Below are 219,567 nucleotides of genomic sequence, written 5' to 3'. Positions count from 1 at the left end.
CATCGGCAAGGTCAGGGTCAGCCCCACCCCCACCGCTGCGCCGTTGAAGGCGGCGATCGACGGCTTGCGGCACTCGTAGATCGCCTCGACGAAGCCGCCGCCGCTCCCCTGTCGCGGCCCCTTGCTGACGTCGCCGAAAGAGGCCGATCCCGCCGCCGAGGTGGTGTCGAAGGCGTCGGCGCCCGCCGAGATGTCGGCCCCGGCGCAGAACGCCCGCCCGGCCCCGGTGACCAGCACCACGCGGACATCGTCGTCGACGTCGGCGGTTCGGAACGCGTCGGCGAGCTCCTCGCCCATGATCGCGGTGTAGGCGTTGAGCTTGTCGGGTCGATCGAGGACGACTTCGAGAACGCCGTCCTGCAGGCTGCTGGTGATGTGCTGATAGGCCATGGCTTCCTCCCACAACGGCAGGCTAGGCGGTTGACGCCACGGCGGGGAACGGCAATCGAGGCTTAACCAATCGGCCTAATCCTCTGGGCCTTAGTTCTGATTTCGAGGACCTACGCCATGTTTCAGGAGCCCTTCGTCGTCCCGGCTCCTGGCGCGCACCCGTTCGGCGACGTCGCCGACGTCGGCGCGTTCTTCGATGTCTCCCTCGATCTCCTGGTGATCCGCGACCTTGAGGGCCGCGTGGTCAAGGCCAGCGCCTCCTGGCGCACCCTGTTGGGCCACGATCCCGACGCGATGGTGGGCCAGCGACTGCTGGACTTGGTCCATCCCGACGACATGCCCGGCACGCTGGACAGCGTAAACGAGGTCGAGAACCGAAAGCCCGACGACCCGGTGCTCGGCTTCACCAACCGCTACCGGCACAAGGACGGCCGTTACCTGACCCTCGAATGGCGCGCCCAGCGCCGCGGCGACCACATCTACGGCGTGGCCCGCGACGTCACCGCCCGCGTCGCCGCCGAACGCGCCCTGGTCGAGGCCAAGGCCGCCGCCGAGGCCGCCAGCCGCGCCAAGTCCGACTTCCTGGCCAATATGAGCCACGAGATCCGCACTCCACTGAACGGCGTCATCGGCATTGTCGACGCGCTCGCGCGCACGCCCCTCGCCGTCGACCAGTCCGAGATGGTGAACCTGATCCGCAACTCCGGGACCATCCTGGAGCGGCTGGTCTCCGACATCCTCGACGTCTCCAAGATCGAGGCCGGCGAGTTGGAGCTGGACGTCCAGCCCTTCGACCTCGACGAGGCGCTTGCCCCCTGCATCGAGGTCATGCGCTACCGGGCGCACGACAAGGGTCTGACCTTCCGGGTCGAGGCCGACGCCGAGGCCCGCGGCCGGTTTGTCGGAGACGGCGCCCGGCTCGGCCAGATCGTCGCCAACCTGCTCTCAAACGCCGTGAAGTTCACCCACGAGGGCGCCGTCACCCTGCGCCTGGGCATGACCGACGCCAGCCTGGTCCTGGTCGTCGAGGACACCGGCGTCGGCTTCGGACCCGACCACGCCGCGCGCCTGTTCGCCCGCTTCAGCCAGGCTGACGCCACCATCAGCCGGCGCTTCGGCGGCACAGGCCTCGGCCTCTCGATCTGCCGATCATTGGCCGAAATGATGGGCGGCGAGATCTCGGCCTCCTCGCAGCCTGGCGTCGGCAGCCGCTTCGTCGTGTCCCTGCCGCTGCCGCGCGCCGAGCCGCTCGCCGCCTATGACGCCCGCGAGGACGCCGCCCCGGCTGCGGCCGCTCCGCGGGCCGGCCCCCTGCGCGTGCTGCTGGCCGAAGACCACCCGACCAACCAGCGCGTCGTCGAGCTCATCCTCGCCAGCCAGGGCGCTGAGCTGGTCATTGTCGAGGACGGGGCCCAGGCTCTGGAGGCCTTCGCCGCCGCCGACTTCGACGTGGTGCTGATGGACATGCAGATGCCGCGCATGGACGGCCTGGCCGCCACTCGCGCCATTCGCACCCTGGAGGCCGAACGCCGCGCCACGCCGGCGCCGATCGTCATGCTCAGCGCCAACGCCATGGCCGAGCATCAGCAGGAGGCGCGCGCCGCCGGCGCCGATCTGCACGTCGCCAAGCCGATCACCGCCGCCAGCCTGCTGGCCGGCATCGAAGCCGCCCTGGCCGGCGCCGCCGCAGCTTGACGGCGACTCGGCGCGAGTCGTTCGCGCTAGGGGCGCTGCGGCGCGCGCGATAGTCTCGCGCCATGGCTACCGCTGTCCGACCCCGTCTTTCGGCCGCCGAAACGGCCCTCCTCACCCGCCGCATCACCCTGGCCTCCACAGTCATGGCGCTGCTGCTGGTGACGACCAAGGCGCTGGCCTGGCGCGCCAGCGACTCCATTGCTCTCCTGGCCTCGGCCGCCGACTCCGGCCTCGATCTCCTGGCCTCGCTGGTGACCTTTTTCGCGGTGCGCTACGCGGCCAGCCCGCCCGACGCCGAGCACCGCTTCGGCCACGGCAAGGCCGAGGCCTTCGCCAGCCTGATGCAAGGCGGCCTGGTCTTCGCCTCCGCCGCCCTGGTCGGCCGCGAGGCGATCATGGGCCTTATCGACCCGCAGCCGGTCCGCCAGGAAGGTCTCGCCCTGGCGGTGATGGCGATCTCCACCGTCCTGACCTTCGGTCTGATCAGCGCCCAGTCCTGGGTGCTGAAGCGCACCTCGTCGGTCGCGGTGGCCGGCGACCGGGCCCACTACGCGACGGACCTCGCCTCGAACCTCGCCGCCCTGGTCGGCATCGCCGCGGCGGCCTGGCTGGGGCTCCACGGGCTCGACGCCCTGGCCGCCCTAGTGGTGACCGGCCTGTTGCTCTGGGGCGCGATCAGCGTGTTCCGCGAGGCGGCCAACCAGCTGATGGATCGCGAGCTGCCGATCGAGGAGCGCGAGCGAATCATCGCCCTGGTCACCCAGGACGTCCGCCTCACCGATGTGCACCAGCTGCGGACCCGCGCTTCGGGTCCGTACGTTCACATGCAGATGCACGTCGATCTCGATCCCGCCCTGTCGCTGCAGCAGGCCCATGCCGCCGTGGTGGCGGCCGAAAAACGCATCCTCGCCGAGTTCCCCAGCGCCGACATCATCATCCACCCCGACCCGCGCGGCGCGGCCGAGCCGCATGGCGGCGCCTTCGCCGAGAGCGCCCTCGGTAAACGCGGCCTTAACGAGGCTTAGCGATACTCGGTCGCCTGATGAGTCTCGACCTCACCCTCCTGCACTTCCCCTTGGACCCCGCCTCCCGCCAGGTGCGCCTGGCGCTGGGCGAAAAGCGGCTGCCTTTCACCGAGGAAGCCGTCCGCTACTGGGAACGGCCGGCCGCCCTGGTGAAGTTGAACCCATCCGGTCTGACGCCGGTGCTGGTCGTCGCGGGCGGGCGCGAACCGCTGGTGCTGTGCGAAAGCCGCGCCATCCTCGACCACCTGGAGGAGACCCATCCCGAGCCGCCGCTGCTCGGCCGCGACCCTGCCGAACGGGCCGAGGCCCGCCGTCTGCTGCAATGGTTCGACCGCAAGTTCGACTACGAGGTCGGCGGCTTCCTGCTGCACGAGAAGATGGAAAAGCGCCTGCTCGGCCTCGGCGCCCCCGATCTCGGCGCGATGCGGGCCGGCCGCGAGGCGCTGCGCGCCCACCTCGTCTACGTCGAAACCCTGCTGAGCGGCCGCGACTGGCTGGCGGGCCGCCGCCTGTCGATGGCCGACTTCGCCGCCGCCGCCCACCTGTCGGTGATCGACTATTTCGGCGATGTGCCGTGGCGCGACTTCCCCGCGGTCAAGACGTGGTACATGAAGCTGAAATCGAGGCCGTGCTTCCGGCCGCTGCTGGCCGACCGCTGGCCCGGCCTCGCGCCGGCGCAGCATTATGACGACCTCGACTTCTGATCCCCGCACCGCCGACCTGATCCGCCAGCGCGCCGTCGAGCTCGGCTTCGACGTCTGCCGCATCGCCGACGCCCGCGCCGAGTGGGCCGCCTCCGCCCGCCTGCGCGAGTTCGTCGAACACGGCCGCCACGGCCAGATGGGCTGGATCGAGGATACCGAAGATCGTCGCCGCCATCCCACCGCCATGTGGGACCACGCCCGCTCGGCGATCATGGTCGGCGTCAACTACGGCCCCGACCACGATCCGCTGGAGACCCTGGGCCGCAAGGACCGCGGCGCGATCTCGGTCTACGCCCAGGGCGACGACTATCACGAGCTGATCAAGGGCCGGCTCAAGCAGCTGGCGGGCTGGCTGGTCTCCCGCTTCGGCGGCGAGCTGAAGGTCTTCGTCGACACCGCGCCCCTGATGGAAAAGCCGCTGGCCGAGCGCGCCGGCCTCGGCTGGCAAGGCAAGCACACCAATCTGGTCAGCCGCGAGTTCGGCTCCTGGCTGTTCCTCGGCTCGATCCTCACCGAGCTCGAGCTGCCGGCCGACGGCCCCAGCGGCGGCTCCTGCGGCCAGTGCCGCGCCTGTCTCGACATCTGCCCGACGAACGCCTTTCCCGCGCCCTATCAGCTCGACGCCCGGCGCTGCATCTCCTACCTGACCATCGAGCTCAAGGGCCCGATCCCGGCCGAGTTCAGGCCGATGCTCGGCAACCGCATCTATGGCTGCGACGACTGCCTGGCGGTCTGCCCGTGGAACAAGTTCGCCGCCCAGTCCCGCGAGCAGCGGCTGCACGCCCGCGACGCCCTGCGCGAGCCTTCGCTCGCCGACCTCGCGGGCCTCGACGACGCCGCCTTCCGCGCCCTGTTCTCCAAAAGCCCGGTCAAGCGCATCGGCCGCGACCGCTTCCTGCGCAACGTGCTCTACGCCATCGGCAATTCGGGCGACGCCTGCCTGGCGCCCCGCGCCCAGGCCCTGCTCGCCGACCCGGCCCCGATCGTCCGCGGCGCCGCCGTCTGGGCGCTCTCGCGTCTGCTGCCTCCCGACGCTTTCGCGAGCCTGCGCGCCGCCGCCGCCGAAACCGACCCCGACGTCCTCGCCGAGTGGGCGGCCTGACCTTGCGCTGTCATCCCGGTTTGCGCAGCAAGACCGGATCCGCCTGATCGATCAGCTGATCGCGATCGGCGCCTTCCTGCGACCTAGCCCGCTAAACCTGCCACTCGGGCGTCCCCTCGGCGGCCTGCGCCGCCTTCGCCCGCCAAAACCCCTCCCGGTCCTGCAGCCGCGCCCAGTAGGCCGCCACCGCCGGGCTGAACCGCTCGCTCAGCCCCAGGGTCGAGGCCAGCAGCAGCGCGTAGCCCACCGAGATGTCCGCCGCCGTGAACCGACCCGCGACCAGATAGTCCCGCGTTTCCAACGCTCTATCGACCGCCCGCAGCCTTGCAGCGAACCACTTGGCGTAGTCCTCGGCGACCTGCGGATTGCGCCGCTCCTTCGGCTCCAGCCGCGTGTAGCGAAGCACCAGGGTCTGCGGGAAGGTCAGCGTCGCCTCGCCCAAATAGAGCCAGTTCAGCCACGCGCCGTAGTCGCTATCGTCATTCGGCACGTTCAGCGGCCCGCCATGCCGAGCGGCCAGGTACTGAAGAATGGCCGAGGACTCAGTCATCTTCGTCTGCCCGTCGACGAAGAACGGGATGGTCCCCAGCGGGTTGATCTCCAGGTATTCCGGAGACCGCACTCGTGGCGGAAACGGCAGCAATTTCAACTCGTAAGGCGCGCCCAGCTCCTCCAGCGCCCAGAGGGCGCGGAACGAGCGGGCGTCCTGGCAGTGGTACAGCGTCGGCATCAGTCGGCGTAGACTGCGGCGCGTTTCTGCATGTTCGACATGACCGCCTCGACCTGGTTCGGCGAGCCGATCAGCGCCGCCTGCTCGACACTCTCGGCCTTGAGGATCGCGTGCTGGTCCGCGTCGGCGACCATGTCCAGCAGCCGCTTGGCGGCGCGGATCGCGGTCGGGCTCTTGCCGGCGATCTCGGCCGCCAGGGCCAGGGCCTCGGCGCGCGGGTCGGCGCAGACGCGGGTCGCCAGGCCCAGGCGCGCCGCCTCCTCCCCGTCGAAGATGCGGCCCGTGTAGGTCAGCTCGCGGGCGACGTCGTCTCGCACCAGACCGCGCATCAGCACCATGCCGGCCATGTCCGGCACCAGGCCCCACTTGATCTCCATCACCGACATCCGCGTGTCGGCGGTGACGAAGCGCAGGTCCGCGCCCAGCGCCAGCTGGAAGCCGCCGCCGAACGCCACGCCGTGCACCGCGGCGATCACCGGCACCACCTGCTCGCTCCAGACCATCACCGCGTGCTGCGCGCGGTTCGAGCCGCCGGCCGTGCGGTTGTCGGTCAGCAGCGACTCGCCGGTCGAGGACTGGCCGCCCTTGCGCTCGCCAGAGGCCATCTTGCCGAAATTGCCCATGTCGAGCCCGGCGCAGAACGCCCGCCCCTCGCCCGACAGCACGATCGCGCGCACGCCCTTCTCGGTCTTCAGCCGCTCGCCGGTTTCGATCAGCGCCGAGAACATGGCGTCGTCCAGGGCGTTCATCTTGTCGGTGCGGACCAGGCGGACATCGGCCACGCCCTCGCTGATCTCGACGGTGATGCGCTCTTCCATGGGATGCTCCTTAGGCCTTGCCGACGACGTAGCCGGCGCGTGGGAAATGAACCTGGGTCCGGCCCAGGTCAGGGGTCTGGCGGGAAAGGACGATCCGGCTGCGCGTCAGAGCCGCCAGCGTCCCGGCGATGGGGTCGCGGCCATAGTCGTCGGCCGCCACGGTGATGAAGTCCCCCGGCCTCAGGCCCAGCGGGTCATGTGAATCGTGCTCGGGGACCAGGCCGGGCTCGGCCTCGCGGGCCGCGGCCAGCGCCTCGGCGCCGCTGATCTCTCGGCGGGTCCCATGGCCGATCGCCGCCACCCGTTTGCGCCAAGCCTGGGTGCGTTCGAGGCCGGCCAGCAGCTCGTCGGCCATGGCCGGCAGGTTCCGGGCGAGGAACCAGATGTTCATGTAGGCGGCGATGTCGGCCAGCCCCGGCGCGTCGCCGGCCAACCAGTCGGTCTCGCTTAGTCCCTCCTCGATCCAGGCCGCCTGCGCCCGCCACTGCGGGACCATCAGCGGCGCGGCCGCCTGCATCGCCGCGACGTTGAACGGCCGCCCGCTCAGCTTTTCGCGGTCGGCGATGAACTCCGGCGTCGTCGCCTCGCCGAGCGCCCCAAAAATGATCGGCACGGTGATCCCGAAGAACGGCCGGTCGGCCCAGAAATTGACGGCCCAGTCGGCCCCGGACGCCGCCCTCGGGCCCGGCGCGCGGGCCTCCAGCTCGGCCAGGATGACCTGGGTGTCGCAATAGACGTCCGCGCCGATCTGCAGCACGGGGATGCGTCGGTAGCCGCCGGTCAGCGGCGTCAGCTCCGGCTTGGGCATGATCACCGGCGCCTGCACCGAGTCCCACGCCAGGCCCTTCAGGCCCATCATCAGCCGCACCTTCTCGGAGAACGGCGAGGTGTCGTAGTGGTGGAGGATCAACCCGCTCATCGGCGCTCCCAGTCCCGGCCTCTTGCCGGGCCGCGGCGCTTACGCTGTCACGGATTTGGCCCGCCGCCCACCATGACCCCGCGTCACGGGCGGTCGTCCGTCACCGCGGGCGCCACGTCGGGCGCGAAGCTCTCGAGGATCGGAGCCTCGGCGAAGAGCGCGTCGCGCCGCTCCAGCTCCTCGCGGATCGCCGCGTGCTTGTCGGCGTTGAGCTTCCAGCCGATCACGCAGGCCCCGCCCAGCATCACGAACACGATCGGCCCGACGATGAAGGCCAGTTCCAGCCCACGGATCGCGCTCTCGGTGTTCACCGCCCCGTCGGCGGCGTTGAAGCCGATCTGCGCCAGCAGCGGGAAGGTCAGCACGATGGCGAAGGCCGAGGCGATCTTGTTGGCCAGGGCGTTCAGCGCATAGATCAGGCTCAGGCGCTCCTGGCCCTGCTCCAACCGCACCTCGTCGGCGACGTCGGCCAGCATGGCGCGGATCATCAGGTCGAAGCCGGCGGCCATGAAGCCCTGCCAGAACATCATCGGAATGCCGAAGGCCATGTCGCCCTTGGGCAGGAACATCACCGTGCACAGGCCCAGCGAATAGGCCGTCGTGGTGACCATCAACGTGCGGTGCTTGGAGAACCGCATGGCCAGCCGCGCGGTCAGCGGCGCGCCCAGGATGCCGGCCACCACATAGACCAGCAGCAGCGCCGAGGCCTGCTCGGTCGAGAACCCGCGCGAGTCGGTGAAGAAGAACATGTAGAGCGCGCTCATCCAGCCGGGGCCGAGCGTGAGCGCCATTTGCGCCAGGAACAGCCGCAGCAGGTCCGGCTTGGTGATCAGCGACAGGTAGTCCTTGAACGCGAAGTGCTCGGGCGCGCTCCTGGCGATGTGCTCGGGCGTGCGCAGGGCGACCAGCAGCACCACCACCGGGATCATCGCGAAGATGAACCAGCCCATGGCCTTGACGCCCTCTGCCTCGGACAGCCCGACGTGCGCCGCGCCGATCGGGATCACCAGTACGGTCATCGCTCCGATCACCCCGGCCGCCGCCAGGATGCCGAAGATCCGCGAGCGCTGGTGGTACTCGGTGGCCAGGGTCGCGGCCCAGGCCGAGTGCCCTAAGCCCAGGATCGAGTTGCCGAGATAGAACACCAGCAGCCAGAAGATCAGGTAGGCGATCCCGATCCCGCTCGGCGCCTCGAACAGCGCATAGACCGCCGCCATCAGGATCGGCCCCCCGATCAGCACCCAGACCCGGTAACGCCCCCATCGGGTGCGGGTGCGGTCCATGACCAGTCCCAGAACCGGATCGACGCCCATGTCCAGCATCCGCACCACGAAGAAGGCGACGCCGATCGAGGTGAGGTTGACCCCCAGGTGGCTGGCGAAGAACGGCGGGATGTAGACAGACACTGCGACCGCCAGCGCGCCGAGCGGAAACGCCAGGGTCGAAAAGGAGAGCGCGGTCGGGGTCGATAGCGGCCGAGGCCCGTTGGCCGGCGCGTGCTTGGTCACGTAGAGGCTCTCCCTTCGCGCCGGTCGCCGCCGGCGTCGGTGGCCCTCCACTGTCCGGCCCGCCCGGGACGCCGGGCAAGAGGGGAGCGCCGAGCCTGACAAAAGCGCGTCGGACGCCGTTCGACACGCGCTAATTTTCAAACACTCGTTTGCGCCTCGCCAATTTTCCGGCAAGGTCCGCCGCTCCAAGGGGACGGAAAGCGGAGACAGACGCCATGAACAGCGGCGCGGAATTCGACATCATCGTCTATGGCGCGACCGGCTTCACCGGGCGGCTGGTGGCCGAGCACCTGGCCAAGCAGTACGGCGTCGGCGGCGAGGTGAAGTGGGCCATGGCCGGGCGCAGCCTGGAAAAGCTGCAGCAGGTCCGCGACGAGATCGGCGCGCCCAAGGACACCCCGCTGGTCGTCGCCGACGCGTCCGACCCGGCCTCGGTCAAGGCGATGGTCGGCCGCGCCAAGGCCATCCTCACCACCGTCGGCCCCTATCAGCTCTACGGCTCGGACCTCGTCGCCGCCTGCGTGGCGGCCGGGACGGACTATCTCGACCTCTGCGGCGAACCGAACTGGATGGCCGCGATGATCAAGCAGCATCACGCGGCGGCCCAGAAGAGCGGCGCGCGAATCCTGTTTTCCTGCGGCTTTGACTCGATCCCGTTCGAGCTCGGCGTCTATTTCGCGCAGCAGACCGCCAGGCAGAAGCTCGGCGGCCCGGTCCCGCGCGTGAAGGGGCGTATGCGCAAGCTCAAGGGCGGGCTCTCGGGCGGCACCGCCGCCAGCGGCCGCGCCACCATGGCCGCGATCCAAAAGGACCCCAGCCTGTTCGCGCTCATGGTCGATCCGTTCGCCCTGACCCCCGGCTTCAAGGGCCCTGAGCAGCCAGCCGGCCAGGCCGTCGAGCGTGACGAGGATCTTAACGCCGACGTCGGCCCGTTCATGATGGCCGCCATCAACACCAAGAACGTCCACCGCTCGAACTTCCTGCAGGGCCACGCCTACGGCGCCGACTTCGTCTATGACGAAATGGCTGTCGTCGACCCGAACGCCCCGGCCAGCTTCGCCCTCGAGGAAGGGACCGGCCCGCAGCCGGGCGAAGGCCCCAGCAAGGAAGAGCGCGAGACCGGCTTCTACGACGCGGCCTTCATCGGGATCGCCGCCGACGGCCGCAAGGTCGTGGTCTCGGTCAAGGGCGACAAGGACCCGGGCTACGGCTCGACCTCGAAAATGATCGCCGAGACCGCCATCTGTCTGGTCAAGGAAGCCGCCGACGTTCCCGGCGGCCTCTGGGTCCCGGGCGCGGCTCTGGGAGACAAGCTGATCGCACGCCTGCAGAAGAATGCGGGCCTGACCTTCGAGGTTGAAGCATGACCGACCTGTTCGCCCCTCTCAGCCTGCAGCACGGCCCGGCGATGAAGAACCGCTTCATGCTGGCGCCGCTGACCAACACCCAGAGCCATCCGGACGGGACGCTGTCGGACGACGAGTTCGCCTGGCTGACCTATCGCGCCGAGGGCGGCTTCGGCCTGACCATGACCTGCGCGGCCCACGTCCAGGCGATCGGACAGGGCTTCCCAGGTCAGCTCGGCGTCTTCGGCGACCAGCACCTGCCGGGCCTCACCCGCCTGGCCGCGGCCATCAAGGCCAAGGGCAGCGTCGCCGCCCTCCAGTTGCACCACGCCGGCAACCGCTCGCCCAAGGAGCTCATCGGCGAGGCGCCGGTCTGCCCGTCCGACGATCCGGAAACCGGCGCCCGCGCCCTGACCCTGGCCGAGGTCGAGCAGCTGCGCGACGACTTCATCGCCGCCGCCGTGCGCTCCGAAAAGGCCGGCTTCGACGGGGTCGAGATCCACGGCGCCCACGGCTACGTGCTCTGCCAGTTCCTCTCGCCGACCCTCAACCGGCGCGAAGACCGCTACGGCGGCTCGCTGGAGAACCGCGCCCGGTTGATCTTCGAGATCATCCACGGGATCCGCGAGCGCTGCGGCCCGAACTTCCAGCTCGGCCTGCGCCTGTCGCCCGAGCGCTTCGGCCTGGAGCTGGCCGAGATCGTCGAAGTCGCTCGCCAGGTGCTCAGCCAGGGCAAGATCGACTATCTCGACATGTCGCTGTGGGACGTGGCCAAGGAACCGGTCGAGGAAGCGTTCCAGGGCCGCACCCTGATGTCCTACTTCACCGAGCTCGACCGTGGGCAGGTGCGCCTGGGCGTGGCCGGCAAGATCATGACCGGCGCGACCGCCCGCCAGTGCCTGGAAAACGGCGCCGACTACGTCCTGATCGGCCGCGCCGCCATTCTGCACCATGACTTCCCGCAGAAGGTCGCCGCCGATCCGGATTTCGCCTCGATCGCCCTACCGGTCACCCGTCAACACCTGCGCAACGAACGCCTCGGCCCGGCCTTCGTCGAGTACATGAACAACTGGAAGGGCTTCGTGGCGCAGCCGGAGACGGCGAAGACGCCGTGATCTCGCACGTCTTCATCGGCGCGAACGACCTGACGCGAGCCGCGGCTTTCTACGGCCCGATTATGGAGGTCTTCGGCTGCCCGCTGAAGTTCGTGGACGAGGAGCGCGGCTGGGCGGTCTGGACCTCGCCCAACGGCGCCCGGCCGTTCGTCATCGTCGGCAGGCCGTTCGACGGAGCGGCGACGCCCGGCAACGGCGCCATGACCGCGCTGCTGGCGCCAAGCCGCGCGGCGGTCGATGAGGCCTATGCCCTCGCCCTGCAGAATGGCGGCGCCGACCAGGGCCCGCCAGGCCTGCGGCCGCAATACCACCCCGACTATTACGGCGCTTATGTCCGCGATCCGGAGGGCGCGAAGCTCTGCTTCGTCACGCACGCGCCGGAATGAAACTCAGAGCTTCATCTCGGTGTCGGCGCAGCCGAAGACGGGGATGACGAACGCAGCGCGCGTCTACCGATACCGGATCAGCGCTTCCTGCGCGGCCGAGGCCACCAGCTTGCCGTCCTGGTTGAAGATCGAGCCGCGGTTGAAGCCGCGCCCGCCCGAGGCCGAGGGGCTGTCCTGCACATAGAGGTGCCACTGGGTGAAGTCGCTCGGGTGATGGAACCAAAGGGCATGATCGAGGCTGGCGACCTGCAGCCGCCCCTCGCTCCACGGGATGCCGTGCGGACGCAGCGAGGTGTCCAGCAGCGTCATGTCCGTCGCATAGGCCAGGGCGCACTGGTGGATCATCGGATCGGCGCCCAGCGGATCGCGGGCCCGGAACCAGATCGCATGCTCGGGGTCCATGACCGGCGCGGTGCCGTAGGGCGGCGGATCGATCGGCCGCACCTCGACCGGCCAGGTCCGACGCGTTTCGGTCTCGCCGCCGGCCTTGCGCAGTTCGTCCTCGTCGAGCAGGCCGTCCGGCCCCGGCGGCGAGGGCATCGGGATCTGGTGCTCAAGGCCCGTCTCCGGGACCTGGAACGAAGCCGACAGGTTGAAGATCTGCTGGCCGTGCTGCAGGGCCGTGACCCGCCGCATGGTGAAGGTGCCGCCGTCGCGCACTCGCTCGACCTTCAGCAGGATCGGGATCTTGGGATCCCCGCCGCGGATGAAATAGGCGTGCATCGAGTGGCACACCCGGCCGTCGACGGTGCGATAGGCCGCCGCCAGCGCCTGGGCCACCACCTGGCCGCCATAGATGCGGCGAGTCTCGCCAGGCGGCGTGTGCCCCCGGAACATGTCCAGGTCGATCGCCTCGATGTCGAGGATGCGGACCAGCTCACTCATATCCGTCACTCAGGTCAGAACGCCGCGGGCGGCATGTCCTTCAGGGTCGGCGCCACGCGATCCTTGTCGGACAGGATGACCTCCCCCTGCCACGGCCACGCGATGCCCACGTCGGGGTCGTTCCAAAGCAGCGAGCCCTCGGTCTGCGGCGCGTAGTCGCCGTCGACCTTGTAGGCCAGCTCACAGCCGTCGGTCAGGGTCTGGTAGCCGTGCGCGAAGCCGCGCGGCACCAGCAGTTGCTCGCCGCCCTCGGCGGTCAGCCTGGCGCCCACCCACTGGCCGAAGGTCGGCGAGCCGGGGCGGATGTCGACGGCCACGTCGAAGATTTCGCCGCGCAGCACCCGCACCAGCTTGGCCTGGGGATGCGGCGCATTCTGGAAGTGCAGGCCGCGCACCGTGCCGGCCTTGGCGTTGAAGGCCTGGTTGTCCTGCACGAAGTCGTGGTCGGCGCCGGCGGCCGCCAGCGAACGGCGGCTCCAGGTCTCGGCGAACCAGCCGCGCGCATCGCCATGGCGCTTGGGCGTGATAAGCAGGACCTCAGGAATGGATAGCGGCGTGATCGACGTCATGACTGCCTGCAAGTTTGGAACCGCCCCCGCATGAACGACCCAGCGCAGGAACACAAGTCGCCAGCGCCGCAAAGCCCCGTCGAGATTCCAGCCGAAGCTCCCGTCCAGATCACCGTCTGCGTCATCGCCTACAACTCCGGCCCAACCCTGCGCGCCTGCCTGCAGCACCTGGCCGACCAGACCTATCGCGACTTCGAGACCCTGGTGATCGACAACGCCTCGCCGGACCCCGGCGACGGCGCGATCGCCCGCGAGTTCCCGTTCGTGCGGCTGATCGAGAATACTGAGAACCTCGGCTTCGCGGGCGCCGGCAACCAGGCCGCGCGGCTGGGCCGCGGCCGCTGGTTCGTGCTGCTCAACCCCGACGCCTACGCCGAGCCCGACTGGCTGGAGAAGCTGGTCGAAGCCGCCGGGCGGCATCCGCACGTGCGCTCGTTCACCTCGCGCCAAGTCATGGCCGAGGACCCGACCCATCTCGACGGCCTGGGCGACGTGATGTCCGGCTACGGCATCCCCTATCGCGGCGGCTACCTGGCCCCGGACCCCGGAAACACCCCGGAGGGCGAAGTGTTCTCGCCGTGCGGCGCGGCGATGATGATCGACCGGGCGCTGTTCCTCGACCTCGGCGGCTTCGACGAGTTCTTCTTCTGCTATTCCGAGGACGTCGATCTCGGCTACCGGCTGCAGCTGGCCGGCGAGCCGACTGTGCTGGTCCCGACCGCCACCATCCATCACGTCGGCTCGGCGTCCAGCGGCGGGCGCAAATCCGAGTTCGCAGTGTTCCACGGCACCCGCAACCGCTTCTACGTCGTCTACAAAGACACGCCCTGGCCGCTGCTGCCGGTCGTGGTGCCGCTGCACCTGGCCGCTGTCGCCTACATCTCCAGCCGGCGCGACAACCACCCGCACGCCCATATCGTCTGGCGGGCGTTCAAGGAATCCATCAAGGGCCTGCCGACGATCCTGAAGAGCCGGCGTCAGGTTCAGAAGCGGCGGCGGGTCTCGTCGGTGGAGATCGCGCGGGCGATGACCTGGGACCCCTACGACCTGTTCGAGCGCCGGGCGGTCATTCGCCCGCTGCGGCCCAGTCGATCAACCGCGCCATGAACGCTCCGCCACGCTCCATCTGGACGCGGTCGACATACTCGTCGGCCTGGTGCGCCTGGTCGATGGAGCCGGGGCCGCAGATGACGGTCGAGAACCCCGCCTCCTGGAACTGCCCGGCCTCGGCTGCATAGGGCACCACCCGCGCCGGGCCGTTGTCGCCGGCCAACCGCCGGGCGAACAGCTCGGCGACGCCGTCCTCCTCGGGCGACAGCGGCGGCGTGCCCGAGCGCTGGACGATCTTCACCCCGGCCTGCGGGAACAGCGCCTTCAGCCGCGCGTCCAGCGCCGCCACCTCGGCCCGGAACGGCGCCAGCAGCGCCAGCGGGTCCTGCCCCGGCGGACAGCGCAGGTCGAACTGGAACGAACACTCCCGCGCCAGGATGTTGCCCGCCGTGCCGCCGTTCAGCAGCCCGACGGTGAGGGTCGCGTGCTTGGGCAGGAACGGCGAGGCTGGATCGGCGTCGGCCTCCAGCCGCGCCGCCAGGGCCTTCAGCGAGGCCAGCAGCGGGATCGCCTCCATGATCGCCGAGACGCCCAGCTGGGTCTGGCTGGAATGCGCCTCCTTGCCGGTCACCGTGACGGTGAAGGTCGAGATGCCCTTATGGCCGCGCACCGCCTCCATCATCGTCGGTTCGCCCACCACCACCAGCGCCGGGCGCGGCAACTCGCGGGCGATCACGGCGATCATGTCCGGCGCTCCCAGGCAGCCGATCTCCTCGTCGTAGGAGAACGCCAAGTGCACCGGCTTCTTCGGGTCCGCCGCGGCCACGCCGGGAACCGCCGCCAGCGCCAACGCCAGGAACCCCTTCATGTCGCAGGTCCCGCGCCCGTAGATCCGGCCGTCGTCCTTGGGCGTCAGCACGAACGGGTCGCTGGTCCAGGCCTGGCCGTCGACCGGCACCACGTCGGTATGCCCAGACAGCACAACCCCGCCCTCGACGGCCGGGCCGACGCTGGCGATGAGGTTCGACTTGCTGCCGTCGTGGTTCGGGACCCGCCGGTGCGGGACGCCGTGGCCGTCCAGATAGGCCTCGACCCATTCGATGAGCGCGAGGTTCGACAGGCGCGAGGTGGTGTCGAAGGCCACGAGCGTCTCGAGGATGTCGAGCGCGCGGGCGGTCAGGGCTTCGGAGGTCGGCATGCCTGCAGCGTAAGCGCCTCGCCCAGCCGCTCCAAGCCGCGATACCTCCAGCCTTGACGTATTGATCATGATCGCGGCCTAGACAGGCGCCATGATCCTGACCCTCTCCTGCCCCGACCAGCCGGGCATCGTCGCGCGCGTTTCGGCCTTCCTGTTCGAGCGCGGCGCCAACATTCTCGACGCCCAGCAGTACGACGACCAGGAGACCGGCAAGTTCTTCATGCGCGTCGTCTTCGACGCCAAGGGCGCCGACGTCGAGGCGATGCGCGGCGAGTTCGACGACCTCGCCAAGGGCTTCTCGATGCGCTGGTCGCTGCGCGACCCCAAGATCAAGCGCAAGGTCATGATCCTCGCCAGCCAGCAGGACCACTGTCTGGCCGACCTGCTCTATCGCTGGCGGCGCGGCGAGCTGCCGATGGAGATCGCCGCCGTGGTCTCCAACCACCCGATCGAGACCTACGCCAACCTCGACCTGTCGGACGTGCCGTTCCACCACCTGCCGGTGAAGCGCTCCACCAAGCTCGAGCAGGAAGCGGCGATCTGGAAGCTGATCCAGGAGACCGAGACCGAGCTCGTCGTCCTCGCCCGCTACATGCAGGTGCTGTCCGACGGCCTGGCCGCCAAGCTCGAAGAGCGCTGCATCAACATCCACCACTCGTTCCTGCCCGGCTTCAAGGGCGCGCGCCCCTACCATCAGGCCCACGAGCGCGGCGTGAAGGTGATCGGGGCCACCGCCCACTACGTCACCGCCGACCTCGACGAAGGCCCGATCATCGAGCAGGACGTCGAGCGCATCAGCCATCGCGACACGCCCGCCGCCCTGATCCGAAAGGGCCGCGACATCGAACGCCGCGTCCTGGCCCGCGCCGTCCGCTGGCGGCTGGAAGACCGCGTGCTGCTCAACGGCGCCAAGACCGTGGTGTTCACGGACTAAGCCCGCTCCCAAGCGTCATCCCGGTTTGCGCAGCAAGACCGGGACCCATTCGCGCCGGCTTCGGAAATCTTGGCCGGGCCTACGCCCCATCCTGTAGGATCCGGTCTTCATAGGTCCCGGTCTCTCGCCTGCGGCCGAAACCGGGATGACACCCGCGCCCCATGCCCCTCAGCGTCTTCGGCATCGTCATCTTCGCGGCCCTGCTTCACGCGAGCTGGAACGCCATAGTCAAGCTGGCGCCGGACAAGCTGCTGACGACCATCCTCGTCGCCACCTCGGCGGCGGTGATCTCGGCGCTCGCCCTGCCGTTCCTGGCGCAGCCGGCGCGCGAGAGCTGGCCGTTCCTCGCGGCCTCGACCGTGCTGCAGGTCGGCTACTACCTGCTGGTCGCCCGCGCCTATCGCGGCGCCGACATGAGCCAGGCCTATCCGCTGATGCGCGGGACCGCGCCGCTGATCGTCGCCCTGGTCAGCCGCTTCTGGCTGGGCGAGCAGCTGTCCCTGGCCGCGACCGGCGGCGTCGCTCTGATCTGCGGCGGCGTCCTCAGCCTGGCGCTCGGCGCCCGCGGAACCAGCGGCAAGGGCGTCCGCGCGGCCCTGCTCAACGCCGTGGTGATCGCCAGCTACACCCTCGTCGACGGGGCCGGGGTGCGCGCCTCCGGGGCGCCTGCCGCCTACACCCTCTGGCTCAACCTGCTCTCGGGCGCGCCGCTGCTGGTCTGGGTGCTGGCCGCGCGCTGGCGGAGCTTCATCCCCTACGCCCGCGCCCACCTGCCGCTCGGGGTTGTCGGCGGCCTCGGCACCCTGACCTCCTACGGCCTGGCGCTCTGGGCCATGACCTACGCGCCGGTGGCGGTGATCGCCGCCCTTCGCGAGACATCGATCCTGTTCGCCACCGCCATCGCCGTCTTCGTGCTGCGCGAGCGGCTGACCATCGGCCGCATCCTCGCGGCCCTGCTGATCGCCGCGGGCGCCGGGGTCCTGCGCCTCGCCTGACGAGGTTTTGACTGTCGCGGCGTCAAGCGCCGACCCTCTCCCCAAATCCCGGAGGAGGACCCCATGGCTGACGCCCCGATCCTGCTGACCGACGATCCGGCGCCGCACGTGCGCCGCATCACCCTCAACCGCCCCGCCAAGCGCAACGCCCTCTCCAACGCCCTGCGAGCCGAGATCTTCGCAGCGCTCGAGGCCGGCGACGCCGACCCCGACGTACGGGTGATGATCATCCGCGGGGCCGGGACCTGCTTCTCGTCGGGCTACGACCTGGCCGGGGTCGGCGAGCTGCCCTGGCACACGGCGGGAAATCAGGGCCAGTGGGCGCGCCACGTGGTCGACGGCTGCTTCCGGGTCTGGGACCTGGCCAAGCCGGTGATCGCCCAGGTGCACGGCTGGTGCCTGGCCGGCGGCTCCGAGCTCGCCGTCGCCTGCGACCTGGTCTACGTCGCCGACGACGCGCAGATCGGCTACCCCGCAGTGCGCACCATGAGCCCGCCCGACAACCACTATCACGTCTGGCTGATGGGCATGCGGGCGGCCATGGAGCAGATGCTGACCGGCGATTCCATCGACGGGAACGAGGCCGTCCGCCTCGGCTTCGCCAACCGCGCCTTTCCGCTCGACGAGCTCGAACCGGCGGTGCTGGCCATGGCGCAGCGCATCGCCAAGGTCGATCCGGAACTGGCCCAGCTCAACAAGCGCCTGGTCCATCGCCAGATGGAGGTGATGGGCATGCGCCAGGGCATCCGCGCCGGCACCGACCTGCACGCGCTAGGTTGGAGCACCACGGCCTCGCGCGAGTACATGGCCAAGCTGCGCGAGGGGGTCACCGCCGCCCTGACCGAGCGCGACGGCAAGTTCGACGATTACCGCACCGCTCCCAAGGCATAGCATTTACAATGTAAGCGAAAGGCTCCACAGTCACGGCGCAATCGAACGGAGCGCGCCGTGACCGACCTTCTCCTCGCCGTCGCCCACCACCTGCTGGTGTTCAGCCTCGCCGCCATCCTGGCGATCGAACTCGCCACCGTCCGTCCCGGCCTGAGCGGCGCCGGCCTGCGGCGGCTGGGGATCGTCGACATGCACTACGGACTGATCGCGACCCTGATCCTCATCATCGGGTTCGCGCGGGTCTACATGGGCGTCAAAGGCCCGGAGGCCTATCTGGGCAACTGGGCGTTCTGGGCCAAGATTGGAGCGTTCGTCGTCGTCGGTCTGCTCTCGGCCCCGCCCACCATCCGCATCCTGCAATGGCGCAAGCGCGCCCGGGCCGAGCCCGACTTCGCCCTAGGCCACGCCGAGGTGAAGGCCGTCCGCCCCTACCTGGTCGCCGAGTTCGCCGTCTTCGCGTTGATCCCTGTGTTCGCCGCGATGATGGCGCGTGGGATCGGGTTCTAAGAGGCCTCAGCCGTGCTTGACGACCAGCCCCTGGCCGGTCGGCATTTCCAGCACGTACTGCCCGCGCTGCCTGAACCAGGCCAGCTCGGCCGAGAACTGCTTGTGGTAGGCGAGCCACCCGTAGTCGTCGAGCACGACGATCCCGCCGGGAACCACCCGGTCCCAGAGCAATTCGAGCGTGCCGATCTCGGCGTCGACATTGTTCATGTCGATGTGCATCAGCGCGATCTTCTCGGGCGAGGCGATCGCCAGGCTGTCGGGCACGCGGCCCTGGGTGATGATCACGTTCGGCTCGGGAAACCGCGCACGCACCTCGTCGTACAGAGTCTTGGAGTGCGCCGGCATCGAGTGATGCGGCATGGTCTCGTCGTGGTCGAACAGGTCATAGAGGAAGTAGCGCCGGTTCGAGATGTCGACGAGGTCGGCGACGATCCGCGCGGTGTTGCCGCGATAGCAGGCGCATTCGACGAAATCGCCGTCCAGCGGCGCGACTTGTCGCGCGGCCCAGACAAGGGTGTTGTAGCGCCAGACTCCAGCGCGCTCCGCCCCCGGCCGGGTGTGATCATTGACCGCCTTCGCGAACGCCGGCTCGCGGATGAATCCCAGGGTCTTGTCCCAGGTCATCATGTTGTCGGCGGCGAAGATGCCGGTCTTGACCCTGATCTGGTCGATCAGGGCCTGCCGCGCCTCGAGCGCGCGGGCCGTGTCCTCCGCCCCATAAATGGTGTCGTTCACATAGGAGGGGCCGGGCAGCTTCATCGGATCACACGTTCTGAGTTGGGCTCACCATGGCTCCACTAGCACGCGAGCGCCGATCCCGTCGCGCCTAGCCCACCCGGCTCGACATTCCGCCATCGACGAACAGCACCGTTCCGGTGATGAAACGCGCCTCGTCGCTGGCCAGGAACAGCGCCGCGTAGGCGGTGTCCCAGGCGGTGCCCATCTGGCCGCGCAGGGGCACGCGCGCGTTGCGGGCCTCGCGTACGGCCTGCTGCTCTTGCCCGCTGGCCGAGGCGATTCCGGCCACCGCCATCGGCGTGTCCAACAGCCCCATGGCGATGGCGTTGCAACGCACGCCCTTGCCGGCGTTGGCCTGGGCCGTGCTGGTGGTCAGCCTGTTCACCGCCGCCTTGGAGATCTCGTAAGCGGCCTGGTTTCCGCCGGCGACCGAGGCCAGGGACGAGATGTTGACGATCGCCCCTGACTCCTGCTCGCGCAGGGTGGGCAGCACCGCCTTGGTCACCTGCCAGGCTCCCTTCAGGTTCACCGCCAGAATGCGGTCGAAGGCGTCTTCGGTCATTCTGTGGACCGGCCCGTCGCCGCCGCCGCCGATGCCGACGTTGTTGACCGCGATGTCGATGGCCCCGAACCGCGCCTTGGCCGCCTCCACCGCCGCAGCACACTCATCGGCCTTGATGATGTTTGCCGCGAAGGCCGCAGCACGGCCGCCCTCGGCCTCGATCAGCGCCGCCGTCTCCTCGGCGCGGTCGATCAATCTGTCGACGCACAGCACGTCGGCGCCTTCGCGCGCGAACAGCAGCGCGATCGCCCGGCCGTTGCCGATCGTCTCGCCCGGCGTCTGGCCGGCCCCGAAGACGATGGCGCTCTTACCCGCCAGCCGCATGCCCTAAAAACCCTTCAGGTCGGGATCGAGGGTCTGGCCGGCGTCCAGTTGAACGCCGAACGAGTTCAGGATCATCGAAACCTGGGTGTACTGCCCGGCGGTGAACACCACGTCCATGCACTGTTTGTCGGAGAAGTGCGCCTTCAGCGCGCTCCAGGTGGCGTCGGTGATGAACTGGTCGTGGTGCAGCTCGTCGCTGGCCCGCAGCAGCGCCTGGTCCGCCGCGCTCCAGCCGCCGGCGTCGGCGCCGCCCTTGATGCGCGCGACCTCGTCGTCGGTCAGCCCGGCCCGCTGGCCGATCGGCACGTGCTGGGTCCACTCGTAGCCGGACTTGCAGAGATAGCCGATGCGCAGGATCACGATCTCCCGCTCGCGCGCCGGCAGGTCGTTCTTCTTGGACAGTACATAGTTGCCCCAGGCCAGGAAGCCCTTGGCCGCCTTCGGCGCCCCGACCATGGTGCGGAAGATGTTCAGAACCCGGTCGCCCATCGGCGCCAGGATTTCCTTCTGCTCATCGTTGAGGTCGGCGTCCTGGACCGGCGCGATCCGGGGCTTGGTGAGGCGCATGAGCGTTTCCCTATCTCTGGTTCGCCGCCCAGCAAACAGGCGATGGGCGCCCGGCGCAAGTCTTCGAGCCCTCGGTATGCCGATCAGGTTTCCAGGTCGGTCTTCAGCCGCTCGAGCATCGTCACCGCGCGCTCGGCGTAGGGTCCGATCCAGCGGTCGTGGATCTGCTTGATCGGCATCGAGTTGAGGTGGTTCCAGCGCTCACGCCCCTCGCGCCGCGCGATCACCAGGTCCGCGCCCTCCAGCACCTTCAGATGCTGCATCACCGTGCAGCGGTCGAGCTCAGGAAAGCGCTGGCAGAGGTCGCCAGTGGTCAGCGGCTGGTCCCTGATTTCGTCCAGCATCCGCCGCCGGGTCGGCGAAGCCAAGGCCTTGAAAATCAGGTCGGTTTCGTCATCGCTTGACATGTTATAAATTTATAACACAAATGACCGCAGAACAAGGAGCAAGATCATGGATCTGACCTTTCGAGTGACCGCCCGCATCGCCAAGTCTGTGGCCGAGGTGTTCGAGGCCGTCGCCAATCCCGACCAGCTTTCGCAGTACTTCACCACGGGCGGCGCCAAGGGCCGGCTGGAGACCGGCGCCACCGTCTACTGGGACTTCGCCGACTTTCCCGGCGCGTTTCCGGTCTGGGTGATCGAGGTGGTCCCTAACCAGAAGATCGTCTTCGAATGGGAGGCCAATGACGGCCCGCCAGAGAACGCCGACAACCTCGTCACCCACGTCGGCTACAAGACCCAGGTGACCATGACCTTCGAAGGCCTGGACGACGGCCGCACCCTGGTCGCCATCGAGGAGCACGGCTGGAAGCAGACCGAAGTCGGCCTCAAGGCGTCCTACGGCAACTGCCAGGGCTGGACCCAGATGCAGTGCGCGCTGAAGGCCTGGCTCGAGCACGGCATCAACCTGCGAGAGGGCATGTTCAAGTAGTCGCAAAACCGCTGGCGTCGGCGCGTGCGCCGGAGGAGATTGCCCGTCCAAATCACATAAGGGCGGAACATGGCGATCTCTCTCTACGACGTCAGCGTGGCTTCATTTCTCCAGACGGTGGGCGGCGTCGCCGGCTTCCTGGAACGCGGTCTGGCCCACTGCCAGGACAACGGCATCGACCCGCAGGAGATCGTGACCTCGAAGATGTGCGAGGACATGTTCGACTTCCGCTTCCAGGTGATCTCGGTCGCCCACCACTCGCTCGGCGCCATCGAAGGCGTGAAGGCCGGCGTCTTCTCGCCGGGCGGCGACCAGGCCGCCCAGGACCTGCCGTCCCTGATCGCGCTGATCAAGGACACGCACGCCAAGCTCGCGGCGATCAAGCCAGACGAGATCAACGCCTACGAGGGCAAGGACGTTTACTTCGAGTTCCGCGGTACGAAGATCCCGTTCACCGCCGAGAACTTCCTGATGTCGTTCTCGCTGCCGAACCTGCACTTCCACGCCACCACCGCCTACGACCTGCTGCGCTCACGCGGCGTGCCGATCGGCAAGCGCGACTACATGGGCGCGCTTCGGATGAAGATGGGCTGAGGCAAGCCATCAGTTCCGCCCCCGCTCGGGGAGGTGGACGCAGCGTAGCTGCGAGACGGAGGGGGCCTGCTGGTTCAGCGCTCCCCCTCAGTCAGCCATCCGGCTGACAGTTCCCCCAGCCGGGGGAGCAACTAGCGTCAGCCCTGGCCGATCCGGCCCGGCGCCGGCAGCACGTCGATCAGCTCGATGCGGAAGATCAGCACGCTGTTGGGCGGGATCTCGCCGTTGCCCGCGCCCTCCTCGCCATAGCCCTGGGACGGCGGGACATAGAGCGTCCACTCGTCGCCCGGCCGCATCAGCTGCAGGGCTTCCTTCCAGGCCGGGATCAGCGCCGGAAGCGGCATCGCCGCCGGGGCGCCGCGCTCGTAGGACGAGTCGAAGATCTTCCCGGAGACGAGCTTGCCCTCGTAATGGACCTTCACCTCGTCGTTGGGCCCAGGCTTCATGCCCGTGGTCGGGCCCGAGCGGACGATCTTGTACTGCACGCCCGAGGGCAGGGTCTGGACGCCTTCGGCCTTGCCGTTGGTCTCCATGAACGCCTTGGCCTCCGCTGCGGACTTGGCCAGCTCGGCAGGGTCGGCGCCGCCGCGGGCGCAGGCGGCAAGCAGCAGAACGGCGAGAACGGGAAGAAGGCGCTTCATGTCGATGTTCCTAGACGGCGCGCGGCGGATAGCCGTGCTCGCGCAGGGCGTCCATGATTTCCTGAGTATGCTGGGCGTCGCGCGTCTCGATCATGATGTCGAACTCCGCGCCCTTGGCCGGCACGTCCAGGGCCAAGCGGTTGTGGGCGACCTCGATAATGTTCGCGCCCATCTGGCCGATCACCGCCGACACGGTGGCCAGCAGGCCGGGACGGTCGTCGCCGATAATCCGTAGGCTGACAAGCCGCTGGTCGCGCACCAGCTCACGGGTCAGCACCGAGGCCAGCAGTCGGGTGTCGATGTTGCCGCCGGTGACGATCAGCCCGACCTTCTTGCCCTTGAACTTGCCGGGATAGGCCAGCAGCGCCGCGAGCGACGCCGCGCCCGCGCCCTCGACTACGGTCTTCTCGACATTGCAGTAGAGCGCCACCGCACGCTCGAAGTGCGGCTCTTCGATCAGAAGCACCTCGTCGATCAGCGGCCGGGCGATGGCGTAGGACAGCTCGCCGACCTGCTTGACCGCGATGCCCTCGGCGATGGTCGCTCCGCCGCTGGTCCCGTTGACGCCGCGCATCTTGGCGGTGAACGACGGGTACATAGCCGGCTCGACGCCGATCACCTGCAAGTTCGGATTCAGCGACTTGGCCACGGTGGCGCAGCCGGCGATCAGCCCGCCGCCGCCGATCGGGATCGGCAGCACGTCGAGGTCCGGCACGTCCTCGAACATCTCGAGCGCCACCGTCCCCTGGCCGGCCATAACCTGCAGGTCGTTGAACGGGTGGATGAAGGCCAGGTCCCGCTCGTTGCACAGCTTCATCGCGACGGCCGAGGCCTCGTCGTAGTTGTCGCCTTCCAGCACCACGTTGGCGCCGTGGCCGCGGGTCTGCTGCACCTTCACGAACGGCGTCGAGCGCGGCATCACTATGGTCACCGGAATGCCCAGCCGCGCGGCGTGATAGGCCAGGCCCTGGCTGTGGTTGCCGGCGGAGGCGGCGATCACCCCGCGCCCCCGCTCGTTGTCCGACAGCTGCAGCAGGGTGTTGAGCGCCCCGCGCTCCTTGTAGGCGGCCGTGAACTGCAGGTTCTCGAACTTCACCCACACCTCGGCGCCGGTAATCTCCGACAGCGTCCGCGAATGGCGGCAGGGCGTGCGCTCGATGTGCCCCTTCAGCCGGTCTGCGGCGGCGCGGATGTCGTCGATGGAAAGCGTCATGTCAGAGCCGTTGTGGGAGATGGGCCACGTCTAGCGGCGCAGGCTCCCCACGGCAATGGAGCCGGGGCGAATGAGCGGTTCCGTGGGTCGATATGCCCGCGCCCGCCCATCCGAGACCGGCGCGCGGGTCTATTTCACCGCGATGGTCAGCTTGAAGGTTGCGGCCTCGTCGCGGCGGGCGGTGGCCCGCGGCTGGAACGGCTTGACCAGGTAGACCCCGGCCTTGGCGGCGTTGACCCTGGCCTTGGGCCCGTCGACCTCGCCGCGGTGCACGGCCGCGCCGCTGGTGTCAGCCGAGTCGACCACATTGACGTAGAGGTTGGTGTTCGACGGCTCGAAGGTGACGATCAAGGTCTGCGCGGCGGCGACCGGCACGGCGTAGACCGGCGCCTTGTAGCCTTTCACCTCGCCGCTGACGCTGGCCGCGCCGGCCGGGTCCAGGGTCACGACTTCCAGCGTCTCGTCTGGGCTCAGCAGCGCCTTCAGCGCCGCCTGGTCCACCACCGGCGCGACGGCGACCGGCGCGGGCGGGGGAGCGGGCGCAGCCGCGGGAGCTTCGGCCGGGGCCTCGGCTGGCTTGGTCGCCTGCTGCCCGCAGCCGACCAGGGCCAGCGCCGCTGCGGCGGCCAGGGTCAGGCTCAGTCGATTGGAGGTCATCGCATGCTCCTTATGATCGGCGGAGCATTGGTCACGGACCTGGCGGTGTAAAGCGGGGCTCAGCGCAACCCGCGCCACACGTCCATCCGGCGCATCGCCTTGCCCGGCAGCGCCGAGGCCCGGCCAAGCGGCAGCGCTTCGGCCGCGCGCCGCACGCCATAGGCCGCCCGCCGCGCCAACGCCGCCGGCGACGGCACGCCGACGAAGCCGTCGACCACCCACAGGCCGTCATTCGCCAGCTCGCGCTTGAACCGGTAGTCGCCGGCCCCGAGATCGAGCCGGTTGTAGGGCGTGTCGTCCATCCAGCGCAGGATGTCCTGGAACAGCAGGATGCCCGGCGAATAGCGCTCGAACTCCGGGTCGTGGGCGATCAGCCAACCGTGGATCGTATGGCGCCCGTGCAGGTGCAGATGAACCGCCGCCAGCCGGTCGCCGAAGTGCAGAGTGAACAGCGCCGCCCCGAAGTCCGGGTCACGGCTCTCGAACAGGTCGCGCAGCAGCGCCAGCGTCCATTCGGTCTGGAAGATGTCGGTCTGGCCGGTGGCGCGGTACTGCGCGCTCTTCCAGGCCAGCAGCCGGTCGAAGTCGGTGCGCGAGCGCGAGAAGGCCTGGAACGTGGCCTCGCCGACCTCGCGAACGACCTTGCGGCGCTTCTTGTCGCTGTCCTTCAGGACCGACTTGCCGGCGGCCTTGCGTTCGGCCTCATAGGCCCCGTAGCCGCCCCTGACGTCGACCACGTGCGACAGCGCCCGGCCGCGGCCGTGGCCGGCGAAGCTCGCCTGGTCTTCCAGCATGTGAGTGAAGTCGAGCCGTTGAACGCCCAGCGCCTGGACGAGGGCCTTGGGATCGACCTGCACGCCGGGCTCGGCGACCAGGCCTTGGTAGTCGCACATCGGCGCCCCGACCGGCATGGCGATGACCGAGCCTACCCGCGCAGGGAAATAGCCGACCTCGCGGCCGTCCTGCTTAAGCACCGCGACCTCAATAGACCGCCGTCCGCCGCGCTGGGCGTGATCGACGGCGCGGGTCCATTGCGGCGACAGGAAGGGCGAATCCAGCACGCCGTTCTGCAACGCGGCCCAGCGGTCGAGGCTGGCCGGCGACAGGTCCTGCGGGCTGACGACGTCGATGTCCACGGGCGCGATCCTGGCGGCGCGAGCGGCGCCGAAATCGCGGGCACCCTAGTCGACAAGTCTTTCTCGGAGGTTGCTGCAACCTCAGCTAGAGCAGGTCGGCGCGCCCCTTGGCCTTGAGCGCATCGACCCCGGCCCGCACGGCGGCCGGCGCGTCGCGGCGCGCGACCAGCACCACGCCGTTCTCGACCACCACCACCAGATCCTCGACCCCGGCCAGGACCACCACCGGCCCGTCGCTGCGGGCCAGGCAGTCGCGGGTCTCCACCGCGACGATCTCGCCCTCCAGTGCGTCGCCCGACGGCGATTTCGGCGACAGCTCCCAGAGCGCGCCCCAGTTGCCGACATCGGCCCAGCCAATGTCGGCCTCGACGACGCTCGCCCGGTCGGTCTTCTCCATCACCGCCACGTCGATGGCGATGCTCGGCGCCTCCAGGAAAGCGGGCGAGAGCGCCACCAAGTCGCCGGTCCGCGCCGCGCCCTCGACCGCCGCCTGCGCCGCCGCCGTCACCGCCGGCGCCAGCCGCCGCGCCTCGTCCAGGAACGCCCCGGCCTTGAACAGGAACATCCCGCCGTTCCAGGTGAAGTTCGGATCGGCCACGAACGTCTGCGCGGTCGCCAGGTCCGGCTTTTCGACGAACCGCGCCACCTTGCGGACCGCACCCGCGCCCTTGGCCTGGATGTAGCCGTAGAGCGTCGAGGGCCCGGTCGGCTTGAGGCCCAGCAGCACGATCTCGCCGCTCTCCGCCGCCGCCCGGCCGGCCGCGATCGCGCCGTGCAGCGCCGCCACGTCGGCCACCAGGTTGTCGGCGTGCATCAGCACCATCAGCGCCTCGGGGTCGATCCCCGCGCCGAACGCCGCCGCCGCCACCGAGGCCGGGGCGGTGTTGCGCGGGCCCGGCTCGGTGATCAGCGCCGCCGGCGTGATCCCGACCTCCGCCAGTTGCTCGCGCGCCAGGTCGGCGTGCGCCGCCGCGCAGACCACCACCGGGGCGGCGAATCCCTCGCCGGTCAGCCGCAGCGCGGTGTCCTGGATCAGGCTGTGCTCGCCGCCCAGCCGGTGGAACTGCTTGGGCCGCCCGGTCCGCGACAGCGGCCACAGGCGCGTGCCGGCGCCGCCCGACATCAGGACGGGAATGATCTTGGTCGTCATGCCGGGTCGTACTCGCTGACCAGGTGGCCGGGCGCCACTTCCTTCAGCTGCGGAACATAGACCGGCCCGTCAGCCGTCAGCCTCGAGGGCAGGAAGCGCAGCGCGCTCTTCGGGTCCATCGGCGAGGGCGGCTCGCCGATCAGCTTGATCCGCGCCCGGCTGCGCTCGGCGGCGGGATCGGGGATCGGTGCGGCCGACAGCAGCGCGCGGGTATAGGGATGCTGCGGGTCGGCGTAGAGCTGCTCGCGGCTCGCCTCCTCCATCACCCGGCCGAGGTACAGCACCATCACCCGGTGGCTGATCTCGCGCACCACCGCCAGGTCGTGGCTGATGAAGATCATCGCCATGCCCATCTGCTTCTGCAGGTCGATCAGCAGGTCGATGATCTGGGCGCGGATCGATACGTCGAGCGCCGACACCGCCTCGTCGCAGATCACCAGCCTCGGCTCCAGGATCATCGCCCGGGCGATGCCGACCCGCTGGTTCTGGCCGCCCGACAGCTCGTGCGGATAGCGGTTGATCAGCGCGGTCGAAAGTCCCGCCCGTTCCATCATCGCGCGCACCTGCGCCTCGCGCGCCGCGCCCTTCAGGTCGGGGCGGAACACGGTCAACGGCTCGGCTATGGAGTCGCCGATGGTCATCCGCGGGTCGAGGCTGGCCAGCGGGTCCTGGAACACGATCTGCAGGTCGCGGCGCGCGGCGCGCATCGTCTCGCGGTCGGCGTGGGTGATGTCGCGCCCCAGCACGCTGACCGCGCCCCCGGTGGCCGGGATCAGGTTCAGCACCGCCCGCGACAGGGTGGACTTGCCGCAGCCGCTCTCGCCGACCACGCCGAGGGTCTCGCCCCGGCGCACCTTGAACGAAACGCCGTCGACCGCGCGCAGCGACGCCTTGGTCCCGAACATGCCCTGGTGCACCGGGAAATGGACCTCGACGTCCTTGGCCTCGACCACCACCGGGGCGTCGGCCGCCACCGGATCCAGGGTCGGCCGGCCGCCGCGGCCTTCACGGTCCAGCCGGGGGATCGCCGCCAGCAGCGCCTGGGTGTAGGGATCCTTCGGCGCGGCGAACAAGGCCTTCGCCTCGCCCTCCTCGACATAGGCCCCGTCTTTCATCACGCAGACCCGGTCGGCTAGCCGGGCGATGACGCCCATGTCGTGGGTGATCAGCACCATCGCCGTGCCGGTCTCGCGCCCCAGCTCGGCCATAAGGTCGAGGATCTCGGCCTGCACGGTGACGTCCAGCGCCGTGGTCGGCTCGTCGGCGATCAGCAGCTCGGGCGCGCAGGCCATGGCCGCGGCGATCATCACCCGCTGGCGCATGCCGCCCGACAGCTCGTGCGGATATTGATTCATCCGCCGCGCGGCCTCGGGAATGCGCACGTACTTCAGCCACTCCAGCGCCTTGGCCTTGGCGTCCCTGTCGCTCATTCCCAGGTGCAGCCGGAGCGGCTCGGCGATCTGCTCGCCGATCCGCACGTGCGGCGTCAGCGCCGTCAGCGGATCCTGGAAGATCATCGTCATCTTCGAGCCGCGGACCCGGTTCAGCGCCCGCGGTTTCAGGCCCAGCAGCTCCTGGCCCTTGAACTTGATCGAGCCGCTGGCCCGGCCGTTGGCGGCCAGCAGGCCCATGGCGGCCATGAAGGTCTGGCTCTTGCCCGAGCCGCTTTCACCGACCACGCCCAGCACCTCTCCGCGCGCGACGCTCAAGCTGACGCCGCGCACCGCGCTGACGATCCCATCATGGGTTTGGAAGTCGATCTTCAGATCGTCGATGGAAAGGATAGGCTCGGCCAACTCGACCTCGGCAGGAAAACAAGCGCCGACCATAGACTGTTGCGGCGCCATGGCGAAACCACGCGCAGGGCCCCAAGTCTTTGGCTATACGATGGCGAACCGTGAGCGTCCCGATGAGTATCACCCGCCCTGCCCTGTTCCTCGACCGCGACGGAGTCCTGAACGAGGACCCTGGTTACGTGCACCGCTGGGAGGACTTCCACTGGATTCCCGGCGCCCGCGAGGCCGTCGCCGCCTTCAACGCCGCCGGCTGGTGGGTGTTCGTGGTCACGAACCAGTCGGGGGTCGGCCGCGGCTACTACGCCGAGGACGACGTCATCGCCCTGCACGCCAAGATGAGCGAGAGCCTGGGCGAGATCGGCGCGCGCATCGACGCTTATTACTACTGCCCGCAACATCCCGAAGCGCAGGTCGACGTCTACCGGCACCCCGACCCGCCGGACCGTAAGCCTAACCCCGGCATGCTGCTGCGCGCGATCGCCGAATGGCCGGTGGACCTGTCGCGCTCGCTGATGGTCGGCGACAAGGGGTCCGACCTGGAGGCCGCCGCCCGCGCCGGCGTCCGCGCCCTGCATTTCACCGGCGGAAACCTCGCCGAGTTCCTGAAAGCCGAGGTGGCCGTGGGTTAAAGACCCCGCCGCGAGACCCGGCCGAGCCAGAGCATCACCCCGACATTGGCGGCCATCCCGACCAGCACCACCAGCATGCCGGGCCACGGCCCGCCGACAGGCAGCCACTGGAGGGCGAAGCTCCAGGGCATGGCCAGCACGATCGCCAGCACGCCGGCCAGGGGGTCGGGTTCGACCCCGAACCAGCCGCGCGAGCTGATCGGGATCAGCGCCAACGCTCCAAGGCACAGCGCCGCATAGACGCCCGCCAGCACCCGGCTCCATCTCATGGCGCCAGCTTAGGCCCCGCCGCGGCGGGGGCGCTAGCCGAGGATTTCCCCGAGCGCCGTCAGCAGCCGCTGCGTCTGTGCATCCGTCCCGACCGTGATGCGCAGATAGTCGGTCGTGCGCGCCGCCCCGAAGTGGCGCACGATCACCGCCCGCTCGCGCAGCGCCGCGGCCAGCTCCGCCCCGCCCCGCGCCCCATGCCGGGCGAATACGAAGTTGGCGCTCGACGGCAGGACCGCAAAGCCCAGCGCCTCCAGCCCCGCCGTGAGCCGGCCCCGTTCGGCGATCACCGCCGCGCACGACGCCTGGAAGAACGCCTCGTCCTCGACCGAGGCGATGGCCCCGGCCTGGGCCGGCCGGCCCAGCGGATAGGAGTTGAAGCTGTCCTTGACCCGCGCCAGCCCCTCGATCAGGCCTGCGTCGCCGATCGCGTAGCCGACCCGCAGCCCGGCCAGAGCCCGCGACTTCGACATGGTCTGCACGACCAGCAGGTTCGGATGCTCGGCCACCAGCGGGATCGCGCTCTCGGCGCCGAAGTCGACATAGGCCTCGTCGATCACCACCGGCACGTCGGGATGCTCGTCCAGCAGCTGCTTGATCTGCGCGCGGCTCAAGGCCACCCCGGTCGGGGCGTTGGGATTGGGCAGGATGATCGCCCCGGCCGGGCGCCGATAGTCCTCGACCCGCACCGCCATCGCATCGTCCAGCGGCACGGTCTCGAAAGCGATGCCGAACAGCCCGCAATAGACCGGATAGAAGCTGTAGGTGATGTCCGGGAACAGCAGAGGCGCGTCGCGCTTCAGCAGCGCGGCGAAGGCGTGGGCCAGCACCTCGTCCGAACCGTTGCCGACGAACACCTGCTCAGGGCTGACGCCGTGATAGCGCGCCAGGGTTTCGCGCAGCGCCCGCGCCTCGGGGTCCGGGTAGAGCCGCAGACTGTCCGCCGCCTCGGCCGCGATCGCCGCCATGGCTTTCGGCGACGGCCCGGTCGGGCTCTCGTTGGTGTTCAGCTTGACCAGGTCCGCGATCTTCGGCTGCTCGCCTGGCACATAGGGCTTCAGCTGGTGGGTCAGGTCGCTCCAGAAGCGGCTCATGCTCGGGTCTCGCGTTTAGGCTGGCGTCTTAAGCAACCGCGCCGCCGCGAAGTCCAGGGGGATGCTAGACTTCCCGACCACCTGGCTCCGGTTCGGCGCGCCGCCCTAGGCTCGCGCCCGCCGCCTGCCCGGATTATCTTGCAGACACCGAGGGAAGGAGACGCCTGCCCATGTGCCGTAACATCAAGACGCTGTTCAACTTCGACCCGCCGGCCACGGACGAGGAGATCCGCGACGCCGCGCTGCAGTTCGTACGCAAGCTGTCGGGCTTCAACGCCCCCTCCAAGGCAAACCGCGCGGCCTTCGACGCGGCCGTCGACGAGGTCGCGGGCGTCGCCCGCCGGCTGTTCGAAAACCTCGAAACCACCGCGCGGCCCAAGGACCGCGAGGAAGAGGCCGCCAAGGCCAAGGCCCGTTCGGCCCAGCGTTTCGGCGCCCCGGCATGAGCGCCAGCGGCGGATGCCAGTGCGGCGCGGTGCGCTTCCGCGTCGAGGGCGAACTCGGCGAAGCCTCCATCTGCCATTGCCGCATGTGCCAGAAGGCGACCGGCGGCTTCTTCGGCCCCTATGTCGGCGCGCCCGTCGCGGCGTTGATCTGGACCCGCGGCCAGCCCAGACGCTTCCAGAGTTCGAACAAGGTGATGCGCGGGTTCTGCGGCGACTGCGGCACGCCGCTCACCTACGAGTACGGCGACAAGCTGGTCGCCCTGGCCATCGGCGCGCTCGACCGGCCTGGCGACGTGCGGCCGAGCGAACAGCTCGCATCCCCGGATCAGCTTCCCTACTTCGCCGACCTGGCCAAGCTGCCGGTTCACCCGGCGGACGAACCGCAGGCCGCCGCACACCTCGCCGGCATCGTCTCGTTTCAGCACCCCGACCACGACACCGCCGAATGGCCGCCGAAAACGTGACCTTTTCGTCGCACCGGGACGATTATGCCCCGGCTTCGCGAATCTTGCGCTAAAAGTCACCCACCGCCTATTGCGTAGTCGCAAACATGTCCTTATGTGCACCGCAACAATTGCTGCGTCGCACAAAAAGGAGATGGACATGGCTCAAGCTATTGAACGCGTCATCGACTGGCTCATGGGCCCGTTCGCCCGCGAGCTTGCACGTATGCCGGCATCGTCGTTCCGCTATCTGCTGAACGGCCTCTAGACGACCCGCGGCGCCCCTCCCTCCCCCTGCCGCCCGTCTAGACACGAGAACCCCGCCCCGTCCTCCCCGGGGCGGGGTTTTTCGTTTTCGGGCATGATCGAGGGAGTTTCCTCCCCGCGAAGGGGAGGGAGAACAACGCCCTACTTGCTGGTCGCCGCGCGCTGGGCTTCGCAAAGCTCGCCGATGCCCTTGCGGGCCAGGCTGAACAGCGCCTCGAATTCGTCCTGGGTGAAGCCGCGCTTCTCGCCGGTCGCCTGGATCTCGACGATGTCGCCCTTGCCGGTGAGCACGAAGTTGGCGTCGGCCTCGGCGTTGGAGTCCTCTTCGTACTCCAGGTCCAGCACCGGGGTGTTCGCATAGACGCCGCACGACACCGCCGCGACCTGGTCGACGATCGGGTCCTTGGAGATCACGCCCTCGTCCAGCAGGTATTGCGTCGCCATCCGCAGCGCCACCCAGGCGCCGGTGATCGCCGCGGTGCGGGTGCCGCCATCGGCCTGGATCACGTCGCAGTCGATCGAGATCTGCCGCTCGCCCAGCGCGACCGGATCGACCACCGCGCGCATCGAGCGGCCGATCAGCCGCTGGATCTCCTGGGTGCGGCCCGACTGCTTGCCTTCCGCGGCCTCGCGGCGGCCTCGGGTGTGGGTGGCGCGGGGCAGCATGCCGTACTCAGCCGTCACCCAGCCAACGCCGCGCCCACGCATGAAGCCCGGCACCCGTTCCTCCACGCTGGCGGTGACCAGCACCTTGGTGTGGCCGAAGCTGACCAGGCACGATCCCTCGGCGTAACGGTTCACCCCGGTCTCCAGGGTGACGGTGCGGAGCATGTCGGGCGTGCGGTCGGAGGGGCGCATAGGTGGTCCTGGAAGCTATGGGGTCTGGCGTCTTGCGTTTGGCGGCTTATCCTAGATGAGAGAGGTTCCGTCCATGGCCCTGACCGAGCACCGCCGCCCGTCGTGACCAGCCCGCTGCTTTCCCCCGGGCCGTCGCTCGGCGAACTCGACGAACGCGCCCGCGAGATTTTCCGCCGGGTCGTCGAGGGCTACCTGGAAACCGGCGAGCCGGTCGGCTCGCGCACGCTCTCCAAGGGCGGCGTCCACCTGTCGCCCGCTTCGATCCGCAACACCATGCAGGACCTGACACAGCTGGGTCTGCTGGGCGCGCCGCACGTCAGCGCCGGCCGCGTGCCGACCCACGCCGGCCTGCGGCTGTTCGTCGACGGCCTGCTGGAAGTCGGCGACGTCGCCGAGGAGGACCGCCGCAACATCGAGGCCCGGCTCTCGGCCAAGGGCCGCAACTTCGAAGAGGCGCTGAACGAGGCCTCCGCCATCCTCTCCGGCCTGGCCGGCGGGGCCGGCATCGTCGTCACCCCGGTCCGCGACGCCGGGGTCAAGCACGTCGAGTTCGTGGCGCTGTCGGCCGACCAGGCCCTGGCGGTCATGGTGTTCGAGGACGGCGTCGTCGAGAACCGCCTGATGCGGCTGGCCGCCGGCGTCACGCCCTCCTCGCTGCAGGAGGCGTCCAACTTCATGAACGCCCGGCTGCGCGGCCGCACCCTGGGCGAGGCGGGGCTGGAGATCCGCAACGAGCTGGAGGCCGCCCGCCGCCAACTCAATGAAGCCGCCGCTCGCCTGGTCGAGGACGGCATGGCCGCCTGGAGCGGCGGCGAGGGCGCCGACCGCGCCCTGATCGTCCGCGGCCGCGCCAACCTGCTCGGCGACCGCGAGACCCTCGACGACCTCGAACGCGTGCGGATGCTGTTCGACGACCTCGAACAAAAGGAGCAGTTGATCGGTTTGCTCGACGACGTGCGGGACGCCCAGGGCGTGCGGATCTATATCGGCGCCGAAACGCGACTCTTTTCCCTTTCGGGTTCCGCCGTCATCGCCGCGCCCTATATGACGGGCCGGCAGAAGGTGCTGGGCGCGATCGGAGTCATCGGTCCCGCCCGCCTAAACTATGCCCGGGTCATCCCGCTGGTGGACTATACCGCCCGCGTGCTGTCCCAGGTGACGAACGCTTAGAGGATTACAAGATGTCCGACGATCAAACGCCGGCCGAAGAATTCAACGAAGTCGCCGACGCGGCCGTCGACGAGATCATCGCCCTGAAGGCCGAGGTCCAGGCGCTGAAGGATCAGATGCTGCGCGTCGCCGCCGACGCCGAAAACGCCAAGCGCCGCGCCGAGCGCGAGGCCAACGACGCGCGGGCCTTCGCGATCCAGAAGTTCGGCCGCGACCTGCTGACCGTCGCCGACACCCTCGACCGCGCCCTGGCCGCGCCGGTCGACGACCCGGCGGTGAAGAACTTCGTCGTCGGCATGGAGATGACCCAGAAGTCGCTGATGAGCGCTTTCGAGAACAACGGCCTCATGAAGATCGACCCGCCGAAGGGCGAGAAGTTCGACCCGCACCAGCATCAGGCGATGATGGAGCAGGCCGCCCCCGACGTCGCCGCCGGCGGCGTCATCCAGGTGCTGCAGCCGGGCTACGAACTGCTCGGCCGCCTGATCCGTCCGGCCATGGTCGTGGTCGCCGCCAAGGGCTCCGGCGCCGACCTGCCGCCCGCCGCGGCCGAGGCGGCTCCGGCCGCCAATCCCTACGCCGCCAATGACGGCGAGGCCGGCGGTTCGGTCGACACCAAGGCTTAGGGCTTAGAGGAGGGGGCGACCTGAAGCATCTCAACGGCCAGGTCCGACTGCTGGCGGCCAGCCTCTCGGCCGTCGCCGGCTTCGTGGACGCCATCGGCTTCCTGCTGACCGGCGGCTTCTTCGTCTCCTTCATGAGCGGCAACTCGACCCGCCTGTCGGTCGGCCTGGCCGAGGGCGCCAGCTACGCCGGCCTGGCGTTCGCGCTGATCGCCGCCTTCGTCGCCGGAGTCACGACCGGGGCCCTGATCGGCCGCAAGGCCGGGTCCCGCCGCGGGCCGGCGGTGCTGGCCTTCGTCGCCCTGGCGCTGGCGCTCGCCGCCGTCCTGGCCATAGTCGCGCCGCTGCCCGCCGCGATCCTGGTCCTGGCCTTCGCCATGGGGGCCGAGAACACCGTCTTCGCCCAGGCCGGCGAGGTCCGCCTCGGCCTCACCTACATGACCGGCGCCCTGGTCAAGCTCGGCAAGGCGATCACCGCCGCCCTGCTCGGCGAGGACCGCTTCGGCTGGGCCCCGCACCTGCTGCTCTGGCTCGGCCTCGTCGCCGGCGCCGCGCTGGGCGCCGTGGCCTTCAATGCGCTCGGCCCAGCCGCCCTCTGGATCGCAGCCGCGGTCATGGCGGCGCTGGCCGCGCTCGCCGCGCGGCTCGACCTGGCGCCAGCGGCGGCGTGATCCCAGTCTAGGGAAGCCCGGAGACACCGGTTCTGGCCGGGTCCGGAATGCGCCAGATGCGCACGCGGGCAGCCGCTAAACCGGCCCCATGACCCAAGTTCAAAACCCCGAAGACGCCGTCCCGCACCTGGACGCCGCCCGGATCCTGTTCCTGGCATTGGCTGCCGCCGTCGCCACCTCGACGAGCTACCTCGTCCAACCGGAGCTCGGCCTGATCGCCGCGGACATCGACGCCTCGCTCGTCGCCACCAGCGCCGCCGCGGGCCTGCCGATCGTAGGCTACATGCTGGGACTGGCGCTGTTGGTGCCGCTGGTCGATCGCACTTCCGCGCACGCCCTCGTCCCCGCCCAGCTCGCCGCGCTCGCCGGAGCCTTGATCCTGACGTCGGCGGCGACCTCGGTGGAAGTCTTCGGAGCAGGCCTTCTGTTGTCGGGGGTCTTCGCAAGCACTGGCGCACAGATGAGCACCCTGGCGGCAAAGCACGCCGCGCCTGATCGCCAGGGTCGCGCCTTGGGAGCCGTCACTGCCGGCATATCGGCAGGGATCCTGCTCGGCCGGCTGGTCGGCGGCGGCCTTACCGACGCGGTCGGCTGGCGGGCGATGCTGCTCATCGTCGCCGGGGCCTGCCTGCTCTGCGCCGTGGTCGGCCGCGCGCTGCTGCCGCGGCAGGTCCCGCGCGCATTGGGGGCATGGCTCGGTGGACTGCTCTCTACGCCGCAGCTCTTGCGCGCCCACCCCGACCTGCTGATCGCGGCCATGGCGGGCGCGCTGTGGTTCTTCGCCTTCAGTCTCGTCTGGGCGGGCGTTTCGCTCACGCTCTCCCTGCCACCTTACAGCCTATCGCCGACGACGGTCGGGCTCTACTCCCTGGCGGGGCTCGCAGGCATGGCCGCGCCCCCGCTGGCCGGACGGCTTGCCGACCGTTTCGGAACCCGCCCGGTCGTGATCGGCGGTCTGGTCCTGGCGATCGCCTGCACCCTTGCGATCGCCCCCGGCCTCGGTTCCCCGCCGCTGACGCTGGTCGCCCTGGCGCTCTTTGACGCCGGGCTCTTCGCCGCGCAGGTCGCCAACCAGGCCCGAATCATTCGCCTGGACCCTCTGCGACCGGCCCAGCTGAACAGCACCTACATGGTCATCTACTTCGTCGGCGGCAGCCTTGGCGCCGCCGCCGGCGGCCCGATCGTCTCGACGCTGGGCTGGCCGATCGGCGCCAGCGCGGCCGCATTGGCGATCGCCGCGGCGTTGGTCCTCTACGCAGTACAAGCCCGCGCATCGGCCGCACGCCCCGTCGAAACCTGAGCCCCCTACCTCACCGCCAACCCATATGCGACCACGTCGCAGATCTCCTCGGCGATCTGCCGGGGGCTGAGTGGGTAGTCGGCCGGCAGCCATTTCGGCAGCCAGAGGAAGATCCCGGCCGAGACCTGGCCGACGAACACCGTGTCGCACGGCCGCACCGAACCGTCGGCGATCCCCTGGCGCAGGCTGCGGTTCGAGGTCATCCGCAGCCGCTGGCCGGCCCGCTCGAAGGCCGCCCGGTCGCCTTCCGCCAGCGCCAGCCGGCCCGGCTGCAGCATGAGCGGCGAGGCCGGCCCGGCCTGGGCCTGGACGTTCAGGTGCAGGGCGATCATCGCCTTGTCGAAGCCGTCGCGGCCTTGGGCGACGGCGGTGTCCATGATCAGGTCGTAGACCTCGAAGGCGCGCCGGTAGCAGCGGGTGACCAGGTCGGCCTTGTCGTCGAAGTAGTGGTAGACCGCGCCCTTGGTCGCCCCGACCTCGGCCCCGATATCGTCCAGCGAAGCGCCGTCGATGCCGCGCTGGTTGAACAGCTTCGAGGCCGCCGCGATCAGCTGGCCGATCTTCACCTCGTTGGTCTGCTGGCGGTCGAAGGCGTTGAACGAGCGGGCGGTCAGCGCCTCCATGTCCAGCGCGCACAGCGGGGTCTCGCGGGGCCGCGTGGCGAACCCGTTCAGCATCAGGTCGACGATCGCCTGGGCGATCCGCCGCCGCGCCGCGCGCCCGTCGCGATAGCCGAGCCAGCCGGCCGACAGCCGGCCCCAGGAGATCATCCCGACCAGGGCCTGGGCGGCGATCTCGCTGTTGCAGGGCCGCAGGATCCCGGCCGCCGCCCCCTCCTCCAGCCAGCCGCGCAGCCGCGCGACGTTGCGCGCCTGCAGCTCGCGGATCACCCGCCGCTGGGCGTCGGGCAGGAAGTCGACGTCGCTGAGCACCGCCTGCGGCGGCCGCTCATAGGCCAGCTGCGCTTCCACCAGGAGGCGCAGCCGCTCGCGCGGATCCTCGCTGGCCTCCGCGGCGGCGGCCAGGTCGTCGGCGCTCGCCTCGCAGGCCCGCTGGTAGGCGCCGAACACCAGGTCGGTGCGGTCGGCGACGTAGTAGTAGAGGGCGTTGCGCGACAGCCCGACGCGTTCGGCCACGTCGTTGATGACGATGCCGCCGGCGCCCATGGCGTTGATCTCGCGGGCCGCCTCCGCAAACAGCAGGTCGCGCTTGGCCGCGCGCTTGCGCGCCGGCTTGCCGCCCCCCGTCTCATTGCCAGTCGCCGCCATCGGCCGTTCGTCGCGCCTCCGCCGCCCTTCGTCAATCCGTACACCAGACATACGCAAGTGTCGAAGTTTGCTTGACGGCCAGTTCTAGACGTGTCGTTACTCCGCCAAACTTGAATGTCGAAAAACGGCGCGCCAACGAGCGACGCCGAAATCAAGGGGAGGGAGCGCGATGCGTATTTCCAGGACGATGCGGCTGCGGCTTTTGGGCGGGGCCGGGGCGCTGGCCCTGAGCGGCGGGCTGGCGCAGGCCGCCGAGCCGGTCGAGATCGAGGCGGTCACCGTCACCGCCCAGAAGCGCACCCAGGACACCCTCGACGTCGGCCTCAACGTCGCCGTGGTCGGCGCCCAGGAGCTGGCCGACCGCCGCGTGGCCCAGGTCAGCGACCTCGTCGCCTTCACCCCCAACGTCGACATCAAGGAGAACATGCCCGGCGTGCTGCCGGTGGTGACCATCCGCGGCGTCGGCCTCAACGACTTCTCGGCGACCAACAATCCCAGCGCCGGAGTCTATGTCGACGAGGTCTACCTAAGCTCGCTGGCGCTGATGAACTTCGACCTCTTCGACCTGGAGCGGATGGAGGCGCTGAAGGGGCCGCAGGGCACGCTCTACGGCCGCAACTCCACCGCCGGGGCCATCAACATCGTCACCGCCAAGCCCAGCTTCGGCGGCGTCGAAGGGCGACTGGCCGCCGGCTACGCCAATTATCAGACCGCCGAGATCGAGGGCATGGTCAACCTGCCGGTCTCCGACACCTTCGCCCTGCGCTTCGCGGGCAAGGCGGTGAAGCAGGACGAAGGCTTCTTCGACAACCGCCTGCTCGGCCGCGACATCGGCCGCCGCGAGGTGGGCCTCGCCCGCGCCCAGGCGCTGTGGGCCGCCACCGACGACGTCGAGGTGCTGATCAAGCTCGAGGTCCAGAAAGGCCGTTCCGAGGTCGGCGGGCCGGAGTTCTTCGGCGCCCTGACCCCGCCCGGCGCCCCCGCCGGCCTGGTCTGCCCCGGCTCGCCGGCCTGCATGGACTTCCAGGGCTACACCGACACCGATGGGAATCCGTTCGCCGGTGCCTGGTCGGTCGACCCGACCTATGACGTCGACCAGCGCGCGGCCACCGTGCGGCTGACCGCCGACCTCGGCTGGGCGGACCTGACCTCGATCACCGGCTATGTCGACTTCAAGCGCCAGTGGGGCGCCGACACCGACGGCGGCCCCTATCGCCAGACCGACTTCGTCGAGCGCGACCAGATCGAGCAGATCTCCCAGGAGCTGCGGCTCTCCGGCTCCACCGAGGCCACCGACTGGATCGTCGGGGTGTTCGCCTCCCGCGACCGGGTGAAGATGACCTATGACGGCTCGCTGCAGGACCTGTTCAACACCAAGCTCCTGACCTTCACCGACCAGACCGCCAAGTCGGCCGCCGCCTTCGGCAATCTCGAATGGCGCTTCGCCCAGGACCTCAGCCTGATCGCCGGCCTGCGCTACACCTGGGAAGAAAAGGCCAATGTCGGCGGCGACCTCGACCTGGTCCCGAACTGCCCGGCCAGCTTCCTCTCGATGGTTCCCTGCGGCGCCGGCCCGGTCACCCTGGCCTTCATCGATACGACCATCGACGACACCAACTGGTCCTGGAAGCTCGGCCTCAACTGGAAGCCGAACCCTCTGACCCTGGTCTACGGCTCGATCAGCCAGGGCGTGAAGAGCGGCGGCTTCTTCTCGGGCGTGGCCACCACCACCGCCCAGCTCCAGCCCTACGAACCCGAGACCCTCATCGACTACGAGGTCGGGGTGAAGCAGCGGCTGCCGGAACTTGGCCTCTCCTGGTCGGCCAGCGCCTTCTTCTACGACTATTCCGACGTGCAGACCTTCATCCGCGACACCTCCGGCGGACTGCCGATCCAGCGGCTGGGGAATGTCGACGAAGCCTCGATCTACGGCCTGGACCTCGACGCCATGTGGTCGCCGGCCGCCCTGCCCGGCCTCGACCTGATCGCGGGCCTTGGCCTGCTGCACACCGAGCTCGGGGCCTTCGCCTCGTCGAACGGCGCCGTGCCCAAGGGCAATAAGCTCCCCGACGCGCCGGAAGTCAGCCTCACGGTCTCGGCCGCCTACAGCTTCGACCTCGGCCAGGACGCCACCGGCCGCCTCCAGGTCGACGGCCGCTACGCCGACGACATGTTCAAGGACGCGCTCAACGATCCGCTCATCGCCACCGACGCCTATTGGGTGTGGAACGCCCGCGCCAGCGTCGCCCTGCCGAACGACTGGGAAGTGGCCGTCTGGGGCAAGAACCTCGCCGACGAGGAATACGTCACCCAGGGGGTGAACAACCTGCCCCTCGGCTTCGGCTTCCGCGTCTACGGCGCCCCGCGCACCTTCGGCGTCACCGTCTCCAAGGCTTTCAAATGAGCATCCAGATTCACGGCTCCGCCGACCCCGCCTTCGCCGCCCTGACGGCCGAGTTCGAACGCAACTTCGCCGAACGCGGCGACGTCGGCGCCGCCCTCTCCCTGGTGATCGACGGCGCCCCTGTCGTCGATCTCTGGGCCGGCAGTCTCGACGCCGCCCGCACCCGGCCCTGGGCCGCCGACTCGGTGGTCAACGTCTGGTCGACGACCAAGGCGATCGGCGCGCTCTGCTTCGCCATGCTGGTCGACCGGGGCGCCTGCGCCTACGACGACCTCGTCGCCCGCTGGTGGCCGGAGTTCGCCGCCCACGGAAAGGACGGCGTCACCATCGCCATGCTGCTCTCCCACCAGGCCGGACTGTGCAGCTTCCGCGACCCGGCCGTGGTCGAGGACTTCTACGATCAGCCGGCCGCCGCCGCGCGGCTCGCCGCCAGCGAGCCGCTGTGGCCGCCGGGCTCGCGCTCGGGCTATCACGCCATCTCGATCGGGGTGCTGGCCGGCGAGCTGTTTCGCCGCATCGAGGGCCGCAGCCTGGGCGCCTTCATCGCTGCCGAGCTGTCGGCCCCGCTCGGCCTAAACCTCACCCTCGGCCTGCCGGCTTCGGAAGAGGCCCGCCGCGCCGAGATGATCGCCCCGCCCGAGCTGGCGACCTCGAACATGACCACCGACCTCAACCCCTCGCAGGCGGCGGCCTATCTGAACCCGGTGATCGAGCCGCTGCTGCCCAACACGGCGGCCTGGCGCGCCTGCGAACTGGTCTCGGCCAACGGCTTCTCCAACGCCCGCTCGCTGGCCCGGCTGTTCGGCGAGGTCGCGGCCGGCCGACTTCTGTCGCCGCAGACCCTGGCCCAGGCGACCGCCCTGCGGATCAGCGGCGTCGACGAGGTGCTCGGGGTGCCAGCCCGCTGGGCCGCTGGCTTCCTCCTCAACACCGACGGGCTCTACGGTCCGTCGGAGGCGGCCTTCGGGCACTCCGGCTGGGGCGGCTCGTTCGCCATGGTCGATCCGGACCGCAAGGTCGCGCTGTCCTACACGATGAACCGCATGGGGACCGACTTGGTCGGCGACCCGCGCGACGTCGCCCTGATCGCGGCGGCCTACGAGGGCCTGGCCGCGACCGCCTGACGGCAAATTGCTGGAGGCTATCGGCAGGTTTCTGGTCTCCCTGCCGATAGCGTCTGGACCGCCCTATCGTCGCCTTTTCGGGTCGCACCCTCGATGCTCGGCGGACGCCGCGGGCGCCGGCCGCGCAGCTGCAACCCCAGATCGCCGCCAAACCCCTGGAAAATTGACGGTTTCTCGCATCGGGCGTAGGCTTCGCCGGAACATCAGGGAGCATAACGTGCTGGTCGGGTCACAGACTCGCCGCCTCGCGCTCGGCAGGCTCGCCGCCGCCGGCGGACTGCTGTTCACCGCGCCCTCCGCATTCGGGCAGGTTCCTGAGGCGCCGGCCGCAGAACCTGACGATGAACCCACCTCCATCGCCATCACCCGGCAGCTTTTCGAGCACATCACCGCCCCGGTGACGATCAACGGCCTGGGCCCCTACCGCTTCATGGTCGACACCGGAGCCAACGTCTCCTGCGTCTCGGCCGAGTTGGCCGAAAAGCTCGCCCTGCCAGCCGGCCGCGAGCTGCGGGTGCACACGATCGTCGGCGCCCGCGGCCGCCCCAGCGTGGTGCTCGACCGGCTCGAAATCGGCACGCGGGTCCGCAAGAAAGTCCAGGCGCCGGTGCTGCCGATGACGTCCTTCGACATCGACGGCGTGCTCGGAATCGACTGGCTGAAGGGCCAGCGGCTGGTCATGGGATTCGCCGGCAACACCTTGGAAATCACCAAGTCCAAACAGGAGGCCAGCGCCAAGGGCAAGGTCGTCGTGCCCGCCCGACGCAAGTCCGGCCAGCTGACCATCGTCGACGCCGACATCAGCGGCCGCTCGATCAGCGCGATGATCGATTCCGGCTCGCAGTTCTCGCTCGGCAACGCGGCGCTGCGGCGGCTGATCATGCGGCTGGACCCCACCGCCGCCCAGCGCGCCAGCCATGTCGGGCTGATCTCCATCGCCGGCGAGAGGTTCAGCGGCGAGCAGCTCTACCTGCCTTTCATCCGCCTCGGCGGCCTCAACCTGGGCAACGTCCCGGTGGTGTTTTCGGACATGCCGATCTTCAAGCTCTGGGACCTGCACGAGACCCCGACGATCATGATCGGCATCGACCTGCTGACCCAGTTCGAGACCGTCTCGGTCGACTTCGGCCGCTCAGCCGTGCGCTTCGACATCGCCTCCGCCTGAACGGTTTCCGCCGTTCAGAATGGTTTGCCCCCCTTTAACCCGGCCGCATTTCGGCTAATGTCGCAGGTCCCTCCAGCGCAGGGGGCGACGGCGCGGCCTGCGTCGACGCTTGGAGAGATTCGGACCGGAAAATGAAGCTTACGATTGAACGGGCGGCGCTCATGAAGGCGCTGGGGCATGTGCAGAGCGCGGTCGAGCGTCGCAACACCATCCCGATCCTGTCGAACGTCCTGCTGTCGGCGGAGCGCGACCGGCTGACCTTCTCGGCCACCGACCTCGACATGGAAATCATTGACGAGGCCCTGGCCCAGGTCGACCAGCCGGGCCAGATCACCGCCCCGGCCCACACCCTTTACGAGATCGTCCGCAAGTTGCCCGAGGGCGCGGACGTGTCGCTGTCGTTCACCGGCGAGGATCCGCGCCTGACCGTGGCCGCCGGCCGCTCGCGGTTCAACCTGCCGGTGCTGCCCGCTGGCGACTTCCCAGTGATGTCCTCGGACGGCCTCTCCGGGCGCGTAGGCGTAGACGTCGGCGACCTGATCCGGCTGATCGACAAGACCCGGTTCGCGATCTCGACCGAAGAGACCCGGTACTACCTCAACGGCCTCTACCTCCACACCGTGGTCGATGGCGGCGTCCAGAAGCTGCGCGCCGTGGCCACCGACGGCCACCGCCTGGCCCTGGCCGAAATGCCGGCCCCCGAGGGCTCGGCCGGAACCCCTGGCGTGATCGTCCCGCGCAAGACCATCGGCGAAGCCCGCCGCCTGCTCGAAGACGCCGGCGAGAACGTCGACCTGCAGGTCAGCGCGCAGAAGATCCGCCTGGACTTCAACGGCGCGGCCCTGACCTCCAAGGTCATCGACGGCTCGTTCCCCGACTACAGCCGCGTGATCCCGCAGGGCAACGACCGCATCATGCTGGTCGACAACAAGCTGTTCGCCAAGGCGGTCGACCGCGTCGCCACCATTTCGGCCGAAAAGAGCCGTTCTGTGCGTATGGCCATCGAGCCGGGCCGGGTGATCCTGACCGTGCGCAACATGGAAGCCGGCCAGGCCGTCGAGGAGATCGAGGTCGACTACGGCGGCGAGGCCTTCGAGCTGTCGTTCAACGCCCGCTACCTGCTCGACGTCACCGACCAGATCGCCGGCGAGATCGCCGAATTCCGCTTCGGCGGCCCGAACGATCCGGCCCTGGTCCTCGACCCGATCGACGCCGACGTCCAGTACGTGCTGATGCCGCTGCGGGTCTGACCCGCAGCGCTAGCGGCTGGCGCCTGGCGCCGGCTGCCTCTCGCACTCGCGCGAACTGCAAAACTGGGCGCGAGCCTGCTTTTGCGCAGCGACCGCTGCACCGGCGAACACCGGGGCGAGCTTTTCGTAGGTGTCCGCTCGGTTCCACTTCCGGCCTGCGGGGCTCTCCCGGAAGGCCAGGAGCTGGCGGAGCTCGGCTTCGGTGTAGCGGTCGGGTAGGTGGCGGCCTCGAGCTCAATGGCGTGCTGCCGCCATGTCTCTCGGCCGCGGCGCAAGGCGACGATGGCATCGCCCTTGACCCCCGGCCCCAGACCCGCGTCATCGACGGCCAGGAGATCTGTCGCATCGGCGTCGAAGGTTGGCCACGGCGACGCCGCAAGCGCCAAAGCGCCGATGCAGATCAAGTATTTCAAGCTCATCGCAACCCCCGGCTGTACTCTAACGAAATCCGGGGGCGCCTCAAGCCTTCGCCCCAGGCTGCGAAACCCGCTATGACGCAGCGGTGACCACCGCCTTCACCCACCTGACCCTGACGGACTTCCGCTCCTACGAACGGGCCGAGCTCGCGCTCGACGGGCGGCCGGTGTTCCTGGTCGGGCCGAACGGGGCCGGCAAGACCAACTTCCTGGAGGCGGTCAGCCTGTTCACCCCAGGCCGCGGCCTGCGCAACGCGGTCGGCGCGGAGCTCGGCCGCCGCAAGCCCGGCGAGGGACAGGGCCGCGCCTGGGCCGTGGCCGCGGTGATTAACGAGGACGGGGAGCCCGTGCGCCTCGGCACCGGGGTCGAGAGTCCCGGCGCGGCGCGTCGGACCGTGCGGCTGGAAGGCGAGCCCGTTCCGCCCGGCCGGCTCTCGGACCACCAGCGCCAGGTCTGGCTGACCCCGGCCCAGGACCGCCTGTTCCTGGAGGGCGCGGGCGAGCGCCGGCGGTTCTTCGACCGACTGGTGTTCGCCGCCGAGCCCGGTCACGCCGCCCACGCGGGCGCCTACGAGAAATCGCAACGCGAACGGATGCGGCTGCTGTCCGACGGCCCGGCCGACCCGGCCTGGCTCACCGCGCTGGAAGCCCGGATGGCGCAGTCGGGCGCCCTGATGGCGCAGGCGCGCGCACGTACCCTGGCCGCCCTTCAGGTCGAGATCGACAGCCGTGGCGACCGCCCGTTCCCTCAGGCGCGGCTTTCACTGACCGGCGACTGGGAGCGGATGGCCGGGGAAGGCGTCGAAGACGAGGAAATCGAGGCTCGGCTGGTCCGCGCGCTGGCCGCCGCCCGCGAGCGCGATGCAGCGGCCGGCCGCGCCCTGACCGGGCCGCACCGGGGCGATCTGGCGGTCATTCACGCTGAAAAGGACCGGCCGGCGGCGGAGTGCTCAACCGGTGAGCAGAAAGCCCTGATTCTGAACCTGGTTTTGGGCCAGGCGGCGCGTCTTTCGCGTGCAGAATCGGCTCCAAACCCTATATTGTTGTTGGATGAAGTCGCAGCGCATCTGGACCGTCGTAGGCGGGCCGCGCTCTTCGACGAAATCGAGGCGCTCAAGCTGCAAGCGTTCCTGACGGGAACGGACGAGCATCTCTTCGAGGATTTGAAGGGCCGGGCCCAGGGCGTCCATGTGGACGGCTCGAACCCGGCGATTCTGGATACGGTATGACCGACGAAACCCAAGGCGAAACCAACGGGCAGGCCGAGTACGGCGCGGAGTCCATCAAGGTCCTGAAGGGCCTGGACGCGGTGCGCAAGCGCCCCGGCATGTACATCGGCGACACCGACGACGGCTCGGGCCTGCACCACATGGTCTACGAGGTGGTCGACAACGCCATCGACGAGACCCTGGCCGGCTGGGCGACCCGGGTCGAGGTGATCCTGAACGCCGACGGCTCCTGCACGGTCACCGACGACGGCCGCGGCATCCCGACCGACATCCACGAGGGCGAAGGCGTCTCGGCGGCCGAGGTCATCATGACCCAGTTGCACGCCGGCGGTAAGTTCGACCAGAACTCCTACAAGGTCTCCGGCGGCCTTCACGGCGTCGGCGTCTCGGTCGTGAACGCCCTTTCGGACTGGCTGCGCCTGAAGATCTATCGCGGCGGCAAGGCCTACGAGATGGAGTTCCGCCGCGGCGACGCGGTCTCGCCGCTGGTGGTCACCGGCGACGCGCCCCCGCGCGAAAACGGCGAGCCGCTGTCCGGCACCGAGGTCACCTTCCTGCCCTCGACCGAGACCTTCTCGTTCATCGACTTCGATCGCAAGACGCTCGAGCACCGCCTGCGCGAACTGGCGTTCCTGAACTCCGGCGTGACCATCTGGCTGAAGGACTTCCGCGAGGCCGAGCCGTTCGAGGAAGTGATGTCCTACGAGGGCGGCATCGAGGCCTTCGTGCGCCACCTGGACAAGGCCAAGACCCCGCTGGTCAAAACCCCGATCGTGGTCCGCGGCAAGAAGGACAACGTCGAGGTCGATCTGGCCCTGTGGTGGAACGACGGCTACCACGAGAACGTCCTCTGTTTCACGAACAACATTCCGCAGAAGGACGGCGGCACCCACCTGGCGGCCTTCCGCTCGGCGATGACCCGCATCATCACCAGCTACGCCGAGAGCTCGGGCGCGACCAAGCGCGAGAAGGTCTCGCTGTCGGGCGAGGACGCCCGCGAAGGCCTGACCTGCGTGCTGTCGGTCAAGGTGCCGGACCCCAAGTTCTCATCGCAGACCAAGGACAAGCTGGTCTCCTCGGAAGTGCGCCCGGCGGTGGAAAGCCTGGTGTCGGAAGGCGTCAGCACCTGGTTCGAGGAGCACCCCAACGAGGGCAAGCTCATCGTCCAGAAGATCGCCGAAGCCGCCGCGGCCCGCGAAGCGGCGCGCAAGGCCCGCGAACTGACCCGCCGCAAGTCGGCGCTCGACATCACCTCGCTGCCCGGCAAGCTCGCCGACTGCTCGGAAAAGGACCCGGCCAAGTCGGAAGTGTTCCTGGTCGAGGGCGACTCCGCCGGCGGCTCGGCCAAACAGGCTCGCAACCGCGAGAACCAGGCGATCCTGCCGCTGCGCGGCAAGATCCTGAACGTTGAACGGGCCCGCTTCGACAAGATGCTGTCGTCCGACCAGATCGGCACGCTGATCACGGCGCTGGGCGCCGGCATCGGCCGCGACGACTTCAACATCGACAAGCTGCGCTACCACAAGATCGTCATCATGACCGACGCCGACGTCGACGGCGCGCACATCCGGACCCTGCTGCTGACCTTCTTCTACCGGCAGATGCCGGAGGTGATCGAGCGCGGCTATCTCTATATCGCCCAGCCGCCGCTCTATAAGGCGACCAAGAGCCGGCAGTCGCGCTACCTGAAGGACGACGCCGAGCTCGAAAACTACCTGATCGACGAAGGCGTCGAGGGCGCTGCGCTCGACCTTTCGACCGGCGAACGCCTGGTCGGGGCCGACCTGCTGGCCCTGGTGCAGAGCGCCCGCGGGGCAAAGGCCAACATCGAACGTCTGTCGGCCCGCGCGCCCGCCTTCGCCATCGAACAGGCGGCCATCGCCGGCCTGCTGGCCGAGAACGGCGGCGACCTGGCCAAGGCCGCCAAGCGGATGGACCTCTACGCCGAGGAAGGCGACGGGACCTGGCTCGGCGAAAAGGCCGCCACCGGCGGCTTCGCGTTCTCGCGCACCAAGCGCGGCGTGTCGGAGCGCATCGTGCTGGACGACCTGCTGCTGCACGCCGCCGACGCGCGTCGCCTGTCGGAACGCGCGGCCGCCATGGCCGAGACGTTCGACGGCGTCGCCACCTTCACCCGCAAGGACAAGACCGCGACCGTCCGCGGCCCGCTGGACCTGTTCAACGCGGTGATGGAGGCCGGCCGCCGGGGCCTGTCGATCCAGCGCTACAAGGGCCTGGGCGAAATGAATCCCGACCAGCTGTGGGAGACCACGCTCGACGCCGACGCCCGTACCCTGCTGCAGGTCAAGGTGACCCACGCCGACGACGCCGACGACATGTTCACCCGCCTGATGGGCGATCTGGTCGAACCGCGGCGTGAGTTCATCCAGGAAAACGCCCTGGACGCCGAAGTCGACGTCTGACGCCCTCGCCGGAAACGAAGGCGGGCGGCGGGGTTACTCCGCCGCCACCGGCTTGGGCCGGGGGAACACGAAGGCCAGCGTCATAAGCGCCGCCAGCGACATGCCGAGCGCCGCCGCCGGGATCGCCGGCACGCCGTAGGTGGCCAGCGCCAACCCGCCCATGGTCGAGCCCAGCGCTTGGCCCACCGAGATAACCGAGCCGTTCAGGGCCAGCGCCACCGGCGCGCCTTCGGTCATCGAGATCAGCCGCGCCTGGATCACCGGCGTGATCGAGAACAGCGCCGTGGCGGCCACGAAGATGCCCAGGGCGACCAACGCGGCGCTGGGCCAGCCGGCCGGAGCGACCTGGTGCGTGGCGGCGAAGTGGATGCTCATCGCCGTCGCCTGGATCGCAAAGCCGATAAGGATCCAGCTGCGGCCGAGGTCACGATTGGCGGCGCGAGCGCCCAGCCAAAGACCGACGATGGACCCGAAGCCGATCATCGACTGGAAGGCGCCCACGCCGGCCCCGGTGACACCCGCCCCCACCCGCACGATCGGCGCGATGTAGAGGTTCAGGGTCATGTTGGCCGCGAAGGCGAGGAACGTGGTCAGGTAAAGCGGCCAGATCGCCGGCAGATCGAGGCTGCCGCCCGCGCGCTTCGGCGGCGCCGGGACCCGCGGCAGGAACAGCAGCACGCCGGCCAGGGCGATGGCCGACAGCACGGCGGCGGTGATGAAGGTCGCGCGCCATCCGAACAGGTCCCCGACCACGCTGCCGATCGGAATGCCGACCACGAAGGCCAGGGTCATGCCGCCCGAAACCATGGCCAGGGCGGACCCGCGCCGCTCGGGCGGGGCCAGCGAGGCGGCCGCGACGCTGGCGGCCGGGCCCGACATCGCTCCGGCCAGGCCGGCGAGCGCCCGCAGCACCATCAGCGTCTCGAAGTTCGGGGTCAGGGCGCACGCGATGTGCAGCAGCAGGCCAAGGCTGAGGCCCACGATCACCATGACCTTCCGGTCGACCCGCGCGAACAGCCAGGCGGCGACGGGTCCTAGCACCGCCGAGGTCAGCACGAACACCGTCTGCAGCTGGCCGGCCACGGCAGTGGTGACGCCGAGGTCGGCGGCCAGGGTCTCCAGCAGACCAGCGAAGATGAAGGCGCCTGACCCGAACGCGAACGTCACCATGGTCAGAACGAAAATACGCGGATTCATGCGGCCGAGCTTAGCCGCGCCAGCATACCGCCCGCCAGACATTTGCGAGCGTCGTTCGTCGAACCCGTCGCATTACCGTCCGGCGGCCAGCCTGTCCTGATGTGCGCCGAGCGCGTCGAGCGCCGCCAGGACCTGGCCTGCACACCGGCCTGGTTGAAAAGGTTAGCCCCGATCGATGATCGAAAATGCTGTCACGCGATCTTGGTGGTGGGCGCGCCCTTGGGCCGCTTGCGCTTCTGGGTCTTCGGCCCGGCCCAGAAACTCCACACCGCCAGCGAGCCGAGCAGCGCCAGGGTGAGGCCCGAGGCCGTCATCACCAGCCGATAGGGCAGGCCGCCGACCTTGGCGGCGTGGATCGGATATTCGGCGTTGGCGATCCGCAGGCCCAGCGGCAGAGCCTGGGCGTCGCGGCTGGCCACCAGCCGCCCGTCGGCCGGATCGAACCAGAACATGGTGCGGCCGTTAGGCAGCCACTCGGCCTGCTGGCGCATGCGCAGCGAAATCAGCCCGCCCGGCGTGGCGGAGAGGCTGATGATCCGCAGCTCGCCGTCCGGGTGCTTGGCGCGCGCCGCGCTCAGCAGCGCGGCGACGTCGAGGTCGGCGCCGCGCGGCCCGCCCTTTTCAATGGGCGGCTTCGACGCCGCCGCCATCGCCGCCGGCGAGGTGAAAGGCGCCAGCAGCACGTCCTCGACCGCCGGCAGGGTCATCATCACCCCGGTCAGCAGCGAGACGAACAGCAGCGGCGCGGCCACCACGCCGAGGTCGCGGTGCTGGCGCACCACCGCATTCCGGCTCATGTTCGCGGGCCAGGCGCGCAGGGCGAACAGCCGCCGCGCAGGCCACCAGAGGATCACCCCGGTGACCACGAAGCCAAGCCCGACCAGCGCCATGATCCCGGCCGCCAGCTCGCCGGCGTCGCCGGTCAGGAGGTGGTGGTGCAGGTCGAACAGCCAGATCTCCGGCCGCTCCCACTTCGCGGTCCAGGTCGCGACGATCTCGCCGGTCTGGTCCGCATAGGCGCCGCGATCGCCGTCGCCATAGTTCAGCCGATGCAGGCCCAGCCGCTCGCTGGCCAGGATGATCGAGCGCGGCGCGTCGGGGGCAGCGAAGATCTTCTCCGCCGCCGCCGCGATGCTTTCCACGTCCTGTACCTGCGGGTCGGCCGCGTGCGGCAGTACGGCGCGCAGATAGGCGTCCTTGTGGACGAGCAGCGCCCCCGATAGGCCGAGCACCGCCAGGAAGAGGCCGATCAGGCCTCCGGCCCACCGGTGCAGCAGCCGCAGGGTCGGCATCAGAACCTGCGCTCCAGGCCCAGCGTAAAGACCCGCCCGCGGCCCGCGAAGTAACGCAGGTTGTCCGTCGGGTTGCTCGTGTCCGAGGCGTAGCTCAGATAGTACTCGTCCATCAGGTTCTGCACGCTGAGGACCACGTCGCCGAAGCCAGCCTCATAGCGGACCGAGGCGTCGACCAGCGTGTAGCCGCCGAAGCTGTTGCGCGGATCGGCGCCGTCGAAGTCGCGCTCGAGGTAGGATTGGCTCTGCAGGCGCGCCGACAGCGGGCCCTCCTGATAGATCAGGGCGAAGTTGAAGCGGTCGGGGGAGATGTTGGCTCCGTCCAGGTCGATGTCGACCTTGCCGTCCCCGTTGCTATCGGCGCGGCCCTTCAGCTTGGCGTAGCCGGCGGTGACGCTGACGCCGGGGACCGGGGTCCTGGCCGAGACGTTCAGTTCCAGACCCTCGATCTCCACACGCTGGCGCTGCACGTCGTAGACATTGGTCGCCGGGTTCAGCACCAGCAGCTGACCGAGCTTGGACTTCGACCAGAAATAGGCAGCGGTGGCCTCGATCGGTCCGCGCTTCCACTCCGCGCCGATCTCCTGGTTGTCGGAGACCACCGGGCTGATGTCGAGGAAGCTGTCCACGTCGATGCCGTCGCGGTTCACGCCGCGCAGGATACGGCCGACGTCCGGCACCGTGTAGCCCTCGGCGTAGCTGGCGTAGAGCCGCAGACCCTCGATCGGGTTCACGACGATCCCGCCGTTGACCAGGGTGGCGTCGAAGCTCGGCTCGCCGCCGCCGACCGCCCGCGAGCCGTAGCTCGCCAGGGTCGTGTAGTCGCCGACCTTCAAGGTCACCGATTCATAGCGGGCGCCGCCGGCCAGGTGCACCCTGTCGCCGAACAGGGCGAAGTTGGCCTGCACGAACGGCGCGACGCTACGGAACTCCGTCGGCGGCACCCAGACTCGGTTGGTGGCGATCAGGGTCTGGGCGGTTTCGTCACGCAGGGTGTCGAGACCGAGCGTGCCGGTCAGGCCCGGCACAAACGGGACTTCGCGCTCGTAGCTGGCGCGGGCGCCGAGCTTCTCGGACTCGTTGGACGACTGGTCGAACAGCGTGCCGATCGGAGCCAGGCGCACGTCCTGGAACGTGGCGCTGCGATCGCCGCCGAAGGTGTCGCGCGAGCGGTTGTAGAACAGCTGGGCGTTAAGGTCGCCGCCCCACAGGTCGTCGTCGGTCAGAGCCAGCGACACCGTCTCGACGCGGTTGGCGGCGGTGCGGCCCTCGGGCGAACCGCGCATCGAGCTGGCCGGGCGGTTCCTGGTGCGGTCGCCGGCCACGATCACATAGTCGCCATCGCCCTTCAGCTCGAAGCGGTTGGCGATCAGGTCCAGTCGGAGGCTCTCGTCGATCTGCCAGCCGAAGCGGCCGAAGATCGAGGTGCTGGTCGAGTCCTGGATCTCGCCTTGGGTGTTGTCGACGGCGACGCGGTTTCCCCGGCCGTCATAGAAGGCGCCGCGCGCCTCGTAGGACAGGCCCAGGGTCGCGTCGAAAGCGCCGCTGCGCCAGGCGCCGAGGGCAGCAGTCTTCCAGCCGAGACCGTCGCCGTGGGCGCGCGCGTCGGTGCTGGCCTGAACCAGGACGCGGCCCGACAGACCGTCTTCCTTCGGCGGGCCGACCGTCACCTGGTTGACCACCCCGCCGGTGGCGCCGATGCCCTGCAGGGCGTTCGAGCCGTAGATCAACTCGACATGGTCGATGAAGAAGGCGTCGATGGTGAACCCGTCGCGCGAGCCGTCGCGGATCGGGGTCGATTGCGGGATGCCGTTGATCGCATAGAGCGGCGAGCGGCCGCGCAGCGTCTCGCCGCTGCCCGAGAGCTTCTGGCGGGTCGGCGAGAACGAGGGCGACAGCGACGACACCGCATCGACGATCGAGCCGCTGATCGACACCTGTTGGGCCAAGTCCTCGGAATTGACCACGTCCACCGTCATCGGCAGGGCGCTGGCCGGCAAGGTGGTTCGCGCGGCGGTGATCACCAGCTCGGACACATCCGTGGGGCCGCTCTGCACGTCCTGCGCCTGGGCCGCGCCCGCGACGCTCAGGGCCAGCAGGCTCACGCCCGCCGCCAACAGATCTCCACGCGCGATCCGCGCCTCACCGAAAATCGCCATGCAGTCCCCGACACGCACACACCTATGACGCGCGCTCTATAGCAGCGACTGCGAATTAATCTCAACAGACTTATGCGCGAAAACGTCCTGGCGGCATGTCGCGAGGCTCAGCCGGAGAACCAGCCGCCGAGCACGCAACTGACCTGGCCGTCGCGGACGGTGACCGTGGCGCGCTGGCCGACGCCGGTCTTGTAGAGGTGCGTGCGGCCATCCGCCGTCACCGCGAGCGCCGCCGGCGCAGTGAACTGGCAGACCCGGTAGACCTCGCCCCCGACCATGCCGCGCTTGGCCGGCGCCACGCAGCTTACATGACCGTAGCGGCGTTCGAAGCGGATCCCGCCATAGTCGAACCCCTTCGGTCCCTTGGCGCCGAAAAAGGTTGCGGAGGGCTCGACCACCGGACACGCAGGACCCGCGATGTTCCAGGCCCGACGCATGGCGGCCTGTTCGGACCAGGTCTCGTAGATCGAGAGGGTCGGGACAGCGAGGATGACCAGCATCAGGCCGGACAGGTTGAGGAACTGCCCCGCCCGCGAGTCCAGCATGTCCTGTGACGACGCCATAGCGGCAGTTGACCTCGCAGATCGCCCTTCGGCAACCTGGAGCGCAAAAACCCCGCACCGCAACCCTTAGCGCAGCGGACCCACGCCCCGCGCCTGACGCAGCGCCCGCGGCGAGGCGCCCCACCAGTGCGTGACCGCGCGCGAAAAGGCGCTGGTCTGCGAATAGCCGAGCAGCCGGCCGATCTGGGCGATGCTGGCCTGGGAGTCGACCAGCAGGATCAGCGCCTCCTCCATCCGGTAGCCTTCGAGCAACGCCTTGAAGCTGGCTCCCGCCTCGGCCAATCGCCGCTGCAGCGTGCGCGGCGAACAGCCGACTTCGACGGCGACCGAGGCGACGTCCGCCGCGCCCGGCCCCAGCTTGCCGATCGCCGCACGCACGTTCTGACGCAGGCCATCCATCCGTCGTCGGCCGGCCAGCAGGGACTCTGCATAGGCCAGGTTGAGGTCGCGAAGGGCCGGATCGGTGCCCGGGATCGGCGCGGCCAGGGCGGCGGCGTCGAAGTCGATGGTCGCCTGGACCGCGCCCATCCGCACCGGACAGCCGAGCAGCGCCGCGAACGGGGCCGCATCGGCCTCGGCGCGTCCCACCAGTTGCACCAGGGTCGGATGCGGCCGGCGTCCACCCGCCGCGGCCACCACCGAGTCGATCTGCAAGGGGTCGATGCCGACCGCCGCCTTGCTGGGCTCGTAGGTCAGGCGCAGCCCGCCGTCCCGCGCGGTCGGGACGAACCGGCCGCTGTCGCTGAGCAGCACCTGGTAGCGCGCCATGTGGCGCAGCGACTCTTCTAAGGTCTGGCTGTGGGCCCGCACCACGCTGACCACGTTCGCGGCCTGGACCGGCAGCCGCGATCCGACTTTCAGCCCCAGCAGCGGATCGTCGCTGAGCGCCCGCGCGCGCCGCCATACGCGCCGCGCCAGGCTGACCTCGATCTGGCCGGCGTCTGGCACGCGGCCATCGACCACCCCGCGCAGTCCGCGGGTCAGGGCGGAGCGATCCAGTCCCTCGCGGACCAGACCGTCGAGCACCGCGTTGATCCAGACCGAAGCGATGGTCAGCGCCGACATGTAACCTTCATCCGCCGGGCCGGTGGCCCCTGGCTGACGCGCAACATCAACTTTCCGACGAGCGGTGTCACCTCGCAAACATCGGCTTCCCCTTGCCTTCCGCCGGGGGAACCCAAATCCGATAAAGTGGTACGTTTCGGGAGGCATCAATGGCGGATTCGGCGGAAATCGCGGACGCGGCGACCACGGGACTGGGCTTCGACCCGGTGAAGCTGCGCGAGAAGTACCGAGCCGAGCGCGACAAGCGCCTGCGCGCCGACGGCAACGAGCAGTACGTCGAGGTCAGCGGCGACTTCGCCCACTATCTCGACGACCCTTATGTCGAGCCGGGCTTCACCCGGGCGCCGTTGACCGACGAGGTCGAAGTGGTGGTGATCGGCGGCGGCTTCGGCGGCCTGCTGGCCGCGGCCCGGCTGCGCGAGGCCGGCGTCAAGGATCTGCGCGTCATCGAGAAAGGCGGAGACTTCGGCGGCACCTGGTACTGGAACCGCTATCCGGGCGCGGCCTGCGACGTCGAAAGCTACATCTACCTGCCGCTGCTGGAAGAGACCGGCTACATGCCGGTCGAGAAGTACACCCGCGCGCCGGAGATCCTGGCCCACAGCCGGTCCATAGCCGAGAAGTACGACCTCTATTCCAACGCCTGCCTGCAGACCGAAGTCTCCGGCATGACCTGGGACGAGGCTTCCGGGCGCTGGACCATCACCACTAATCGCGGCGACGCCATGAAGGCGCGCTTCGTGGTCATGGCCAACGGGCCGCTGCACCGGCCGAAGCTGCCCGGCATTCCGGGCGTCGACAGCTTCAAGGGGCACACCTTCCACACCAGCCGCTGGGACTACGACTACACCGGCGGCGACTCCAACGGCGGCCTCACGGGCCTGGCCGGCAAGCGGGTCGGGATCATCGGCACCGGGGCGACGGCCGTGCAGTGCGTGCCGCACCTGGGCTCGAGCGCCGGGGAGCTCTACGTCTTCCAGCGCACCCCTTCGTCGATCGACGTGCGCAACAACCGCCCGACCGATCCCGACTGGGCCGCCAGCCTGACGCCCGGCTGGCAGCAGGCGCGGATGGACAACTTCAACACCCTGGTCAGCGGCGGCTTCGCCGACGAGGACCTCGTCAACGACGGCTGGACCGACATCATCCGCAACCTCGGCATGATCGCGCGCAACAAGAACGCGGCGGCCGGGGTGCAGGACCCGGGCGAGCTGGTGCAGTTGGCGGACTTCCAGAAGATGGAGCAGATTCGCGCGCGGGTGGACTCGGTGATCTCGGACGCCGCCACCGCCGAGGCGCTGAAGCCTTACTACAATCAGTTCTGCAAGCGCCCCTGCTTCCACGATGAGTATCTGGCGACCTTCAACCGCCCGAACGTGAAGCTGGTCGACACTCAGGGCCGCGGCGTCCAGCAGATCACCGAGAAGGGCGTAGTCGTGGACGGCGTCGAGTACGAGCTCGACTGCCTGATCTTCGCCACCGGCTTCGAGGTCGGCACCTCGTATGCGCGGCGCGCCGGCTATGAGGTGATCGGCGCAGGCGGCGTCACCCTGACCGACAAGTGGGAAGGCGGCGTTTCGACCCTGCACGGCATGCACAGCCGCGGATTCCCCAACTGCTTCATCATGAGCAACAGCCAGTCGGGCTTCACGGTGAACTACCCGCACATGCTCAACGAGCAGGCCAAGCACGTCGGCTATATTCTGGCGACCTGCTCCGAGCGCGGCATCGGGCGGGTCGAGGCCGCTCAGGACGCTGAGGACGCCTGGGTGAAGACCATCATCGACTCCGCCCTGCAGCGCGCCAAATTCGCCGAGGAGTGCACTCCGGGCTACTACAACAACGAGGGCCAGCCCTCGGCGTTGGCGGCGCGCAACGGCTCTTACGGCAAGGGGCCGATCGCCTTCGTCAAGCTGCTCGAAGGCTGGCGCGCGGCCGGGGCTCTGGAGGGGTTGGAGACCCGGCCGCTTTAGCGGGGATCACGAACGCGCGCGGACTGGAACCAGCCTCGATGGCGGACGGTTGGCTGATCGTCCGCCATCGAAGGAGGCTGCCATGAGCGTCAACGGCCTGGACGTTTTCGACAGGACCCTGCACACGACCAACGCCTGGCTCAAGGAGCTGTCCGAGGAGCTGGACGTCGATCGGCACGGCGCCTGGAAAGTGCTCAGCGTCGTCCTGCACAAACTGCGCGATCGACTGCCCGTGGACCTGTCGGCGCACCTCGGCTCGCAGCTGCCGCTGTTGATCCGCGGTGTCTATTACGACCAGTACCAGCCGGCCAAGCAGCCGAACCGCTGCAGCAGTCTGGACGAGTTCGTCGCCGACGTCGGCGACTGGCTGACCGACGCCCACAGCGTCGATCCACGCCGGGCGATCGAGGCCGTCTGCCACGTGCTGTCGCGCCATCTGGCCCCCGGCCAGATCGACAAGGTGCGCGCCAACCTGCCCAAGGGGCTGCGCCCGCTATGGAGCGCGCCGGCCGACACCCCACCGCGCCGCCGTCCGGAAAAGATCGGGCAGGCCGCCGCGGCCATGGCGACCGGCATCTAGGCGCCGCAGGCTGATAGCGAGGCGTCGGCGCCACAGGGGCGGCGTGTCGTATCGATGACGCTTGTGTTGCACTTTCGCTACGCTCCTAAGCCCCCTAAAACGCAGCACAATCGCTGTTTGGGGGATCCAGCCAATGACCGTGCGTACGCGTTTCTTGAACAGGGCCGCGCATGCTGCGCTGGTCGCCGCCGCCGGCCTGGCGGTCTTCGCGCCGGCCCACGCCCTCGCCCAGGACACCGAGCTCGGCGAGGTCGTCGTCACCGCCCAGAAGCGGTCAGAGAACCTCAACGACGTCCCGGTGTCGGTGACCGCCATCTCGGCCGAGAAGCTGGACGTGATTCAGTCGTCCGGCGGCGACATCCGGGTGTTCTCGGCCCGCATCCCGAACGTGACGCTGGAATCCAGCTACGCGCGGATCTTCCCGCGGCCCTACATCCGCGGCCTCGGCAACACCGATTTCGACTTCAACGCCTCGCAGCCCGTCTCCTTCGTCTACGACGAGGTGGTGATGGAGAACCCGGTGCTGAAGAGCTTCCCGCTGTTCGACATCGACCAGGTCGAGGCCCTGCGCGGGCCGCAGGGCACGCTGTTCGGCCGCAACACCCCGGCCGGCGTGCTGAAGTTCGACAGCGCCAAGCCGACCCAGAGCGTCGGCGGTTTCGCCCAGGCTTCCTACGCCACCTTCGGCACGGTTAACCTGCAGGGCGCAGTGTCGGGCCCGATCATCGACGGCGTGCTGGCGGGCCGCCTGTCGGGCATCTGGATGCACCGCGACGACTGGATCGACAACGGCTTCACCGGCAAGGACGACGTCACCGGCGGCTATGACCAGAGCGCCATCCGCGGCCAGCTGCTCTACACGCCGACCGAGGCGTTCAGCGCCCTGCTGAACCTGCACTACACCAAGCTCGACGGTTCGCCGCAGATCTTCCGCGCCAACATCATCCAGCAGGGGACCAATGACTTCGTCTCCGGCTTCGATCGCGAGAAGATCTACCAGGACGCCCAGCCGCGCACCGGCCAGACCATGGAAGGCTCGGGCGCCAACGTGAAGCTGACCTACGACTTCGGCGACGAAGGGCCGACCCTGACCTCGATCACCGCCTACGAGCACGTGACCGCCTACTCGCGCGGCGACGTCGACGGCGGCTTTGGCGCGGTGTTCGCGCCGCCTTCGGGCCCGGGCCTGATCCCGTTCACGGCCGAGAGCGCCGACGGCGTGCCCTATCACGCCCAGTGGAGCCAGGAGTTCCGCCTGGCCGGCGACTACGGCGGGGTGAACTATACGGTCGGCGCCTTCTACTTCTTCGAAGACCTGAAGATCGACAGCATCAACTTCGACACCCTGGCCGGCGGAACCCGCAACGGCTACGCCTATCAGCACCAGAAGACCAAGGCCTGGGCGCTGTTCGCCAACGCCGACTACAAGCTGACCGACCAGCTGACGGTCGGGGGCGGCATCCGCTACTCCAACGACAAGAAGGAGTTCATCGCCCAGCAGACGATCTCGCCGATCGGCCTGCCGCCGACCCCGATCCTGTCCGCCGATCCGGAGAGCGACGACGTCAGCTTCAACCTCAACGCCACCTATGCGGTGAACGACGACGTCAACCTCTACGCCCGCATCGCCAAGGGCTATCGCGCCCCGTCGATCCAGGGCCGGCTGCTGTTCGGCTCGACCATCTCGGTCGCCGACACGGAGACGCTGATGTCCTACGAGGCCGGCTTCAAGGCCGATCTCTTCGACCGCCGCGCCCGCATCGACGCGGCTGTCTACTACTACAAGGTCGACGACATGCAGCTGACCGCGGTCGGCGGCGGCGCCAACTTCAACCGGCTGGTCAACGCCGAGCACGCCGAGGGCTACGGCTTCGAGTTCAATGGCGAGGCCAACCCCATCGAGCACCTGCTGCTGACCGCGGGCCTCTCGTACAGCCACACCGAGATCCAGGATCCGAACCTGGCCATCCAGCCGTGCGGCGCGCCCTGCACCGTGCTCGACCCGGCCGGCGCCCCCGGCACGGTGCTGGTCGACGGCAACAGCCTGCCCAACGCCCCGCGCTGGATCGCCAACATCACCGCCCGCTACGCGATCCCGTTCCGCGACGGCGAGTTCTACGCCTACACCGACTGGGCCTACCGCTCGAAGATCAACTTCTTCCTCTATCGCTCGGTCGAATTCACCGACGACAAGCTGCTCGAGGGCGGCCTGCGGCTCGGCTACGTCACCGCCGACGGCAAGTGGGACGCGGCGATCTTCGGCCGCAACATCACCGACGACGAAAGCCTGGAAGGCGGCATCGACTTCAACAACCTGACCGGCTTCGTGAACGACCCGCGGACCATCGGCGTCGAGCTGAAGACCCGGTTCTAAGGCGCGCAAAAGGCGAGGGGGCGACCCCTCGCCGCATCCCGATTGACGGAGCCTTAACTACGCTCAGGGGCAGATGGCGCGTCGAAGTAGGAGCGTTGCCTTGAGCCTCAAACTGGTCGAACGGCCCGAGGGCTATTACGAGATCGAACCGCGCCCGACGCCGGACGAACTCGCCGCCTACTACCGCGACAAGTATTTCGGCGCGACCGACGGGCGCACGCCCTACGCCCACGGCTACACGGCCGAGGAACTCGAGCACAAACTGCTGCAGCCGGCCGAGACCGAGCTGGTCTGGGGCCGCGCGCCCGGCCGCATGCTCGAGGTCGGGGTCGGCGAAGGCTTCACACTCGACTATTTCCTGAAGCGCGGCTGGCAGGCCAAGGGCCTGGACTTCACCGACGACGGCGTGCGCGAGTTCCATCCGCACCTGGCCGAGCACCTGATGCTGGGCGACGCCTTCGCCCTGCTCGACGAGGAGATCGCCAAGGGCGAGGTCTACGACCTGGTGATCTGCAACAATGTCCTCGAACACGTCATCGACCCGATGGGCCTGCTGCAGCGGCTGCGCGCCATCGTCGCGCCGGGCGGCCTGCTGCGCGTCGCCGTCCCGAACGACGGCTCCTGGCTGCAGGACCAGATCGTCGGCCGCGGTCTGGCCGACCCGCAGTTCTGGATCGCGGCGCCCGATCACCTCAACTACTTCAACACCGACACCCTGCCGCGCGCCTTGGCCGCCCACGGCTGGGAGGTGGTCGAACACCTGGGCGAGTTCCCGATCGACATCTTCCTGCTCAACCCGGACACCGGCTACATGCGCGATCGTTCGAAGGGGCGGAACTGCCACTTCACCCGCGTCGCCTTCGAGATGGGCCTCTGGCGCGAACGGTCGCTGGAAGCGGTCGTCGAGTTCCGTCGCGGCTGCGCGCGGGCCGGCGTCGGCCGCAATCAGACCGCCTACGCCCGGCCGGTCTAGGCGCGGGATCGGCGGGCGGCGATGAACGTCCTCATCCTCAGCGCCGCCGCCAAGGTCTTGCTGGTCCAGGCCTTCCAGGCCGCCGCCCATCCGCTGGGCGGGCGGGTGCTGGCCGCCGACATCGCGTCCGACAACGCCGCCCTGTTCGCCGCCGACCAGGCGCTGATCCTGCCGCGCAGCGATGCTCCGCAGTTCGCGGGCGCCCTCATCGAGGCCTGCGCCCGCCATGCCGTCGGCCTCATCGTCCCGACCCGCGACGGCGAACTGGCGACCCTGGCGCACCTGCGCCCGCGCCTCGCCGAGGCCGGAGTCGCGGTGCTTGTCCCCGCGCCTGAGGCGCTTGCGATCTGCCGCGACAAACGCCGCTTCACCCAGGCCTGCCACGACCTTGGCCTGGGCACGCCGCGCACCTATGCGCCGGGCCAGACCCCGGACGCCTTTCCGGTCTTTGTCCGTCCAGTCGACGGGGCCGGCGGCGCCGGCGCGCGCCGGATCGACGATCCGACCGATCTTCCGGCCGATGAGACCCTGCTCGTCCAGGCGTTCGACGACGGACCGGAGTACACGGTCGACGTGCTGATGAGCCTGGACGGCGCGCCGCTGCAGGCCGTGGCCCGCCGCCGGCTGCAGGTTCAGGACGGCGAGGCGACCAAGTCGCGTACGCAGGACGTCCCTGCCCTGACCGACCAGGCGCTGAAGCTCTGCGCCGCGCTCGGTCTCGTCGGCCACAACGTTGTCCAGGCTTTTCACGACGACGCCGGGACTCGCTTCATCGAGATCAACCCGCGCTTCGGCGGCGCCTCGAACCTCTCGATCCAGGCGGGCCTGGCCTCGCCAGAACGCATCCTGCAGATGGCCCGCGGCCAGGACGTCGAGGCCGCCCGCCCGCGGGCGATCGCCTACGGCCTGACTATGCTGCGCTATTCCCAGGACCGCATCGTCACCGACGCCGAACTGGCCGCCCTGTGATCAGCGCCCTGCTCATCGACCTCGACGACACGCTCTACGACGAGCGCACCTACGTGCTGTCGGGCTTCCGCGCCGTGGCCGAAGAGCTCGCCCAGCGTCATCCGCGCCTCGACGCCGCCGCGCTGGCCGCCGGCATGGAGGCCGAGCTCGACGCCCACGGTCGCGGCCGCATCTTCGACGTCGTCCTCGCCCAGGCCGGACTGCCGGCCAGTCCGGGGTTGGTCGGCGAACTGGTGGGGATCTACCGCGACCACCGCCCGACGATCAGCCTGTGGCCCGGCGTCGCCGACACCCTCGCCGCGCTCGCGAAGTCCTATCGGCTGGCCGTCGTCACCGACGGCCTGGCCCTGATGCAGTCGCGCAAGGTCGAGGCGCTCGGCGTCGCCGACCTGGTCGACGAGGTGCTGCTGTGCTGGGAGCACGAGGCGCCCAAGCCCGACCCGGCCTGCTATCTTGAGGCCCTGCGCCGGATGGACGCCTTCCCGGCCCAGGCCGTGGTGATCGGCGACAATCCCGGCCACGACATGGCCGCCGCCGCCTCCGTCGGCTGCCGCTCGGTGCGGGTGCGGACCGGCAAGTTTGCGGCCCTTGGCGACGGCGGCTTCCCGCCCGACGCCGAGGCGCCGAGTTTCGTGGAGATCGCGCCGGTGCTGGCGCGGCTCGAACCTGGAGACGGCGCGTGAGCCAACCCCTCGTCACCATCGCCGGCCGCAAGATCGGCCCCGGCCATCCGCCCTACATCGTCGCCGAGATGTCGGGGAACCATAACGGCGAGATCGAGCGCGCCCTGGCCCTGATCGACGCGGCCAAGGCGGCTGGCGCCGACGCGGTCAAGCTGCAGACTTACACCGCTGACACCATCACCATCGACCACGACGGCCCCGGCTTCACCGTGCACGGCGGCCTCTGGGACGGGCGGCGGCTCTACGACCTCTATGAGGAAGCCCACACCCCCTGGGACTGGCACGCACGGCTGTTCGCCCACGCCCGCGAGATCGGCATCACGGTCTTCTCCTCACCGTTCGACCCCACCGCCGTCGAGTTGCTCGAGAGCCTCGGCGCCCCGGCCTACAAGATCGCCTCGTTCGAGCTGGTCGACATTCCGCTGATCGAGCTCTGCGCCCGCACCGGCAAGCCGCTGATCATGTCGACGGGCCTGGCCTCGCCCGCCGAGATCGCCGAGGCGGTGGCCGCCGCCCGCGGCGCGGGGGCCAGCGAGATCATCGTGCTCCACTGCAACAGCGGCTATCCGACCCCGCCGTCGGACATGAACCTGCTGACCCTGCCGCACCTGGCCGCCCAGCACGGGGTCGTCACCGGCCTCTCGGACCACACCATGGGCGTCACCGCCTCGGTGGCGGCCGTGGCCCTCGGCGCCTGCTTCATCGAAAAGCACTTCACCCTCAGCCGCGCCGAGGGCGGGGTCGATTCCGACTTCTCGCTGGAGCCGGCCGAGCTGGAGCGGCTGGTCGTCGAATGCCGCGACGCCTGGCTGGCGCTCGGCTCGGTCCGCTATGACGAGGCCCCGTCCGAGGCCTCCAGCCGCGACCACCGCCGATCGCTCTACGTGGTCGCCGACGTCGCCGCCGGCGAGGCGCTCACGGCGACCAACGTCCGCTCGATCCGCCCGGGCTTCGGCCTGCCGCCCAAGCATTTGCCAGAGGTCCTCGGCCGCAAGGCGGCCCGGGCCCTGCCCCGCGGCGCCCCGCTCGACTGGTCGATGGTGGAGTAGGCGGCGCGCCAATCCACGCACCACCGTGTCATCCCGGTTTGCGAAGCAAGACCGGGACCCATGAACACCAGATGGGGCAGGATGCGGCGGGGGGGGGGCGCCAAATTTTGAGTGGACGGCGCGAATGGGTCCCGGTCTTCGGCTGCGCCGAAACCGGGATGACATCTTGCTGTAGGACCTAACCCTTCCGGAACAGCCACCAAGTCGCGTCGTCCAGGCCCGTCGCCCGCTTCCAGAAGAACCCGTAGTCGACCAGCTGCAGGTCCGGGAACCGGTCCATGTAGAGGCCGCCGAAGTCGTTCTTGAACAGCAGGCCCTCGTGGCCGCGATAGCTCAGCGTCTCGGGCCGCGGCGAGAAGTACTCGGCGCACAGCACGTACTTCGACGACACCCGGTGGATCTCGTCCATGGTCGCCGGCAGCCGAGACGGGTCGACATGGATCAGCACCCCGGTCGTGAACGCCATCTCCACCGCCCCGTCGGCCAGCGGGATCTTGTCGCCGAAACCCTCGTAAAGCCGTTCGGCCGGCAGGATGCCGTCGGCCAGCACCCGCGCCCGCGCCGTGGCGTTCGGCTCGATGGCCGAGAGTTCGGCGCCCAGCAGCCGCGGCATGACCCGCAGGTTGAGGCCGAGATTGCAGCCGACCTCCAGGATGGTCTTCGGCGGGTCGCCGGCGAAGGCTTCGGCGAAGCGGCCCCACATGAAGGTGCGCGCCCGTAGCGCCTCGTCCGAGGCGACATTGCGCTGCGTGTATTCGGCGCCGAAGTCTCCCGCCCAGGCGGATTTCGGGTCGGCCGGCGTGCCGGTCATGGGAGGCTCCTAGGTGGCGGGTTCGAAATGGGAAAAGGGCAGGGCCCGGATGTCGTCGGACGTGAAGTCCGGCTTGGTCGGATAGAGCGCGGCATAGACCTTCTCGACGAAGGCGTAGTCCTCCGGCGTGTCGACGGTCCAGCGCAGGGCGCTCTCGTCGCGGGCCTGGACCAGCTCGCCCTGGGTGAACGGCGCGCCAGAGCGATAGAGGAACGGCGTCACGTGCTCGCGGTCGTAGGGGTCGGTCGCCTCACGCCCGGCGGTCAGCAGGTCCTCGGCGTCGAACGACTCGACGTCCAGCCCGCGCGGATAGGTGCGGTTGCGGCCGTTGGAACAGTAGTCGACGCCCAGCTTGGTCTGCAGCCGCACGCAGTCGTCGATCACCCCCGGATCGGCCAGCGGGCAGTCGGCGGTCAGCCGCACGACCTGACCGGTCACGCCCAGCGCTTCGATCGCCCCGACATAGCGCCCCAGCACGTCGGCCAGCGGACCGCGATAGACTTCGACGCCGATGCTTAGGAGAAGGCTGGCCAGCACGTCGTCGCTGGCGTCCTTGCTGGTCGCCACGACCAGCCGGGTCAGGGTCTCGCAGCGGCGCAGGCGCTCGATCTGGCGCTCGACCATCGGCCGTCCCGCCAGCGGCTTCATCACCTTGCCCGGCAGCCGCGACGAACTCATCCGCGCCTGCAGGATCGCGACCGCCATGCCCGTTCCCCTCGACTGCCGCGACGTTAGGGCCAGAGCCTTTCGCCGGTCTTAACCGTGCGGCCCGCAGGCGGGTAGCCAATGGGCGGCGGACAAGGCTATGAGCCGTGCTTCCCTTTCGCTCAGGTAGTCTTTCATGTTGCCTCCCGACGACGCCAAGGCGGTCGCCGCCGCCGAAACTCTCGCCGCCTCCGGGGCCGGCGTGGACCAGGTGCTGGCCCAGCTGCGCGCAACGCTTTCGCTCGACGCCTTCGGGATGCTGATCATCGACTTGCCGCGCGAGGACCTACCGCACCTGTCGCGCCTGCTGCCGCGCATGGCCAGCGACGAGACCCAGCGCAACTTCACCGGCAACGCCGGCCTGACCCTGCTGCGCGAGACGGTCAGCTTCGTCCGCGCCCTGGCCTACAACTACGCCGCCGTCCGCAACCGCTCGCTCTCGCAGGCGCGCGTCCTCGACTACGGCTGCGGCTACGGACGCATCACCCGGATGATGTACTACTACACCGACCCCGCCAGCATCTGGGCCATGGACCCCTGGGACTTCGCGGTCGGCCTCTGCCGCGAGGCCGGCCTGATCGGCAACCTGGCGCAGTCGGACTATCTGCCCAAGTCGCTGCCGGCGCCGGAACGGGCGATCGACGTCGCCTTCGCCTTCTCGGTGTTCACCCACACCTCGCGCTCGGCCACCGACGCGGCGCTCGGCGCCCTGCGCCGCCACATCGCCGACGACGGCCTGCTGGCCATCACCATCCGCGCGCCCGAGTACTGGGACGTCAATCCGGACTACGCCGACAAGGCCGAGGCCTACAAGGCGCTGCACGCCCGCGACGGCTTCGCCTTCGTGCCGCACCAGCGCGACACCGTCGAGGGCGAGGCCACCTACGGCGACACCTCGTTGACCCTGGACTTCATCACAGCCAACTATCCGGACTGGAAGATCGCCGGCTCGGACTGGGCCCTGGCCGACCCCTACCAGCGCTACGTCTTCCTGCAGCCGGCCTAGAGCGTGATAGCTGGAAGTGGCAGCCGGTTACGGCGGTCATCACGCTCTGACTTTTCGAAGTAGAGCCTTTTTTCCCTTCAAACGACTCCGTTTGAAGGGAAAAGGCTCTAGGCGTCCATGCCGCGCAGCACGGCGAGCACCGCCTCGCCGTAACGCTGCAGCTTGCCCTCGCCGACCCCGGAGATCGCGCCCAGGCTCGTCAGGTCCGATGGCTTGCGCCCGGCGATTTCGGCCAGGGTGCGGTCGTGGAAGATGACATAGGGCGGCAGATGCTGGCGCGCCGCCTCGTCGCGGCGCCAGGCGCGCAGCGCCTCGAACACCGGCTGGTCGTGGGCGCTCACCGCCAGCGCCGCGCCGCTCTGCCCCTTGCGTCGACCGCTGGTCCGCGCCTTCGGTTCAGGTTCCTGCGGTTTGCGCAGTGAAACCTGCCGCTCGCCGCGATAGATCGCCTTCACCCCGTCGGCGTCGCCCAGCCCGATCAGCGGCCGCCCGTCGTTCGGGTCCTCGCGCAGCAGGCCGTCGAACAGCAACTGGTCGATCAGGTCGCGCCAGGCGATGGCGCTCAGCTCCTGGCCGATGCCGAAGGTGGTCAGCCCGGCCTCGAAGCTCGACGGGTCCTTGGTCTTGCCTAGCAGGTGGTCGACCAGCCGCCCACGCCCGAACCGGCCGCCCATGCGGTGCACGGCCGACAGCGCCATCTGGGCCGGGCGGGTCGCGTCCACCGTCTCGACTTCGCCCAAACAGAGGTCGCACTGGCCGCAGGCCTTGACCCCTTCCTCGCCGAAGTAGCGGCGCACGGCGGCGGCGCGGCAGGTCGTTCCGTCGAGCATGGCGTAGAGCTGGCGGACTTTGCGGCCCTGCACCTGCTTGACGCTCTCGTCGACATCGCGGCCGTCCAGCCGGCGGAACGCCCAAGCCATGTCGGCCGAACCGTAGAGGGTGATGCCCTCGGCCGGGTCGCCGTCGCGTCCGGCGCGGCCGATCTCTTGCCAATAAGCCTCGATCGAGGCCGGCGGATCGGCGTGGATCACATAGCGGACGTCGGGTTTGTCGACGCCCATGCCGAAGGCGATGGTGGCGACCATCACCGCCTCGTCGGCCTCGAGAAACTTCTCCAGCCGGTCGGCGCGGACGTTCTTGTCGAGGCCCGCGTGATAGGCCAGGGCCGGAACCCCAGCGCCGCGCAACGCTTCGGCCAGCTTGTCGACCCCGTCGCGCGAGCCGGCATAGACCACGCCCGACCGCCCCGGCCGCGCGGCGACCAGCTCCAGCACCCGCTTGTGGCCGGCCCCGCGCTTGCGCTCGGCCGAAAGCGCCAGTTCCGGCCGCGCGAAGCTGGCCACGAACTCGGCCGAGTCCTCCAGCCGCAGCTCGGCGCGGATGTCCTCGCGGGTCCGGTTGTCGGCGGTGGCGGTGACCGCCAGCCGCGGCACGTTCGGGAAGATGTCGGCCAGCCGGCCCAACATCCGGTACTCGGGCCGGAAGTCGTGGCCCCATTGGCTGACGCAGTGGGCTTCGTCGATGGCCAGCAGCGCCAGCGGCACGCGCGACAGCCGCTCCAGCATCGAGGGCTGCATCAGGCCTTCGGGCGAGATGTAGAGCAGGTCCAGCTCGCCGCGGTCGATCTTTTCCCAGGTCTCGGCCCGCTCCCAGGCCTCGCCGGTGGAATCGAGCTTGGCGGCCGCGACGCCCGACTGCTGCAGGCCCGCCACCTGGTCGGTCATCAGCGCGATCAGCGGCGAGACCACCAGGCCGAGGCCGGGCCGCATCATCGCAGGGATCTGGTAGCAGACGCTCTTGCCGCCGCCGGTCGGCAGCACGGCCATGGCGCTGCGCCCGGCCAGCACCTCGGCGATCACCTCGGCCTGGCGGCCGCGGAAGTCGGGATGCCCAAAGGTGCGGCGCAGAATTTCGCGCGCCCCGTCCAGGGTCGGCGTGTCGTCGAGATCCATACGCGGCGCGAGGGAGGCGGCCATCCGGGGCTTATGGCCTGCGTCGGCGCTCAGGCCAAAGCGCTATTCCGCCGCGATCGCCGCCGGCGCCGCCCGCGCCCCGCGCAGCAGCCTGCCCGGCAGGGCGCCGGTCGGCTGCCCGTCGCGATAGGTGACCTGGCCCGCCACGATGGTCGCCACATAGCCGTCGGCCCGCTGCACCAGCCGTCGCCCGCCGGCCGGCAGGTCGTAGGCGACGCTCGGCGCGCCCAGGGTCAGGCCCTCATAGTCGATGACATTGAGGTCGGCCCGGTACCCGGGCGCCACCACGCCCCGGTCGTGCAGGCCCAGCGCCGCGGCAGTGTCGTGGCTCTGCATCCGCACCATCGTCTCCAGGGGCAACTTTGGGCCACGGGTTCGGTCGCGGGTCCACAGCGTCAGGTTCGAGGTCGGGAACGAGCCGTCGCAGATCATCCCCACGTGCGCCCCGCCGTCCGACAGCCCCGGCACCGTGTCCGGGTGGTTCAGCATCTCGAACGAGGGGTCAAGCGAGCCGTTCGCGTAGTTGAGGAACGGCAGGTACAGCATCCCGCGCCCGCCATTGGTCAGCATGTGGTCCAGCGCCAGTTCCTCTGGGCGCACGCCCTTGGCGACCGCCAGGGCCAGCACCGTGCGGTCGGGCGTCTGCTCGTAGTCCGGCGTCTCGCCCATTAGGAACATGACCTTCCAGTTCTGGGTCATGTTGGCGGCGAAGGCGGCCGAGGCCTCGTTTCCTTCGCTCAGCAGCTGGGCGCGGAACGCCGGATCGGCCAGCTTGGCCGCGCGCTCGGCCAGCGGCAGCGCCGCGATCGCCTTGTAGCTCGGATAGTGTGTGAACGGATTGAGCGTCAGCTCCAGGCCGAACAGCACCCCCACCGGCCGCCCGCAGACCTGAGCCCGCATCGGCAGACCCGCCCCGCTCGCCTCTTCCAGGCGGTCGAGCAGCAACCGCCACTGGGCCGGCTGAATCGGGCTCTGCACCAGGGAGAACGACAGCGGCCGCCCGGAGGCCTCGACGATCCGCCGCAGCATCGCGAACTCGGCTTCCGGGTCACCGAAGTCGGAGACGAACTGCAGCGCGCCCTTGCCGGCCGCCGCCAGCCCCATGGCGATGCCGGTCAGCTCGGCCTCGGACGCGGTCAGGGTGGGGGTCGGCTGGCCGTCGCTGGTGCGATGGTTCAGCGTGCGCGAGGTCGAAAAGCCCAGCGCCCCGGCCTCGACCGCGCCCTTGGCGATGGCGGCCATCGCGGCGATGTCGTCCGGGGTGGCGTCCTCGCGATTGGCGCCACGTTCGCCCATCACGAACACCCGCAGCGCCGCGTGCGGCAGCTGGGCGCCGATGTCGACGTCGAAGCTCCGGCCCTCCAGGCTGTCGAGATAGTCGGGGAAGCTCTCCCAGTTCCAGGGCAGGCCCTCGGTCAGCACCGGGAAGGGAATGTCCTCCACCCCTTCCATCAGCCGCACCAGGCGGTCGTGATCAGCGGGCTTGCAGGGCGCGAAGCCGACCCCGCAATTGCCCATCACCACCGTGGTCACCCCGTGCCAAGACGAGGGCTGCATCCGCTGATCCCAGGTCGCCTGGCCATCGTAGTGGGTGTGAATGTCGACGAAGCCCGGCGTGACCAGCTTGCCGCGGGCGTCGATCTCCTCGATCCCGGCGCCGCTCACCTGGCCGACCGCGACGATCAGCCCGTCCTTGACCGCGACGTCGGCCACGAACGCCGGGCCGCCCGATCCGTCCGCCAGCGTGCCGCCCCGGATCACGAGGTCATAGGCCCTTTCCATGGCGTTCTCCCTTGTGCCGCCGTGTCTCCGACGCTCGGCGGGATTACCCGCCCGCGCAGGGGGTCAGGTCAAGGGCGCCGTGGCGGCAGCGGGCGGCCGGTTCAGTACAATTGTTGATAGCGCCCCGGTATGGAACGGAAGCGGGCGCAGACGCATTTTTCCGGCACAGCTTGTTCGCCCCGAATTGGGCCCCGACCCGTCCAGGAAACCCGATATGCGTCCTTCACAAGTCACCGCGGCCCTCGTCGCCGTCGCTCTCGCCATGCCCGCGACCGCGGGCGCGCAGCCGACCCTGCGCCAGGGCAGTCCCCTCTCCTCGATCTTCGGCTGCGACGCCGGTGGCAACAAACAGGCCGGCGGGGCGGTCATCGGCGGCCTGGTCGGCGGCGTGGTCGGAAGCAACCTCGCCAAGAACGAGCGCACGCTGGGCACCGTGCTCGGCGCCGCGGCCGGCGCGGCGGCCGGCTCCTACATCGGCTGCCGGATGCAGCGCAGCGACCAGCAGAAGGCCCAATACGCAGCCCAGAACGCCCTCGACCGCGGCGGCTCGCAATCCTGGTCCAACCCGGAGACCGGCGCCTCGGGCGACGTCCGCGTCGTCTCGACCTCGAACGGCGGCGGGGGCCAGCCGGTCTCGCTGAGCGGACTGCGCTTTGCGAAGGGCGTCGAGCCGGCCTCAGCCTACGAGTCCGCCTCCGGTCTCTACACCGCGCCCAAGACTGTCAACATCCGCGCCCGCCCGACCACCTCCGCGCCGGTGGTCGGCAAGCTGAACGGCGGCCAGAGCTTCGACGCCCTGGCGCGGGTCAGCGGAACGCCGTGGCTGCTGGCGGGCCGCAACGGCCAGGCGATCGGCTACGTTTCGGACACCGTGGTGCGCCCGGCCGGCGGCGCCCAGTACGCCGGCGGCAATTCGGTCTGCCGCACCTTCGAGCAGACCATCCGCACCTCGAACGGCGCTCCGGAAACCTCGCGCCACACCGCCTGCAAGGGCGCCGACGGCCAGTGGGTGGTGCAAGGCTGAGTCCGCGCACGGGTCGGCGTCACCACATGATATGTGGCGTCGACCCTTCAAATCCTTGACCTAAAGCATCCACAGGGGCATAAGCGCCCCCTTCTGGCGCATAGCATTCGCGCCCTCCACCGCCACGACCCCCACGACTGATGTGGGACGAGGGCGGCGAGGCCCCCCGTCGACGTGATCGTCCACGGGGGTCGATTGCGTTTGGGCCTCCCGAGACATTTGCGGTCCGCAGGATCGAAAATGTCTCAAACCCTTTCTTCCCATTTTCCCTCCTCGGGAAAATTGGGGTGGAGTCTCGCGTGTTTGACGCACTGACAGATCGGCTTTCCGGGGTCTTCGACCGCCTCTCCGGGCGGGGCGTGCTCTCGGAAAAGGACATCGACGAAGCCCTGCGCGAGGTGCGTGTCGCCCTGCTCGAGGCCGACGTCGCGCTGCCCGTCGTCCGCGAGTTCATCTCCAAGGCCAAGGAACGGGCCGCCGGCGAGGAGGTGATCCGCTCGATCCGCCCCGCCGACCAGGTGGTGAAGATCACCTATGACGGCCTGGTCGAGATGCTGGGCGGCGAGACTGCCGAGGGCCTGAACCTCGCGCTCAACCCGCCGACGGTCATCATGATGGCCGGCCTGCAGGGCTCGGGTAAGACCACCACCGCCGGCAAGCTGGCGCTGAAACTCGCCAAGGACCGCAAGAAGGTCTTGCTGGCCTCGCTCGACACCCGCCGCCCCGCCGCCATGGAGCAGCTGGCCCTGCTGGCCAAGCAGGCGGGCGTCGAGAGCCTGCCGATCGTAGCCGGCCAGGCCGCGCCGGACATCGCCCGCCGGGCCATGTCCGCGGCCAAGCTCCAGGGCTTCGACGTCGTCATCCTCGACACCGCCGGCCGCACCACCATCGACGAAGCGATGATGGCCGAAGCGGCCGAGATCGCGAAGATCGCCTCGCCCACCGAAACCCTGCTGGTCGCCGACAGCCTGACCGGCCAGGACGCGGTGCGCACCGCCACCGCCTTCCACGAACGCCTGCCGCTGACCGGCCTGGTGCTGACGCGGGCCGACGGCGACGGCCGCGGCGGCGCGGCGCTGTCGATGCGCGCGGTCACCGGCCTGCCGATCAAGTTCCTCGGCGTGTCGGAAAAGATCGAAGGCCTCGACGTCTTCGACGCCCGCCGCGTGGCCGGCCGCATCCTGGGTCAGGGCGACGTCGTCGCCCTGGTCGAGAAGGCCGCCCAGGACCTGGACGTGGCCAAGACCGAGGCGATGGCCAAGAAGCTGGCCAAAGGCCAGTTCGACCTCGACATGATGGCCGAGCAGTTCAACCAGATGAAGCGCATGGGCGGCATGGAAGGCCTGATGGGCCTGCTGCCGGGCGTCCAAAAGGTCAAGAAACAGCTCTCCGAAGCCAACGTCTCCGACAAGATGATCGACCGCCAGATGGCGATCATCTCCTCGATGACCAAGGCCGAGCGCAAGAAGCCCGACATCCTGCAGGCCTCGCGCAAGCGCCGCATCGCCGCCGGCGCCGGCGTCGACGTGGCCGAGATCAACCGGCTCCTGAAGCAGCATCGCCAGATGGCGGACGCCTTCAAGATGATGAGCCGCGACGGCGGCAAGGGCTTCGCCCGCATGGCCGGCATGATGGGCGGCGGCGGCATGGACCGTCTCAAGGCCCTGGGCGGCGGCAAGATGCCCGCGCCCGATCCCAAACAACTGGAAGAACTCGGCAAGCTGGCCAGCCAAGGGGGCGGTCTGCCCGGCCTCGGCGGCCCCGGGAAGCTTCCTGGCCTCGGCAATCTGCCGCCCGGCTTCAACCCCTTCAAGAAATCCTAGAGCTTACAAAGGACTAACCCATGCTCAAGATCCGTCTCGCCCGTGGCGGCGCCAAGAAGCGCCCCTACTACAACATCGTCATCGCCGACTCGCACTCGCCGCGCGACGGCCGCTTCATCGAGAAGGTCGGCGCCTACAACCCGATGCTCAAGAAGGACGACCCGGCGCGCGTCACCCTGAAGGTCGAGTCGATCCAGGCGTGGCTCAAGAAGGGCGCCCAGCCGACCGACCGCGTCGCGCGTTTCCTGGCCAACGAAGGCCTGGTGAAGTGGGAAGCCGGCAACAACCCGAGCAAGGCCGAGCCGGGCCGCAAGGCCAAGGAACGCGCTGAAGAGCGCGCTCAACGCGAAGCTGACCGCGCCGCCGCCGCGGCCGAAGCCGCCGCCCAGCCGGCTCCGGAGCCGGAACCCGAAGCCGCTCCGGCCGAGGAAGCCCCGGCCGCCGAGGCCGCCGCTGAAGCTCCGGCTGCTGAAGAAGCTCCGGCCGCCGAAGGCGACGCCGAAAAGACCGAAGGCTAAGTCCAGCGCCGCTCACCGCGGCCTTCGGGATGGGGTGAGCTGGCCTTGGTTCGACCGACATGGGCGACGAAACGCACAATCTGATTTTCGTCGCCCAGGTCGGCGCCGCCCACGGCGTGCGAGGCGAGGTGAAGGTCACCACCTTCACCGCCGACCCCATGGCGCTGGTGAGCTACAAGACCTTGATGCGTCAGGACGGCTCGCCCGCCCTGACCATCGCATCGGCCCGCCCGACCAAGGGCGGGATCGTCGCCCGCCTCAAGGGCGTGGACGACCGCAACGCGGCCGAGGCCCTGCGCGGCCTCAAGCTCTATATTTCCCGCGACAGCCTGCCCGAGCCGGAGGAGGACGAGTTCTATCTCGCCGACCTCATCGGCCTGACCGTCGAGACCGCCGCTGGCGAACTGCTGGGCACGGTCAAGACCGTCCAGGATTTCGGCGCCGGCGACCTGCTCGAAATCCAGCCCAAGGTCGGCGCCAGCTGGTGGCTGGCCTTCACCCGCGAGGCGGTGCCCGAGGTGCGCATCGCCCAGGGCAAACTCATCGCCGAGCCTCCCGCCGTCATCGAAGCCGACCCCAACGAGGGTCACGAGGAAGGCGAAGACTAGGCTCGCTGGGCGAGCACCGCCTCGCGCTGGCGGGCGAGATCGGCGCGCGCCTTCGCCATCAGCGCCTTGATCGCCGGATCGTCGCGCAGCACCAGCATGTTCGGCTGCTGGTCCAGCCACAGGCTCTCGTCCCACAGGAAAACGCCGCGCCAACCGTTCTGGTAGGCGGACTCCAGTGCGGCGACCGCCTCGTTCCGCATGCCTTTTTCAGCGAACACCTTTGCGCGGGCGACCAGCCAGTCGTTCGGCGGCCGCTGACCAGGCGTCGGCGCGGTCACCTTCAGCACCTCGTCGAGCAATCGCTTGGCCTGCGCCCGATCTCCCAGTCGGTTCAGCGCGTGGGCCGCCACCGTCGGCATGGCCAGATCCAGCCCGGTGACCGCCGGCTCCGGCGAGAAGATGTCGGGCCGCAGGGTCTTCAGCGCCGCCACGCCCTCGGCGTACTTGCCGGTCATCACCGAGGTCTGGAACACCACCATCGGCCAGAACGGCTCGTCGTCCTTGGCCATTAGCGAGCGGCCCATGGCCAGCGCGCCGCTCCAGTCGCCGTCGTAGCAAAGGATAGTGACCTCGCCGAGCTCCTTGGCCGGCGACTCGCTGATCGCCCGCAGCACCGCATCGGCGTCCTCGCGCAGGCCGAGGTTCATGTAGACCCAGGAGGTCTGCAGCGAGATGAACGGGTCCTGGCCGGTGGCGATGGCCTTTAGCCAGGGCTCGGCCTCGTCAAACCGGCCCTTCTCGGCCAGCACCATGGCCAGCTGGTACTTGGCCTGTTCGTATTCCGGATAGAGCTCGGTCGCCGAATGGAACTGACGCTCGGACTCGTCCAGCTGGCCGACGTTCATCAGCGCCTTGCCGTAGGTCATGATCGTCGAGCGGTTCAGCGGATCGAGGGCCAGCGCCTTGCGGCCGAAGGCCACCGCCTGCCCCGACTGGCCTAGGTCGTTCAGCCGCGAGGCCTTGGCGCTCAGCGCCTCGGGCTTGTTGGGCGCCAGCTTCAAGGTGCGTGCGATCGCCTCGTCGAAGGCGCGCTCATACTGCGGCCCGCCGATCCGGATGCTCTGCACCCGGGCGATCATCGCCTTGGCCATCCAGACGTCGGGCGAGTCCGGATCAAGCTGCACCGCCTTGTCGATCGCGCCCTGGGCGACGCGGCCCGCCTCGCCGATGTCCATCGCCAGCCCCTGCTGGGCCAGCACCATCGTCGCCTGGGCGTAGCCGGCGAAGGCCGCGGCGTTTCGCGGCTCCAGGTCCATCAGCTGTTCGAAGCCGGCCCGCGCGGCCTTCAGCGAGTCCGGATCCTGGCGGCGAAGCTGCGCCATCGAGGTGAGCTGCAGCGTGTAGGCGGCCGGATCGCGCGGCGTCTCGTCGGCAGGGCGCGCGCTGCGCAAGGCCAGCTTGACCTTCATCGCCTCGGCGACCGCCTCGCCGATCTCGGTCTGCAGGTCCAGCGCGTCGACCATCTGGCGGTCATAGGTCTCCGACCACAAGTGAAAGCCGTCCTTGCAGGCCACAAGCTGGCACGTGACCCGCAGGCGATCGCCCTCGCGCCGCACGCTGCCTTCGACCACGTGCGCCACGCCCAGCTTCTTGCCGACCTCGCGCAGGTCCTCGTTCTTGCCCTTGAAATAGAAGCTCGAGGTGCGGCCGGCGACCTTCAGCTCTGGCGACTGGGCGAGGCTGTTGATCACCTCCTCGGTCAGGCCGTCGGCGAAGTACTCGGCGTCCTGGGCCTGGCTGAAGGTCTCGAACGGCAGCACCGCCACCGACTTTTCCGGAGGTCCGCCGCCCAGCATCTGCATTGGGCCGCGCAGCACGCCGCTGACCTGCGCGGCGGTGACGCCGAGCACCAGGCCAAGACCGCCCAGCAGCAGCACGTCCAGCCGCGTGAGACCGGTCCTGGCCGGCGCCTCCGCGCCCTCCGGCGTCTTGGTCCTGTGGATGGAACCGTCCGGCGCGCGCTCGAACGCCCAGGCGATGACGATCGCGATCGGCAGACCCAGCGCCAGGACGATCAGCGCCGCCTGACTTGTCCACTTGGGAAATTCGAGCGTTTCGAAGATCGTCTTGGCGACCTGGAAAATCGCCCAGGCAGTCACCGTGTAGACAGCCGCCACACGAATGACGTTTCGACGCTTCAACTCACTGAGGAACTGTCCGAACACTCGCACGCCCCCTCCGAGGAAGCGTCGAGCCTAACAGTCAAAAAAGAAAGGCGGCAAGCCGGGGCCTGCCGCCGCCTGAAACTACTTCTTCAACCGCATCAGGCCTTCTTGGGCCACCGAGGCGACCAGGGTGCCGTCCTGGCCGTAAATCGCGCCGCGCACGAAGCCACGGCCGCCCGAGGCGCTGGGGCTGTCCTGGGTATACAGATGCCAGTCGTTGAAGTTCGAGGCCTTGTGGAACCACATGGCGTGGTCAAGGCTGGCCGACTGCAGCCCCGGCGTCTGCCAGGCGACGCCGTGCGGCCGCATCGCCGTCGAGAGCAGGTTCATGTCCGAGGCGTAGGCCAGGATCACCTGGTGCATGCGCGCGTCGTCGCCGATCGGAGCGACGGCCCGCATCCAGGTGTCGCTCTTGGGCTCGCTCGGCTTGGGCTTGCGCCCGAAGCCGTAGTTGTCGCGGCCGATCATCTCGATCGGACGCGGCCGGTTCATCATCCGGCGCATCTCTTCGCTCATGCCGTCTTGGACGGCCTTCTTGGCCGCCTCGGCCTCGGCGGCCATGTCGTCGGGGCTGCGCACCGCCGGCATCGGCGCCTGATGCTCGAAGCCGTCTTCGGCGACCTGGAACGAAGCGGCCAGGTTGAAGATCTGCTTGCCGTTCTGCACGGCGATCACCCGGCGGGTGGTGAAGGTGCCGCCGTCGCGCGAGCGGTCGACCTCGAACAGGATCGGGATCCGGGGGTCGCCCGGGCGGATGAAGTAGCAGTGCAGCGAGTGGCAGATCCGGTCCTCAACCGTCTCATACGCCGCCAGCAGCGACTGGGCGATCACCTGGCCGCCGAAGATCCGGCCCGGACCGTCCTCGGGCGAAACGCCGCGGAAGGTGTTCACCTCGATACGTTCGAGGGCCAGGGACTCGGTGAGGATTTCGGGCGTTTCCATGGGATCTCTAAAAATGCTGCACGTGCGAAAGGAGCCGGATTACGCCCATGGCGCACGCCCCGCAAGCGGCCAGGGAGCGACGTTCTCTTAAGGCGACCGTGGAAAACCTGCGGCGTTTGGTCCAAAAGCCGCCCCATGTCCTTCGACGCCACCGTCCTGACCATGTTTCCCGAGGCCTATCCCGGCCCGCTCGGCGTCTCGCTGATCGGCACGGCTTGGCGCGAGCATGGGCTTTGGACATTGGAAACAGTGGACATTCGCCAATTTTCCAAGGATAAGCGCGGCTTCCTCGACGACACCCCTGCGGGTGGCGGTCCTGGACAGGTTATGCGGGCGGACGTCATCGCAGCCGCGCTGGACAGCGTGGAGCGGCGGGGACGGCCGCTTTTGTACATGAGCGCACGGGGTCGGCCCCTGACCCAGGCGCGCGTGAGTGAATGGGCCAAGGGTCCGGGACTGATCGTCCTGGCCGGACGGTTCGAAGGGGTGGACCAGCGGGTGCTCGACGCCCGGGGGTTCGAGGAGATCAGCGTCGGAGACGCGGTCCTCGCCGGCGGCGAGGCGGCCTCCCTGGTGGCGATCGAAGCGTGCGTAAGGCTCGTGCCCGGCGTCCTCGGCCAGGCGGAGAGCTTGAGTGAAGAGAGTTTCGAGGACGGGCTCCTGGAGCACCCGCAGTACACCAGACCGCGGGAATTCGAGGGACTTGAGATACCGCCCGTGCTGCTCAGCGGTCACCACGCCGATATTGGCAAGTGGCGCAAAGCGCAGCGCGAAGCGGCCACGCGGGAACGACGTCCGGACCTCTGGGCGGCGCATCTCGCCAATCAACAGGCAAAGGGCGAGTAAAGCCCAGTAGGACAAGGACGACCGATATGAACATCATCCAGCAGCTCGAAAAAGAAGAGCTCGACCGCCTCGCCGCCACCCGTGCGATCCCGGACTTCCAGGCCGGCGACACCCTTCGCGTCAACGTGAAGATCAAGGAAGGCGACCGTGAACGCGTCCAGGCCTACGAAGGCGTCTGCATCGGCCGTCAAGGCGGCGGCGTGAACGAGAGCTTCACCGTCCGCAAGATTTCGTTCGGCGAAGGCGTGGAACGCGTGTTCCCGCTCTACTCCCCGAACATCGACTCCATCGAAGTGAAGCGTCGCGGCGTCGTCCGTCGCGCCAAGCTCTACTACCTGCGCGACCGTCGCGGTAAGTCGGCCCGGATCGCCGAGCGCCAGACCGCTCGCAACACCGAGACGACCGAAGCCTAAGCTTCCAGGTTTCACGAGACTTCAGACGGCGGCCGTGGCGACACGGCCGCCGTTTTCGTTTGCAGTCTGCCCCTCGACCGCTCCCTCGCCCCTTTGGGGGAGAGGAAAACCCAACACCCCCTTGCGCCCCGCCGCGCGCCCGCTAACTCTAATAATAAGAGTTACTGGGGAGCCCTCGCCATGCGCGCCAAGTCCTTCGCCGGCATGACCTGTTCCGTCGCCGGCGCCCTTGAGGCGATCGGCGACCGTTGGGCGGTGCTGCTGCTGCGCGACCTGTCGCTGGGCCTGTCGAGGTACGACGAACTGCAGGCCTCGACCGGCATGCCGACCACCACGCTCTCGACCCGCCTCAAGCACCTGGAAAGCTCAGGCCTGGTCGAGCGCCGCCCCTACCAGGACAACCCGCCGCGTCACGAATATCGCCTGACCGACAAGGGTCGCGACCTCTGGAAGGTCACGACGGCGCTGCGCGAGTGGGGCGACCGCTGGGACACCAACGGCCTCGGCGCCCCGACCATCGAACTCGTCGACGCAGCCAGCGGCCGACCGCTGGTCCTGGCTCTCGTCGACCAGGAAACCGGTCAGCCCGTCCCGCGCGGACGCGCCCGCCTGCGTCCTGGCCCCGCCGCCGACGCCAATGTCCGCAAGCTGCTTGGAGGAAGCCGCCCATGAGCCTGACCCGCACCACCTTCTACTTCGACTTTCGCAGCCCCTATTCCTACCTGGCCAGCACCCAGCTCCCGGGCCTGCCGGGCGAGTTCGCCTACAAGCCGATCGACGTGCTTGAGGTGATGAAGCGGGTCGGCAACGTGCCGACCACCATCATCTGCAAGCCCAAGCAGACCTATGCCCGCGCCGACCTCGGCCGCTGGGCGCAGCTCTACGGCGCCCCGCTCAGCCCAAATCCGGCCATGAGCAGCATTGAGGGCCCGCGCCTGCTGCATGCGGCGCTCGCGGCCATAAAGCTCGGCCACGGTCCTGCGGCCGCCGACCGGCTGTTCCGCGCAATGTGGGCGGGCGATGCGCCGCTCGGTTCCAGCACCGACGTCGCCGCCCTGCTCGCCGATCTCGGCGTCACCGCCGAGTTGATCGACGCCCCCGAGCGCGCCGCCGAGCTCGAAGCCAATGTCGCCCAGGCGGTCGAGGCCGGCGTCTTCGGCGCCCCCAGCTTCGTCACGGAGGGCGGCCTGCTGTTCTTCGGCAACGACCGCCTCGACTTCCTGCGCCGCGCGCTCGCGGCCTGACCCTCTCGCCACAAGGAACGCCAGATGAAACCGCTCGCCATCGTCACCGGGGTCGGCCCCGGGACTGGGTCCTCGATCGTCCGCAGGTTCGCCGCCCACGGCTACCGCGTGGCCATGCTGGCCCGGAACTTCGACCGGCTCGCCGCCCTGGCCCAGGAGATCCCCGACGCGGTCGCCGTGCCGGTCGACGTCTCCGACGCCGGGGCGCTGATCGCCGCCGTCGAGGACCTGATCGTCCGCTTCGGAACGCCCAAGGTGGTGGTGCACAACGCCGTCGGCGGCGCCTTCGGCAACTTCCTCGACATCGACCCGTCGGTGTTGGAGCAGAATTTCGCGACCAACGTCATGGCCCTGCACCACCTCGCCCGCCTGGCCGCGCCGAAGATGATCGAGGCCGGCGGCGGCGCGCTGATCGTCACCGGCAACACCTCGGCCCTGCGGGGCAAGGCCAATTTCGCCGGCTTCGCTCCGACCAAGGCCGCTCAGCGCATCCTGGCCGAAGCCATCGCGCGCGAGGTCGGCCCCAAGGGCGTGCACGTCGCCTATCTGGTGATCGACGCGGTGATCGACGTGCCGTGGACCCGCGAGCGCTACAAAGAGGCGCCCGACGACTTCTTCATCGCCCCTGCGCCGGCGAGGTCTTCCACCTGGCCCACCAGCCCAAGAGCGCTTGGTCGTTCCTCGCCGAAGTGCGGCCGTTCCGCGAGACCTGGTAGCGCCCAGCTTGTCGGGATCGGGGGCGCTCGGCTAAGCAGGGCGGCCATGCCGCTCGCGCTGATCATCTCCAGCCACGTCGCCGCCAGCCATGTCGGCGGAACGGCCCAGGCCAGCGCCCTCTCGATCCTGCGCATCGACACCATGGTCGCGCCGACCGTGCTCTACGGCCGCCATCCCGGCTGGGGCCCGCCCGGCGGCGCCAAGATCGAACCGGCCGTGCTCGAGGGCGTGCTGGCCGGCATCGAAGCCAACAAGCTGTTCGGCCAGACCGATCTGGTGCTGACCGGCTACTTCGCCTTCCCTGAACAGGTGCTCGCCGCCGCCCAGGCCATCGACGCGGTCCGCGGCGCCAAGCGCAGCGGCTACGGCGGAGAGGCTCCGCGCGCGCCGGTGGTCATCGTCGACCCGACCATCGGCGACGCCGGCAAAGGCCTCTACGTCCCGGCCGAGGTCGCCGCGGCGATCGCCGAGCACTTGGTCCCGCGCGCCGACGTCCTGGCCCCCAACGCCTGGGAGCTGGCCCACCTGAGCGGCCTGCCGACCCGCACGCCGCAGGACGTGCTGGTCGCCGCCCAGCGCCTGGGCAAGCCGGCCCTGGTCTCCTCGGTCGGACGCGGCAAGGAGATCGGGGTGATCTATGCGCAGCCGGGCGAAGCCTGGATGGCCGCCCATCCGCGGCTGCCCTCGGCCCCCAAGGGCACCGGCGACCTGCTCAGCGCCCTGTTCGGCGCGGCGATCCTCGACGGCCTGTCCGGCTCCTATGCGCTGGGCCGCGCGGTCGGCGGCGTGGCCGAGACCGTCGCCGCGGCCCATGCCGCAAGCGCGGCCGAACTTCCCATCGTCGCCATGGCCCAGCGGCTGAAGGCGACCTCCCCCAGCGTGCGTTTGGAGCGATTGGCATGACCCCCGAGATTCACGGCCTCTGTCCCGAGCGCTTCTCTGGCGTCCGCGCCGCCTTCGAGGACAACTTCGCTGCCGGCCAAGAGCTCGGCGCGCGTTTCTCGCTGGTCGAGCGCGGCGAGCTGGTCGTCGATCTCTGGGCCGGCTTCGCCGACCGCCAGCGCGCCAAGCCCTTCGACGAGCGCACCCTGACGCCGGTGTTCTCGACCACCAAGGCGATCGCCGCGCTGCTGATCGCGCGGCTGGTCGACGCCGGAAAGCTCGACTACGCCCAACGCGTAGCCGACGTCTGGCCGGAGTTCGCCCAGGCCGGAAAGGCGGCGATCACCATTGAACAGGTGATGAGCCACCAGGAGGGTCTCTCCGGCTTCCCTGACGAGATGGAGCCCTCGTTGTGGTTCGACTGGGACGCCGTCTGCGCCAAGCTCGCCGCCATGGCCCCGCTGTGGCCGCCCGGGACCGCCAGCGGCTACCACCCGATCACCTTCGGCTACCTGGCCGGCGAGATCTTCCGCCGGGTCGACGGACGGACCATGGGGACCGCCCTGCGCGAGGACCTGGCGCGGCCCTTCGGCCTCGACCTCTGGATCGGCCTGCCGGACGCCGAGCACGGGCGCGTCGCCGACCTGCAGCGACCGAACGGCCTGCCGAACTTCGGCGAAATCAATGCTGCGACCAAGGCTGCGTTCCTGACGCCGTGGTCCTCGCCCGCCGGCCGCGGCCAGGCCGAGTGGCGGCGCATCGAGATCCCCTCCGCCAACGGACACGCCACCGCCCCGGCCCTGGCGCGGCTGATCGGCGCGCTGGCCAACGACGGCTGGCTCGACGGCGAGACCATCCTCTCGCCGGCCCTGATCGCCGAGGCCTCGCGCGAGCGCATCCACGGCCAGGACCTGGTGCTGCCGTTCGTGATGAGCTGGGGCGCCGGCTTCATGCGCAACAGCGCCGTCAAGGTATGGGGTCCGGGCGAGCAGACCTTCGGCCATTCCGGCTGGGGCGGCTCCTGCGCCTTCGCCGATCCGGAGACCGGCCTGGCCGGGGCCTATGTCATGAACAAGCAGTCCACCGACCTGATCGGCGACGCCCGCGCCAAGCGGCTGATCGAGGCCGCCTACGCCGCGCTCTGAGCGGCCAAGATGCGGCTGCGCCGCCAGGCGCCGAACGCGAACACCGCCGCCCCGCCCCAGATGAAGGCGAATGAGACGCCCCGCAGCGGGGTGAACGGCTCGCCCTGCATCACCCCCATCACGAAGGTCATGCTGGGGGCGATGAACTGCAAAAAGCCCATGGCCGAGAACGGAATCCGCCGCGCCGCCCACGAGAACATCATCAGCGGCAGCGCCGTCATCGGCCCGCAGGCCAGCAGCCAGGCCGCCGCCGCCGGACTGGCCGTGAAGTGGCCCTGACCCTGGCTCTGCAGCCAGGCGATCAGCACCGCGCCGGGCAGGCCGAGGATCAGGCACTCGATCAAGAGGCCGGTCTGCGCCTCGGCCGCCACCCGCTTGCGGATGATTCCATAGGCGCAAAAGCTCGTCGCCAGGGTCAGCGAGATGATCGGCAGGTGGCCCAGGGCGCAGGTCTGGATCACCACCCCGACCCCAGCCAGGGCTATCGCGCCCTTGCCGATGGCGTCCATCCGCTCACGGAAGATCACGGCGCCGGCCGCCATCGCCATTAGCGGATTGATGAAGTAGCCGAGGCTGGTTTCCAGCACCCGGCCGTTGTTCACCGCCCAGATGAACACCAGCCAGTTGACCGCGATGATCCCCGCCGACAGCGCCAGCCAGGCCATGGTGCGGCCGTTGCGCAGCACGCCCGCCAATTGCTTGGTCTGGCCCGCCATCGCCACGAACAGGAAGGCGGTCGGCGCCGCCCAGAGCGTGCGGTGGGCGAGGAGCTCCCAGGCCCCGATGCCCATTCGGCCCATGATCTGGAAGGCCAGCGGCACCAGCCCCCAGATCAGGTAGCAGCCGGCCCCGACCGCAAGCGCGGAACCGTTGATGCGGGCGGAATCGTCCTGGGCCATGGGCTGCGCCGGTCGGAATGAGCTTGGAACCGGCAGAGACCGGTCGGGCCGCCTTACCTAGGCCCCCCGCGCCGCCGGGCAAGCGGATTTCGCCGGCGATGCGCGGAGATCGGACGCCCCGCGCTTAGAGCCCGAGCACGTCCGCCAGCGCTGCGGCCACCCGGTCGACGTCCTCGTCGGCCATGCCCGGATAGAGCGGCAGCGACAGGCAGCGCTCGTACCAGGCGTTGGCGCCCGGCAGCTCCCGCTCGCCGTAGCGCTCGCGGTAATAGGGCTGGGTGTGGACTGGGATATAGTGGACCTGGGTGCCGACGCCGCGCTCACGCAAGGCTTCGACTACCTCGCGGCGCGAGCGGCCCACCGCCTCGAAGTCGATCAGCGCCACCATCAGGTGCAGGACCGGATCGCTCCAGTCGGGCCGCGTCGCCTGGACGACCAGTGGCGCGAGCGGCTTGAGCGCCGCCTCGTACCGGGCCGCCAGGATCCGCCGGCGCGCAGCGAAGGCGTCCAGCTTGCCCAGTTGCGAGATCCCCAGCGCGCAGAGGATGTCGGGAAGCCGGTAGTTGAAGCCGATCTCCGGCATCTCGTACCACCACGGATCGCCGCCGGCCGGCCGGATCATGCCGTGGCTGCGCAGCCGGCGCAGGCGTTCGGCCAGCCGCGAGTCGTTGGTCGTCACCATGCCGCCTTCGCCGGTGGCGATGGTCTTGACCGGGTGGAACGAGAAGGTGGCCATCGCCGAGTGCGCGCAGTCGCCGACCTGCTCAGCGCTATTGCCGAATTTCAGGGTCGAGCCCAGGGCGTGCGGCGCATCCTCGACCAGCACCGCGCCGGCGGTCTTGGCCAGGGCCTCCAGCGCCGGCAGCTCGGCGGTGTCGCCGCGCAGATGCACCGGCAGAACCGCGCGCAGCCGCCGTCCCTCCAGCCGGGTCATAGCCTCGGCCAGGGTCGCGGGGGTCATCAGTCCCGTCTGCGGATCGACGTCGGCGAACACGACCTCGGCGCCGACGAAGCGCGCGCAGTTGGCGGTGGCCAGGAAGGTGATCGAGGGGGCGATCACCACCTCGCCCTCCTGAACCTCCAGCGCCAGCATCGCCAGGTGCAGCGCCGCCGTGCCGTTGGAACAGGCCACGGCGTGCTGGGCGCCGACCTTCTGGGCGAAGGCGGTCTCGAACGCCTCGACCGTCGGCCCGGTGGTCAGGAAGTCGCCGCGCAGCGCCTGGGCCACCGCGGCGATGTCGTCCTCCTCGATGGTCTGGCGGCCGTAGGGCAGCATGGCGTCAGTCCGTCGCCCGGCGGCGGCGATGCTCGGGCGCGCCGTCGGCCAGCAGCGCCAGCAGCCCCTCGCCGCTCAGCCACTCGTCGTTGGTGTCGCTGGCGTAGGAGAAGTTCTCAGCCACAATCGGATGGCTCGTGGCGTAGGACTCGCGGCCGAACTCCACGAACGCCGGCTCGATGGCGTAGCGGTCGCCCAGATCGACCGTGGTGCGCGCGTCGTCAGCCGAGATCATCATCTCGTGCAGCTTCTCGCCGGGACGGATGCCGATCACTCGGATGCCGACGCCCGGCGACATGGCTTCGGCCAGGTCGGTCATCTTCATCGAGGGTATCTTGGGGACGAATATCTCGCCGCCGCGCATGATCTCCAGCGAGGACAGCACGAAGTCGACGCCCTGGTTCAGCGTGATCCAGAACCGGGTCATCCGCGCGTCGGTGATCGGCAGTTCGGTGTCGCCGCGCGCCAGCAGCCGCTGGAACAGCGGGGCCACCGACCCGCGCGAGCCGACCACGTTGCCGTAGCGCACGACCGAGAACCGGGTGCCGATGTCGCCCGACAGATTGTTGGCCGCCACGAAGGTCTTGTCCGAGGCCAGCTTGGTCGCCCCGTACAGGTTCACCGGGTTGCAGGCCTTGTCGGTGGACAGCGCCACCACCTGCTTGATGCGGTTGGACAGGCACGCCCAGACCACGTTCTCGGCGCCCATGATGTTGGTATGGATGCACTCTGAGGGATTGTACTCGGCGGCCGGCACCTGCTTCAGCGCCGCGGCGTGGATCACGATGTCGACCCCGCGCATGGCCAGGGTCAGCCGCTGCCGGTCGCGCACGTCGCCCAGGAAGAAGCGCATGCAGGTCAGGGTCTCGGGATCGAATTTCTCGGCCAGGTCGATCTGCATTTCGTGCTGCTTGAGCTCGTCGCGCGAGAACACGATCAGCTTGCGCGGCTTGGCGCGCATCAGCACGGTTTCGATGAATCGGCGCCCGAAGGAGCCGGTCCCGCCGGTGACGAAGATCACCTTGCCGTCGAGGTCGAGGTTGGTGGCTGCGAACCGGCCCAAAAGCGGCGCTCCAATACGAAAACTGCGAATCGTCGCCGCACTGTCTGGCCTAGCTCGTAAAGAGAGCTCTAACCATGATGTGGCGTGGTGTCGCGATGGACCGCCGCCGCCTCCTCAGCCTCTTCGCCGTGCTCGCAGCGCCCGGGCTGACGGCCGCTGCGCCCAAGAAGGACGACAAGAAGAAGACCGTCGCCGGCACCTATGTAGAGATCAACACCCTGACCGCCAGCATCATGCGCTCCAGCGGCCGACGCGGCGTGCTGACCGTGCAGATGATCCTCGACGTCCCCGACGCCAAGCTTCGCGCGAAGGCCGAAAGCGTCGTGCCCCGCCTCCGCGCCGCCTTCGTCCAGACGCTCCAGACCTACGCCTCGGGCATGACCCCGGCCACCCCGCCCAACCCCGACATCCTCGGACCGGCGCTGCAGCGCGACGCCGACCGCATCCTCGGCCAAAAGGGCGCGAAGGTGCTGCTGGGCACGATGCTGATCCACTAGAGCGGAATGGAGCCGTCCCGTCAGGCTCCGTAAGACGCCTTGCGCGGCTCACGCTTGGCTAGGCTGAGCAGTGCTGCGCCGCAAAGGGCGGAAACAAGCGAACCGGCCAGAACCCCGACTTTCACTTCGTCCTGCAGGGCCGGGTCGGGGAACGCAAGGAGACCGATGAAGAGGCTCATGGTGAAGCCGATGCCGCAGAGCAGGGCCACGCCATAGAGCTGGGCCCAGGAGGCCGCGACAGGCAGGTTCGCCAACCGCAACTTGATCGCCAGGGCGGCGGCGCCGAACACGCCCACCTGTTTGCCGAGGAACAGCCCGAGCGCCACCCCCAGCGTCACCGGCTCCAGCAGAACAGCCGCGCTCATGCCGGCGAACGAGACGCCGGCGTTGGCGAAGCCGAAGACCGGCACGATCAGGAACGCCACCCACCCGCTCAAGCCATGTTCCAGGCGGTGCAGGGGCGAGGTCATATCGTCGGGTGCGGCCTTGGACCGGCGTAGGGGGATTGTCAGCGCCAAAACCACTCCGGCGATGGTGGCGTGGACGCCCGACAGCAGCACCAGCCACCAGAGGGCGGCGCCGAGCATGAGGTAAGGCGCGAGCCGCATGACCTTCAGTCGGTTGAGCCCGATCAGCAGCAAGGTGGCGACGGCCGCACCTGCAAGCGCCGCCAGGTTCAGCTCCGCGGTGTAGAACACCGCGATCACCAGCACGGCGACCAGGTCGTCGATAATCGCCAGGGTGGCGAGGAATACCTTCAGGCTTGTTGGGACCCGTGAGCCGAGGAGAGACAGCACGCCCAGGGCGAAGGCGATGTCGGTGGCCGTTGGGATGGCCCATCCGCGCAGCGTTTCGCCCTGGCCAAAATTGATAGCCGCATAGAGGAGACCCGGGACGACGACCCCGCCCGCCGCGGCGAATCCCGGCAGGCTTCTGTTGGCCCAGGTCGATAGCTGGCCGTCCAGAAACTCCCGTTTGATCTCCAGCCCCACGAACAAGAAGAACAGGGCCATGAGCCCGTCATTGATCCAGTGCAGGACATCGAGGCCGCCCAGAGGCTCATGCAGCAGCGCGAAGTACTTATCGGCCAGGGGCGAGTTGGCGACGAACAGCGCCAGCACGGCGGCGGCCATCAGGAGCAAACCGCCTGCAGCGCCGCTGTCTAGCAACTCTCGCAGGACGGAAGGGCGGCGGGTGGCTGGCGACATGGCGCGGGTCTCCGCGCTGGCGGCCCGACCAACGAAAAACCCTGACCGGCCAAAACAGCCGGGCACCCGGTGCCGCTATCGCATCAGACACGCGTCATAATCAAGCCAGGTGGGGCGCCCGGGTAGCGAGTCGGAACCGGACACGCGCGGGACGCTGCAGCCCGCCGCCGCCTCACATCGCCGAAATTCCGCCGTCGAGCTTGAGCTCCGCCCCGGTCATGAACTTGCTCTCATCGCTGGCCAGGTAGAGCACGGCGTTGGCGACGTCGTCCGGCTCGCCGATGTGGCCGAGCGGGATCTGCCGCGCCAGCTTACCCTCGGCGACATCCTTGCCGAGCTGCTGGCGGATCGGGTCGAGGATCGGGGTGTCGATGAAGGTCGGGTGGACCGAATTGGAGCGGATCTCCAGCCCCTGCTTGGCGCAGTGCAGGGCGATGCCCTTGCTGAGCAGCCAGACCCCGGCCTTGGAGGCGTTGTAGACCGGCGAGTTGTGGGCGGCGATCAGGCCGGCGATCGAGGAGATGTTGACGATTGAGCCCGGCTGGTTCTGGCGCATATACTTCAGCGCGTGCTTGGTCCCCAGGAAGACCGAGTCGACATTGACGCTCATCACCAGCTTCCAGTCCTCGAAGGAAAGCTGCTCGATGTTCCCGCCGCGGCTGATCCCGGCGTTGTTGACCAGCACCGAGATGCCGCCCATCGCCGCGTCGGCCTCCTCCAGGGCGTAGATCCACTGGTCTTCCCGGGTGACGTCCAGCGGGAAGGCGAAGGCCGCGCCCTCGCCGTGCTCGGCGACAATCTCGGCGGCCACGGCCTGGGCCCCGGCGTAGTTGATGTCGGCGATCGAGACCACGGCGCCCTCGGCCGCCAGCTTGCGGGCGATGGCCGCGCCCAGGCCCTGGGCGCCCCCAGTGATGAACGCCTTCTTGCCCGCGACCCGTCCCGCCATGGTCTCCTCCCTTCGGCGTCTAGTCCTTCGCGCCGGCCGCCTTCGCCGCCTCGTCCATGAAGCCCGCCATGGTCAGGTCGAGCTCGGTGACGCCGTCGGCGTCATGGGTAGTCAACAGCACTTCGACGCGGTTGTAGACATTGAACCATTCCGGATGATGGTCCAGCTGCTCGGCGCGGATCGCCACCCGCGTCATGAACGCGAACGCGATGTTGAAATCGGCGAACCGATAGGTGCGAGCGATCGCTTCGCGATCACCCGGCGCGCGGGTCCAACCCTGCAGCTTGGCCAGCGCCGCCTCGACGCCGATCTTGGTGGGGCGCGTCACGCCAACTCCTCTTCCTCGAAACTGAGGCCCGTGGCGGCGGCGAGCTCGGCCAGGGTCTGACCGACCTCCACCACCTTGATCGCCCGCATGCCCAGGGCCGCGGCCGGCTTGCAGTTGATGCCCAGGTCGTCGAGATAGACGCAAGCCTCCGGCTTCACCTCGAGCGCCTCGCACATCATCAGGTAGATCTTCGGGTCGGGTTTGCGCACGCCCGCCTTCGAGCTTTCGATGATGTGGTCGAACAGCGGCATGACCTGGCCCATGGCCCCCGCCGCGCGCTGCGGCGCGTCGGCGCCCGGACTGTGGTGGGTGACCATGTTGTTGGTGATGCAGCCGACCTTGAAGTGCGCCTTGCAGGCCTTCAGCGCCGCGACCATCTGCGGGCGCAAATGTCCCGACAATAACGGCAGCACGTCGGCGCCCGGCACCGGGTGGCCAAGGGCGGTCGATTCCGCCAGGAACAGCTCGTCGAACCCCTTGGCGTCGATCTCGTTGCGCTCGAACAGCGCCCAGGCGTTGGTGTCGGGGTTGGTCGAGTTGACCTTGCGGATCAGGTCCTTGGGCAGGCCCTTCTCGGCCTCGTACCGCCCAAACGCCTCGAATGGCGAGGACGTGAACACGCCGCCGAAATCCCAGATCACCGCTTCGATCGCCATCGATTTAAACCCGTGTTTGAATTCCCCCGGAAGCTAACGGGCCAAGCCGACTTTTGAAAGGCTCGCCGTCGTCGCGGGGCCCGGCTATCAGATGACCATGCGCGCCTTCTTCTCGTTCATCCCGCGGCCCCTGCGTCTGGCGGTCTTCGCCGCCGCGGTCGCGGTGATCCTCTATCTGACCCTGGCGCCGTCCAACGACGTCCCCGGCTCGACCCTGATCTGGGACAAGGCCGCCCACGCCATCGCATTCGGCCTGCTCGTCCTCATCGGCCTGCTGATGTCGACCCACCGGCGCAAGACGGTGATCGCCTGCGTCTGGGGATTGGCCGCCGGCATCGAGGTCGCCCAGGCGCTGATGCCGTTCGGCCGGCAGGGCGACTGGCTGGACCTGTTCGCCGACACCGTCGGCATCGTGATCGGCGTCGGCCTCTGGGCGCTGGCTCGCCGCTTCAAGCCGCAATGAGCATCCGCCACGCCCCCTACGAGGAGGCCGCGGACTTCACCATCGGGCTGAAGCCTATTACCGAGGCCGACTGGCTGGAAGGCGGCGAGGCCGACCCCGCCGCCCGCAAGGATCCGCTCGTCGCCGCCCACCGTGACGTCGTCTGGGGCGAGACCCCGGGCTCACGCCCTGGCCAGGCCGAGGTCGGCGACCTGGTCGCCGCCGCGCTCGGGACCCCGCTGGACGGCGAGGACCTGCCGCCGCTGCTGGCCGCCGCCCGCCGCGTGAGCGACGACCTGGTTCTGATGGAGAAGACCGGCGCCGAGTGGCGGGTCAGCGCCCTGTCGCTCTGCGCCCCGACCTTCTTCACCGCCCACGAGGTGCTCGGCCGCGCGCTCGGCGACATCCACGGGCCGGTGCACGGCTTCACCGACCGCTTCCTGACCCGCGTGGTGCGCATTTTCGACGGGCTGCGGCCGGGCCTGGTGCTCGAGCGCCGCAACTGGAGCGTCGTGAACTCCGACGCGACCTTCACCCCGGACTCAGCCCCGATCCGCGCCCGCATCGCCGAGATCGATCCGGCCCGCGCCGGCGCCGAACTGTTTGTACGCGTCGAGCGCCAGACCTTGCGGCGGCTGCCGGCCACCGGCGGTGCGCTGTTCACCATAAGGGTGTGGCTCGCCCCGCTGGACGACCTCGCCGGCGACCCGCCGCGGCTCGCAGCCTTCGCCCGCGCCTGGCGCGAAGCGACGTCGGATTTCCGTGCATACAAGCGGTTGGAGCTCTACGACGAGCTTGTCAGGGGATTTCTTCGCGCCCACGGTGAAAGCCACAGCGTTAACGGAAACTGATCCTCATGGTTGTGGCCGTCTTAGCTGAACGACGCCGGGAAACCGTCATGCGCCTGCGTACCGTCCTGTCGATCGCCGTCTTCGTGGCCCTGGCGGCTTGCGACGCCGGCGGCCCGCCGAAGATCGGCGCGCGCCAGCCGGCCCCGCCGCCGGGCTCGGTGACCATGCCGGTGACCCCTGCGGTCGCTCCGCCGACCGCCTGCCCCGATCCGGCCCAGATCATCGCCGCGGCCTGCCCGCCGCCCAAGGTCGCCAAGGCGCCGGCCAAGCCGGTCAAGGTCGTCCACCGCAAGCCCAAGCCCAAGCCTGCCAAGGTCGTCGACATGCGCCCTGCCAAGCCGGCCCCGGCTCCGGCTCCGGTCGAGCGCGAATACGCCCGCGTGGTGCAACCGCCGCCCGTGCTCCCGCCGCCGCAGCAGCAGCGCCCAGGCCGCATCGTGCAGGAAGAGATCACCGAGTCCTATCGCGGCTATCCGCCGGCCCAGGCCTACGCGCCGCCCCCGCAGCAGAACTACGCGCCTCCGCCGCCGGTCTATGCGCCGCCCCCGCCGCCGATGGCTTACTACGCGCCGCCGCCTCCGCCGCCGCGCTATGCCCAGCCGCCCCCGCCGCCGCCGCCGCCGCCGATGGCCTACTATCCGCCGGCGCCCAGCGGGCCGTGCTGCACCTATCCGGCGGCCGGACGCGACGCCAACGGCTTCCTGACCTGGCCAGGCAAGCGCTAGGCCGTCAGGCCTCGTCCTCCGGAGTCAGCCGATAGCCGATCCCCGGCTCGGTCAGCAGGATCTTCGGCGTCGAGGCCTCTTCCTCGATCTTCTGGCGCAGCTGGGCGACCAACACCCGCACGAATTGGGCGTCGACCTGGGCGTCCGGCCCCCAGACCGCGGCGATCAGCTGGCGATGGGTGACAACGCGGCCGCCGTAGCGCGCCAGGGTCTTCAGGAGGTCGTACTCGCGCGGGGTCAGCCGCATCTCCTCGCCCATCACCGCGACGCGGCGGGTCGCGAAGTTGACTTCCAGGTCGCCGCTGCGGAACACCGCGTGCGCCGAGAACCGCCGCTCGCGGCCCCGTAACGAGGCGCGGATGCGCGCCAGCAGCTCCCCGACCCCGAAAGGCTTGTTGATGAAGTCGTCCGCCCCCTGGTCCAGCGCGGCGATCTTCTCGTGTTCCAGGTCGCGGGCCGACAGCACCAGGATCGGCGCCTCCGACCATTCGCGGATGCGGGCGATGACCTCCTTGCCGTCCATGTCGGGCAGCCCAAGGTCGAGGATCACCACGTCGCAGGGCTCGCTGGCCAGATAGGCCAGCGCCTCGCCGCCGGTTTCGGCCGTCGCCACCTCATAGCCGGCCGCGCTCAGCGCCGGGCGCAGCGCCCGCAGGATCTGCTGTTCGTCGTCGACCAGCAGCAGATGCGCGAGACTCATGGCCGCCCTCCGGGAAAACTCAGCGCCACCACCAGGCCCGCGCGCCCATCGGACCGCGGCTGGGCCCGCACCGCCCCGCCCATCGCCTCGACCAGACCGCGGGTGATCGACAGGCCAAGGCCGGTGCCCTGCTGGCCCGCGGCCGTCGCCGGCGAGCGATAGAACTTGTCGAAGATCATTCCGAGGTCGGCGTCCGGCACCCCGGGACCTTCGTCCCAGACCTCGACCACCACCTGGCCGGCGTCGGTCCGCCGCGCGCAGACCTCGATCCGCGCCCCGTTCGGCGAGAACCGCACCGCGTTCTCTACCACATTGGCCAGCGCCTGCTCGGCCAGGATCGGGTCACCCAGCGCCGCGAGTTCGTCGCCGCCGGCATGGGCGACCAGCTCGCGCTCGCCGGCGCGCTTGCCCAGCCGCTGCACGACCCGGCCCACCACCTCGCCCATGCCGAAGTTCACCGGCTCGATGCTCAGCGCCCCGGACTCCAGCTTGGTCATGTTCAGCAGGTTGCCGACGAACAGGTTCAGCCGCTCGGCCTCCTCCTGGATGGTCAGGGTCAGGTCGTCGCGCACCGCCGCGTCGAAGCGGTCGCCGAACTCCCTCAGGCTGCTGGCCGAGGCCAGGATCGCCGCCAGCGGCGTGCGCAGGTCGTGCGAGATCGACGACAGCAAGGCGTGGCGCAACTGATCGGTGCGCTCGCGCGCCTGCATCTCCGCCCGGGCGCCCGACAAGCGCGAGCGGGCGATGGCGGCGGCGGCCATGTCGACCAGCACGCCGACCATGCGCTCGTCGTCGTCGGCGTGCAGCCGCGCCGTCGAACGCCAGGCCGCCAGCCCCAGCGGCTGGCCGTCGGCGCGCAGCGGCCGCAGCCGCCAGCGGTCGACCTCGCTCGGCGCGATCCGGACAGTCGGGTCGGCGGCGGCGCGGACCAGTTGCTCGGGCGGCTCGATCCCGCCCGGCGCGCTCCACCAGCGGCCGTCCTCGAACACCACCGCCTCGCGGCCGGTCTCGGCGATCCGTTGGGCGAGGGCCTGGCGCACGGCGTCCTCATGCCCGGAAGCGGAGAATTCCTCGCTGGCCCGGAACAGCGCCCCCGACGTCCGCGCCCGCGTCTCGGCCCGCCGCTGTGCCTCGCGCAGCCGGCCTGCCAGCCCTCCGGTCAGTACGGCGACGGCCAGGAACACGAACAGGACCAGGAAGTCCTCGGCCGAGGTCAGGGTGAACACGAAGCGAGGTTCGACCAGGTAGATGTCGTAGACGAGGAAGGCGATCGCCGCGGCGAAATAGGCCGGGCCGGGCCCCAGGGTGACGGCGGCGACCAGCACGCCGGCCAGGAACACCATCGACAGGCGGTCGGTGTGGAAGACCCGGTAGATCACCTCGGCCACGGCCGTCGAAACGGCGACCATGCCCAAGGCGGCCAGATAGCGCAGCGCGCCCCGCGCTCGTGGGCCGATTGTCCAATCCCGCGCCATGCGGATCCTTGCAAAGCCGGGCGTCGACGGCGTCCGCCTGTCCGTGGGAACCCCAGGCTCGATAGTTGGGAGACGAGCAGGGCCGCCGACAAGCCGGACCATGGCCGCAGAGACGCGGCGGTTCAATTATGCCGGGCTTATGCCTGCGCCCGCCTCGGGACTTATAAGCTTCTTATGCTTGTGGGCATAACCCGTCCACGCGACCAACCGGGCCATGATGATGCAGACCGGTCAAGCCGCGCCCTGGTTCACGGCTCCGACGCCCAGCGTCCCCAACTTCAACTTCTCCAGCCTCGGCGGGCGCTACGTCCTGCTGGCCTTCCTGCCGACCGAGCCGATCGCCCGCCAACTGGCGCTGGCCGCGATGCAGGCCCACCAGTCGCTCTACGACCAGACCAACCTCGTCGCTTTCGGGGTGCTGCGTGACCCGGTCGCCATGTCCCAGGCCCAGGACCGTCCCGGGTTGATGTGGTTCCTCGACCAGAGCGGCGCGGTCAGCCGCGCCTATGGCGCGGTGTCGCAGGCTGGCGTCGAAACTCCGTACTGGTGCCTGCTCGACCCCAGCCTGCGGGTGATGGTCGCCGGCGGCATGGACCAGACCGAGCAGGTGTTCGCCGCCATCCGCGCCCTGCCCGCGCCGGGCGACCACGCCGGCGTGCCCCTCCACGCCCCGGTGCTGGTCGTGCCGCGGATCTTCGAGCCGGAGATGTGCGCGCGGCTGATCGAGTTCTACGAACGCCGAGGCGGCGAGCGCTCTGGGACCATGCGCCAGGTCGGCGGCAAGACCGTCGCGGTGCTCGACGACTTCAAGAGCCGCCGCGACGCCACCATCGAGGACGAGGCCTTCCGCGACGAGCTGCGCGCCCGCATCCAGACCCGGCTGCTGCGCCCGATCAACCGCGCCTTCCAGTTCAACCCCACCCGCATCGAACGCTACATCGTCGCCTGCTACGACGCCGACGACGGCGGCGGCTACTTCAAGCCGCACCGCGACAACACCACCTCCGGCACCGCCCACCGCAAGTTCGCCTGCTCGATCAACCTCAACGCCGAGGAGTTCGAGGGCGGCGATCTGCGCTTCCCCGAGTTCGGCCCCAAGACCTACCGGCCGCCGACCGGCGGGGCTGTGGTGTTCTCCTGCTCGCTGCTGCACGAGGCGACCCCCGTCACCCGCGGCCGCCGCTACGCCTTCCTGCCGTTCTTCTTCGACGAGGCCGGCGAAGCCCTGCGCCAGAAGAACCTGCACACGCTTCAGTTCGGAGATGAGCCGTCGGCGCGGGCAGCCGGCGCCTAGCCACCCTGCATGCGGGCTCCATAACTGTTGGCCGCGTCGTGCCCGGGCGTAAGACCCACCCAGAGCACGAAACCGAGCGAGACGAGCAGCGCCACCGTGGAGACCCCAAGCGACAGGCTGGCGCTGGCCAACGCCACGCCGATCGTGCTGAGGTTGCTCGCCGCCAGGGCGGTGACCAGACTGAAAACCCCGGCGACCACCGCCGGAACCGCCGCGACCAGCACCAGCAGCCCCGAGCGACCGAAGTCGTGCAGCCGCTTGGACGTCAGGCAGGCCCACGGGTAGATCAGCGCCAGGGAGGCCAGAACGCCGACCACCGGGACCAGGCCGGCGACGAGACCGACGCAGATCAATCCCGCTGCGCCGATCCAGAACTCCGTGCGGCCGATGCGGCCGTCCCCCGACAGATACAATGTCCGCCAATCGATCTCCTCGAGATCCATGTCTTCTCCTTCGTGTTGTCGCGTGTGGTGGTTTATCGGCCGGGCGAGAAGATCTGCTCGGCGGTCCCGTCGCGGACGGTGATCGGCCCGGACACCTGGCCTTCGAAAACGTACCGCAGGCGGGTCTCGCCACCGGGGGCGACGTAGACCAGCAGGGGCAGCTCCTCGCCGCGCGGTCCGCGCACTGGATAGAGCGCGCTTCGCGTGGTCGCCTTCGCCCCGTCGGCGTCGGCGGCGCTGAACTTGATCCAGCCCTTCGAGGTGGTCAGCACCTTGCTCCCCGGGTTGCGCAGGGTGACGAACAGCTCGGTCCGGCCGTCGCGCGCCCTGGCGACGCCGTCGATCCGGACGTCGAACTGGCTCAGCTCCTTGAACGGGCCAGCGCCGGACGCCTGCAGCGGAGCCAGCGCCGCGCCTGGTTGGACGCCGGACAAAGCGAAATTCAAGGACTTGTCGTCGCTCTCGCGAATATTCACCACGCTGAAGGGCGTGGTCGAGGGCGGGGTCATGACGAAGCGGAAGCGCAGCTCTCCGCCGGGCGGAACGACCGGTGCGGAGGGAAACGACTCCGGGGTCTCCGCGCCGGTGCGCCAGATCTGGCTCTCGCTGGTCCCGACGCCGTCTGCGTCGTAGGCCACCGCTTTGAAGACCCCGGCGCCGATCGAGATGTCGCGGCGCGTCGTATTCTTGACGGTCAGGAACACGTGGACGGTTCCGTTGCGGGCCGTGACGGCGCGTTCGAAACGGACGTCGAAGTCTTCCAGCGGATGGAGGATCCCGGCCTGCGCGACGGGCGCGGTCGCGATCGGCGGTGCCGGAGGCTGGCTGGACGGCGGCGGCGGCGACTCGGTTTGGGCCGGCGGCGCGGACGGGGATTGATCGGTCGCGGCGAGGCGCTTTCCGCTCCAGGTCGAAGGGCTTGTGGAGCCGGCCTGCTGCGCGGTGCCGCTAAAGCTGTTCCGGGCGGCGTCGAAGGTCAGAACCACGTCGACGACGTGCGCGGCGTAGAGGGATTGCCCCCGAAGCACCCCCTCGCTGGCGCCGTCGCGCAATTCGAGACGGCCGCCGTCGACTTCACGGCCGTCGGCCGCGCGCGCCACCATCCGACCGCGCAGGACGCCGTCCTCGCCGAGCGCCAAAGTCACGCGCCCATAGGTCGTATCCCAATCCCCCGCGAAGGGCGTCAGATCCTGCGCAGGGACAGCCGGCCCGGGAGTTTCGGCAGGCTGTTGCGGCGCCTCCTCGGCGATCCAGGGCTTCTCGCCGACCTGATTGAGGAACAGGCGCCGATAGGCCGCGCCCCCGTTGCCGGCGAAGGCGGGCTGGGGCGTTCCGCCCAAGCCTTGCCACTGGTTACCGGCGTCCAATGAGCGAACCCAGCCCAGCATCAGGTTGCGGAATTCGCTGGGCACGCCGCCCATCGTCGCGCCTTTGGCGCTCAGGGCGGCGTTGAGCTCGTTCAGGCCCTGATCGCCCAGCAGCATCAGCTTGGTGAGCTGCAATGTGTTGAAAGCCGGCGGCAGGTCGTTGATCCGCCACTTCAGCGACGCGTTCGAGTAGCTGGCGTCGGAGATCTTCAGATAGTCGCGGTTGAACGTCGCCAGGTCGATCGGATGGTCGATCTCGCCTCCGTGGGCCCCGCCCCGCCGGTTCATGACCTCGTCGAAGTGGTTTTCGGGGTTCTTCATGTAGTCCGCCCATTCGTCGGCGGTGCGGCCGCTCACGCCCTTGATCAGCAGGTCCATGGGCGCCTGCATCAGGACTCGGAACGCCTCGCGCGCCGGTGGCGGCAAAATCGCGTCGATCACGCCCGAAATGAACGCGACCGTCGCCACGGCCGCGTCCGGCGTGCCGGCCATGGAGGCCAGGTGGTCGATCACGTACTGGTCCATGATCGCCTTGGCCCGGGCCATGTCCGAGCCGCCTTCATTGTAGACGATCGCCTTGGCGATCTCATGGCTGACGGCTGGGAAGGCGGCCAGGCCATCGTCGATGTCCTTGATCCAGGCGCGCTTGTATTCGGCCGCGGGGCCGTTCGCTGCGGCGTAGGCCAGCCGCGCGGGACCGCTCTTGGACATGCGGGTCCGGTCGTATTCCTCGACCTGCCGCTGCAGGCCGTTGCGCAAGGTCGAGAAGATGTAAGGGATCGAGCGGCTGACTCCGCTGCCCTTCAGCAGCTTCTGTTCGAGCACGCTGCCCGGGGCGGCGTAGGTCAGCTCGCGGTAGATGAAGCTCTCCACTCCGGAGATGCTCACCTGGTTCTGGGAGATCGCCCCATAATAGGTGGTGGTCTTTCGTTGGATGTCTTCCTCGTCCATGCCGAGGTCTTCGCGCTTGCGCGGGCTCAGCGGGCCGCCGGTCGTGACGCTGGAGGAGATGGCGCTGGTCGTCTGCGGCGTACGCTTGCCGATATAGCCCTCGAGCACCAGGTGCTTGGCCGCATTGGTCGGGTCCGGCGTGAGTTTGAACTCGCCGCCGGCGAAGTGGTTGACGAAGGTGTGGGCGAACACGTCGCCCGCAGCATGCGTCAGGTAGCCGACCGTAAAGGCGCGGATCTGCGGGCTGGAGTTGTCCAGAAATCCACGCCGCCACAGGTGGGCCAGCCACGCGTTCGAGCCTCCGGCCCCCTGGCCGACGGCGTGCGCCTCTTCGGGGTGGATCACCTGTTGGCCGGTGAGAATGTCCGGGTAGGCGTCCGGTCCCAGCACCCCTGCGCGAAACTGCTGGGGCGCCGACTTCAACGCGGCCAGGACTTCGGGATCGACCTTGAATTGACCGAGCTCGCCGACGATTTTTCCCGTGCGGTAGTCGGTCTCGTAGAGCGTGACCTTGTCGTCGTCGATCGCGTCGCGCAGCGCTTCCTCGGCGAGATAGATGTGCGTCTTCGGCTTCCAGGCGTGAGCCGGGGACGCCGCGGCCAGGGTCGTCAGGGCGGCGACGCCGCAGAGCAGGGCGCGCCTCATTTCCAGACGTCTCCGTCGCTCGGCGGCTGCGGGCCGCCCTGGGCTTCGCAGGCTGCGTTCGTCGAACCGGCCGAGCGGGCCAGATTCAGCGCCGCGCCGGTCAGCGCCCCCGCCACGCGGGCGGTGGCCGCGTGGCGGCTGTCATATGGCAGGGCGGCGGCGGCGCTGGACGGGTCGCCTGACAGCGCGGCTCCGACCACCGCCGCGGCGGTCGAGTTGCGGCCCGATCCGCCCATGCCTCCGGCGATGGCCTCGCCGAGGCCGGCTTCGCGCGCGGCCGCCAGCAGGCCGCCCAGGGCGCTGGGCTTGCGCGGTTGGGCCTGCGGGGGCGGCGCGCCGCAAGCGACCTGCGCCTGGGCGAGGGCTGGGCTGATGATCAGGAACGCGGCGAGGCTCGCCGCCGCAAGACGGGTCGGTGACATGGGCAATCTCCGTTGGAGAATCAGCGACGGGCCGGGCAGGCGGCGGCGACGCGCCGGCTGGTCGTGGCGATCTTCACGTCCATAGGCTTACCGGCGACCATGGTCCGCGAGCTCAGGTTGGCGCTGAAGGAGGTCGGCGTGTAGGTCCCGGTGTGGTGGAACGTCGTCTTGGAGCCGTCGAGCGTACACGCGCCGGCCAGCACGAACCTGCCGCCGCTGATCTGCCGCTGAGCGTAGTCGCACCGGCCTTCGGTCCATTCGGCCAGCACCTGTTCGAGCGTTTGGGTCTTGGCCTCGGTGGCGGTCAGGCACTCATGCTGGACGTCAGGCTCGGGGTCACCGGCGACGCGGGTGACGATCTCATAGTAGCCGGGAAGAAGGCTCGTCTGCGCGACGGCCCCAGCCGCTGGGAGGCCGAGCGCCAAGGCGGCGGCCGCGATCAAGGTCATGCACTGCATAGATAGGCTCCAATTGCGGCGCGCAGTTCGGCGCCCCGGCCTTGGACGGTCGGGTGAACTGCACGCGGATCTGGTCGGAAGGAGTCGGGGCTAGGCGAGACCGAGACGCAGACCATGCGTCACTGGTTTCCAATGGACGTCAGGTGTCTGGTCGTGGCCGTCGGCCGTCATCGCGAAATCGCCCCGTGCCGCGGAATGCGGCGTGGCGCTGCGTCTATGTCCGCACGCCAGCGGAGGCTTCCTAAAGGCTTCCTATGACGGCGTTCGGTCGCCTAAAAGAATCCTATCCGCCGGCCCCCGGCGGAAACGGGGGACACGTGAAACCGGTCATAGACGCTGATCTGGCGGCCTTCATGCTGCGTTCGGTGATGATCACGGCGGCGACGCCCGGCCCCGGCTCGCGCCCGGCTATCGGCCGCGGGGTCGGTCTCCGGCTGGGCGAGGATCGCTCGACCCTCGACCTGCTGGTCTCCCGCGCGCAGTGGCCGGCGATGACCGGCGATCTGCGCGTCGGCGCGGCGTTCGCGGTGACGCTCAGCGACCCGACCGATTACCAGACCTACCAGGTCAAGGCGCGATTGGCCGAATTCGGCGACGCGGACGCCGACGAAGTGAACTTGGCTCACAGCTATGTTGGTCGGATGACCCAGACCTTGCTGGACCTTGGTGTGACGGCGCAGCAGGCGGCCTGCTGGCTTCTTCCCCGGGATCTCGTCAGGCTGCGCCTGATCCCCATGGCGGTCTTTCGGCAGACGCCGGGCCCAGGGGCCGGAACAGCCCACGCCGGCGCGGGAACGCCCGCATGAGCATGTCCCTTCGCACGCTGCGCAACTGCTTCGAGGGAGTCATTCCTTCGATCATCGCCACCTCGGACGATGAGGGGATCCCAAACGTCTCGTACCTGTCCCAGGTCCACTACGTCGACGATGAGCATGTCGCGCTTTCCAACCAGTTCTTCTCCAAGACTGCGCGCAACGTGGAGCTGACGGGACAGGCGACCGTTCTCGTGGTCGACGGCCGCACCGGCCAGCAGTACGAGCTCGACCTGGTGTTCGAACGCGCCGTCGAGTCCGGCGACACGTTCTCGCGGATCGACGCGCAGATACGCGCGACCGTCGCCCAGGAAGGCCCCGGCGTGCCTTGGCTGCTGCGCAGCGCGGACATCTACCGGGTGCGAGGCTGCCAGCTCGTCCCGGCTCAGCCCGAACCGCCGGCCGCCGAGCTGCTGGGGCAGGATAGCGACGCGCTGCTCTCGGCGGCGGCGCGCTTGGCGATGCGCCTGGCCAAGACCAGTGATCCGGACGCGATGATCGACGACCTGCTCGACGGCCTTCAGCGCGAGTTGGGCTATTCGAACGCCATCGTCCTGCTGGCCGATGAGGAGCGCGGACGGCTGACGACCATCGGCAGTCGCGGATACAGCCTCGGCGGCGTCGGGTCGGAGGCGCGCATTGGGGAGGGGGCGATAGGCGTCGCCGCTGCGAGTGCCCGTGCCGTCCGCATCAACGACATGAGCCGGGGTCGACGATACGCCGCAGCGGTGGGCGGCGAGGCGGGCGAGCGCGTGATTCCGCTTCCCGGCCTGGCCGAGCCGCAGAGCCAACTCGCCGCTCCGATGATCAGCAACGGGCGCGTCCAGGGCGTATTGTTCGCTGAAGACGCCCGGCGCTTTCGTTTCACCCACGCGGACGAAGACGCTCTGGCCATGCTGGCGTTGCAACTGGCGGGGGGCCTGCGTCTCTCCGAGGCGGAAACGCCCGGCGCCCGGCGGGGCAGACAGGCGCCGGCGCCGGCCGGCCGACCCTTCCACGTCCGCTACCACAGTTTCGACGACAGCCTGTTCATCGACGACGTCTACCTGATCAAGGGCGTGCCCGGTCGGCTGCTGTTCCATCTCCTGAAGCTGCACGCCGAGTCCGGGCGAACCGAATTCAGCAACCGCGAACTTCGCCTGGACGGCGCCCTCCGCCTGCCGGAACTAAAGGACAATTTGGAGGCCCGGCTCATCCTGCTCCGCCGGCGCCTCGATGAGAAGGAGGCCCCCGTGCGGATCACCCGCCCGGAGCGGGGCCTGATCCATCTCGAACTGACGCGGCCCCCGCGCCTCGAGGTTGCGACCTAGCCGCGGGCTCCCAGGACCCTATCGCTTTCCGCTGGCCCCTCACCACGCGCCGGCGTCCTGCCGATCAAAAAAAATCGGGTGGTCGACAATGCGCGGGTCTCCGCCTAACCGCGGACCATCCACATGATTTACAAGAGAAACGCTGGCGCACCCGACACGATTCGAACGTGTGACCTTTGCCTTCGGAGGGCAGACGTCAAGCACTTTTCCGCCCATCTGCATGGAATGTTTTAGGCGATTTTTCAGGCGCTTAGCCTATAACGAGCGGTAGGCGCGAAGGTCAGGTTTATCCTCACGGAAGCACCACGGAAGCAGTTTGCTACGCTTCGGACGTCGCAGAGACAAGCCGCCGGAAATGCGGTGAACTGGCATCGGCCCACACTGGTTTGCGTTGACCGGCGACCGTCGATCCATGTAGGGACGGCGGACTGCACCCGTAGCTCAGCTGGATAGAGCGCCACCCTCCGAAGGTGGAGGCCACACGTTCGAATCGTGTCGGGTGCGCCAGCTACCGTCAAATGTCGACAAGGCAGCCCCGGACCTCGACTGTCTAGCGCGTGCCCGACGTGCAGTAGTCGTCCAGCCAGGTTGTTCTCGCGCCGACGGCGGACCACAGCATCGGGAAGAAGCTCTCGTTGAGGCCGGCGTCGCCGCTGATCTGATAGCGCCGGTAGATGTAACCTCCGCGCCGATCAGAAAATCGAGCTTGGCCGGAAACGAGATGAACCCCGATCGACCGGCGCATTTGGCCGGTGGAGCCGTTAGGTCCGGACCCATGCCAGGTTTCACCGGCGTGGATGACGACGGACCCCGCCGGAACCTCGGCATAGTATATGTCTGGCATCGGTGCGCTCGCGGCGTGGGCGGCAGCGCGAAGTTGGCCGCGATAATCCCCTGCCGCATGGAAGCTGGAAGGCATCGGCGTGCAAGGCCATTTGTGTGACCCGCGAGCGTATTCAAGGGTTCCGGTTTGGCGGGTCACATCGTCGAGGGCGAACCAGAAGGTGATCGTCTCTTGGGGATCAAGGAAGTCCATGAATGACGTGTCTTGGTGATACGCGATCGGCTTCCCACCGGGCGGCTTCCACCAGATCGTGTCCTGTCCGAGCTTTGCGCTTGGCCACCCGGTGAGACGGCAGGCGGCTTTGCCAAGGTCTTGAGACAGGCTGAGCGCGGCGATCGTGAGATCAGCCTTCCAGGCATTCGCCATGTGCCGCGTCACGTCAGGTTTGCTCAGTTCCTCTCGCCAGTACCACTCGTCCGGGTAAACGCCCGTATCAAAGTCTCCGGCGAAGAGCGGTTCAAAGCGGGAGCGGAGTTGTTCGACCGCCGTCATAGGCAAGACGTTCTCAACTGCGAGGAAACCCTCCTCGCGAAACTGCTCCACCTGCACGTCGGAGAGTGTTTCCAACCGGTTCATGGCAAGCGGCGACATCGCGATTTTCCTATGTAGATTTCCTTCTGTTGACGTATAGAGGCTGCTTCATCTTGCGTTCAAACGAACGAATTATGGCATTTGAGGCATATCATCGAACTTGACCGAATAGATTTCGCCATTCTGGGCATTCTGCAGGAAGACGCGCGCACGACGGTCAAAGCGATCGCTGCGGAAGTTGGCCTAGCCCCATCCTCCGCACATCAACGCATTCGCCGGTTGTGGGAGACTGGCGCGCTGAAGGGTCTGCACGCGGAAGCCGATCCAAAGGTTTTTGGCATCGGTCTCGAGGCGTTACTCATGATCGGGCTGACCAAGCACAAGCGTCAGACGGTCGACGATTTCCTTCGGGATGTCACCGAGATCCCGGAAGTGCGATCGGCTTACCTAGTCACGGGGCGCTACGACCTGGTCGTGCATGTCGCCGTCCGCGACACGCTCCATTTGAAAGACGTGGCGCTCGATCAATTTACGAGCCGGCCCGGCGTCACCCGTATCGAAACATCCATCGTCTTCGAGGCCCGTCGGCGCGACAGGTTGCCGAACTATCACAGCCCTCGAGACGCGACCTGACAGAGGGGGCGACCATGCTTTCGCACGTGACACTTGGCACCAATGATCTCGATCGCGCGCTGCAGTTCTACGAACCGGTCATGGCTGCGCTAGGAATGGAACGTCGGGATCGGCCAACCGCAGAGGGGCACGTCTGGGCTTATTGGGGGCGACCCTCGGCAGGTAGACCGCTGTTCATCATCACTCGGCCCGAGAACGGCCGCACCAGCACAGTGGGCAACGGTACGATGGTGGCGTTTCTGGCGTTGAGTCGAGCCGACGTCGATGAGGCGTATCGAGTGGCGCTTGAGCGGGGCGCGGTCGATGAGGGAGCGCCCGGTGTACGCGAGGCATATCATCCCTTGTTCTATGGGGCGTATGTTCGTGATCCCGATGGCAACAAGCTAAGCTTTTGCTGTCACGACGGGTGAGCCCGTTCTTTGAGACAGCGGGGTTTCGCGAAACGTTGGGGGTAATCGATCGGTGATCCGTGCTGAACACGGCAATGGGGTGCTTGCGGGCATGCGACGGGTTCAGACGAAGTCGAAGACAAGACTGGCGCGGTCCTCCGAGGCGGGCCCGGTCAGCACCTCATGGCGTAGCCAACTTTCCCACATGAGCAGGCCGCCGACTTTTGCGGGCTCAGTCACGTAACTATGCAGATCGGCGGGCGCACCGTCGGATCGCAACGGGGCCGCCATCATCATAGGCAACCGCGGGTCCTCGAAACACAACGACCCGGAGCCTTCGGGCGCATCGATGTAGAGCACCCCGCTGAGAATGCTGCGGAAATGCAGGTGGCTGCGCTGATAGCCTCCAGGCTTAATAAGGTTGATCCACATCCGTTCGAGGCGGGGTGGCCGGTCATTCACGAAAGCGCATTCTTTGCTGAAGGCTTCGGCTTGCTCCGTGAGCCACTCACCTAGGCGGCCAAAGACGTCATCCCGGCGATGCAGCTCATTGAGGCTCGCGCAACTGCAATAGCCACGGTAGTCGAACTGCCTGCTCCAGCGCTGTCCGGCTTCGTCACTATCTGCGATTGCTCGGACTGCGATGCGGAGTTCGGACAGCATCTCTGCATCGGTGAGCTCGCCGACATGAAGCTTGGTAACGAACAAGGATTTGGTCGGCATGCGGTCGTCCCGGACTGGTTCAAAGCCGTCATCGGCGCCTTGTGGGTAGATCGCTCTGCTGAGCGTGGGAAGGTCGATGTCGCTGGCCGACAGCGGTGATTCTGGCGAACCTGGACGCCCGGCTGGCGTCGCTTGCTAAGGGGACGCCGCCTGCTCAGGGTAGAGTCTGCGAAAGCGGGTGGGTGCAGCAGGATCGCGATCGGCAATTTGGACAGGCGCCGACGTCCATTGCCAAATGGGACTGCCTGGCGCTTGCGTGAACTGCACGGTCCCGCGCGTCCCCTCGGAGCGAGCACTCGCCCAAGAGCTTGCGATGTTGAAACGAGCGACGCCCACGGTGCGGAGAATGTCTGCCAACACGATGATGGAATCGTATCCCTCAAGCGCCACGAACGACGGCGCTTCGTTGAGGCGACGATGCAGCTCCACCTCGACACGCTGACCCAATTGGGTGAGCCGCTCGGGTCGGTATTGCAGGAAGGGGATGGCGGCGCCGTCACCCCTCAGCAGTGTTTCCCAGGAGGGGAATTCAGGCTGTCCGGCCGGTGCGCCGATCAAGACAGCCCGGAGCCTGACGTCGGCCCGTATGGCCTCTACGATCGAAATGGCGGGCTCGGGATAGCCCACCAACAGCAGCAGAGCTGTGGCGCGGCAGGCCGCGATCTGATTGCAGATCTCCGATGGATCGTCTGGACTGGAGATCAGTTCAATCACCTCGCCTCCCCTTGGTCGGACATTGTCTCGCAAGATGCGGATGCCGGCCTGCCAATACGGACTTTGCGCGCTCACGACCGCTATTCGTGCGTGACCCTCCTGAAGGAGGAATTCCGCGTAATCGCGCCACCCCTTCGACTGAGGCGGGGCAAGCCGCGCGACCCAATCCGTGACCTCTGCAGTCAGCTCGTCAATGACCGCCGACGAACACAGAAACGGAAGACCGAGTGCGATCGCGGTCGACGCTGCCCGGCGCGCAGCGACGCTATGGAATTCTCCCGCGAGCGCGACAATGCCGAGCTTGTCGACGTCGCGCACCGCGGCCTCGACGTTGTCGGCATCGCCGGCGGAGTCGCGTACCAGAAGCTCCATGGCGCGGCCGCTAACCCCTCCCGCCTTGTTGATGTCTTCGACGGCGAGTTCAAAGCCGGCGAGAAGATGTCGCCCTGCTTCGACCCATCCCGGGGGGGTCATCGGGATGAGGACGCCGATCGGAATGGATGGGAGGCTTGTCGACATAGACCACGCTATCAGCCCGCCTCTCGTACCCTGTAAAGACCTCAGTCCTCGGCCGAGAGCACTTGCTCAGCCCTTTCCGGAAGCGGCAACGAGGCCTGCGCGAAAGCGTAACGCCACCCTTGCTCGGTTCGAACGTAGGTATCGCTAAACCAAAGCGTACGGTCGAACGGCGCGCCCCGATATTCGCCTTTGATGCGCAGGCGAGCGGTGACCACCGCGGTATCGCCCCACACTCGCACTGTTTGCGTTCCCGGGTCCTCATCCTGAACCTCGTAGACGTAGTCGCCCGAAGCGGCCTCCCGCAACAGATCGTCTCTGGAGACGATCGTCCCGTTGCCAAGAACGAGGGCATATTGGGCATGCAGAATGGCGTCCATCGCCGCGACGTCGTTGGCTTTGACCGCCGCTTGGTAAGCGACATCGAGTGCGGCGACGGCCGCGATATCGTCTGCAACAGTTTCAGCTTGCCGCTGGATGTATGGCGGAGAGGATATCGTCGGAGGCGGCATTTCCATCTGTTCTACTCCCGGGATTGAAACGTCGGTCTTCGGTCAGTGAAATGCGCTGTGCCGAACTGCACCCGCGCCGCCGTGGTGTGAGCGTGACCGGCATCGATGTTGGAGAAAGGAAGGTCTCGTTGACCACCTCTCACGAACGTGGCGTCCTGCAATTCCGACTGACGGTCTCATTCACTCAGCGGCTCGCCCACGGTGCGAAGGCGTAACCTCTGCCGCGAATGCATCGGATAGCGTCAACGGACGGATCCAGGGTCCGAAGGGCGCTGCGAAGACGGTGCACCCTGACGCGCCAATCCACCTCTTCTGGCTGCCCTTTCGACAACTTCGGTTCGATCAAGGTGTTCAACTGATCTGGGCTCAACGCCTCGCCGGAATGCTCCATTAAGGCCATCAAGGAGTGGAGCATCTGGGAAGACAGGATGGTCGTTGCGCCATTGGGGGCCGTGACGGACTGCGTTCGCAGATCAAGCCGCCAACCGCGCACCCGGATCGCCGCAGTTCCTGGCCATCTCGAGCATGTGCCCCTGCGGGCGACCGCTCTCACCCGTGCCGCTAGCTCCGTTGGACTGCAGGTTCGGTCCGCGCAGTCCTCTGCTCCAGCATCCAGCGCGGCTACACGTTCGTTCTCGCCGCCGGCGTCGGCAAGGAAGAGCACAGGGCCGGCGTTCAGCGCGACCATTTGCCGGCAAGCCCGGATGGGGTGAGGCGTGGCAAGGCGGCTGTCGAGAACGACCGCATCGAAGGTGCATCCCTGCATGAGCTGTGTCGCTGTCTCAGTAGACTCAACTGTCGTCATCTCGATCGCACGGTCGCTCAAGGCAGACGCCAGGTCGGAAAAGTCCGAAATGTCGGCGCTGGCGAACAAGATGCGGCGGGGACTCGCTGATCGCACCGCAGTCGTTATCCAATCGGCTTCGGGGTCTTGCTCGCGCTCGCCCATCCGGCTCATCAATCAGTCCGTTTAACCAACGGCAGTGTTCTATGCGCGACCGTCACTCCGCTTGGGGAAAGTTGCGCCAATCTGTTGACCAGAACCGGCATCGGACCCGTCCTTACGCGGCGTGTGGCCTCTCGAAGCCGACTGCGCGTGACCTCCAGCAGCGGGGGGACATACCGAATGCATCGCGGAAACAGCTGTTGAAGTGCGAGATGTCGTTGAAGCCGACGCGGAAGGCGATTTCCGTGATGGCGTCGGCGCTGATGGCCAGGTCGGTGGCTGCCGCCCTTAAACGGGCCGCGATCACGTACTGAGCCGGCGTCAGACCAATCACCGCGCTGAACCCTCTTATGAATTGATATCGGCCGGTGTCAGCCAACTCGGCCAGGTCGCCCAGGGAGCACCGGTCGGCGTAGTTCTGGTCGACATGACGGACGACCGCAGCCAGCCGCTCGTGATCGATCCGCGGCGGCGACCTGTGAGGCTTGGTCCCCGTTCGCCTGACGTGTCGACGATAGCTTTCCAGGGTCCGATGCTCGAGACGTCGAAAGGATACCGCCAAAGCGGCAGGAAGCGTGCCGACCTCCCGTGCAATGTCGAGAAGTGAAAGATTTTCTGACGCCGCCTCATGTAGCAAAGCCTTCGCTTCTGCGAGGTGGCGGGCCCCAGCGCTGGGTCCGAAGCGAGAGTCCTCGCAGAGAATGCCCTCAAGCATCCATGCGACCGCTTCCTCGGCGAAAAGTGAGAATGACTTCGAAGTACCGCCCAGCCGATTGAGGAGGGCATGCGTCGTCAGGGTCGTGATGACGTTTGCCGGACGGCGTGATCGGGCGAAGGCTTCGCGTAAGGGTCGGCGCAATCCGTCGAATTCATCGAGAAGTGCTTGGGATGGGGTGATCAGGATGCTTGCGTGACCCACGCTCTCGTACAGGTGGCTCTCGGCGAAGCACTCCCCGGACCGGACCAGCAGGCTGTCGCCGCAGACCACGTCGATCTCTTCCCGGCTAACCCGCCAGGTGAACCCACCCCTGTATGCGATGGCGATCTGGCGCTCTGGTGAGTAACCCGAAGCCGGTGGCTGGCGGCGGGAGATGGAGTAGTCCTCAATCAGCGCGACGCCGCCTTGGTGCAAGGACCTGCGATAGGGTGCAAAACCTGCAACGCGGATCGTCGGAAATCCCGCTTCGCCGAGGGGGCTCGATCTGTTTGTTTCGTCCAGCATATTCGGTCCGACCCGTTCGTCAGAGAAGACGTGTCCTTGGCCACTTCGCCCAGCACGGCGCCGCCGAGGGAGGCTCGTGACAAAGTGCGAAGCGAGCCATTGCGGCCACTCCAAGTTCTTCACTCAGGCTGAAATCGCATCACCTCCGGATAGAAATAGGCGGTCCTGCCTAATATTGGCCCATGGCGAAGGTGGGGCGCAAATCTGAGTTCCGTCCATGACAGCGCGTGAGCGGGCGGCGGTTTTTGCCGCCGCCCGCTCGGGGCCTAGAAGCTGTACGAGACGCCGAGCCGGATTGAGCGCGGCGACTGATACGCCGAGGGAAGGCCGTACTCCGCGCGCGGCGTGCCGAGCGCTTCCTCGCCCTGTTCAACGAAGTCGGTTGCCCCTTCAAAATCGAAGATATTGAAGATGTCCGCGCGCAGCTGGGCACGGCCGGGAAGTCCGCCGACAGGAATATTCCAGGCGGCAGACATATCGACCCGCTTGATCCACTCGCCTTCGAACTGGCTTCCGCGAGGCGTCAGCACGCCGTCGCAATACCAAGCTGAACTCGTGCTCGGGCTCGCTCGACCATCGTCCAGGGGATAGAAGCCAATACAGCCGTACTTGCGGGGGGACGTAAGCGTCGCATTCACGCCGAGCGTAATATCCGGTGTGACGGCGTAAGCTCCAAAGAGCTTATAGCTCTGCCCGCGGTGGTTCGGCAGAAAGCCGTAAGCTCCGTCCGTCCAGCCCGGCTGGTCGAAGTCTTGGGTCAGGCCGGTATCGTCCTGTCCATTATCCGACTTCACGCCGCCCTCGATGTTGCCCTTCGATTCCGAAAAGACGGCCGATGCCTGAAGGCTCCACCGGCCATCCCAAGGACGTTCAAACGTCACCTCCAAGGCCTTGTACGTTCGCTTGGCTTCAGGAAGGTCCAGGATCTCCGCCGGGATCGTGATCGTTTGACCGGCGAGGAACGGGAAGGTCGTCGAGTCCGGCGTGATGATCAGATCGGAGCCGGGATTGAGCAGAACATAGCCGGCGCCGTTGAGCGATCCGCAGTTCGCGGGCGAGATCCCTACCGAGGCGCAATAGTTATCGATGATAAAGTCGGTATCGAAATCCTCCATGACCTTTTTCAGGTCGCGGTAGATGAGGTTCGCGCCGACAGTCCAGCCTTCGAACATCCCGAACGAGCCACCGCCGGCGACCTCATGCTCGATACCAACGATGAATTCGTCTTGGTATTGAGCTTCCAGGTTTTGGGAGACGAGCGATTGGCTTTCAGGCACTGTTCCCGGCGATAACTCCTCGGATAAGACCGGTGGGCCGGCGAGTGTCGGCAAGCAGTTGTTGCGAGGCGAGGCGGCCAGGCATGCGTTCAGGCCTGCGGCCGTTGGAGCAAATCCTCCGCCAATGCTCGACACGTTGTAGAAGTCCTGGGTGAAGAGCTCATTGCCCGCCATCCGGATGTTCGTGTTTGCGGCGATCGGAATATAGTAGCGGCCGTAGAACGCCTTGATGGCGGTGCTGCGATCCCCATACAGGTCGTAGGTCATCCCCAGCCTGGGTGAAAGATCATAGTCCGTTTCGACAAAGACCTCGTCCGCTGCGTTCTTGTTGGAGAACTTCTCAGCGCGAAGGCCGAGCTGGAACGACAGGCGGTCGTTAAAATCCCACGCGTCCTGAACATAGAAGGCCGTCTGTTCAGTGGAGTAAGTGCCGCCTGATTGAAGGTTCCGGTCTCGGGTGTAGAGCGCGCCGGGCGCGACGGCCCCCCCGTACGCCCCGTCCGGACCGGCGATGTAGTACCGGAAGTATCGGCCGCCCGAATAACTTTGTGTCGATTGCGAACTCAGGTCTTCCCGGTCGTACCCGACCCGGATGTGATGGTCGCCCATCAGGCCGTTAAGATACAGGTCAGCGTCGACGCGATACATTTTCCGCTCATCGATCCCCTGCTCAATGACGAGCGCGGGGTTGCCGCGAACTGTGTTGCCGCCTGTGTCGACGATAGAGATTTCCGTATCGAGATCCCCCGAGACCGTCTGGTCGAATGAACCCTCACCGTAGAGCGCAGAAAGCGTAAACCAGTTGGCGAACGCGCCGGTGTATTTGGCGATTTTCGTTTCACCACCGAGGAAGTTGAAGGTGTTGCTGACCGACACTCCATCGTCGGTCTGGACGACCTGCGTCTGACCATCGTTGATGTAGGTCAGTTCAAGACGATGGTCCTGATTGAGGTAGAGATCGATTTTGCCGCCGTAGAACGGGTCGTCGGCCGTAGCGGTCGTGATGGTTCCGGCCGCGTCGTTGCCGGTAGTGCTCGATTCAAAATCGCGCCAATTGTAGAATCCGAAGAAGTAGGCGTGATCGCGCAGAATGGGCCCTGAAAGCCAGACATTCGTCTCGGACCGATCGCTCGTATCCTTGGAATCGAGGCCCAGGGTGGAACCCGGGAACTGGGCGGTGTCGGGCGTGGAATCACGAAGGCTCTGTGGTTCGACATAGTAGTTGGCGCCGCCGTGGAAATCGTCGGACCCAGATCGCGTGACGGCAATAACCGCGCCCCCTGTGGAGCGTCCAAACTCAGCCTGGTAGCCGCCGGTCTTGACCTCGACCTGCTGATAGAACTCGAACGGGACGGTATTCCCGCCGACAAAATTGCGGAAGTTGGTGATGTTGAAGCCGTTCACATAGTAGACGTTCTCGGCGATCGAGGAGCCTGAGATCGAAATCTCATTTCCGAAGGCGGAGTCGCCTTGCGTGGTGGACGGCGCTAGCAGCTGAATCGCGGCAAGGTTACGCGCTGTCGGAATCCGATCGAACGTTTCCTGGACGTCTACCGTGAGGCCGGTCGATGATTGGTCGAAGTCGACGGCCGCGGTTCTCGTGCCCACCACGACCACGTCGTCGAGCGAGGTCGCCGAGCCATCGACCGTGCCGATAGCGAATGAGAAGGCCGCCGTCCGCCCGAGAGACACGGCGACGTTGCTGTCCGTGTAGGTTTCGTAACCCGGCGCGGTGATCGAGACGCTATAGGTTCCGATGGGAATTTGAGCCGCGCGAAACGCTCCGGCGGCGTCGGTCGTCAGAGTACGGCTCTGCGTTCGCCCGTTCTGCGTCACCGTGACGGTAGCGCCTTGGATCGGCGCTCCCGCGGTGTCAGTTACCGTTCCAGACAGGGTTCCGGAGGTCAGGTCCTGAGCCACGACCGGGGTCGGGGCGACAAGCAGACCCACCGGCCCCGATGTCATCGCCAGCAGCGCCACGCCGCTAAGCATTGTCGAATGTAGTAATGATCTGCGCGGCGATGGCTTGCTGGTCACCCAATCCTCCTGAGGTCGGGCGGGAATTCTTGGCAAAATTGCGGTTCCCGCTGGATCGACTGTGGGAAGCCGTCCGGAGCGGTTCTTGGGCTATATTGCGCCAGCTCCCGGAAATTGGAGGTTGTGGTCTAATTGGCACAGGCCGTACCGGCAGCCTGCATCCTCGCAGGCCTGCATCGTCAAGCCAGCTTTGTCTTATGGCAAAAGGGTCTATCGCATCTGTCGTTTTAGTACTGAGGCCGATGACGCTAGGGCTCGGGCCGACAATCAGCGCCTGTCAGGCGGTTGGATCCTGCACAGCGAGGGCGATGCTGGCGGAGCAACTGCACAGCTTGTTCCAATTAGCCGTCTATCTCTATAACGCCTATGCACCGAGCCGTCGGCCGGCTCGGTCGAACATCACGTGCCAGGCCGTGAAGAATGGCCTGCTGGGTTCCGGGAGGTTGCCGTGGGTCAGTTCATGGATGCGGGCGGTGCATGTCTGGCGGCGATCCGAACGGCGGCTTTTGGTCTGCTCGTCTACGCAGTCGCCGAAATCGGGGGTCTTGCGGCTGCGCCAGCGACTTCGGCAATGGAAGCGGCGATGCTCGTCGCAAATGGGCTCGTTGCTCTCGCCAGCTTTTCGATTCTGATGTGGTCTCGCAGATGCTGGGCGGCGATCGCGTTCGCCGCCACCTGTTTTGGCGTTGCGGCCTTGTCGACGGCAGGCGCGCTTCCGACGAGAACCGAGCCAACGGCCTGGGTGGTCGTTGCCCAGATGCTCGTCCTTTCCGCGGTCGGGGTCGTTCACCTGTCGAGGCTGAAACAGGTCAACGTTGAGCGGGCGCTCAGAGGGGCAACCGCGGTCGCGGCGGCGATGTGCGGGCTTTTCGGAGCGATCCACCTGCTGAATATCGAAGCCATCTCCAGTCTGATACCAGGCTGGATTCCATTCCGTGGCGAGCTTCCTCTCGTCACCGGCTCCATTCTCATCGTTGCAGCCATCGCCTTGATGGCCCGAGCGAGCCGCGCGATCGGGGCGCTCGTCGTCTCAGGCATGTTCGTAAGCTGGATTCTGCTTCTGCATATTCCGAGACTGGCGGCTCAACTTGCTGAGCCCAGCGAATGGAGTTTCGCGGCCATGGCGATAGCGCTGGCGGGCGCGTTGGCTTCCCTCGCTTTCGGTGACGCCATGGCCGTGCGTCGCCCGGAGCCGAATGCGGCTCGGACTGGCTGAAAAAGGAGGACGCGTTCGCCATGGAACAGAGCTGGCGTGATATCGCGCTCATTGCCGCCGGCGTCATCGGAGCGGTCACAGCCCTTCTGCATGGCGTCATCATGCAAGGACACATGATCGAACAGGTGAACAGCGCAGTAAGGGCCGACGGAAGACTGCGGCGGCCTATACGACGGCTCGTCGCGCCGCTTCTGCACGTGAGCACCCTGTCGTGGCTGCTGGTAGGTCTGCTGTTGATCTGGGCTGGAGTTCGCGCGACGGGGGAACCCCGATGGATCGCCGCGGGATTTGGCCTTGTGATCTACGGCTACGCCGCACTCGCAAACCTTATCGCTGTCCGAGGCTTTCACCCTGGTTGGATCTTGATGACGACGGCATCGTTGCTTGTCGCAACAGGATTGCTCTGAACCACGTCCGACGGCCGCCATCGCCGTGCCTGCCGTGATTACGATTGCGATATCGCCGGCGTGGCCTCGCTTCGAAGGATTGACATCAACAAGGTATCCCAACGCTCGGTCTCGAACGGCATAGAGGACCGCAGTCGCCCCTCGTGGATAAACCCAAGGCTTTGATAAGCGCGAATTGCGGGCGTGTTGAATGGAAAGACCAACAAGTCGATCCGCTCGATCTCCGCGATGCTGAAGCCCTCAGCCAAAATCTGTTTCAGAAAACGGCCGGCCAGCCCTCTTCCGCGTTGCGAAGGCGACACCGCAACCCTTTGCAGGGTTGCACTTCCAACTCTTCGGTCAACAGCGAGTTGGGCGTGCGCCACGACCTCGGATCCAAGTGTCGCGACGCGCGCAATACGGCATGGCGGCGACTGCGACGCCTCGTTCAACATCACCTGGAACTGACGATCGTCCACCGGGTAGGTCGATGACGGCCCTGCCCATATGGCGACATCGCGCGCGCTTCTGAACCATGAGGAAATCGTTCGGAAGTGAGATCGCGCCAGCGGGACTATGCTGAGGAGATCTGCGCGGTCGGTCTCCATCTCCCTCCGCCCATCACCCAAACAACTGGCTCGCCAGCTCTGCGACACGGCGGCCCTGGTGGCGAGCGCCTTCGAGATCGACATCGGTGGGCTGGCGCCTTCCGTCTATGCCCGCGATTGTGCCGGCTCCGTAAGGCGCGCCGCCGTGGACACCTTCGACGTTCTGCAGGCCCGAGAACCCGTAATCCAATCCAACAATCACCAAACCGAGGTGGAGGAGGTTGGTGATGATGCTGAACAGCGTCGTCTCCTGTCCGCCATGCTGGGTGGCTGATGACGTAAATGCTGCTCCGACTTTGCCGATCAACGCGCCCTCTTTCCAAAGGCCGCCGGCCTGATCGAGAAAGGCCGTCATCTGGCTCGGCATACGTCCAAACCGCGTCGGCGCGCCGATCACAATGGCGTCGTACTCGGCAAGCGTCATCGGGTCGTCCAGGACGGCGTGCGATGTATCGGGATTGAAGTGAGCAGCCTCCACCACATCGGCGGGCGCGGTTTCACGAACGCGCCGGATGTCGACCACGGCGCCGGCTTCTTGCGCGCCCTCCGCAACGGCGTCAGCCATCCGCGCGGTATGGCCGTAGGATGAGTAATAGAGGATCAGAACCTTCGCCACGGCGTCACCTGCTCAGTTCGAGGGGCGCTGGGCAGAGCGGAATATAGCCCCGGCGTCGAACACCGGCCGCCAGTCCGTTGCCTCGCCGGCGAAGACACCGGCGATCACCGCAGGATCGGTTCGGATGAAGGCTTCGGCCTCTTGGCGGCTTGCGGCCTTGATGAGGACCAGTCCGCCCGCCTCGTCAAAGGTGGGACCAGCCGCAATGATGACGCCAGCTTCAGTCTGCCGACGCATGTAGACTTCGTGATCACGCAAGTTCTGCCGCAACAGCGGCTTTTCAGCCTGGTAGGCTGGGCCGGGTCGATAGCGCACGACGTAGACGAGAGGGAATCGCGCCATCGCGGCTTCCTGGCTTGCCGCCGCCGCTTGGGGCGATCCCGTATCCGGCGCCGGAGCATTTTGAGCGGCTGTTGGGGCGCTACACATAGCCAACACAGCGGCGATCAAGGCTTGGCTGAAAAGCGACATTCTCACCACTCCGGCTAGCGTGAAGAGCGGTGTTGCAGTCTATGGATCGAGCCACCTGCCAGTCTCCGACGCCATCATATCAGGCGCTCTTCTCTAATACCGTGCGATACGGATGTCGATGGCCGATACATAGCCTCGCAAAGTAACCTGCTAGGTGACCAGCGGGCTGAGCAGCCAGTGCAGAACTGCGACCACTAGGAACAGACCGACCGAGACACCGAAAGGCGTCAGCCCGATCTCGCGCGGTCTGAGGGTCTGGCGAGCCGTCAGAATCGCGGCGAACGGAATGTTGGATGTCTTTTGTTCGAAAGCGATCCAAGCATCGCCCAGCCTTAGCCGTCGCTTACGATCAATGCTGACCGTCCCCGTAAGCGCCAGGATCGCCAGCGTGCCGAAGTAAATCAGCGTTGGATCATCAGGCCGAGTGAGGATGTGAGTGATCGCCATGATGCCGACACCCCAGAGAAACGGGTGGCGAGTCACGCGCAACATGCCCCGCGCGATGTCAGGCTCGCTTACCGAGTCCGTCATACCCGCCGTGCCGGGGTTACGGACGAGAGCGCCGCCCGTGATCAGGAACACGGATGCGAACTGTAGCGCCCACATCACCCAACCTTGCGGCCGGGATGTCCAGCGCAACGGCGGAGCGTCGCCACTCGCAAGCCAGTAACCGATGGTCAGCCATATCAAGCACAGCAATGATGCGAGGCCGAACAATCTGAGGAAAACGGGCTCGCCGCACCGCTTGACGAGCGGTGCACGTAGCGGGCCGGCGGACACCACCCGGTGCAGCACGAAGAAGGCAATCGCTCCGCTTACCAGCACGATCATTCCGTAGCCTCCTGCTGCGAAAGGTCGGGGCCTGCGTATAGGGCCGCTGCTCGGGGGGTGATGAGCAGCGGCCCGTCAGACCGCCCAGAGGTCAAGCGAGCGTTCCGTGGGCGGTGCGAACCGCGCCGCTAAGAACACTAGCGAAAATGAATTAGAGAATATAGTCCATTTCGCTGCAGGGCCTCGACGCGATACGAATCGTCGGCGTCGTGGCGCGAGAGAGATCGGTTGTCAGCGAAGGGAGTCGATTGTGCCCCACCTGGTGTTCGCCGAACGTGGCAGATTGGAATGGCGCGATAGCTTGCCTGTCGCCCTTCAAGGGGATGGTGAAGCGGTCGTCCGTCCTCTCGTCGTGGGCCGCTGCGACCTCGACGTCGCGTTCGTAAATGGACTGATGCGCCTGCCTCCTGGCTCGCCGATCGGCCATGAGATCATCGCTGAGGTGGTGGAGCTCGGCGCCGACACGAAGTTCAAGCTCGGTGACCGTGTCTTTGTGTCGGCTCAGATATCGTGCGGAGAATGCGGACCCTGCATGCGCGGGGCCACGGGACGATGCACTAGCGTTCCGTTCGGCGCGTCGTATGGAATGGGCCGCGAGGGTGATTTCGGCGGCGGTCTGTCGGACCGACTGCGAGTGCCCTACGCCAACGCGATGCTTACGCCGGTTCCGTTCGGCGCGCATCCGACAAACCTGATCGGTTTGGCCGATATGGCGACAGATGCGTGGCGAGGGATCGGTCCGCATGTCGCTCGCATTCCGGAAGCGCGCGTGCTCGTCATCGGCGGCATGCCGGCCGTGATCGGACTGTTCGCCGCCCTCATGGCGAAGGCATGCGGAGCCGCCGTCATACACTATGTCGATGACCAGATCGCGCGACGCGAGATCGCCTTACGGGAAGGGATCGGCTGCTTGCAGTTCGAGGACGTAGAGCCGGCGACCTACGATATTGTCTTCGTCGCGCATCCGTCGAAGCGGGCTTTGGAGAGTGCGTTCGCCGCGGTGGCGCCTGCCGGCCAGGTGACAAGTGCGGCGCCGTGTATCGACGGCTCGCCCATCCTCGACACGGCAGCCCTCTATCATCGGGGCGTCGCATGGGAGATCGGCCGACCGGACTGCCGCGGTCTTCATGACGGCACGATGCACGCGTGGAGTTGCTGCGGCTTCGATCCAGGGATTGTCCCTGCGACCTTGGTCAGTTGGGAGGATGCTCGGGATGCATGGGCGTCAGATGCGCTCTACGTCGTCGCCAGCAGGGACTAGTGCGAGGATCCTAGTCCGCTACAGAAGCTAGGACGCCACGTCCGGCCGCCTGATAGCATGCTGGCGAAATCACGCTTCGCTGTGTCGTTCGGCATCCATCACGGCAGAGTAGGCCCGCTCAATAAGTGCATCGACATGGGGCGGGGGCGCACCGCCTTCGCCGACGTAGCGGCGAACAGCCGAGAACGGGATATCGATCGTGGCGAAGGCCGTCGCGCGACGCGTGGCCGCCGTGTCCAGGTCGAATAAGCGTCGCGTCATCTGGCCAAGCCCCTGCTTTATCTGGCGGCCAAGGCGTTCGGCCTCAGCCTTCATCTCAGGTGGCCACCCATCGAGCATGAAGTCCTCGCGACGGTGAAGGAGCATGACGCGAGCACCGTCGAAGTCTGCCCGCACCTGCCGCGGCATCGATAAGGCCGCCTCGAGACCGGCCTTCACCGGATCAACTTCCTCCAATGCCGCCATCCAGCGGTCCTGAAAGGCCTGGGCCTTGCTCAGCCAAAGCCTGCCGAGGAGTTCATCCCGCGTCCGAAAGCGGTGATAGATCGAACCGCTCGGAGCCCCCAGCGCGTGTTTGATTGCGGTCATCGTCGCCGCGGCAGGTCCGCGCGAAGATACGAGCGCGGCGGCGGCGTCGAGGATCTGACCTTCGTCAAATTTTGCGGGTCTTGGCATTCGCGACGGTTACCTTCTGAAATAGGTCCGAGACAAGGACCGTGCGTCTTGTTGCTCGTTGGAGTTCTGAGCCGACCCTAGGCAAGTTCGTAGTGCACCGTCCAACGAGACGGAAAGACCTAAAGCCCGCGAAGCGGCCTGCGCTGCAGTGGCCGAAGACGGGTTCGGTTCTGAAGCGACGTGGACAACACTGAGCGATATCATATCCGCGCGCCCAAGAGGGCGGCGACGATCGCCGTTGCGACCGCTGCGCCGGCGACCGCCCCGGCGATCCAGATCATGTTGGCGGCCCTTTGACCCACGCCGTGGGCCATAAGCACAACCCGTAGGCCGGACGACAGATGGACTGCCACGAAGAGCACGCCGAAGGCGTAGTGGGGCAACAACCGAATGTTCCAGGCGTCGTAGAGCAGCCCCTCCGGCGCGCCGGACGCCCACGCCCAGTTTGTCGGCAGGTCGCGAACGAGACGGGCGGAAATGAGGGCAGAATTCAGGTGGGTGACGATGAAAGCCCCGAGGTAAACGCCGGACCCGATCTGAAGCGTCCTGTGCCAGTCGCCGCCTGACGTCGTCCAACGCCACGCCAGCCTCCCGCCTGTCACGATCTGGGTCAGTAGAAGAGCGATCAGAAGGGGCTCGACCGCCCCGGAACGATAGACGGTCCTCCCGACCGCCATGACGCGCGCATGGGCGTCGGGCCCCAACAGTCCCACGAGGTGATTGCTGAGATGAAAGGCCACAAATATGACGAGCAGCGCCGCTGTGGCGCCGTGAAAGATCCGAAGCTTCGGCGGCGCTACGCGCTGCACTTCCATGGTCCTGCGGCTGGCGACGACGCCGTAGAGGGTCGCGCCTGCCCAGCACACCGTCCAGGCCGTCACGTCGCGAACCGGCGAGCCAACGAGCCCTAGTCCGACCCCGAAGAGCACGAACAGGGGCGGCGCGGCCATACTGAAGAACGCCAGGCGACGCGCCCGAACCTGAAATGCAGAGGGATGGTCGATACGCCCCAGCCGCGCGGCGGTGTAGAGCGCGTAGAGCGGCACGCTCATGGCGGCGAGCAAGAGCGCGGTCACGATCGCTATGCCGGCAGGATCGGACGGCCGGTCCGCTATCTGCGCGGAAAAGGACTTCAGGATGTGAGGGTAGGCGAGGGCTGCGAGGGGCGGTCCCAGCATCCACAGTGAAGCCGCGACGCCCGATCGCGCTTCAACGGCTCGTTCGTCCGCCGTTTGAGACTGGACCACTGCGCCCCCCATCCTGCTCATGACAGCTTGGACTGTAATAGGTGTTTCTGTCTATTTGAAGTCGTCCGCGCATTGTCGTGTGCGGCCTTCGCCTTGGGCGTCGACCCACAGGGTGACAGGATATGTCGTGACATCGCAGACCGAGACGTTATAGAGGGGACTGTCTAGAACACGGGGGATGTGATGTCCACGAACGAAGAAGTGGCATTGGCGACGATAAGAGCGGTGGAGCAGCGCGATCTCGAAACGCTGCATGCGCTCTATGACCCGAAGGTGACGTTTCACTGGCAGCCCGGGTTGCCGTATTCAGGCGACTTCAGCGGGCCCGACATGGCCGGCATGACGGCGATGTTTTCTGCAGTTTGGGGACCGCTCCAGCCTGACGAAGAGACGCGGCGCATGGACCCGCGCGTGCTAGCCTCCAACGATGATCTGGTCGTCATCGAATATACGTGGCGGGCGCGCCGTCCTGATGGAGCGAGCTTCGAAACGCCGACGCTGGCGAAATATCGGATCGCCAATGGCCGGCTGATCGAGGCGCAGATGTACTACTACGACCTGCCTGGACTGATCGAGTTCGTCGGTGCCGCGCGCGGCTAGGACGCTGGCGGCACTCTTGGGCGGCTCGCTCCTCGCGGCAGCGATGTGGATGCTCGTTGCGCCGTCGCACTGGTTTCACACCTTCCCTGGAGTCGTCGCGAGCGGTCCGTTCAACGATCATCTGGTCAGAGACCTCGCCGTAGCCTTCTGGCTTGTCGGGATCGCGTTCTCGTGGGGGGCTTGGCGTCCCGAAGCGGCAGTCTCGGGGGTCTTGGCAGGGTCGGCGTTCTTGATCGGACACGCCGGCATCCACGCAGCCGAAGCGTTCACTGCGCATAGCGGTCATGGTTTCCGTGCGGTGGACGTGCTGACTGTCTACGTGCCTGCTGGGCTTTCGGCGACTTGCAGCCTTCTCTGGTGGCGACACTGCCCCGCGCTGCAACGTCGCCAGCTGCAAACCCCGGATGGAGTTGTTGATGAGGGATGAGACTTCTGCGCTCGTGGCTCCGAGCCGTGAGCTGTTCAACCGCTTGCGGCCGGTGGCGCGAGAGATCTTCACGGCGACATTCGGGCGCGACTTCGAAACTGCTCCGTTCGAAGCCTTCTGCGACGGCGTCTATGGCCCGCAAGGGAGCATGATGCGTGATTTCGACGACCCGAGTGTCGAATGGCAGGTCGCGACAAGCCGTGGTGAGCCGATTGGATACGCCAAGCTAACGCCTCTCCGCGCTCCGTTCAGCGATGCGTCGGCCGGCGCGCTTGAGCTTCAGCAGCTGTATGTCCTCCAGGATTGGCACGGCCTTGGCGTTGCCGATCGCCTGATGGAGTGGGCGCTTTCGGCAGCGCGCCAGCGCGGAGCCGACGAAGTCTACCTGACGGTGTTTGATCATAATGAGCGGGCAAAGCGCTTCTATGCCCGGTATGGCTTTGCCGAGGTCGGCCGCTGTACGTTCACTCTCGGGGACCTGGTGGATGACGACCGGATATGGCGCGCCCAGCTCCGCAGCGGCGATCCACTCCCGGCCTAAGTCCTCGCAGGGCACTGACGTGCCGTCAGGACAGTCGGATGACGATGGCGCCCGCCAGAATGACCAGGGTCCCAGCGATGCGAGCGGAGCCAATCTTCTCTTTCAGCCAAACTACGGCAATGAGCGCGCCGAACAGGGCTGACGTCTCCCGAAGCGCGGCGACCAGCGCGATCGGCGCCATCGTCATGGCCCAAAGTGCGAGGCCGTAGGAGGCGACGGATCCCGCACCCGCCAGGAACGTCGGCCCTGACTGCGTCCGAAGAACCGCCAGAAAGGGTCGGCGTCGCACGATCAACGCCCAGGCAGCGAGCGGCGCGCCGAGCAGCCAGAACACCCAAAGGGCGAAGCCGACTGGTGACCCGGAAAGCTGGACGCCTCTGGCGTCGACTATGGTGTAGCCCGCTGTCGCTGTCGCGCTCAGGAGGGCGAGTCCGACGACCGACCAATCCCGCGGCAGGCCTCTCTCGAGGGACAGCATCAGGATCCCGGTGGAGATGACGAGTATGCCGACCCAAGCCAATGGCGGCAGATGCTGACCGATGAAAAGAGTGGTCGCCACAGCGACGACCAGCGGCGCAGCACCCCGCATGATCGGATACGCCCGGCTCATGTCGCTCTTCTCGTAATTCAGAGCGATTAGGACTGTGTACGTCCAGTGGAGCGCGGCTGAGGCGCCGAGGAGCGGCCACAGGTGACGCTCAGGGAAGGCAAAGAACGGCAAGGCCGGGGTTACGATGAGGGAACTCCAGCCGGACAGCGCGATCACACACATCAACCGGTCGCCAGCTGACTTCACCACGGCGTTCCAGCTCGCGTGCAGCGCCGCCGCCGCGAGCACCAGAAGGGTGGTGGTCCAGGTCACGTCGCACAGACGGGACGTCGGGATTTGGGCGTACGCCGGGCAAGGAGCAGCAGAACTCCGCCGAGAAACCAGAAGGGCTCGTAAACAAACACGGCCAGAGACTCGCGCTCGCTCAGGCCCTGCAGCCCTGCGCCGGAGATCAATCGCCAGCCATATTCGATCAGCGTCGGGACCGAGTGAACGAGACAGATGAGTCCGGCGCCGATCAGGAGGCTCACCCGGGTCCGGTCGCGCCTCAGGGCGATGCAGACATAAGCAAATGCGAAGCAGAGAGGGATGGCGACGAGGTCAGCGATGAAGAGTTTTGGATGGTCGATTAGGCGAAGGTCGGTCGGAAGTCCGACAGCACCCCCAAGAGCCCAATAGACGTGCACCGCGCCGAACAGCGCGCACCAGGCCGCCGCTGCTATTGCGGCGGCGCTCCGGTGCGCCGGCTGCCTTGATGGCCGAGGGATGTTGCTGATGCCAGTTCGCACGATGGCGGACACCTCAAGGCCGGTCCGACGGAACTGCGGGCTCGCGCATGCGCGCAACCGTTCCCTGGGCCACGGCGCACAGGCGCTCTGCCCCCTCATCCACTATGTGAATGTCGCAGCGTGCCACCGCCGTGGTGCGTCCGCCGCTGACCGCGTGCGCGCGCGCAACCAGTTCGAGACCGACGGCAGGACGGACATAGTTGACCTTGATCTCGACTGTGACGACCGCGCCCCCCAGCGCGGCCCCGCCCGCAAAGGTGAGGGCGTTGTCGGCCAGGTAGGCGAGAACCCCGCCGTGCACGAATCCATCCTGCTGCAGTAGTTCCGGCCTTACGGATAATCGTATCTCCGCCCCTTCGGCCGCAAGACTGATCAGTCGCGCCCCCAGGAACGCGCTGAACGCCTGTCCGTCGAAAGCCTTGAGCCCACGGTCCCAGAGCGCGGTCGCCTCATCGATCATTCGCCGAGGGTTCTCTGCTGGTGGAACACGGCGGGAAACCCTTCACGCCATGACGGATAGCGTGGCCTCCAGCCGAAGGTCTGTCGGAAGAGCGCGTTCGACCCGCCCCGCGCCTCCGTCATCATCACCCGGAGATGCTCGGGCAACAGCAGGCGGGCCAGCCACATAGGCAGGCGCTTGGGCTTGGGAGCCCCCATCGTGGCAGCCAGGAACGGCAGCCAATCCGCCACGGTTGCGGGATCATCATCGACAACATTGAACAGCCCGGGAATATCGGATGCGGCCGCAATGGCGGTGGCGCTGGCGACGTCCTCGATGTGGGCGAACGACCAGACCCCCTGCGCGTCGCCAATCAGTGGGAAGCGCCCTTTGCGGATAGTTTCCGCCATAGCGCTGCCCGGAGCCAGGTGCGTGTTGGGTCCATAGAAGCCGCCATATCGCAGGACAGCACCGTTCAGATCGCTCGCCTCGAGAACCAGGGCTTCGAGCTCTCGGATCGCGTTTATCGTCGTTCTAAGGCGCGCCGGCGGGTTCGGATCCAAGGGGGCCGCCTCGGTCTTCACTGCGGGACCGGTTCTTGCGTAAGGCCAGCCGCAGAAGCTTTGGGCGACGAAACGCGGCGCGCTGCATTGGCGGGCCGCATCAAGCAGATTGCGCGTCCCTTCAGTCCTGAGCCGATTCGTCATCTCGAAGTCGCGATCGAAGCGCCAAAGGCTGGTCGCGGGCGGGAGTGCTGTCAGCTGGTGGACCACTACCTCGGGCGCGAAGTCGTCGAACGCTTTCCGGACCGCATCAGCGTCAAGCGCATCGACGGCAAAGCTGGCGATCTCTGGCGGGATTTCACCGGGATGCCGGGCCAGCGCGCCAACGGTATGCCCGCGGGCGACCAACTCGGGTAGCAGGGAGCGGCCGACCGCGCCTGTCGCGCCTGCTACAAGCACACGCCGCCGGTCCGAAATCGGCGCGCGGTTTCGAGCATCGCCCTGGCTTTCTGGGCGCAGCGCCGGCTGGGCGCCTTCGGCCGGCGGGGCGTGTGGCGGCATGACGCGCTGCTTTCTCTATGGCTCGCTCAATGTCCTTGATATTAGAGAGGTTCATCTAAAATTAAAGGGGTGAGTTTGTATAGAGGTAAGGCGCGTTGAGGAGGAGCATCGTATTGGAGGTCCCATCCGATTTCGTCGGGGCGTTGATCGTTCAGAGGCAGCAGGTTCTGCTTGGCCGAAGGAGTGCCGAGAAGGTCGAAGCCGCGGGCTGTTGGGACCTGATTGGGGGGCGGGTCGAGGCAGGGGAGACGTTTGAGGCCGCCTGCATACGAGAGATCGAGGAGGAGATCGGCGTTCAAGCCGAGATCGATGGCGAGATCCTCCGGACACGTGTTGCGTCCGGGGCGGAGTATCGAATCTTTCGCGTGAGCCGTTGGCAGGGCGAGATTCGTCTCGCCAATGACGAACATTCGGAAATCGGGTGGTTCTCGGTGGAGCAGGCGTGCGATCTCCAACCGTTGGCGGCGGTGGAATACATCGAACTTTTCCAAGCTGTCGCAAGCGGACGCACGCCTTAGTGGCTGCGGATTTCCCGAACCGGCCTTCCCGTCGAAACCCTCCGAGCAGCGCGTCATTCGACGTGGTGGCGTTGCGCTACGCCGTGCTCGCCGCTTCGACCCTCAGCTTTGCTCGCGCCGCGCACGAATCTGGAATCAAGCAAGCGACCTTAAGCCGCCGCATCGCCCTGCTGGAGGACCGATTGGGATTTCGGCTGTTCAATCGCTCGACACGCGGCGCGCTGCCAACGGAGGCGGGACTACGCTATCTCGACGGCGCCCGGCGCATCCTCGCCGACTTGGACCGGCTCCACGCCAGCGGCCTGGCGATCGGCGACGGGCGAAACGGCAAGCTCGGCGTGGGGTTCGCGACGTCGCTGGCCACGGGAAACATGCGCGCGCTTTTCGTCGATCTCTTCCGGTTGATGCCGGAGTTGCGGATCATCGGATTGGAAGGAGATCGACGCCGTCTGACCCAGGCGCTCCACGCGCGTGCCATCGACTTCGCCGTCATAAGTGGTGATCTGCTTGATCTGGGCCTGGCGCGGAGAGCTCTGTGGGCGGAACGCGTCATGGTCGCGCTCCACAACGATCATCCCCTCGTCGGCAAGGAGAGAATCTACTGGCCCGATCTACGCGGTGAACGCTTCATTCTGCCGGTGCAGGATCCGGGGCAGGATCTCGCCAATCTCGTGTCTGCCAGGCTCAGCGAGCCCGGGTTCACGCCGGATGTGGACGTCGAGGAGGTCGGACGGGACAATCTTCTCCACATGGTTTCGACCGCACGGTTCGTCACGCTGACGACCGAGGCTTCGGTTGGCCGAGGGGATACCGGCGCCATCTTCAAGGAAGTCTTCGAAGCCTCGGGTCTGGTGTCGAATCTTCGCTTCTCCGGATACTGGCGCGAAGACGCTGACACGCCGGCATTGCAGACCTTCCTGCGGGTTATCGGAGAACGCTATCCGCCTTGAGAACCCGATGATCGGCGCAGCTTGCCGAAGCCGCGATCGGTCGCCATGAATCGCGAGAGCATCGGGGCAACCAAACGCGCCGGCTCGATCGGCTTCGCCTCTCCTGTTTCCCGCGCCAGAACTTCGCCGTAGGCGGTCAAGTCGCGAAACACGGCAGCGGGCAATTCGATCGTCAAGCGGACCGGCCGCTCTTCGGCAATGGCGCCGAGCTTCAGGGCCGTCATTTCGCACCCGCCCAAGGCGCCAATACCAAGTCGCGGCTTACGACAACCCGCACCGGGAAACCGGGACGCACAGTGAGAGAGGGCGGCACATTCAGCTGGCGGCGGACGATCTCCTGCCCGGCCTGGTTCAGCGTGTTCTGGCCGCCATCGCGGAGCGCGCGCACGAGTTCACTCGACCCATCCTCCGCGGCGAGCTGGGCGCCGAAGCTGAGAAGAGTCGATAGACCGGCCGCCTTGGCCAAGGCGCCCCAATGCTGATTGACGCGATCTTCCAGCCCAGCAAACCCCGTCGCATCCCCTGCTGGCAGACGCTCGAGCACGATCGATTGTCCATCTGGCAGGATCAAGCGAGTCCAGGCGAGCAGGACCCGGCGCTGACCAAAGCCAACCTGGTCATCATAGTCACCGATCAGGCGTGATCCCTGAGGTATCAGCAGGATGCGCCCGGTGGGGCTATCGTAGACATTCTCCGATACCTGGGCGGTGACCTGACCGGGCAGGTCGGAGCGTAATCCCGTGATGAGCGCTGCCGAGATGATACTTCCCGCCTGCAAGATGTACGGCGACGCCGGGGCGACGAGCCGCTCGGCGCTGACCGTCCGGCGATCCATCGCCGCGTTCAGGAAGGCGCGTCGATCTGATCCCGACGCTGGCGCGGCTGTCGCTGGCGTCGCGGCGGCGGGTGATTGTGCACCAAGGCCGCCGACCCCGAGCAATGAACCTAGGGAGGCAGGGCTGGCGACGCCGGCGTTGCCTCCCGTGTTCTGCCGGCCCAGGAATACACTGCTCGTCCGTGCGGCATCGCGCTCCTGAAGCGACCTTTGCCGTTCTTGCTGCCGAGCGGTCTCTTCGGCGCTGGGCGGAGGCGCAGACGCGCTTCCGCCGATCGGCGGAGTCGGTACGAGCTGTCCTCGCTCCTGCGCGCTGACGATCGGACGACCAAGATCTCCCGGGAGTGGCGGACCAAGCCGGGGCGCCTGGCCGTAGTCTTGAGGCGCGCTTGTAATCACCTCGGCTTTTGTGCGGCTGTCGGTGTTGTAGAGCTCCTCGCCAGCGCGCCTGTTCTGCGGCTGGAGGGCGTAGATCAAGGCGCCGCCGATCGCGATGCTCGCGACGGCCGCCATCAAGCCGAGGGCCCTGCGGGAGAGCCGCATCACTCGCGGCGGATCTCCTCGCAGCCGAAGGTCGGGCGGGGGATCACGCCGCGGCGGCGCCTCTTCCTCCGCCTCCCGGTCTCGATCACCCTCGGTCATCGCCGATCCCTCCCGTCGGTGCGCTCGATGCGCACACGCTGCTCGGTGCGTCGATCCCCGAGCTTCAGCTCGGCGGCGGCGAACAGCCGGTCCACGATGATGTGGCGGCCGGCGACCCGATAGTTGACCAGCTCTCCGCCGCCGTCCGCGCCGACGACGAAGATCGGCGGCAGCTCGCCTTGGCCTATGCCCGCGGGGAACTCGATGAAGACCTGACGGCCGTCATCGAAGGTGCGCAGCGGGCGCCAGGCGGGATTGTCGCCGGTGATGCGGTAGCGAAAATTGAGTGCATTGATATCGACGCCAGCCGCGACCGGCGTCGCCGCTTGCGCTGCAGCGTTCTGTCCGCGCAGCGCAATCAGCTGGTCGGCCGGATAGGTCCATGAGACTGACGCCATCCATGTGCGCTGGGTTGCGCGAAGCTCCAGGTGATACGTCCGACGATCGGTGTTGATGACCAGATTGGTGACGAGATCGGGCCGTGTGGGCTTCACCAGGATGTGCATGCGCTGCGTCGGACCGGCGCCGCTTGTCGTATCGCCAATAATCCAGCGAACGGTGTCGCCGGCCGCAACGGGGCCTGGCCCAACCAGCTGCTCGCCTTCTTGCAGCATGATGTCGGTGACCTGTCCCGGTGCCGTGTAGAGCTGGTAGAGCGCGCCGTCCGTCCAGGGATAGACCTGCATGGCGTTGATGAATCCGTCTCGGACAGGCTCGATCCTTGCGGCCGCGTTGGCCGTGCCGACCCGCGTCCGAGGGTCGGCTTCCTCAGCGGAGCGCGGCGTTTCATCGACCGGTTTCAGCTGGCCGGGGAGCGGCAGCGGCTCAGGGACGGCGACGACTTCGACCCTGGACGCCGGCGGCGCTGGCGTTTCAACCGCTACAACGGGCGAATCATAACTGATGTCCGGCGGTGGAGTCCCACGCGTGGCGCAGGCCGACAGCATGGCTGCCGACAGAAGCATCGGTGCAAGTCCGGGCTTACGGATCGTCGTAAAACCGTAACCGCGTGCGATCGTAATCGCGGGGATCTTAAGCAGCGGCAGGGTCATTGGGACAGCTCCTTTGACCAGTTGATGGCGTTGACGAACAAGCCCAGCGGATTTCTGCGGAGCTGGTCGGGCGTCCGCGGGGGCTGGAGGACGACCGTGACAATCGCCGACCAGCGCTCCGTGCTGGCCAGAGCGCCGTCCTGGTAGCGGCGTTCGGTCCATGCGACGCGGAAGCTATCCGGCGAGGCGCGAATGACACTCGAGACATCGACCGCGACCTGCACCCGGCCGACGTTGGCGAACGGGTCGTTCGCCCGCGCATAGTCGTTGAGCGCGAGCGCGCCGCGATCGGTCGTGAATTCGTAAGCGCGCAACCAGTTCTGACGGACGATAATCGCGTCGGCCGGTATTGACCGGACCTGTTCGATGAACCGCGCGAGATGGAACGCGACCTGTGGATCGGTCGGCCGGTAATCCGCGGTGGCGGGCTCGATCGCCCTCGCTTCGCCGAGCTTGTCGACCTCCACCACCCACGGGACGATGTGGCCACGTGCGGATTGCCAGACCAGTCCGGCGGTAAGGCCGCCGGACAACGCCAGCGTTCCAAAGAAGGCAAGCCGCCAGTTACGCGCCTGAACGCGCGCGGAGCCGATACGGTCGTCCCAGGCTTGGCCGGCGCGCTGGTAGGGCGTCTCGGGTTCGGGCGTCTTGCCGTAGCGGATGGTGGGGCGCTTGAACATCGGCCTAGTCCTTCTGGCTTACGTCGACGGCAGCGCCCGAGCCGCCGCCGTCACCGCCGCGCAGGGTGTGGGCGGCGACGGTCGCGCCGTGGGTCATGGTCTGCCGGCGGCGCATGGCGCGCGCCCAGGCGGGCGGGTCTGAGGGTGCGGATTCCGTGGCGGCTGCGCCGCCCGTGACAGTTCCGCCGGTCGCCCCGATCGAGGACCGGGCGCCTTGGCGGAAGCTTTGACGAAGGGAGTCCGCCGCGCGGCGGAGGGGCGAGGTCGCCGCGCTGCCGGCGGCCTGCCCGACGGCGCCGAGCCCTCCGGCGATGGCGCCAGCGCCAGACTTGCCGGCCGATCCTAGCGCGTATGCGCCGCTCGCGCCGCCCGCCGCCCGCGCGCCGCCGGAGGCCGCCCCGGCTACGGCGCTGGCGCCCGCTCCGGCGGCGAGTTTCGCGCCGGCGACGCCTCCTGCGAGCACGCCGCCAGCGGCGAGCGCCGTACCTGCCGCGGCGCCGGCGCCGAGCTGTGGCCCGCCGGAAACAATGCCGGTCGCGATGCCCGGGCCGAAGATGCCCAGTCCGAGCAAGCAAAGCGATGCGAGCACGATGGTCATGGCGTCTTCGATCGACGGCTGGCCGCCGCCGAAGCCCGCGCGGAATTCATCGAACAGCGTCGAGCCGATGCCTACGATGACGGCCAGCACCAGCACCTTCACGCCGGATGAGATCACATGTCCGAGCACGCGCTCGGCCATGAATGCGGTCTTTCCGAACAGGCCAAACGGGATCAGCACGAAGCCGCACAGCGTCGCCAGCTTGAACTCAATCAGCGTAATGAAGAGCTGCACGGCGAGGATGAAGAACGCCAGGATGATGAAGAGCCACGCGATGAGCAGGGCGGCGATCTGGACGAAGTTCTCGAAGAACGAGACCCAGCCCATGAGGTCCGAGATCGACTCCAGGATGGGTCGGCCGGCGTCCATGCCGACTTGCGCGACCCGCCCGGGCTGAAGCAGTTCCGTGGCCGTGAAGCCCGTTCCGGAGGCCTTGAGGCCGAGGCCGGCGAAGCTTTCGAAGACGATCCGCGCGAGGCTGTTCCAGTTGCCGATGATGTAGGCGAAGACGCCCACGAACAGCGTCTTCTTGACGAGCCGTGCGAAGATGTCGTCGTCGGCGCCCCAGCTCCAGAACAGGGCTGCGAGCGTCACATCGATGACGATCAGAGTGGTGGCGATGAAGGCGACTTCGCCGCCCAGGAGGCCGAAACCGCTGTCGATGTAGCGGGTGAAGACTTCGAGAAAGCGATCGACGACGCCGGTGCCGCCCATGGTCAATTCTCCCTGTGCGGACGATCGTCGGCGATGGCGCCGGCGGGGCGGGCTGACGGCGTGAGGAACCGACGGCGGTTCTCGGCCCAGGCGCGAAGACAATCACGATCGGAGGCGCCGTCAGCGCCAAGCGCCTGGCAGCGGCGCAATTCCAGAAGCAGCGGATCGTCGGGTTGGCTATCGGGCCGCGCCAGGGGCGCCGCGTCCCGGGGGACGTCCGGGGCGCGGGCCATTTCGATCGCCGTCATCGTGATGGCGATCGCGATGAAGATGACGGCTCCGATGCGGGCGAACAACTTGGTGTCCACGGTCTAGTCGTGGAACATCCGGGCATTGCCGGGCTGGTAGCCGACGCCGGGCGTCAGGAAACGGCGAAGCTGCTCGCGCGCCTGGGCCTGCGCCGCAGCGCGCTGGGCCATGTCGAGCGACTGGGCCCGCCCTTGCGCGGCGACCAACGCCGTCAGGTCGGCAAGTTGCTGGGACTGTAACGCCACGAGCTGATTGCCGGCCTGAGCGGCCTGCAGCGCGCCATCGGCGGATTGACTGGCGGTGACGAGGCGGTCGAGCGTGGTGCGTGAGCTGTCGATGTTGCCGACGACGCCGGCCTGCACTTTCAGCGCATCTTCGAACGCCGCGACGCTGTTTTCCCAGCGGCTCTGCGCATCCTCGACCAGCGCGCGGTCGCTGCCGGTCAGGTTGGAGCCGCGATAGCGCTGCTGGAAAGCGGTATCGATATTCTGGACGTTGTAGGCAAGCCGCTGGGCTTGGCCGAGCAACTGCTGAGTCCGCTGGAACTGGCCCTGAAGCTCAGCAAGCTGATTCAGCGGCAGGGACGTGAGGTTCCGCGCCTGGTTGAGCAGCGAAGTGGCTTCGTTCTGCAGGCTCTGGATTTGATTGTTGATCTGTTCGAGAGCGCGCGCGGCTTGGAGCACGTTCGAAGCGTAGTTGGTCGGATCGTAAACGATGCCGCCGAACTGAGCGTGCGCCGGGGCGGAGAACGTGCACAGCGATGCGGCCGCCACGGCGGCGAGCATGGTGCGACGGAGGAAACGGGAGGTCATTGGTCAGGCTCCTCTTGCGCGGATGGGAGAAGTTCAGCCGCCCAACCAGCGCCGCGCGCGCGTAGCCAGGCGGCTGCGAAACCGTCGCGGCCGTGCTCACTCATGAGTTCATCGATGCGGAGTTGATCGGCCTTTGCGGACGCGGCGACGAACGTCATCGCGACCTCGCCCAGTCCGAGCTCGAACAGGCGATTTCCCCGGCGCGACTGGCAGTAATAGTCGCGCTTGGGCGCCGCCCGACTGAGAATCTCAATCTGGCGATCGTTCAAACCGAAACGTTGGTAGATCGCGGCGATCTGCGGCTCGAAAGCTCGTTCGTTCGGGAGAAAAATCCGGGTCGGGCAGCTCTCGATGATCGCGGGCGCAATCGCGCTCGTTTCGATGTCGGCGAGGCTTTGGGTGGCGAAGACGACGCTGGCGTTCTTCTTTCGCAGGGTCTTGAGCCACTCGCGCAGCTGGGCGGCGAAGCCCGGGCTGTCGAGTACGAGCCAGCCCTCGTCGATGATGATGAGTGTGGGCGAACCGTCGAGCCGTCCCTCAATGCGGTGAAAGAGGTACGACAGCACCGCGGCCGCCGAGCCCGCGCCAACCAGGCCTTCGGTTTCGAACGCCTGAAAGTCGGCGTCGCCCAGACGTTCGGTCTCGGCGTCAAGCAGGCGCCCCCACGGCCCGCCGACCAGATATGGCTGAAGCGCCTGCTTCAGTGCCTGGGACTGAAGCAGGACGGCCAAGCCTGTCAGCGTGCGCTCGCCGCGTGGCGCTGAAGCCAGTGAAGACAGCGCTGACCAGAGGTGTTCCTTAGCAGCGGGGTCGACGGTCAGGCCTTCGCCGCTCAGGATGACCGCCAGCCACTCAGCGGCCCATGCGCGCTCGGCGGGTTCGTCAATCCGGGCGAGTGGCTGAAGTTGGACACCATCGCCAAAATCGTCGCTCAAACTGCCACCGAGATCCTGCCAGTCGCCACCGCAGGCGAGCGCAGCGGCGCGGATCGAGCCTCCGAAATCGAAGGCAAAGATCTGGGCGCCGGCATATCGGCGGAATTGAAGGGCCATGAGCGCCAGCAGAACCGACTTGCCGGCGCCAGTCGGGCCTACGACCAAGGTGTGGCCGACGTCTCCGACGTGGAGAGAGAACCGGAACGGGGTCGAGCCCTCGGTCTTGCCGTACAGCAAGGGGGGCGCACCGAGGTGCTCGTCCCGTTCCGGACCCGCCCACACGGCCGAAAGGGGGATCATGTGGGCGAGATTGAGTGTCGATAGAGGAGGCTGGCGGACGTTCGCGTAGACGTGGCCGGGCAAGCTCCCAAGCCACGCCTCGACGGCATTCATGCTCTCGGCGATGACGGTGAAGTCTCGGCCCTGGATAACCTTCTCGACGAGACGGAGCTTCTCAGCGACCACGTTTGGATCGCCGTCCCAGACGGTGACCGTCGCTGTGACATAGGCTTGTCCGACATAGTCAGAGCCGAGTTCCTGCAGGGCCAGGTCGGCATCGGCGGCCTTGTTGGCTGCATCGTTGTCGACGAGAGCCGAAGCTTCGTTGGTCATCACCTCCTTGAGGATGGCCGCGACAGACTTGCGCTTGGCAAACCATTGGCGACGAATCCGCGCGAGCAATTTGGTCGCGTCGGTCTTGTCGAGCATCATGGCGCGCGTCGACCAGCGGTAGGGAAACGCGAGCCGGTTGAGCTCATCGAGGAGCCCGGGAAACGTGGCGCTCGGGAAGCCGATGATGGTGAGGGTGCGCAGGAACGCGGAACCCAACCGAGGTTCGAGCCCTCCGACCAAGGGCTCGTCCGCGAGCAAGGCATCAAGATGCATGGGCGTTTCAGGAACGCGCACGCGCTGCCGTTTGGTCGAGACGGTCGAGTGAAGGTAGGTCAGGGTCTCGGCGTCATCGAGCCAGGCGATTTCGGGAAGGAAACCCTCCAGCAGCTGCACCTCCTGTCGCTGCGATCGACGAACCCCTTCACCTGCTCCCAAGGATCGACGCCGGTGCGGGCTCGACCCTCGTAGAGCCAACTCTCTGCCCGGGCTGCGTCCTCGGCCGGCGGCATCCAGAGCAACGTGATGAAGTAACGGCTTTCGAAATGCGCGCCCTCCTCCTTGAACTGCTCGCGGCGTTCACGCTCCACCAACGCTGAAACAGGATCGGGGAATCTGTCGTCCGGATAGGTGTTCGCAGCGACACGCTGAGCTTCGACAAAGATTGACCAGCCGGAACCGAGCCGGCGCAGAGCGCCATTGAGGCGAGCCGTCGTGGCGACCAGTTCGGCGGGTGTGGCCGAATCGAGGTCCGGCCCCCGAAACCGGGCGGAACGCTGCAGCGAGCCATCCTTGTTGAGGACGACACCTTCGCCGACCAACGCCGCCCAAGGCAGGAAGTCCGGGAGGGACGCGGCGCGGCCGCGGTATTCGCGGAGGCTCATCATATGATCAGACCCGCATCCAGCTTGGGTAGCGCAGATGGCGGCGGGCGACGTCGACGAACTGGGCGTCGCGCTTGGCGGCCCATACCGCCATGAAATGCCCAATCGCCCAGATTACGATGCCGGCGATCCATAGCCGCAGGCCAAGGCCGATCGCGCCTGCCAGCGTGCCGTTGGCGATCGCGACGGCGCGAGGCGCGCCTGCGAGCAAGATCGGCTCGGTGAGCGCGCGACGGACCGGCGCCATGAAGCCAGAGATCGGCTCGCTGGCGTCCATCAGACCAGCGCCCCGCCGCCGAAGCTGAAGAACGACAGGAAGAAGCTGGACGCGGCGAATGCGATGGACAGCCCGAACACGATCTGGATGAGCCGACGGAAACCGCCGGACGTGTCACCGAACGCAAGGGTCAGACCGGTCACGATGATGATGATCACCGCGACGATTTTCGCCACGGGACCTTCGATGGACTCGAGAATGCTCTGAAGCGGCGCCTCCCAGGGCATCGACGAACCGGCCGCGTGGGCCGGGCCGCTCAGCATCACCGAAAGCATCGCCGTGGTGCTGATCGCGGTCAGTCGATTCAGGGCGCCGCCCAGCAGGCAACGATCAGATGGTGCGCGATTAGTCATGGTTGGTCTCCATACGGGCTGAGGAAAAAGTCGCCTTGGGCGTCGAGTCCTTCGACCCGCGTCAGTTCCGCCAATCGGCGTTCCGACCCTCGGCCGCTCAGGACAGCGACCAGGTCGATCGTTTCCGCGATGAGCGCGCGCGGAACGGTGACCACCGCTTCCTGGATCAGTTGCTCCATGCGACGCAGCGCGCCGAGGCCGGAGCCGGCGTGGATGGTGCCTATCCCGCCGGGGTGTCCGGTGCCCCATGCCTTCAAGAGATCAAGCGCCTCGGCGCCGCGGACTTCGCCGATCGGGATGCGGTCAGGTCGCAAGCGGAGCGACGACCGCACGAGATCGGCGAGGCTTGCGACCCCATCCTTGGTGCGGAGCGCCACGAGATTGGGCGCTGCGCATTGCAGCTCGCGCGTGTCTTCGATCAGGACCACCCGGTGCGACGATTTCGCCACTTCGGCGAGCAGCGCGTTAGTGAGGGTGGTCTTGCCGGTCGAGGTGCCGCCAGCGACCAGGATGTTGCGTCGATCAGACACGGCAGCGCGGAGCATGCCGGCCTGACCGGCGGACATGATGCCGGCGGCGACATAGTCGTCTAGTGTGAAGACGGCGACCGCCGGCTTACGGATAGCGAAGGTCGGAGCGATAGCTACAGGAGGCACCAGGCCTTCGAACCGTTCGCCACTTTCCGGCAGCTCTGCTGAAACGCGCGGTCGTTCAGCGTGGACCTCGACGCCGATGTGGTGCGCGACGAGGCGAATGATCCGCTCGCCATCGTGCGCAGACAACCTCTCGCCCGTGTCTTCCAAACCCGAGCTTAGGCGGTCGATCCAGAGTCGACCGTCCGGATTTAGCATCACCTCGACGATCGTCGGCTCTTCGAGCCAGGCGGCGATATGAGGCCCCATCGCCGTGCGGAGCATCCGCGCGCCACGGGCGCTAGCTTCCGAACGGAGGGGATGAATCGACACGCCCGCTTTCCTCGAATAGCGACGCAACGCTTCATGCGCCGGCGCTCGCGGGCTCCTAAGAGGACCTCATTTATGCGATCCGCAACAGCTTGTTGCGGCCGGCGTAGCCTAGCGCAGAAAGACAAAGCGACGGCGGGGTTGGCTCGCGCTACCTTGCCGATTGGGCGCCGATGCGGGCTGGCTATCGAAGGCGTCTAGAGAACCAGCCTATCAACTGGCCTGCGGCGAAATCCCAGTCGGCGAAGATGATGATAGGATCGGCGCTGGCGACCGACATCACACGTGTCCCTCCGGACGCGATCACGCTCTCTGCGGTTTCAAACGACAACGCGGCGTCCTGGCCGGTCCTGTTACAGTTGAAGACCGGGATATCCGCTTGTCGCGAAAGCCGCTCCCATTCGCCAGCCGGGCCCCATTCCCCGACCGCCCAATTCGATGCGGATACGATCGCCCGGACGCCGCGTCGCCTGAAGACCTCTCCGATCCGGGTTGCGCACGCGTCTGCGCAGATCAGAAGTCCGACCGGTCCGAAGTCTGGAAGGTCGGCAACTGTCGCGATCGAGCCCGTTGACGACCACGCCTCTGAGCCGACCCGCAGCGCGTTGATCTTTCGATGCGTGCAGATCGAACCATGATGACGGTCAATGACCCGCAATGTGTTGTACAACGCACCCGTCGTCGGGTCCCTTTCTGGCATGCCAAGAAATAGGGTCACATCCGTTTCCGCCACCTTGGCGACGATGGCTTCGATGGCGGCGTCGTGTTCGATGCCGATCCAATCCGTGCCGTACTCAATCGCGAAGGTGTATCCCGTCGTTGCCAGTTCCGGCGTCAGCACCCAGCGTGCTCCGTGATCGGCGGCTTTCCCGATCGCAGCGGCGATCGAACGGATGTTGGCCTGTCTGTCGCACGGGGTGGGGCTCTGGTGCAGGAACGCTATGCGCTGAAGTGATGCTGACTTGGCCTGCGACGATGCCATTCGATCAACGGCCTCAATCCGCATTCACGCGATCACCATGGCTCGGCGGCGCGGACACAACCAAGAACTCGATCGCGGCGTTTGTCTCATTGCGGGCCTGGTGGCGGGCCCCCGGGAGAATCGAGACGCCCTGTCCTGCATGCAGAACAAGGCGGTCGTCACCGACGCACATCGTCAAGACGCCCTCTATGACGTGAAAGTACTGTGTCGCTCTTTCGTGATGATGCGAGATCTCTTGGGTATTGGGCGCCATGCGCTCATAGATGATGCTGAGATCCGACGACCTGGAGAGATGCCAGCCGTCGTTACCATCGCCCCATGTGTAGTGCTGAGCGGACTGGCGATCCACGACCGCAGGGGGCGTGCCGGGGTTATGCACGGACGGCAAGGTCATCAGACGACTACTGTGCGGAGTCGCGCTCGCGTGGCGTTCGACAAAGGCTCGGTCCCTTTCGGCGACTGCGCCAAATGTATTAGAGAGCATCGCCCGTTATGGGAAGTAGGCGCCCTTCGGTTCTGGAATTGAGAATGGGTCAGCTCCCGGCTTCGTCCGGACCGTCGCGTGCGGCAACGTCTTGTGACAGCTCCGCCCCGAGGCGGGGGCCAATCTCCATCCGCCGGGACAGCGCGTCGACAAACCCTTCGTAGCGCTGGCGTCCCATCGCTTGCGCCGCCGCCATCGCCGTGTCGGGCAGTGGCGCGTTATTGGTCAGCCAGAAGCGGACAAACAAGGCGATGGCCTCATTGCCAAGATCGAGGTTCCAGGCCAGTCGATCCGCCTGACGAGACAAGCGGTCTAGCCGTCGGACCAGCGCCGCTTCCAGCCGCTCCGATCCATCGGGTGAAAGGAATGAGGCCAGCGCCATCTCTACTACCTGGGCCTGGCTTATGCGTTTGCGGCTTGCGTAGTCCGCCACCTGGGAAGACAGCGCAGGCGGCAGCCGGAACGTGTGCTTGATGCGCTTGGCGGTCACAGGCTGATTCCGTCACCGGGATCGAGCGAGGCGCGCTGCGCGGTGTCGCGCATCTGCTGCTGCAGATGGCGGCTGTTAGCGCTATCGAGGTCAGATCCCGCGTCGTCGTCGAAGGCGAACTCTTGCTCCGGACGAACCGGCCTGGTGACGATGTCCTCATGCCGCTGAAGTTCCGGTTCATTGCGAATTCCGCCGTTGGCGGGGTCGGCCGGTGCGGTTGGGGGTGCTGCACGAAGGAGAGCCGTGATCGGTTTCAGCCCGCTCCAGTCATCCACGGTCCGAACGCCCTTGGCCGACAAGACCGGGGGCTTTTCGATGCGGGAGGTGAGACGCGGATCCTTATAGTACTGGGCCTTCCTAGCCCGGATCGGCTGGACGCCCGAAACCATGACGATCTCTTCCGTCGGCGGCAGTTGCATCACCTCGCCAGGAGTCAGCAACTGTCGCGCCGTCTCGGACCTGGAGACCATCAGATGGCCCAGCCACGGCGACAGGCGATGGCCGGCGTAGTTTTTCATGGCGCGCATCTCGGTCGCGGTGCCGAGCGCGTCGGAAACGCGCTTTGCCGTTCGCTCGTCATTCGTCGCGAAGCTGACCCGTACATGGCAGTTATCGAGGATCGCGTTGTTGGGACCGTAGGCCTTCTCGATCTGATTAAGGCTCTGGGCGATCAGGAAGCTTTTGAGCCCATAGCCGGCCATGAAGGCGAGCGCGGACTCGAAGAAGTCCAGCCGTCCCAACGCCGGGAATTCGTCCAGCATCAGAAGCACGCGGCGACGTCGGGTCTTCGATTCCAGCTCCTCTGTCAGACGGCGACCGACCTGATTTAGAACCAACCGGATGAGCGGCTTGGTGCGGCTGATGTCGGAGGGCGGGACGACGAGGTAGAGCGTGACCGGGCGATCGCCATCGACGAGATCGGCGATGCGCCAATCGCAATGCCGCGTGACCTGGGCCACCACCGGATCGCGGTAGAGCCCGAGGAACGACATCGCGGTCGAAAGCACGCCCGAGCGTTCGTTCTCGGATTTGTTGAGCAGCTCTCGCGCGGCCGAAGCGACGACGGGATGAACGCCCGCTGCACCCAGATGCGGCGTCGACATCATGGCAGTGAGTGTGGCCTCGATCGGCCGCCGCGGATCGGACAGGAAGCTGGCGACGCCGGCGAGCGTCTTGTCACGTTCGGCGTAGAGAACGTGCAGGATCGCGCCGACCAGCAGCGCGTGACTGGTTTTCTCCCAGTGATTTCGCTTCTCGAGCGACCCTTCCGGGTCAACGAGCACGTCCGCGACATTCTGGACGTCACGAACCTCCCACTCTCCCCGACGCACCTCAAGCAGCGGGTTGTAGGCGGCCGACCGCGCGTTGGTCGGATCGAACAGGAGCACGCGGCCGATCCTGGAACGGAAGCCTGCCGTCAGCCCCCAGTTCTCACCCTTGATGTCATGAACGATGCAGCTTTCCGGCCAGGTCAGTAGCGAGGGCACCACCAGACCGACGCCCTTGCCGCTGCGCGTCGGTGCAAAGCACAGAATGTGTTCCGGCCCATCGTGTCGAAGGTAGCGGGGGCCGAACTTGCCGAGAACTACGCCGTCGTCGCCAAGCAGCCCTGCTCTGCGCGCTTCGCGTTCCGTCGCCCATCGCGCGGAGCCGTAGGTTTGCGCATTCTTGGCTTCACGGGCGCGCCACACGGACATGGCGATCGCGACGACGATCGCGGCAAAGCCGCCGGACACTGCGATGTAGCTTCCGGTAAGAAAAATGTCGGGGGCATAGGCGTCGAATGAGAACCACCACCAGAAGAAGGCTGGCGGCGGGTACATCCGGAATCCGACGATCTCAAACCAGGGAGACCCGAGCTGGGCTTGATGTCCGAGCGCGGCCGCCGTCCACTGCGTTGCGCCCCAGACGCCGGCCAGAACAATCAGGCCGACGACAAGCAGTTGGCCCCAAAGGATCTTGGTCGCCGACATGATGATCTCCTCGAACGCGGAGGTCGGACATGGTCGAGGCCAAGTTCAAGTCCTGATCGTTTCAGCCAGGCCTGGTTCGTAATACAGCGTCGAAAAACAGGGTCTGGCGTAGTGCGTCCGAGCTGCCTTCAATGGCCCTGTGCGCGGCTGCCGATCCTATCGCTCCAACCGGGTCGCGTGCTCGTTCAGCCAGTCCTTAATCGATGAATCCCCGACCGTACGCCGTCGAGCAGCGACGCTGCGCGTGATGTTGGCGATCGTCGTCTGCTTCAACGACGCCCGATAGGCCTGTTCGGCAAGAGCGAAGGCGCAGGCGATTTCGCACGCTGGCCCGGATGGGTCGATTGACACGGCGCAAGGGCCTCGGGCCCGAATGTTACGACACTCGAAGCGCGGCTCCGAACCGGCGATCGCCGCCTCCACGTCCCAGAGTGTGATCGCACCGGGATCGCGCGCCAGACGATACCCGCCTTGAATGCCCCGAACAGCGTCAAGCAGGCCGGCTCGGGAAAGAGCCTGCAGATGTTTCGCCATGTAAGCCGGCGGCAGTTCATGAAAGGCGGCCAAGCTAGCGCCGCTGAGGCATGCTCCCTCCGGCAACGCGCCGAGCAAGGCGCACGCATGCGCCGCCCACTCCAGACCCTGACTCGCCTTCATTGCGGACATTTAGCATCCGGATTAAACCGGATACAAATTGTCCGGAATGGAGATGGAAATGGGCAAGCCTGAAATCGCCGTCATCGGAGGCGGAATCGCTGGCATGATCGCAGCGCTCGAAGTCGCGCGCCTTGGTGGGAGCCCGACACTGTACGAGGCGACACCGAAGCTCGGCGGGCGAGCCCAGACCCGTGAGCTGGAAGGGTTCTATCTGAACCAGGGACCGCATGCGCTCTATCTGGCAGGCGCCCTTTGCGCGGCGCTTGCGGACTTCGATGTGAAGGTGTCGGGTCGCGGACCGGACTTGCCGAACGGCCTCGCGGTCTGGAGCGGCGCCGCTCACCCGTTTCCTCTTCGGCGGACCGGACGATCACATGACCCTCTCGACGCCGCCGACAGTCAGGCGCTTGCCGCGTTCTTCACGGACATGGCGAACGACGCTCATCTCGGCGTTGGCGTCTCACTGCGAGAGGCGTTGAACGGCCTGCCAGCGCGAGCCGCGATGGTCATCGCCGCACTCGTCAGGCTCTCGACCTATGTCGACGGGCTTGACGAGATCGACGGGAAAGCCGCGCTCGATCAACTCCGCCTGAGCTTTGCAGGGACAATCTATGTCGACGGCGGTTGGCGCACTTTGGTGGAGGGGCTGACGCTGCGCACGAGTCAGGCCGGGGTGACCATCAAAACAGGGGACCGCGTTTCCAGCCTGAATCGCGCTGATGACGGTTCGATCCGGGTAGAGGCCAGAAGCGGATCGGTCCGAACCTTTTCGGCGGCGATCCTAGCTGTGCCGCCCCATGCGGCGCAAAAAATGCTGCCGACGTCTCAGAATCTGACGGCGGCCGTGGCGGCGACCTGCCCTGTTCGTCTGATGTCTCTCGATCTTGCCTTGTCGCAGCTCCCTAATCCTGAGGCGACATTCGCGCTCGGGTTCGATGAGCCGACCTACCTATCGGTCCATTCCGATCGCGCCGCATTGGCGCCGACCGGCGGCGCGCTCGTTCACGTGGCGCATTACCTCCGACCCGGCGAGCAGGCCAATCCGGATTTGTTCGCCCGCATTGAAGGGATGGCCGACAGTCTGCAGCCTGGCTGGCGAAGCGCCGTCGTGCATGAGCAGAGGCTGTCGGGTGCGACGGTGGCGTTCGATTTCCCGCGGTTCGAGAACGGCGGGACGCGTGCAAAGGTCACGTTGACCGACAGTCCCGGCGTCTATCTCGCGGGCGATTGGGTGGGTGATACAGGCATGCTTGCGGACGCGGCCGCCGCGAGCGCCTATTGCGCTGCCAGGTCAGCGTATCGGTTCTGCTGTGACGGCAGCTCGACAACGAGCGAGTCGGGGACCTAGATCCCCGGCGGCAATTTCGCCTGCATGGCGGCGCGCCGGTCGAAGCCCTCGCCGTCCGCAACGAATGTCCCGTCGCCGACAGCATGAAGCATGCGCTCAGCCTGCCAGTTGTCACGCACGTGCGCGGCGACCGCCTCCAGGATGATGATGTTGTGTGGCTCGATGATCTCGAGGACGCGACACTCGATATTGGCGATGCAGGCTTCGATCAACGGAGCGGCGACGTGATCAGCAGGCCTACGCGCAAGTGACAGTTTGGCGAATTTGTCCGTGCTGGCGCCCGTGCACACGCCGATCTCGACGGCGGCGTCGAGCAGATCAGTTCCCGGGATTGCGACGACGCATTCCCGTGACCGGGTCAGGGCCTTGAATGAGTGGTTCCAGGGCCCCGTCGTGATCGCGAACCGGCCCCGGTAGTCGAGCACCATCGTCCAGGTCACCGTCATCACGTTGTCGGCTTGCGCATCGCCGGTGGTGACCAAGGTGACCGGTCCCCGTTCGAGCAGGGTGAACACCATCTCGACTGGCAGATCCTTCAACTTCGCCCTCCGCGTAGCGTCCTTGGGCCCTCGTGCTGGAGGCGCCGAGTTATCGTCATAGCGGGGGCTGGAAAGGCGTCATAGCGGTTCCGAGACGGTAGGCCACAGGCGGGGGACGCCATGCTCACGATCGACGGAATGGTTCGGGTTTCGACGTGGGGCCTGCCCACAGCAAGAGCTCCAGTGTTACTGTTCTGAGCCCGTTCCCCCGCGCTCGAACTAGATCCCCAACCCGCGCTGACGACCAATCTGCCACTCGATCCCGCCGCTCTGTGTCAATGCGCCTGTCACCTGTTTGCCAAGGTGTTGGTCGAGCGCGGGCCTCCAGGGCACGAGCTGGAAGCCGAGCCCGTCATCGATCATCGCGAAGCGCCCGGATGCAAGGGTGACCCGCTCCCGATAAGTACCCGTCACATACTCGCCCGGCGCGGAAGGCCGGTGCGCCAATCCGGTGCGCGCGGCGATCGCTTGGGTCGCGTCCGCGAGTTCACGCCGGCCCAGGGTGTCGAGGAGGTCACGGGCGAAGATCACCGCCTGACCCTGCCGCCGCGCCAGGCCCTCGGTTGCGAGATGATCGACCCGCGCCGCCATCGCTTCGCGCAGTTCCGCGCCGAACGCCGCGCCGGTCGCGATGGGCTCGCGGGCCACGAGTTGCCGGTCCAACCATGTCGCGCCGCGCGCGGTGACTTGCGCCTCGATCGGCAGGTCCGATCGGGTGGCCAGCGACAGGCGCGTCTGTCCCTTTACATCCTCCCACGACCGCAGCTCGACGATCGCGCCGGGTCTCGCATCGCCGGTCATCTCCAGGTCGGTGAATGTCAGGTGATGGGTGCGCCCGTCGACGCCCTCGATCACCGCAAATGCCGAACCGGTCAGTTCGTCATGCAGGCCACGCCCCGTCAGCCGGCCCAGGACGGGATCGGACGGCGTACCCTGATGCAGGGCGAAGCGCGCAGGATCAGGCGCGCGCCCAGTGCCCACGAACGCCCGGTGCATCGACTTGATGATGTCGTTGCGGACCGCCAGGTCGCGCAGAGTGGACTCCATTTCAGGCTTCAAGGTCCAGCAAGCGGGCGCGACCCGGTCGGCGAGGCCGAGCCGTTCGAGCTGGCTGGCGCGGCCGAGCATGAGTGTCCTTCGGCTCGGATCGCTTTCGCCCGGCGCCGGCTGGAGATTGACGATGCCGCCGCCGTCGTCGGCGAGCCGCTGCAAGTTGCGATCGAGGCTGGTCCAGCGACCGGCGCTAACTTCGCGGGACAGGGCGCGCCGGATCTCCTGCTCGCTGCGCGGGCCCAGCTCGAGAGTGACGCGCTGCTCGGCGCGGTCGCGCATGCCCTCCTTGATGTAGTCGCGGTCTATTACGAGGTCGGCACCGTCCGCCGTGCGGCCGCGCACCAGCACATGGATGTGCGGATTGTCGGTGTTCCAGTGGTCGACCGCGACCCAGTCCAGCTCAGTGCCGAGATCGCGCGCCATGTCGCCCACCAGCTCGCGCGTGAAGGCGCGCAGGTCCTGCATCTCGCTCGCATCCTCCGGCGAGACGATGAAGCGGAAGTGGTGGCGATCGCCCTCGCAGCGCTCGGCGAAGGCGTCGCGGTCGGCAGTCTCCGATTGGCCATCGAACATGGCGGCGTCCCGGCCGTCGCGGGTGACGCCGTCGCGCTCGAGATAGGCGATGTGCCGCGCGATCGGCGCGGATCTGAACCGCGCGCCGGTGTGGCGCACCACGCGGGCCATGATGACGACGCGCCGCTGACCAGGCGCGCGCCGCCCGGCGAAGGCCGCCGCCCGGCCGCGGCCGCGATGGCCTGTCCCGCTGCTTCGCTTGCCGCCAGCGCTGCGAAGCGTGTAACCGGCCCGCATCGCCGCCCGCTTGACCTGGGCGGCCAGCTTCTGGCCTTTTCGGGCCGCGCCCGCACCCTTGTCCCGGCTCTTTCCCGGCCGGACCCGGAACTCGCGGTCATCGCGGTCCATATGCTCACGATGCTCTGCTGAAGGGCGGCGACGGCGCGGCCAGCTTTGAACTTCTTGAGATTTTCGGGGCAAGCGACGGCACACCCTTGCGTGAGACGGCGCAAATTCTTCTGTCCAACCAACCACATGCGCCCCGGCCGACGGCGGCGCTTTTATCTTGCCATCGCCTCCCCCGCCTGCCTTCTGAAGCCCCCAAAGTCACATTCTGCTGCCTGGTCTTCGCCATGCTACGCCCCTTTGCGATCGGTACCGGCGTCATCGCCGATCGCCGGAAAGCGGGACGAAGAGGCCTGCATTGGGGCGTTCGACGCGCACAGGCTGGGTTGCCGAACTGTCCGCCATAGGTGCGGCCGGCTTCACGTCGGACACGGTTGCCACGGCAAGTTCGACGGCGGGTTCGGCGGCGCCCCAGCGACCGGCGAACAGGGCCGCGCGCGTCCAGGCGAGCGGATCGGGCGGGGCAGTTTGCGTTGCCGCCGGTGCGCCGACAGCCGGTCCGAGACGCGCGAGATAGAGCCGCGTTTCGCTCGGCAAGGGTCGGCCCGCGAGATGCTCTTCGTAGCGCCCGGGGCCGGCATTATATGCGGCGAGAAAGCCCGGCGAGCCGTAGCGATCGTACATCTCGCGCAGATACGCCGTGCCCGCCATGACGTTGTCGCGTGGATCATAGGCGTTCGGGCCGAAGCCGTATCGCGCCCGAAGGTCGGCATAGGTCGCGGGCATAACCTGCATCAAGCCCATGGCGCCTTTGATCGATGTGGCGTCGATGTCGCCCGCGCTTTCGACGCCCATCACCGCATAGATCCAAGCTTCCGGAACGCCGAACCGCTGCGAAGCTTCGGCGACATATCCGGCGATGGGATTGGTTCGCGGCGGCGACGCGGCGGTCGTTTGCGCGACCGCCGAACGGGTGATCGGCGACAGCCCGAGCAGCGCCGCGAGCGCAAGGGCCGCGGCGCCATGACGGGCGAGCGATCGACCGAAGCCGTGCATGATTAGCTCCGTTCGTCGGATTTGGCCGGACCGCCCTCGCGCCTGCTCGGGCGATGCCAGACCAGATGATGTGCGGCGTCATCGGCGCCGGATCGGAAGAGATTGGCGCGCAGCGGCTGCACGAAGGCAGGGTCGTCGAGCTGCATTGCCACATAGGGTCCGGCCTTCTCGCCGTTGCGATCCCATCCCGCGCCGATCTCCGGTCCCTCGCCATCGGAACCGAGATGGACGCGATAGTTCGGCGCGCCTTCGGTATCGCTCGGCTCGGCCGGCAGGAGGGCCAAGTCGAAGTCGAGCGTGATGGTCGTAATGCGGCCGGAAAAGCCGGTTGGGGTCCGCGTAAATTCGCCGATCTGCATGGTCGTCTCCTGTCGTGGGTGGTGGAAGTCACTGCCGTCGATCGACAGCGGCGCGGTCGCCGGGCGACCTTGGGCGCGGCGGATCGGTCCAGAGCGGTGTCGCCCGGCCGAGAACGGAACTGGCGGGAAGCGGCCCGAAATAGCGGCCGTCGAGGCTGTCGGGCGCGTCCGGGTTCATCAGGAACAGCTCACCTCGCTCGATCGATCGGCAGCCGGACCACGACGGCAGCAAGCGACCGCGACGATCCTGTTCGCGCGCCAATCCGAGGCGTCGCCCGTCGACAGTGACCACGACGCCGAGGCGGCAGACACGTTGGCCCGGCATCGCCGCGACATGTTTCAGCAGCGGCACGCCCCGGGGCAGATAGCCGCCATCGGCCAGGAAGCCGGCGAGCGGTTCGGGCGGTGCGACGGCGACCAGTTCGCCGAGCCGCCGATCGTCGCTCGGGCGGATGGCATAGAGCCCGGTCGGAACGCTCGCGGTCGCGTTCCACATCAACCGCGGCAGCGGGTCGATGAACGCCGTGACCGCGACAAGAACTGCCGCGCCGAGCGTGACCTTCAGCCAGCGCCGCCGGTTCACGATTGCACCGCCCGGCGCAGAAGCCAGGCCGCATGACGATCGCGGCCGTAGGCGCGCGGCGTCTCTCCGACCGACAGCCGGTTGTGGACGTGGCGCCAATAGTCCGGCGCCGCATCGGCCGGGTCGATGTCGAGCGTCTCGATCGCGTCGATCGCGGCGAACACGCGCTGGACCTTCGGCCAGCCATGGATGCGCAGCAGGATATCACCGCCCGGCTCGACGAACGGCACGGTCGAAAAGGCCTCACCCGGCGCGGTCGCGCGCAGGATGTCGATGCGCGACTGCGCGGTGCCGAAGTCGTTCGAGGCCCAGCGGACGAAGGCGAAGATCGCGCCGGGCCGGAAGCTAACCATACGGCGGCGCCGATCGACGATCCGGTCGCTGGCATCGCGTCCGAAGCGCAGCCAGCGTTCGACCTGGCCCTCGATCCATAACAGATCGACGGTCGTCATCAGGGCGGTCGGCTGGGTGGCGGCGGCGGTCACGGCGCGTCTCCTTGGCCATTGGGGAATTCGCGCTCGAACAGCGCGCGCAGCATGTCGGCGACCGTCTGGCCGCGCTGGAGCGCTACGAGCTTGAGCCGGTGGCGCAGCTCGGGCGTCACATCGATCGTCAGCCGGGCGGTGAACTGATCGGCCGCTGGCTGACGGGCTGACTCCGGCGCCTTGACCCAGCGTTCGGCGGAGCCGGGCCGCGCTGCGAAGCCTCTACGGGTGTCGGATCCGCTCATGGCCGGATCGCCTCGATTTCGGTGGCGAGCGCAGCTATTTCGACGGCTGCGTGCCCCTCGGGCGTGCATTCGAATGCCAGCCGGCCGGTCCGGGCGGCGCCGGCATAGACGACGCGCTGGCCGATCCGTGTCGCGAGCAACGGCGGGTCGTGAGCGTCCAGCGCCGCGCCAGTGTCACGGGCGATCACGGTGCGCGCCGAGCAGCGGTTGAGCACGAAGCGCGCGGCGAGCTCGGGCCGGAACATGCGCGCTTCGGCGAGGAGCGCCAGCATCTCGGCCGACGCCCAGCCGTCCAGCGGGGAAGGCTGCACCGGGATGATCACGAGGTCGGCGGCGAGCAAGGCCGAGCGCAGCAGGCCGGCGACGCGCGGCGGGCCGTCGATGACGATATGGTCGACATCGCGCGCCAGTTCGGGCGCTTCGCGATGGAGCGTATCGCGCGCCAGCCCGACCACGCCGAAGAGCCGTGGCAACAATTCATGGCTGCGTTGCTGCGACCAATCGAGCGCCGAGCCTTGCGGATCAGCGTCGATCAGCAGCGTGCGCCGTCCCTGCCGAGCCCATTGGCCGGCCAGGTGCAGGGCGATGGTGGTCTTGCCGACGCCGCCCTTCTGATTGAGCAGGGCGACGATCATGTTCGTCCGTCCACAATTGGGGCGGCCGTTAGCAAGAGTCCGAAGGACTCTTTGTTAGCACAGTTAGAAGGGGGTCGAATCCGCCTGCAATTCCAAGGCGATACGCGCGATCCGGGTTTTCGATAGTCCGAGTCTCCGGTCAACGATCGTCCGAATTCGGCGGTCAACGATAGTCCGAACGCAGGCATCACTTATCCACAGACAAGCCGAAGCGGCGGAAGGCCGCGTCGATGGGGTCGACAGGGATCGGGGTGAAGCTGAGCCGCTCGCGGCCGTAGGCCTGTTCGAGCGTGAGCACGTAGCCCGGCAGCGGCTGCTTAACGACGATGGCGCGCAGGTCGAACGCGAACTGCTTGAGCGGCGACAGCACGCCGGATTTGAGATGGAGGTGCGACACGTCGAACGACCAACCACCGCTCTGCTTGCCGCCATGCTTGCGCACGATGCGATAGAGCCAGCGCTCGAGGCCGCCGGTCAGGGAGAAATATTGACGATCGATGGTCAGCACGAGCGCCTGGTCGAGCACGCCGGCGTAGAACCAGTCGGGCACGATCATCTCGATCCCGAGCGGGCGGCCTTTGTCGTCGAGCCGCTCCTTCCACTCGTTGATCCAGGAGAAGCGATGCCGGCGCCGCTGGTGCGGCTGGCGGATCGAGGTCGCCACGGTGGTCGACTGCAGGCGGTCGAGCCCGGCCTTCAGCCGGTCGTAGGCCGCCTTGCCGGTGCCGCGTTCGGTGAAGGCGAGAATCTCGTGCGGCGTGGCGGCGATCAGGCGCGAGGTTGGCCGGCCCGCGTCGCGGGCCTCGACAATCTGGCTCGCGGCCCAGATCAGCACGTCAGCGTCCCAGATGGTCGCCATGCCGTGCTCCACAGTGGCTTCGACCAGAATCCAGGTCTCGCCCATCTTGAAGTCGATGGGGGCGGTCCGCTTCGACTTGGCGAGCGAGAAGAACGGCCACGCCATCAGATCCTGCGCATCGCGTGGAGCGATGTCTCCGGGGATCGACCTGAACAAGTCGAGCTGAGCACGGGCGATCGATGGGCCTGACATAGGGCTCAGCGCCGCACAACGTCGGTCGGCCGCCGCTTGGCGGGATGGACGATGCCGGTACCCGGATCGCTGGTCGAATTGCGCGTGCCGAGCGCCGCCCAGGCGTCGAGGTCTTCGATCGCGTAGACGATTCGTCCACCGAGTTTGCGGAATACCGGACCGGTGCCGAAGCATCGGTGCTTCTCCAGGGTGCGCGCTGACAAGCCGAGGTGGACGGCCGCGTCGGGCGTCTTGAGAAAGCGCGGCGTGATTGCCGCAAAGGCCTGCTGCATGGTCGTTCTCCTGCGAACTCCGGAGGGCCTGCGGGCCACGCCAGGTGTGCAGGGGACAGAGTGGAGAAGTTCCGACGGCTGGTCGGAGCGGCGGAATCACCCGGTGTGGAAATGTCGCCCCGGCGGGCAGCGGCGGGCTTCATCCTCCGCTAAGAAGCCGCTTGTATCCGCCGGCGACCATGGCGCGTGCTTCCTCGCACAATCGCTGCGTCCGTCGGCGCTAGGCGGAGGCCTTCCACTCCGCGGCCGATCCTCCGTCCAGGCCGGGGTAAATGATGTCGTGAGCGATTTCGCGTTTGGTGCCACCGGCCGCTTCCCGATCGAAGCAACGCAGCAGGGTGGTCAGTCGCAGGCGTTGAAACGCAGTGACGCAAAGCCGAGGCGGTAGGCCTCCGGTCGCTTCACCGCGAAGCCTGCGAAAGAAGCGCGCGGCGACTCCGAGGCGATCCTCGAAGGTCTCGTCGAGAGGGATTAGGACTGCATTCGCATGGCCTCGGCCATCCGGCAGGTAGATCCGGTGATCGCCATCGTCGTCCGCGAGGACGATATGCCGCCCGTCGCCGGCTGTCCCGTCCTTAAGGACGTCGCCGAGCTGATCGATAGAGATCGGCGGTGTTGGATAGACCGGCGGCGCGGTTGCGGCGACGATCGTCATGGGCGCCAGGTCGGGCCGCCAGATAGCGGGGTCCTGGATCGGATCGGCGTCGGGGTCGAAGGCGAAAGACCAACCCCCATTTTTCGAGAGTTCGGGCGAGCGCGTCCCCGGTCAGCGATCCGCGTCGATTGCGTCTGGTAATCAGACTGTGATCCTGCCGATAGTCAGGGTTCCTTCGCAGAAACTCCTGCGCGAAGTCGGGAAAATCGTGCTCCGCGAATGTTTCGGCGCTCGCGGATAATCGCCAGGACCCTCGTTTAGACACTGGCCTCTCCAGCGAAGACTGCGCCTCAAGGTGCGCATCTTCGCTCTCCCATCGGGCGATGGAAGGACCGCCAAAACGCTGAGGTTGTGCTCGCTCGGGTAGAGCTGGAGTGGGAAAAGTCTAAGAGTTGCGTAGCTTAATGGAAGTTCGGCCGCGAGCTGCAAGCTGTCGATAGCCGCTTTGGCTCATCCATTTCGCTCGCGCCAAGTGCGAATTGAAGATGCGTTCGGCCCGTGCCGGGTCGTCCGCAACGTCAATGCCGAAGATGACATGAACGATCTCTCTCCAGTCCGCCCCTTCATGGACCGCGTCCAAAACGCGGAGGTATGTGACGAGGTGCTCTTCATCGTAGGTGCTGAGAGCCTCGCCTGCCGGCGGCTCATCATCGAAAGCCGCAACGTTCACGAGTTCCCCGCAGTCATAGCGACGACGACGCAGGGGCTCCAGGAACGGCCACCGCCAATCTGCTCGTTGAACTTGTTCCCGTCAGCGACATGACCTGTTCCCTCGGGAGGGGTAGACTTCGCGGCCGCGCCTGAATCTCCACCGATTACAACCGATATGGATGTAGCGCTATCAGTTATGTCGCCGGAAGAACTCGACCGGATCGACATCCAGGGCGGTCGCCAGCTTTTCGAGGACGTCCACGCTGGCTGCGTAGTGCTCATTTTCCAGAAGACTCGGATATTTGCGATTCAGACCAGCACGATCCGCCAGTTCCTCCTGCGTCACCTGCCTTTCGGTGCGCAGCCGACGTAGATTTTTCGCAACGATCCCCCGCAATTTCATTCACGGGGAGTCGCCGCATACCCAATATACTGCCATCCAGTATACTGGAAAATCGTAACGTCGTATCGGCGTATTTACGGAGGGTGGCTCCGCCCGGGTGGCCGGGCGGAGCCTGCCGGCTCACTCGCCGCGGCGTTTCGCGGGCCGCGTCCAGATAAGATCGAAGCCGCCGTCTTGCCGCTCGACCAGCACCGCATGGATCGGAGCGACGAAGCTTGGGTCGTCGAGCTTGACCGAGTAGCTCGGGCGCTTGTCGCCGCTGGCCGGGTTCTTCCAGGCCGCGCCGACTTCGACATCGCCGACGAGCAGGCGGTGGGACGGCGCCTTGTCGGACGTGCTGCTGGTCTCGGGGACAAGCCGGACATTCTTGGCTTGAACGCTGAGGGTGATGATCGAGCCCTTGAACTCATCGCCGGTCTTCGTGAAGTGGCCGATGGTCGCCATGATGTCGTTCCTTCCTTGTGTCGGACCGCGCCCATCGCGGCCTCGATGGCGATCGGAAGGCCGGGGACGGACGGCGACGCAGCGTCAGCCCAAGCGAAGCGCTGGACGGCGCGCAGGCGGGTTTCTTGGCTCGCGAGGAATGATCGAAGATCAGGGGAAGAAACCCGGCGGCGCGCCGTTGCGGCCAGCCGGCCGAGCCGCAGGCGGTCCTCGGCTAGATCAGCCGTCAAAGAGGCCGTGTGAGCGCAGTCAGAGGTGGAAGTTCAGCGTCGTGGCGACGGCGAAGGTCGAGATCGGCGGAGGGTTGTGGCTCGACACCATTCTTTCAGACTGAGCGGCGTCATCCCACGGGCGGTGCATTCTGTTCGATCCGCCGCACCACATCGCCGCCAGCGGCGATACGAAGCCAGGCCGCCGCCCCGATGAAGAGCGCGCCAGCGCTGCCAAGCGCGTGACGCCACGGCTCGGATTGGACGCCCATGGCCGTGATCCCGTGGACCGCGTGGTAGCCGGCGATCGCGGCGGGAACGGCGAACAGGAGACCGACGAGCAACCTCCAGAGCGGCGAGCGGACAAGCGCGAAGAGGACCTGCCCGGCGATCAGGGTCAGGATCCCGCTGACCAGGCCGACGATCAGGGCGGCCATCACGCCGTAGCCTGCCGCATGGACCCACATGCCGAGCGTCATGGCGGCAAAGACCGGCAAGGCTAGGGTTGCAAGGGTGTAGAGCAGCCAGCACGCGAAGATGACAGCGGCCAGCGCGAAGATCAGGGCGAATGTCATGGCGTCCTCCGTAACGAACGGATTCGGGGACGCGCTCTCCACCACCACCACAGCGCAATGTGCGCGACCACCATAACATAATTCCTCGGCGCCCGGAAAGCTTGCTGAAGCTTCCGGGCGCCGCGGTGGGTCGCGTTTGGCCTAGTGGGCGAACGGATCATATTCGCGAACGACGCAGTCGGCGTCGCCATCGAACTCGGCGCTCGGGATCGCGGCATAGCCGCTCTCAGTCTCGAACAGAGTAATCTCGACCATAAGCGTCTGCGCGAGGTTCCAGGCGAAGCGCTGGGCGGTGTTGAGAGGCATCGGTCAGCTCCTGGCTGGGAGCGGGTCATCCCGCTCGGCGTCGAGGCCGGCCCCGCCGAAGCGGGGCCGGGTCGGGCGGATCAGGCGGGCGGATTCCAGATGATGACCTTCTTGGCGGGGTCATCGCCGGGGGCCGGAGCGACGTTGCCGTAGATGGTGCCGAATTCGGGTGCGGACAGCGTGACCGAGACGTATTCGCCGCCGTCGCGAGTGTTGCGGCGGTTCCAGCCGGCGCCGACTTCGAAGCCGTTCTTGCGGCTGAGGATGCGGTAGTCGGGCTCGTTGTCCTTGCGCTTCCCGCCGTTGGGAACCATCGAGATGGCGGCGGTGACGTTGAGCGTTGCGAGCGTGCCTTCCAAGCTGCCGTCCTGCTTGGCGGTAAGGGTTGCGATGGTGGCCATGTCAAAATCTCCTTCGGTGTCTCGGGGACCATCCCCGATGGCGTCGACACGAAGGCGCCGGCCGGCGTCGTCACCGGAGCGGCACGCGGAGGGGAACCCCCTTGCGGGGTTGACGGCACAAGCCGGACGAGCGCCGTAGAAGGCGCCAAATGAAGGGGTGGGTTTTCGAGGCGCCGGGAGGCGGCCTGACCCTGGCCACGCTAGCCCGCCCTGCTCGCGGGAGGGCGGTTCGGCCGCTTCCTCGTCGTGTCTATTGCCGTGACGGATTTCGGGACGCGCTGGACGCCGGGTTACCGCTCCGCTGGCCTCCAGCCCGCAGCGCGCGCCGCTGGGAGGGTGCAAAACCACCGCTCTCCGCGGCCGGCGTCGATCCGAACGGTCGCATAATCGCGCTGTCCTGGCGCATGTGCGATGCGCTGGCCCTCAGCGTTGATGTTGCCCTTGATGCGGCAGCGCCGGTCCGCCTGCTGGCCCCTTTCGGTCCGGACTTCGTGCTGGCTGCGCCATTGCCAAGGCGGAGTAATCCGGCCTCGCCAGACTCCGACCCTCGCTACGCGCGCCTGCCGCTCAGCGGCCTGAAATACGCCCCTGCTGAATTGAGGGTAGTCGAGCGCCCATCCTTGCTCGACGAGCTGGCGGGCGAGATCGCGGCCGCCGATCGTGCAGATCGCGACCTGACGACCCCCACGGTCAAGATATTGCGGCTCGCAGCGGACCGATCCCGCGGCAAGTCTTGCTCGGAGCGCGTTCCGGGCACGATCGCCACACGGCCAGGCGCGTTGCTGCATGTCGGTGCACGTCTGGCGATCTTCCGGCGCATCAATGCCCCAGAGGCGGATGCGCGTGCGGCCGACGTCGAAGGTGTCGCCATCGACGACAACCGCCCGGCCGACGATGGGTTCTGCGCTTCCCGCCGACGCAAGGCTCAAGGCGATCGCGACCGCAAGGCGGTTAAGCACCGTCATCGGAAGTTTCGGCTCTTCACCAGCTCGCGATCCTTGAGGACATCGATATGCAGGTCCGGGATATAGATCTCGCGTGCGGCCGGCACGCCTTTGGGACGGCTTCGCGGGTCCTCGCGCGGCGCGCCGTGATGGAACTCGTCGCCCCGGCCATGCGGCAGGGGAAAGGCCGCCTCGCGCTGGCCGATACCGGCCAGCTGCCCGGAAAGGTCGAACAGCTTGGCGGCGACGATGTGGATCACATCGCCCTCACGCTGGATGCGGCCCTGCACCCCCAGCATGCTGGCGCCCAGTACCGCAGCGCGCTGCGCCTCGAAGACCGTCGTCCAGATCACCAGGTTGGCGACGCCCGTTTCATCTTCGACGGTGATGAACATGACGCCCTTGGCGCTGCCCGGCCGTTGGCGCACCAGCACCAGGCCAGCGGTTCGCACGGGCCTGCCGTCGCGGAGCGCGGCGGCCTCGGCGCAGGTCACGTACCGCTCGCGCGTCAGATCAGCCCTGAGAAAGGCCACGGGATGGTCGCGCAACGTCAGCCCCACATGGCCATAATCCTCGACCACCTCCCGCCCGGCGGTCATCGCCTTCAGTGCGATCGCCGCCTCGTTGATCTCTGGAACGGGACGCCGGTCGTCGCCGGAGGCCGCTGCAAACAGCGGTAATGGCTCGTCGCGCAGCGCCTTGATCGCCCACAGCGCCTCGCGTCGGGCAAGGCCGAGCGATGGTCGAAAGGCGTCAGCCTCTGCGAGTCGGACCAGCGCCGAGACCTTGGCACCCGAGCGCCGCCAGAGATCATCGACATCGGCGAACCTTCGCTCGCCCCGCGCGGTGATGATCGCCGCCGCGTCATCATTGGCGAGGCTGCGCGCCATGCGCATGCCGAGCCTCACAGCGAAGCGGCCGGTGTTTCCGATCGGCTCAAGGGTGCAGTCCCAGCGCGACGCGTTGACGTCAATCGGGCGTACTTCCACGCCGTGATCACGCGCGTCGCGCACGATCTGTGCGGGCGCGTAGAAGCCCATCGGCTGGGCGTTCAACAGCGCGCAGCAGAAGACGTCAGGATGCCAGCATTTGAGCCAGGACGACGCATAGGCGATCAGCGCAAATGAGGCGGCGTGGCTTTCCGGAAATCCGTAGCTGCCGAAGCCCTCGAGCTGCCCGAACGTCCGGGCGGCAAATTCTTCGGTGTAGCCACGCGCGATCATGCCGCTGATGAGCTTCTCGCCAAACTTTGAGATGCCGCCGGTGAACTTGAACGTGGCCATCGCGCGGCGCAGCTGGTCGGCCTCGGAAGCGGTGAAGCCGGCGCAGACCATGGCGACTTTCATTGCCTGTTCCTGGAACAGCGGCACCCCGAGCGTCTTGGAGAGCACGCGCTCCAGCTCCGGCGTCGGATAGTCGACCTTCTCCAAGCCTTCGCGCCGGCGCAGATAGGGGTGAACCATGTCGCCCTGGATCGGCCCGGGCCGCACGATCGCCACCTCGATGACGAGGTCGTAAAAGGTGCGCGGCTTGATGCGAGGCAACATCGCCATCTGCGCGCGGGACTCGATCTGGAAAGTGCCAAGCGTGTCGGCGCGCCGGATCATGGCGTAGGTGCGCGGATCCTCCGGCGGAATGGTGGCGAGGTCGAGATCGACGCCCTTGTGCTCGCGCAACAGGTCAAAGCCGCGACGCATGCACGACAGCATGCCGAGCGCCAGCACGTCGACCTTCATCATCTTCAAAGCGTCGATGTCGTCCTTGTCCCACTCCACAACCTGGCGATCCTTCATCGCGGCGGGCTCGATCGGGACTAGTTCGTCGAGCCGGTCCTCGGTCAGGACGAAGCCTCCGGGATGCTGCGAAAGGTGGCGCGGCGCGCCCATCAGCTCACGGGCGAGATCCAGGGTGCGGCGCAGCCGCCAGTCCCCGAGATTGAGGTTGAGGGCCTCGGCATGCTTGTCCTCGACGCCCTCTTCGGACCAGCCCCACACCTGGCTGGAGAGCAGCTTGATCATGTCCTCGGGCAGGCCGAGCGCCTTGCCGACGTCGCGGATCGCGCCTTTGGTGCGGTAGCGGATGACGGTCGAGCAGAGCGCGGCGCGATGGCGGCCGTAAGTATTGTAGACCCACTGGATCACCTCCTCGCGCCGCTCATGCTCGAAATCGACGTCGATGTCGGGCGGCTCGTTGCGTTCCTGGCTGACGAAGCGCTCGAACAGGAGGTCGTTTCGGCCGGGGTCAATTGAGGTGACGCCAAGCACATAGCAGACAGCGGAGTTGGCGGCCGACCCGCGCCCCTGGCAAAGGATGCCCTTCGATCGCGCGAAACGAACGATCGAATTGACCGTCAGGAAATAGGGTGCGTAGCGCAGGCTTTCGATCAGGCCGAGCTCGTGGCGGAGCGAAGCGACCACCTCGTCGGGCACGCCCTCGGGATAGCGCTCGGCGGCGCCTTCCCAGGTCAGCTTCGCTAAGGTCTCCTGCGCGGTAAGACCGTCCTCCACCACCTCGTGGGGATATTGATAGGCCAGTTCCTCGAGATTGAACCGGCAGCGGGCGGCGATCTCCGCGCTGCGTGCGACGGCCTCGGGCCACAGCCACAGGAGCCGCTGCATTTCTTCGGCCGGTTTGAGATAACGATCGGCATGCCGTTCGAGCCGATCCCCCGCAGCGTCGATTGTGCAGCGCTCGCGGATGCAGGTCACCACATCCTGCAGCACCCGGCGATGGGGCGCGTGGAACAGCACATCGTTGGTGGCGACGCTGGCGACGCCGTGCCGGGCGGCGAGGTTGGCAAGATCATGCAGCCGCAAATGATCGCGCGGCCGCCGGTGAAGCGTCAGGGCGACATAGGCGCGATCACCGAAGGCAGCGGCGAGGCGCTGAAGGCGGCGGGCCGCATTCGGCGTCGCCTTGTCGGCGATCAGGACCGCGATCAGGCCCTCGCCCCAGGCGACCACGTCGTCCCAATTGAGCTTGCAGGCGGCCTTACCGGCGCGGCTCTTGCCAAGGCTCAAGAGGCGGCAAAGCCGGGCGTAGGCGGCCCGATCGGTCGGATAGACGAGGAGCTGGGTCGTATCGGCAAGAAGCAGGCGGCAGCCCACGATGAGCCGTACGCCGGTCGTCTTCGCGGCTTCGTGGGCACGGACAATGCCGGCGAGCGTGTTGCGATCGGTGATCGCGAGCGCCTTCATTCCCATCAGCGCGGCCTGCGCGAAGAGTTCTTCGGCGGAGGACGCGCCGCGCAGGAAGGAGAAGTGCGAGGCGCATTGAAGCTCGACGTAGCCGTCGGTCATGCTGGAGCGCGTTGAGCCGGCCCGGCCCGGCTGCTAGCGTCGCGGGTATGACCGACGGGATCAGCCTCCACGATAAGTTCGCATTGATCGATGAGCACTGGCGACCCAAGGTCGTCGCTCGGCTCAATGGGCAGGAGGTCAAGCTGGTGAAGGTAAAGGGGGTTTTCCCCTGGCACACTCATAACAGCGAAGACGAGATGTTCCTCGTGTGGAAGGGCCGGTTTCGGGTCGAATTTCGCGATCGCATCGTCGAAATGGGTCCCGGTGAAGCGATCGTCGTCCCCCATGGCATCGAGCACCGGACTGCAGCCGATGAAGAGGCGGAGGTGCTGATTTTCGAGCCCGCCGAAGTGTGCAATACCGGCGACATCGTCGATCCCGAATTCACAGCCCCGCAAGGGGTCGCCATCTAGCCGCGCGGCGCCGACACGGTTTGTCACGCGAATAGCCCATGCAGGAACCAGGCGTGGCTGCCGGTGCCGGGGTCTTCGCCGTCGCCAGCGCGGAACAGCCAAAAGCGCTCACCGGCCTCGTCCTCTACCATGAAATAATCACGCACGGCCGAGAGCTCCGCCTCGCGTTTCCACCACTCGCCGAAGATCCGTTCGGGACCGTCGGCGCACTTCACCCGCCGGCGCATGCCGCGCCAGGTGAAGGCGACCGGCGGGCGGTCCGGCAGAAGCGCGATCGCTTCGACCCGCTCCGGCGGCTCGATCAGGCGCGAAGGCCGTGGCCAGTCTGCCGGCCAGGTGGCGCCGGCAGGCGGGGCCATGGGCGCGATGCGCCGCAGGCCCCGTTCCGGAACCGCGCTTTCGACCGGGGCGAGGCGATAGAGGGCGCCGCCGCCGACGCGATTGGCGAGCGTGTCGATAAGCTCGGAGATGTCGGGCGCCGGCGCATCGATCAAGCTGGAAGCGCCCCGCCGATAATCGAGCGGCTCGGCGACGGGCGCGGCGAGACTCATGCGCTCGATGCCGAAGCCCGGATCGACGTTTTCGATCCGGTCGCAGAGCAGCCGTGTCAGGCGCCTGACATCGCGCACTGGCTTGGCCGTGCCCACCCGGATCGCCTCAATGCGGTTATCGACGCGGTGAAACAACAGGTCGAGCTTGCGTGCGCCGAGCGCGCGTTCCTCCAGAGCCACGCAGAGTTGCTCGACCAGGATCCCGGTATAGCGCGCGATCGTCTCGGGGGCGCCGATAGGTTCGGCGTGCCGACGCTCGACCCGGATCAGTTCGGGCGCGGTGACGGGCTCGATTGGCTCGTCGACGCGACCGAATGCCTGATCAAGGCGGCGGCCGGGCTCGGGACCAAAGCGAACCGCGAGAGAGCCGCGCGGAGCTGCCGCCAGCTCCCCCACGGTATCGAAGCCGAGCCGGCGCAATAGCTCGATCGTGTCGGCCGGCAGGCGCAGCACGGTGATCGGCAGAGGCGTCAGCGCGGCGGCCGGCTCGTCGCTGACCACCCAGGTCGGACTGACCATTGTGCGAGCCAGCGCATGGGCCGCGCCGTAGGTGGGTGCGATCGCAGCGCGGGCCACGATGCCGATCGCCGCAAGCCGCTGAACGAGATCGGCGAGCAATGCCGCTTCGCCGCCCTTTAGATGGGCCGCGCCAGTCACGTCGATCATCAGGCCGTCCGGTGGATCGGCGGCGGCTATTGGCGCGTAGCGGCGCAGCGCCCAGAGGGCGAGTTGCTGCAGCGCGCCGTCGTCGCCGGCAGGATCGGCGTCGAGCGAGGCGAGCCCTTTGACCAGCGCCTGCGCCTGGGTCGCGGCCATGCCGGGCCGCAGCCCACAGGCGCGGGCAGCGGCGTCGGTGGCGGTCACAACGCGTTTGCGACCCTCGCGCCCGACCAGCACGAGCGGGGTTTCAACTGGCGGCGCGGCGGAACCCAGCGCCCGCCGTCGCCGGTCGGTCGACCAGCTCGGCAGGAAGAGCGAGACGACCCGCTTCATCGCAAGCCTCCAGCTCGAAGTCGGCGCAGTCGCCCGCGCGCGCTCGGATCAGTTCGACGAGCCAGCGGGGTCGCCCCACGCCGGGGACCGGCAGGGGCGAGGACGGCAAAGCCGTGACCCGCCAGCGCGTCACGCTGGCGGTGGGCTGACCAAAGTCCGCCGCCTCGGCCGCGCGACGCCAGCGTCGGATGGCGAGGGCGAATGTGCCGGACTGTTCGGCTGCGAGCTGCAGACGGCGCGAGGCGGTCATCGATAGCTTGGCCACCTCGCCGACGACACCGGCCAGTCCGCCATGTCGCAAGCCTTCCTCGAAGCAGGCCAGCACGGTCTTCTCGTCGTCGACTTCTGCGTAGACGACGCGGTCGGGATGAAGTCCTGCTTGAGCAAGTGCGGGGGCGAACAGATCGCGCCGGGTCAGGCACCATAGCACCGGTCCCTCAAGCCGCGCGACGATGCCCGCGGCGAAGAGCGCGGCGGCCGCGCCATGGACGGCGCCGTTGCCGCCCCCAGCGACTTCATGCAGCGCACCAAGCGCCAGACCACCCGCTGGCAGCTTGCGATCAATGGTCGGCAGACCGAAGGGCAGCACTCCGCACGCGCGGCGATCGCCCGATTCGAGCTGGCGAATCCGCGCGCGGACGGCCTCCAAGGCTGGGTTAGACGCGGACATTGACTCCAGAAAACGCAAAATGGGACCATGTTCCCATTTTGTTCTGCCTGAGCGGCATGAGAGTCAAGGCGGTTCAATCGCGTCAGCCCCGTTTGCCAGTCGAGATGCGAATCGAGCTTCGTTCGGTCTTTGTTCCGTGCTATCGACAGCAGCCTGCCGAGTCCTGAAAGGTTGGACGCGATGTCGAGGCTCTACGCCAACGTGAAATCGGTCGGGGAAGTCGCCGCACACTTCGGTGTCGGGGAGCCGGGTCCGCTCGTCTATCCGCAAACAACGGTCGAGGGCGAGCCAGGGGTCGTGATCTTTGAACGTGAAGGCGAGCGCCGGGCACGGGTGATGACCTGGGGATTCCCGAGGCTCGCGCGATCAGGTCCGGATCGCATCGGTCTTGTTGCCGATCTCACCAATCCGATGTGGGACAGTGTTGTCGCTGATCCGCGTTATCGCTGCCTGATCCCGATCACCCATTTCGCCAATCCTGCTGGTGACGAGGGCGCAAAGACGCGAACCTGGTTCTCGGTGACGGAGGAGCCGCTGTTCGCCTGGGGCGGCTTCTGCCGAAATACGCCAGAGTTGGGCCCCGTATTCGCTGGCATGACGATGAACGCGAACGAGTTGGTCGAGCCCTACAACGACCGCATGCCGGTACTGGTGCGCCGGGAGGAATGGCGACACTGGCTAAGCGGGCCGATCAAGGACATCATCTATTTCCAGATCCGAGAGCCGTTGCCGGCCGGCCTGATGACGATGGAGCACACAGATGACCGGTGGCGCAGCGGCAAGGCGCCGCCGATGCCGGCGCCACAACTGTCGCTCATCTAACCATCCGGGCCATGCTAAGGCGACGTCATGTGTAACCTCTACACCGTCAGGAAAAGCGCTGCAGAAATCGCGGCGCATTTTGGCACAGACGTTCCGACCGGCTTCAACACTCCCGAGGAGGTGGTGCGTGGAAGGCCTGGCCTGGTGATCCGGGAGCATGAGGGACGGCGTGTTCTGGAATCGATGGCGTGGGGCTTTCCAAGACACTCGAAGAACAAGCGGACGGGCGCACCTAACAAGCCGACGCCCGTGAACAACATCGCTGATCTCGAAAACTTCATGTGGCGAGGCATCGCCCCCAAGCCGTTCCATCGCTGCCTCATCCCTCTCACCGCTTTCGCGGAAGCGGAAGGACCGGATGGCGCGAAGACCAGGACGTGGTTCTCGGTAAAGGATCAGCCGATCTTCGCCTGGGCGGGAATGTGGCGCAGTTCCGACGAGTGGGGACCGGTCTATTCGGGACTGATGACGGACTGCAATGAAGCGATCCGGCCAGTTCACGATCGGATGCCGGTGCTGCTCCATGTCGATGAATACGAGCGCTGGCTTCACGGCACGCTCGACGATGTGGTCAGTTTTCGCGACCGATGTTTTCCCGACGAGTTGATCGAGACCCGTCGAACCGACGAGCTTTGGGTTGCCCGCAAGCCGATGATCTCGCCGCAGCCGTCACCGACCCTGCTCTGACGACGGGATCTGCAGCTTGTCGGCTGCCGTTAGTGATCGAGTTTCAAGTCACCGGCCAATCCAACAGCCTCAGGTGACAGAGGCGGATCGCCCTGGGTTCGCGTTCCGAACCAATCTACGCCGAAAGTCCTCAGAAGACCTGTTTCACCCTCGCGTGACACGTGGATGGCTCGCCCCTCTTTGGCCCGTTCGAGCCATCCGAGTTCGAAGCATCGCCGGGCGATCTCCGCCCCCACGAGACCGCCGACGTGCCAACGACGCTCGCTCCAGTCCAGGCAGGGTTTGCACAGCTGACGACGTTGGCGGCAGCCATCTGGCAGGATGGCGCCGAACTCGGAAAGATGCGCGCGGCCCCTCGGCGTCAGCGTGCCGCCATCGTCGCTGAGGATCAGGTGACCGCGGGCCGTCAGCGCGTCCGCCAGAGCGACGCCCAGCCGCCCTGCAAGGTGATCATAGCAGGTCCGCGCCGCTGCCAGAGCATCATCCCGGATTGAGCGGGGCCGGTGACGGGGCGCACCGTCCGCGGCGAACGCCATCAGGCCTTCGAGCATGCGCGCGACGTCGACCGACGCCAGTCGATAGTAACGGTGCCGTCCTTGAACCGCGAGGTCCAGCAGGCGACCGTCGGTCAATTTGCCAAGATGGCCGCTCGCAGTTTGTGGCGTAACGCCGGCAACGTGCGCCAGTTCTGTCGCTGTCAACGCCTGACCACCCATCAACGCGCTCAGGATGTTGGCGCGGGCGGGATCTCCGATGAGGGCGGCGACCTCAGCGATGTAGGGATGGCGGTTCATGACTGCGCCGTCTTAGCGCGGGGGCGCGGCCCTGTAATCCGGAACGCTTCGGCCGCGACCGAAGCAAAGCTTCTCCACCTCGAACTAAGCATGGCCCTCAATCATGGAGGACGACATGTTCAAGGCGTTGACGACCTGCCTAGCCGGAGTCCTTTTTGCTGTCTTCGCTACATCGCCTGTTGCGGCGGAGGTCTTTCGACTCGAAGGAGCGCCAGGCGAGCCGGCCTTGCTGGTCCGGCACGAGCCCGGTCCAGGGCAGAGCGTCCTGCTCGTCCACGGCGCGACCTTCCCCTCAGCCCTGTCCTTCGCCTATTCCATCGACGGCCGCTCGTGGATGGACGATCTCCGGTCGCGTGGTTTCGATGTCTGGGCGTTCGATTTCGCCGGCTTCGGAGAGTCGGAGCGTACCGCCGCCATGCTGGCCGAAGGCCAAGCCATCTCCATTCCTGGCCGAGCTCCGGACGGCGCCCGGCAGATCGAACGTGTGGTCCGGCGAATGCGCCAGACTACAGGGCACGAGCGCGTGTTGATTGTCGCGCATTCGTGGGGGACGCTCCCCGCAGGCTTGTTCGCCGGTCAGCGCCCCGAACTGGTGGAGCGCCTCGTCTTGTTCGGGCCGGTCGCTCGCCGCGAAGGCGAAGCGGGGGCAGCCCCTCGCCGAGGTTCGACATTGGTGACGGCCGACGATCAACGTAGGAGCTTCGCCGCCGGCCTTCCCGGAGGTCAGTCACCCCTGATCGCGCCGACGCTGTTTGATCGGTGGGTTGAGGCCTATCTCGCGACAGATCCGCAGAGTCGGGACCGTATGCCTCCTGCCGTTCGCGTGCCCAGCGGTCCGCAAGCGGACATCGCGGACGCCTGGGCGTCGAGTTTTCCATACAATCCGGCCACCGTGAGGGCGCCGACCCTCATCGTGCGCGGTGAATGGGACAACATCACCCGAGATTCGGATGTCGCCTGGCTCGTCGAGTCGCTCGCGAGCGTCCCGGGACGGGCGCGTGACGTGAAACTTCCGCGGGGTGGCCATCGCATGCATCTCGAGGAAAATCGGCAAGCCCTGTTCGATGTTGTCGGCGCGTTCTTGAGCCAATCGCCCATTGGGACGGCGCGATGATCGCTGTGATTTTCGAGGTGTGGCCTGCCGCAAACGGCGAGGCGGACTATCTCTCAGCCGCTAACAGGCTTCGTGCAGAACTTGAGACAATCGACGGCTTTATTTCGATCGAAAGGTTCGCCAGCCTCGCTGAGGAAGGAAAGCTGTTGTCGCTCTCATTCTGGCGCGACGAAGAGGCCATCGAAAGGTGGCGTGGCCACCTCGACCATCGGGAGGCACAGGCGGCCGGTCGCGCCGGCGTCTTCACCAACTATCGTCTGCGAGTCGGAGAGGTCGACCGGGACTACGGCATGTTCGACCGCGCGCAAGCGCCCCTAACCTAGCATCAGATGTATCGATGACGGCGTGACGTTGCGAAAGGATGTATCGGTTGTCGCCGCCAGTTCTTTGACCGGCGCTCAGCCGCCGCCACGTGCGCGGAAATCCCAACGGTTCACGCCCATGGACTTCGCCTTGTCGAAAAGGTTGTCCTGAATGCCGCCGCCCGGGAAGATGATGACACCACGGGGCAGCAGCTCCAGCACGGCATCGTTGCGCTTGAACGGCGCCGAGGCCTTGCTGTGCTTGACGAAGTCGGGGGGCAGCGGGACTTGCGGGACACTGCGCTCGCGGGCCCAGAGCGAGGCGAACAGCTCAGCGCCTCTTTTCGACGCGCCGTGCAGAAGCACCATGGTGGGATGCTTCGCGAGAACGGTGTCGAGCACCTGCCAGACAAAGCCATGATTGCCGTAATCGGCCCCGCCGGAGACGTAGATGCGCTCCCCGGGCGGGATCAGCACCTGCTTGTCGGCCCAGCGCCGCGCGTTGACGAAATCGCGGCTGGCGATCACCGACGCCGTCAGCTTCTTCCGATTGGCCATGGTTCCGGAGCGCGGCATCCAGGGTTTGCGGAAAAGGGTGCGGAACTGTTCAGCAAAGGCCTCGCGGAAAGCTTCCATGGCGTCGCGGCGCTCGATCATCGTCCTGCCCTCGCCGATCGCCTTCTCGAGCTCGACCGATTTAACCTCCGAACCGTCCTGTTCCCGCTGCATGCGCTTTTGCGCAAACTCGTTGTCGTCCAGTTCCCGCTCGACCCGCTCGGCAGCGCGGTGAAAGACGTTGGTGAAGCCCCAGAGCAGATCTTCGAGATCGGTTTCCAGCCGGGTGTCGGCGAGACAGGCGGCCATCGCATCAAAGGTGTCGGCGGCGGCGCCTTCGACGAGGCGACCTTCGGGCAGCGGCCGATCGTCCAGCTCGTCGTCAAAGGGCCTGCGGGCGTAGAGCTCGAGCTCCTGCAGCATATGGGAAAGAGAGGATTCTGCGTGTTCGGGTTCGTCTTCGGGGATCTCGTCGTCGTAGGTCATGGCTCTCGCCTCCTGGCTGGGACCGCGCTCCAGCGGCCTTCATGGCGACGGAAGACGGCACGCGGTCCGGGCGCGCACCCCAAGCGCAGCGGGCCGGCGCCGCGGGCGTCGGCTGGGGCCGAAGTGAAGCGGAGGACGGCGGCAGGCGGCTATTTTGTTTCGCGATGCAAAGCGGGGCCCTGGCCCCGCGGCGGAAAATAGCCGCCGGAGCCGTTGCGCGACCGGACCGCTTGCCGTCCCGGTCGCCCTCTCAGGAAGGCCGCGACGCGGGTGCCCTCTTGCCGGGAGGCGAGCGCCATGCCCTGCCCACGACGCTCCGATCGAACCGCTCACGCGGGTGTTCCACGTTCCGGCTTCAGCTGAGCGAGCCGAGCAGCCGGGCCGCATCCTCGGTGATGAGCTGGCGCCGGAGGTTCGCCCGCAGCCGCTCCAAGCCGAGCCGCCGCAGATCAGCGTTGAAGTCGTCCTGGTCGGGCTCGAGCGCGATCATGGTGATGCCCGCGGCCTCGGATCGTTCGGCCAACGTCGCCACCGCATGCGCCCCGGCGGGATCGTCGTCACGAGCGACATAGAGTCGCCTGAGATGCAGCGGGAACAGGATGGCGGCCAGATGAGCCGAGGACGTCCCGGCGATCGCCGGCAGTCGCGGCATGGCGCAGCGCAGGGAAAGCATCGTCTCCAAGCCTTCGCCGAACGTCATCACCGTGCCCGCCGCCCCGAAGCGGACGCCATGGCCGAGGATGTTGCCCATCGACCGGCGGGGATAGGCGACCGGGGCCTTGTCGAGTGTGGCCGGATCGAACCAGGTCCGATGCACGCCGGTGATTTCGCCGTCGAGATCGGTGACGGCGGCGATCATAGCCGGCCAGGCGTTGCGCGTGTCCGGGGCGTCGTCCTCCGACAGGCGATACCAGCAGCGCGGATGGAAGCGCAGAGCGTCGCATCCGCGCAGGCCCGTAAGGGCGCGTTTCCGTAAAGACGCTTCCACGACGGTGCCCGCGATGTCCTTCGACGCGGCGAACAGACGCCGTGCGGCCTGCGGCGTGCCGGTGGGCGCCTTCGCCGCCTGACCGAATCGTTGGTTCTCGACCGGCTCAGGCGGCGGCAGGCTGAGGAAGATGCGAGCCTCGTGGAGGGTCTCGCGCATCGTGCGCGCCCCGATCGCGGCGGCGATGACGTCGAGCATGTCGCCATGGTCGCCGTTCTCAGCGTCGGTCCATTTACCGGCGCGGCCGCGCTCGCTGTCTGCGAGTCGGACGTAGAGGCTTCGCCCCGGCGTGTTCTGAACGTCGCCGACCAGCCAGTAGCGGCCTTCTCGGCGTCCTTTGGAGAGGTAGCGTCGGCAGACGTCCTCGGCGCGCTCGGCGAGCTGGCGCGCAATCGTCGTGGCAGGCTTTTCCATCGGGCCGCTCCTCGTCAGGCGGCTTTCGCCGCGCGCTCGGCGACCCGCTGGAGCGGATCGCGCTCCATGAGCCGGGCGAGCACGTCCGGACCGGCGGCCCCCGTCGGAACGAACAGCCGCAATTTCCATGAGACAACCGCCGAGATCAAGCCAAGTCATGTAGATGGCAATGGCTGGCCCCGATGACAGGTATGGGCGGCGGGCCGGCAATGGCCGACCCGCCGGAGCGCTCCTATTCGGCAGCGATCGCGTAGCCGTCGTCTCTCGGGTCGGACGTTTCGGCTTGCCCAACTCCTGTTGCGCCCGCCGACGCGGGAGCGGCTTCATCGGTAGCGGTCATCTCGGGGTCTGCCGCTACTTCGGGCACCGGCGTACGGAGCGGCTCGGGAAGCCACGCCGCGTCGGCCATCAACCGTTCCGCCTCGCGAGCCATGTCGGGTTTCTTGAGATGGTCAATCAAAGCGGAGGTCTGATTGCCCTTGCCCTCGGCCACGGCTTCGAGAATGCGCGCTTTGGTCACCTTCCCGAAGTAGTTGTCGACCGTCGGCGACCAGCCAGCGCCGACCATGTCGAGCGCGACCGCACGAGCCAGTACATGACTGTGCTCGATCCGGCGCGCAACGCCCTGAGCTGAGACGCGCCCATTGTCGTATTTGGGTGCGACCTCGTACACCGCATTGACCGCGTAAGCTGCGCAGTGAGCAAAAAGCGCGGCCTGCTCGGCGGCGTCGAACTGCTGAAGAACGTCCCAAAGGGCCGTGTCGGAGTCCGGCAGTTTCGCTTTCCACTGGGCGTGGCGCGCTTCGATCGCCTTGGCCGACGGGCTGTTCTTCAATCCTGTCGCCTGGAACGGGAAGTTCACACGGCTGATTGTCAGGGACAGGCAGGACTCGCTGCGGCTCCAGTAGAACATCGCTAGGACGAAGCTGTGCAGGACCGCTGCGAAGGCGACTGACGGGTTCTGGGCGAAGGCATCCTGCAAGGCGAGGGTGCGCTCGGCTGTCAGTTCCGAGACCAGCCGATCCGAGAGCGGCTTGATGACGTCGTCCTCTTCCTCGATCGAGGCCGGTTCGGCACCGCCGGTGGCACTGACGGCGCTCTGCACCTCGCCATTGGGCTGGCGCGGCCCGACGAAGGCAGGATCGTCTCCGTCGGCCTCATCCTCCTCGGAGGCGACCTCGGCAACGGGTTCGTCCTCGGGACGGACCCAGCCGCGCTCCACGGCGAGTTGCCCGTCACCGCCGATGGTGACGAACGCGCCGGCGATGGCTATCTGCGCCGGATCGTAGGACCACGTGCCCTCGTTGAGCGTGGCGATCGCCTCGTCGATCTCGGTGACGCGGGCGTCGATCTCGTCAGGGATCTCGTCAGCGCCGGACCATTCATTCTCGAGCGCATCGGCCTCGGCCTGAAGCGTGGCGACCTCGGAGAGGGCGGCCTCGGTCGGGGGCGTGTGCTCGGGTTCGAGCGCGCGCAGGTCAAAATCGAAGCCGTAAGGCAGGTCGATCGCAACCTCGACCCACTTCCAGCCCTCGGCTGCGATCGCTTCTGCGTCGGCTTTGAGCTTGTCACTGGCGAGCTTGTCGAGCAATGCGGCGTCCTGAAGCCAGCCGCCGCGGTCCTCCTCGAAGAGGTCCCGCAGAACGCAACCGCCGGCTTGGACATAGGCGTCGATGCCCACGAAGCGGGCGCGCGCATCGACAGCGGGAACCGTCGCCTCGGTCAGCCGGGCGCGAATGAACCCCGGCGACTTGTTGTGGCTGTGCGCAAGGATTTCCCAGACCTGTTCCTGACGGGCATGGTCGTCCGACACGGTGAACGCCATCAGCTGGTCAAGGGTCATCCCGCCGTCGGCGTAGACTTCGTGCAGCGCCGGCGAAACGGATGCGAGCTTGAGGCGCTGGCGAACCACGGCCGGCGTGACCCGGAAGTGGGCCGCGATCGCTTCTTCGGCTTCGCCTCGCTCGACGAGACGCTGCATTCCGCGGAACTCATCGAGCGGGTGTAGCGGCTCCCGCTCGTTATTCTCGGCGAGCGAGTCTTCCTCGGCGAGAACCGGATCGTTGGCGGGCTTGACCACGCAGGGCACCAAGGCGGTCCGCGCCAGTCGCTTGCGCTTCACCAGCACCTCGAGCGCACGATACCGCCGGCCGCCAGCCGGAATCTCGAATACGCCGGTTTCGGCGCCAGCGTCGTCCAGCTGGGGACGGACATTCAAGCCCTGCAGAAGGCCGCGACGCTCGATATCGTCGGCCAGGTCGTTGATCGTCACGCCGTTCTTCACGCGGCGCACGTTCGACTGGGATAGAACCAGCCTGTCGAAGGGGATATCCCGCGACGGGCTGAGGGTGATCTTCGGAAGGGCTTTCGCCATGACAGTTCTCCACGGCGGACTGGCCGGGAGCCTCTCTCCCGACCCTCAATCCGCCGCAGGGCCGCAGGCCACGCTCTTCCTCTAATTGCCGGTCAGATGTTACTCAGCGCCGACGCTTGTTCCTCACCGCTCCGAACGGATCTCTTCATCGAGCTGACGGCTCAGGGTCGCAATGCGCCCGCGACCGGCCACGATCGGCGGGTAGCGCCGCAGGACCCTGACGACTGTCGAAGGCGCCTTCGAAGCACAGTAGGTGATGTAACGATCCGCCGACCCTTCTGAATGATCAGTCGCAAGTTCTATGGCATGCGCCGCATGAGCGGCGGCGCCGACAATGTGCTTGACCTGATCAGCATGGGGCAATGGATGGAGAAATGCCGACGCAGCGGCGGCGCGGGCAGCTCTCGCGCTCGCAGCTGCAACTCTTAATGAATTCGCCTCGGCTGCTTTCGCGGCATGTTCCGCCCCCCACGCGGCCGTTCGCAACGCCTTGGAACGCCTTGCGCCGTCTGCGAAGGATTGAGCTTCACCTAAAGCAAGCCTTGGACGAATGTCGTGAGGTAGCTGGTCTTCAAACCAGTGCAACATCGGCGTCGCGCACCAGACAGAGAAGCGTGTGACAGCCCGGAGATCATCCATGGCGAGCTTAAACTCGTGAGATCCTGTCGTCATCGACGGGGCTTCACCAAAAAAGCGGCGGGGGCGAGGGCAAGCTGTTGGCTACGGCATATCTGGCAAGCTGCTCATCAACGGACGGCGCGGAGGCGAGCGTAAAAGCGAGCGGGGGCGTCTTCACCACCACGATCGGACCGGCAGACGGCCCAACCGCGTCGTTCCGATCGCGGGTTTCGAACCAGCGTTGACTGTTCCATGCGAACACGAACGCCCAGCCGACATCGACGACATGGTCAGCATCGACAAGCTGAAGCGGCACAGAGGGCGTGGCGATCTTGGCAAGCTCCGACTCGGCAAGCCGCCGGGCAGTTTGGACATCCATCAGCCGTCCTCGGGAAAACAGTCTGGCTACAGGGCACGGCCGGCGTCGGGTTCCAATGGCAGCTGGCTGATCATAAGTGCTCCGAGCGCCTGAAGCGCTTTCGCGGGTCGCGCGAAAACCTTGAAATGCGTCACGAGGTCGTCGTCATTCCAGCTGATGACATCGATCACGTTGAGCGACAGACCCTCCACCGTGGTCGTCAGCTCCAGCGCCGCAGAGTGATCGGCCAGCCAGCAGTTGACGTAACGCGCCTCGGGCCCGCTCAGCACGGTGACCGCCGCGGCGAGGTACCTTCTCGTCAGCTCGCGGCCCACCTGCGGCGTATGAAGTACTGGCGACTCGAAAACCACGTCGTCCGCGATCAGGCTATCGATCAGGTGTAGTTCCCGGTTGGTGGCGATCCGCTTCCAGAGCGCGATCGCGGGGGGCAGCGTTTCAAGATCAATCACTCCGGTCTCCTCTTCGCGTCCTACTGTGCAATCGTTTTGTCGCGATCACCGGCAGACGTCTAGCGATTTAGACAGTGCTATCTAAAACGACCTGTCCATCGGCGAAGCCGGGCCTCCAGCTCGGGGTCAACAGGTTCATGCCGCCCTCCGTCTCAGAGCCGATTCTATTGTCGCCGTGTTCGCCTCGACGGCCTCAGTCTCCGCGCGCTCGCGATAGCCCAGGATGAAATCCGCCGCCTTTGAGGCAGCGCTGGCGGCGCGCACGATGGCGCGCTTGTCTTCGCGGATGATGGCGAGCCATGATCCCAGGTAGTCTGCGTGGCGGACGGTCGGCGCGATGCCAAGCGAGGCGCAGACGAAGGCTCCGGCCATCTCCGCGACCAGTTCTTCGCGTCCATATTCTGTCGACCCAAACCGGCCTTTCTGATCTCGGCCGAGACGCAACGGATGACCCGTCCAATGGCCCAGCTCATGAAAGGCGGTGCGATGCCAGTTCACCGGCTCGAAATAGGCGTCGGGCCGCGGCACCTGGATGTAGTCGAAACCTGGTGCATAGAAAGCCTGATCCCCGCCTATACGGAAATCAGCCCGCGTGGCCCTGATGAGCGCCTCGGCCGCCGGAAGGATCAGACCTTCGGTAACTGGCGGGGCCGGTGTGCAGATCGCCGACGGAAGCCCTTCACACTGATCGGTGTTAAACACGGTGAACCGCTTCAGCATGGGCACGCGCCCGGCCTCGCGGCATTCGGCTGCGGCGCGCCGCTTCTCCTCGGCCGGGGTGAAGGGCTTGGCGTAGACCACAGTCGTGCCGCGCTCGCCCTTGCGGACATTGCCGCCTGCCGCCAGCGCTTGACGGAAGGTTAGGAAGGCGTTGGTCGAAAAGCCGTACGACACGACGGCGTCCCAGAGAATAACGATGTTGATGCCCGAATAGCGCGAGCGGGTCGACGCGTTGTGCGGCATATCGAGCGGCGCGCGGGCGGCGGACCAGGGCTGAACCCAGGGCACACGGCCCGCCTCCAGCTCGGCGATAATCTTGTCGGTGATGTCCTGGTAAAGGTCGGCACGGTCGCTATCGGGCCGGGTGATGTTGCGCCGCATAGGAAGTCTCCGCGACGGGTCGCGGCGAGCCTCTCTCGCCACTCCTCATCCCGTCACGGGCATTCGGGCCTCACTCTTCTCTCGGGGCGTTGCGGGGCAGGCTGTGCAGAAACTTGCGAACGGCTTGGTCCGCGCGAACTTCGCAAAAGCTGCAGAGGGCCCTCAGCCCTTAGCGATCATCGTTTCAGACCCGAAGGCGTTCACGGCGTGGATGATATTGAACGCCAGGACCGATAGTGCCGCTTCCGCCTTCACCTTCCGTAGGCCTCGAGTAAGGAATCTACCGCCGCCGGACATTCGTTTGATGGTGCCGAAGGGATGTTCGACCGTACATCGCCTGATCCGCATGAGGCTTGGGTCCGCATAGGCGCGCCTCTCCATGCGATCCAGTGCGCTCTGATCAACAAGTCGGTGGATCGTCCGCTGGGCGCCCGGCGTACATCGGCTCTTCAGCTGACAGTCTTTACAGGCGGAGGTGCGATATCTGATCGCCCGGTTGCGGGTATGCTTGCCTGATGGCCGGAGGATCTCGCCAGCGGGACACCTGATGGTGTCGCTCTCCTCGTCGTAGACGAACTGGGTCGGCCGAAAATGCTCGGTGTTCATCGCGCCCCGTTTGATGGGCGCTGACACGATTATCGCGTCGGCCTCGCAACGGGCGACCTCGAGCGCGTTGGAGTAGCCGCCGTCAGTCAGGACGTGCAGCTCGTCGGTCTCCAGAACCTCCTTCGCCCCGACGGCCATCGGATGCAGGAGGTGGCTGTCATTGGCGTCGTTGCAGACGTCGTGATGAACGATCAGTCCGCTCTCCACATCGACAACGCTCTGAAGGTTATAGGCCGGAAGCTTCGGCGCGTGCGCGTAACCCATCGGTTTTGCCTCAGGCTCGCCAAAGACCAGGACCTTTTCGTCTCGCTCCGCGAGTTCAGTCTGGCGTTTGGTGAGCCGCCCCTTGCGGCGCTTCAGCGCTGCGACTGCCTGACTGAAGGCCTCGCGATGAGCGGGCTGGTCGTCAAAGCCTTTCGCCACCTGCTCATCCATCACGTCGAGACGGTCGAGGTAATAGGCGATCTCACCTTCGGTATGCGCTATGTCTCTTGCCAGGCGGTCAGCGCCCGCGATGTTCTTCGGGCTGGCGACAGCACGGATCTTGGTGCCGTCCAACGCAACCATCCGCCCACCGAGCAGGCCTTGCTCGCGACAGAACTGAATAAAGGCGGCGCTGGTGCGGACGATCGCTTCGGGATTGTCGTGCCGGAAGGCAGCGATCGTCCGATAGTCCGGCGCCAACCGCCTCATCAGCCACAGGGCCTCAAGGTCTCGGACACAGGCGCGCTCCAGCATGCGCGATGAACGCACTTGGTTGAGGTAGCCCCAGATGTAGAGCCGCAGCAGGTCACCAGGCCGAAAGCCTGGACGGCCCGTGGCCGCTGCGACAGTGCGGTCGAAACCCAACTCACTGAGATCCAAGCTGTCGACAAACGCGTCTACGACCCGCACCAGCGCATTGGCCGGCACGTAGTCGTCGATGCAAGGCGGGAGCAGGCTGACTTCGGCTCGGCTTGGGCCTTCGATGAAGCTCATTGGCGCCTCCGTCCAAGAGAACCGAACCATCTGATTCTGCAGTGTTTCGCCTGCACTTTGAAGCGCCAGATCGACATCGGGACGGCCATTTTGGGCTTGTGATTTTCACTGGCTCGCTCGTTCAGAGCCAGGGCTGGGGGAGACTTCTTCGAGGAGATCCCATGACTCAATCTGATCTATTCCGTCTGCCGAGAAAGCCTTGGAACGCCGGCCGCATCGTAGGGGCGAAGTCCCCACTCAAGCCGAAGCACATTTGGGCGATCCGCCAGCAACTCAAGCAGCTCGGCCGCGCACGTGACCTGGCCATGTTCAACTGCGCCCTTGATGCAGAACTCCGCGGCTGCGATCTCGTGCGACTGCGGGTGAGTGACGTTGCGAGCGGTGACGTCATCCATTCTAGGGCGACGATCATCCAGCAAAAGACTGGCCGCCCCGTGCCATTCGAGCTCACTGAAGCGACGCGTGACGCCCTACGAGTCTGGCTGACGGAGAGGAGTAAGCTATCGAATGACTGGCTATTCCCCAGCCGCAGCCATGCCGGTTCACATATCGGAACGCGGCAATATGCTCGGTTGCTCAAAACCTGGGTGAAGATGGTCGAGCTCGATACGCAGAGCTATGGCACCCATAAGGGTCGAGGCTGACGAGTGTCAGGGTAGGGCGGCAAGCGCTTTGACCAACCGGACGTTACGGGTCCTTCAAAAAGTTCCGACGAAAGCGGCGACAGCCAGAAGCGCCCCGGTCAGGATGTTCGCCAGAAACAGACGATAGCTGATCTCGGGACGGTCGAGGTCGAAACGCCAAGCTTGCCACGCGAGATGAACCGCAATCACCATCATACCGATGGCGTAGAGTTCCGACATTCCTAGCATCCAGCCACCAAGTGACCACGCGGCCAGCGTAAGACCGTAGAACAGAGCGATGCAGACTTTGCCGCGTGAGCCGAACAGGATTGCCGTCGATTTGAGACCAAGGCGCTTGTCGTCGCGCGCATCGACATAGGCGTAGGCCGTATCATACCCGATCTGCCACGCGACGGCCCCGGCCCACATCAGCACAGCGCCCACCGGAACATGTCCGGCAACCTGCGACCACGCCATGAGCATTCCCCAGTTGAAGGCAGCCCCCAAGACCGCCTGTGGCCAATAGGTGAATCGCTTGCAGAAGGGATAGATGAACACGAGCGGGACGACGCATAACGCGAGCAGGCGGGTATCGGGGCTCAGAACGACAAGGAGCGAGGCGGCGAGCGCAAGCTGTACGACCATGAAGAGAACCGCGCTGGGAATGCCGATCTCGCCATTTGCGAGAGGACGTAATCGCGTTCGCTCGACATGCCCGTCGAAGTTGCGGTCGGCAATGTCATTGATGGTCGAGCCGGCACTTCGCATTAGAAATGCGCCGAGAGTGAATACCAGAAAATCGCGGATTCCGGGGAGGCCATGCGCTGCCTGGAAAAGAGCCGCCCAACAAGGGAAAAGCGTCAGCCAGATACCGACTGGCCTGTCTAGCCGTGCGAGACGGGCATAGGGCCGCATTGCTTGCGGTAAGCGGCGATCCACCCAGTCGCCTCGGTGAATGTCTGTTAGATCGCGGCGGCTTACTGCGGTCATGGGGCGGGCAATCCGATTAGGGTGCGACCAGCTCCTACCGCTAGCGCAAAGCAGTTTCATTATAGGAGCGGACGAGCGCTCCGAAGAGCCAGATTAAGGTTCCCAATCTCGCCAGGCTGTTCGTTGCGCGTTCTGGGCCAGCCAAGTATCCCTCGCGCGCACCGCTATTGAAGGCTCCGACGCGGGAGCGGAAATCCCCTCTCTGCTGGTCTGGTCAGGAAGGCGGGTCTTCACGTCCTTGATCTGCACCCAACTGTCGTAGTCGCCGACTAGGTACTCCTCACCCACAAGCGGACGCCGCCAATGTCCGACATGGGTCGCGAAGCGACATTAGCTAGCGTCCAGAAAGCCGACATTGGCCGACCGGTTCGGCGACGTCCGGTCCTGGGCAGGGACCTTAAGACCGGTTTCGACTCATAGGCGACGTTCGTCGGTCCCGCACTGCTGGCGCACTGCTGGCGCTTGGAAGGTCAAGATCGCGACCGTGTGAACCAGTTGGCGAGCACTTTCCTGGCGGAGCCATTCGGTGCAGAAAACCTCCGTCAGATGTCGGCGGATGTGAGATGCCTGCAAAGATCGTCCTGACCAGCGTCGGATCTTTGGGAGATCTGCATCCCTTCATCGCGCTTGCGCAGCAGCTGAAGGCACATGGTTTCGAGCCTCTCATCGCGGCGAGCAGCGGATATCGGGCGAAAGTCGAGGCGGAGGGGCTCTCGTTCCATGCCGTCACGCCGTCGCCGGAAGAACTCCTGGCGGACACTGGGCTGACGGAAGGGGATGTCACCCGCCATGTCATGCGTTCGAGCACCACTTTTCTCATAAAGAATTCGGTGACGCCCTATGCCGAGCGCAGCTACGCTGACCTCTTAGACGCAATGCGAGACGCCGACCTGGTCGTGGCGTCCAGCTTCTCAATCGTCGCTCGCGTGGCCGCTGAGAAACGGCGATTGCCGGTCGTCAGCCTGTTGCTTTCGCCTATCGCATTTTTCTCTTCGGAGCAGCCGCCGCACCTTATGGAGCTGCCCTGGTTCCCGGCTTTCCGTCGCACCTTTGGCGCACGGGCCGCCAAATTCGTCCTTGATCTGGGCCGAGCACAGTCCCGCCGGCAGACTAAGGCGATCCTCGAGCTACGGCGTCGCGCCGGTGTGCCTACGCCCTCAGGAGACGAGGTCTTAGACGGTCCCCTTCGGGCAGACTGGATCGCCGCCGCCTATTCACCCCTGCTGGGCCCGCTTCCACCAGACGCGCCACCAAACAGTGCGATCGTGGGATTCACCTTCTACGACAGCGAAAGCGGTGGCGCTGGCGGCCTGCCGTCGAATCTCGCGCAGTTCCTCGACGAGGGAGCACCCCCGCTGGTGTTCAGCCTCGGCAGTTTCGGAGTGCATGCCGCCGGCAGCTTTTACGAATCCGCGGCAACGGCGGCTCGTACCCTCGGTATGCGAGCAGTCCTACTCGTCGGTTCAGATGCCGTCTCCACCCATGCTCACCTCGGCAGCGATGATGTCGCGATCGCTGGCTATGCACCGCACTCAATGGTTTTTCCGCGCGCGGCAGCGATCGTCCATCACGGCGGCATCGGCACAGTGGCCCAGGTGATGCGAGCAGGTAAGCCGCAGCTGATCTGTCCGATGCTTGGCGACCAGGCCGATAATGCCGAACGCTTGAAGCGCCTCGGCATAGCTCGGCGGTTGGATCACATGCGGTTCACCCCTGACACTGCCACGCACGCAATAGCTAGTCTGCTGAAGGACGGAGAGGCGTCCCGGCTGGCGGCAAAGTACGCGTCAGAGGTCGCGAATGAAGATGGTGCGCGGCTCGCTACGGAGGGGATCGCAAGGCTGCTGGACCACGTTAGGCGGGAGCGCAGTGGGCGTTAGCCTGCAATTGGCAAGATGACGTAACGTCGGCTACCCACCCCGAACAGTAATTCCGAGAGTCGGCTTTGGGGCAGGATGTCCCATGCAGCCGGCACGGCCATAGAGTTTTTGCACAGCCTGGGGGTTCCCCCGCAGAAGGGGTATGGCCAGACTTGGGCTGGCCATCAGGGGAAGGCTTTCCCCTCATTTTGGATGCTCGCGATACTATCTCTCTGCCCTCGGGATTCTTTCAAACAGGATCGATCGGGAGAAGAAATTGGCCGTCCGCATCGGCGTGCAAGCTCGCTCTTACGCTAGTAGGGCCGAGGCGACCGAGCGCCTCCAACGTTTCTTCGCGACGCACACGGTTCATGACCCATCGCCGACGCCATGCTGCGCCGATATCGCTGCACGACGCATAGGTTCCAGATCCCGCGTTCAGGTCGAGCAATGTCGATCGTGAACCCGGGGTAAGCTCGCAGCCGTAGAATATCCGTGGTGTGGCGTGATGAAGGATGGCGTCGCTTTTCAGTCCTAGGGCATCAAGGCCTTCGCGGATTTGCCTCAATCGCGGACTCGTTCCTTCGCCGAAGCGGTTGTTCACCCTTCGCGCATCGTGGCGAGACATCGCCATGCTGCGCAATGCTTGAGCCGTCTCGCCGCCGAGGTGCAGCGTGCCGAACCCTCCCGTCAGGCTTTTGCCGATTGCTCCCCATTTAATATCAGTCTGGAGGCCGGGATGATCTTCGGCGCGAAGGACAAGCCGGTTGTACTGGCTCGACCCTACCCCGTAGAGGCTAGTAGTTGTGAGGATCTTCAAATCGGCCGGTTTCGAGATCGCTCGCCCTGCCATCTGCGACGCGATAACGCTCGTTTGCCCGCTATAGCGCTTTGCGTAGGCGTTTCTCACCTCGTTGGAGGTGAGCAAAAGCGCGACGAGCTTCCCACCCAGCAGTTCATTGTACGGATGAACCGCACCGCAAATACTGACGTCGGCGACTTCACTAGAGAGCCCGGCCTTCCGAAACTCCGCCAAGGCTATGTCGAGGGCCCGCTGGCCGCTTCGGGTCGTAAAGAGCCTTTCGAGGCCGGCAGCTGGCTCGTCGGCGAGACCGGCGCCGCGCAACATGCCTTTAGCGAACAACAACTGCGCCAAGCTCTCGGCGCGTTTGCGCACGAACAGCAAATCCTCTGAAGCAGCACGCCAGTCAGAGTCTGGCTGCGCGCTCTTCAACTCGCCTCGGTGAGGGCGCATGTGGCCGTCCGATTCACGGTGAGTTTCGTAGTAATCGCGGAGTTGCTGCTCGCGGGCGAACGCCGCCCCTGCAGCCTTCTGCTCGAGCCGCAGCGCCACCGTTTCACCAGGGTCGGCGATCTCGGCGGGGCTCGCGAGATCATCCCAGCGCACCGCCGCGATCGATGCGTCGATACGGCGCATAAGAGACGCGCCGAAGTCCGCGGGATCCCACGTCGCGGTACTGATGCGCTCCTGGGCCGCATCCCTTAGCCAGCCGATCCAGCGGTCGCGGGCAGCCAGTCGCATGACGGGACTGGCCAGCATGGCGATCCCGATGACGGGGCGAAGTGGCCGGGCAGCGTTCCGGATCAATACCATCATCTGCCGGCCGGGGATCGACCGGTATTCGTGCGCCCAGGTATGCCTGAAATACCGCCAGATATCGATCAGCGGCAGGCCGGTGTCAGGGCACTTCGCCCCGGCTTCGGCCACCTCAACCACGGGATCAATGATCCCCTTGAGAGCAACTTCCCGCTCTGCGTCTGAGAGGCCTTCAATGGCTTTCAGCGCTTTTGCAAGCGAGGCTCCGTCATCTACGAGGTCAATGACCGAGGCGCGCTTACCCGAACGAAGCGAACGTCGTTCAACCCGGACAAAGAACTGACGAACGGAGGGTTCCTGGAGTTGGCGCAGCCGCGCACTTTGCAGTGCCGCGCGGACGCGAGCCTTGATATCATTGACGGATTGTTCGCCAGTGCGGGTAATCCCAGGCGGCTGGAAGGTGATCCGGTCGGCATCGACGGCAACTTCCCAGCCTTGCTCGCAAAGATCAGCGACCAGGAGGCAGACCGCGCGGAGTTTGATGCTGTCGCCGTCGTCTATGAAGCGCCGCGCCAAAGTGCGCAACTCGTCGGCGAAGCTCGTGGAAAGCGCCGTCCCAGGGTTGAGAAGGTCGTGAAGCTGTTTGCGCTCACCCGGCGCTAGGAAGGGTGAAAACGCTCGCAAACGGCCTGGACCAAAAAGCTTCTCGTCAGTGGACACCCGCGCTCCAGAATCGAAAGGGCCGCACGAAGCGGCCCACCCTATCTTAGCCAAAGGGGACGCCCTCGGCTAGTTGGGTTCGTCCGACCAAGCCGCGGCTCCGACGTCGACCCCGTCACCGACGCTGAGGTGCTCCGCGAGCATCGCAAGTGCGGCGTCGAGACGCCGCGACCAGGAGTCCACCTGAGCGGATGCCCGCGGGCGGTCGGCATCTGGACTCTCAAGCATGACGTCACCAAGCGAGAAAAGCAGCACCTCCAAAGCCGACCGAAGTTCCGGCGTGGAGACGGGGCCGTCGTAGATTTCCTCGTAGAAGCGATGCGCGGTATTCATGTGTAAGGTCCGAGCGCCATCCTCGCGATCAACTCGGAAGAACGGTCGGCCCGCCGAGTGCTCGAATTTCAGGCTGTAGGGCGACACCCGTAACCCGAAATCCCATTGCCTTTGGCCGCCCCCGGCCAACCCTATCGCGCCAGCGATGCTCATGGCCTTCTCGGAGAGGCGCTGTTCGCCGGCGGTCGGCGTTAGCGCTTCCAACCGGCGTTCGGCTTTGGCCTCTTTCACTTTGTTGCGCAGTTGCTCGATCGCCTTTGGAAGGCCCGCCTCGCGCAGGCGATCCCAGATAAATGGAGACACGGTGACTTGCTGCTTCGAGGTGGTGACGCCGAAGGCTTCGTCCAGGGTAGCCGAGAACTCCACCTCAACCTTGATGTAGCGGTCGTTGTTGATGAAGCTCGTCCACGGAGTGCGGGTCTGGACGTCGATTAGCCGTCCATTTCGGCTGAAGATCAGCCCATGGAAGTCCTTCAAGATCGAGAACCGGCCATTGGCGTTGAGGCCGACCGCGTCTCGGCCCTTGTCGATCGAGCCAAAACTGGGCGGGAGCCAAGCGTAGCGCAGCGTTACTGCCCCAAGATAGGCACCAGCCTCCGGGTCACGGATTTCAATGCGAACGGGGTCGAACGGCTGTGACCGGTCGTCGTCGATGTCATGCAGGTGAAATCCTGGGGTCAGGAAAAGCGGATCTATCGGCTCGACATAGACACCATCCACGAACAGCGCGGCCTCGCCTCGAAGCTTGTGATAAGTAACCCCAAACTGGCGGCAAAGGTTGTCGCGGAGGCCCTGCGTGGTCGCCCATTCAAGCCTGTCCAATTTCTCGATCAGAATGATGGTCCCTGATCGAAATCCGTGGGGATAGGCCTCCTCGATGTGCTGGCGGACGAATCCCGGGAGTTCCCCGGACGTGGGCTCGGGCACCACGATGTCGCCGGACGCATCGGTGTATTCGCCGGCTGTGATTGCATCGAGGTCGAGCGTAACGCTGCGGAAGGCGCCGTCAGAGATTCGGGAGATCACCGTAAACCGCCGACCAAGGCTGACTGACGAGCAAGGAAGGCCGTAACCGTAGCGGCCAAGCCCCCGACGATCATTTTCGCGGTGTGTGCCGCCCCACATCACCGCCATACGGATCATGTCCGCTTCCATGCCGTGCCCGTTGTCGACGACTGCCAACTGCATCGGTTTCTTGCTCGATGTCGTGCCTTCGTAACCGAACAGGACGTCGACACGGTCGGCATAAGCTTGCAGCGCGTTGTCGATCAGTTCGGCGATGGCGTCGCCGTTGCTCCGGTAGCCGATATCCCTGATACCGCGCACGAAGGCCTCGGGCACCATGAGGCCGAAGCGAGAACGCTTAGCGCGTTCGGCGGCGTATGCACGTTGCGCGTCTAGAACCGGACCAAAGTCCGGTTCCCGCGCCGACTGGCTCAGCTCGGACATTGGTCAAGCGGCCGCCTGCAAATCCGAGCAGAAAGCGTCCATTCGCCGCTTGAGAACGAAACGACTGAGCCCCACTTTTACGGCTGCCTCTTCGATCGTCTCGTCGCTGAGGTGAACGAGGCGAAGACCACGGGCGACTTCTGGAGCGGCGCGTTTGAGAACGGCGTCCGCTTCGATGCGATCCTCAACACGCTGCAACTCCGCCTCTTGCCGGAGATCACGGAACCGATCGAAATCGATGAAAGCGAAGTCGCCTTCAGTGAAGCTGTTGCTCTCGATTTCCTGCGGGCTGGCAATGTGTCCGATATGCTCGGCGGCGACCTTGGGGGGCGCAGGAAGCTTCGCGGCCCGCGACGTCGTGGCGACGTTCTCCCGTCTAGGCGTGCGGGTGCGCTCGCCGGGCGGCGCGTAACTTGCGCGGACCGAGCGGATCGCGGCGAGCACGGCTCGGCGAAACAAAATCCTTCCACTGTGCTTAGTCAGCGCGCCGGCGCCGAGTTTCAGCAACTCGACGAAGGCCTGCAGGCACACTTCGTCGTGCAGATCGTCGGGGAGGTCGGGCGCCTTGGCCCGCGACAACCGGAGGGAGTAACGCTCGGCTTCGGCGCCGAGCCGCTGCTGATTGTACGGTTGGCCCGTCAGGGCGGCCTGGATCAAGTGATCCAGCGTAACAGTTGAGACACCGTTGCTCACGGAGTCCTCCTTTCGCTGCTGTAGCCTTCAAAATCAGCTTGAAGGCCGTTGCAGCGTCCGGGGACATGACGGCTCTTGGCCGCACCTACACTGGTCTCGAGCTGTACGCTTACTATGGCCACGATAGCGCGCCCGCACGCCGCAGGCTAGAGGGCGAGGACGTTGGCCAGGTCCCCGCCCCCGGACAACTTAGGCGGCGGCTTGTTCCGCGCCCTCGTCAGCCTGGTTGTCGTCTTCGTCATCCCCCTCGGCGGTTTCTTCGTCCACCGGCGCGGTCGCCTGCTGCATCATCTTGTAGGCGTTGGCGAGGAAGGGGCTCCAGGCCTGCTCCCGCTGGGTTTCATACCAGGCCGCGCAGGTCTCATCTTCGATCACCAGTTCGGCGCGGGCCAGCGTGATCAGAAGGACGTCGAGGGCCTGCTTGGCCTGGTTTCCTTGGGCGAACTTCAGCAGGGGGCCATACAGCGCCTGGAAGAAGGCGTGCTCGCGGTTGATCAGAACAGCCACCTGGCCGCCGGTCTGCCATTCGGGCTTGTAGAACGGCCCTTTGGGCTCGTCGTAGAAGTCGATGACGTACGGACGCTGCTTGGCCTGGTCCTCCAGCGCCTTGCGAGCGCTGTCGATCGAGGTCTTGTTGACCTTGGCCTGATCCTTAGCCTGCTGTTCCAGCTCATCGCGTACCTTGCCCTTGGCGCGATCCGTCACGCGGGGCTTCTGACCGGTCATCGAGTCCGCCTTGGCGGCGGCCGTTTCAGCAACCGTCGGTTCCGCGCTCTTGGCGGCCTCAGCGGCATTCTTCTTGCGCCGCTCCTCGCTGCGCATGTTGCGCTGGTAGGTCTGTTCCTGGCCGAGTTGCTTGTCGACACCCTCGAGCGTGAGCAACCGCCAAAGGTCCTCGATCGGGCGCACCGTCTGCTTGTCGTTGGTGATGCCGAAGATTTCATCCAGCGTCGGATCGAAGCGGACTTCGACGCCCCAGTGATAAGCATAGGACTGCAGCAACGGCCAGTCGCCGAGCCCCTTGGCCTGATCCCGGATCGATTTGGGGAACACGTCGACCGTTTCGATTTCGCGCCCGGCCCGTACGAACGACATGCCGCGGCGAGTCTTGCGGATTTCGAAGCGACGGTGGCTGTCGGTCTCGGCCTTGCCCTTGGTGAACTCGGCGAAACCGTACGGGAACCGGCTGACGCGGATGTAGATCGCGCCAGCGGCTTCGAGATTGGGATCCTCAGGGTCGAGTTCGGCGATGTCCTCGACCTTCGTCAGGGCCAGAACGCCCTCCTCGTTTCGCGCGTACTTGACGGGAATATTCCAGTCGCGCTGCATCTTGGCGCCGCCCTTGGCTTCGTCGAGATAGTAACGGGCGCCCTTGGTCAGGAAGAGCGGATCGACCGGCTCGATCTTCGAGCCTTCGACGTAGAGTTCGGCCTTGTCGAGCAGGTAGCGGTAGGTGACGCCGAAGTCGTCGACCAGGTGCTCCCGCATCAGCGCGGGCGTCCGATAGGAGATTCGATCAGGCTCCACCCAGACGACGACAGTGCCGTGCTCGAAGGAGAGCCCCTTCTTGTCGAGGTAGGTCTGGACGAATTCCGGCAGTTGGGCCTCGACCGGCGTAGGGATCTCCTGCAGCCCGTGATCCTTGACATCACGGGCGTCCAGCCACGCCTTCGTAACCACCGGCGCGCCCGCGACCTTGGTGTAAACTTCGACGAGACGCGTCTGGTTGATGGAGGCGTTGGGCAGGCCGAAGCCGAACTTCCCGATGAAATCGGGTTCGTCGAAATGCGTGCCGGCGCCCCAGGACAGCGCGTACTGCGCCATTTTTGGGATCATGCCCGACCCGTTGTCGATGAACGCGATCGCGCTGACGGAATCCGCGCGCTGATAGGCCTTGAGCTGCTTCGGCCGCTCGAAGCACACATCAATGCGTGTCGCTCCGGCTTCCATCGCGTTGTCGACGATCTCGCGGGCTGCGGCGGCAGTGTTGCGATAGCCGCTGCGGCGCTGGGATTCGAGCGCCTGCGCCGCGTTGAAGAGCGGGAAGGCGTAGTTTTCCGGCAGGCGGTCGAGGTACTTCTGCTGACGCTCCACTTCGGTAAGCAGGCGGTCGCTGGTGGCATTCAGGTCGGTAGTGGTCATGTCATCCTCCTTTGATCACGGCTCCTGGCCGCGTGGTGACACTTCTACTAGGCCAACATGAGCGGCCCGATGTGCGGGCGGCGCTGAATTTTGTTCCTTCGCTGCGTCCGCGCGGGGCGAAACCGGCGTCTCTACGAGAGATCAGGTTCCGGAAACTCAAGGGCGCCCTTCCTGTCGAGCACCTTCGTGAGGATCACGCGCTCGCGCAGCTTGAACTCGAAGTCCTGCAAGTAGACAGCGTTCATCTCGGTATCAGGTCTGGCGATCGGGGCTCGCTTCTCCGGCGCCATGATATACTTGCCGACCGCCGCATCGAAGCTGTCGAGATCCTTCCAGACCCCGATGTTGATGTAGGTCGTGTAGGCTTGGTCGGTCAGGCTGAACGTATTGAACTTGGGGTCGCTGTCGAGCGCCACTGTGGTCAGCATTTCCCGATAAAGCCCGGTATTGGGCTCGATCGTCATCTGCTTCCAAATTTCCTTGAACTTTTCCTCATGGCTGAAGCCCTTCTTGATCAGCCAGTGAACCATGATGATGACCATAGTCGCCCCCCTTTGTAGACAATCTGTAGCCGGGGAGGGCGCGATTGTCCCTGGCGACCCGGCGGAAAACCTGACCGTCACTTCGGTCGCAGCGACAGGCCCAGGTCAGATCCAGCGTTACGGCTTGGCGCCGTCGTCCCGGCGAGCTTTGAGAAAATCGTATATCAGCGGCAGCCGATCTTGACCCCAAAATAGCGTCCCATCCTCAGCGACGAGGGTAGGAACGCCGAATGCGCCTTGGCCGTGAGCCTGTTCGATCAACGACTCGTGGTACGCGTCGATCTCGCCTGACGAGATCATCGCCAGAATTGATGACGGCTCAAGACCGGCGACGAGAGCGCCCCGTGAAAGGTCCTCGACTGTCCCAGGCGGTTCCCCAAAGACGAACGTGCGCTCCAACGCCCATGATGAAAACTCAGGTGCGCGGCCCAGAAGTTTCGCCGCCACCGCCCACATGGCGATCTGGCGCCAGTCGACCTTCGCCTCCCCGGGGTCGCGGTAAGGCACGCCGTAGTGTCGAGCCCAACGTGCGGCGTCCTCGGCTCGGTAAGCCCAGGAATACTGGCCCCGTTGCGCCGTCGGGGCGAACGGATCGGGGCCGACGCGTCGAATAAGATCGGGGCTGTAGATCGGACACCAGTTCAAAGCGACGTCAGCCGCGGAGAGCATTTTGAGCTGGGTGACCGCGAGATAGGAATAGCGGCTGCCAAGCCCGAAGTAGAAGTCGAAGCTGGCAAGCGGGTGCGTCGCGGGCATCGGGTTTTAGATACCTTCATCTAATATCTCGATCAAGCCGGCAGGGCTTGCCGCGTGGTGTTGTCAGCGAGTGCCGCACCGTCGCCAGAAGCAATATTCCAGCAATATCTTTGCCGGTGGCTTCAATGGCCGACCAACTGGCTCTTTCACGATTGCGCAGCCCTGACCTGAAGCCACCCTCGCACAAGAAACAGATAATCGCTGTGGGTCAGATCGTCGGGATCGAGGCGACGCTGAGCGATCAGTGGCCCGACCTCGGCCTGAAACTGGCGAAAGTCGGCCTGCAGCGCAACGGCGCCCGGTAGCGGCTCAGCGGTTCGCGGCCGATGTTCGGACAGCCAGTTTCGAACACAGCGGATCGCACCGTCCGGATCATTGCCATGAGACTCGATGTCTTGGCCGCTGATATCGGAGAGCGCCCGGTCGTAGCGATGGCGCTCCGCATCGAGGATCAGAGCCCGCTTGCGCCGGTGGCGCCTTTCGCCCAGCAGCCGGGCCCCGAGATGAATCCCGAGTTCCATGGGCATATTGAATCTCGGCACGCCGCCGTCATCGACTTCGACCCGTGACAGGTCGTGGATGCCCCAGTCGCACTCGCCGATCAGCGTGGCGATCTTACCGACCCGGATTTCAGCGCCGTCTGTCGCGTCCAGCGCGGTGCGCGGATGGTAGCCGGCAGCGATGATGGCGAAGACCATCGCGCGCAGGATGGGCCTGAACTCTTCATCGAACGGACAATTGATAAAGACCGACTTGGACGCGGGCAGGCTACGCCTGGGCGGGTTCGCCACGCGACTGCTCCGACACTTTTCGCAAATCGTCGAGGATGGCTTGCGCAAGTGGCGAGCGGCGGAGATTGGCTGGGGGAATCTTGATCCCCCGATAGACGAACGCCTTCTGGGCCGGGGCGGAGCGGCGCGCTCGAATCTTCTTTTTCGCGGTCGTCGCCATGTCCTCAATATGCGTCATCATTGCCTCTCCGACAAGGTTTTGTGGGGGAACGGTCAAGCTGCGAGCGGTAGGTCTTCGCCATCCCCGGCGGCCTTCGACAGGAACCGCGTCAGAGACGCCTTCCGGGACGCGCGGTCGAGGGCGTAGCTGTTCTGCTTGAACTGTGCGCCATTCAGCAGGCCCTCGATATAGCCTGAGATATTATCCGCAGCCATGATGAGCGCGGTATCGAGCGTATGGATGTAGCGCCCGGTGATCGAGCCCTTGGCGTGGCCGATCAGCGCCGCAATCGTCACTTCGGTGAAGCCCAGATCGTTGGCGATGCTGGCGAAGCTGTGGCGGAGCACATGCGGCGTCACGCCGGCCAGGGGCGAGCCCTTGAAAATCCGGTCCCAACGGTTCTGGAAGTACCCGTAGGATTGCTCGACGTTGCGGCCGGGGAAGACATAGCTGCCGGCCTTCGACCGTCGGCGGCGTTCGAGCCGCTCGACGACGGATAGGCCGATGGGCCGAACAGAGGCGCCCTCCTTGCTGTCGACGAGGCGCAGGCAACTGCCGTCGAAGTCCACTTCGGCCCACTTGAGCTTGACGATCTCGCTGCGGCGGCAGCCGGTCAGCGCGAGTTGACGGATGATCTCGACGGCGATCGCATTGTCCTCGTCGCGCGCCGCCTCGGCGAGCATCCCGCCGAGGGTTCGGTATTCAGCTTCTGACAGTCGCCGCTCGCGGACGTTGCCCTTGGGCTTCTGGATGCCGTGCGCGGGGTTGCGCTCGATGATGCCGAGGTTGACGGCGTAAGTAAGGATGCCGCCGAGCAGGCCGATGGTGCGTCGCGCGGTGCCGGGGCCGCCCTTGACCACCGACTTTCCGCGCAGCCTCGAGGTCTTGAACATGCCGCGGGTCTTGCCGGCGATGATGTCCTTCATCACCGCAATGATGCAGGCCCGGGTCAGGTCCTGCACCCTACGTTGGCCGAGCAGCGGCACGATGTGGCGCAGCACACGGCCGCTGTCGGTCGTGATGGTGGTCTGCTTCTTCGGTCGTCCGCCTTTGCCCATGATCAGACCGGCGTTCAGGTCTTTGACGTAGAGTTCGCAGAGTTCCTTGACCGTGATGGCCTTGTGGTTGAGCAGGCGCTCCTCGGAGGGGTTGTCGCCCTTGGCGACACGTCCGAGCTGAACCTTGGCCTCGCGGCGGGCGGTTTCGGGAGCCCAAACGCCGTGCTGCCCAATCGTATAGCGCCGCGTTCGACCCAGGGCGCGGTACTGGATCATGTAGCTGCGCTTGCCGGACGGGAAGACACGCAGGCCGAAGCCGGGCAACTCATCGTCCCAGATGATGTATTCCCCGTCACGGGTCTCGGCAGCGTCCACGACGCGCTTCGTCAGCTTGCTCATCGGCGTTCTCCGCAGTCTGGCCCTGCTTCCGCGGAAGCACCACGGAAGCAGTTGGAGGCCAATCCACGGTTACAATGGGTAAGTCTGGCGAAGCCTGTTGGCTAGATTAGTCTTTGCCTAACAGTAGCTTAGCGTAGAAAGACAAAGCGTAGCGTAGATTGGCGTAGACCCTCTTTTTCCAGTTCGGAGGGCAACGCTCTATCCAGCTGAGCTACGGGTGCGTCTGAGCGAGTTGCGCTGTCTAGCCGAAACCTAAGCGAAACGGAAGCGCTCAGGCGCCCGCGGTGGTGAGCGAAACAAACACGTCCTCCAGGTCCGGGTCCTCGGTGGCGATGTCCTTGATGTGCAGACCGGTGGCGCGCACCGCCGCCAGCACCTGCTCGACGCTCGACTGGCCGGTCCGATAGGTCACCTGGAACGCCCCGCCCGCCCGCGGTTTGGTCTCGAAGCCCGGCAGCTCCGGGGCGACCATCAGCGGTTCCTCCGGCGTCACCACCACATTACGGGTATCCAGCCGGCGCAGCAGGCTCGAGGTCGGCTCGCAGGCCACCACCTCGCCGCGGTTGACGATGGCGATCTGGTCGCAGAGCTCCTGGGCTTCTTCCAGGTAGTGCGTGGTCAGGACGATGGTCACGCCCTTGCGGTTCAGCTCGACCACGTAGTTCCAGAGCTGGCGGCGCAGCTCGACGTCGACCCCGGCCGTCGGCTCGTCGAGGATCAGCACCGGCGGATTGTGCACCATGGCCTTGGCCACCATCAGGCGCCGCTTCATGCCGCCCGACAGCTGGCGCACATAGGCCCCGGCCTTGTCGCCCAGGCCGAGCGCGTTCAGCAGCTCCATGGTCCGGCGCTCGGCCGGCGGCACGCCGTACATGCCGGCCTGCACCTCCAGCGACTCGCGCGGCGTGAAGAACGGGTCGGCGGCGATCTCCTGCGGCACCACGCCGATCGCGGCGCGTGCGTCGCGCGGGCGCTGGTCGATGTCACGGCCCCAGATGCGCACCGTGCCGGCTGTCTTCTTGGTCAGGCCGGCCAGGGTGTTGATGAAGGTCGACTTGCCCGCGCCGTTGGGGCCCAGCAGCCCGAAGATCGATCCGCGCGGGATCTTCAGGTCCAGCCCGCGCAAGGCGTGCATCTCCGGCGCGGTCTTGGTCGCCGGGTAGATCTTGACGACGCCTTCGGCCTCGATGGCGAACTCAGGTAGGTCCATGCGTCTCTTTGTGTCCGGGGCGTGCATTGACGGGCGAAGCCGTGGTCCGATACCTAGGCGCGTGCGGCGCATCCGCCAAGCTTCCGCCGCCGGAGAGTTCAAGAATGGCCCGTAAAGCCCCCGTTCCCGACCAAGGCCGCTCCTCGCAATTGGAGCCCATGCCCGCCAAAGGCGCCCTTACGCCGGACCTGCCGCCGTCGGAAGTGGTGGTGGTGCGCTCGGGCCGGGTCGCCTGCGACGGCGTCGGCGGCGCGCTGGGCCATCCGCGCGTGTGGCTGGAGATGGGCGAGGCGACTTTCGTCGAGTGCCCCTACTGCGACCGCCGCTTCGTGCTTCCGGACGGTTCGGAAGGCCCCGAGGACGAACGCCTGGCCCCCGGCGTCTACGAAGGCCCGCACGGCCACTGACACACCGTTGTCAGCAGCCCGCTGACCACGGCCGATTCCCGCCGGGATGTCACAGGCCCGGCGCCTATATCGTCTTCACCTGAGCCACAGGAGGAGGCGACCATGAGCCAAGCAGCGGTTTTCAAACAACTCCACGCGGATCCGCAGATCCTCGTGCTGCCCAACGCCTGGGACGCCGCCAGCGCGGCGCTGATGGAGGACGCCGGCGCCAAGGCCGTCGCCACCTCGTCGGCCGCGGTCGCCTGGGCCCACGGCTACGCCGACGGCGACCTGCTGCCGGTCCCCACCCTGCTCGCCGCCATCGGCGAGATCGCCCGCGTGCTGAAGGTCCCGCTGACCGCCGACATCGAGGGCGGCTATTCCGACGACCTCGCGACGCTGGCCGAGACGATCAAGGGCGTCGTCGGCGCCGGCGCGGTCGGGATCAATCTCGAGGACGGCGGCCGCGATCCCGACCTGCACGCCCGCAAGATCGAGGCGGTCCGCAAGGCCGCGGGCGCCGAGCTGTTCGTCAACGCCCGCACCGACGTCTATCTGCGCGGCCTGGCGGAAGGAGACGCCGCGCTGGCCGAGACCCTGCGCCGCGCCGAGCTCTATCGCGCCGCCGGCGCCGACGGGATCTTCGTCCCCGGCCCGACCGACGAGGCCCTGCTCGGAACCCTGGCGCGCGATATCGCCCTGCCGCTCAACGTCATGGGCCGCGGCGGCGCGCCGAGCGCCGAGCGGCTGCAGGCCCTGGGCGTGCGGCGGCTGTCCTCGGCCACCGCCCCGTTCCGCGCCGCCTACGCCGCGCTCGGCCGGGTGATCAGCGACTTCCTGGCCAGCGGCGATTCGAGCGCCCTGGCCCAGGCCGGCCAGGGTCTGCCCGACCTCAACAAACGCTTCAGGTAGACGCTAGGCGCTGACCGCGGTCGTCGGCGGCGAGCGTTCGACGGCCGCGGTGATCGCTGCGACCAGGGCCTCGATGTTGATCGGCTTGGTCAGGTAGCCATGGAAGCCGGAAATCTTGCCGCGGGTGACCGTCTCGGCCAGCACATTGGCCGAGATCGCGATCACCGGGATGTCGCAGGTCGCCGGGTCGGCCTCCAGCCGCGCCTTGACCTGGAAGCCGTCCATGCCGGGCAGGTTGATGTCCAGCAGGATGACGTCCGGGCGCAGGGTCGCCGCCAGCTCCAGCCCCTCCATCGGCAGCTCGGCCACATGCAGGTCGAGCGTCCCCAGCGCCTCGGCGATGTGGCGCATCAGCCGGATGTTCGAGGCGTTGTCCTCGATATAGAGCACCACCGCGTCCGGGGCCTTGCCGGCCAGGGCCTGGCGGCGGTCCTCCTCGCGGGTCGCGACCTGGGCCGGCTCGGCGGCCGGCAGGTCGACGATGAAGGTCGAACCGACGCCCTCCAGGCTCTGAACGTCGAGCTTGCCGTTCATCGCCTCGACCAGTCGGCGGGTCAGGGCCAGCCCAAGGCCCGCGCCCTCCACGCCCGAGCCCTCGCGGCCCAGCCGCTCGAACGGCTCGAACAGGTCGGCCATCCGGCCGGTCGGGATGCCGAGCCCGGTGTCGCGGACGCTGATCAGCACCCGGTCGCCGAGGGCGCGGGTGGTCACCTCCACCGCGCCGCGCGGGCGATTGTACTTGATAGCGTTGGAAATCAGGTTCGCCAGCACCTGCTTGAGCCGCAGGTGGTCGGCGCGCACCGCCAGCTTGGCCTCCGGCTCGGCGATGGTCACGCTGATCCCCGCGCGGTCAGCCATCGGCCGGAAGGTCCCGGCCAGGGCCTGGGCCACCTCCTGCGGGTCGATCGCCTCGATCGAAACCGAGACCTTGCCGCTTTCGATCTTGGCGAAATCGAGCACTTCCTCGATCAGCGCCAGCAGGTGGCGCCCGGCCGTGTGGATCTGCTCGACAGCTTCGGTCTGGCGTTCGGTCAGCGGCTTGACGCTGCGCATGCGCAGGATGTCGGCGAAGCCGATCACCGCGTTCAGCGGCGTGCGCAGCTCGTGACTCATATTGGCCAGGAAGTCGGACTTGGCGCGGTTGGCGTCCTCGGCCCGGCGGCGCTGCTCGTCCAGCGCGGCCAGCGCCGTGGTCAGGTCGGTGGTCCGCGATTGCACCGCCGACTCAAGCTGGCCGTTGATCTCCCGCAGCCGCTCGGCCTCGGCCAGCGAGCGCGCCTCCAGCCGCCGGTCGATGTAGGCGCACATCAGCCCGACGGTCAGGATCAGCGCCGTACACGCCGCGATGGTCGCCGACAGCAGCGAACCGGAGACCAGCTGTCCGTCGCCGTCCGCCACGCCGGGTCCGGCGACGATCACCGTGCCGGCCATGGCCGTGAAGTGCATGCCGCATATCGCCGCGGCCATCACGATCGCCGCCGCCGCCCGCTGGCGCGCTGTGCGCAGATTGACCACCAGCCACAGGGCCACGCTGGCCGCGGCCACCGCGATCAGCACCGACAGCCCGAAGAAGCCGGGCCGGTAGTAGACCTCGCCCGGCAGCCGCATGGCCTCCATGCCCATGTAGTGCATGACCGCCACGCCCAGCCCGACCAGCGTCCCGCCGGTCAGGATCCGCCGCCAGCCGCCGCCGTCGGCGATGGCCTTCAGCCCTCCGGCCACGGCGATCACCGCGATGGCGCCCGACAGGATGGTCAGCCCGGGGTCGTACTCGACCTTGAACGGGGTGCGGTAGGCCAACATGGCGATGAAGTGCATCGACCAGACCCCGCCGCCCAGCACCCCCGCCGCGCCGAGCAGCCAGAACCGCCGCGCCGGGCCTTGAGCCGCATTGAGCCGCTCGGCCATGTCCAGGGCGGTGAACGAGGCCACCACCGCCACGAGATAGGAGATCACCACCAGGGCGCCGTCATGCCCCGTCGCGACGCCGTCGACGCTATTGCTGAAGCAGAGACCTAAAATCTCCACGCACCACCCCATCCCCAGAATGATCGTCAGAACTTCTCATGAGTGTATCGATTCGAAGTTACGCCCAGATCACTAACGGCGTGAATTCGTGCGATGACTACTTATACTGTACTTTACGTATTTTACGCACAAAGCCGCACCCAACGAACCTGCGCCGCGTCGCCACGCGACGGATGACCTTCGCCCGCGTGCACCCTATGTTCCCGCCATGACCGACGCGCCCCTCGACGCCCCGACCCTCGCCGACATCCCCCGCGAACCGACCCAGGACGGCCCGGCCGTGCGGCTCTACCTGGTCGACGGCTCGGGCTACATCTTCCGCGCCTACCACGCGCTGCCGCCGCTGACCCGCAAGAGCGACGGCCTGCCGATCGGGGCGATCAGCGGCTTCTGCAACATGCTCTGGAAGCTGCTCGTCGACATGAAGGCCCAGCCCGAGAGCCCGACCCACCTGGCGGTGATCTTCGACCACTCCGAGAAGACCTTCCGCAACAAGCTCTACGACCAGTACAAAGCCCACCGGCCGCCGCCGCCCGAGGACCTCGTTCCGCAGTTCCCGCTGATGCGCCGCGCCGCCCGCGCCTTCGGCATCCCCAGCCTGGAGCTGCCCGGCTACGAGGCCGACGACTTGATCGCCGCCTATGCCTGCAAGGTGCGCGACGCCGGCGGCGAGGTGACGATCATTTCGTCCGACAAGGACCTGATGCAGTTGGTCGGCGACCGGGTGTCGATGCTCGACACCATGAAAAACGTGAAGATCGGCCGCGAACAGGTCATCGAAAAGTTCGGCGTGCCGCCGGAAAAGGTCGTCGACGTCCAGGCCCTCTGCGGCGACAGCGTCGACAACGTGCCGGGCGCGCCAGGCATCGGCGTCAAGACCGCCGCCCTGCTGATCAACGAGTACGGCGACCTCGACACGCTGCTGGCCCGCGCCGGCGAGATCAAGCAGCCTAAGCGCCGCGACACCCTGATCGCGTTCGCCGACCAGATCCGCCTGTCGCGCGAGCTGGTCCGCCTCGATTGCGACACCCCGCTGCCCGAGCCGATCGACGCCCTGGTCGTCGACGACCCGAACGCCGAGGAACTGGCCGCCTTCCTCGAGGAGATGGAGTTTCGCACCCTGGCCCGCCGCGTGGCCGGCGGCGGGACGGCCGCCTCGGCGACTCCCGCGCCGACGCCGCTCGCCCGTCCGGCGCCCGCCCCGGCCGCCGCGGCGATCAATCCCAGCGACTATGTCTGCGTCCGCGACCTGGCCACCCTCGACGCCTGGATCGCGCGGACCAAGGCCATGGGCGTCGTCGCCTTCGACACCGAGACCGACGCGCTGTCCTCGGCCAACGCCAACCTCTGCGGCGTCTCGCTGGCCGTGGCGCCGGGCGAGGCCTGCTACATCCCGGTCGGCCACGAGAACGAGAGCACCGGCGGCCTGGAGTTCGAGGCCCCCGAGGCGATCCACCAGCTGCAGCTGGACGAGGTGATCGCCCGCCTGAAACCGCTGCTGGAAGACCCCACGGTGCTCAAGGTGGCGCAGAACGCCAAGTACGACATCGCCGTCCTCGCCCGCCACGGGATCGCCGTCGCGCCGATCGAAGACACCATGCTGATCAGCTACGCCCTCGAGGGCGGGCTGCACAAAAGCCACGGCATGGACGAGCTCTCCAAGCGCTGGCTGGAGCACGAGCCGATCAAGTTCTCGTCCGTCACCGGGACCGGCAAGTCGCAGAAGAGCTTCAAGCACGTGCCGCTGGAACCGGCGACCTGCTACGCCGCCGAGGACGCCGACGTCACCCTTCGGCTCTACCAGCACCTGCGCCCGCGCCTGGCGCATGAAGGCCTGCTGACGGTGTATGAGACCCTGGAGCGCGGCATGCCGCCGGTGCTGGCGGCGATGGAGAACGAGGGGATAAAGGTCGACACCGACACCCTGCGCAAGCTCTCCAACGACTTCTCGGTGCGGATGGGCGAATTCGAAGCCGAGGCCCACCGCCTGGCCGGCCGCCCGTTCAACCTCGGCAGCCCCAAGCAGATCGGCGAGGTGCTGTATGGCGAAATGGGCCTGGCCTCGAAGCGGCTGACCGCCACCGGCGCGCAGGGCACCGACGCCTCGGTGCTCGAGGAACTGGCCGCCCAGGGCCACGAGCTGCCGCGCGTGCTGCTCGACTGGCGCCAGCTGTCGAAACTCAAGGGCACCTACACCGACAACCTGGTGGCCGCGATCTCGCCCCGCACCGGCCGGGTGCACACCTCCTACGCCCTGGCTTCGACGACCACCGGACGGCTGTCGTCCAACGACCCGAACCTTCAGAACATCCCGATCCGCACCGAAGAAGGCCGCAAGATCCGCAAGGCCTTCATCGCTGAGCCGGGCCACGTTCTGATCAGCGCCGACTACAGCCAGATCGAGCTGCGGATCCTCGCCCACGTCGGCGACATCCCGCAGCTGAAGAAGGCCTTCATGGAGGGCCACGACATTCACGCGGCCACCGCCTCGGAGATGTTCGGGGTGCCGATCGAGGGCATGCCGTCCGAGACCCGCCGCCGCGCCAAGGCGATCAACTTCGGCATCGTCTACGGCATTTCAGCCTTCGGCCTGGCCAACCAGCTGTCGATCCCGCAGGACGAGGCCGGAGCCTACATCAAGACCTACTTCGAGCGCTTCCCCGGGATCCGCGCCTACATGGACCGCACCAAGCAGGCGGCCCGCACCCAGGGCTTCGTCACCACCATCTTCGGCCGCAAGGTCCACATCCCGGCGGTGAACTCCAAGTCGCAGGCCGAGCGCGCCTTCGGCGACCGCGCGGCGATCAACGCTCCGATCCAGGGGGCCGCCGCCGACGTCATGCGCCGGGCGATGATCCGCATGCCGGGCGCGCTGAAGCAGGCGAGGCTGGAAACCCGCATGCTGCTGCAGGTGCACGACGAACTGGTCTTCGAAGCCCCGGAAGCTGAGGCCGACGCCGCCATCGACGTCATCAAGAAGGTGATGGAACGCGCCGCCGAACCGGCGCTCGCCCTGTCGGTCCCGCTGGTCGTGGAAGCCCGAGCCGCGGCCAACTGGGACGACGCCCACTAGGTTTCGCCAGCGGCGGCTCGAACATGATGCATTTCGCGCGCGGCTAGGCGTCGCCTAAGCCTGACACTTCATCCCGGTTTCGGCGCAGCCGAAGACCGGGCCCCATGAACACCAGATGGATCGGGACGAGGCCCGGCCTCGCGCCTTCCGTCAAAGCACTGTGCGAATGGGCCGCGGACAAGCGCTTTGCGCTTTCGGGGATGACACCCGTTTCCTACCCCGCAGACGCCAGCACCCGCGCCACGCTCTCGTCCAGGCTCGGCGCGCCGACGATCTCGACCACCGGGCAGGTCAGCGCCGCCAGCCAGGCTCGGTGCCGCTCCAGGCTGCGGCCTGGAAAGCCAGGCGTCTCGTAGGCCTGCGCCCAGGCCAGGAACTCCAGATGCGCGGCGTGCATCGCCCCGCCCGGCTCGATCGCCGCGCCGTAACGCGCGCGCTCACGGGCCATCAGCCGCGCCATCCGCACGGCGTGCGGCACGTGCAGGAACACCACCAGGTCGAAGCGCGGGACGAACACGTCGCCCCAGCCGATCAGCGAACCGGAGATCACCCAGGACGGTTCGCCCGCCACCTCCGCCTCCATCATCGCCACCCGCTCGGCCTCGGGCCGTTTGGTGGTGAACGGCGGGTCGGTCGCTTCCCAGAAGTAGTTGTCGGTGTCGAGGTGCTTGACGCCCAGCCGCCCGGCCAGCGCCGCGCCCAAGGTGGTCGTGCCCGAGGACGAGGCCCCGACGATGTGGATACGCTGGGACATGCGAGGTTAGGCCTTCCGGCCCTCGGCGATGAAGGCCTGAAAGCCGGCGACCAGGTGATCGAACATCAGCCGCATGCGCCGGTGGCCGCGTAGGTTCTCGTGCATCGCGATCCACACCTCGAGCTCGAAGCCGAAGGCGTTGGTGAGCAGCGGCGTCAACCCATATCGGCGGGCGATCTGGTGCTGGCAGGCCCCGACCCCGACCCCAGCCCGGATCGCGGCGATTTGCGCCAGGTCGTTGTCCGACCGGAAGGCGAACAGCTCGCGGCTGACCTCCCAGGGCAGCTCAAGGTCGGCGAGGGCCTGCAGCGCCGGGGTCTCGCGGTCGAACCCGACGACGGTATGGGCAGTCAGGTCTTCGAGGGTCTGCGGCGCGCCGAAGCATTCAATGTAGTCGGGCGAGGCGTAGAACCCGACCCCGATGGCGCCGACCTTGCGGGCGACCAGCGCCCCTTGCGTCGGACGCACCATGCGCACGGCGATGTCGGCGTCGCGCCGCGACAGGTCCTCGGCGCGATTGGACAGCACCAGTTCGATGTCGATCTCCGGATGCTCGCGGCGAAACGATCCCAGGATCGCAGGCAGCACCTCGGCGCCCATGATCTGGCTGGCGGTGATGCGGATCGCGCCCTTTAGCTCGTCGGCCGCCCCGGAGGCGTCCCGCAGAGCTGCGGCGGCGGCGGCGTGCATCTCGGCCAAGTGGCTTTCCAGTTGGCGGGCGAGGTCGGTGGGCGTGAGGCCGCGCGGCGAGCGCAGGAACAGCGGCGCGCCAAGCTTCTGCTCCAGCGCCTCGATATGACGCCCCAGGGTCGGCTGCGTCAGGCCGCGCGCCTTGGCCGCCGCCGACAGGCTGCCGGCCTGAAGCACGGCATGCAGGCTCTGGAACAGGTCCCAATCGGCGTTCGCCATGCACTTATGAATAGCCGATCTGCAAAATTCGGCAAACACGGGTCGGTATGGATCTTTCCATTCCGGCAAGCGCGCGCTGGTCGCGGCGGCCGGCGCGCTCGAAACGCCTCCGGAAAGTCCCTCTTTTCTCCGGCTCAGGTGTTTCCACCCGAACCGGAAAGGGTCTAGATGCCGGCCATGGTTGGAAAGACGCTTTACGACAAGATCTGGGACGCGCACGTCGTCGAGGAACAAGACGGCGAGACGATCCTCTATATCGACCTGCACCTCATCCATGAGGTCACCACGCCGCAGGCCTTCGCCGGCCTTCGCGCCAACCACCGGCCTGTGCGCCGTCCGGACCGCACGCTTGCGGTCGCCGACCACAACATCCCGACCGAGGGCCAGGCCAAGGGCGTCGCCGCCGTGGCCGACGACGAGGCGCGCCTGCAGCTCCAGACGCTTGAGCGCAACGTCAAGGACAACGGCATCGAGTTCTTCCCGATGGGCGATATCCGCAACGGCATCGTCCATGTGGTCGGGCCCGAGCAGGGCCGCACCCAGCCGGGCATGACCATCGTCTGCGGCGACAGCCACACCTCGACCCACGGCGCGTTCGGCGCCCTGGCCCACGGGATCGGCACCTCGGAAGTCGAGCACGTGCTGGCGACGCAGACCCTTCGCCAGAAGAAGGCGAAGAACATGCGCGTCACGGTCGACGGGACGCTGGCGCCCGGCGTCGGCGCCAAGGACATCGCCCTGGCCATCATCGGCGAGATCGGCACCGCCGGCGGCACCGGCTACGTCATCGAGTATGCGGGCGAAGCGATCCGCAACCTCTCGATGGAAGGCCGCATGACCCTGTGCAACCTGACCATCGAGGGCGGCGCCCGCGCGGGCCTGGTCGCGCCGGACCAGACGACCTACGACTACATGCAGGGCCGCCCGGCCGCCCCCAAGGGCGGGGCCTGGGAAATGGCGCTCAGCTACTGGAAGACGCTCTATTCCGACGACGACGCGGTGTTCGACCGCGAGGTGGTGATCGACGGAAGCGTGATCGCCCCGCTGGTCACCTGGGGCACCAGCCCTGAGGACGTCATCGCCGTCACCGACGTGGCGCCCGATCCGGACAGCTTCGCCACCCCGGACAAGCGCGCCTCGGCCGCCCGCGCCCTCGAATACATGGGCCTGACCGCCGGCCAGCCGATCCAGGACGCCAGGATCGACGTGGTGTTCATCGGCTCGTGCACCAACAGCCGCATCGAGGACCTGCGCGAGGCGGCCAAGGTCGTCCAGCACGCCTTCGTTCACGGCAAGATGGTCGCCGAGCACGTGCGCGCCATGGTCGTGCCGGGCTCCGGCCTGGTGAAGGCCCAGGCCGAGGAAGAAGGCCTGGACGCCATCTTCAAGGCGGCGGGCTTTGACTGGCGCGAGCCGGGCTGCTCGATGTGCCTGGGCATGAATCCGGACCGCCTCAGCCCCGGCCAGCGCTGCGCCTCAACCTCGAACCGCAACTTCGAGGGCCGCCAGGGGCGCGGCGGCCGCACGCACCTGATGAGCCCGGCCATGGCCGCGGCCGCCGCCATCGCCGGCCACATCGCCGACGTCAGGGACTTCATGTGATGATGAGCGCCCGCACCAGCTTTCTGATCTGGTGGGGGCTTCCCATCCTTTGCGCCGGCCTCGGCGCCATGGCCGCCGCATACATGGGCGAGGGCGGCATGTTCGGCAGCGGTCCCGGCCAGGTCGGGCCGCTGATGCTGATCGGCGGCTACATCTTGGTCGTCGGCCTGTTGGCGGTGGTCTTCCGAATGCGCCAGAATCTCGCAGCCTTCGAGGACCGGGACAGGTTCGACAAGCCCGTCGAAGCGGCGATGGTCGCGCTGTGCTTACCGATCCTGGCGGCCGGCATCTGGCTGTTCGCAGCCGGCCTGCGCGCCGACCTCGGCCCTAGCCGCACCGTCGCCGGCCAGCTTGAGCACATCGACAAGGTCGGGGCCTTCGGCCGCAGCTTCGGGATCAATCTCGTCACGACGGCCAGTCCGCTGATCCTGCCCTGCCGCGTCGAGCGCAACTGCGGCAGCCCGGTCCCGCTGCTGCGCCTGCAACCCGGCGCCAAGCTCGAGCTCGAACTGCTGAACGGCAAGGTGCTCGGGCTCAAGGCCGACGGCCGCCAGCTGGTCGAACCGGCCGTGCAGCGCGCCTGGCGGGTCGGCTTCGCCGCGGCGGGTCTGGTCCTGCTGCTCGCCTACGGGGCCGCCTTCGTGATCGCCTCGCTGCGCCTGCTGCTCGACGCTGGCGAGCCCGAACCCGAAACGCCCACCTACTGGACCGCGCCGTGATCTCAGGACTCGACCATATCGCCCTGGCGGTGCGCGACCTGCCCGCCGCCATCGACGGCTACACCCGCCTGCTCGGCCGCGCCCCCAACTGGGTCGGCGGCGACGGCGGCGCGCGGCACGCCTGGTTCCAGTTGCCCAACATGGCGCTCGACGTCATCGCCGCGGACGGCGAGGGCGCGTTCGGCGACACCATCCGCGCCCACCTCGACGCCCACGGGGAGGGCATTTGGGCGATCGCCTTCACCACCCCCGACATCGAGGCCGCCCACGCGCTGCTGGCCCGCCGCGGGATCGGCGGTTCGGTCCCGAGCTCGGTGCGCTCGACCCATGACGACGGCCGCAAACGCTACTGGACGACCAGCACCCTGGACGCCGCAGCCGCCGGCGGGATCAACATCCTGCTTACCGCCCCGCCGCGCGACGGGATCGCCTGGCCACAGTCCGAGCCGACCGGGCCGGCGCCGATCGCCCAGCTCGACCATGTGGTGATCTACACGCCGAACCCCGACCGGGCCCTGGCGGTCTACGGCGCCAAGCTCGGCCTGGACCTGCGGCTAGACCGCTCCAATCCCGATTGGAAGGTCCGGCAGCTTTTCTTCCGCTGCGCCGATAGCGTCGTAGAGTTCGCCTCGCGCCTCGATCGGCAGGATTCCGACGGGCTCGACAGCTTCGGAGGCCTTGCCTGGCAAGTGACCGACATCGATGCCGCCCAGGCCCGTATAGCTTCGGCAGGTTTCGACGTTTCCGAGGTGAAAACCGGCCGAAAGCCCGGCACCCGCGTCTGCACGATACGATCAGGGGTTGCGTCCGCCCCGACCCTCCTCATCTCGCAGGGCGCCCGCCCCTCGACCTGACCTGAACCTCTGCTAAGACCACGCCATGCAAGCCTTTACCCGCCTCGACGCCAAGATCGCCCCGCTGCCGCTGGCGAACATCGACACCGACCAGATCATTCCCAAGCAGTTCCTCAAGACCGTGGAGCGCGAGGGTCTGGGCCGCGGCCTGTTCTACGACTTCCGCTTCGACGAAAACGGCAAGGAAAAGAACGACTTCGTTCTGAACCGCCCGGAGTACAAAGGCGCCGGCGTGCTGGTCGCCGGCGACAACTTCGGCTGCGGCTCGTCGCGCGAGCACGCCCCCTGGGCGCTGATGGATTTCGGGATCAGCTGCGTGATCTCGACCAGCTTCGCGGACATTTTCTATAACAACTGCTTCCAGAACGGCCTGTTGCCGGTGGTCCTGAAACCGGAGGAAGTTCAGGATCTTATGGAAGAGGCCAAGGGCGGCAACCACATGGTCACCGTCGACCTCGCAGCCCAGACCGTGGTCTCGCCGTCCGGCAAGACCTTCAGCTTCCAGATCGACCCGTCCCGCAAGGACAAGATGCTCAACGGCCTCGACGCCATCGGCGAGACCCTGCAGGCCGCACCGTCGATCGACGTCTTCGAAGGCAAGCGGGCCATCAGCCAGCCCTGGCTGGAGCGGGCGTGAGCCTGATCATCGCCGGTACGGTGCGGGTGCCGCCGGAGTTCCTGAACGACTTCCGGCCGCACATGCGCGCCATGCTGGACGCCAGCCGCGGCGAGGACGGCTGCCTCGAATACTCCTACGCCGAGGACGTGCTCGATCCCGGCCTGATCCGGGTGTTCGAGGCCTGGCGCGACCAGGCCGCGCTCGACGCCCACTTCAAAACGCCGCACATGGCGACCTGGCGCAGCCATTGGCCCGCCTTCGGGGTTTCCGATCGCCGGCTCTTCGCCTACGAGATCGCCTCCGAACGCCAGCTCTAGGCGCGTGACTTTTACGGGGGTTCCCACATGACCGACCTGCTCCTCCTGCCCGGCGACGGCATCGGCCCGGAAGTGACCGCGCAGGTCCGCCGCGTGGCCGAGGCCCTGGTTCCGGACCTCGCCATCGAGGAGCGGCTGTTCGGCGGCGCCAGCTACGACGCCCACGGCCTGCCGCTGACCGACGAAACCCTGGCCGCCGCCAAGGCGTCGAAGGCCGTGCTGATGGGCGCGGTCGGCGGTCCCAAGTGGGTCGGCGCCCCGCGCGACAAGCGCCCGGAGGCGGGCCTGCTGAACCTGCGCGCCGGCATGGAAGTGTTCGCCAACCTGCGCCCGGCCCTGTGCTTCAACGCCCTGGCCGACGCCTCCAGCCTCAAGCGTGAGCTGGTTGAAGGCCTCGACTTCATGATCGTCCGCGAGCTGACCGGCGGCATCTACTTCGGCTCGCCGCGCTTCATCGAGGAGCTGCCCGAAGGAGGCAAGCGCGCCGTCGACACCCAGGTCTACACCACCGCCGAGATCGAGCGTGTCGCCCGCGTCGCCTTCGAACTGGCCCGCGGCCGCCGCAACAAGGTCCACTCGGCCGAGAAGTCCAACGTGATGGACTCGGGCCTGCTGTGGCGCGAGGTCGTCTCCGATCTGCACAAGCGCGAGTACGCCGACGTCGAGCTCGAGCACATCCTGGCTGACAACGCGGCCATGCAGATCGTCAAGAATCCCAAGCAGTTCGACGTCATGGTCACCGACAACCTGTTCGGCGACATCCTCTCGGACGCCGCCGCCCAGCTGACCGGCTCGCTCGGCATGCTGCCCTCGGCCGCTCTGGGCGCGCCCGGCAAGCCGGGTCTCTACGAGCCGATCCACGGCTCGGCCCCGGACATCGCCGGCCAGAACCTCGCCAACCCGCTGGCCGCGATCCTGTCGCTGGAAATGGCCCTGCGCTGGTCGCTGGACCGCGCCGAGGCCGCCGACAAGCTCTACGCCGCGGTGGTCAAGGCGCTCGAAGGCGGCGCCCGCACGCGCGACCTGGGCGGCTCGCTCTCGACCGTGCAGATGGGCGATGCGGTGCTCGCGGCCCTCTAAAGCCGCCGGTACTCCATCGTCGAGCCGTCCGGGAGACGGCCGCGGAGGGCGGCCCAGGCGCCGCCCTGGTCGTACCAGTTGTCGATCTGGCTCTCGCCCCGCAGGCTCCAGCGGGTCGCGGCGATGAGTTCGCCGTTGGCCAGCTTGATCCGCTCGGCGCCCACCCGACGCGCCGTCAGCCGCAGCAGCTTGCCCTCCTGGGGGTTGAACAGCGGGCCGCTCAAGGCCTCCGCCTTCCAATGGGTCAACGGCGAGGCCTGCGCCGGCGCCCGGATCCGTCCGCCGGCGGCGTCGATCGTCACCGCCTCGCCCTCACGCCGGGCGCTGACCTTTTGCACCCGGCCGTTGCCGTTGGTGGTGGTCTCCAGGGTCGAAAACCGGCCTCCCCGCCAGCGCTCCAGCGCCCGGTGGGTGTAGCGATAGACCGGAACCGGCCCAAGCTTGACCAGCAGCGAGACCTCGGTGCGGACCGCGACATCTTCGGCGGCGCCCGAAAAGCTCATCACGTGTTCGCCGACCCGCACTCCGTCGCGGAAGACGGCGAAGGCGAGCCGGTCCGCCGCCGCGGCCCGCGGCGCTCCCAACAGCGCCAGGCCCGTCGCCACAAGGGTTCTGCGCGAAATTGCATCCATGGCGGTCCTCCCGGAAGCGGCGCGGGTGTGCGCCTGTCCGGCAGATACGTGCATCCGCGCCACATGGACGCCCCGCGGCGAACAAACGCACCATCTCCCGATTGCATTTTCCCGCGATTTGGGAGATGGGGACGCCCGCATGAGCTATCTTAAGAACAGCACTTTCCAAGACCGCGCGACCGCGTCCCTCGAAGCCAAGAAGGCTCTCCTGGCCAAGATGAAGGTGAAGCCCACCGTCACGGCCGAACCGGGCACCGACCGCGCCACCATCAAAGCCAACGAACTGGCCGAGCTGCGCGCCAAGCGCGAGATCGAGCGCGCCGAAAGGCGTCGCGTTCAGGCCGAGCAGGACGCGCTCAAGCGCGAGATCGAGGCGTTCAACGCCGAGACCGCCGAGCTCGAGCTGCGCGCCGCCCAAAAGGCCGCGCGCGACGCCCGCTACGCCGCACGCAAGCAACGTCGCAAATAGACTGATCCGTCAGTCCGGGTGGTCGGCCGCCGAGGCCGGCGCCACGTGCGGCGGAAACGCATCCGCCATCGGTTCGTACTTGGCCCTGGCCGCCTCCAGCCGCGCGCGCATGTCCGCCGCGGCGTCGGGGAAATTGCGCGCCACGCTGTAGTTCTCGCCGGGGTCGACACCCATGTCGAACAGCAGCGGATAGCCGTCCAGCGGGATGTCGTAGGTCCGGTAGTAGGACCGCGCCACGTACTTCCAGCGCGGCGTACGCACGGCCGCGACCTTGGCGTTGTCGAACAGCACGATCTGCTCGTGCGGCGAGGCCGCGCCGTCTTTCAGCACCCCCGACAGGTCCGCGCCGTCCAGCTCGCGATCGGCGACCGGCGGGCGGCCGGCCATGGCGTTCAGCGTCGGCAGCAGGTCGAGGTTGCTGGCCAGTGCGTTGCTGACGGCGCCGGCCGGCAGCGCGCCCGGCTGGCGGGCGATGAACGGCACCCGGAAGCCGCCGTCCCAAGCCGAGCCGCCCTTGCGGTCGCGGAACGGGCCCGAAGAGCCCTCGAACCACGGCCCGTTATCCGACGTGAAGATCACCATGGTGTCCTCATCGAGGCCAAGCGCCTTCAGCTTCTCCAGCAGCCGCCCGACGTTGACGTCGATCTCCTCGACCACCTCGCCATAGGCTCCGCCCGGCGAACCGGTCAGATCGTCAGGATTGGGCTTCAGCGGGATGTGCGGCGCAGTCAGCGCCAGCAGCACGAAGAACGGCTGCTCGCGGTTCTGCTCCGCGAAGGCGATGGCCTGCTCGAAGAACCACTGGGTCAGCTTGGAGAAGTCGGCCCGGCTTTCGGTCATCGGCGAAGTGGCGCTGTCGTAGAGCGCCAACGGCTTCATGTCGTGGCTGTAGGGCAGGCCGTAGAACCGGTCGAACCCATAGACCATCGGCGGCCAGTGCGGCGCCACGTGGCCCAGATGCCACTTGCCGATCAGAGCGCTGGCGTAGTCCTCGCCAAGCGCCTTGGGAATGGTCAGCGCGTCCGGCGGCAGGCCGGTCGTGTCGGCAGGCTGGATGACCTCGTGGGCCAGGCCGTTGCGGATCGCGTACTGGCCGGTGAGCAGGCCCGCGCGCGACGGCGTGCAGACATTGGCCGAGGCGTAAAAGTCGGTCAGCCGCACGCCCTCGGCCGCCATGCGGTCTAGGTGCGGGGTGCGGATGACCTTGCCGCCGTCGCAGCCGAGGTCGCCATAGCCGAGGTCGTCGGCGAGGATCACGATGAAGTTGGGTTTGCGCATGGCGCGCACTCTAGGGCGGCCGTGAGCGTTGTCACCCCGCCGCAGCGCCCTCCAGCTTCAGCACCCAGGTCTCGCTGATCAGCCCCTTGGCGAAGGCTCCGTCGGGCCGGCTTTCGACCAGCTCGAACCCGGCGCCGGCATAGACGGCGCGGGCGGCGCCGAGGATGCTCTGGGTCCAGAGGGTGATCTCGTCGTATCCGGCCTCGCGGGCGAAGGCGACGCACTCGGCGACCAGCCGCTTGCCAAGGCCCAGCCCCCGCGCCGCTGGTTCGACCAGCAGCAGCCGCAGCTTGGCCTGCCCCGGCCGCTCGCCCTTGACCAGAAAGATCGAGCCGAGGATCTCGCCCTCCCGCTCGACGATCCAGCAGCGCTCGCGCCCAGGGTCGAAGTTGTTCACGAAATCGGCGGCGATCTGGGCGACCAGCGCCTCAAAGCGTTCGTCCCAACCGTACTCGCGCGCATAGAGCGCGCCGTGGCGATGGATGACCCAGCCAATGTCGCCGGGCCGATGGCCGCGCAGCACGATCTTGCCTGCCGCCGGCGCCTCGAGCAGCTGTTCGATCTCGGCCATGGCCTTTGTGAGCTTGGTCTTCTGAACCGTGGTCAGAGCGCCCAGCATCCCCTCGACCGCGCCCTGAGCCGAGCCCAGCCAGCGGTTGTAGGCGTGGATCCCTTCGGATGTCAGCCATACCGAGACGCTGCGGCGGTCGCGCTCCGACGTCTGGCGGGTCAGCAGCCCCTCGCGTTCGAAGCGCTTGAGCACCCGGCTGAGATAGCCGTTGTCCATGCCCGTGCGGGTGGCCAGCAGCTTCGGCGTGATCCCGTCCGGCGCCTGGGCGACCTCGTACAGCACCCGCATTTCGGCGAGCGTGTAGGGCGATCCGAGGTGCGCTTCATCCAGCGCCCCGATGCGCCGGGTGTAGAAGCGGTTGAAGCGCCGGACAGCGGCGACCGGATCCCTTGGCAGCATTGAAAATCCTCTGCGGACAGGGAAATCCATATAGTTGACTCAGTCAACTATCGTGTTTTGGGCCCTGCGCGGCGGCTCATCAGGCCTAGCAACTCCGTCGCCACCGCCAGCCAGGCTGGGGTCAGGCCTTCGGACAGCCCCTCGGCCCATAACGCCTTGCGCTGCAGCGCCTCGCCATAGGCGGCGCGCCCTTCCGAGGTGAGTTGGAGGAGGTGCGCGCGACGGTGCTCAGGGTTATCGCGCCACGCGGCCAGCCTCCGCTCGGCAAGGTCGTCGGCCACCCGCTGCACCGCCTGGCGGGTAAGGCCGAGCGTTCGGGCGATCTGCGGCACCGTGCGGGCCGTCTCCGGCGCCGCCAGCACGCTCGCCACCCGCATCCGCGCGCCCGTCATGCCGGTGTCCGAGAACATGCGGTGCTCGACCTGCGCGAAACGGTCGGCCGCATCTTCCACGGCCTCGACCAAGCGCAGCACGGCGTCGGCGGAAGCTTCCATGACACTATGCTGCTATTTCGACAATACATTGTCAAATGCGGAGGATTGCCGGATCCGGAGGCCCAGCTAGAGTTCGGGCATGCAAGCCCTGCTCCTTCGCGCGCCCTACGAGCGCATCGCCGACCGCCTGGCCGCCCTGGCCCCTGATCTCGACGTCGTGGTGCTGGAGCCGGACGGCGGGCTGACCCTCCGCGGCGCGCCATTTGACCCCAGCGGCCTGAAGCCGGACATCTGGTGGCTCAGTCTCGACGCGTTCGGCAAGCGCGGCGGCGACTACTTTCCGCGGCTGGCCGCCTCGCCGGACGCGCGATGGGTGCAGACCGCCTTCGCCGGCCTCGACAACCCGATGTTCAAGCCGCTGGCCCGCGAAGGGCTGACCGTCACCAACTCCAGCGCCCAGGCCCCGGCCATCGCCGAGTACGTGACCATCCACGCGCTCAGCCTGCTGCACCCCATCGCCCAGCAGGCGGCCCACCAGGCGGCGCGCGAATGGACGCCGGTCAACTTCCGCGAGGTCGGCCAGACCCGCTGGCTGATCGTCGGCTTCGGCAATATCGGCCGCGAGATCGCTCAGCGCGCCAAGGCGTTCGGGGCCCAGGTCGAGGCGGTGCGCCGCTCGCCCGATCCGGAGGGCCTGGCAGACGCGGTCAGCACGCTCGCCGACCTGCCGCGCATCCTGCCGCAGGCCGACGTCGTGGTGCTGGCCTGCGCCCTGAACGAGGAGACCCGCGACCTCGCCGACGCCGCGTTCTTCGCGGCGATGAAGCCCGGCGCGATCCTGATCAACATAGGCCGCGGCGGGCTGGTCGACGAGGACGCCCTGCGCGCCGGACTCGACCGCGACCAGCCGGCCCATGCGGTGCTCGACGTCTTCAAGACTGAGCCTCTACCGGTCGACGCCTGGTTCTGGGACCATCCGAAGGTGCGGGTCACGCCGCACGCGTCGAACCGCGGCGAGCTGACCGGCGCGCGCGGCGACGCCCTGTTCCTCGAGAACCTGCGCCGCTACCTGCGCGGCGAGCCGATGCTCAACGTCACCCGCGCCCAGGACATCGCGGCGGGCTAGGCCTCGACCGTCATCTGGGTCTGCAGCACCAGCGCCAGCAGCTTGCCGTCGGCGTTGGTGATGCGGGTCTGCCAGACGCTGGAGCGCCGCCCGATGTGCAGCGGTACGGCCTCGCCGGTGACGGTCGTCCCGACCTTGGCCGCGCCCAGAAAGTTGGTCTTCGACTCCAGGGTCGTCGTGCGCGCTCCGGCCGGCAGGTTGAGGAAGCCGCCGATCGCCCCCAGCGCGTCGGCGAAGGCCATGAACGCCCCGCCATGCAAGATGCCGCCGGCGGTGCACAGATCCTCGCGCACGACCAGCCGGCCGACCACGCGGTCCTTGCTGCGCTCGACGAGCTCCACCCCCATCAGGTTGGAAAAGGGCATGCCGGTGTCCTGCGCCATGGGGCGTCCTCCTCTTTTCGGCGAGCTGTGGCCCGCCGGCCGCGGCAGGTCGATGACCTGCCAGGTAACGGTCAGCCCCGCGCGGCGCTGGCCAGCTTCGCGACCATGCGCTCGGTCATCCGCGCCCGCTCCTCGCGCAGGACCCGGTCCAGGGCGTCCCGCGCCGGCGGCGCGGGCCCGGCCTCGCCGATGCCGATCAGCCGGCGGCGGACCTGGTCCAGATAGTCGGGCGCGGCCGGATCGGGCAGCGGCGAGGCCCGCGTCTCCAGGCCGTAGGCCGGCAGCACCTCGCCGCCCATCACCTCGGCGCGCAGCTCGGCCCGGCTCATCGGCTCGGGCTCATCGGTGACCAGCCAGCTGGCCAGCCCGCCCTCGGCCAGCACCTCGCGCAGGCTGTCGACGAAGAAGGCGCTCTCGGCGCCCTGCGGCCGGGCGGCAAAAGCCGCCGAGTCGTTGTTGCCGCCGCCGATCCCGGCCAGATCCATCATCGCGGCCAGGCCGGCCTCGTCCTCCAGCGCGGTCAACGGGTCCACGGCCGCCTCGAAGCGCTTTGTAAACAGAAGGTTGCCCTCGCCGCGGCGCTCGCGAGAGCCGGCCGCGCCGCCGGCCGGGACCGAGAAAATGCTGCTGATGGACATGACGCCTCCTGCTGTGACGCGTCCGGCGTCGCAAGCCGCGGGCCAGCCCGGCGATCGCGGTTCATTGCGCGCGGGAACCGCAAGGCGTAAGGGGACGCTCCGCTTTTGAACCTCTGAAGGAGACCGCCATGGGCTATCGGGTGGCCGTGGTCGGCGCCACGGGCAATGTGGGCCGCGAGATGCTGAACATCCTGGAGGAAGTGAACTTCCCCGTGGACAAGATTCACGCGATCGCCAGCCGCCGGTCGATCGGCGTCGAGGTCTCATTCGGCGAACAGATCCTCAAGTGCGAGGACGTCGAGCAGTTCGACTTCTCGACCGTCGACGTCGTGCTGATGAGCGTCTCGGGTTCGTTCTCCAAGGAATGGTCGCCGAAGATCGGCGCCGCCGGCCCGATCGTCATCGACAACTCCTCGGCCTGGCGGATGGACCCCGACGTGCCGCTGATCGTGCCGGAAGTGAACCCGGACGACGTCGCCTACGCCGGCAAGAAGAACATCATCGCCAACCCGAACTGCTCGACCGCCCAACTGGTCGTGGCGCTGAAGCCGCTGCATGACCGCGCGCGCATCAAGCGGGTGGTCGTCTCGACCTACCAGTCGGTTTCCGGCGCCGGCAAGGAAGGCATGGACGAGCTCTGGGACCAGACCAAGGGCGTCTTCGTGCTCGGCGCGCCCGAACCCAAGAAGTTCCCCAAGCAGATCGCCTTCAACGTCATCCCGTTCATCGGCGCCTTCGGCGACGACGGCTACACCGACGAAGAAGCCAAGATGTGGAACGAGACCCACAAGATGATCGACCCGTCGATCGCCCTGACGGTCACCTGCGTCCGCGTCCCGGTCATGGTCGGCCACTCAGAGAGCGTGAACATTGAGTTCCACGACCCGCTCGACGAGGACGAGGCCCGCGACCTGCTGCGCGAGAGCCCGGGCCTGATCGTCATCGATCAGCGCAACGACAAGGGCTACATCACGCCCAAGGAAGCCCAGGGCGAGTTCCCGGTCTTCGTCAGCCGCATCCGCAAGGACCCGACGGTCGAGAACGGCCTAAACCTGTGGGTCGTGGCCGACAACCTGCGCAAGGGCGCGGCGCTGAACGCGGTGCAGATCGCCGAGCTGCTGCACGAGCGCGGCCTGCTGAAGAGCAAGACCGCCGCCTAAAACGACCTCAGGCGGCCACGCCGAGCTGGCTGATCAGGCTTCGCACCTGGTCCATGCGCTCGGGGTTGGCCGCCAGTTCGGCCCGCGTCTCGTCCTGGCGGACCAGGCGCATCGCCTCCTGGCGGGCGCGGTCGGCCGCCGGTCCGGCCGGCGCGGTTTCGCCGGCGGCCAGCTTGAGCAACAGCAACAGTTTCTGCGCCGCCGAGGCCGGGGTCTTGGCCAGGGTCGGGATCAGCCGGGCGTCGGCCTCGACCAAGCCGCCGACGTCGCCGATCTTGGCCTGGATGGGCGCATAGTCCTCCTGGGCCAGGCCGCCACGGGCCACGGCCCTCTGCAGCGCCGCCAGCTTCTGCAGCTTCACCGCCGCGGTGTCCGGGCCGTAGCGGAACTCCTTCTCGAAGCGCAGGGCCGAGACGCCCGCCGACAGGTAGCGCCCGGCCTGGCGCTTGTTGGCGCCGCCGATGACGTTCTCGACCAGCCAGACCAGAGCCTCGATCTCTTCGCGGGCGCTGCGCTCGCCGCCGCCCAGATAGGCTTCGACGAAGTCGCTGGTGACCAGCATCCGCGAGCGCTGGACGAAGGCGGCCTGCACGTCGTCGACATTGAGCAGCGCGCCGGCGGCGGCCGCAGCGGTCAGGGTCATGGCCAGGCCGCGCATCACCTCGATTTCGCCGGACGCATCCGACGGGCGCAGCCGCCGCGGGCCGTGGAGCTCGCGCACCACCCGCTTGGCGATGGCGACGCGAACGCTGGCGAAGTCTTCGGCGGCCAGCCACTTGGAAAGCCGGGTCGCAGCTTCCGATAGCGGCGGCATGATCCGGGCCACGGACGGTTCGGCGCGGATCAGGGCGTCGACCGTGTCACAGGCCGCCAGCCGGGTCATCGCCGCCAGCTGCCCGCCCAGGTCGAGGTCCAGGCCGATGATGTTGTCGAGGCCCGACTTCGAGCCGAGGATTTCGGCCAGCGGCTGCTCGACGGTCTGCAGCGCCAGGCCGCGCGGCGGGCCGGTCACAGGGGCGGCGTCGGCCAGGTCGAGCAGGCGCGAGACCTTCTCCGACCAGGAGCGGGCCGGCGCGATCGAGGCCGCGACCCCCGCGCCCAGCAGGTAGGCGCGCTCCGGATCCTGGCTGACGCGCTCGGCGGCGCGCGCGAAGCCTTCCTTGTCGAGATTGGGCATGCCGCCGCGGCGGCTGTCCTTGAGCAGCCGGTCGATGGCCCGCTCGACCAGGCTGGAGAAGGTGCGGATCAGTTCATGGACGCTCAGCCCGCGGTTCTGCGCCTCGGGGATCGCGACCTTCTGGATGGCGTGCTGAAGGTCGGTGCCGGAAGCCTCCAGCTGCTCGACGAGATCGGGGCGGTGCAGCAGCTCGAACGGCGTCGCGCCCTTACGCTCCAGCCAGCCTTCCAGCAGCCGGCCGATCCGCTCGCGGGCGTGGGCGGTGTAGAGGTCCTGCGGGCTCACGCAGAGCGGATCCTGGTTCTCGACGACCTTCTTCTTCTTCGGCGCCTCGGCGACGCCCAGATTCAGAATGCTGATCGACTGGAACTCACGGGTTTCGGGATGGAGAGTCTCCTTGGTGACCCGGACGGCGGCGACGCGCCCCTCGGCCATCAGTTCCTCGGCGGCCGAGACGGCGGCCGTACGGTTCTCGGTCGCCATGTCGAGCTTCCACGCCGCCCCGGGGGCGCGTCGAATGAAGACTTCGTAATGGACTTGGTGGCCGGTCACGGGAGATCCCTTTCCCGGACAGCATGCGCCGACAAGCTTAATACCGTTTTATCATAAGGGATTGGGGCGTCTGACCGTCGGTCGTTGAACGATGGAACCAGCGGCCGCTCCGCCGGCTTCCCGCAGAGGGCGCCTCGCCCTGCGTGCGGCGCCCCATTGAGGACACGCTGGCGGGCCATTAGCTTGCCAAGCTTCGCTGAAGGATACGACGAGACCTATGGCCAAGATCACCCTGGTGGACGACGACGAAAATATCGTCACGTCGGTCAGCCTCGCCCTCGAAAGCCACGGCCACGAGGTGAAGGCCTATTTCGACGGCGCCTCGGGACTGGCGGCCCTGGAGAACGATCCCCCGGATCTGGCCATCCTAGACGTCAAGATGCCCCGCATGGACGGCATGGAGGTGCTTCGCCGGCTGCGCCGCACCTCGGACCTGCCGGTGATCATCCTGACGTCGAAGGACGAGGAGATCGACGAGATCCTCGGCTTCAACCTCGGCGCCGACGACTACATGCACAAGCCGTTCAGCCAGCGCCTGCTGATCGAACGGGTGAAGGCGGTGCTGCGCCGCGCGGGCGTGGAAGGCGAAGAGCCCGCCCCCGCCGCCAACGGCGCGGCCAACGGCGAGTCGCAGTCGCGCGCCCTGAAGCGCGGCAAGCTGACCCTGGATCCGGCTCGTCACGACTGCCTTTGGGACGGCAAGCCGGTGAAGCTCACCGTCACCGAGTTCCTGCTGCTGCAGTCGCTGGCCCAGCGTCCCGGCTTCGTGAAGAGCCGCGACAACCTGATGGACGCCGCCTACGACGATCAGGTCTATGTCGACGACCGAACCATCGACAGCCACATCAAGCGGATGCGAAAGAAGTTCCGCGAAGTCGACCCGGAGTTCGACGCGATCGAAACCCTTTATGGCGTCGGATACAGATACCGCGAAGCCTGACCCGAAGCCGACGGCCCGAACGCGGCGGCCGCCGCCCGCCGGGCCTTCGTTCTTCAGTTGGCTGCCAGGCTCGCGCCTGGGGCGCTTCATCATCCTGCTCAACGTCCTGGGTCTGGCGATCATCATCGCCGGCTCGCTGCTGCTCAACGAACTGCGGCGCGGTCTGGTCGGGGCGCGTATCGACAGCCTGACCACCCAGGGCGAACTGATCGTCAACGTGATCAACCGCGCCGCCACGGTGGGCGAGCCGACGCCCGAGCTCGACGCCCAGGCGGCCAGCGAGATCCTGCAGATGCTGTCCAACCCGCGCTCGCAGCGGGCGCGGCTGTTCGACGCCAAGGGCAACCTGATCGCCGACAGCTACTGGGTCGCCGACCGGGTCGAATGGAAGGTGCTGCCCCCGGCCCGCCCGCGCGAGGACCAGCGGGGTCTGGCGCTCGACCTGAAGATAGGCCGCCCGCCGCCGCCGCCCGCCCCCGCCGCCCAGCGCGCGTTGATGATGGAGGTCGGCCAGGCCCTGCGCGGCGTCCACTGGGCCGGCATGCGCACCGCCGAGGACGGCGAGCGCGTCGTCTCGGTCTCGATCCCGATCCAGCACGTCCAGGCGGTGCTCGGCGTTCTGACGCTGGAAGCCAGCGACGTCGACGAGATCATCCGCGCTGAGCGCCAGGCCCTCGCGCCGTTCATCCTCATCGCGATCTTCGTGACCCTGGTCTCGTCGATCCTGCTGAACAACCTGATCGCCCAACCCGTGCGGATGCTCTCGCGCGCGGCCGACCGCGTGCGCCTGTCCCGGGCGCGGTCGATCTCGCTGCCGCAGCTGGCCCGCCGCGACGACGAGCTCGGCGACCTGACCCGCTCGCTCGAGGACATGACCGACGCCCTGTCCGAACGGATGGACGCCATCGAGCGGTTCGCCGCCGACGTCGCCCACGAGATCAAGAACCCGCTGACCTCGCTGCGCTCGGCGGTCGAGACCCTCGACCTGGTAAAGGATCCGGCCGCCCGCGACCGGCTGATGGCGATCCTAAAGAACGACATCCAGCGCCTCGACCGGCTGGTCACCGACATCTCCAACGCCTCGCGCCTCGACGCCGAGCTCTCGCGCGAGGACCTGCGCGCCCTCGACCTAGGCCGGCTGATCACCGAGGTCACCCAGCTCTATCAGGACACCGCAAAGCCGGGCGACGCAGCCGTCGCCTTCACGCCGCCGGACACCCTGGAGCCTATCATGGTCTCGGGCCGCGAAGGGCCGCTGGGCCAGCTGCTGCGCAACCTGATCGACAACGCCCGCTCGTTCAGCGCCAAGGGCGGCGAGGTGCGGGTGCGGCTGGAACGCGGCCGCGGCCAGGCGGTGCTGACCGTCGACGACGACGGACCCGGCATTCCGCCCGACAACCTCGAGACCATCTTCCAGCGGTTCTACACCTCGCGGCCCAAGGGCGCGGCCTTCGGCGGCAACTCCGGGCTCGGCCTGTCGATCGCCCGTCAGATCGCCGCCGCCCAGGGCGGCTCGATCCGCGCCGAGAACCGGACCGGCCCCGACGGCGTGGTCGAGGGGGCGCGCTTCGTCGTCACCCTGCCTGAGGCGCGGCGATGATCGTCCATGCCGGCCTGGTCGCCGCCCGTGTCGATGGAGCCTGGCGCGGCGCGTTGATCGAGGGCCCGTCCGGCGCCGGCAAGAGCGACCTGGCGCTTCGCGCCCTCGATCATGGCCTGCGCCTGGTCGCCGACGACCGGGTCGTGCTCTGGGCCTGCGACGGCGCGCTTTATGGCCGCGCCCCCGACACCCTCGCCGGACTGATCGAGGTCCGCGGCCTCGGGGTGCTGGCCGAGCCCGCCATTCCCTTTTGCCGCATTGCCTTAGCCGTCGCCTGCGAGCAGCATGAGCGGATGCCCGAACCGGCTTCCAAGGATTACGTCGGGTTGAGTATCCCGATGCTTTCACTTCAGGCGTTAGAGTCTTCGGCGCCCGCAAAGCTTCGCCGCGCACTGCACCATCTTGGAGCTTCCGCGGATAAAGCGTATCTAGACGCCCTCGCGGCCGGCGTATCGCCGCGGCCGGGTGGGGATTCCCGTTGAGAGAGTTGGCATGATCGGGCTCGTGATCGTCACGCACGGGCGGCTGGCCGAGGAGTTCATCTTCGCCATGGAGCATGTGGTGGGACCGCAGGCTGCGGTCGCATCCATCTGCATCGGGCCGGAAGACGATATGGAGAAGCGCCGCAAGGACATCCTGGCGGCGTGCGAAGCCGTCGAGTCTGGATCGGGCGTCATTCTGCTGACCGACATGTTCGGTGGCACCCCGTCGAACCTGGCTATTTCGGTCATGGAGCAGACCAAGGCCGAGGTCATCGCCGGCCTCAACCTGCCCATGCTGATCAAGCTGGCCTCGGTGCGCACCCGTCAATCGCTCGAGGACTGCGTGGCCTGCGCCCAGGAGGCCGGCCGCAAGTACATCTCCGTCGCCTCCTACGTGCTGGCCGGCGAAAAGTGAGCACTTCGCGGACGGTCGAAATCATCAACAAGCGGGGCCTGCATGCGCGCGCCTCGGCCAAGTTCGTCAAGCTGGCCGCCACCTTCGACGCCGAGGTCAAGGTGGCCAAGGACGGCGCCAGCGTCGACGCCCGCTCGATCATGGGCCTGATGATGCTCGCCGCCGGCCCCGGCTGCTGTATCGATATCCAGGCCGAGGGCAAGGAGGCCGCGCCTGCGGTCGAGGCCCTCGCCGCACTCGTCGCCGCCCGCTTCGACGAAGACGAATAGGGCGGCCCGCGCCGTCGCGAACCGCCCCAAAGTCTACGCCTTACAAGATTTGATCACTTGCGGATGATGACCAGTTCCGTCCGCCGGTTCTTCGCGCGGCCGTCTTCGGTGGCGTTGTCGGCGATCGGGTCGGCCTCGCCCCTGCCGACCGTCTCGATCCGCTCGTCGGCGATGCCTTGGGCTGACAGCTCCTTCTTCACCGTCGCGGCGCGGGCGTCGGACAGCGTCTTGTTGGCGGCCGGATCTCCCTGGTTGTCGGTGTAGCCGACCACCTGCGCGCGAACGTTCGGATACGCCTTCAGGATCAGGACGAGGGTGTCGATCGTCGGCCTGCTCTCCGGCGTCAGGGCGTTCGAGGCGGTGTCGTAGTTCAGGTTGTCGAACACGAACGTCTTGGGCGCCGCCTCGTTGGATTCGAGGAACTTCGTCACGCCATAGCCGATCGAGGTCGGCAACACGGTGATGGTGGCCCCGCCCGGCAGGGTCAGGGTCTCGGGCGCGGCCGCGACACGCGCCGGCGCGGGGACCACCTCGGTCTTGACCGGCGGCGGCGGAGCTTCGACCCGCTTGGAGCCGCAGTTGCGCAGGCCGAAGATCAGCGCCAGCACGACCGCCGCGGCGATGAGCCAGGGCAGGATCTTGCCGAACCCGCCGCCCGCCGCGGCCGGCGCGGCACGCGCGGCTTGCGTCGCTCCGCCGAGCCCGAACAGCGAGCCCAGCCCCGGAGGCAGCGCCCCGAGAATGCTCGCCCGCTGGTCCGACAGCAGCGTTTGCACGCCTGCGGCGGTCGGCGGCCCACCCAGCGCCTTGCCGATCGCCCCCAGCACCAAGGGCGCGGCGAGGGACAGCAGTTGCGTCGCCGACCCGCCCTTGATCCCCGCGAAGCTGGCGAGACCGCTGGTCACCGCTCCGGCGTTGCCGCCAAGAAGGCTGTCGGAGAGCGTTTTGCCTTGGCTGAGCAGTCCGGCCCGCGCGGCGCCGTCGCCGAGCAGGGCCGGCAGCCGGTCGAGGGGATTGCCGCCGCCGGTCGCCTGGCTGATCAGGCTGAGCAGGCCGCTCGCGCCGCTGCTCGTCGAGCTTTGCTGCAGGGCTGCGGCCAGCAGCGCCGGAGCCGCCGCCGACACGCCCTTGCTCACCGAGCCAGAGGACTCCCCGAGGACGCTGGACAGGTTGCCGATCATGTCCGGCGACAGGGCGCCGATCACAGTCTGAACGAGGTTGGTCACGAGAGATCTCCCGCAGGGGTCGGATCGTGTCGGCTCAGCGCAAATCACCCACGCAAGCTGTACTCGATCCCCCCAGACAGGCCCCGCGCTGTGCGGACACGGTCCGATAGATTGGCGAAACGCCCCTGTGTTTACACTCGGGCGGATCGCCCGCGATAGTTGCGTAAATACCCGATGGACGTCGTCTCAGGTCTTGAGCTTGTAGCCGGTCCGGAAGATCGCCCAGATCGCCGCCAGACAGATCAGCACGAAGCCGAAGGTCGCGCCCAGGCTGACGCCGACATCGACATCCGAGATCCCGTAGAAGCTCCAGCGGAAGCCGGAGATCAGATAGACCACCGGATTGAACAGGGTGATCTTCTGCCAGAGCTCGGGCAGCATGCTGATCGAGTAGAAACTGCCGCCCAGGAAGGCCAGCGGCGTCACGATCATCATCGGCACGATCTGCAGCTTCTCCCAGCCGTCGGCCCAGACCCCGATGACGAAGCCCAGCAGGCTGAAAGCGATCGAGGTCAGCACCAGGAAGCCGATCATCCAGAACGGGTGCAGGATGCTGAAGTCGACGAACAGGCGCGCGGTGGCCAGGATGATCAGGCCGAGGATCACCGACTTCGTCGCCGCGGCCCCGACATAGCCGACCACGATCTCGAGGGCCGAGATCGGCGCCGAGAGCACCTCGTAGATCGTGCCGGAGAACTTCGGCATGTAGATTCCGAACGAGGCGTTCATGATGCTCTCGGTCAGGATCGACAGCATGATCAGGCCTGGCACGATGAAGGCGCCGTAGCTGACCCCCTCGATCTCCACCATCCGCGAGCCGATCGCCGACCCGAAGACGATGAAATAGAGCGAGGTCGAGATCACCGGCGACGCGATCGACTGCATCAGCGTGCGCCAGGTGCGCGCCAGCTCGAAAAAGTAGATGGCCTTGATAGCGTGCAGGTTCATGGCCGGCCCCTCACCAGGCTGACGAAGATCTCCTCCAGCGAGCTTTCCTCGGTGCGGAGGTCCTTGAAGTCGACGCCGGCGGCGCTGAGCCGCCGCAGCAGACCGGCGATGCCGGTGTCCTCGCTCTGGGCGTCGAAGGTGTAGACGAGCTCGTGGCCGTCCTTGGCCAGCTCCAACTGGTAGTCGGCCAAGTCGGCCGGCAGGGCGACGAGCGGCTCCTGCAGATGCAGGGTCAGCTGCTTCTTGCCCAGCTTTCGCATGAGCACGTCCTTGTCCTCGACCAGGATGATCTCGCCATTGCTGATCACACCGATCCGGTCGGCCATCTCCTCGGCCTCCTCGATGTAGTGGGTGGTGAGGATGATGGTCACGCCGCTCTCGCGCAGCCCCCGCACCATTTCCCACATGTCGCGGCGCAGCTCGACATCGACCCCGGCGGTGGGTTCGTCGAGGAACAGGATGCGCGGTTCGTGGCTCAGCGCCTTGGCGATCATAACCCGGCGCTTCATGCCGCCGGACAGCGCCATGATCTTGGAGTCCTTCTTGTCCCAGAGACTGAGGTCGCGAAGAATCTTCTCGAGATAGGCCGGGTCGGGCCGCTTGCCGAACAGCCCGCGGCTGAACTTCACCGTGTCCCAGACGCTCTCGAAGGAGTCGGTCGACAGCTCCTGCGGCACCAGCCCGATCTTGGTCCGTGCTGCGCGGTACTCGGAAACGATGTCGTGGCCGTCGGCGGTCACCTTGCCGCCGCTCGGATTGACGATGCCGCAGATGATGCTGATCAGCGTCGTCTTGCCGGCCCCGTTCGGGCCCAGCAGGGCGAAGATCTCACCCTGCCGGATCTCGAGGTCGACGCTCTTGAGAGCCTGAAAGCCCCCGGCATAGGTCTTGGTCAGACCGCTTACGGAAATGATCGGCTGCACGCGGACTCCTGTCAGGACGGCGTCCCCCCAGATAGGCGGGCGCCAACGCTCCAGCTAGCCCGAAGGACGCACGGACCTGTCAGCAGCCGACAGTCGTCCCCGACTAATTCGCCGCCATGGTCATGGGCCGCAGGCCGAGATCGGCCATCAGAGCCGCGTCGGTGTCCTTGTCGGGGTTGGCGGTGGTGAGCAGCTTGCCGCCGATGAACATCGAGTTGGCGCCGGCCAGGAAGCAGAGCGCCTGCAGTTCTCTGGACATGTGCTCGCGGCCGGCCGAGAGCCGGACCACGGTCTTGGGGCAGACGATGCGGGCCACGGCGATCATCCGCACGAACTCCAGCGGATCGACCGCCTCGGAGTTTCCAAGCGGGGTGCCGGGGATCGGCATCAGGTCGTTGATCGGCAGCGAGTTCGGATGCTCGGGCAGGGTGGCCAGGGCGTGCAGCAGGCCGGCGCGGTCGGTGCGGGTCTCGCCCATGCCGACGATGCCGCCGCAGCAGGTGTTCATGCCCACCGAGCGCACGGCCTCCAGGGTGTCGAGCCGGTCCTGGTAGGTGCGGGTGGTGACCACCTGGTCGTAGTAGTCCGGGCCGGTGTCGAGGTTGTGGTTGTAGTAGTCGAGGCCGGCGTCCTTGAGCGACTGGGCCTGGTCGCGGGTCAGCATGCCGAGCGTGGCGCAGGTCTCCAGACCCAGCGCCTTCACGCCCGAGATCATCGCCGCCACCTTCGGCACGTCGCGGTCCTTCAGGTCGCGCCAGGCCGCGCCCATGCAGAAGCGCTGGGCCCCGCCGGCCTTGGCCTCCATCGCCGCGGCGATGACGGTCGTGGCGTCCATCAGCTTGCCGGCCTTCACGCCGGTGTCGAAGTGCTGGCTCTGGCTGCAGTAGCCGCAGTTCTCGGCGCAGCCGCCGGTCTTGACGCTGAGCAGCTGCGACAGCTGCACCTCGCTCGGGTCGAACCAGGTCCGGTGCACCGCCGCCGCCTGGAACACCAGCTCCATGAACGGCAGCTCGAACAGACCCTCGACCTCGGACAGCGTCCAGTCGTGGCGCGGCTCTGCGGGATCGACAGAACGGAAACCTTGAGCGATTGGAGCGTTCATGGGGAGCCTCCTCAAGCGAACGGGCGCCGATGTCGGCCGCCTGCGAGCAGGACGGCGAACCGCGCGGGGTCGGGAGCGTGTAGCGCATGAGCGCGGGTGAAGACGAGATCGAGTTGAAATTCCTCTGCGAGCCGGCCGACCTTCCCGTCGTGCTCGCGGCCGCGCCCCCCGGCGAAACCCATGAAAAGGCGCTGGTTTCCACCTATTACGACACGCCGCAGGGCGATCTGCGCAAGGCGCGGATTTCGCTGCGCATACGCGAGGGCGGCGGCAAGCGGGTGCAGACGCTCAAGCGCGGCGACGGATTCGCCCGCGAAGAGCACGAACAGGAGATCGCCACCGACGGCCTCGATCTCAGCTTCCCTGCGCTGAAGGACGCTCTGCCGCCGGCCAAGCGCAAGACGCTGTCGCCGATCTTCACCGTCCGGGTGATCCGCCGCCAGCGGACCTTCGATTTCGGCGGCTCGTCGATCGAACTGGCCGTCGACGAGGGCGAGGTGCAGGCCGGAGAACGCGCCCGCCGCATTAGCGAGGTGGAACTCGAACTCAAGGGCGGCGACTGTCGTCCGATGTTTGAGCTCGCCCGGCAGCTTTCGAAGACCGCGCCGCTCTATCTGTCCTTCGACGGCAAGGCCACCCAGGGCCAGGGGCTGATCGACGGCTCAGACCGTTCGCCGCGCCGTCACGACAAGGCGCCGCTGGCTCGCGGCCTCAGCGCCGCCGGCGCCTTCCAGGCCATCGCCCGCAACGCCCTGGTGCAGATCGCCGCCAACGGCGCGGTTCTGCGCGAAGCCGACAGCGTCGAGGCGGTCCACCAGCTGCGCGTCGCCGTCCGCCGACTGCGCAGCGCCGTCTCCACCTTCTCCGACGTCGCCGACGACGATCACGCCGAGGCGATCAAGACCGAACTCAAGTGGCTGGCCGGGGCCTGCGACGAGGCCCGCGACCTCGACGTCTTCGCCGAGAGCGCCGCGGCGCTGGTCGACCCGACCCTCGACCTGTCGGCCCTGGCCCCGGTGGTCGAGGCCGCCCGGGCCCGCGCCCACGCCAAGGCCTGTGCAGCCGTCGCCTCTGGTCGCTTCCGCGAGTTGGTGCTCGACACCACCGCGTGGGTCGAGACCGGCGCCTGGCTGTCGATGGGCGGCAAGGCCCACGCCAAGCATCGCGACATGGGCGCCGCCCGCTTCGCCGCCAAGGCGCTCCAGCGTCGGCGCAAGCGGCTGTTGAAGTTCGCCGCCGACCTGAAGGGCGCCGACGACGCGGCCCGCCACGAGGCCCGCATCGCCGCCAAGAAGCTGCGCTATGCGGCCGAAGCCTTCGCCCCGCTGTTCGACGCCGACGCCAAGCCATTCATCAAGTCGGTCAAGCAGCTGCAGGAAGAACTCGGCGCCCTGAACGACGCCGCCGTCGCCGCCGAGCTGGTCACCCGTCTTCGCCTCAAGGGCGCCGCCCTCGCCGCCGCCCGCGCCTTGCTGGCCGCCCGCGAGGGCGCCAAACCCAAGACCGTCAAGGGCGCCGTCAAGGCCGTTGACCGGCTCGCGCGCAGCCCGGTCTTCTGGAACATATAAAGATTTCTTTATGTGATTTCTTGCCGATGGGGCGGCCGACGGCTATAGAGCCGACAATCACACTCTCCGACAGGACCGCCCGATGACCGACTATGTCGTGAAAGACATCACCCTGGCCGATTTCGGTCGCAAGGAAATCGCCATCGCCGAAACCGAGATGCCGGGCCTGATGGCTGTGCGCGCCGAGTTCGGCAAGGACCAGCCGCTGAAGGGCGCCCGCATCGCCGGCTCCCTGCACATGACAATCCAGACCGCGGTGCTGATCCAGACCCTGGAAGCCCTCGGCGCCGAAGTCCGCTGGGCCTCGTGCAACATCTTCTCCACCCAGGACCACGCCGCCGCGGCCATCGCCGCCAACGGCACGCCGGTCTTCGCGATCAAGGGCGAGAACCTGGTCGAGTACTGGGAATACGCGCACCGCATCTTTGAATGGGCTGACGGCGGCTACCCGAACCTGATCCTCGACGACGGCGGCGACGCCACCCTGCTCTGCGTGCTCGGCCCAAAGGCCGAGAAGGATCCCTCGGTCCTGAACAACCCGCAGAACGAGGAAGAAGAAGCGCTCTATGCCGTGATGAAGCGCTACCTGAAGGAAAAGCCGGGCTTCTATTCGGCCATCCGCGACGCCATCGGCGGCGTGTCGGAAGAAACCACCACGGGCGTGCACCGCCTGTACCAGATGGCCGAGCGCGGCGAGCTGCCGTTCCCCGCCATCAACGTCAACGACAGCGTCACCAAGTCCAAGTTCGACAACCTGTACGGCTGCCGTGAAAGCCTGGTCGACGCCATCCGCCGCGGGACCGACGTCATGCTGTCGGGCAAGGTCGCGGTCGTGCTTGGCTACGGCGACGTGGGCAAGGGCTCGGCCGCCTCGCTGCGCAACGGCGGCGCGCGCGTCATCGTCACCGAGATCGACCCGATCTGCGCCCTGCAGGCGGCGATGGAAGGCTACGAAGTCCAGACAATGGAAGACGTCGCCGACAAGGCCGACATCTTCGTCACCGCCACCGGCAACAAGGACGTCCTGACGGTCGACCACATGCGCCGGATGCGCAACAACGCCATCGTCTGCAACATCGGCCACTTCGATTCCGAAATTCAGATCGCCGGCCTGCGCAACTTCAAGTGGGACGAGATCAAGCCGCAGGTCCACCACGTCGAGTTCCCGGACGGCAAGAAGATCATCGTGCTGTCGGAAGGCCGCCTGGTGAACCTGGGCAACGCCACTGGCCACCCGAGCTTCGTGATGTCGGCCTCGTTCACCAACCAGACCCTGGCCCAGATCGAGCTGTGGACCAACAAGTCAAAGTACGAGACCAAGGTCTACACCCTGCCCAAGCACCTCGACGAGAAGGTCGCCTTCCTGCACCTGGAAAAGCTGGGCGCGAAGCTGACGACCCTCTCCAAAGACCAGGCCGACTATATCGGCGTGCCGCAAGCCGGCCCGTTCAAGCCGGACCACTACCGCTACTGATCACGGCGCTCGGACTTCGGCCTTCCGGGCCGAAGTCCGGGACGCTGCGAACTACTCCGCCGCGATCGCCGCCGCCGGCAGCGGCGAGACTGCCCGGCTCGGACGCCCATCGACCGAGATCGGGACGTCGCCGTTAAGGGTGACGCGGCGCATCACTCGGTGCTGGTCGCCATAGTCGTCGACCGCATAGTGCTGGGTCGCCCGATTGTCCCAGATCGCCACGTCGCCTGCCCGCCAGCGCCAGCGGACCGTGTTCTCCAGCCGGGTCACATGCTCCTGCAGGGTGTCGTAGATCCGCCGCGAGTCGGCGCTCGACAGCCCCGCCAGCGACTTCACGAATTGCCCCAGCACCAGGGTCCGCTCGCCGGTCACCGGATGCACGCGCACGACCGGGTGCTCGGTCTCGTAGACGGTCGAGGCGAAGACGTTGCGGTGGCGTTCGATCTGGTCGCGGGTCGCGGCGGGCTTGGCCGCCGCATAGTCGTAGGCGTTGGTGTGCAGCGCCCAGAGCTTGTCGGCCAGCTCGCGCAGGTGATCGGGCAGGCGGGCGTAGGCCTCGGCCGTGTTGGCCCACACCGTGTCGCCGCCCGAGGCGGTCGAAACCACCGCGCGCAGGATCGAGGCCTTCGGATAGGCCGGCACGAAGGTCACGTCGGTGTGCCAGGCGTTGGCTCGGCCGCCACGATGGGAGTCGAGCTCCAGCAGGTAGCTGCTGCCGTTGGCGACCGGCACGGTCGGGTGAGCGACCGGTTCGCCGAGGCGCGCGGCGAAGGCCTCCTGCGAGGCGTCGTCCAAGTGTCCCTGGTCGCGGAAAAACAGCACCTTGTACCTGTGCAGGGCCTCGTCGATCGCCGCGACCGTGGCGTCGGACAGGTCGGCCGACAGCGTGACGCCGGCGACTTCGGCGCCGATACGGCCGGCCACGGGGCGGATGTCGAGTTCGTGGTTGCTCATCGGAAAGGTCTCCTCAAGGGTCGAGCGAAAGGTCATTCGGCGGGGACGGCCGCGGCGTCGCGGCTGTCCAGTTGACGGCGGATGTCGGCGTGGCTGGCGGCGTCGAGGCTGAACCCCGAGATCAGCCAGGCGGAGGCCAGGTGGGCGAGGGCGGGGCCCAGGGCGAAGACGAGCTTGAGCGCCAGCAAAGCCTCGGCGGAATTCGCCGCGCCGGGCTTGAAGCCCAGCAGCCCGACCAGCGGCAGGGCCACGCCCACCGCGACGGCGGTGGCGGCCTTGCCGGTCAGGCTGAAGATCGAGAACAGCAGGCCGATGCGGTCCTCGCCGCTCTCCAGCCGCTGCTTGTCGGCGATGTCGGCGACCATCGAGCGCAGCATCAGGTTGCCCGAGCCCTGGGCCAGGCCCTGGGCGATGGTCAGGCCGACCAGCAACGGCAGCGCGCTGGGGACGATGAACAGCAGGGCGAGGTTGATCGCCACCTGCACCAGCTCGCCGGCGATCGCCGCGCGATGCTTGCCGAGCCGGTAGCCGATCCGCAGCCAAATCGGCCCGGCGAACACCCCGAACACGAACTGCAGCAGGAAGAGACCCGCCGCCAGATCCGGGCGG

The 219,567-nt window shown here is 67.3% G+C and carries 222 protein-coding genes, 1 tRNA gene and 3 pseudogenes (2 of these 226 only partly in view); 89 read left to right on the top strand and 137 right to left on the bottom strand.

The features are described from left to right. On the bottom strand, positions 1-390 hold the beginning of the coding sequence (locus GGQ61_RS07205) for an enoyl-CoA hydratase-related protein (protein WP_183771089.1). The gene continues 486 nt to the left of window position 1, outside the view; 390 of the gene's 876 nt are visible here — the first part of the coding sequence; the start codon lies at positions 388-390; its stop codon lies beyond the left edge, outside the window. A gap of 117 nt (positions 391-507) precedes the next feature. Here GGQ61_RS07205 and GGQ61_RS07200 point away from each other — a divergent pair, with 117 nt between their 5' ends. The 4 genes from GGQ61_RS07200 (at position 508) to queG (ending at position 4,916) form a co-directional block, all read left to right on the top strand. After that, positions 508-2,085 carry an ATP-binding protein gene (locus GGQ61_RS07200; protein ID WP_183771088.1) on the top strand — a complete coding sequence of 526 codons (1,578 nt, stop codon included), beginning with the start codon at positions 508-510 and terminating at the stop codon, positions 2,083-2,085. A 62-nt stretch (positions 2,086-2,147) separates the two neighbouring features. Next, on the top strand, positions 2,148-3,110 hold the full coding sequence (locus GGQ61_RS07195) for a cation diffusion facilitator family transporter (RefSeq protein WP_183771087.1): 963 nt from the start codon (positions 2,148-2,150) through the stop codon (positions 3,108-3,110). A 17-nt stretch (positions 3,111-3,127) separates the two neighbouring features. Beyond that, positions 3,128-3,814 carry an FtsZ-binding protein FzlA gene (fzlA, locus tag GGQ61_RS07190; RefSeq protein ID WP_183771086.1) on the top strand — a complete coding sequence of 229 codons (687 nt, stop codon included), beginning with the start codon at positions 3,128-3,130 and terminating at the stop codon, positions 3,812-3,814. Continuing rightward, positions 3,795-4,916 (top strand): tRNA epoxyqueuosine(34) reductase QueG, encoded by a 1,122-nt coding sequence (gene queG, locus GGQ61_RS07185; protein WP_183771085.1) that lies wholly within the window; start codon positions 3,795-3,797, stop codon positions 4,914-4,916. Before fzlA ends, queG begins: the two co-directional genes overlap by 20 nt. 91 nt (positions 4,917-5,007) lie before the next feature. Here the strand turns inward: queG and GGQ61_RS07180 are convergent, their stop codons facing one another. From GGQ61_RS07180 to GGQ61_RS07165, 4 genes are all read right to left on the bottom strand, one after another. Further along, entirely contained in the window at positions 5,008-5,646 is a 639-nt protein-coding gene (locus GGQ61_RS07180; protein ID WP_183771084.1) for a glutathione S-transferase family protein, read from the bottom strand. Then, on the bottom strand, positions 5,646-6,464 hold the full coding sequence (locus tag GGQ61_RS07175; protein WP_183771083.1) for a crotonase/enoyl-CoA hydratase family protein: 819 nt from the start codon (positions 6,462-6,464) through the stop codon (positions 5,646-5,648). The genes GGQ61_RS07180 and GGQ61_RS07175 overlap by 1 nt, the downstream gene beginning before the upstream one ends. Positions 6,465-6,474: 10 nt before the next feature. Then, positions 6,475-7,383 carry a glutathione S-transferase family protein gene (locus GGQ61_RS07170; protein ID WP_183771081.1) on the bottom strand — a complete coding sequence of 303 codons (909 nt, stop codon included), beginning with the start codon at positions 7,381-7,383 and terminating at the stop codon, positions 6,475-6,477. Positions 7,384-7,466: 83 nt separating this feature from the next. Further along, positions 7,467-8,891 (bottom strand): MFS transporter, encoded by a 1,425-nt coding sequence (locus GGQ61_RS07165; RefSeq protein ID WP_183771079.1) that lies wholly within the window; start codon positions 8,889-8,891, stop codon positions 7,467-7,469. A 215-nt stretch (positions 8,892-9,106) separates the two neighbouring features. On the opposite strand from GGQ61_RS07165, the gene GGQ61_RS07160 reads away from it, so the two are divergent. From GGQ61_RS07160 to GGQ61_RS07150, 3 genes are read left to right on the top strand one after another with little or no spacing between them, the layout of a single operon-like run. Continuing rightward, positions 9,107-10,258, top strand: coding sequence for a saccharopine dehydrogenase family protein (locus GGQ61_RS07160; RefSeq protein WP_183771077.1), 1,152 nt, complete (start codon positions 9,107-9,109; stop codon positions 10,256-10,258). Then, positions 10,255-11,352, top strand: a complete 1,098-nt coding sequence (locus tag GGQ61_RS07155; RefSeq protein ID WP_183771075.1) for an NADH:flavin oxidoreductase — start codon at positions 10,255-10,257, stop codon at positions 11,350-11,352. Before GGQ61_RS07160 ends, GGQ61_RS07155 begins: the two co-directional genes overlap by 4 nt. Next, positions 11,349-11,738 (top strand): VOC family protein, encoded by a 390-nt coding sequence (locus tag GGQ61_RS07150; protein WP_183771073.1) that lies wholly within the window; start codon positions 11,349-11,351, stop codon positions 11,736-11,738. The genes GGQ61_RS07155 and GGQ61_RS07150 overlap by 4 nt, the downstream gene beginning before the upstream one ends. Positions 11,739-11,801: 63 nt before the next feature. On the opposite strand, the gene GGQ61_RS07145 is transcribed toward GGQ61_RS07150, so the two are convergent. Both GGQ61_RS07145 and rfbC read right to left on the bottom strand, forming a co-directional pair. Next, positions 11,802-12,623 carry an acyl-CoA thioesterase gene (locus GGQ61_RS07145; protein WP_183771071.1) on the bottom strand — a complete coding sequence of 274 codons (822 nt, stop codon included), beginning with the start codon at positions 12,621-12,623 and terminating at the stop codon, positions 11,802-11,804. A 14-nt stretch (positions 12,624-12,637) separates the two neighbouring features. After that, on the bottom strand, positions 12,638-13,192 hold the full coding sequence (gene rfbC / locus GGQ61_RS07140) for a dTDP-4-dehydrorhamnose 3,5-epimerase (protein WP_183771069.1): 555 nt from the start codon (positions 13,190-13,192) through the stop codon (positions 12,638-12,640). 30 nt (positions 13,193-13,222) lie between these two features. Between rfbC and GGQ61_RS07135 the strand changes: the two genes are divergently transcribed. Next, a complete protein-coding gene (locus tag GGQ61_RS07135; protein ID WP_183771067.1) occupies positions 13,223-14,299 on the top strand; it encodes a glycosyltransferase family 2 protein in 1,077 nt (358 codons plus the stop codon). Here the strand turns inward: GGQ61_RS07135 and argE are convergent. Next, entirely contained in the window at positions 14,259-15,440 is a 1,182-nt protein-coding gene (gene argE / locus GGQ61_RS07130) for an acetylornithine deacetylase (RefSeq protein ID WP_183771065.1), read from the bottom strand. The two genes, GGQ61_RS07135 and argE, sit on opposite strands and share 41 nt — an antisense overlap. A 91-nt stretch (positions 15,441-15,531) precedes the next feature. Here argE and purU point away from each other — a divergent pair, with 91 nt between their 5' ends. From purU to GGQ61_RS07110, 4 genes are all read left to right on the top strand, one after another. After that, positions 15,532-16,374, top strand: a complete 843-nt coding sequence (gene purU / locus GGQ61_RS07125; RefSeq protein ID WP_183771063.1) for a formyltetrahydrofolate deformylase — start codon at positions 15,532-15,534, stop codon at positions 16,372-16,374. 161 nt (positions 16,375-16,535) lie between these two features. Continuing rightward, positions 16,536-17,369, top strand: coding sequence for an EamA family transporter (locus GGQ61_RS07120; protein ID WP_183771062.1), 834 nt, complete (start codon positions 16,536-16,538; stop codon positions 17,367-17,369). Positions 17,370-17,432: 63 nt separating this feature from the next. Continuing rightward, complete coding sequence (locus GGQ61_RS07115) at positions 17,433-18,260, top strand: enoyl-CoA hydratase-related protein (protein WP_183771060.1); 828 nt, start codon at positions 17,433-17,435, stop codon at positions 18,258-18,260. A gap of 57 nt (positions 18,261-18,317) precedes the next feature. After that, entirely contained in the window at positions 18,318-18,767 is a 450-nt protein-coding gene (locus GGQ61_RS07110; RefSeq protein ID WP_183771058.1) for a DUF2214 family protein, read from the top strand. A gap of 6 nt (positions 18,768-18,773) precedes the next feature. Here the strand turns inward: GGQ61_RS07110 and GGQ61_RS07105 are convergent, their stop codons facing one another. The 4 genes from GGQ61_RS07105 to GGQ61_RS07090 form a co-directional block, all read right to left on the bottom strand. Further along, positions 18,774-19,526 carry a TylF/MycF/NovP-related O-methyltransferase gene (locus GGQ61_RS07105; protein WP_183771056.1) on the bottom strand — a complete coding sequence of 251 codons (753 nt, stop codon included), beginning with the start codon at positions 19,524-19,526 and terminating at the stop codon, positions 18,774-18,776. A 67-nt stretch (positions 19,527-19,593) separates the two neighbouring features. Beyond that, positions 19,594-20,391 carry an SDR family NAD(P)-dependent oxidoreductase gene (locus GGQ61_RS07100; RefSeq protein WP_183771055.1) on the bottom strand — a complete coding sequence of 266 codons (798 nt, stop codon included), beginning with the start codon at positions 20,389-20,391 and terminating at the stop codon, positions 19,594-19,596. A gap of 3 nt (positions 20,392-20,394) precedes the next feature. After that, a complete protein-coding gene (locus GGQ61_RS07095) occupies positions 20,395-20,958 on the bottom strand; it encodes a carboxymuconolactone decarboxylase family protein (RefSeq protein ID WP_183771053.1) in 564 nt (187 codons plus the stop codon). 83 nt (positions 20,959-21,041) lie between these two features. Further along, positions 21,042-21,365: an ArsR/SmtB family transcription factor gene (locus GGQ61_RS07090; protein ID WP_183771051.1), complete on the bottom strand. Its 324-nt coding sequence runs from the start codon at positions 21,363-21,365 to the stop codon at positions 21,042-21,044. A gap of 46 nt (positions 21,366-21,411) precedes the next feature. Between GGQ61_RS07090 and GGQ61_RS07085 the strand changes: the two genes are divergently transcribed. Together GGQ61_RS07085 and GGQ61_RS07080 are read left to right on the top strand one after the other, a co-directional pair. Next, positions 21,412-21,891, top strand: coding sequence for an SRPBCC family protein (locus GGQ61_RS07085; RefSeq protein WP_183771049.1), 480 nt, complete (start codon positions 21,412-21,414; stop codon positions 21,889-21,891). A gap of 69 nt (positions 21,892-21,960) precedes the next feature. Next, positions 21,961-22,485, top strand: a complete 525-nt coding sequence (locus tag GGQ61_RS07080) for a DUF1993 domain-containing protein (RefSeq protein ID WP_183771047.1) — start codon at positions 21,961-21,963, stop codon at positions 22,483-22,485. 137 nt (positions 22,486-22,622) lie between these two features. On the opposite strand, the gene GGQ61_RS07075 is transcribed toward GGQ61_RS07080, so the two are convergent. The 6 genes from GGQ61_RS07075 to GGQ61_RS07050 form a co-directional block, all read right to left on the bottom strand. Continuing rightward, positions 22,623-23,126 carry an FKBP-type peptidyl-prolyl cis-trans isomerase gene (locus GGQ61_RS07075; RefSeq protein ID WP_183771045.1) on the bottom strand — a complete coding sequence of 168 codons (504 nt, stop codon included), beginning with the start codon at positions 23,124-23,126 and terminating at the stop codon, positions 22,623-22,625. 10 nt (positions 23,127-23,136) lie between these two features. Continuing rightward, entirely contained in the window at positions 23,137-24,339 is a 1,203-nt protein-coding gene (locus GGQ61_RS07070; protein ID WP_183771043.1) for a threonine ammonia-lyase, read from the bottom strand. A gap of 129 nt (positions 24,340-24,468) precedes the next feature. Beyond that, a complete protein-coding gene (locus GGQ61_RS07065) occupies positions 24,469-24,996 on the bottom strand; it encodes a hypothetical protein (protein ID WP_183771041.1) in 528 nt (175 codons plus the stop codon). Between the two features lie 59 nt (positions 24,997-25,055). Next, a complete protein-coding gene (locus tag GGQ61_RS07060; protein ID WP_183771039.1) occupies positions 25,056-26,132 on the bottom strand; it encodes a GNAT family N-acetyltransferase in 1,077 nt (358 codons plus the stop codon). A gap of 85 nt (positions 26,133-26,217) precedes the next feature. Then, positions 26,218-27,282, bottom strand: coding sequence for a mannose-1-phosphate guanylyltransferase (locus GGQ61_RS07055; protein WP_183771037.1), 1,065 nt, complete (start codon positions 27,280-27,282; stop codon positions 26,218-26,220). Continuing rightward, on the bottom strand, positions 27,279-29,078 hold the full coding sequence (locus GGQ61_RS07050) for an ABC transporter ATP-binding protein (protein ID WP_221220919.1): 1,800 nt from the start codon (positions 29,076-29,078) through the stop codon (positions 27,279-27,281). Before GGQ61_RS07050 ends, GGQ61_RS07055 begins: the two co-directional genes overlap by 4 nt. Positions 29,079-29,191: 113 nt before the next feature. Here GGQ61_RS07050 and GGQ61_RS07045 point away from each other — a divergent pair, with 113 nt between their 5' ends. Further along, positions 29,192-29,707, top strand: a complete 516-nt coding sequence (locus GGQ61_RS07045; RefSeq protein ID WP_183771035.1) for a D-glycero-alpha-D-manno-heptose-1,7-bisphosphate 7-phosphatase — start codon at positions 29,192-29,194, stop codon at positions 29,705-29,707. Here GGQ61_RS07045 and GGQ61_RS07040 read toward each other — a convergent pair. Then, the gene (locus tag GGQ61_RS07040) at positions 29,704-29,976 is read right to left on the bottom strand and encodes an SCO4225 family membrane protein (RefSeq protein WP_183771034.1); all 273 of its coding nucleotides are present in this window, start codon (positions 29,974-29,976) and stop codon (positions 29,704-29,706) included. The genes GGQ61_RS07045 and GGQ61_RS07040 overlap by 4 nt on opposite strands. A gap of 33 nt (positions 29,977-30,009) precedes the next feature. Further along, positions 30,010-31,068, bottom strand: a complete 1,059-nt coding sequence (gene hisC, locus GGQ61_RS07035; protein WP_183771033.1) for a histidinol-phosphate transaminase — start codon at positions 31,066-31,068, stop codon at positions 30,010-30,012. Between the two features lie 170 nt (positions 31,069-31,238). On the opposite strand from hisC, the gene GGQ61_RS07030 reads away from it, so the two are divergent. Together GGQ61_RS07030 and GGQ61_RS07025 are read left to right on the top strand one after the other, a co-directional pair. Next, on the top strand, positions 31,239-31,514 hold the full coding sequence (locus tag GGQ61_RS07030; RefSeq protein ID WP_183771032.1) for a DUF2277 domain-containing protein: 276 nt from the start codon (positions 31,239-31,241) through the stop codon (positions 31,512-31,514). Then, positions 31,511-31,978 (top strand): GFA family protein, encoded by a 468-nt coding sequence (locus tag GGQ61_RS07025; protein WP_183771031.1) that lies wholly within the window; start codon positions 31,511-31,513, stop codon positions 31,976-31,978. Before GGQ61_RS07030 ends, GGQ61_RS07025 begins: the two co-directional genes overlap by 4 nt. A gap of 387 nt (positions 31,979-32,365) precedes the next feature. On the opposite strand, the gene rph is transcribed toward GGQ61_RS07025, so the two are convergent. Continuing rightward, on the bottom strand, positions 32,366-33,082 hold the full coding sequence (rph, locus tag GGQ61_RS07020) for a ribonuclease PH (protein WP_183771030.1): 717 nt from the start codon (positions 33,080-33,082) through the stop codon (positions 32,366-32,368). 102 nt (positions 33,083-33,184) lie between these two features. Between rph and hrcA the strand changes: the two genes are divergently transcribed. The 4 genes from hrcA to GGQ61_RS07000 all read left to right on the top strand — a co-directional run bounded on the left by hrcA (position 33,185) and on the right by GGQ61_RS07000 (position 36,846). Continuing rightward, on the top strand, positions 33,185-34,252 hold the full coding sequence (gene hrcA, locus GGQ61_RS07015; RefSeq protein WP_183771029.1) for a heat-inducible transcriptional repressor HrcA: 1,068 nt from the start codon (positions 33,185-33,187) through the stop codon (positions 34,250-34,252). 11 nt (positions 34,253-34,263) lie between these two features. Then, on the top strand, positions 34,264-34,878 hold the full coding sequence (grpE, locus tag GGQ61_RS07010; RefSeq protein ID WP_183771028.1) for a nucleotide exchange factor GrpE: 615 nt from the start codon (positions 34,264-34,266) through the stop codon (positions 34,876-34,878). A gap of 20 nt (positions 34,879-34,898) precedes the next feature. Further along, on the top strand, positions 34,899-35,546 hold the full coding sequence (locus tag GGQ61_RS07005; RefSeq protein ID WP_183772398.1) for a YoaK family protein: 648 nt from the start codon (positions 34,899-34,901) through the stop codon (positions 35,544-35,546). An 88-nt stretch (positions 35,547-35,634) separates the two neighbouring features. Next, the gene (locus tag GGQ61_RS07000; protein WP_221220918.1) at positions 35,635-36,846 is read left to right on the top strand and encodes an MFS transporter; all 1,212 of its coding nucleotides are present in this window, start codon (positions 35,635-35,637) and stop codon (positions 36,844-36,846) included. Positions 36,847-36,851: 5 nt separating this feature from the next. Here the strand turns inward: GGQ61_RS07000 and GGQ61_RS06995 are convergent, their stop codons facing one another. Further along, on the bottom strand, positions 36,852-38,114 hold the full coding sequence (locus GGQ61_RS06995; RefSeq protein ID WP_183771026.1) for a TetR-type transcription factor C-terminal domain-containing protein: 1,263 nt from the start codon (positions 38,112-38,114) through the stop codon (positions 36,852-36,854). Positions 38,115-38,283: 169 nt separating this feature from the next. On the opposite strand from GGQ61_RS06995, the gene GGQ61_RS06990 reads away from it, so the two are divergent. The 6 genes from GGQ61_RS06990 to gyrB all read left to right on the top strand — a co-directional run bounded on the left by GGQ61_RS06990 (position 38,284) and on the right by gyrB (position 48,125). Further along, positions 38,284-40,518: a TonB-dependent receptor gene (locus GGQ61_RS06990; RefSeq protein ID WP_183771024.1), complete on the top strand. Its 2,235-nt coding sequence runs from the start codon at positions 38,284-38,286 to the stop codon at positions 40,516-40,518. Continuing rightward, positions 40,515-41,642: a serine hydrolase domain-containing protein gene (locus tag GGQ61_RS06985; RefSeq protein WP_183771022.1), complete on the top strand. Its 1,128-nt coding sequence runs from the start codon at positions 40,515-40,517 to the stop codon at positions 41,640-41,642. Before GGQ61_RS06990 ends, GGQ61_RS06985 begins: the two co-directional genes overlap by 4 nt. A gap of 217 nt (positions 41,643-41,859) precedes the next feature. Further along, positions 41,860-42,807, top strand: coding sequence for an aspartyl protease family protein (locus GGQ61_RS06980; protein ID WP_183771020.1), 948 nt, complete (start codon positions 41,860-41,862; stop codon positions 42,805-42,807). A gap of 131 nt (positions 42,808-42,938) precedes the next feature. Then, positions 42,939-44,057, top strand: coding sequence for a DNA polymerase III subunit beta (gene dnaN / locus GGQ61_RS06975; RefSeq protein WP_183771018.1), 1,119 nt, complete (start codon positions 42,939-42,941; stop codon positions 44,055-44,057). A gap of 502 nt (positions 44,058-44,559) precedes the next feature. Then, complete coding sequence (gene recF / locus GGQ61_RS06970) at positions 44,560-45,702, top strand: DNA replication/repair protein RecF (protein ID WP_183771016.1); 1,143 nt, start codon at positions 44,560-44,562, stop codon at positions 45,700-45,702. Beyond that, positions 45,699-48,125 carry a DNA topoisomerase (ATP-hydrolyzing) subunit B gene (gyrB, locus tag GGQ61_RS06965; protein WP_183771014.1) on the top strand — a complete coding sequence of 809 codons (2,427 nt, stop codon included), beginning with the start codon at positions 45,699-45,701 and terminating at the stop codon, positions 48,123-48,125. Before recF ends, gyrB begins: the two co-directional genes overlap by 4 nt. A 33-nt stretch (positions 48,126-48,158) precedes the next feature. On the opposite strand, the gene GGQ61_RS06960 is transcribed toward gyrB, so the two are convergent. The 5 genes from GGQ61_RS06960 to GGQ61_RS06940 form a co-directional block, all read right to left on the bottom strand. Further along, the gene (locus GGQ61_RS06960) at positions 48,159-49,322 is read right to left on the bottom strand and encodes an MFS transporter (RefSeq protein ID WP_183771012.1); all 1,164 of its coding nucleotides are present in this window, start codon (positions 49,320-49,322) and stop codon (positions 48,159-48,161) included. A gap of 191 nt (positions 49,323-49,513) precedes the next feature. Continuing rightward, the gene (locus GGQ61_RS06955) at positions 49,514-50,614 is read right to left on the bottom strand and encodes a PepSY-associated TM helix domain-containing protein (RefSeq protein WP_183771010.1); all 1,101 of its coding nucleotides are present in this window, start codon (positions 50,612-50,614) and stop codon (positions 49,514-49,516) included. Beyond that, entirely contained in the window at positions 50,614-52,773 is a 2,160-nt protein-coding gene (locus GGQ61_RS06950; RefSeq protein WP_183771008.1) for a TonB-dependent receptor, read from the bottom strand. Before GGQ61_RS06950 ends, GGQ61_RS06955 begins: the two co-directional genes overlap by 1 nt. A 107-nt stretch (positions 52,774-52,880) precedes the next feature. Next, on the bottom strand, positions 52,881-53,336 hold the full coding sequence (locus tag GGQ61_RS06945) for a hypothetical protein (protein WP_183771006.1): 456 nt from the start codon (positions 53,334-53,336) through the stop codon (positions 52,881-52,883). A gap of 66 nt (positions 53,337-53,402) precedes the next feature. After that, positions 53,403-54,401 (bottom strand): helix-turn-helix transcriptional regulator, encoded by a 999-nt coding sequence (locus GGQ61_RS06940; protein WP_183771004.1) that lies wholly within the window; start codon positions 54,399-54,401, stop codon positions 53,403-53,405. A gap of 149 nt (positions 54,402-54,550) precedes the next feature. Here GGQ61_RS06940 and GGQ61_RS06935 point away from each other — a divergent pair, with 149 nt between their 5' ends. From GGQ61_RS06935 to pseI, 7 genes are all read left to right on the top strand, one after another. After that, positions 54,551-56,374, top strand: a complete 1,824-nt coding sequence (locus GGQ61_RS06935) for a flavin-containing monooxygenase (RefSeq protein WP_183771002.1) — start codon at positions 54,551-54,553, stop codon at positions 56,372-56,374. A gap of 82 nt (positions 56,375-56,456) precedes the next feature. Continuing rightward, positions 56,457-56,954, top strand: a complete 498-nt coding sequence (locus GGQ61_RS06930; RefSeq protein ID WP_183771000.1) for a DUF2267 domain-containing protein — start codon at positions 56,457-56,459, stop codon at positions 56,952-56,954. Positions 56,955-57,087: 133 nt separating this feature from the next. Further along, positions 57,088-59,328, top strand: coding sequence for a TonB-dependent receptor (locus GGQ61_RS06925; protein ID WP_183770998.1), 2,241 nt, complete (start codon positions 57,088-57,090; stop codon positions 59,326-59,328). 100 nt (positions 59,329-59,428) lie between these two features. After that, complete coding sequence (locus tag GGQ61_RS06920) at positions 59,429-60,301, top strand: class I SAM-dependent methyltransferase (protein WP_183770996.1); 873 nt, start codon at positions 59,429-59,431, stop codon at positions 60,299-60,301. Positions 60,302-60,322: 21 nt separating this feature from the next. After that, the gene (locus GGQ61_RS06915; RefSeq protein WP_183770994.1) at positions 60,323-61,270 is read left to right on the top strand and encodes an ATP-grasp domain-containing protein; all 948 of its coding nucleotides are present in this window, start codon (positions 60,323-60,325) and stop codon (positions 61,268-61,270) included. Then, a complete protein-coding gene (locus GGQ61_RS06910) occupies positions 61,267-61,953 on the top strand; it encodes an HAD-IA family hydrolase (protein ID WP_183770992.1) in 687 nt (228 codons plus the stop codon). Before GGQ61_RS06915 ends, GGQ61_RS06910 begins: the two co-directional genes overlap by 4 nt. Next, the gene (gene pseI / locus GGQ61_RS06905; protein ID WP_343056070.1) at positions 61,950-63,002 is read left to right on the top strand and encodes a pseudaminic acid synthase; all 1,053 of its coding nucleotides are present in this window, start codon (positions 61,950-61,952) and stop codon (positions 63,000-63,002) included. Before GGQ61_RS06910 ends, pseI begins: the two co-directional genes overlap by 4 nt. Positions 63,003-63,180: 178 nt before the next feature. Here pseI and GGQ61_RS06900 read toward each other — a convergent pair whose 3' ends face one another. Both GGQ61_RS06900 and GGQ61_RS06895 read right to left on the bottom strand, forming a co-directional pair. After that, positions 63,181-63,813, bottom strand: coding sequence for a pseudaminic acid biosynthesis-associated methylase (locus GGQ61_RS06900; protein WP_183770991.1), 633 nt, complete (start codon positions 63,811-63,813; stop codon positions 63,181-63,183). A 9-nt stretch (positions 63,814-63,822) separates the two neighbouring features. Continuing rightward, on the bottom strand, positions 63,823-64,518 hold the full coding sequence (locus GGQ61_RS06895) for a cytidylyltransferase domain-containing protein (RefSeq protein ID WP_183770989.1): 696 nt from the start codon (positions 64,516-64,518) through the stop codon (positions 63,823-63,825). A gap of 136 nt (positions 64,519-64,654) precedes the next feature. Between GGQ61_RS06895 and GGQ61_RS06890 the strand changes: the two genes are divergently transcribed. Next, complete coding sequence (locus GGQ61_RS06890; RefSeq protein WP_183770987.1) at positions 64,655-65,524, top strand: class I SAM-dependent methyltransferase; 870 nt, start codon at positions 64,655-64,657, stop codon at positions 65,522-65,524. Positions 65,525-65,631: 107 nt separating this feature from the next. Here the strand turns inward: GGQ61_RS06890 and recQ are convergent, their stop codons facing one another. Together recQ and GGQ61_RS06880 are read right to left on the bottom strand one after the other, a co-directional pair. Then, a complete protein-coding gene (gene recQ / locus GGQ61_RS06885; protein ID WP_183772392.1) occupies positions 65,632-67,476 on the bottom strand; it encodes a DNA helicase RecQ in 1,845 nt (614 codons plus the stop codon). A gap of 63 nt (positions 67,477-67,539) precedes the next feature. Then, positions 67,540-69,279, bottom strand: coding sequence for an N-acyl-D-amino-acid deacylase family protein (locus GGQ61_RS06880; RefSeq protein WP_183770985.1), 1,740 nt, complete (start codon positions 69,277-69,279; stop codon positions 67,540-67,542). Positions 69,280-69,493: 214 nt separating this feature from the next. On the opposite strand from GGQ61_RS06880, the gene GGQ61_RS06875 reads away from it, so the two are divergent. The 4 genes from GGQ61_RS06875 (at position 69,494) to rimM (ending at position 73,252) form a co-directional block, all read left to right on the top strand. After that, positions 69,494-70,303, top strand: a complete 810-nt coding sequence (locus GGQ61_RS06875; RefSeq protein ID WP_183770983.1) for an SH3 domain-containing protein — start codon at positions 69,494-69,496, stop codon at positions 70,301-70,303. 299 nt (positions 70,304-70,602) lie between these two features. Further along, positions 70,603-72,126 (top strand): signal recognition particle protein, encoded by a 1,524-nt coding sequence (gene ffh, locus GGQ61_RS06870; protein WP_183770981.1) that lies wholly within the window; start codon positions 70,603-70,605, stop codon positions 72,124-72,126. Between the two features lie 20 nt (positions 72,127-72,146). Further along, positions 72,147-72,644 (top strand): 30S ribosomal protein S16, encoded by a 498-nt coding sequence (gene rpsP, locus GGQ61_RS06865; protein WP_183770980.1) that lies wholly within the window; start codon positions 72,147-72,149, stop codon positions 72,642-72,644. 59 nt (positions 72,645-72,703) lie between these two features. Beyond that, positions 72,704-73,252, top strand: a complete 549-nt coding sequence (gene rimM / locus GGQ61_RS06860) for a ribosome maturation factor RimM (protein WP_183770979.1) — start codon at positions 72,704-72,706, stop codon at positions 73,250-73,252. Here rimM and GGQ61_RS22610 read toward each other — a convergent pair. Beyond that, positions 73,249-75,423 carry a tetratricopeptide repeat protein gene (locus GGQ61_RS22610; protein WP_183770978.1) on the bottom strand — a complete coding sequence of 725 codons (2,175 nt, stop codon included), beginning with the start codon at positions 75,421-75,423 and terminating at the stop codon, positions 73,249-73,251. The genes rimM and GGQ61_RS22610 overlap by 4 nt on opposite strands. Before the next feature lie 75 nt (positions 75,424-75,498). Continuing rightward, a complete protein-coding gene (locus GGQ61_RS06850; protein ID WP_183770977.1) occupies positions 75,499-76,359 on the bottom strand; it encodes an acyl-CoA thioesterase in 861 nt (286 codons plus the stop codon). Positions 76,360-76,494: 135 nt separating this feature from the next. Here GGQ61_RS06850 and trmD point away from each other — a divergent pair. The 6 genes and pseudogenes from trmD to GGQ61_RS06815 form a co-directional block, all read left to right on the top strand. Next, positions 76,495-77,228, top strand: a pseudogene (gene trmD / locus GGQ61_RS06845) (tRNA (guanosine(37)-N1)-methyltransferase TrmD); the annotation flags it as partial. Between the two features lie 3 nt (positions 77,229-77,231). Beyond that, a complete protein-coding gene (gene rplS / locus GGQ61_RS06840; protein ID WP_183770975.1) occupies positions 77,232-77,618 on the top strand; it encodes a 50S ribosomal protein L19 in 387 nt (128 codons plus the stop codon). A 180-nt stretch (positions 77,619-77,798) separates the two neighbouring features. After that, complete coding sequence (locus tag GGQ61_RS06835; RefSeq protein WP_183770973.1) at positions 77,799-78,290, top strand: winged helix-turn-helix transcriptional regulator; 492 nt, start codon at positions 77,799-77,801, stop codon at positions 78,288-78,290. Then, positions 78,287-78,862, top strand: a complete 576-nt coding sequence (locus GGQ61_RS06830; RefSeq protein ID WP_183770971.1) for a 2-hydroxychromene-2-carboxylate isomerase — start codon at positions 78,287-78,289, stop codon at positions 78,860-78,862. Before GGQ61_RS06835 ends, GGQ61_RS06830 begins: the two co-directional genes overlap by 4 nt. A gap of 24 nt (positions 78,863-78,886) precedes the next feature. After that, positions 78,887-80,482, top strand: a complete 1,596-nt coding sequence (locus tag GGQ61_RS22010) for an SDR family NAD(P)-dependent oxidoreductase (protein ID WP_221220916.1) — start codon at positions 78,887-78,889, stop codon at positions 80,480-80,482. After that, positions 80,479-81,606: a serine hydrolase domain-containing protein gene (locus GGQ61_RS06815; protein WP_183770968.1), complete on the top strand. Its 1,128-nt coding sequence runs from the start codon at positions 80,479-80,481 to the stop codon at positions 81,604-81,606. Before GGQ61_RS22010 ends, GGQ61_RS06815 begins: the two co-directional genes overlap by 4 nt. Here the strand turns inward: GGQ61_RS06815 and rarD are convergent. The 3 genes from rarD to pseB all read right to left on the bottom strand — a co-directional run bounded on the left by rarD (position 81,591) and on the right by pseB (position 84,844). Then, positions 81,591-82,505 (bottom strand): EamA family transporter RarD, encoded by a 915-nt coding sequence (gene rarD / locus GGQ61_RS06810; RefSeq protein ID WP_183770966.1) that lies wholly within the window; start codon positions 82,503-82,505, stop codon positions 81,591-81,593. The genes GGQ61_RS06815 and rarD overlap by 16 nt on opposite strands. 124 nt (positions 82,506-82,629) lie before the next feature. After that, on the bottom strand, positions 82,630-83,781 hold the full coding sequence (gene pseC / locus GGQ61_RS06805; RefSeq protein ID WP_183770964.1) for a UDP-4-amino-4,6-dideoxy-N-acetyl-beta-L-altrosamine transaminase: 1,152 nt from the start codon (positions 83,779-83,781) through the stop codon (positions 82,630-82,632). Positions 83,782-83,785: 4 nt separating this feature from the next. Beyond that, entirely contained in the window at positions 83,786-84,844 is a 1,059-nt protein-coding gene (gene pseB, locus GGQ61_RS06800; protein ID WP_183770962.1) for a UDP-N-acetylglucosamine 4,6-dehydratase (inverting), read from the bottom strand. 74 nt (positions 84,845-84,918) lie between these two features. Here pseB and GGQ61_RS06795 point away from each other — a divergent pair, with 74 nt between their 5' ends. Beyond that, positions 84,919-85,341 (top strand): hypothetical protein, encoded by a 423-nt coding sequence (locus tag GGQ61_RS06795; protein WP_183770959.1) that lies wholly within the window; start codon positions 84,919-84,921, stop codon positions 85,339-85,341. Between the two features lie 20 nt (positions 85,342-85,361). On the opposite strand, the gene nhaA is transcribed toward GGQ61_RS06795, so the two are convergent. From nhaA to GGQ61_RS06775, 4 genes are all read right to left on the bottom strand, one after another. Continuing rightward, a complete protein-coding gene (gene nhaA, locus GGQ61_RS06790) occupies positions 85,362-86,549 on the bottom strand; it encodes a Na+/H+ antiporter NhaA (RefSeq protein ID WP_183770957.1) in 1,188 nt (395 codons plus the stop codon). A gap of 172 nt (positions 86,550-86,721) precedes the next feature. Then, on the bottom strand, positions 86,722-87,498 hold the full coding sequence (locus GGQ61_RS06785) for an SDR family oxidoreductase (RefSeq protein WP_183770955.1): 777 nt from the start codon (positions 87,496-87,498) through the stop codon (positions 86,722-86,724). 19 nt (positions 87,499-87,517) lie between these two features. After that, positions 87,518-87,826, bottom strand: coding sequence for a 4a-hydroxytetrahydrobiopterin dehydratase (locus GGQ61_RS22150; protein WP_183770953.1), 309 nt, complete (start codon positions 87,824-87,826; stop codon positions 87,518-87,520). Further along, entirely contained in the window at positions 87,823-88,482 is a 660-nt protein-coding gene (locus tag GGQ61_RS06775; protein WP_183770951.1) for an HAD-IA family hydrolase, read from the bottom strand. The genes GGQ61_RS22150 and GGQ61_RS06775 overlap by 4 nt, the downstream gene beginning before the upstream one ends. Before the next feature lie 91 nt (positions 88,483-88,573). On the opposite strand from GGQ61_RS06775, the gene GGQ61_RS06770 reads away from it, so the two are divergent. The 3 genes from GGQ61_RS06770 to GGQ61_RS06760 are packed head-to-tail and all read left to right on the top strand — an operon-like array spanning position 88,574 to position 90,500. Then, on the top strand, positions 88,574-88,945 hold the full coding sequence (locus GGQ61_RS06770; protein ID WP_183770949.1) for a VanZ family protein: 372 nt from the start codon (positions 88,574-88,576) through the stop codon (positions 88,943-88,945). Further along, a complete protein-coding gene (locus GGQ61_RS06765; protein WP_183770947.1) occupies positions 88,942-89,775 on the top strand; it encodes a heme-dependent oxidative N-demethylase subunit alpha family protein in 834 nt (277 codons plus the stop codon). The genes GGQ61_RS06770 and GGQ61_RS06765 overlap by 4 nt, the downstream gene beginning before the upstream one ends. 47 nt (positions 89,776-89,822) lie before the next feature. Then, on the top strand, positions 89,823-90,500 hold the full coding sequence (locus GGQ61_RS06760; protein ID WP_183772512.1) for a hypothetical protein: 678 nt from the start codon (positions 89,823-89,825) through the stop codon (positions 90,498-90,500). Positions 90,501-90,504: 4 nt separating this feature from the next. On the opposite strand, the gene GGQ61_RS06755 is transcribed toward GGQ61_RS06760, so the two are convergent. Both GGQ61_RS06755 and GGQ61_RS06750 read right to left on the bottom strand, forming a co-directional pair. Next, entirely contained in the window at positions 90,505-91,200 is a 696-nt protein-coding gene (locus GGQ61_RS06755; RefSeq protein WP_183770945.1) for a response regulator, read from the bottom strand. After that, a complete protein-coding gene (locus GGQ61_RS06750; protein ID WP_183770943.1) occupies positions 91,197-92,675 on the bottom strand; it encodes an ATP-binding protein in 1,479 nt (492 codons plus the stop codon). Before GGQ61_RS06750 ends, GGQ61_RS06755 begins: the two co-directional genes overlap by 4 nt. Before the next feature lie 220 nt (positions 92,676-92,895). Between GGQ61_RS06750 and GGQ61_RS06745 the strand changes: the two genes are divergently transcribed. After that, positions 92,896-93,969, top strand: coding sequence for a 2OG-Fe(II) oxygenase (locus GGQ61_RS06745; protein WP_246370582.1), 1,074 nt, complete (start codon positions 92,896-92,898; stop codon positions 93,967-93,969). On the opposite strand, the gene GGQ61_RS06740 is transcribed toward GGQ61_RS06745, so the two are convergent. The 4 genes from GGQ61_RS06740 to GGQ61_RS06725 are packed head-to-tail and all read right to left on the bottom strand — an operon-like array spanning position 93,966 to position 98,255. Further along, the gene (locus GGQ61_RS06740; protein ID WP_183770939.1) at positions 93,966-94,412 is read right to left on the bottom strand and encodes a DUF805 domain-containing protein; all 447 of its coding nucleotides are present in this window, start codon (positions 94,410-94,412) and stop codon (positions 93,966-93,968) included. The two genes, GGQ61_RS06745 and GGQ61_RS06740, sit on opposite strands and share 4 nt — an antisense overlap. Before the next feature lie 32 nt (positions 94,413-94,444). After that, positions 94,445-97,375 (bottom strand): hypothetical protein, encoded by a 2,931-nt coding sequence (locus GGQ61_RS06735; RefSeq protein ID WP_183770937.1) that lies wholly within the window; start codon positions 97,373-97,375, stop codon positions 94,445-94,447. Next, positions 97,372-97,797, bottom strand: coding sequence for a hypothetical protein (locus tag GGQ61_RS06730; RefSeq protein WP_183770935.1), 426 nt, complete (start codon positions 97,795-97,797; stop codon positions 97,372-97,374). The genes GGQ61_RS06735 and GGQ61_RS06730 overlap by 4 nt, the downstream gene beginning before the upstream one ends. A gap of 20 nt (positions 97,798-97,817) precedes the next feature. After that, complete coding sequence (locus GGQ61_RS06725; protein WP_183770933.1) at positions 97,818-98,255, bottom strand: DUF3617 domain-containing protein; 438 nt, start codon at positions 98,253-98,255, stop codon at positions 97,818-97,820. A 317-nt stretch (positions 98,256-98,572) separates the two neighbouring features. Here GGQ61_RS06725 and GGQ61_RS06720 point away from each other — a divergent pair, with 317 nt between their 5' ends. From GGQ61_RS06720 to GGQ61_RS06710, 3 genes are all read left to right on the top strand, one after another. Next, entirely contained in the window at positions 98,573-99,061 is a 489-nt protein-coding gene (locus GGQ61_RS06720) for a hypothetical protein (protein WP_183770932.1), read from the top strand. Continuing rightward, complete coding sequence (locus GGQ61_RS06715) at positions 99,058-100,377, top strand: GAF domain-containing protein (RefSeq protein WP_183770930.1); 1,320 nt, start codon at positions 99,058-99,060, stop codon at positions 100,375-100,377. The genes GGQ61_RS06720 and GGQ61_RS06715 overlap by 4 nt, the downstream gene beginning before the upstream one ends. A gap of 430 nt (positions 100,378-100,807) precedes the next feature. Then, positions 100,808-100,884, top strand: a tRNA-Arg gene (locus GGQ61_RS06710). Between the two features lie 43 nt (positions 100,885-100,927). Here GGQ61_RS06710 and GGQ61_RS06705 read toward each other — a convergent pair. Continuing rightward, positions 100,928-101,812 (bottom strand): phytanoyl-CoA dioxygenase family protein, encoded by an 885-nt coding sequence (locus tag GGQ61_RS06705; protein ID WP_221220915.1) that lies wholly within the window; start codon positions 101,810-101,812, stop codon positions 100,928-100,930. 81 nt (positions 101,813-101,893) lie between these two features. On the opposite strand from GGQ61_RS06705, the gene GGQ61_RS06700 reads away from it, so the two are divergent. Then, the gene (locus GGQ61_RS06700; protein WP_221220914.1) at positions 101,894-102,385 is read left to right on the top strand and encodes an Lrp/AsnC family transcriptional regulator; all 492 of its coding nucleotides are present in this window, start codon (positions 101,894-101,896) and stop codon (positions 102,383-102,385) included. Between the two features lie 14 nt (positions 102,386-102,399). Continuing rightward, positions 102,400-102,795: a VOC family protein gene (locus GGQ61_RS06695; RefSeq protein WP_183770928.1), complete on the top strand. Its 396-nt coding sequence runs from the start codon at positions 102,400-102,402 to the stop codon at positions 102,793-102,795. Positions 102,796-102,897: 102 nt separating this feature from the next. Here the strand turns inward: GGQ61_RS06695 and GGQ61_RS06690 are convergent, their stop codons facing one another. The 6 genes from GGQ61_RS06690 to GGQ61_RS06665 all read right to left on the bottom strand — a co-directional run bounded on the left by GGQ61_RS06690 (position 102,898) and on the right by GGQ61_RS06665 (position 110,721). Then, positions 102,898-103,497 carry a TIGR02466 family protein gene (locus GGQ61_RS06690; RefSeq protein ID WP_183770926.1) on the bottom strand — a complete coding sequence of 200 codons (600 nt, stop codon included), beginning with the start codon at positions 103,495-103,497 and terminating at the stop codon, positions 102,898-102,900. Positions 103,498-103,632: 135 nt separating this feature from the next. Then, positions 103,633-104,730, bottom strand: a complete 1,098-nt coding sequence (locus GGQ61_RS06685; protein WP_183770924.1) for an ABC transporter substrate-binding protein — start codon at positions 104,728-104,730, stop codon at positions 103,633-103,635. A 41-nt stretch (positions 104,731-104,771) separates the two neighbouring features. After that, positions 104,772-105,245: a nuclear transport factor 2 family protein gene (locus GGQ61_RS06680; RefSeq protein ID WP_183770922.1), complete on the bottom strand. Its 474-nt coding sequence runs from the start codon at positions 105,243-105,245 to the stop codon at positions 104,772-104,774. Between the two features lie 178 nt (positions 105,246-105,423). Next, complete coding sequence (locus tag GGQ61_RS22700; protein WP_425501000.1) at positions 105,424-106,188, bottom strand: response regulator transcription factor; 765 nt, start codon at positions 106,186-106,188, stop codon at positions 105,424-105,426. 112 nt (positions 106,189-106,300) lie between these two features. Further along, positions 106,301-107,407 carry an AraC family transcriptional regulator gene (locus GGQ61_RS06670; protein WP_183770918.1) on the bottom strand — a complete coding sequence of 369 codons (1,107 nt, stop codon included), beginning with the start codon at positions 107,405-107,407 and terminating at the stop codon, positions 106,301-106,303. Positions 107,408-107,673: 266 nt separating this feature from the next. Continuing rightward, the gene (locus GGQ61_RS06665; RefSeq protein WP_183770917.1) at positions 107,674-110,721 is read right to left on the bottom strand and encodes a carboxypeptidase regulatory-like domain-containing protein; all 3,048 of its coding nucleotides are present in this window, start codon (positions 110,719-110,721) and stop codon (positions 107,674-107,676) included. Between the two features lie 448 nt (positions 110,722-111,169). Between GGQ61_RS06665 and GGQ61_RS06660 the strand changes: the two genes are divergently transcribed. Next, entirely contained in the window at positions 111,170-111,937 is a 768-nt protein-coding gene (locus GGQ61_RS06660; protein WP_183770915.1) for a hypothetical protein, read from the top strand. Between the two features lie 20 nt (positions 111,938-111,957). Beyond that, positions 111,958-112,344 (top strand): hypothetical protein, encoded by a 387-nt coding sequence (locus GGQ61_RS06655; RefSeq protein WP_183770913.1) that lies wholly within the window; start codon positions 111,958-111,960, stop codon positions 112,342-112,344. Positions 112,345-112,382: 38 nt separating this feature from the next. Here GGQ61_RS06655 and GGQ61_RS06650 read toward each other — a convergent pair whose 3' ends face one another. The 4 genes from GGQ61_RS06650 to GGQ61_RS06635 form a co-directional block, all read right to left on the bottom strand. Beyond that, the gene (locus GGQ61_RS06650) at positions 112,383-112,931 is read right to left on the bottom strand and encodes a GNAT family N-acetyltransferase (protein WP_183770911.1); all 549 of its coding nucleotides are present in this window, start codon (positions 112,929-112,931) and stop codon (positions 112,383-112,385) included. Positions 112,932-112,944: 13 nt separating this feature from the next. Further along, positions 112,945-113,547, bottom strand: a complete 603-nt coding sequence (wrbA, locus tag GGQ61_RS06645) for an NAD(P)H:quinone oxidoreductase (RefSeq protein WP_183770909.1) — start codon at positions 113,545-113,547, stop codon at positions 112,945-112,947. A 12-nt stretch (positions 113,548-113,559) separates the two neighbouring features. Next, the gene (locus tag GGQ61_RS06640; protein WP_183770907.1) at positions 113,560-114,018 is read right to left on the bottom strand and encodes a YciI family protein; all 459 of its coding nucleotides are present in this window, start codon (positions 114,016-114,018) and stop codon (positions 113,560-113,562) included. A gap of 150 nt (positions 114,019-114,168) precedes the next feature. Then, complete coding sequence (locus GGQ61_RS06635; protein ID WP_183770905.1) at positions 114,169-114,849, bottom strand: NnrU family protein; 681 nt, start codon at positions 114,847-114,849, stop codon at positions 114,169-114,171. A gap of 250 nt (positions 114,850-115,099) precedes the next feature. Here GGQ61_RS06635 and GGQ61_RS06630 point away from each other — a divergent pair, with 250 nt between their 5' ends. Further along, positions 115,100-116,110 (top strand): alcohol dehydrogenase catalytic domain-containing protein, encoded by a 1,011-nt coding sequence (locus GGQ61_RS06630; protein WP_183770903.1) that lies wholly within the window; start codon positions 115,100-115,102, stop codon positions 116,108-116,110. 69 nt (positions 116,111-116,179) lie between these two features. Here the strand turns inward: GGQ61_RS06630 and GGQ61_RS06625 are convergent, their stop codons facing one another. Together GGQ61_RS06625 and GGQ61_RS06620 are read right to left on the bottom strand one after the other, a co-directional pair. Then, complete coding sequence (locus tag GGQ61_RS06625) at positions 116,180-116,785, bottom strand: TetR/AcrR family transcriptional regulator (protein ID WP_183770901.1); 606 nt, start codon at positions 116,783-116,785, stop codon at positions 116,180-116,182. A gap of 200 nt (positions 116,786-116,985) precedes the next feature. Then, on the bottom strand, positions 116,986-118,044 hold the full coding sequence (locus tag GGQ61_RS06620) for a hypothetical protein (protein ID WP_183770899.1): 1,059 nt from the start codon (positions 118,042-118,044) through the stop codon (positions 116,986-116,988). Between the two features lie 171 nt (positions 118,045-118,215). Here GGQ61_RS06620 and GGQ61_RS06615 point away from each other — a divergent pair, with 171 nt between their 5' ends. Both GGQ61_RS06615 and GGQ61_RS06610 read left to right on the top strand, forming a co-directional pair. Then, positions 118,216-118,632 (top strand): nuclear transport factor 2 family protein, encoded by a 417-nt coding sequence (locus tag GGQ61_RS06615; protein WP_183770897.1) that lies wholly within the window; start codon positions 118,216-118,218, stop codon positions 118,630-118,632. A 416-nt stretch (positions 118,633-119,048) separates the two neighbouring features. Further along, positions 119,049-119,600, top strand: a complete 552-nt coding sequence (locus GGQ61_RS06610) for a GNAT family N-acetyltransferase (protein WP_183770895.1) — start codon at positions 119,049-119,051, stop codon at positions 119,598-119,600. A 25-nt stretch (positions 119,601-119,625) separates the two neighbouring features. Here the strand turns inward: GGQ61_RS06610 and GGQ61_RS22605 are convergent, their stop codons facing one another. The 4 genes from GGQ61_RS22605 to GGQ61_RS06590 are packed head-to-tail and all read right to left on the bottom strand — an operon-like array spanning position 119,626 to position 122,441. Next, the gene (locus tag GGQ61_RS22605) at positions 119,626-120,462 is read right to left on the bottom strand and encodes an EamA family transporter (protein ID WP_221220912.1); all 837 of its coding nucleotides are present in this window, start codon (positions 120,460-120,462) and stop codon (positions 119,626-119,628) included. Further along, a complete protein-coding gene (locus GGQ61_RS06600) occupies positions 120,459-120,950 on the bottom strand; it encodes a DUF3995 domain-containing protein (protein ID WP_183770893.1) in 492 nt (163 codons plus the stop codon). Before GGQ61_RS06600 ends, GGQ61_RS22605 begins: the two co-directional genes overlap by 4 nt. 1 nt (position 120,951) lies before the next feature. Next, positions 120,952-121,398 carry a PaaI family thioesterase gene (locus GGQ61_RS06595; protein ID WP_183770891.1) on the bottom strand — a complete coding sequence of 149 codons (447 nt, stop codon included), beginning with the start codon at positions 121,396-121,398 and terminating at the stop codon, positions 120,952-120,954. After that, entirely contained in the window at positions 121,395-122,441 is a 1,047-nt protein-coding gene (locus tag GGQ61_RS06590) for an NAD-dependent epimerase/dehydratase family protein (protein ID WP_183770883.1), read from the bottom strand. The genes GGQ61_RS06595 and GGQ61_RS06590 overlap by 4 nt, the downstream gene beginning before the upstream one ends. Before the next feature lie 113 nt (positions 122,442-122,554). On the opposite strand from GGQ61_RS06590, the gene GGQ61_RS06585 reads away from it, so the two are divergent. Both GGQ61_RS06585 and GGQ61_RS06580 read left to right on the top strand, forming a co-directional pair. Next, entirely contained in the window at positions 122,555-122,959 is a 405-nt protein-coding gene (locus tag GGQ61_RS06585; RefSeq protein WP_183770880.1) for an NUDIX domain-containing protein, read from the top strand. A 71-nt stretch (positions 122,960-123,030) separates the two neighbouring features. Then, positions 123,031-123,909 carry a LysR family transcriptional regulator gene (locus GGQ61_RS06580; protein ID WP_183770878.1) on the top strand — a complete coding sequence of 293 codons (879 nt, stop codon included), beginning with the start codon at positions 123,031-123,033 and terminating at the stop codon, positions 123,907-123,909. Here the strand turns inward: GGQ61_RS06580 and GGQ61_RS06575 are convergent. The 16 genes and pseudogenes from GGQ61_RS06575 to GGQ61_RS06500 form a co-directional block, all read right to left on the bottom strand. Then, positions 123,897-124,133, bottom strand: coding sequence for a DUF2274 domain-containing protein (locus GGQ61_RS06575; protein WP_183770876.1), 237 nt, complete (start codon positions 124,131-124,133; stop codon positions 123,897-123,899). The two genes, GGQ61_RS06580 and GGQ61_RS06575, sit on opposite strands and share 13 nt — an antisense overlap. Next, positions 124,130-125,386 (bottom strand): TraB/TrbI/VirB10 family type IV secretion system protein, encoded by a 1,257-nt coding sequence (locus GGQ61_RS06570; RefSeq protein ID WP_183770874.1) that lies wholly within the window; start codon positions 125,384-125,386, stop codon positions 124,130-124,132. Before GGQ61_RS06570 ends, GGQ61_RS06575 begins: the two co-directional genes overlap by 4 nt. After that, positions 125,383-126,351: a P-type conjugative transfer protein TrbG gene (gene trbG, locus GGQ61_RS06565; protein ID WP_221220946.1), complete on the bottom strand. Its 969-nt coding sequence runs from the start codon at positions 126,349-126,351 to the stop codon at positions 125,383-125,385. The genes GGQ61_RS06570 and trbG overlap by 4 nt, the downstream gene beginning before the upstream one ends. An 83-nt stretch (positions 126,352-126,434) precedes the next feature. After that, a complete protein-coding gene (trbF, locus tag GGQ61_RS06560; RefSeq protein ID WP_183770870.1) occupies positions 126,435-127,118 on the bottom strand; it encodes a conjugal transfer protein TrbF in 684 nt (227 codons plus the stop codon). Positions 127,119-127,122: 4 nt separating this feature from the next. Continuing rightward, on the bottom strand, positions 127,123-128,430 hold the full coding sequence (gene trbL / locus GGQ61_RS06555; protein ID WP_183770868.1) for a P-type conjugative transfer protein TrbL: 1,308 nt from the start codon (positions 128,428-128,430) through the stop codon (positions 127,123-127,125). 2 nt (positions 128,431-128,432) lie between these two features. Then, positions 128,433-128,726 carry a putative entry exclusion protein TrbK-alt gene (gene trbK-alt, locus GGQ61_RS06550; protein WP_221220911.1) on the bottom strand — a complete coding sequence of 98 codons (294 nt, stop codon included), beginning with the start codon at positions 128,724-128,726 and terminating at the stop codon, positions 128,433-128,435. Positions 128,727-128,741: 15 nt separating this feature from the next. Beyond that, positions 128,742-129,491, bottom strand: a complete 750-nt coding sequence (gene trbJ, locus GGQ61_RS06545) for a P-type conjugative transfer protein TrbJ (protein WP_183770864.1) — start codon at positions 129,489-129,491, stop codon at positions 128,742-128,744. Continuing rightward, positions 129,488-131,922 (bottom strand): annotated as a pseudogene (gene trbE / locus GGQ61_RS06540) (conjugal transfer protein TrbE). Before trbE ends, trbJ begins: the two are co-directional and overlap by 4 nt. 4 nt (positions 131,923-131,926) lie before the next feature. Next, complete coding sequence (locus GGQ61_RS06535; RefSeq protein ID WP_183770861.1) at positions 131,927-132,196, bottom strand: VirB3 family type IV secretion system protein; 270 nt, start codon at positions 132,194-132,196, stop codon at positions 131,927-131,929. Further along, on the bottom strand, positions 132,196-132,549 hold the full coding sequence (locus GGQ61_RS06530) for a TrbC/VirB2 family type IV secretion system protein (protein ID WP_183770859.1): 354 nt from the start codon (positions 132,547-132,549) through the stop codon (positions 132,196-132,198). The genes GGQ61_RS06535 and GGQ61_RS06530 overlap by 1 nt, the downstream gene beginning before the upstream one ends. After that, the gene (trbB, locus tag GGQ61_RS06525) at positions 132,546-133,466 is read right to left on the bottom strand and encodes a P-type conjugative transfer ATPase TrbB (protein WP_183772384.1); all 921 of its coding nucleotides are present in this window, start codon (positions 133,464-133,466) and stop codon (positions 132,546-132,548) included. The genes GGQ61_RS06530 and trbB overlap by 4 nt, the downstream gene beginning before the upstream one ends. Positions 133,467-133,695: 229 nt before the next feature. Continuing rightward, complete coding sequence (locus GGQ61_RS06520; protein WP_183770857.1) at positions 133,696-134,517, bottom strand: carbon-nitrogen hydrolase family protein; 822 nt, start codon at positions 134,515-134,517, stop codon at positions 133,696-133,698. After that, on the bottom strand, positions 134,507-134,887 hold the full coding sequence (locus GGQ61_RS06515; protein WP_183770855.1) for a cupin domain-containing protein: 381 nt from the start codon (positions 134,885-134,887) through the stop codon (positions 134,507-134,509). Before GGQ61_RS06515 ends, GGQ61_RS06520 begins: the two co-directional genes overlap by 11 nt. A 139-nt stretch (positions 134,888-135,026) precedes the next feature. Continuing rightward, positions 135,027-135,467, bottom strand: a complete 441-nt coding sequence (locus GGQ61_RS06510; protein WP_183770853.1) for a CopG family transcriptional regulator — start codon at positions 135,465-135,467, stop codon at positions 135,027-135,029. Beyond that, complete coding sequence (locus GGQ61_RS06505; protein ID WP_183770852.1) at positions 135,464-137,440, bottom strand: conjugal transfer protein TraG; 1,977 nt, start codon at positions 137,438-137,440, stop codon at positions 135,464-135,466. Before GGQ61_RS06505 ends, GGQ61_RS06510 begins: the two co-directional genes overlap by 4 nt. Before the next feature lie 156 nt (positions 137,441-137,596). After that, a complete protein-coding gene (locus GGQ61_RS06500; protein ID WP_221220910.1) occupies positions 137,597-138,106 on the bottom strand; it encodes an RrF2 family transcriptional regulator in 510 nt (169 codons plus the stop codon). Positions 138,107-138,155: 49 nt separating this feature from the next. Here GGQ61_RS06500 and GGQ61_RS06495 point away from each other — a divergent pair, with 49 nt between their 5' ends. Then, entirely contained in the window at positions 138,156-139,445 is a 1,290-nt protein-coding gene (locus tag GGQ61_RS06495; RefSeq protein WP_183770850.1) for a phytoene desaturase family protein, read from the top strand. On the opposite strand, the gene GGQ61_RS06490 is transcribed toward GGQ61_RS06495, so the two are convergent. The 20 genes and pseudogenes from GGQ61_RS06490 to GGQ61_RS06400 all read right to left on the bottom strand — a co-directional run bounded on the left by GGQ61_RS06490 (position 139,442) and on the right by GGQ61_RS06400 (position 154,468). Beyond that, positions 139,442-139,984, bottom strand: a complete 543-nt coding sequence (locus tag GGQ61_RS06490; protein ID WP_183770849.1) for a flavin reductase family protein — start codon at positions 139,982-139,984, stop codon at positions 139,442-139,444. The two genes, GGQ61_RS06495 and GGQ61_RS06490, sit on opposite strands and share 4 nt — an antisense overlap. Before the next feature lie 219 nt (positions 139,985-140,203). Next, positions 140,204-141,958 (bottom strand): relaxase/mobilization nuclease domain-containing protein, encoded by a 1,755-nt coding sequence (locus GGQ61_RS06485; RefSeq protein WP_183770847.1) that lies wholly within the window; start codon positions 141,956-141,958, stop codon positions 140,204-140,206. 255 nt (positions 141,959-142,213) lie between these two features. After that, positions 142,214-142,951: a lytic transglycosylase domain-containing protein gene (locus GGQ61_RS06480; protein ID WP_183770845.1), complete on the bottom strand. Its 738-nt coding sequence runs from the start codon at positions 142,949-142,951 to the stop codon at positions 142,214-142,216. Between the two features lie 2 nt (positions 142,952-142,953). Further along, positions 142,954-143,310 (bottom strand): DUF736 domain-containing protein, encoded by a 357-nt coding sequence (locus GGQ61_RS06475; protein ID WP_183770844.1) that lies wholly within the window; start codon positions 143,308-143,310, stop codon positions 142,954-142,956. 28 nt (positions 143,311-143,338) lie between these two features. Then, positions 143,339-143,893, bottom strand: coding sequence for a S26 family signal peptidase (locus GGQ61_RS06470; protein ID WP_343056062.1), 555 nt, complete (start codon positions 143,891-143,893; stop codon positions 143,339-143,341). Beyond that, positions 143,890-144,378, bottom strand: a complete 489-nt coding sequence (locus GGQ61_RS06465) for a DUF2840 domain-containing protein (RefSeq protein ID WP_425500979.1) — start codon at positions 144,376-144,378, stop codon at positions 143,890-143,892. Before GGQ61_RS06465 ends, GGQ61_RS06470 begins: the two co-directional genes overlap by 4 nt. After that, the gene (locus tag GGQ61_RS06460; RefSeq protein ID WP_183770842.1) at positions 144,375-144,623 is read right to left on the bottom strand and encodes a ribbon-helix-helix protein; all 249 of its coding nucleotides are present in this window, start codon (positions 144,621-144,623) and stop codon (positions 144,375-144,377) included. Before GGQ61_RS06460 ends, GGQ61_RS06465 begins: the two co-directional genes overlap by 4 nt. Next, positions 144,620-145,258 carry a ParA family partition ATPase gene (gene parA, locus GGQ61_RS06455; protein ID WP_183770840.1) on the bottom strand — a complete coding sequence of 213 codons (639 nt, stop codon included), beginning with the start codon at positions 145,256-145,258 and terminating at the stop codon, positions 144,620-144,622. Before parA ends, GGQ61_RS06460 begins: the two co-directional genes overlap by 4 nt. A 187-nt stretch (positions 145,259-145,445) precedes the next feature. Next, the gene (locus GGQ61_RS06450; protein ID WP_183770839.1) at positions 145,446-146,309 is read right to left on the bottom strand and encodes a replication initiator protein A; all 864 of its coding nucleotides are present in this window, start codon (positions 146,307-146,309) and stop codon (positions 145,446-145,448) included. Between the two features lie 5 nt (positions 146,310-146,314). Then, the gene (locus GGQ61_RS06445; protein ID WP_183770837.1) at positions 146,315-146,581 is read right to left on the bottom strand and encodes a helix-turn-helix transcriptional regulator; all 267 of its coding nucleotides are present in this window, start codon (positions 146,579-146,581) and stop codon (positions 146,315-146,317) included. 139 nt (positions 146,582-146,720) lie between these two features. Next, positions 146,721-147,236: pseudogene (locus tag GGQ61_RS06440) on the bottom strand (DUF2285 domain-containing protein). After that, complete coding sequence (locus GGQ61_RS22695) at positions 147,157-147,501, bottom strand: transcriptional regulator domain-containing protein (RefSeq protein ID WP_221220909.1); 345 nt, start codon at positions 147,499-147,501, stop codon at positions 147,157-147,159. The pseudogene GGQ61_RS06440 and the gene GGQ61_RS22695 overlap by 80 nt, the downstream one beginning before the upstream one ends. Before the next feature lie 120 nt (positions 147,502-147,621). Then, positions 147,622-147,906 carry a DNA -binding domain-containing protein gene (locus tag GGQ61_RS06435; RefSeq protein ID WP_183770833.1) on the bottom strand — a complete coding sequence of 95 codons (285 nt, stop codon included), beginning with the start codon at positions 147,904-147,906 and terminating at the stop codon, positions 147,622-147,624. 171 nt (positions 147,907-148,077) lie between these two features. Next, complete coding sequence (locus GGQ61_RS06430; protein WP_183770832.1) at positions 148,078-148,290, bottom strand: helix-turn-helix domain-containing protein; 213 nt, start codon at positions 148,288-148,290, stop codon at positions 148,078-148,080. 120 nt (positions 148,291-148,410) lie between these two features. Continuing rightward, positions 148,411-148,734, bottom strand: coding sequence for a DUF736 domain-containing protein (locus tag GGQ61_RS06425; RefSeq protein WP_183770830.1), 324 nt, complete (start codon positions 148,732-148,734; stop codon positions 148,411-148,413). A 340-nt stretch (positions 148,735-149,074) separates the two neighbouring features. Further along, positions 149,075-149,518 carry a hypothetical protein gene (locus tag GGQ61_RS06420; RefSeq protein WP_183770829.1) on the bottom strand — a complete coding sequence of 148 codons (444 nt, stop codon included), beginning with the start codon at positions 149,516-149,518 and terminating at the stop codon, positions 149,075-149,077. 141 nt (positions 149,519-149,659) lie between these two features. Next, a complete protein-coding gene (locus tag GGQ61_RS06415) occupies positions 149,660-149,824 on the bottom strand; it encodes a hypothetical protein (protein WP_183770827.1) in 165 nt (54 codons plus the stop codon). An 80-nt stretch (positions 149,825-149,904) separates the two neighbouring features. Beyond that, on the bottom strand, positions 149,905-150,225 hold the full coding sequence (locus GGQ61_RS06410; RefSeq protein WP_183770825.1) for a DUF736 domain-containing protein: 321 nt from the start codon (positions 150,223-150,225) through the stop codon (positions 149,905-149,907). 290 nt (positions 150,226-150,515) lie between these two features. Beyond that, positions 150,516-151,190 carry a thermonuclease family protein gene (locus GGQ61_RS06405; protein ID WP_183770823.1) on the bottom strand — a complete coding sequence of 225 codons (675 nt, stop codon included), beginning with the start codon at positions 151,188-151,190 and terminating at the stop codon, positions 150,516-150,518. Further along, positions 151,187-154,468 carry an error-prone DNA polymerase gene (locus GGQ61_RS06400; RefSeq protein ID WP_183770821.1) on the bottom strand — a complete coding sequence of 1,094 codons (3,282 nt, stop codon included), beginning with the start codon at positions 154,466-154,468 and terminating at the stop codon, positions 151,187-151,189. Before GGQ61_RS06400 ends, GGQ61_RS06405 begins: the two co-directional genes overlap by 4 nt. A 47-nt stretch (positions 154,469-154,515) precedes the next feature. Between GGQ61_RS06400 and GGQ61_RS06395 the strand changes: the two genes are divergently transcribed. Continuing rightward, positions 154,516-154,881 (top strand): cupin domain-containing protein, encoded by a 366-nt coding sequence (locus tag GGQ61_RS06395; RefSeq protein ID WP_183770819.1) that lies wholly within the window; start codon positions 154,516-154,518, stop codon positions 154,879-154,881. Between the two features lie 23 nt (positions 154,882-154,904). On the opposite strand, the gene GGQ61_RS06390 is transcribed toward GGQ61_RS06395, so the two are convergent. Next, positions 154,905-156,425, bottom strand: a complete 1,521-nt coding sequence (locus GGQ61_RS06390) for a Y-family DNA polymerase (RefSeq protein WP_183770817.1) — start codon at positions 156,423-156,425, stop codon at positions 154,905-154,907. Then, entirely contained in the window at positions 156,340-157,074 is a 735-nt protein-coding gene (locus tag GGQ61_RS06385; protein WP_425500977.1) for an ImuA family protein, read from the bottom strand. Before GGQ61_RS06385 ends, GGQ61_RS06390 begins: the two co-directional genes overlap by 86 nt. 201 nt (positions 157,075-157,275) lie before the next feature. Between GGQ61_RS06385 and GGQ61_RS06380 the strand changes: the two genes are divergently transcribed. Continuing rightward, positions 157,276-157,917 (top strand): SOS response-associated peptidase family protein, encoded by a 642-nt coding sequence (locus GGQ61_RS06380; RefSeq protein WP_183770815.1) that lies wholly within the window; start codon positions 157,276-157,278, stop codon positions 157,915-157,917. Positions 157,918-157,944: 27 nt separating this feature from the next. Next, complete coding sequence (locus GGQ61_RS06375) at positions 157,945-158,604, top strand: SOS response-associated peptidase (RefSeq protein WP_183770813.1); 660 nt, start codon at positions 157,945-157,947, stop codon at positions 158,602-158,604. A gap of 29 nt (positions 158,605-158,633) precedes the next feature. On the opposite strand, the gene GGQ61_RS06370 is transcribed toward GGQ61_RS06375, so the two are convergent. Continuing rightward, entirely contained in the window at positions 158,634-159,398 is a 765-nt protein-coding gene (locus tag GGQ61_RS06370) for an ArsR/SmtB family transcription factor (RefSeq protein WP_183770812.1), read from the bottom strand. A 115-nt stretch (positions 159,399-159,513) separates the two neighbouring features. Between GGQ61_RS06370 and GGQ61_RS06365 the strand changes: the two genes are divergently transcribed. Further along, positions 159,514-160,512, top strand: coding sequence for an alpha/beta hydrolase (locus tag GGQ61_RS06365; protein ID WP_183770810.1), 999 nt, complete (start codon positions 159,514-159,516; stop codon positions 160,510-160,512). After that, on the top strand, positions 160,509-160,835 hold the full coding sequence (locus GGQ61_RS06360; protein ID WP_183770808.1) for an antibiotic biosynthesis monooxygenase family protein: 327 nt from the start codon (positions 160,509-160,511) through the stop codon (positions 160,833-160,835). The genes GGQ61_RS06365 and GGQ61_RS06360 overlap by 4 nt, the downstream gene beginning before the upstream one ends. 75 nt (positions 160,836-160,910) lie before the next feature. On the opposite strand, the gene GGQ61_RS06355 is transcribed toward GGQ61_RS06360, so the two are convergent. The 8 genes from GGQ61_RS06355 to GGQ61_RS06320 all read right to left on the bottom strand — a co-directional run bounded on the left by GGQ61_RS06355 (position 160,911) and on the right by GGQ61_RS06320 (position 169,762). After that, complete coding sequence (locus GGQ61_RS06355) at positions 160,911-161,855, bottom strand: DUF2493 domain-containing protein (protein ID WP_183770807.1); 945 nt, start codon at positions 161,853-161,855, stop codon at positions 160,911-160,913. Positions 161,856-162,210: 355 nt separating this feature from the next. After that, positions 162,211-163,257: a DUF7146 domain-containing protein gene (locus tag GGQ61_RS06350; protein ID WP_183770806.1), complete on the bottom strand. Its 1,047-nt coding sequence runs from the start codon at positions 163,255-163,257 to the stop codon at positions 162,211-162,213. A gap of 232 nt (positions 163,258-163,489) precedes the next feature. Further along, entirely contained in the window at positions 163,490-165,631 is a 2,142-nt protein-coding gene (locus GGQ61_RS06345; RefSeq protein WP_183770805.1) for a ParB/RepB/Spo0J family partition protein, read from the bottom strand. A 123-nt stretch (positions 165,632-165,754) separates the two neighbouring features. Further along, entirely contained in the window at positions 165,755-166,270 is a 516-nt protein-coding gene (locus GGQ61_RS06340; protein ID WP_221220908.1) for a putative immunity protein, read from the bottom strand. A gap of 43 nt (positions 166,271-166,313) precedes the next feature. Further along, positions 166,314-166,628 (bottom strand): YrhB domain-containing protein, encoded by a 315-nt coding sequence (locus tag GGQ61_RS06335; RefSeq protein ID WP_183770803.1) that lies wholly within the window; start codon positions 166,626-166,628, stop codon positions 166,314-166,316. Positions 166,629-166,654: 26 nt separating this feature from the next. Beyond that, positions 166,655-167,077, bottom strand: coding sequence for a nuclear transport factor 2 family protein (locus GGQ61_RS06330; RefSeq protein ID WP_183770802.1), 423 nt, complete (start codon positions 167,075-167,077; stop codon positions 166,655-166,657). A 135-nt stretch (positions 167,078-167,212) separates the two neighbouring features. After that, positions 167,213-168,178, bottom strand: coding sequence for an ArdC family protein (locus GGQ61_RS06325; protein ID WP_183770801.1), 966 nt, complete (start codon positions 168,176-168,178; stop codon positions 167,213-167,215). Positions 168,179-168,340: 162 nt separating this feature from the next. After that, entirely contained in the window at positions 168,341-169,762 is a 1,422-nt protein-coding gene (locus tag GGQ61_RS06320; RefSeq protein WP_183770800.1) for an IS1182 family transposase, read from the bottom strand. 161 nt (positions 169,763-169,923) lie between these two features. Here GGQ61_RS06320 and GGQ61_RS06315 point away from each other — a divergent pair, with 161 nt between their 5' ends. After that, on the top strand, positions 169,924-170,406 hold the full coding sequence (locus GGQ61_RS06315) for a tyrosine-type recombinase/integrase (protein WP_183770799.1): 483 nt from the start codon (positions 169,924-169,926) through the stop codon (positions 170,404-170,406). Between the two features lie 54 nt (positions 170,407-170,460). Here the strand turns inward: GGQ61_RS06315 and ubiA are convergent, their stop codons facing one another. Further along, positions 170,461-171,375, bottom strand: coding sequence for a 4-hydroxybenzoate octaprenyltransferase (ubiA, locus tag GGQ61_RS06310; RefSeq protein WP_183770798.1), 915 nt, complete (start codon positions 171,373-171,375; stop codon positions 170,461-170,463). A 563-nt stretch (positions 171,376-171,938) separates the two neighbouring features. On the opposite strand from ubiA, the gene GGQ61_RS06305 reads away from it, so the two are divergent. After that, a complete protein-coding gene (locus GGQ61_RS06305) occupies positions 171,939-173,255 on the top strand; it encodes a glycosyltransferase (RefSeq protein ID WP_183770797.1) in 1,317 nt (438 codons plus the stop codon). A 229-nt stretch (positions 173,256-173,484) separates the two neighbouring features. Here GGQ61_RS06305 and GGQ61_RS06300 read toward each other — a convergent pair whose 3' ends face one another. From GGQ61_RS06300 to GGQ61_RS06255, 10 genes are all read right to left on the bottom strand, one after another. Beyond that, positions 173,485-175,512 carry a Druantia anti-phage system protein DruA gene (locus tag GGQ61_RS06300; protein WP_221220907.1) on the bottom strand — a complete coding sequence of 676 codons (2,028 nt, stop codon included), beginning with the start codon at positions 175,510-175,512 and terminating at the stop codon, positions 173,485-173,487. A 69-nt stretch (positions 175,513-175,581) separates the two neighbouring features. Further along, complete coding sequence (locus tag GGQ61_RS06295; RefSeq protein ID WP_183770796.1) at positions 175,582-177,294, bottom strand: ATP-binding protein; 1,713 nt, start codon at positions 177,292-177,294, stop codon at positions 175,582-175,584. 3 nt (positions 177,295-177,297) lie between these two features. After that, positions 177,298-177,987 (bottom strand): hypothetical protein, encoded by a 690-nt coding sequence (locus tag GGQ61_RS06290; RefSeq protein WP_183770795.1) that lies wholly within the window; start codon positions 177,985-177,987, stop codon positions 177,298-177,300. A gap of 189 nt (positions 177,988-178,176) precedes the next feature. After that, a complete protein-coding gene (locus GGQ61_RS06285; protein WP_183770794.1) occupies positions 178,177-180,129 on the bottom strand; it encodes an ATP-binding protein in 1,953 nt (650 codons plus the stop codon). A 131-nt stretch (positions 180,130-180,260) separates the two neighbouring features. Next, positions 180,261-180,671 carry a hypothetical protein gene (locus GGQ61_RS06280; RefSeq protein ID WP_183770792.1) on the bottom strand — a complete coding sequence of 137 codons (411 nt, stop codon included), beginning with the start codon at positions 180,669-180,671 and terminating at the stop codon, positions 180,261-180,263. A gap of 117 nt (positions 180,672-180,788) precedes the next feature. Next, positions 180,789-181,427 carry a DsbA family protein gene (locus GGQ61_RS06275; RefSeq protein ID WP_183770790.1) on the bottom strand — a complete coding sequence of 213 codons (639 nt, stop codon included), beginning with the start codon at positions 181,425-181,427 and terminating at the stop codon, positions 180,789-180,791. Positions 181,428-181,573: 146 nt separating this feature from the next. Then, positions 181,574-182,218 carry a hypothetical protein gene (locus GGQ61_RS06270; RefSeq protein ID WP_183770788.1) on the bottom strand — a complete coding sequence of 215 codons (645 nt, stop codon included), beginning with the start codon at positions 182,216-182,218 and terminating at the stop codon, positions 181,574-181,576. Next, the gene (locus GGQ61_RS06265) at positions 182,196-182,399 is read right to left on the bottom strand and encodes a hypothetical protein (RefSeq protein WP_183770785.1); all 204 of its coding nucleotides are present in this window, start codon (positions 182,397-182,399) and stop codon (positions 182,196-182,198) included. The genes GGQ61_RS06270 and GGQ61_RS06265 overlap by 23 nt, the downstream gene beginning before the upstream one ends. 32 nt (positions 182,400-182,431) lie before the next feature. Further along, positions 182,432-183,775: a tyrosine-type recombinase/integrase gene (locus GGQ61_RS06260; protein WP_183770784.1), complete on the bottom strand. Its 1,344-nt coding sequence runs from the start codon at positions 183,773-183,775 to the stop codon at positions 182,432-182,434. A 271-nt stretch (positions 183,776-184,046) separates the two neighbouring features. Next, positions 184,047-184,985: an ABC transporter ATP-binding protein gene (locus tag GGQ61_RS06255; RefSeq protein WP_183770782.1), complete on the bottom strand. Its 939-nt coding sequence runs from the start codon at positions 184,983-184,985 to the stop codon at positions 184,047-184,049. A gap of 158 nt (positions 184,986-185,143) precedes the next feature. On the opposite strand from GGQ61_RS06255, the gene GGQ61_RS06250 reads away from it, so the two are divergent. Then, positions 185,144-185,392: a zinc-finger domain-containing protein gene (locus GGQ61_RS06250; RefSeq protein ID WP_183772372.1), complete on the top strand. Its 249-nt coding sequence runs from the start codon at positions 185,144-185,146 to the stop codon at positions 185,390-185,392. Positions 185,393-185,494: 102 nt separating this feature from the next. After that, positions 185,495-186,283 carry an isocitrate lyase/PEP mutase family protein gene (locus GGQ61_RS06245; protein ID WP_183770780.1) on the top strand — a complete coding sequence of 263 codons (789 nt, stop codon included), beginning with the start codon at positions 185,495-185,497 and terminating at the stop codon, positions 186,281-186,283. 3 nt (positions 186,284-186,286) lie between these two features. On the opposite strand, the gene GGQ61_RS06240 is transcribed toward GGQ61_RS06245, so the two are convergent. Next, on the bottom strand, positions 186,287-188,311 hold the full coding sequence (locus GGQ61_RS06240) for an MHYT domain-containing protein (RefSeq protein ID WP_183770778.1): 2,025 nt from the start codon (positions 188,309-188,311) through the stop codon (positions 186,287-186,289). Between the two features lie 208 nt (positions 188,312-188,519). On the opposite strand from GGQ61_RS06240, the gene polA reads away from it, so the two are divergent. Continuing rightward, the gene (polA, locus tag GGQ61_RS06235; RefSeq protein ID WP_183770777.1) at positions 188,520-191,384 is read left to right on the top strand and encodes a DNA polymerase I; all 2,865 of its coding nucleotides are present in this window, start codon (positions 188,520-188,522) and stop codon (positions 191,382-191,384) included. A gap of 214 nt (positions 191,385-191,598) precedes the next feature. On the opposite strand, the gene GGQ61_RS06230 is transcribed toward polA, so the two are convergent. Then, entirely contained in the window at positions 191,599-192,138 is a 540-nt protein-coding gene (locus tag GGQ61_RS06230; RefSeq protein WP_183770775.1) for an ATP-binding protein, read from the bottom strand. A 6-nt stretch (positions 192,139-192,144) separates the two neighbouring features. Continuing rightward, positions 192,145-193,047, bottom strand: coding sequence for a LysR family transcriptional regulator (locus GGQ61_RS06225; RefSeq protein WP_183770773.1), 903 nt, complete (start codon positions 193,045-193,047; stop codon positions 192,145-192,147). A gap of 177 nt (positions 193,048-193,224) precedes the next feature. Here GGQ61_RS06225 and leuC point away from each other — a divergent pair, with 177 nt between their 5' ends. Genes leuC through leuB form a run of 6 tightly spaced genes read left to right on the top strand, consistent with a single transcriptional unit; the run spans position 193,225 to position 198,238 of the window. Further along, positions 193,225-194,649: a 3-isopropylmalate dehydratase large subunit gene (leuC, locus tag GGQ61_RS06220; RefSeq protein WP_183770771.1), complete on the top strand. Its 1,425-nt coding sequence runs from the start codon at positions 193,225-193,227 to the stop codon at positions 194,647-194,649. Next, positions 194,649-195,368, top strand: a complete 720-nt coding sequence (locus GGQ61_RS06215) for a hypothetical protein (RefSeq protein ID WP_183770770.1) — start codon at positions 194,649-194,651, stop codon at positions 195,366-195,368. The genes leuC and GGQ61_RS06215 overlap by 1 nt, the downstream gene beginning before the upstream one ends. Next, positions 195,365-196,222, top strand: a complete 858-nt coding sequence (locus GGQ61_RS06210; protein ID WP_183770768.1) for a VOC family protein — start codon at positions 195,365-195,367, stop codon at positions 196,220-196,222. The genes GGQ61_RS06215 and GGQ61_RS06210 overlap by 4 nt, the downstream gene beginning before the upstream one ends. Before the next feature lie 25 nt (positions 196,223-196,247). Then, positions 196,248-196,859: a 3-isopropylmalate dehydratase small subunit gene (gene leuD, locus GGQ61_RS06205; RefSeq protein ID WP_183770766.1), complete on the top strand. Its 612-nt coding sequence runs from the start codon at positions 196,248-196,250 to the stop codon at positions 196,857-196,859. Then, the gene (locus tag GGQ61_RS06200; protein WP_183770764.1) at positions 196,856-197,158 is read left to right on the top strand and encodes an antibiotic biosynthesis monooxygenase; all 303 of its coding nucleotides are present in this window, start codon (positions 196,856-196,858) and stop codon (positions 197,156-197,158) included. The genes leuD and GGQ61_RS06200 overlap by 4 nt, the downstream gene beginning before the upstream one ends. Before the next feature lie 27 nt (positions 197,159-197,185). Continuing rightward, on the top strand, positions 197,186-198,238 hold the full coding sequence (gene leuB / locus GGQ61_RS06195) for a 3-isopropylmalate dehydrogenase (RefSeq protein WP_183770762.1): 1,053 nt from the start codon (positions 197,186-197,188) through the stop codon (positions 198,236-198,238). On the opposite strand, the gene GGQ61_RS06190 is transcribed toward leuB, so the two are convergent. Next, a complete protein-coding gene (locus GGQ61_RS06190) occupies positions 198,235-198,870 on the bottom strand; it encodes a DUF6134 family protein (protein WP_183770760.1) in 636 nt (211 codons plus the stop codon). The two genes, leuB and GGQ61_RS06190, sit on opposite strands and share 4 nt — an antisense overlap. Between GGQ61_RS06190 and GGQ61_RS06185 the strand changes: the two genes are divergently transcribed. Beyond that, positions 198,869-199,339, top strand: coding sequence for a DUF6481 family protein (locus GGQ61_RS06185; protein WP_246370581.1), 471 nt, complete (start codon positions 198,869-198,871; stop codon positions 199,337-199,339). The genes GGQ61_RS06190 and GGQ61_RS06185 overlap by 2 nt on opposite strands. A 9-nt stretch (positions 199,340-199,348) precedes the next feature. On the opposite strand, the gene GGQ61_RS06180 is transcribed toward GGQ61_RS06185, so the two are convergent. The 3 genes from GGQ61_RS06180 to GGQ61_RS06170 are packed head-to-tail and all read right to left on the bottom strand — an operon-like array spanning position 199,349 to position 202,081. Continuing rightward, complete coding sequence (locus GGQ61_RS06180; protein ID WP_183770758.1) at positions 199,349-200,617, bottom strand: sulfatase family protein; 1,269 nt, start codon at positions 200,615-200,617, stop codon at positions 199,349-199,351. A 31-nt stretch (positions 200,618-200,648) separates the two neighbouring features. After that, positions 200,649-201,587: a bifunctional helix-turn-helix transcriptional regulator/GNAT family N-acetyltransferase gene (locus GGQ61_RS06175; RefSeq protein WP_183770756.1), complete on the bottom strand. Its 939-nt coding sequence runs from the start codon at positions 201,585-201,587 to the stop codon at positions 200,649-200,651. 47 nt (positions 201,588-201,634) lie between these two features. Further along, a complete protein-coding gene (locus GGQ61_RS06170) occupies positions 201,635-202,081 on the bottom strand; it encodes a MarR family winged helix-turn-helix transcriptional regulator (protein ID WP_183770754.1) in 447 nt (148 codons plus the stop codon). A gap of 79 nt (positions 202,082-202,160) precedes the next feature. Here GGQ61_RS06170 and GGQ61_RS06165 point away from each other — a divergent pair, with 79 nt between their 5' ends. After that, complete coding sequence (locus GGQ61_RS06165) at positions 202,161-203,147, top strand: D-2-hydroxyacid dehydrogenase (RefSeq protein WP_183770752.1); 987 nt, start codon at positions 202,161-202,163, stop codon at positions 203,145-203,147. On the opposite strand, the gene GGQ61_RS06160 is transcribed toward GGQ61_RS06165, so the two are convergent. After that, complete coding sequence (locus GGQ61_RS06160) at positions 203,144-203,530, bottom strand: PaaI family thioesterase (protein WP_221220906.1); 387 nt, start codon at positions 203,528-203,530, stop codon at positions 203,144-203,146. The genes GGQ61_RS06165 and GGQ61_RS06160 overlap by 4 nt on opposite strands. Positions 203,531-203,601: 71 nt before the next feature. Beyond that, a complete protein-coding gene (locus GGQ61_RS06155) occupies positions 203,602-204,168 on the bottom strand; it encodes a hypothetical protein (RefSeq protein WP_183770750.1) in 567 nt (188 codons plus the stop codon). A gap of 128 nt (positions 204,169-204,296) precedes the next feature. Here GGQ61_RS06155 and GGQ61_RS06150 point away from each other — a divergent pair, with 128 nt between their 5' ends. Beyond that, the gene (locus tag GGQ61_RS06150; protein ID WP_183770747.1) at positions 204,297-205,328 is read left to right on the top strand and encodes an aspartate-semialdehyde dehydrogenase; all 1,032 of its coding nucleotides are present in this window, start codon (positions 204,297-204,299) and stop codon (positions 205,326-205,328) included. Positions 205,329-205,335: 7 nt separating this feature from the next. Here GGQ61_RS06150 and GGQ61_RS06145 read toward each other — a convergent pair whose 3' ends face one another. Next, the gene (locus GGQ61_RS06145) at positions 205,336-207,057 is read right to left on the bottom strand and encodes a hypothetical protein (RefSeq protein WP_183770745.1); all 1,722 of its coding nucleotides are present in this window, start codon (positions 207,055-207,057) and stop codon (positions 205,336-205,338) included. Between the two features lie 217 nt (positions 207,058-207,274). Between GGQ61_RS06145 and GGQ61_RS06140 the strand changes: the two genes are divergently transcribed. The 5 genes from GGQ61_RS06140 to GGQ61_RS06120 are packed head-to-tail and all read left to right on the top strand — an operon-like array spanning position 207,275 to position 210,763. After that, positions 207,275-207,997 (top strand): two-component response regulator ChvI, encoded by a 723-nt coding sequence (locus tag GGQ61_RS06140; RefSeq protein WP_183770743.1) that lies wholly within the window; start codon positions 207,275-207,277, stop codon positions 207,995-207,997. After that, positions 207,966-209,597, top strand: coding sequence for a stimulus-sensing domain-containing protein (locus tag GGQ61_RS06135; protein ID WP_183770741.1), 1,632 nt, complete (start codon positions 207,966-207,968; stop codon positions 209,595-209,597). The genes GGQ61_RS06140 and GGQ61_RS06135 overlap by 32 nt, the downstream gene beginning before the upstream one ends. Next, a complete protein-coding gene (locus tag GGQ61_RS06130; protein WP_183770739.1) occupies positions 209,594-210,079 on the top strand; it encodes an HPr kinase/phosphorylase in 486 nt (161 codons plus the stop codon). Before GGQ61_RS06135 ends, GGQ61_RS06130 begins: the two co-directional genes overlap by 4 nt. A 10-nt stretch (positions 210,080-210,089) precedes the next feature. Then, on the top strand, positions 210,090-210,494 hold the full coding sequence (locus tag GGQ61_RS06125; protein ID WP_183770737.1) for a PTS sugar transporter subunit IIA: 405 nt from the start codon (positions 210,090-210,092) through the stop codon (positions 210,492-210,494). Next, entirely contained in the window at positions 210,491-210,763 is a 273-nt protein-coding gene (locus GGQ61_RS06120; protein ID WP_183770735.1) for an HPr family phosphocarrier protein, read from the top strand. The genes GGQ61_RS06125 and GGQ61_RS06120 overlap by 4 nt, the downstream gene beginning before the upstream one ends. Before the next feature lie 53 nt (positions 210,764-210,816). Here the strand turns inward: GGQ61_RS06120 and GGQ61_RS06115 are convergent, their stop codons facing one another. The 4 genes from GGQ61_RS06115 to bioB form a co-directional block, all read right to left on the bottom strand. Further along, positions 210,817-211,989: a DUF937 domain-containing protein gene (locus GGQ61_RS06115; RefSeq protein WP_183770733.1), complete on the bottom strand. Its 1,173-nt coding sequence runs from the start codon at positions 211,987-211,989 to the stop codon at positions 210,817-210,819. A gap of 186 nt (positions 211,990-212,175) precedes the next feature. Further along, the gene (locus GGQ61_RS06110; protein WP_183770731.1) at positions 212,176-212,937 is read right to left on the bottom strand and encodes an ABC transporter permease; all 762 of its coding nucleotides are present in this window, start codon (positions 212,935-212,937) and stop codon (positions 212,176-212,178) included. Further along, positions 212,934-213,860, bottom strand: a complete 927-nt coding sequence (locus GGQ61_RS06105) for an ABC transporter ATP-binding protein (RefSeq protein ID WP_343056060.1) — start codon at positions 213,858-213,860, stop codon at positions 212,934-212,936. The genes GGQ61_RS06110 and GGQ61_RS06105 overlap by 4 nt, the downstream gene beginning before the upstream one ends. Before the next feature lie 103 nt (positions 213,861-213,963). Next, positions 213,964-214,962, bottom strand: a complete 999-nt coding sequence (gene bioB, locus GGQ61_RS06100) for a biotin synthase BioB (RefSeq protein ID WP_183770729.1) — start codon at positions 214,960-214,962, stop codon at positions 213,964-213,966. Between the two features lie 86 nt (positions 214,963-215,048). On the opposite strand from bioB, the gene GGQ61_RS06095 reads away from it, so the two are divergent. After that, positions 215,049-216,530, top strand: a complete 1,482-nt coding sequence (locus tag GGQ61_RS06095) for a CYTH and CHAD domain-containing protein (RefSeq protein WP_183770727.1) — start codon at positions 215,049-215,051, stop codon at positions 216,528-216,530. 82 nt (positions 216,531-216,612) lie between these two features. Beyond that, positions 216,613-218,004 (top strand): adenosylhomocysteinase, encoded by a 1,392-nt coding sequence (gene ahcY, locus GGQ61_RS06090; protein WP_183770725.1) that lies wholly within the window; start codon positions 216,613-216,615, stop codon positions 218,002-218,004. A gap of 51 nt (positions 218,005-218,055) precedes the next feature. Here ahcY and GGQ61_RS06085 read toward each other — a convergent pair whose 3' ends face one another. Together GGQ61_RS06085 and GGQ61_RS06080 are read right to left on the bottom strand one after the other, a co-directional pair. After that, positions 218,056-218,958 carry a TauD/TfdA dioxygenase family protein gene (locus GGQ61_RS06085; RefSeq protein WP_183770723.1) on the bottom strand — a complete coding sequence of 301 codons (903 nt, stop codon included), beginning with the start codon at positions 218,956-218,958 and terminating at the stop codon, positions 218,056-218,058. 32 nt (positions 218,959-218,990) lie between these two features. After that, a protein-coding gene (locus tag GGQ61_RS06080) for an MFS transporter (protein WP_183770721.1) crosses the window boundary here: on the bottom strand, positions 218,991-219,567 show its 3' end. It continues 803 nt past the right edge of the window; 577 of the gene's 1,380 nt are visible here — the last part of the coding sequence; the start codon falls outside the window, past its right edge; it ends in the stop codon at positions 218,991-218,993.

The sequence above is a fragment of the Phenylobacterium haematophilum genome (assembly GCF_014196295.1).
Classification (GTDB): domain Bacteria; phylum Pseudomonadota; class Alphaproteobacteria; order Caulobacterales; family Caulobacteraceae; genus Phenylobacterium; species Phenylobacterium haematophilum.
The sequence above is the reverse complement of the archived record's forward strand: the minus strand, read 5'-3'. Positions and strand labels throughout refer to the sequence as shown.

Excerpts from the sequence above, each read along its gene's own strand:
- GGQ61_RS07200 (WP_183771088.1), top strand. The coding sequence starts at position 508 with ATGTTTCAGGAGCCCTTCGTCGTCCCGGCTCCTGGCGCGCACCCGTTC.
- GGQ61_RS07195 (WP_183771087.1), top strand. The coding sequence starts at position 2,148 with ATGGCTACCGCTGTCCGACCCCGTCTTTCGGCCGCCGAAACGGCCCTC.
- fzlA (WP_183771086.1), top strand. The coding sequence starts at position 3,128 with ATGAGTCTCGACCTCACCCTCCTGCACTTCCCCTTGGACCCCGCCTCC.
- queG (WP_183771085.1), top strand. The coding sequence starts at position 3,795 with ATGACGACCTCGACTTCTGATCCCCGCACCGCCGACCTGATCCGCCAG.
- GGQ61_RS07180 (WP_183771084.1), bottom strand. The coding sequence starts at position 5,646 with ATGCCGACGCTGTACCACTGCCAGGACGCCCGCTCGTTCCGCGCCCTC.
- GGQ61_RS07175 (WP_183771083.1), bottom strand. The coding sequence starts at position 6,464 with ATGGAAGAGCGCATCACCGTCGAGATCAGCGAGGGCGTGGCCGATGTC.
- GGQ61_RS07170 (WP_183771081.1), bottom strand. The coding sequence starts at position 7,383 with ATGAGCGGGTTGATCCTCCACCACTACGACACCTCGCCGTTCTCCGAG.
- GGQ61_RS07160 (WP_183771077.1), top strand. The coding sequence starts at position 9,107 with ATGAACAGCGGCGCGGAATTCGACATCATCGTCTATGGCGCGACCGGC.
- GGQ61_RS07155 (WP_183771075.1), top strand. The coding sequence starts at position 10,255 with ATGACCGACCTGTTCGCCCCTCTCAGCCTGCAGCACGGCCCGGCGATG.
- GGQ61_RS07145 (WP_183771071.1), bottom strand. The coding sequence starts at position 12,623 with ATGAGTGAGCTGGTCCGCATCCTCGACATCGAGGCGATCGACCTGGAC.
- rfbC (WP_183771069.1), bottom strand. The coding sequence starts at position 13,192 with ATGACGTCGATCACGCCGCTATCCATTCCTGAGGTCCTGCTTATCACG.
- GGQ61_RS07135 (WP_183771067.1), top strand. The coding sequence starts at position 13,223 with ATGAACGACCCAGCGCAGGAACACAAGTCGCCAGCGCCGCAAAGCCCC.
- argE (WP_183771065.1), bottom strand. The coding sequence starts at position 15,440 with ATGCCGACCTCCGAAGCCCTGACCGCCCGCGCGCTCGACATCCTCGAG.
- purU (WP_183771063.1), top strand. The coding sequence starts at position 15,532 with ATGATCCTGACCCTCTCCTGCCCCGACCAGCCGGGCATCGTCGCGCGC.
- GGQ61_RS07120 (WP_183771062.1), top strand. The coding sequence starts at position 16,536 with ATGCCCCTCAGCGTCTTCGGCATCGTCATCTTCGCGGCCCTGCTTCAC.
- GGQ61_RS07115 (WP_183771060.1), top strand. The coding sequence starts at position 17,433 with ATGGCTGACGCCCCGATCCTGCTGACCGACGATCCGGCGCCGCACGTG.
- GGQ61_RS07105 (WP_183771056.1), bottom strand. The coding sequence starts at position 19,526 with ATGAAGCTGCCCGGCCCCTCCTATGTGAACGACACCATTTATGGGGCG.
- GGQ61_RS07100 (WP_183771055.1), bottom strand. The coding sequence starts at position 20,391 with ATGCGGCTGGCGGGTAAGAGCGCCATCGTCTTCGGGGCCGGCCAGACG.
- GGQ61_RS07095 (WP_183771053.1), bottom strand. The coding sequence starts at position 20,958 with ATGCGCCTCACCAAGCCCCGGATCGCGCCGGTCCAGGACGCCGACCTC.
- GGQ61_RS07090 (WP_183771051.1), bottom strand. The coding sequence starts at position 21,365 with ATGTCAAGCGATGACGAAACCGACCTGATTTTCAAGGCCTTGGCTTCG.
- GGQ61_RS07085 (WP_183771049.1), top strand. The coding sequence starts at position 21,412 with ATGGATCTGACCTTTCGAGTGACCGCCCGCATCGCCAAGTCTGTGGCC.
- GGQ61_RS07080 (WP_183771047.1), top strand. The coding sequence starts at position 21,961 with ATGGCGATCTCTCTCTACGACGTCAGCGTGGCTTCATTTCTCCAGACG.
- GGQ61_RS07075 (WP_183771045.1), bottom strand. The coding sequence starts at position 23,126 with ATGAAGCGCCTTCTTCCCGTTCTCGCCGTTCTGCTGCTTGCCGCCTGC.
- GGQ61_RS07070 (WP_183771043.1), bottom strand. The coding sequence starts at position 24,339 with ATGACGCTTTCCATCGACGACATCCGCGCCGCCGCAGACCGGCTGAAG.
- GGQ61_RS07065 (WP_183771041.1), bottom strand. The coding sequence starts at position 24,996 with ATGACCTCCAATCGACTGAGCCTGACCCTGGCCGCCGCAGCGGCGCTG.
- GGQ61_RS07055 (WP_183771037.1), bottom strand. The coding sequence starts at position 27,282 with ATGACGACCAAGATCATTCCCGTCCTGATGTCGGGCGGCGCCGGCACG.
- GGQ61_RS07045 (WP_183771035.1), top strand. The coding sequence starts at position 29,192 with ATGAGTATCACCCGCCCTGCCCTGTTCCTCGACCGCGACGGAGTCCTG.
- GGQ61_RS07040 (WP_183771034.1), bottom strand. The coding sequence starts at position 29,976 with ATGAGATGGAGCCGGGTGCTGGCGGGCGTCTATGCGGCGCTGTGCCTT.
- hisC (WP_183771033.1), bottom strand. The coding sequence starts at position 31,068 with ATGAGCCGCTTCTGGAGCGACCTGACCCACCAGCTGAAGCCCTATGTG.
- GGQ61_RS07030 (WP_183771032.1), top strand. The coding sequence starts at position 31,239 with ATGTGCCGTAACATCAAGACGCTGTTCAACTTCGACCCGCCGGCCACG.
- GGQ61_RS07025 (WP_183771031.1), top strand. The coding sequence starts at position 31,511 with ATGAGCGCCAGCGGCGGATGCCAGTGCGGCGCGGTGCGCTTCCGCGTC.
- rph (WP_183771030.1), bottom strand. The coding sequence starts at position 33,082 with ATGCGCCCCTCCGACCGCACGCCCGACATGCTCCGCACCGTCACCCTG.
- grpE (WP_183771028.1), top strand. The coding sequence starts at position 34,264 with ATGTCCGACGATCAAACGCCGGCCGAAGAATTCAACGAAGTCGCCGAC.
- GGQ61_RS07000 (WP_221220918.1), top strand. The coding sequence starts at position 35,635 with ATGACCCAAGTTCAAAACCCCGAAGACGCCGTCCCGCACCTGGACGCC.
- GGQ61_RS06995 (WP_183771026.1), bottom strand. The coding sequence starts at position 38,114 with ATGGCGGCGACTGGCAATGAGACGGGGGGCGGCAAGCCGGCGCGCAAG.
- GGQ61_RS06990 (WP_183771024.1), top strand. The coding sequence starts at position 38,284 with ATGCGTATTTCCAGGACGATGCGGCTGCGGCTTTTGGGCGGGGCCGGG.
- GGQ61_RS06985 (WP_183771022.1), top strand. The coding sequence starts at position 40,515 with ATGAGCATCCAGATTCACGGCTCCGCCGACCCCGCCTTCGCCGCCCTG.
- dnaN (WP_183771018.1), top strand. The coding sequence starts at position 42,939 with ATGAAGCTTACGATTGAACGGGCGGCGCTCATGAAGGCGCTGGGGCAT.
- gyrB (WP_183771014.1), top strand. The coding sequence starts at position 45,699 with ATGACCGACGAAACCCAAGGCGAAACCAACGGGCAGGCCGAGTACGGC.
- GGQ61_RS06960 (WP_183771012.1), bottom strand. The coding sequence starts at position 49,322 with ATGAATCCGCGTATTTTCGTTCTGACCATGGTGACGTTCGCGTTCGGG.
- GGQ61_RS06955 (WP_183771010.1), bottom strand. The coding sequence starts at position 50,614 with ATGCCGACCCTGCGGCTGCTGCACCGGTGGGCCGGAGGCCTGATCGGC.
- GGQ61_RS06950 (WP_183771008.1), bottom strand. The coding sequence starts at position 52,773 with ATGGCGATTTTCGGTGAGGCGCGGATCGCGCGTGGAGATCTGTTGGCG.
- GGQ61_RS06945 (WP_183771006.1), bottom strand. The coding sequence starts at position 53,336 with ATGGCGTCGTCACAGGACATGCTGGACTCGCGGGCGGGGCAGTTCCTC.
- GGQ61_RS06940 (WP_183771004.1), bottom strand. The coding sequence starts at position 54,401 with ATGTCGGCGCTGACCATCGCTTCGGTCTGGATCAACGCGGTGCTCGAC.
- GGQ61_RS06935 (WP_183771002.1), top strand. The coding sequence starts at position 54,551 with ATGGCGGATTCGGCGGAAATCGCGGACGCGGCGACCACGGGACTGGGC.
- GGQ61_RS06930 (WP_183771000.1), top strand. The coding sequence starts at position 56,457 with ATGAGCGTCAACGGCCTGGACGTTTTCGACAGGACCCTGCACACGACC.
- GGQ61_RS06925 (WP_183770998.1), top strand. The coding sequence starts at position 57,088 with ATGACCGTGCGTACGCGTTTCTTGAACAGGGCCGCGCATGCTGCGCTG.
- GGQ61_RS06915 (WP_183770994.1), top strand. The coding sequence starts at position 60,323 with ATGAACGTCCTCATCCTCAGCGCCGCCGCCAAGGTCTTGCTGGTCCAG.
- GGQ61_RS06900 (WP_183770991.1), bottom strand. The coding sequence starts at position 63,813 with ATGACCGGCACGCCGGCCGACCCGAAATCCGCCTGGGCGGGAGACTTC.
- GGQ61_RS06895 (WP_183770989.1), bottom strand. The coding sequence starts at position 64,518 with ATGGCGGTCGCGATCCTGCAGGCGCGGATGAGTTCGTCGCGGCTGCCG.
- GGQ61_RS06890 (WP_183770987.1), top strand. The coding sequence starts at position 64,655 with ATGTTGCCTCCCGACGACGCCAAGGCGGTCGCCGCCGCCGAAACTCTC.
- recQ (WP_183772392.1), bottom strand. The coding sequence starts at position 67,476 with ATGGATCTCGACGACACGCCGACCCTGGACGGGGCGCGCGAAATTCTG.
- GGQ61_RS06880 (WP_183770985.1), bottom strand. The coding sequence starts at position 69,279 with ATGGAAAGGGCCTATGACCTCGTGATCCGGGGCGGCACGCTGGCGGAC.
- GGQ61_RS06875 (WP_183770983.1), top strand. The coding sequence starts at position 69,494 with ATGCGTCCTTCACAAGTCACCGCGGCCCTCGTCGCCGTCGCTCTCGCC.
- rpsP (WP_183770980.1), top strand. The coding sequence starts at position 72,147 with ATGCTCAAGATCCGTCTCGCCCGTGGCGGCGCCAAGAAGCGCCCCTAC.
- rimM (WP_183770979.1), top strand. The coding sequence starts at position 72,704 with ATGGGCGACGAAACGCACAATCTGATTTTCGTCGCCCAGGTCGGCGCC.
- GGQ61_RS06850 (WP_183770977.1), bottom strand. The coding sequence starts at position 76,359 with ATGGAAACGCCCGAAATCCTCACCGAGTCCCTGGCCCTCGAACGTATC.
- rplS (WP_183770975.1), top strand. The coding sequence starts at position 77,232 with ATGAACATCATCCAGCAGCTCGAAAAAGAAGAGCTCGACCGCCTCGCC.
- GGQ61_RS06835 (WP_183770973.1), top strand. The coding sequence starts at position 77,799 with ATGCGCGCCAAGTCCTTCGCCGGCATGACCTGTTCCGTCGCCGGCGCC.
- GGQ61_RS06830 (WP_183770971.1), top strand. The coding sequence starts at position 78,287 with ATGAGCCTGACCCGCACCACCTTCTACTTCGACTTTCGCAGCCCCTAT.
- GGQ61_RS22010 (WP_221220916.1), top strand. The coding sequence starts at position 78,887 with ATGAAACCGCTCGCCATCGTCACCGGGGTCGGCCCCGGGACTGGGTCC.
- GGQ61_RS06815 (WP_183770968.1), top strand. The coding sequence starts at position 80,479 with ATGACCCCCGAGATTCACGGCCTCTGTCCCGAGCGCTTCTCTGGCGTC.
- rarD (WP_183770966.1), bottom strand. The coding sequence starts at position 82,505 with ATGGCCCAGGACGATTCCGCCCGCATCAACGGTTCCGCGCTTGCGGTC.
- pseC (WP_183770964.1), bottom strand. The coding sequence starts at position 83,781 with ATGCTGCCCTACGGCCGCCAGACCATCGAGGAGGACGACATCGCCGCG.
- GGQ61_RS06795 (WP_183770959.1), top strand. The coding sequence starts at position 84,919 with ATGATGTGGCGTGGTGTCGCGATGGACCGCCGCCGCCTCCTCAGCCTC.
- nhaA (WP_183770957.1), bottom strand. The coding sequence starts at position 86,549 with ATGTCGCCAGCCACCCGCCGCCCTTCCGTCCTGCGAGAGTTGCTAGAC.
- GGQ61_RS06785 (WP_183770955.1), bottom strand. The coding sequence starts at position 87,498 with ATGGCGGGACGGGTCGCGGGCAAGAAGGCGTTCATCACTGGGGGCGCC.
- GGQ61_RS06775 (WP_183770951.1), bottom strand. The coding sequence starts at position 88,482 with ATGGCGATCGAAGCGGTGATCTGGGATTTCGGCGGCGTGTTCACGTCC.
- GGQ61_RS06770 (WP_183770949.1), top strand. The coding sequence starts at position 88,574 with ATGACCATGCGCGCCTTCTTCTCGTTCATCCCGCGGCCCCTGCGTCTG.
- GGQ61_RS06765 (WP_183770947.1), top strand. The coding sequence starts at position 88,942 with ATGAGCATCCGCCACGCCCCCTACGAGGAGGCCGCGGACTTCACCATC.
- GGQ61_RS06760 (WP_183772512.1), top strand. The coding sequence starts at position 89,823 with ATGCGCCTGCGTACCGTCCTGTCGATCGCCGTCTTCGTGGCCCTGGCG.
- GGQ61_RS06755 (WP_183770945.1), bottom strand. The coding sequence starts at position 91,200 with ATGAGTCTCGCGCATCTGCTGCTGGTCGACGACGAACAGCAGATCCTG.
- GGQ61_RS06750 (WP_183770943.1), bottom strand. The coding sequence starts at position 92,675 with ATGGCGCGGGATTGGACAATCGGCCCACGAGCGCGGGGCGCGCTGCGC.
- GGQ61_RS06745 (WP_246370582.1), top strand. The coding sequence starts at position 92,896 with ATGCAGACCGGTCAAGCCGCGCCCTGGTTCACGGCTCCGACGCCCAGC.
- GGQ61_RS06740 (WP_183770939.1), bottom strand. The coding sequence starts at position 94,412 with ATGGATCTCGAGGAGATCGATTGGCGGACATTGTATCTGTCGGGGGAC.
- GGQ61_RS06735 (WP_183770937.1), bottom strand. The coding sequence starts at position 97,375 with ATGAGGCGCGCCCTGCTCTGCGGCGTCGCCGCCCTGACGACCCTGGCC.
- GGQ61_RS06730 (WP_183770935.1), bottom strand. The coding sequence starts at position 97,797 with ATGTCACCGACCCGTCTTGCGGCGGCGAGCCTCGCCGCGTTCCTGATC.
- GGQ61_RS06725 (WP_183770933.1), bottom strand. The coding sequence starts at position 98,255 with ATGCAGTGCATGACCTTGATCGCGGCCGCCGCCTTGGCGCTCGGCCTC.
- GGQ61_RS06715 (WP_183770930.1), top strand. The coding sequence starts at position 99,058 with ATGAGCATGTCCCTTCGCACGCTGCGCAACTGCTTCGAGGGAGTCATT.
- GGQ61_RS06705 (WP_221220915.1), bottom strand. The coding sequence starts at position 101,812 with ATGTCGCCGCTTGCCATGAACCGGTTGGAAACACTCTCCGACGTGCAG.
- GGQ61_RS06695 (WP_183770928.1), top strand. The coding sequence starts at position 102,400 with ATGCTTTCGCACGTGACACTTGGCACCAATGATCTCGATCGCGCGCTG.
- GGQ61_RS06690 (WP_183770926.1), bottom strand. The coding sequence starts at position 103,497 with ATGCCGACCAAATCCTTGTTCGTTACCAAGCTTCATGTCGGCGAGCTC.
- GGQ61_RS06685 (WP_183770924.1), bottom strand. The coding sequence starts at position 104,730 with ATGTCGACAAGCCTCCCATCCATTCCGATCGGCGTCCTCATCCCGATG.
- GGQ61_RS06680 (WP_183770922.1), bottom strand. The coding sequence starts at position 105,245 with ATGGAAATGCCGCCTCCGACGATATCCTCTCCGCCATACATCCAGCGG.
- GGQ61_RS22700 (WP_425501000.1), bottom strand. The coding sequence starts at position 106,188 with ATGGGCGAGCGCGAGCAAGACCCCGAAGCCGATTGGATAACGACTGCG.
- GGQ61_RS06670 (WP_183770918.1), bottom strand. The coding sequence starts at position 107,407 with ATGCTGGACGAAACAAACAGATCGAGCCCCCTCGGCGAAGCGGGATTT.
- GGQ61_RS06655 (WP_183770913.1), top strand. The coding sequence starts at position 111,958 with ATGGAACAGAGCTGGCGTGATATCGCGCTCATTGCCGCCGGCGTCATC.
- GGQ61_RS06650 (WP_183770911.1), bottom strand. The coding sequence starts at position 112,931 with ATGGAGACCGACCGCGCAGATCTCCTCAGCATAGTCCCGCTGGCGCGA.
- GGQ61_RS06640 (WP_183770907.1), bottom strand. The coding sequence starts at position 114,018 with ATGTCGCTTTTCAGCCAAGCCTTGATCGCCGCTGTGTTGGCTATGTGT.
- GGQ61_RS06635 (WP_183770905.1), bottom strand. The coding sequence starts at position 114,849 with ATGATCGTGCTGGTAAGCGGAGCGATTGCCTTCTTCGTGCTGCACCGG.
- GGQ61_RS06625 (WP_183770901.1), bottom strand. The coding sequence starts at position 116,785 with ATGCCAAGACCCGCAAAATTTGACGAAGGTCAGATCCTCGACGCCGCC.
- GGQ61_RS06620 (WP_183770899.1), bottom strand. The coding sequence starts at position 118,044 with ATGGGGGGCGCAGTGGTCCAGTCTCAAACGGCGGACGAACGAGCCGTT.
- GGQ61_RS06615 (WP_183770897.1), top strand. The coding sequence starts at position 118,216 with ATGTCCACGAACGAAGAAGTGGCATTGGCGACGATAAGAGCGGTGGAG.
- GGQ61_RS06610 (WP_183770895.1), top strand. The coding sequence starts at position 119,049 with ATGAGGGATGAGACTTCTGCGCTCGTGGCTCCGAGCCGTGAGCTGTTC.
- GGQ61_RS06595 (WP_183770891.1), bottom strand. The coding sequence starts at position 121,398 with ATGATCGATGAGGCGACCGCGCTCTGGGACCGTGGGCTCAAGGCTTTC.
- GGQ61_RS06590 (WP_183770883.1), bottom strand. The coding sequence starts at position 122,441 with ATGCCGCCACACGCCCCGCCGGCCGAAGGCGCCCAGCCGGCGCTGCGC.
- GGQ61_RS06575 (WP_183770876.1), bottom strand. The coding sequence starts at position 124,133 with ATGACGGCCCTGAAGCTCGGCGCCATTGCCGAAGAGCGGCCGGTCCGC.
- GGQ61_RS06570 (WP_183770874.1), bottom strand. The coding sequence starts at position 125,386 with ATGACCGAGGGTGATCGAGACCGGGAGGCGGAGGAAGAGGCGCCGCCG.
- trbG (WP_221220946.1), bottom strand. The coding sequence starts at position 126,351 with ATGCTTCTGTCGGCAGCCATGCTGTCGGCCTGCGCCACGCGTGGGACT.
- trbF (WP_183770870.1), bottom strand. The coding sequence starts at position 127,118 with ATGTTCAAGCGCCCCACCATCCGCTACGGCAAGACGCCCGAACCCGAG.
- trbL (WP_183770868.1), bottom strand. The coding sequence starts at position 128,430 with ATGGGCGGCACCGGCGTCGTCGATCGCTTTCTCGAAGTCTTCACCCGC.
- trbJ (WP_183770864.1), bottom strand. The coding sequence starts at position 129,491 with ATGACCTCCCGTTTCCTCCGTCGCACCATGCTCGCCGCCGTGGCGGCC.
- GGQ61_RS06535 (WP_183770861.1), bottom strand. The coding sequence starts at position 132,196 with ATGGACGCCAGCGAGCCGATCTCTGGCTTCATGGCGCCGGTCCGTCGC.
- GGQ61_RS06530 (WP_183770859.1), bottom strand. The coding sequence starts at position 132,549 with ATGACTAATCGCGCACCATCTGATCGTTGCCTGCTGGGCGGCGCCCTG.
- trbB (WP_183772384.1), bottom strand. The coding sequence starts at position 133,466 with ATGCTCCGCACGGCGATGGGGCCTCATATCGCCGCCTGGCTCGAAGAG.
- GGQ61_RS06520 (WP_183770857.1), bottom strand. The coding sequence starts at position 134,517 with ATGCGGATTGAGGCCGTTGATCGAATGGCATCGTCGCAGGCCAAGTCA.
- GGQ61_RS06515 (WP_183770855.1), bottom strand. The coding sequence starts at position 134,887 with ATGACCTTGCCGTCCGTGCATAACCCCGGCACGCCCCCTGCGGTCGTG.
- GGQ61_RS06505 (WP_183770852.1), bottom strand. The coding sequence starts at position 137,440 with ATGTCGGCGACCAAGATCCTTTGGGGCCAACTGCTTGTCGTCGGCCTG.
- GGQ61_RS06500 (WP_221220910.1), bottom strand. The coding sequence starts at position 138,106 with ATGTCCGCAATGAAGGCGAGTCAGGGTCTGGAGTGGGCGGCGCATGCG.
- GGQ61_RS06495 (WP_183770850.1), top strand. The coding sequence starts at position 138,156 with ATGGGCAAGCCTGAAATCGCCGTCATCGGAGGCGGAATCGCTGGCATG.
- GGQ61_RS06485 (WP_183770847.1), bottom strand. The coding sequence starts at position 141,958 with ATGGACCGCGATGACCGCGAGTTCCGGGTCCGGCCGGGAAAGAGCCGG.
- GGQ61_RS06480 (WP_183770845.1), bottom strand. The coding sequence starts at position 142,951 with ATGCACGGCTTCGGTCGATCGCTCGCCCGTCATGGCGCCGCGGCCCTT.
- GGQ61_RS06475 (WP_183770844.1), bottom strand. The coding sequence starts at position 143,310 with ATGCAGATCGGCGAATTTACGCGGACCCCAACCGGCTTTTCCGGCCGC.
- GGQ61_RS06460 (WP_183770842.1), bottom strand. The coding sequence starts at position 144,623 with ATGAGCGGATCCGACACCCGTAGAGGCTTCGCAGCGCGGCCCGGCTCC.
- parA (WP_183770840.1), bottom strand. The coding sequence starts at position 145,258 with ATGATCGTCGCCCTGCTCAATCAGAAGGGCGGCGTCGGCAAGACCACC.
- GGQ61_RS06450 (WP_183770839.1), bottom strand. The coding sequence starts at position 146,309 with ATGTCAGGCCCATCGATCGCCCGTGCTCAGCTCGACTTGTTCAGGTCG.
- GGQ61_RS06445 (WP_183770837.1), bottom strand. The coding sequence starts at position 146,581 with ATGCAGCAGGCCTTTGCGGCAATCACGCCGCGCTTTCTCAAGACGCCC.
- GGQ61_RS06430 (WP_183770832.1), bottom strand. The coding sequence starts at position 148,290 with ATGAAATTGCGGGGGATCGTTGCGAAAAATCTACGTCGGCTGCGCACC.
- GGQ61_RS06425 (WP_183770830.1), bottom strand. The coding sequence starts at position 148,734 with ATGGCGACCATCGGCCACTTCACGAAGACCGGCGATGAGTTCAAGGGC.
- GGQ61_RS06420 (WP_183770829.1), bottom strand. The coding sequence starts at position 149,518 with ATGACATTCGCCCTGATCTTCGCGCTGGCCGCTGTCATCTTCGCGTGC.
- GGQ61_RS06415 (WP_183770827.1), bottom strand. The coding sequence starts at position 149,824 with ATGCCTCTCAACACCGCCCAGCGCTTCGCCTGGAACCTCGCGCAGACG.
- GGQ61_RS06410 (WP_183770825.1), bottom strand. The coding sequence starts at position 150,225 with ATGGCCACCATCGCAACCCTTACCGCCAAGCAGGACGGCAGCTTGGAA.
- GGQ61_RS06405 (WP_183770823.1), bottom strand. The coding sequence starts at position 151,190 with ATGACGGTGCTTAACCGCCTTGCGGTCGCGATCGCCTTGAGCCTTGCG.
- GGQ61_RS06400 (WP_183770821.1), bottom strand. The coding sequence starts at position 154,468 with ATGACCGACGGCTACGTCGAGCTTCAATGCGCCTCGCACTTCTCCTTC.
- GGQ61_RS06395 (WP_183770819.1), top strand. The coding sequence starts at position 154,516 with ATGACCGACGGGATCAGCCTCCACGATAAGTTCGCATTGATCGATGAG.
- GGQ61_RS06390 (WP_183770817.1), bottom strand. The coding sequence starts at position 156,425 with ATGAAGCGGGTCGTCTCGCTCTTCCTGCCGAGCTGGTCGACCGACCGG.
- GGQ61_RS06380 (WP_183770815.1), top strand. The coding sequence starts at position 157,276 with ATGTCGAGGCTCTACGCCAACGTGAAATCGGTCGGGGAAGTCGCCGCA.
- GGQ61_RS06375 (WP_183770813.1), top strand. The coding sequence starts at position 157,945 with ATGTGTAACCTCTACACCGTCAGGAAAAGCGCTGCAGAAATCGCGGCG.
- GGQ61_RS06370 (WP_183770812.1), bottom strand. The coding sequence starts at position 159,398 with ATGAACCGCCATCCCTACATCGCTGAGGTCGCCGCCCTCATCGGAGAT.
- GGQ61_RS06365 (WP_183770810.1), top strand. The coding sequence starts at position 159,514 with ATGTTCAAGGCGTTGACGACCTGCCTAGCCGGAGTCCTTTTTGCTGTC.
- GGQ61_RS06360 (WP_183770808.1), top strand. The coding sequence starts at position 160,509 with ATGATCGCTGTGATTTTCGAGGTGTGGCCTGCCGCAAACGGCGAGGCG.
- GGQ61_RS06355 (WP_183770807.1), bottom strand. The coding sequence starts at position 161,855 with ATGACCTACGACGACGAGATCCCCGAAGACGAACCCGAACACGCAGAA.
- GGQ61_RS06350 (WP_183770806.1), bottom strand. The coding sequence starts at position 163,257 with ATGGAAAAGCCTGCCACGACGATTGCGCGCCAGCTCGCCGAGCGCGCC.
- GGQ61_RS06345 (WP_183770805.1), bottom strand. The coding sequence starts at position 165,631 with ATGGCGAAAGCCCTTCCGAAGATCACCCTCAGCCCGTCGCGGGATATC.
- GGQ61_RS06340 (WP_221220908.1), bottom strand. The coding sequence starts at position 166,270 with ATGGATGATCTCCGGGCTGTCACACGCTTCTCTGTCTGGTGCGCGACG.
- GGQ61_RS06335 (WP_183770803.1), bottom strand. The coding sequence starts at position 166,628 with ATGGATGTCCAAACTGCCCGGCGGCTTGCCGAGTCGGAGCTTGCCAAG.
- GGQ61_RS06325 (WP_183770801.1), bottom strand. The coding sequence starts at position 168,178 with ATGCGGCGCAACATCACCCGGCCCGATAGCGACCGTGCCGACCTTTAC.
- GGQ61_RS06320 (WP_183770800.1), bottom strand. The coding sequence starts at position 169,762 with ATGAGCTTCATCGAAGGCCCAAGCCGAGCCGAAGTCAGCCTGCTCCCG.
- GGQ61_RS06315 (WP_183770799.1), top strand. The coding sequence starts at position 169,924 with ATGACTCAATCTGATCTATTCCGTCTGCCGAGAAAGCCTTGGAACGCC.
- ubiA (WP_183770798.1), bottom strand. The coding sequence starts at position 171,375 with ATGACCGCAGTAAGCCGCCGCGATCTAACAGACATTCACCGAGGCGAC.
- GGQ61_RS06305 (WP_183770797.1), top strand. The coding sequence starts at position 171,939 with ATGCCTGCAAAGATCGTCCTGACCAGCGTCGGATCTTTGGGAGATCTG.
- GGQ61_RS06295 (WP_183770796.1), bottom strand. The coding sequence starts at position 177,294 with ATGTCCGAGCTGAGCCAGTCGGCGCGGGAACCGGACTTTGGTCCGGTT.
- GGQ61_RS06285 (WP_183770794.1), bottom strand. The coding sequence starts at position 180,129 with ATGACCACTACCGACCTGAATGCCACCAGCGACCGCCTGCTTACCGAA.
- GGQ61_RS06280 (WP_183770792.1), bottom strand. The coding sequence starts at position 180,671 with ATGGTCATCATCATGGTTCACTGGCTGATCAAGAAGGGCTTCAGCCAT.
- GGQ61_RS06275 (WP_183770790.1), bottom strand. The coding sequence starts at position 181,427 with ATGCCCGCGACGCACCCGCTTGCCAGCTTCGACTTCTACTTCGGGCTT.
- GGQ61_RS06265 (WP_183770785.1), bottom strand. The coding sequence starts at position 182,399 with ATGATGACGCATATTGAGGACATGGCGACGACCGCGAAAAAGAAGATT.
- GGQ61_RS06260 (WP_183770784.1), bottom strand. The coding sequence starts at position 183,775 with ATGAGCAAGCTGACGAAGCGCGTCGTGGACGCTGCCGAGACCCGTGAC.
- GGQ61_RS06255 (WP_183770782.1), bottom strand. The coding sequence starts at position 184,985 with ATGGACCTACCTGAGTTCGCCATCGAGGCCGAAGGCGTCGTCAAGATC.
- GGQ61_RS06250 (WP_183772372.1), top strand. The coding sequence starts at position 185,144 with ATGCCCGCCAAAGGCGCCCTTACGCCGGACCTGCCGCCGTCGGAAGTG.
- GGQ61_RS06245 (WP_183770780.1), top strand. The coding sequence starts at position 185,495 with ATGAGCCAAGCAGCGGTTTTCAAACAACTCCACGCGGATCCGCAGATC.
- polA (WP_183770777.1), top strand. The coding sequence starts at position 188,520 with ATGACCGACGCGCCCCTCGACGCCCCGACCCTCGCCGACATCCCCCGC.
- GGQ61_RS06230 (WP_183770775.1), bottom strand. The coding sequence starts at position 192,138 with ATGTCCCAGCGTATCCACATCGTCGGGGCCTCGTCCTCGGGCACGACC.
- GGQ61_RS06225 (WP_183770773.1), bottom strand. The coding sequence starts at position 193,047 with ATGGCGAACGCCGATTGGGACCTGTTCCAGAGCCTGCATGCCGTGCTT.
- leuC (WP_183770771.1), top strand. The coding sequence starts at position 193,225 with ATGGTTGGAAAGACGCTTTACGACAAGATCTGGGACGCGCACGTCGTC.
- GGQ61_RS06215 (WP_183770770.1), top strand. The coding sequence starts at position 194,649 with ATGATGAGCGCCCGCACCAGCTTTCTGATCTGGTGGGGGCTTCCCATC.
- leuD (WP_183770766.1), top strand. The coding sequence starts at position 196,248 with ATGCAAGCCTTTACCCGCCTCGACGCCAAGATCGCCCCGCTGCCGCTG.
- leuB (WP_183770762.1), top strand. The coding sequence starts at position 197,186 with ATGACCGACCTGCTCCTCCTGCCCGGCGACGGCATCGGCCCGGAAGTG.
- GGQ61_RS06185 (WP_246370581.1), top strand. The coding sequence starts at position 198,869 with ATGGCGGTCCTCCCGGAAGCGGCGCGGGTGTGCGCCTGTCCGGCAGAT.
- GGQ61_RS06190 (WP_183770760.1), bottom strand. The coding sequence starts at position 198,870 with ATGGATGCAATTTCGCGCAGAACCCTTGTGGCGACGGGCCTGGCGCTG.
- GGQ61_RS06180 (WP_183770758.1), bottom strand. The coding sequence starts at position 200,617 with ATGCGCAAACCCAACTTCATCGTGATCCTCGCCGACGACCTCGGCTAT.
- GGQ61_RS06175 (WP_183770756.1), bottom strand. The coding sequence starts at position 201,587 with ATGCTGCCAAGGGATCCGGTCGCCGCTGTCCGGCGCTTCAACCGCTTC.
- GGQ61_RS06170 (WP_183770754.1), bottom strand. The coding sequence starts at position 202,081 with ATGGAAGCTTCCGCCGACGCCGTGCTGCGCTTGGTCGAGGCCGTGGAA.
- GGQ61_RS06165 (WP_183770752.1), top strand. The coding sequence starts at position 202,161 with ATGCAAGCCCTGCTCCTTCGCGCGCCCTACGAGCGCATCGCCGACCGC.
- GGQ61_RS06160 (WP_221220906.1), bottom strand. The coding sequence starts at position 203,530 with ATGGCGCAGGACACCGGCATGCCCTTTTCCAACCTGATGGGGGTGGAG.
- GGQ61_RS06155 (WP_183770750.1), bottom strand. The coding sequence starts at position 204,168 with ATGTCCATCAGCAGCATTTTCTCGGTCCCGGCCGGCGGCGCGGCCGGC.
- GGQ61_RS06150 (WP_183770747.1), top strand. The coding sequence starts at position 204,297 with ATGGGCTATCGGGTGGCCGTGGTCGGCGCCACGGGCAATGTGGGCCGC.
- GGQ61_RS06140 (WP_183770743.1), top strand. The coding sequence starts at position 207,275 with ATGGCCAAGATCACCCTGGTGGACGACGACGAAAATATCGTCACGTCG.
- GGQ61_RS06135 (WP_183770741.1), top strand. The coding sequence starts at position 207,966 with ATGGCGTCGGATACAGATACCGCGAAGCCTGACCCGAAGCCGACGGCC.
- GGQ61_RS06130 (WP_183770739.1), top strand. The coding sequence starts at position 209,594 with ATGATCGTCCATGCCGGCCTGGTCGCCGCCCGTGTCGATGGAGCCTGG.
- GGQ61_RS06125 (WP_183770737.1), top strand. The coding sequence starts at position 210,090 with ATGATCGGGCTCGTGATCGTCACGCACGGGCGGCTGGCCGAGGAGTTC.
- GGQ61_RS06110 (WP_183770731.1), bottom strand. The coding sequence starts at position 212,937 with ATGAACCTGCACGCTATCAAGGCCATCTACTTTTTCGAGCTGGCGCGC.
- bioB (WP_183770729.1), bottom strand. The coding sequence starts at position 214,962 with ATGAACGCTCCAATCGCTCAAGGTTTCCGTTCTGTCGATCCCGCAGAG.
- GGQ61_RS06095 (WP_183770727.1), top strand. The coding sequence starts at position 215,049 with ATGAGCGCGGGTGAAGACGAGATCGAGTTGAAATTCCTCTGCGAGCCG.
- ahcY (WP_183770725.1), top strand. The coding sequence starts at position 216,613 with ATGACCGACTATGTCGTGAAAGACATCACCCTGGCCGATTTCGGTCGC.
- GGQ61_RS06085 (WP_183770723.1), bottom strand. The coding sequence starts at position 218,958 with ATGAGCAACCACGAACTCGACATCCGCCCCGTGGCCGGCCGTATCGGC.